Raw genomic sequence first — 230117 nt, 5'->3', positions numbered from 1 at the left:
GCGGCCACCAGCGGCGTTTGTTCGGCGGGCTTTGCCAGCACGCTGTTGCCTGCGGCCAGCGCCGCCGCCACCTGGCCGGTAAAGATGGCCAAGGGGAAGTTCCAGGGGCTGATACAGGCCACCGGCCCCAGCGGACGGCAGCCGTCGCGATCGAATTCCCGGATCTGGCCGGCATAGTAGCGCAGGAAATCGACGGCCTCGCGCACTTCGGCGATGGCGTTGGCAAAGCTTTTACCGGCCTCGCGTATCAGCAGGCCGATAAGGGTGGGCATACGCTGTTCCAACAGATCCGCGGCATGGTTTAAAACCGCGGTTCGTTCGGCGCAGGGCGTGGCCGACCATATCGCGCCGTGGTGATCCGCGCAGGCAATGGCCCGCTCGACGTCGTCCTCGGTGGCGTCGCGGCATTCCCCGACATTATCGCGCGCGTCGGCCGGGTTAAGCACGGCATGCCATATCTCGCCGTCGCGTGACGTGCTATCGCCGGCGTGGGCGCGCCAGCGCTGGTTGGCGCCGTTGAGCAAGGCGCTGGAGAGCGAGGCGAGACGATGTTCATTGGCCAGATCGATCCCGGCCGAATTAAGCCGTAACGGACCGTACAGCCGACGGGGCAGGGGAATCAGCGGGTGCGGCAGGCCAACGCCGCCTTCCCGTTCGCCGATGGCCAGCGCCTCGTCCACCGGATCGGCAATCAGGTGATCCAGGGATAGGGCGCTGTCGGCAATACGGTTAACAAATGAGGTATTGGCGCCGTTTTCCAGCAACCGGCGCACCAGATAAGCCAGCAGGGTTTCATGGGTACCCACCGGGGCATAGATGCGGCAAGGGCGGTTCAGCCTGCCGTCGGCCACCGGTCCCACCACCTGGTCATACAGCGGCTCGCCCATACCGTGCAGACATTGAAATTCGTATTGGCCAGGATAATAGTTCTGCCCGGCGAAATGATAGATGGCCGCCAGCGTCTGGGCGTTATGGGTGGCGAACTGCGGGTAAATATGATGCGGCACCGCCAGCAGCTTGCGCGCGCAGGCAAGGTAGGCGACGTCGGTATATACCTTACGGGTATAGACCGGATACCCTTCCAGTCCCTCCACCTGGGCGCGTTTGATTTCGCTGTCCCAATACGCCCCTTTCACCAAACGGATCATCAGGCGCCGTTGGCTGCGCTGCGCCAGGTCTATCAGCTCGTCGATAACAAACGGGCAGCGTTTTTGGTAAGCCTGGATGACAAAACCAATGCCGTTCCAGCCGGCGAGCACCGGTTCAAAACACAGTCGGGTCAATAAATCCAGGGATAGCTCCAGGCGGTCCGACTCCTCGGCGTCGATATTAATGCCGATATCATATTGGCGCGCCAGCAGGGTTAGCGCCAGCAGCCGGGGATAGAGTTCGTCCATCACCCGCGCGTATTGAGAACGGGCATAGCGCGGATGCAGGGCGGAAAGCTTGATGGAAATGCCCGGTCCTTCATAGATGCCACGGCCGTTGGAGGCCTTGCCAATGGCATGGATGGCCTGCTGATAAGAGAGCAGGTAGGCCTGGGCATCATCCTCGGTCAGGGCGGCTTCGCCCAGCATATCATAGGAATAACGGAAGCCGCGCTGTTCCAACCGGCGGGCATTGGCCAGCGCCTGGCCGATATTCTCGCCGGTGACGAATTGTTCGCCCATCAGGCGCATGGCCATATCCACGCCTTTGCGGATCAACGGCTCGCCGCTTTTACCGATAATACGGTTCAGGGAGCGCGACAGGCTGCCCTCGTTATGGGTGGCCACCAGACGGCCGGTAAACAGCAGTCCCCAGGTGGCGGCATTGACAAATACCGACCGGCTGCGGCCAATATGGGGCTGCCAATTGCCGCGGCTGATTTTATCGCGGATCAGCGCATCGCGGGTGGCCTTATCCGGCACGCGCAGCAGCGCCTCCGCCAGGCACATTAACGCCACCCCTTCTTGCGACGACAGGGAAAATTCCTGCAGAAATCCTTGCACCATGCCGGCGCGGCCGCCGGCGCTGTGCTGCTGGCGCAGCGTTTCGGTCAGGCGGCGGGCTAATTGGCTTATCTGCGCCGCGGCGGCGGGATGGCGCGCCTGTTCAATCAGCAACGGCACGGCTTCGGTTTCCGGACGTCGCCCTGCGGCGGTGACGGCGGCGCGCAATACCGATTGCGGCAATACCTGTTCGGCGAACTCCAGAAATGGCTGGCGCGTTTCTATTGCCGGCGGCTCCGCCGGGTCGTTGTCCCCGGGCATGGACGCGGCGTCTTGCCCAGGGGCATGACCCTTATCCAGCTCATCCAGGTAATGGAAGATAGCTTGCTTAATCAACCAATGCGGAGTGCGATCAATCAGCCGCGCCGCGTTTTTAATCCTTTCCCTGGCGGCATCGTCAAGCTTTACCCCCATCGTAGTGGTTACCATCGCTGTATCCCCGGCGAGCATGTGAGATATCACTATCGCCAATGTTGCAACTAAGTGCAACCGGGTTAATAAACAATTAACTTATAGTTAATAAGGTTGCAATCCTGGCGCGGGCGACGCCTGGACGCCGTAAACCGCAACGGCGTGATGGCGCAAGAACGGCGTGACGGGGATTATTTGATTAAATTTGTAATAATTGATGTTTTACGTAAGCCGCGGGTTATTTACCAGCGCAGCGGGAAAAAGCGTTCTGTGGGGCGATATATCAGCAGGCGATAAAGTCGGGGGGCGCTATTGGGTTAAGGTCATCCAGTTCAAGCGTAACGGCTATTGCTTATTATTTGTTCGAATGCTAAAAAAAATATTGCAATCCCAGCGCAAAGTGATGCAATGTCATTATACTCAAGACATCAAGCTAGTTCAGAAAGTTGTTCAGATGCGAAATTCATAACCTCACTGCGGGGATCGCTAATGACAGTGTCCTTTTATGGGCTGATGGCAATACCAGGTTCTGCACCAATCGCCTCCGGAACAGTCGGCGGTTGTAATTTCAACGCTTCGTTTCCAACTTCGTTTTTGCCGACCGGCAATGTAATTGTTCCCTTGTGTTCTCAACTCCGTTGCTTTTTTCCAACTGATGCGCACTCCGGTACGTCCGTATTGTCCATGCGGATGCAACGGGCCGTGTCATCTTATCTCATGGCTATTATTGGCTTTAAAGGAAGCCACAACCTCATCTGAATGTGAAGCGTAATCACCAGGCCTATGCCTGTGTGAATGGTGAAACAAACTGTAAGGTGCCACTTATGGGAAGACAAAAAGTAGTGATCAAAGCTCGTCGCGAAGCTAAACGCGTTATCCGGCGTGAATCACGCAATCACAAAATGCGTGAAGAGGACTCGGTCACTTCTCTTGTTCATATGAGCGGGATTGAATCGATAGGCATGGCGCGCGACAGTCGCGACACCAGGTTAATAGAGGCACGTAATGAAGTCCAGGAAGCTTATTTAACAGCCATTGAGACCAAACAGTTAATTTTCGCAACCGGCGAGGCAGGGTGTGGTAAAACCTTCCTTAGCGCCGCTAAGGCTGCCGATGCGTTAATCCACAAAGAGGTTGACCGTATTATCGTTACCAGGCCGGTATTACAGGCCGACGAAGACCTGGGTTTTCTGCCGGGGGATATTGCTGAAAAATTCGCCCCTTATTTCCGACCGGTTTATGATATTTTGCTGCGCCGGCTGGGGTCGTCCTTTATGCAATATTGCCTGCGCCCTGAAATTGGCAAGGTGGAAATCGCTCCTTTTGCGTATATGCGCGGACGTACCTTTGAAAATGCGGTGGTTATTCTGGATGAAGCGCAGAATGTTACCGTCAACCAAATGAAGATGTTTTTGACCCGTCTGGGAGAAAATGTCACGGTTATTGTCAACGGCGATATTACGCAATGTGATTTGCCCAGAGGGGTAAAATCCGGACTGGCGGATGCTCTGGAGCGGTTTAACGAGGAGGATGAAATGATCGGTGTGGTGCGTTTCGGCAAACAGGATTGCGTTCGCTCCGCGCTGTGCCAGCGTACGCTGAATGCCTATCGCTGACGGTCGCTACGCACGCGGCGTCAGTATGGCTCCTTATCATTGAGTTAAAAAAAGCCCGGATAATCATCCGGGCTTTTTATTACCGCCAGGCCAGGCTGTTAACAACAGCTTGACCCTAATAATTTTGGCGGTGAGGGAGGGGTTCGAACCCTCGATACGATTTCTCGTATACACACTTTCCAGGCGTGCTCCTTCAGCCACTCGGACACCTCACCACGCTGTTAACCAAGGGTCAACGGGGCGGTACTATAGGGATTCGTCCCATTCCGGTCAAGTATAATTTATCAGGGATGCGTTGTTTGCTCAGGGTTTGAGCGCATCGCTTGTCTGGCGGCGGTGGCGATGCCATCGGGCCTGCCGTCAGGGGTGAATAATGTGCGGCGCGGGGGAGGGCAGGGGGTATTTCGCGCGGCAAGCCTCAGTATTATGCTGCCGGCAACGCCCAGCCGAAAAAGCTGGGAATAGCCCGCCCGTTCATGTGTGCAGACAATGCTATTCCCGGTTCGCCTCTCAGCGATATCGGTGCAGTAAAATACCATTTAATGACATCTTATATTTATTATCATTTCTACCACAGGCCCCGGCGTTACTCGGTAAAAAAACTGCCCCATTGGTGCTGCACCCCTTCCGGATACATTTTGCACAGGCCACCGCCCGGCGTAAAGGTCAGCTCACCAAAATAGACATTGCCTTCGGCTTCATAAAAATCCACCCTGACATAATTAAAATCCGCCGCCAGACGTTTTGCCAGCGTCACCATTTCCGGTAAATTCTTAGGCGCGGGCATAGGGATAGGGTTGTTCGGCAAGCCCATCCTGATATCGGTCTTGTGCCATTCAGTATCAAATACGTCGCGGCGATGCAGACCATAACGGTCGTAGTCAACCTGGATAAAAATATGCATCTCACCCTGCTGGTTAAAGCAGTGGAACTTGATATCGTTGGGTATATGGCCCTCGTCCTGCAGCAGGTGCTCCACCAGGATGCGGGGCTGGATTTTTTTATAATGTTTTTCTCGATTGGTTTTGTAATAATTGGTTTTAGTCCAATAACGGGTTAACGCACTGAGTTGGGCGAAGGTGGTATCCGCTTTATCGTGCACGACTAAGTTAAAACCACATCCATGGTTGGCCTTGATAACGAAGGTTTGCGGAAGAGCCGCATAAATTTCTTCCGTGAGTACGTCGAACACTGCGTGCAGCGGGATGAGATATTTTTCGCCTATGGTGTTAGCAATATAATCTCGAACTTTGTATTTATCCGCTAAGTTTGTGTAAATCTGCTTAGGCCGAAAATTACGTATAGTGATTTTCTCGCTAAAGGTCGTTGGCTGGGTCATGTTCGGCCATTTTTTGAATACACGCGCATATTTTAATTGATGATACAAGAAATCTGGCAACATTTTAAACGCTTGCCTGACGAGTGGATTTAACATAGTTTTGCACCTCAATTATAAAATTTGGAATACTTTTATAGGCACTGAGCAACTGATAAGTGACTAACCCTTTTTTGAACAACGCATTGAGCACGAACAGAGATAGGACCTCGGATAATAAGGTTGATAGCGCCGCGCCCTTTATGCCGAATAGCGGAATAAAGTGATAATTGAGGGCTATGTTCAGTAAGGCGATAACCGGCATCTTTAATGCGACAAAATGATAGCCGGAATGCATCAATATTATCCGGTACGAAATGGTGCCCAATACGCTGCAAAGGGATGTCAATGCACATATCAACAGGATGGACGCCGAGTCTTTATAGGCGGCACCATAAATTAACTGTATGATATCGTGACTAAAAAAACCTATAATGATTATCACCGGCGCGCACAGTACCAGGGTGACCATATACAGCATGCGCACACGGTCCGCGGCCCTTTTGGCATCGCGCTCGCTGGCGATGGTGCTCATAAACGAGGTAATCAGCGCCATGGGAACCAGCACCCAGCCACCGCTTATCGCCAGTGCCGCGCTATAAATACCCACCGCATGATAACCAATGAATTTCGCCAGCATTATCTGATCGATACGGGTATAGATCACTATCGCCAGGCTGGATATAGCCAGTGGCAAACCCACCTTCAGCAAATAGATATTATAAAAGCGGCTGTATTTGGCCTTCAGCTTTCTTTTATAATGAATCCCTTTAGCCTGTTGATGGCGATAAAATAGAACCCTGCGCACAATATAAGGTACAAAGCTTCTGCCCGCCAAGGAAACCGCAAACCATATCAAGCTTAGCTGCAACCAGGCAAACAGCAGGTTGGCTAGCACAAATATAACCAATACCGTGTTGTTGATAATCAGGTTAACCTTGGACGCCAGAGTCGCGTCGTAATACAGTTTGTAAATATCCCTTAAGGTAAAAAACGTTCCCAGTAATAAAATCAATAAAATATAAAAGTGTTGCCGTGGGACAGAGTAATATGCCCAGAAGAGCAGTCCCGCGCTGAAAATGATAAACAGCAGAAACTTTATACGCAACGAGGCTGCCATCAGGTTCATGCCACTGTGCGGTTTTTTTGCTATGCGATTGAATAAGACATTGTCACTGCCCAATTGTATAAAAGGCAATATCAATGCGATAATCGAAACTAAATAACTCAGCGTACCGAAATTTTCAGGTCCAAGATAACGGGCTATATACATTGCTGAAATGATGCCTGCGCCTGCAAAGCATAACTTCTCAAGTATGATCCACAATGAATTATAAATGATAGCTCTCATGTTCCTCTTCGGGTAAAAATGGCTAAAATTCCGATGTCAATAGAGCTGTTAAAAGTTGCTTAACAAGGTAGCTACAGGCACGTATCCGAAATATAACTTTCTCGAGTAATTGAAAAATATAGCTTTATGCTTACTTAGGCAAATAAAAAAAAGTAAAATAATTTTTAGAAAAATAATTTTAGTTTCATGGAATATAAGAATTGACTGAAAAAAGGATAATTTCACCTGAATTTCATTTCACTTAACGGCAGGAGAAATTTCATTAGCGGATAAAAAAGCCCGAATATCTATTCGGGCTTTTTTTATGAAAATAACGAGGGCGTCAGGGAGTGAAACGCTACTTTTCACCTAACGCCTGGCAATCGAAAGCAACGCCGTCGAATTTGACCGTCAGGCTTTTGCAGGAAAATGCGTCACTGGAAGAACTATTATAACCTAACGGGCACGTCAGGGTCACCGCGTTGACTTTATTGAACCGCGCCAGTTCCAGTGCATAAGACGCGAAAGGGATTTTAATTGTTGAAAAGAAATACATTATCAAAGGAGATAAAATAAAAAAAGCCATTAATCCCAATATGATTTTACTTTTGGTTTGCTGAATCCTGGCCGCAAAAGCGGAAGAAACATCTTTTAACGGATTCGATCTATTTACTGTCGGTCTGGTAATGGTTTTTGTAATTCTCGAAGGCGGCGGCAATGCCCAGGTGGGCTGGTCAAAAAACGCGTCTTCCATGGTGGCCGCTTCCTGGATATTGGGCTCGCAAGCCACGCGGGCCGCCGTAGCCGCTGTGGCCTGCGCGGGTTCCGGTCTTAAGGGCTCAGGTACGTATTCATCGACGGATTGAGGGTTAAAGAAAATATTAACCATTTGTTTTTCTTCAATGATATAGCCTATGCGCGGTATGGTTTTAATTATGTCGTGGTTCTCATCCCCCAGCTTCTGGCGAATGGATTTTATCGTTTGGTTGATGGTCGAATCCGAACAATAGGTTCCTTTCCAAATCTGATTAACCAGCTCGGCACGCGTCACCGCCGCTGGTGAATTCTGGATTAATAAATTGAGTATCTGGTACTCTTTCCAGCGCAGACGACTATGGATATTGGGCGCAATTGTCACATCAAGATGATTGATCGTGATGGGTTGTGTAAGTTTCATCTCAAAATACCTCAATAGTATTTTTTTTCTTATCATATCGCTGATCCGCAAGCTACACGCGATCATAAAATTTTCAAGAGTTATAAAGGGTAACTGTCTGATATTTTATTTTTTTCATCACTCATTTACCTGCTCATAGATTTCTCCAATACCTGGTAGTTAGGTTGTACGTTTTGAGTCCTTTTAAACAATAGTCGAGACCGGGGAAGTCGCGACGGTAATAAATCTGAATTTAAAAACATCAAATCGTACCTTTTTGCGCAAGTGAAATTACAAAACCTAATAGTTTATGGGGTTAATCATGCTTTTTTATAAAATTTCATTGTTTTATTTACTTTTTCCGAGGAATAGATAAACGTTAATTTTAAACTTTTAGTTGTAAATGTCCGACTGGATAAGGGAGCCTACATTCAGGGCATGCAGGCCCTGATATCAGATTTTTGCGGTGACGGGCTAAACACGCGTGCAACCGCCAGCCGTCCTACTATTGTCGTAAGATCATAAAGTTGATTCGTATCATGACGCTATACCCTAAGCGGTTCGGAATAATTATTCATGTCCAAGCGCATACAAAAAATGCGAAAAATAATATCGGCCAGTGAGTAAATTTTTTTTCGCTTATTCTTTTCCACAAGCAAATACCGCCCGATGTTTATTCCGCAATCAACCCAGCGCATGCATAAGATAATTCTTAATGATTTCACTTTTTGTCACTTAAATTTAGCTTTTTTATGTTATGACGCCTGCATCAGCCGTCACAGGGCCAGGCAATAAGGCACAAAATGTTAACTGCTAGTAAAAAATGACTATATGCGCCAGCCTGCGTATTAGCGATTGCGATTTTTAGCATGGGCAACCGCTGTGGTTACCTGTCATACCGTTTGGCAAGATTGTGCTTTACCCAGGCTAACGGTATGTTAAATGGTGAAAAAAAGCTGGGATGGAAAGGCGTTTTATTATGAGGATCATTTTTTATCACCCGACGGACAACGCGGCGGTGTGGATCGACGGCTTGCGGCAACGATTTCCTGACGCTGATATCAGATTGTGGCGAGAGGGCGTAGACCTGCCGGCCGATTATGCCGTGGTCTGGCATCCTCCCCGTGCGATGCTGGCCGGCCGGCCCGGCCTTAAAGGCGTGTTTGCCCTCGGCGCGGGAGTGGACGCCTTAATGGATCAGGTGCGCCTGCACCCGGATATGCTGCCGGCGAATGTACCGCTGATGCGGCTTGAAGATACCGGCATGGCGCAGCAGATGATTGAGTATACTGTCGCCGCGGTGCTGCGCTATTACCGGCGCCTGGATGAATATGCCCTGCAGCAAAACCTGGGAGAATGGCGCGAGCTGGCGCTGCCCGCCAGGGAAACCTTTCTTGTCGGCATCGCCGGCGCGGGGGTGCTGGGCGGTAAAACGGCAATGGCGGTGCGCGCCATGGGTTTTCCGGTGCGCTGCTGGAGCCGCCGCGCGAAGGTCATCCCGGGAGTGGCCAGCTTTGCCGGCCGGGAAGGCCTGGACGCGTTTCTCAGCGGCGTACAGGTACTCGTGAATCTGCTGCCGAACACGCCGCAGACGACAGGCATCCTGAACGCCGCGCTGTTTGCGCGCCTCAATCGCGGCGCGTATATCATCAATATTGCCCGTGGTGCGCATATGGTGGAAGACGACCTGCTTGCCGCTCTGGCGCAGGGGCAGATTGCCGCGGCAACGCTGGATGTCTGCCGGCAGGAGCCGCCGCCGCGCGATCATCCTTTCTGGGCGGCGCCGCGCATTACGCTTACCCCTCATATTGCCGCCACGACACTGCCGTCGCAGGCCATGGACAGCATTGCCGATAACATACGTCGTATCGAGACCGGACAGACGCCGCTTGGCCTGGTTGATCGCCTGCATGGGTATTAACACCATTGCGTCAGGGGACGTTTTATGACAAGGTCGGCGCCGGTTTTACTTTGCTTACTAAAACGGATAACACGATGAATGATTTTTCCATGGTCTGCCGGGTGCTGGGAACGTTATTTTACCGCCAGCCGCAGGATGCCATGCTGGCGCCGCTGATGACGCTTATCAGCGAGGGCAAGCTGACGGCCCATTGGCCCCTGGAGCAAGACGCTCTGCTGGCCCGCCTGCAGCAAAGCTGCGAACCGCAGGCCCTGGCCGCGCAATACGCTTTGCTATTTACCGGCGACGAAGCAAAAGTCCCGCCACTGCGCTCGGCGTGGCTGGCGGCGGATGAGGGCGAGGTCGTGGCCTTCCTGCAACAGCTCGGCATGCCGGCCGGAGACGGCCCGGCAGATCATTTCGGCGCGCTGCTTCTTGCCGGCTCGTGGCTGGAAGATCATGCGCGATTGGATGAAACCCAGGCCCAGAGCCAGCTGTTCGATCTGTATTTGCTGCCCTGGAGCGATCGGTTTTTGGGTAAAGTGGAGGCCTGCGCCACCGGGGACTTTTATCGGGTACTGGCGATAATCTGCCGCGAAGCCCTTGAGGCGCTGCGCGAAGAACTGGACGAAACCCCGGCTGAATAGTAGGGCGATCACCCATGCCGCATAAAACCTGTTAAAGGGAGAGCCTGCCGATGGGGTTGAATCGGGCGTGGTTTTCCCGCCCGACCGAGGCCCCATGGCAGGGTATGCCCGCCATCACCCATGCCGCATAAAGCCTGTTAAAGGGAGAGCCTGCCGATGGGGTCGAATCGGGCGTGGTTTTCCCGCCCGACCGAGGCCCCATGGCATGCTAGGCCCGCCAACGCCGGACTCAAGGCAGCCGTGTTCAAGGGAGAGCGTGCCGATGGGGTTGAATCGGGCGTGGTTTTTCCGCCCGACCGAGGCCCCATGGCATGCTAGGCCCGCCAACGTCGGACTTAAGGCAGACGTGTTCAAGGGAGAGCATGCCGATGGGGTTGAATCGGGCGTGGTTTTCCCGCCCGACCGAGCCCCATGGCATGCCAGGCCCGCCAACGCCGGACTCAAGGCAGACGTGTTCAAGGAAGAGCATGCCGATGGGACTCACCCAAACGGGATAACCAGTTTGCCCGGTTTAACCTCCAATCCCTGCGCCAGCTTTTTCACCAACGCCTCATCTTTATTGCGATTGGCGTCCAGCACATACGCCGGCGTATTATCAAAATAGGATTTCAGCGCATGGTCGAGATAAGGCGACAAAGCGCGAAAGGTGGTGTCGACATCAGCCGGCTGAACCTGATAATCCACCAGACGCATATCTTTCAGAAACACCGCGCCCTGCGACTTATCATAATACGGCTGCGCCTGCAGGGTCAGCGTCGCCTCGGCCTGCTGCGACCCGAACAGGGTATCGACATTGACCGTGGCGTTACCGGATAACCGCACCTTATCGGGCTCGGCGCGGCCGATCTCGCTGGCCAGATGGGTGACGACGATATGGGCGTTGGCCAGTCCGGGAACGCCGATATTTTTACTGAAATCGTTATGCTTTTGCAGATAAGCGTTTATTTCCTGCTCACTGATGCTGTACTGCGTCAAATTATTGCAGCCGCTTAATAAACTGCCGGCCAGCACGCAGCTGAAAAGCAGCTTAATCCATGCAACGAAACGATTTTTCATGCTGTCCTCTACCCTCAATACCGTGGCGTCTGCTCATTACAGGATAACCGTCTCGCCCCGGCGGATGGCGCGCCGGATCATGCCGCACGCACCGGAAAAAACTCACTATGCCTCAGGAACGCCCCGCGCCCGGCGTACCGCGGCCAGGCGCGGGCAAGCAGGTTATTGCGCTACGCTGGTAAGCAGATTAACCTGAGTCTGCTTGGCCATATTATCGCGATATTCAGCCACCCGCGTCGGCCATTCCAGCCCCGCAACGATGGTCAGGGAACGCAGACGGGCAAACAAATGGAAATCATCGTCGGACAGCTCGCCGTTACAGGCGTTGGACTGCTGGATCAACGGTTCAAGCTCGCGCAGTTGCTGGCTGACTTTTTTTACCAGCCCCGGGGTATGGGCCAGAAGCTCCTCAAAGCTGCCGCTGGCCGCTTCTTTTTTCCTGATAAAGTATTGGCGCGCCTCAGGAGTGGCAAACTCTGCAAACTTGCCGTTAACGTTACGCGGCAACACCAGCGGATAGGCGGCCGGATGGTTTGCTTCCAGCCATTTGCCGATAGCGGGATTGACGGGCCCCGTCACCAAAGGGCTACCATAATGGGTGTCGATATAATGGACGATATCCATGCTCTCCGGCATATAGCCACCGTCCTCCTTCTGCAGGATCGGCGCCACTTTTTTCCCCACCATGCCGATAGGTGTCGCCTCGTCGTCGTTCATCAATACCTGGAGACTGATAGGAATATTTTTCAGGCCGAATATCATCCGCGCTTTGACGCAAAACGGGCAGTGCTCATAAATGTAGAGTTTCATAATGAAGCATGTTCTCCTGGTTAAATGCGTGCGGCGCGCCATACCGCCGCGCGCCGGACAGGGTAATAAACATTATGGGACAACATGGGCCGGGCCACCAATCCTCAGCGACCGCTCAGCATGGCCGGTTCAATCCGGCGCTGATGGAATTGACGGTACAGCCCGAACAGGGTTGCGCACCCGATAAGGCCCAGCATTATCCAGGGCAGATCGGGAACGTCCAGCCGGTGCCCGACGTCATATAACCAACCGCCGCCGCTATAACCGATGGCGCCGCCCAGGGCCAGGCCAAGCCGGCTGAAACCCAGGTAGCTGCCCCTGGCCCGGCTGTCCGCCAGCGACGCGCTCAGGGTTTCCCTGGCCGGTTCGGCAATAATGGAACCCAGGTAAAACAGGCCGATCAGGCAGAACAACGTCTGCAGGCTGTCGGTCATGCCGATGGGGAACAGGCTCAGCGTCATGATCATCAAACCCGCCATCAGCCGCAATTCGAGGCTAAAGCGCTTTTCGCTCCAGCGGGCGATGGGGTAAAGCAGCGTCAGCGATAATACCGCCTCGATGGCGTACATCCATTTTACCGCGGCGGGCTGGCCGGCCACTTCGTTAACGCGGATCGGCAGCATCAGCATGACCTGCACCGCCAGCATATAATAACCGGTCAGCGTCAGCACGTAGGTGACGAAACGCCGATCCCTGAATACCCGCCGCATGCCGTCGCGCATGGGCGCGCGCACCGATGAGATGCGGTATGCCGGCAGCCACCAGGCGTTGAACATCGCCGCCAGGATAAACATCAGCGCTCCCGCCCAGCACACCAGATGGAAATCGTACTTTAATAACCAACTGCCGATCAGCGCCCCGACCACCGAACAGGCGCTGTCCTGCATCATCAACAGCGAAAAGAAGCGGCCGCGCTCGTGGGGCCGGGTCAGCTTGACCACCAGCGCGGTGCGCGGCGGATCAAACAGCGTACCGCCAAGGCCCGACAGCAGGCAGGAAAGCCAAAGTATCCAGGGTTGATCGGCGACCGCCATCAGCGCAAAGCCCAATGCGCGCAGCAGCATGCCGGTAATAATCATCGGCTTGGCGCCCAGGCGATCGGCGATGGCGCCGCCAAAAATACCCAGGCCCTGCTGGATGAGCTGACGCAGCCCAAGCGCAATACCGACCAGAAGCGCCGCCCAGCCCAACTGATCGACAAACCTGATGGAAATCAGCGGAAACACGACAAAAAAGCCCAGGACCACCAACATATTATCCATAAGCAGAAAATATTTACCCAAGCTCCGAGCTTGCGACACCGAGGACATGCTTCACCACAAACCAAAAAGAAATTTTACGAGAACACTTATTCTGAACGTAATGCGTCCATAACGATAGCCCGGCAAAGAGGATAATTTTTTATCGAAAATTATTAATAGAAACGCTAATTTATGAGAGGGATCATCTTCTCGCGCGTTAACAGGATAACATCGGCGCCGGGAGATTGTATGATGGTGACATACGCCGGGTTGTATCATCGCCGCGCATCACGCCGGTACCCAGACCCTACGGTAAACATGATTCAATAATCGCCCGGACAGCGGAGGGAAGATGTTTGGCTATCGACAGGCGTCGCCAAAAGTGCGACTGGTTACCGCCAGACTGGTGGTGCGTTTGGTCCACGAACGCGATGCTTACCGCCTGGCGGAGTATTATGCCGGCAACCAGGCGTACCTGAAACCCTGGGAACCGGTGCGCGATGAAAGCCACTGTTTTCCGTCGGGCTGGCAGGCCCGGCTGGGGATGATCACCGAAATGCACCGGCAGGGCACCGCCTACTATTTTATCCTGCTCGATCCCGGGGAAAACGAAGTCTACGGCGTGGCCAATTTCAGCAATGTGCTGCGCGGCTCCTTCCATGCCTGTTTTCTCGGGTACTCGCTGGGCGAAAAATGGCAAGGGCAGGGGCTTATGTTCGAAGCGCTGCAGGCCGCCATCCGCTATATGCAGCGCCATCAGCAAATGCACCGTATCATGGCTAACTATATGCCGCACAACCAGCGCAGCGGTAATCTACTGGCCCGCCTGGGATTCGAGCGGGAAGGATATGCCAAGGATTACCTGCTGATCGACGGGCAATGGCGCGACCATATATTGACGGCACTGACCTATGCCGCCTGGAAGCCCGGGCGGTAAGCGTTTTTTAGGGGCATTGACATTATGACATTACGTATCGGGATTGTCGGACTCGGCGGCATCGCGCAAAAGGTCTACCTGCCGCTGTTGTGCCAGGCGGGGGACTGGGAGGTGGCCGGGGCGTTTTCCCCCAACCAGGCCAAGGCGCGCACGCTGTGCGCGGCTTACCGCATCGAAAGCTTTCCCAGCCTGGACGCCCTGGCGCAGCGCTGCGACGCGGCGTTCGTGCATACCAGCACCGCCAGCCATTTTGCCGTGGTTAGCCATTTACTGGAGCGGGGCCTGCACGTCTATGTGGATAAGCCGCTGGCCGCGACGCTTGAGCAGGCGGAACGGCTGGTCGCCCTGGCGGCCAGGAAACAACGGGCGCTAATGGTAGGATTTAACCGCCGTTTCGCGCCGCTCTACCTCAGGCTGAAACAACAGATGCGGCAGCCCGCCTCCCTCCGCATGGATAAACACCGTCTGGACAACGTCGGTCCCGAAGCGATGGGCTTCACGCTGCTGGACGATTATCTGCACGTGGTGGATACCGCGCTCTGGCTTGCCGACGGCGCGCGGGATCATGCCGCTGCGGCCAATGACGCCGCCGGCGGGCCCCGACTGACCGGCGGCATTCTGCGGGATAACGCCGCCGGACAGATGTTGTACGCCGAGCATCATTTTATGCACCGGGGCTGCGCCGTCACCACCAGTATGCATCGCCAGGCCGGCAGCCAGAGCGAAACGGTGATCGCGGTGACCGCCGGCGCGGTGTACCGCGTCGAGGAGATGCGCGTGTGGCGCAGCGAAAGCCAGGGCGTCATCAGCGAACTGCCGGTGCCCGCCTGGCAATCGATCCTGACCCAGCGTGGTTTTACCGGGGCGGTGGCGCATTTTATCGCGGCGGTCTCCCATCAAACCCAGCCTGAAACCAGCGGCGAGCAGGCGCTGATGGCGCAGGCCTGGATAGAGCGCCTGCCGGCCGGTTAAACCCTCGTTCCCGCCGGTCCGTCCGAACCCCTTCCGGGGCGGGACATGGCGTCATAGCCTGTTTGCAACGATTGTCATGACGGCCCAGGCATAATTGCATCAGGCTATTGGCGCAAATGACTTTTATGGTCCATAGTCAGAGAACCCGATGTCGGCGCGCTGCAATGCGGCGGGCCGGGGGGCGTTTACGCGCCTCCCAATAAGTTCCTACATACCTATTTAGCCTTAAGGGCGTCTCATTCCAGGCGCGACGCATAGCGCCTCTTTCCAGGGTTTGTATCGCCGCCATGGCAAGGTGGATTTCGCCGTGTCATGGATAACGGCAACGAGTTGGCGCGCTGGCGATATAACGCCGTATTTGGCACCGATAACATTTTCGTAATGCCTGTGGCATGAAGCCGCAGGTTAAGGCTGCTATGAAAAAATTGCTTGCTGGGATCTACCGTTTTCGTGAAGCCTCGTCACCGTGGAACGATCCTGCCCCGGTCAGGAAAGAATTATTTGGTGTTGAACGCCTTGAGCAGCACGCGGAAAGCCTGGCGGCCGCCCAGGCGATCGCCGACCGCCCGCCGACCGTCTCGCCGCTGCGCCAGCGCCTTAATGATAATGCCGCGGTGTTGCTGGCGGCCTACCGCGCCAGCGCGCTGGAACTGGAAAAAGGCCGTACCGTGGTGCCGGCCGCCGAGTGGCTGCTGGATAACTATCATCTGGTCGAGGCGCAAATCCGTGAAATCCGCGAAGATCTGCCGCCGAGTTTCTACCGGCTGCTGCCTAAACTGGCGCAGGGGCCGTTTGCCGGTTACCCGCGGGTCTTCGGCGTGGCCTGGGCGTTTATCGCCCATACCGACAGTCATTTCGATCCGGAAAACCTCAAGCGTTTTATCGCCGCCTACCAGCGGGTACAGCCGCTCACCATCGGTGAACTCTGGGCGGTGGCCATCACCCTGCGCATCGTGCTTATCGAGAACCTGCGCCGGCTGGCGGATCAGATGAGCGAGGGGCGCCAGGCCAGGCAGGAGGCCGAGGACCTGGCCAATAAGCTGTTGGCCAAAGGCAATGCCCAGGCGGCGATGGAGGCGGCGCATTTATCCGCCTATACCTTGCCGCTTAATGAGCATTTTGCCGCGCAGCTGGCGAAACGCCTGCGCAACCAGGATCCCCGCACCACCCCGTCCCTGGCCTGGCTGGAAGAAAAGCTTCACCAGCAGGACAGCTCCATCGAATTGATTGTGCAAAACGCCCAGCAGCGCCTGGGCGCCTCCAACGTCACGGTGCGCAATATCATCACCAGCATGCGCCTGATCTCGGATATCGACTGGGCGACGCTGTTTGAAAGCATCAGCCTGGTGGATGAACGTTTACGCCGGCACAGCGCCTTTGACGAGATGAATTTTACCACCCGCAATCTTTACCGCAGCGCCATCGAGCAGCTGTCGCGCGGATCGTCCTTCAGTGAGCTGGATATCGCGGATAAGGTCCTGGCGGCCGCTCATGAAGCCGCGGCCAGCCAGAACGATCCTCTCGAGGCCGCCCGCGTAGGCGATCCCGGTTATCACCTGATTGCCGGCGGACGCAGGCGCTTTGAGCAGTCCATCGATTTTAAACCGCCCTGGCGCTTACGCATCAGCCGAATGGCCATTGAACCTGGCATCGCCGGCTACGGCGGGGCGATTATCCTGTTAAGCCTGCTGCTGGCCGCATGGGCGGGGAGCAAGCTCTTGGCTGCGGGCCTCGGCGCCGGCGCCCTGGCGGTCTTTATTATCCTGGCGCTGCCGGCCCTGAGCGATGCCGCCAGCGCGCTGGTCAACCGGCTGGTCAACTGGCGCCTCGGCGCGTCGCCCCTGGCCGGCCTGGCGTTAACCGACGGGGTGCCGACGGCGTTGCGCACCATGATCGTCGTGCCGGTGCTGCTGACCGACCAGGAGGACATCACCGAGCAAATCGAGCGGCTGGAAGTCCACTACCTGGCCAGCGGCGAAGGCGATCTCACTTTTGCGCTGCTCTCCGATAGCCTGGATGCCCCGCTGGAAACGCTGCCCGGGGACGCGGAGCTTATCGCCTGCGCCCGGGAAGGCATCGAGCGGCTGAACCAGCGTCATGGCCCTGGTCCCGCCGGCGCGCGTTTCTTGCTGTTGCACCGTCGCCGCCTGTATAACGAACGCGAATCCTGCTGGATGGGATGGGAACGTAAACGCGGCAAACTGCACGAACTGAACCGTCTGCTGCGCGGCGCGCGTGATACCAGCTTCCTGCCGGGCAGCCAGGTGCCGGAAGGGGTGCGCTATGTGATCACCCTGGACGCCGATACCCGGCTGCCGCGTGAAACCGCGCTGCTGCTGGTGGGGAAAATGGCTCACCCGCTGAACCGACCGAAATTCGATGCCGGCAAAAAGCGCATCGTCAGCGGCTATGGCATCCTGCAGCCGCGCATTACGCCGTCCTTGCCGCTAGGCAACGACGGCTCTATCTACCAGCGCGTCTTCTCGGGGCCGGGCGGCATGGATCCCTATGCCTCGGCGGTCTCGGATGTCTATCAGGATTTGTTCGGCGAGGGATCTTATACCGGCAAGGGCATTTACGACGTCGATGCGTTCGACGCCGCGCTTGACGCGCGCATTCCGGAAAATACCCTGCTTAGCCACGATCTGTTTGAGGGTATCTATGCCCGCGCCGGCCTGGCCTCGGATGTGGAACTGGTGGAAGACTCGCCGGCGCGCTACGACGTGGTGGCGAAAAGACAGCACCGCTGGACGCGTGGCGACTGGCAGTTATTGCCCTGGATCATGAACGGGCGCAACGGCATCAGCCCGGTGCCCGCCGTCGGCCGCTGGAAGATGATCGACAACCTGCGCCGTTCGCTGCTGGCGCCGTTCAGCCTGCTGGCCCTGGGTTGGTGCTGGCTGCTGCCGCCGGCCGCGGCCGCGCTGGGCGTACTGACGCTGATTGCTGCCTTCGCCGTGCCATCGCTATTGCCGATTTTCTGCGATCTGCTGCCGCGCCGGCGGCGTATCCCGCTGCACAAGCATTTACATAACGTCGCCATCGATTTGCGCTATGCGCTGCTGCGCATCCTGATGCAGATCGTGTTTTTAGCCGACAACGCCTGGCATATGCTGGACGCCATTGTGCGTTCATTATCACGGGTATTTTTCAGCCATCGCAAGCTGCTGGAATGGACCACGTCGGCCCAGACCGGCGGCAGCCCGCGCCTGGGGTTGGGCGGGTTTTGCCGGCAAATGTCCGCCGGCATCCTGCTGGGACTGCTGATGGCGGCCCTGGCGCTGGCGCTGGCGCCGTGGAACTGGCCGCTTGTCGCCGTGTTCGCCCTTTTATGGCTGTTGTCGCCCGTCATGGCGTTATGGGCCAGCCGGGAGCCGGTGATTGCGCCGCAAGTGGCGTTGAACGATAAGGAAATTCAGACGCTGCGCCTGATTGGCCGCCGGACCTGGCGCTTTTTTGAAACCTTCGTTACCCCGGTGGATAATATGCTGCCGCCGGATAATTTCCAGGAAGAACCCAGGCCGGTGGTGGCCCATCGTACCTCGCCCACCAATATCGGGCTGTATTTGCTGTCCACGGTGGCGGCCCGCGATTTCGGCTGGGCGTCCACCGGGGCGACGCTTGACCGGCTGGAAGAAACCTTCGCGTCGCTGGATAAGCTGCAGCGTTATCGCGGCCACTTTTTCAACTGGTATGAGACCCGCAATCTCGAGGCGCTGGCCCCGGCCTACGTATCGTCGGTGGATAGCGGCAACCTGGCCGGTCACCTGATCGCCCTGGCCAATGCCTGCGAAGAATGGCGCTGCGCGCCGGTGGCGCCGGGCTGGCGCGCCGGCGCCATGGATCATCTGTTGTTAATCCGCAGGGCGTTAAAAAAGGCGCCTGAAATCGACGGCTTGCCGCTCGACGCCCTGCTGGATGAAATCGCCGCCCAGCTGGCGCGGCAGCAGCCCGATAATACCTTGCTGCCCACGCTCGCCACGCTTAGCGAGGAGGCCTGCGGTTTAATGAACGATCTGGCCGTATCCCCCGAGGCGGAACCGACTGATGACGCCTCGCACGACGACGCGCCGGAACCGGGGCTGATGTTCTGGCTGGAGGCGATGAGAACCAGCATCGCCGGACTTAACGCCGATCGCCTGTTGGCGGCGGACAGCTATAACGAACGCCTGCAGCAACTGGCGGATCGCGCCAGGGCGCTGGCGCTGGGCATGGATTTCCGCTTTTTGGTGGATGACGAGCGCAAACTGCTCTCCATCGGTTACTCCTTCACCGATAACCAGCTCGACAGCAGCTGTTATGATTTACTGGCGTCCGAAGCCCGCCTGGCCAGCCTGTTCGCCATCGCCAAGGGCGACATTCCCACGCGCCACTGGTTCCGCCTCAGCCGCGCCGCCATTCAGTCCGGTAAAGGCGCGGCGCTGATCTCCTGGTCCGGGTCGATGTTTGAATATTTGATGCCGTCCCTGGTGATGCGCGCCGCCGCCGGCACGTTGCTGGAGCAGACCAACCGGGTGGTGGTGGCCCATCAGCAGGCCTATGGCCGCATGCTGAAAATTCCCTGGGGCGTCTCGGAATCCGCCTACAACGCGCGCGATTTGGATTTAACCTATCAATATTCCAACTTTGGCGTGCCGGGGCTGGGGCTGCAGCGCGGCCTGGCGCAAAACCAGGTTATTGCCCCCTATGCCACCGGCCTGGCGTCGATGGTGGATGCGCGCGGCGCACTGCTTAATTACCGGCGGCTGGCGAAGATCGGGGCGCGCGGCGATTATGGCTTTTACGAAGCGCTGGACTTTACCGCCGCCAGGCTGCCTGATAACCAGAAAGTGGCTATCGTGCGCAGCTATATGGCCCATCATCAGGGCATGACTATCGTGGCGCTGGATAACGCCCTGCTTGACGGCGCCATGCGCGCGCGTTTCCATCGCGAGCCGATGATCCAGGCCAGCGAGCTGCTGTTGCAAGAACGCATGCCAAGGGAAGTGGCCCTGACCAAACCGCATGCCGAAGAGGTGAAAAAAGCGGTGGTCAAATCCGGCCACGAGTATCTTACGCAGCGCCGGTATTCCGCGTTGCCCGCCGGCGCGCCGGTGACCCATCTGGTCTCCAACGGTCATTACGCCGTTATGCTGACCGTCTCCGGCGGCGGCTACAGCCGCTGGGGCAATATCGCCATTACCCGCTGGCGCGAGGATGTCACCCGCGACGACAGCCGTTCATTTATTCGTTTCCGCGATCTGCGCAGCGGCAAGATCTGGTCGGCCGGTCTGCAAATCCAGGGAACGGATTCGCTGAGCGAACGCCGCGTGCGGGCGTTGAAAGGGAAGTCTTTCAACCAGGTGATCTTCAGCGAGGACGACGCCACCTTTATCCACCATGACCGCACGTTGACCACCACGCTTAACGTGCTGGTGTCCGGCGAGGATGACGGCGAGGTGCGTCGTGTCATGCTGACCAACAGCGGCCGCCGCACCCGCGAAGTTGAATTGACCTCGTATGCGGAGATTGTGCTGGCGCCGGCGAATGTCGATACCGCCCATCCGGCGTTTGCCAAAATGTTTGTGCAGACCCGCTATCTGCCGGAATTTACCGCCCTGGTCGCCACGCGCAGGACCCGAACCCCGCAGGAACCCCACGTCTGGGCGGCGCATCTGGCTATCGTGGAGGGCGAAAGCCTGTCCGACGCACAATATGAAACCGACCGGGCGCGGTTTATCGGCAAGGGTTCGTCGCCCACCTATGCCGACGCGGTGCTGGGACGGCAGCCGTTGTCCAATACGGTCGGCACGGTGCTGGACCCGATTTTCTCCCTGCGGCGACAGGTCCGTATTCCGGCGGGCACCTCGGTCAGGGTAACCTACTGGACGCTGGTGGCCTCTTCTGAAGAAGAGCTGATGAAGCTCATCGATAAGCACCACGACCGCAGCGCCTACAAACGGGCGAAAACGCTGGCCTGGACCCAGGCGCAGGTACAGCTGCGCCATCTGGATATCAACGCCGAGGAAGCGGCCGACTTCCAGCGCCTGGCCGCGCCGTTGCTGTATGCCGATTCGCGTTTCCGCGCGCCTTCCGCCTCGATTATCCGCGGTTCCGGCGTCCAGTCGGGCCTGTGGCCCTTGTCCATTTCCGGCGATCTCCCCATCGTCTTGCTACGCATCGACGATATCCAGGATATCGCCCAGGTGAAGCAACTGCTGCGCGCCCATGAATATTGGCATATGAAGTTGCTCAGCGTCGACGTGGTGATTATTAATGAACACGCCTCGTCCTATTTGCAGGATCTGCAAATCGCCATTGAGACGGCGGTGCGCAGCAGCCAGTCCCACCCGCGTTATACCGGCGATGCCTCGCGCGGCGGCGTCTATACCCTGCGCGCGGATCTGATAAGCCAGGAAGCGCGTATGCTGCTGCAGTCCGTCGCCCGGGTGGCGCTGCTGGCGCGGCGCGGCAGCATCGGCTCGCAGCTGGCTTCGCTGGAGCTGCCGCAGGTCTCCCTGCTGCCGCAGCGCAAGATGCGCCTGCCGACGCCCGGCGCGTTGCCCGTGCCCGCGGACCTGGCGTTCTTCAACGGCACCGGCGGGTTCGCCAGGCAGGGGCGTGAATATGTCACTGTGATTGACGCGCAAACCTGCCCGCCGGCGCCCTGGATCAATGTGATTGCCAATCCGGACTTCGGATTCCAGGTGTCGGCCCGGGGCAGCGGTTATACCTGGGCGCAAAACAGCCGCGAAAACCAGCTTACGCCCTGGCTGAACGATGCGGTGGCGGACAGCGGCGGCGAGGCCATCTATATACGCAACGAGGTCACCGGCGCCTTATGGAGTCCCACGGCGCATCCCATCAATGATGGCGGTCGCTATCTCGCCCACCACGGTTTCGGCTACTCCCGCTTCGAACACAATACCCTCGAGGCGGCGGTAACGCTGCTTCAGTATGTGCCGCTGGAGGATTCCATCAAGATCTCCCGGCTGACCATTCGCAACCTGAGCGATCAAACGCTGCACCTGTCTGTCTCCGCCTATGTGGAATGGGTACTGGGCACGTCGCGCAGCGCGTCCGGGCCGTTTATCATCAGCGAGCATGATGAAAGCACCGGCGCGGTGTTGGTGCGTAATTCATGGAGCACCGCCTTCCAGAACCGGGTGGCGTTTGCCGACCTCGACGGCCGTCAGGACGCGTTCAGCGCGGACCGTACCGAGTTTCTCGGCCGCAACGGCGCCATGGCGGCGCCCGCCGCGCTGGTCAACGGTGGTCGCCTGAGCGGCGCCTGCGGCGCGGGCTTTGATCCCTGCACGGTATTGCAAACCCATATCGAGGTTGGGGTAGATCAAAGCATAGAGGTGGTCTGGTTTATCGGCCAGAGCGACTCGGCCGAAAGCGCCCGCCGCTTAATCGAACGCTATCGCGCCGCCGATCTGGACGCGGTGCTGGCGGAAGTGACCGGCCACTGGCAACAGCGGCTGGGATCGATACAGGTGACCACGCCCGATCCGGCTATGGATATCATGCTTAACGGCTGGCTGCTGTACCAAACCCAGGCCTGCCGTATCCAGGCCCGCTCCGGCTTTTATCAGGCCAGCGGGGCCTATGGTTTCCGCGATCAGCTGCAGGACGGCATGGCGCTGACCTTCGCGCAGCCGCAGCAAACGCGCGGACATTTACTGCGCGCCGCCGGCCGGCAATTCATGGAAGGCGATGTACAGCACTGGTGGCTGCCTCACTCCGGCCAGGGAGTGCGTACCCGCATTTCCGATGACCGGGTATGGCTGTCGTTCGCCGTCGCCACTTATATCAACTGCAGCCGCGATGAGGCGGTGCTGGACGAAGTGCTGCCCTATCTTGAGGGGCCACTCCTGGCGGAGGGCGAACACGACGCCTTCTTCCAGCCGATGGTGGCCGCCGAGAGCGCGACGCTCTACCGGCATTGCGTACAGGCCATGGAGCAGTGCCTGGAACTTACCGGCGCGCACGGTCTGCCCCTGATGGGCACCGGCGACTGGAACGACGGCATGAACCGGGTCGGCGAAGGGGGCAAAGGGGAAAGCGTCTGGCTGGGTTGGCTGCTGATCCGCACCCTGACTTTGTTCATGCCATGGGTTGCGGCCCGCGAGCCTGAACGCGCGGCGCGCTGGCAGGCGCACAAGGAATCCGTGCGCCAGTCGATCGAGCGCGACGCCTGGGACGGCGAGTGGTATCGGCGGGCAACCTTTGACGACGGCACCTGGCTCGGCAGCAAGGATAACGATGAATGCCGCATTGACTCCATCGCCCAGACCTGGTCCGTGCTTTCAGGGGAAGCGGACCCCACGCGCGCGGCGACGGCCATGGCCGCGCTGGATCGTTTGTTGATCCGTCGCGAGGATAAGTTGGCGCTGCTGTTTACGCCGCCGTTCGATAAGACCACCCACGACCCGGGTTATATCAAGGGCTATCCGCCGGGATTGCGTGAAAATGGCGGCCAATATACCCATGCCGCCATGTGGGCCATCCTGGCGTTCGCCGGGTTGGAGCAGGGCGATAAGGCGCATGAGCTGTTTGCCTTGCTCAATCCCATCAATCATGCCCGCACGCCGCAACAGGTGGCGCGTTACAAAGTCGAGCCTTATGTTATCGCCGCCGATGTCTACTCCGTGGCGCCCCATGTCGGCCGCGGCGGCTGGACCTGGTATACCGGCTCGGCCGGCTGGATGTACCGCGCCGGCGTGGAAGGCATTCTCGGTATTCGCCGGGAAGGCGACGTATTGATTATCAATCCGTGCCTGCCTTCCGGCTGGCCGGGCTTCGACGCCGAGGTGCTGGTGCTGGACACCCGTTTCACCATCGAAGTCACCAATAGCGGCCTGCATCCGCGCGGGGTGAGCGAGGCGATACTTAACGACGCGCCTCTGGCGCTTAGCGATCGTCAGGCGCGTGCGCCGCTCGATGGGGGCGTCCATCACCTGTTGCTGAAGTTATAACGCGGTCTTGCCCCGGGAACGGGGAATATCTGCCGTCCGCGCCGGCCCGGGGTTCCGGGTTGTCGCGGGCGGACTTACGCCGCGTAACAACTCGCAGTAGCGATTTCCTGAAGTCAGGGTAGACTAGGCGCACTTATAAAAGGATCAGGGTGCCGGCGGGAGCGACGTTGTTCCCTTCACCCCGGCATCCGGGCGCTGTAGAAAAATAACTCCATGAATTTATTGAAATCACTGGCTGCTGTCAGTTCCATGACCATGTTCTCGCGGGTGCTGGGTTTTGCCCGCGATGCGATTGTCGCCCGCATTTTCGGCGCCGGTATGGCGACGGATGCGTTTTTTGTCGCCTTTAAGCTACCCAACCTGCTGCGGCGTATTTTCGCCGAGGGGGCCTTTTCCCAGGCGTTCGTGCCGATACTGGCGGAATATAAAACTCAGCAGGGCGAGGAAGCCACCCGTACCTTTATTGCTTATATCGCCGGCCTGCTGACCCTGGCGCTGGCCGTGGTGACGCTGGCCGGCATGCTGGCCGCGCCCTGGGTTATCATGGTCACCGCGCCGGGATTCACCGATTCGCCGGATAAATTTATCCTGACCTCGTCCCTGCTGCGCATTACCTTCCCTTATATCCTGCTGATTTCACTGGCGTCGCTGGTGGGCGCCATCCTCAATACCTGGAACCGTTTCTCGGTGCCGGCGTTTGCCCCGACGCTGCTTAACGTCAGCATGATCGGTTTTGCGCTGTTCGCCGCTCCGCACTTCCATCCGCCGGTACTGGCCCTGGCCTGGGCGGTGGTGGTGGGCGGTGTGCTGCAGCTCGGCTATCAGTTGCCGCACCTGAAAAAAATCGGCATGCTGGTGATGCCGCGCATCCAGTTTAAGGATGCGGGGGTCTGGCGGGTGCTGCGCCTGATGGGGCCGGCGATCCTCGGGGTATCCGTTAGCCAGATTTCATTGATTATCAATACTATTTTCGCTTCCTTCCTGGTCTCCGGCTCGGTCTCCTGGATGTATTACGCCGATCGGCTGATGGAATTCCCATCCGGCGTGCTGGGCGTGGCGCTGGGAACCATTTTGCTGCCTTCGCTGGCGCGCAGTTTTTCCAGCGGCAACCATGACGAATATTCCCGCCTGATGGACTGGGGGCTGCGGCTGTGTTTTGTGCTGGCGCTGCCCAGCGCCGTGGCGCTCGGGATCCTGGCGAAAGCGCTTACCGTATCGTTGTTCCAGTACGGACGCTTCTCGGCTTTCGACGCCGCCATGACGCAACGGGCGCTGATGGCGTACGCGGTGGGGCTTATCGGCCTTATCATGGTGAAGGTACTGGCGCCGGGGTTTTATTCGCGCCAGGATATCAAGACGCCGGTCAAGGTGGCGATCGTGACGTTAATCATGACGCAACTGATGAACCTGGTGTTTATCGGCCCGCTCAAGCATGCCGGGCTGTCGCTGTCCATCGGCCTGGCCGCCTGCCTGAACGCCGGTTTGCTGTACTGGCAATTGCGCAAGAAAGACATGTTCCAGCCCCAGCCGGGCTGGTTGCCGTTTCTGGTGCGCCTGATCATCGCGGTGGTGGTGATGGCGGCAGCGCTGCTGGGCATGCTGTGGGTGATGCCCGACTGGGCGCAGGGTACGATGCTGGCCAGGCTGCTGCGTCTGGCGCTGGTGGTGGCGGTGGGCGTGGTGGCGTATTTCGCCACCCTGGCGGCGCTGGGGTTTCGTATCAGGGACTTTGCCCGCTCGGTCAGCTAACTCCAGCTTGCGCTGAGATCCTGGGTGTTTAACGCTGTTCACAGGGGCGTGGCTCACATCCCTGTGAGCCACGCCAAGCACGTCGGCGGCGGCGTCGCGATTGCCGATGATGCCCGCCGCGCGGCGTGGGTTCGCCCGCGGCTACATCCGCTCGACGGTCTGGATGCCCAGCATCTCCAAGCCCTGCTTCAGGGTGCGTGACGTCAGCAGCGCCAGCTTCAGGCGGCTTTGCATAACGCCGCCATTATCGGCGTTCAGGATTGGGCAATGCTCGTAGAAACTGGAGAACAATCCGGCCAGATCGTAAAGATAGGTGCACATGACATGAGGCGTGCCGTCGCGGGCCAAGACGGTGATGGCTTCCTCGAACTGCAACAGGCGCGCCGCCAGCAGCGTTTCCTCTTCTTGCTCCAGCCTGACCGGCGACGTCAACTGGCTTTCATCCAGTCCGCTGCGTTTGAATACCGACGCCACCCGCGTATAGGCATATTGCATATAGGGCGCGGTGTTGCCCTCGAAGGCCAGCATATTGTCCCAGTCGAAGATATAGTCGGTCGTGCGGCTCTTGGACAAATCGGCGTATTTTACCGCGCCAATGCCCACCACCCGCGCCAGGGTTTCCAGCTCGTCCGGCGACATGGCCGGATTTTTCTCGGCAATCAGCCGGCGGGCGCGTTCCAGCGCTTCATCCAGTAAATCGGCAAGCTTAATGGTGCCGCCGGCGCGGGTCTTAAACGGTTTGCCGTCCTTGCCGAGCATCATGCCGAACATATGGTGTTCCAACGGAACCGACGGGGGCACATAACCGGCTTTGCGCACGATGGCCCAGGCCTGCATCAAATGCTGGTGCTGGCGGGAATCGATATAATACAGCACCCGATCGGCCTTCAGCGTTTCGTAACGGTATTTGGCGCAGGCGATATCGGTGGTGGTATAGAGGTAGGCGCCGTCCTTCTTCTGGATGATGACCCCCATCGGCTCGCCTTCCTTGGTCCTGAACTCTTCCAGATAGACCACGGTGGCGCCGTCGCTTTCCACCGCCAACCCCTTGGCTTTCAGGTCGGCGACAATGCCCGGCAGCATGTCGTTATACAGGCTCTCGCCCATGACGTCCTTGCGGGTAAGGGTCACGTTCAGGCGATCGTAGACCTGCTGGTTTTGCGCCATGGTGATATCCACCAGCTTGCGCCACATTTGCCGGCAGTATTCATCGCCGCCCTGCAGTTTGACCACGTAACCGCGGGCGCGCTCGGCGAAATCGGCGTCTTCGTCATAGGTTTTTTTCGCCGCGCGGTAAAATTCTTCCAGGCTGGATAACTGCATCTCCGGCTCGCCGCGCGACTGTATTCTTTCCAGATAGGCTATCAACATGCCGAACTGAGTACCCCAGTCGCCCACGTGATTGGCGCGGATCACCCTATGGCCGAGAAACTCCAGCGTGCGCACCGCCGCATCGCCGATAATGGTGGAACGCAGATGGCCGACATGCATTTCCTTGGCCACGTTCGGCGCGGAGTAATCCACCACGATGGTTTGGGGTTGCACGGGGGTAATATTAAGCCGCGGGGAATCCAGCGCGGCCTCGACCTGGCGCGCGAGCCATTCCCGGTCCAGGAAAATATTGATAAAGCCGGGGCCCGCGATGTCGATTTTCGCCGCAATGCCGCCAAGATCCAGCAGCGAAACCACCTTTTCCGCCAGCTGGCGCGGCGGCATGCCGAGGGCTTTGGCGACCGACATCACGCCGTTGGCCTGATAATCGCCGAACTGCGCCTTGGCGGACTGGCGCACCTGCGCTTCGCTTGCCGCGGGCGCGCCGGCCGCCGTCAACGCCTGACTGACTTTGTCTGAAAGAAGAGCCTGAATATTCACCGTATTACCTTTCTTACTAACGCTGGACGCGGGGGGAACGCCTCCCCGTGTTTCCGGCTACCTGATAAGCCGACCGCGCGCCGCGGCGGGGGGCTAACCGCCGGGCGCGTGTCGAAAAGTAAAAGAAACACCGCTTATACCATAAACGGCGCGTCGCGTCAGTATGACCGGCCTGGTCAGTGTCAAGTTAACGTGGGGCGGGGGCTGGATAGAAGGTCAGCAACAAGGCGATTCACCCCGCGGTGGGGCAAGCGGGGGCTAACGATTGCGTGATTTTCTGGATGCGCCTAACTGATTGCGATTCCGGGTGCGTAAATGTTGAAGTATTGAAAATACCGCAATAACAACAAGTATTATGCACAATGTTAATAACATCATAATTATATACTCAGAATAATACCGATCTCGAAAATAACGTAATTACCTGGCGTATACAATCCATCGAAAGCGCTTTAAGATAATACTGAGCATTTAAAGTTCATTGCTAATAAATGACATCAGCGGCGCTTACGCATGCCGTCAAGCGGGTAAGTTAATATAAAAAGTGTTTTTGGTAAACATCATTAAAGAAACATTAAGTTATGTATCAAAATAAGATATTTCTTAGCTCGCGTTATTTTGGTGCGTTAATTTTAAACCTACTTTAATTAAGGGAATGAGGATGCATTGGACCGCCGTGCCGCAATTAGCGGATCTCGTCACTGATTTGGCCTATTTTGAACAGCGGCTGTCGGCGCTGGCCGCGCGCCTTCATCTGGAATTGGCCGATCATCATGTCGATCATATCGCGCTGCGCTGCCATGAGGACGCCACGGCGCAGCGCTGGTTCGACGGCTGGCGGCAGTGCGGCCAGTGCCTGAAAAAAAACGACGTCAATGGTCGCGCCATCGCGCTGCTGGCGCTGCCGTCGCCCCTCGCCGTCGGGACGCTGCGCATCGGCTGCGTGGAACTGCCCTGGCCGGGGCCGCGCCGTTATCCCCATGAAGGCTGGGAGCATATCGAAATTGTCCTGCCCGGACCGCCGGAAACGCTGGCGCGGCGGGCGCTGGCGCTGCTGGCCGATTCCGCCCTGGGGGCGCCCGACATCAGCCTGAAACACAGCGCGCCGGCGGGGGCGGGAGAACGGTTGCCCAATCCCACGCTGGCGGTCACCGATGGGCAGGTCACGATTAAGTTCCACCCCTACAGCCTGCGCGCCATCGTGAGCGATAAGGCGGACGGGCGCCGTTAGCCAAGCGTCTGCACCGCCCGTGCCATGCGTTCCACGGCCTGCACCAGCAGAGCGCGGGGGCAGCCGAAATTCAGCCGGACAAACCGGGGATCGCCAAAATCCGCGCCGGGGGAAAGACCGACGCCCGCCTGCTCGAAAAACCGCTGGGGATTGTCTACCCCAAGCCGGCCGGCATCGATCCAGGCCAGATAGGTGGCTTCCGGCGCCGCCATGCTTAACCCCGGCAGGGTTTTGATGCGCGCGGCCAGCCAATCGCGGTTACCGCGCAGGTAGTCGAGCTGTTCCTCCAGCCAGGGTTGGCCGTCGCGCCAGGCGGCGGTGGCGGCGACATATGCCAGCACATCCACATTCGGCACAATGCCGCTGCGCTGGGCGATAAATTTCATACGCAGCCGCGCATTGGGGATAATGGCCAGCGAGGCGCCGAGGCCGGCGATATTAAACGACTTGGATGGCGACATCAGGGTGATGGAGCGCTGTTCGGCATCCTCGCCGAGCGATCCGAACGGGATATGCGCCACGCCCGGTTCCAACAGCAGATCGCAGTGAATCTCGTCGGAACACACCAGGAGATCGTGGCGCTGCGCAAACGCCAGGTGCTGCGCCAGCTCCTCGCGCCGGTAGACGGTGCCGCCCGGATTATGCGGATTGCATAACATCAGCAATTGCTCCGATCCATCTATCTCCGGTTCGATCGCCGCCAGATCCACCCGCCAGCGTTCCTCCGCCAGGACCATCGGCGCCAGGCGCTGTCCCCGTTCCGCGCCGCGCGCCGCCGCGCGGAACGGCGGATATATCGGCGCGGGAATCACCACGCTGCTATCCGCCTGCGTCAGCGCGCGTACCGCCAGGTTAAGGCCGCTTACCAATCCCGGCAAAAAAACCAACCATTCGGGTTTGACGCGCCATTGATAACGCGTGAGCATGCGCTCGACAAACAGCGCGGCAAGCTCCGCGGGAGGTGCGCCGTAACCAAATACGCCGTGCTCGACGCGCGCGTGCAATGCTTCGATAATACAAGGTGGCGAACGAAAGTCGGTGTCCGCTACCCACAGGGGGATCACGTCCCGATCGCGATACTTTTGCCATTTATAACTGTCGCTGTGACGTCGGTCGATACTTTCGTCAAAGTTGAATGCCATAGTTATTTCCTTGGGTGATAAATAAGAAATTATCGCGACTGCCATAGGCCCGTGTTTTAAATGCCTGTTATCCTGGGGCGTCTATAAGGAGTATACAATGCCTAAACTGGAAGTCTGCTGCTATAGCCTTGAGTGCGCAATAACGGCGGAGCAAGCGGGAGCGGACAGAATCGAGCTGTGCTCGGCCCCGAAAGAAGGGGGGCTGACGCCGTCGCACGGCACGCTCCGGCTGGCGAGGGAGCGGCTGGCGCTGCCCGTTCATCCCATGGTGAGACCGCGGGGCGGGGATTTTTGCTACAGCGAAATTGAGTTTGACAGCATGCTTAACGATTTAGCGTCCATACGCGCCATGGGGTTTCCCGGCGTGGTGGTCGGCGTGCTGGACGAGGAGGGGCATATCGATTTGCCGCGCATGCGGCGCATCATGGCGCAATGTACCGGCGTGGCGGTGACCTTTCACCGCGCTTTCGATATGTGTATCAACCCCTACCAGGCCCTGCAGCAGTTAACCGATCTCGGGGTGACGCGCATCCTGACCTCCGGCCAGCAGCAGAGCGCCGAAACAGGTTTAGCATTATTAAGGGAACTGAACGCCCAAAGCCGTGGTCCAATCATTATGGCAGGCGCTGGCGTGCGATTGACCAATTTGCATAAGTTCCAGCAAATCGGCATCCGTGAACTGCACAGTTCCGCAAGACAGGTGGTTGCTTCCGGGATGCGTTACCGCAAAGCGGGTGTAAGCATGAGCGTCGACAATGAAACGGATGAATTTACCCGCTATTGCGTCGACGGCGATATGGTGGCGGCGATGAAGCATGCGCTGTCAACACCTTCATCCGCGCACCGGCCGGCCTGACCGCTGATTTTGCCGCGCACACGAACTAACCCACGTGATGCTTGCAAGTACCAAGCCCCGGACTCTTTCTTGGGGCTTTTTTTTATCCGCGGCGCGGCAACGTCAGGGCTTGCGGGCAATCACCACGGCGCGCAGCGGGGCGGGGTAGCCTTCGACCGTCAGCCTGGGGTCGTCGGGATGCAGGAAATCGGCCAGCGATTCGCTGGTCATCCAGGCGGTGCGCCGCTGTTCGTTGGTGGTGGTCAGCGACATATCCGCCAGCCGTACCTGTTCAAAGCCGCATTTTTCCAGCCATAACATCAGCGCGCCGGGGGAAGGAATAAAAAAGACGTTGCGCATCTGGGCGTAACGTTCCCCCGGCACCAGCACCTGCCTGTCGTCGCCTTCGACCACCAGGGTTTCCAATACCAGCTCGCCGCCGCTGACCAATTGGTTCTTAAGCTGCAGCAGATGATCCAGCGGCGAGCGCCGGTGGTACAGCACCCCCATGGAAAATACCGTGTCGAAGGCCGCCAGATCGGGTAATTGCTCGATCCCCAGCGGCAGCAGATGGGCGCGCTGATCCCCGCCCAGCAGTTTACGCACCGCCTCGAACTGGCAGAGGAACAGCTGCATCGGGTCAATGCCCACCGCCAGCTGCGCCCCCGCGCCGACCGCGCGCCACAGGTGATAACCGCTGCCGCAGCCCACATCCAGGATAACGCGTCCGGCCAGCGGGCTGATATGCGGCGCGACCCGTTCCCATTTCCAGTCCGAACGCCATTCGGTATCGATCTCGATATCGTAAAGGGAAAAGGGACCTTTACGCCAGGGCATCAACTGGCGCAATAAGGACTCGACGCCTTTTTTTTGCCCCGGGGGCAGCGGCGTTTCGCCCTGCGCCGTCACGCCGCGCAGCAGGTCCAGGCGCCGGGGCGTCAGCAGGGGCAGACGCTCGACGGCGTTGAACCACTGGCGGAACTTGCCGTGCAGCGCGTCATGCTGCCAGGCGCTCAGCTGCGCGGGCAGGGTATTCAGCCAATGGCTCAGCGGGCCTTTGGCAATCAGCTGATAAAAATCACCAAAATCCGTCACGCCGCGTTCTCCGGTTTCACGGCGATCAAAGAACCGAAATTAAAGCACTGGAACCAGACCTCGGCATGGCCGAAACCGGCCTGGCGCAGCCTTTCCTTATGGGTTTCCACCGTGTCGGTGAGCATGACGTTTTCCAGCATGCTGCGCTTTTGACTGATTTCCAGTTCGCTGTAGCCGTTGGCCCGCTTAAAGTCATGATGCATGTTGAACAGCAGTTCGCCGATGCCCGCGTCGGTAAAACTTAACTTTTCGGACAGCACCACGGCGCCGCCGGGGTTAAGCCCGGCAAACACGTGGTCGAGCACCCGTTGGCGATCCGCCGGCTCAAGGAATTGCAGCGTGAAGTTCAGCACCACCAGCGAGGCGTTGGTAATCGGCACGTCGCGGATATCGGCTTCGATAACCGTGACCGCCGTCGCGGCGCGAAACGACTCGATATGCCGGCGGCAGCGCTCCACCATGGCGGCGGAATTATCCACGGCGATAATACGGCAATCGTCGGCGGTGATATTGCGGCGCATGGACAGGGTGGCGGCGCCCAGCGCGCAGCCGAGGTCATACACCTGCGACCCGGGGGTGGCGAATCGTCCGGCCAGCATGCCGATCATGGCAATAATGTTGGAGTAGCCGGGGACCGAGCGCTGGATCATATCCGGGAAAACCTCGGCTACCCGCTCGTCAAAGGTCCAGTCGCCCAATTTGGCAATGGGCGCGCAGAAAAGATTATCGTGGTTTGTCATCGGAATATCGGGGTTGTTCAGGGTAAGCCGTTATTCTAACAGATTAGCGGCACAAAGCATGCGTCTGCGCGCCCTATGCCGCCGGCGGTTTAACGCCAACTGAAAACCAGCTCCCAGGGCAGATACCAGAGGTTGAGCAACACCATCATGATAAGCGACGCATAAGTGGCGCTCATACCGGTGCGGCGCCAGCTGAATTCCCGCTGGCGCAGGCCCAGAGAGTGCATGATTCTGCCTGCCATCAGCATCAGCCCGCACAGATGCAGGGTCCAGTTCGGCGTACCGTTCATTTCCATGATCACCAGCAGCACCAGACCGATGGGGATATATTCCACCGCATTGCCGTGCACGCGGATCGCCGTCTGCAGTTCATAAAATCCACCGTCGCCGTAGGCCACGCGATATAACGTTCGCAGTTTAACGACATCCAATGATAATTTAATCAATAACATGGCGCCGAAAACCACGTAAAGCGCACTCACCATCTCTAACTCCATTTCCCAGAAAACGAGCAGCGGGCAAATAATATCCCGCCCGTGCAGCGCTGTCGTTAAAATCCTGCTTAAAATAACGGTTTTGCCAAGGTTAAAACAACGCGTCCTGCTGCGGCCAGGGAGGGATCGGCCCGAGTCCGCCGATCCTGGCCGCCAGGGACGGCCACACTTGTTGGGCCAGGCGCGGCGCGTGGCCGATGTCCGGCGTATGGATAAACAGAAAAGGGATGCGGCTTTGCGACCATAACGCCAGTTTATCCAGCCAGGGTTGAAACAGCCGCGCGCTGTCGTCGATATCGTCGTTGCCGATAAACCGCACCAGCGGCCGATCGCCGGTCAGCACGGCATGTACCGGCACCTTGGGCTTTTGCCGCCGCGCCGCCAGCATTGCGGGCGAGGTGCCGGCGCCCTGATGCACCGGGCGGCTGTCGAGGATCACCCGGCTGACGCCGCGCTGTTGCAATCCCCGGTTAAGGCGCCGCTCGTCGTCGCCCTTGGCGAAAAACAGCGGGTGGCGCACTTCCACGCCATAGCTGAACGCGTCGGACAAGGCATCGAGAAATGCCCACAGGTCGCCGAGTTGCGCCGGGCCGAAGGCGGCAGGCAACTGCAGCCAATACTGGCCGATGCGTCCGGCCAAGGGATCCAGTACCTGGTAAAATTGCGCCAGCGGCGCGCGGAAATCGCGCAAGCCGCCCTGGTGGCTGATAGCCGCGGGAAACTTGAAGCAAAAGCGAAAACCGTCGGTGGTCATGGCATGCCAGTCATAAACCCGCGCCGGATCGGGCAGGGCATACAGCGTGGTATTACCCTCGACGCAGTTAAAATAACGGGCATACTCCGCCAGGCCGGTAATGCCGATGGCGTTCCACGCGCTATGTTGCCATTGCGGCAAGCCGATAAACATGAGAGTTAATCATCCTTAGCGTAAGCGGTTGATAAAATATCTTAGCATATTAATAATAACAGATGAATGCTATAGCTGCACGGTGCCCCGTATTTATGCTGCCCGCGCGCCGGGGACGGGCTAATACCGCGCGCAGCGAGGCTGCTATTTTTACCATGGCCGTTAATACAACACTACTGCATAATAAAAATAAACACGACATAATGGATTATCCGATGAAAATTAAATCTCTTTTTCAAGAAATTTTAAATGCTTTGAATTATTGGAATTGCAACTTGAGGAGCGCCTCAATGTTATTATTGGCGATAACGCCACGGGTAAAACCCGTATTCCCTTCGCCATCGCGTTTGCCATGGGCACTTTTTTATCGGCATCAGAAAAGTCACCGGCGCCCTGGCAATACGTACGCTGCGACAGCAGGAAAACAGGAACGTCCGGACGGGGAACCCGTTGCATGACCCACTGCCGTTTAACGTGGCGCCCAGCCATACCCCGCAAGAACATGTTGTCGCTGGGTTTACGGATTATAGAGAAAAATCGAATTTATGGATAATCCTGTCCCGGCCTATTTATTAACCACGGAGAGAAAAAAAGATGATAATGCGACCGCGTAATACCGCGTGTTCACCGCAGGGAAAAGGGAATATATCCCCTATGGCCAAGCCATCGGCAATTACTGTAGCTATTGCGAGCACCGCAGCTACGCCTGCGGTATTGATGTGCCACATCTCCGGCACAAAAAAAGCCAATATATAAAAAGGCTACCTTTAGAGTCCATTTTTTTCTGGCCTGTAAAAATCGCAACGCGGTAACAGGCGTCAATGTCGTAAGCGGCCAGTTTTCCCCACCGTCAGCAATACGTTCCCTATTTTCGCCTATCAGGGGGATGGCCCGGCCATCCCCCTGATAGCCTGAAAGATAAACGCTGGAGCGGGCACCGGGCCGTCCGGGCGCCAGCCTGCGCCGGTGTACCGGCGCGGTATCCCCGCACAGGCTAGAAGGCGGCCAGAACGTCGTCGGTGGAGCGCACCCGGCTAATGCGCGGGAAAATGTTTTGCATGCTGCCGTCGTGCTGTTCCTGGTTATGGGCGCTGCAGGCATCCTCCACCAGCACCAGCTCGTAGCCCATTTCCCAGGCATTGCGCGCGGTGGATTCCACGCCGATATTAGTGGCGATGCCCCCCAGCACCACGGTGTCGATGCCGCGCCGGCGCAGCTGCAAATCCAAATCCGTGCCGTAGAAAGCGCCCCACTGGCGTTTTTGGATGCGGATATCGCTGTCCTGCACGCCCAACTGTTCGGGGAATTCCCACCAGTCTTCCGGCAGGCTTCTTGCCCCCGTGGGCGCATCCACCGTTTGTTTCGGCGCATCGCCAAAATCCGGCGACCAGCCGACACGCACCAGGAACACCGGCGCGCCGGCGGCGCGAAAGCGCGCGGCCAGGGAGGCGGCTTTCGCCACCACCTGTTCACCGCTGTATGGACCGCCGGCAAACGGCAGGATCCCTTGCTGCAGATCAATCAGTACCAGCGCGGTGCGCGCGGGGTCGAGTTTAAGCATAAAATATCTCCGGTTGATAACAATACCCTCGATCCAGGCCGCAGCCTGTTCATATCGCCACCGCAAGAGGGTATGTTATCCGGGTGGGGGGATGACAGCGCCCAAAGGTGAATTTTTGTTAATAAATATGTTAATGAATAATTATTTAGCCAGCCGGGGCGCGCAGGGTGCTGACGGGCTTATCCTGCGGGTGAATTTCCTTTATAATGGCCGCCTTTCGAACGCCGGCAAAATACCGATGCATCGCCGCCACTTTCGTCATTAATGAATAACAGCCCTGGCCCGCTTTACCGAGCGGGACGGCATGGGCTGAAAATCAAGGATATCGTTATGCGTACTGTATATTGCGGACAGATCACTTTGTCCCATGTAGGCCAGGAAGTGACATTGTGCGGCTGGGTTAACCGCCGCCGGGACCTCGGCGGTCTGATTTTTATCGACATGCGGGATCGCGAGGGGCTGGCGCAGGTTTTTTTCGACCCCGATCGCCAGGAGGCGTTCAGCCGCGCGGCCGAATTGCGCAACGAATTTTGCATCCAGCTGACCGGCATCGTACGGGCGCGTCCCGACAGCCAGATCAATAAAGAGATGGCCACCGGCGCGGTGGAAGTGCTGGCGACGCAGCTTACCATCATCAACCGCTCCGAACCCCTGCCTCTCGATTCAAATCAAACCAATACCGAAGAGCAGCGGCTGAAATATCGCTACCTGGACCTGCGCCGTCCGGAAATGGCGCAGCGCCTGAAGGCGCGCGCGCGTATCACCAGCGTCGTGCGGCGTTTTATGGACGGCGAGGGCTTCCTGGATATCGAAACCCCGATGCTGACCAAGGCCACGCCGGAAGGCGCGCGCGACTACCTGGTGCCCAGCCGGGTACACAAAGGCAAGTTTTATGCGCTGCCGCAGTCGCCGCAGCTGTTCAAGCAGTTATTGATGATGTCCGGTTTTGATCGCTATTACCAAATCGTGAAATGCTTTCGCGATGAAGATTTGCGCGCCGACCGCCAGCCCGAATTTACCCAGATCGATGTGGAAACCTCCTTCATGAGCGCCGGACAGGTGCGCGAGGTCATGGAGCGTCTGGTGTGCACCCTGTGGCAGGAAATCAAAGGCGTCGATCTGGGCGCGTTCCCGGTGATGACCTATGCCGAGGCGATGCGCCGCTTTGGGTCCGATAAACCCGATCTGCGCAACCCCATGGAAATCGTCGACGTCGCCGACCTGGTGAAAGACCTTGAGTTCAAGGTATTCTCCGGCCCCGCCAACGACAGCAAAGGCCGGGTGGCGGCGCTGCGCGTTCCCGGCGGCGGCCAGCTGAGCCGCAAGCAGATCGACGAATACGGCAAGTTTATTGAAATCTACGGCGCCCGCGGCCTGGCCTACATCAAGGTCAATAAGCGCGACCAGGGTCTCGACGGAATACAGAGCCCGGTGGCCAAATTCCTCGACGCCGCCGTGCTTGAATCCCTCCTCGCCCGCACCGGCGCGCAGGACGGCGATATCCTGTTCTTCGGCGCGGATCGTTATAAAGTCACCACCGACGCGCTGGGCGCGCTGCGCCTGAAGCTGGGCCGCGACCTGCAACTGACCGACGAGACGCGCTGGGCGCCGCTGTGGGTGATCGATTTCCCAATGTTTGAAGAAGACGACGAGGGCGGCCTGGCGGCCATGCACCATCCCTTTACCGCGCCGCTGGCCATGGATCCCGACGCGCTTGCGGCCGCGCCGCTGGACGCCGTCGCCAACGCCTACGACATGGTGTTGAACGGCTATGAGGTCGGCGGCGGCTCGGTGCGTATCCATCGCAGCGAAATGCAGCAGACGGTGTTCGGCATTCTCGGCATCACCGAGCATGAACAGCGGGAAAAATTCGGTTTCCTGCTCGATGCGCTGAAATACGGCACGCCGCCCCATGCCGGCCTGGCCTTCGGCCTTGATCGCCTGGTGATGCTGCTGACCGGCACCGACAATATCCGTGACGTTATCGCTTTTCCCAAGACCACCGCGGCCGCCGATCCGATGACCGACGCGCCGAGCTTCGGCAACCCCGCCGCCCTGGCGGAATTGTCTATTGCCGTCATTGGCAAGGGCAAGGAAGCGGCGGAACGCGGGCAGCAATAATGGTCTGGAAACGCCCGGTATCGGTGCTGATCGTTATTTACGCCGGCGACAGCGGCCGGGTATTGATGTTGCAGCGGCGGGATGACCCGCAGTTCTGGCAGTCGGTGACCGGCAGCCTTGAGGACGGTGAATCGCCGAGCGCCGCCGCCAGGCGCGAGGTCAGGGAAGAGACCGGCATCGATATCGACGCCGAGCATCTTGAACTGCGGGACTGCGAGCGTTGTATCGAATTTGAAATTTTCAGTCATTTGCGCCACCGATATGCGCCGGGAGTGACGCGCAATACAGAATATTGGTTCAGTTTAACGTTACCCTCTGAACGGGTACCCGCAATCAGCGAACATCTGGCTTACCGCTGGCTGCCGGCCGCCGAGGCGGCCTTACTGACCAAATCCTGGAGCAATCGGCAGGCGATTGAAGAATTTGTTATTTATCCGGCCTGAGAAGGCTTATTTCGGAGAGAGTTATGGCAGGTCATAGTAAGTGGGCCAACACCAAGCATCGTAAAGCGGCTCAGGACAGTAAACGAGGCAAGATTTTTACCAAAATCATTCGCGAGCTGGTGACCGCCGCGCGCCTGGGCGGCGGCGACGTGGGATCCAACCCGCGCCTGCGCGCCGCGGTGGACAAGGCGCTGGCGAATAATATGACGCGCGACACGCTTAACCGCGCCATCGCGCGCGGCGTCGGCGGCGACGACGATACGCAAATGGAAACCATTGTGTACGAAGGTTACGGCCCCGGCGGTACGGCGGTCATGGTGGAGTGCCTGAGCGACAACCGTAATCGCACCGTGGCCGAGGTCCGCCACGCGTTTACCAAGACCGGCGGCAACCTGGGCACCGACGGGTCGGTCTCCTACCTGTTCACCAAAAAAGGCGTGATTTCCTATGCCCCGGGCCTGACGGAAGATCAGGTGATGGACGCGGCGCTGGAAGCCGGCGCGGAAGATGTGGTGACCTATGACGACGGCGCTATCGATGTCTACACCACGCCGGAAGATTTCGGCCGGGTCAAGGACGCCCTGGAGGCCGCCGGATTACACGCCGATTCTTCCGAGGTGGGGTTAATTCCTTCCACCAAGGCCGATTTGGACGAGGAAACCGCGCCCAAGCTGCTCAGGCTGATTGACCTGCTGGAAGACTCCGACGACGTCCAGGAAGTCTACCATAACGGCGAAATCTCCGACGAGGTGGCGGCGACGCTGTGACGGACTTCCGGTGTGACGGCAGCCTGGGCGGTGCCCGGATATGACGATTATCCTCGGTATCGACCCGGGTTCCCGCATCACCGGTTACGGCATTTTACGCCAGCAGGGACGGGTGCTCACCTATCTTGGCAGCGGGTGTATCCGCACCAAGGTGGATGACCTGCCCACCCGGCTAAAGCTCATTTATGCCGGCGTCAGCGAAATCATCACCCAGTTCCAGCCGGATTTTTTCGCCATCGAGCAGGTGTTTATGGCGAAAAACGCCGACTCGGCGCTTAAGCTCGGCCAGGCGCGCGGCGTCGCCATCGTGGCGGCGATGAACCATGAGCTGCCGGTGTTTGAATACGCCGCGCGCCAGGTGAAACAAACGGTGGTCGGCACCGGCTCGGCGGACAAAAGCCAGGTACAGCATATGGTGCGCGTACTGCTCAAACTATCCGCCAGCCCCCAGGCGGATGCCGCCGACGCCCTGGCGATTGCCATTACTCACTGCCATGTCAACCAGAACGCGCTGCGCCTAGGCAACAGCCGCCTTAATCTTTCCCGGGGCCGCCTGGGGTAAAGACGCCCCCGGCCCGAACCGGCTGGATATTCATCCAGCCTTTATTATGTTATAAACATGCCATCGCCATATGACAAATAAGCCCTGAAAGGAAGGTTACTGTGATCGGACGTCTTAGAGGCATCATTCTGGAAAAACAACCACCGCTGGTGCTGCTTGAGATCCACGGCGTGGGTTATGAAATCCATATGCCCATGACCTGTTTTTATGCGCTGCCCGAAACCGGCGTGGAAGCGATCATTTATACGCATTTTATCGTGCGGGAAGATGCCCAACTGCTGTTTGGCTTCACCAACAAACAGGAACGCGCGTTGTTTCGCGAACTGATCAAAGTGAACGGCGTCGGCCCCAAGCTGGCGCTGGCCATCCTTTCCGGCATGTCGGCCCAGCAGTTCGTCAACACCGTTGAACGGCAGGAAATCAACGCGCTGGTCAAATTACCCGGCGTCGGCACCAAAACCGCCGAACGGCTGGTGGTGGAAATGAAAGATCGCTTCAAGGGCATGAACGGCGAACTGTTTGCCCTGGGCGGCGGCAGCGATATGCCGCTTACCGCGCCGGCCAGCGGCAAGCCGGATACCGATCCGGAAGCGGAAGCGGTTGCAGCATTGGTATCCCTGGGTTATAAGCCTCAGGAGGCCAGCCGCATGGTCAGTAAAGTGGCCCGGCCGGATGCCGATTGCGAATCGATGATCCGCGACGCCCTGCGCGCCGCGCTGTGAGGTAGAGGATGATTGAAGCAGACCGTTTGATTTCCGCCGGCGTGGTGATAGAAGAAGAGATTATCGACCGGGCCATCCGGCCGAAAACCCTGGAAGATTATATCGGGCAGCCCCACGTGCGCGAGCAGATGGAAATCTTTATCCAGGCGGCCAAAATGCGCGGCGACGCGCTCGATCATCTGCTGATTTTCGGTCCGCCGGGATTGGGGAAGACCACCCTGGCGCATATCGTTGCCAATGAGATGGGCGTTAACCTGCGCACTACCTCCGGCCCGGTACTGGAAAAACCGGGCGACCTGGCGGCCATGCTCACCAATCTTGAGCCGCACGATGTCCTGTTTATCGATGAGATTCATCGCCTGTCGCCGGTGGTGGAAGAGGTACTCTACCCGGCGATGGAAGATTACCAGCTGGATATCATGATAGGCGACGGGCCTGCCGCCCGATCGATTAAAATCGAGCTGCCGCCCTTTACCCTGGTGGGCGCCACCACCCGCGCCGGTTCCCTCACATCCCCGCTGCGCGATCGTTTCGGCATTGTCCAGCGTCTGGAATTTTACCAGGTGGCGGATTTGCAGCATATCGTCAAACGCAGCGCCCAATGCCTGGAGCTTAGCATCACGGAGGCCGGGTCCCATGAAATTGCCAAACGCGCCCGCGGCACGCCCCGTATCGCCAATCGCCTGCTGCGCCGGGTAAGGGATTTTGCCGAGGTTCGCGCCGAGGGCAATATTACCGATGATGTGGCGGTCAACGCCCTGAATTTGCTCAATGTCGATACCGAAGGTTTCGATTTTATGGACCGTAAGCTGCTGCTGGCGATTATTGATAAGTTTATCGGCGGCCCGGTGGGGCTGGATAACCTGGCGGCGGCTATCGGCGAGGAGCGGGAAACCATCGAGGATGTGATCGAGCCGTTTTTGATCCAGCAGGGGTTTATCCAGCGCACGCCGCGGGGGAGAATTGCGACGGCGTTTGCGTATAAGCATTTTGGCATAGTGCGCGGGGAGCTTTAGAGAGGCATTAATCGCCGACGGTACAGGCGGCGTTGCTTTGCTTGTTGTGTGGGTCGGCGCCTTTTGAACGCTGAGTAAGTTTCGCTTCCGGTGTGGGGCACATGTTTTTAATGACGGCTGGGTGAGTTTCTCTTGCCGTGTGGGGCACATGCTTTTTCGACAGTGAGGAAAGTTTCGCTTGCCACACGTCGCGGTGTTATATATTGCCCCGTGCGGGCAATCGACGATGGGCCGGCAGTCGCCCCGGCCCCCTCGACCCCCGGGCTTCCGGCAGGTCGCGCGCCGTTGCGCGGTGCCTTCCGTCCCGGTTCACGCCCTTTGGACCACAAGGCACGCGCTCCCGGCGCGGGCCTTAGCTCTCGCCGCATCCCTGCGGCTCGTCCGGTCGTGCACCGTGCCGTCAGCGCGCTTGATGCCGGTCTAAGGTCAAAAGCACGTTCAAGGTCAGAAGCAAAATCAATATCAACGACTAAGCAACGGCTTAATAAGCAATTTTATGCTGCGTGCTGACTTCTGCTCTCAGTCCTATAACCGGCTGCTTTATAAGGAGAATGACGCATATCGCATGGAATCGGCTATGGGCGTGAGCACGCAAAATGAAAGCAGACGCACCCAATTCACGGACTCAAACGGAAATATGATGGCTAACCAGGGTACCGTTTACCCAGCGATGGATCATGAGCGCGGGCGGGTCGTTAGCCGGTGGGACGGTTTTCGCGCCAAACCACATAGGATTTGCGGGACAAATGGATCCGCAGATATAGGCGGGTATTCCCGCCAGTGTACCCGCGACAGGTCGATGAACATGACCTGTCGCTATCGCGACGGGGCGTCGCGGTTGTCTTCGCAAAAACTCACCCAATGCCACCGACCCGTGGCACATGATTTGATCCATAGGCGGGATGCCGCTCGCAAATACATGATGGTGCAAAAACAACATTGACGTTGCCGGCCCCTCAGATAATAGCGTTTTTTCCAACCAGGGAAGATGTTCATCCACGCTTCCCGCTGACGTTCCCTTAGCCGTTGAGTCAAGGCCGATAAGGCGAACACCCTCGATATCCGCCACAAAATGCAGTGCGCCAACAGCATCGTCGGCCCAGTAAGCACAGCCGAAAATGGCCCGCATCGAGGTGCGGTTATCGGAATTACCCGGCAGGATAAATGCAGGATAGGCCCGATTACCCAGACGGGCGGCAATCGCGGTGTAGCCGTCGATCCAGTCATCATCAACCAGGTCGCCAGTGAGGACCAAACCGTCGGGTTTGATCAAGTCCAGCCATGCAAGGGCGCGGTCAAGCCGGGACAGGTTATCATTGTCCTGGGCCGCATGAATGTCTGTTACCTGGGCGATAATCACGCGTATCTCCTATCGTTAAGCAACATCCATGGACAACGCTCAGTTTACCGTATGGGTTGTTTGATTGCCGCCGCCGCTGGCACCTATTTGCTATTAATCAGCCGTTGGTTGGCGCTACACCCTCTGCCGACTCAACAAGCTCAACCCGAACAATACCGACGCGCACAACACCACCGATGGCCCCGCCGGCGTGTCATACCACGCCGATAGCGTCAATCCGCCGGTCACCGCAATCATGCCGGCCACTACCGCCAGTAACGCCATCTGTTCCGGCGTGCGGGAAAAACGGCGCGCGGCGGCGGCCGGGATAATCAACAGCGAGGTGATGATCAGCGCGCCGACAAACTTCATCGCCAGGCCGATAGTCAGGGCGGTGACCAGCATCAGTAAGAGTTTTACCCGCGGCAGGGAAATCCCATCCACATGAGCCAGTTCCGGACTGATGGTCACCGACAGCAGCGCCCGCCACTGCCAGGCCAGGAGTATCAGCACCACCGCCACGCCGGCGGCAATCAGTAAAATATCCGATAGGGTCACCGACAGCAGATCGCCGAACAGATAGGCCATCAGGTCCACTCGTACATTCGACATCAGGCTTACCACCACCAGCCCCAGTGACAGGGCGCTGTGGGCCATGATGCCCAGCACAGTGTCGATGGCCAGCTGAGGATAACGCTCAAGCCATACCAGTATCAGCGCCAGCACCAGCGTCACGGCGATGACGGCGTAGAAAGGATTGATATTCAGCAGCAGGCCGAAGGCGACGCCAAGCAGCGACGCATGGGCCAGCGTGTCGCCAAAATAGGACATCTTGCGCCAGACGACAAACGACCCCAGGGGACCGGCCGCCATGGCCAGCAATACGCCGGCCAGCCAGCCGGGCAGCAGCAGTTCAATCATAACGGGCCGTCCTCACGCCGGCGCACCACCTGGCCCTGCAGATCGTGGGCATGATTATGGTGATGCCGGTAAACGGCCAGCTGTTCGACGCCGTGATAACCGAACATGGCGATAAATTCCGGATGGGCGGAGACCGTTTCCGGCGAGCCGGAGCAGCAAATATGCTGGTTCAGGCACAAGACCTCGTCGGTCTTCGCCATGACCAGATGCAAATCATGGGAGACCATCAGCACTCCGCAGCCAAACCTGTGGCGAATTTGGTCGATCAAATCGTATAACGCCACCTGGCCGCTCACGTCCACGCCCTGGGTCGGTTCATCCAACACCAGCAACTGCGGTTTATTGAGCAGCGCGCGCGCCAGCAGCACCCGCTGCATTTCCCCGCCGGATAATTTCTGCATCGGCTGTTCCAGCAAATGAGCGGCCTGGACCTGCGCCAGCGCGGGTAGCACATCGTCTTTGCCGACCCCGGGCCGCAGGCGCATAAAGCGGCCGACCGTCAGCGGCAGCGTGACGTCAAGATGGATTTTTTGCGGCACATAGCCGATGCGCAGCCGGGCCGTACGCGACAAGGCGCCCGCCGTGGGCGCGATCAGGCCGAGCACTACCCGCACCAGCGTGGATTTCCCGGCGCCGTTCGGACCCATTAAGGTCAGGATACGGCCGGCGCGCAGCGTTAAAGAGATGTGACTCAAGACGTGTTTTTGCCCGAAGGAGACGGAAATACCGTCAAGCGTTACCAGATTGGTCATGTGAATTACAGTTGCGAAACAGCCAAAATGTTATAATATCACACCCCCAACCGTTGCCGAAGAGAATTATCGCTATGAATTCCCGCAGTAAAAAATTCCCACGCCTGCTGCTGGCCGGCGTATTGACGCTTGCCGCGACCAGTGCCCCGGCCTGGGCTAATATCGTCGCCTCCATCAGGCCGCTGGGATTTATAGCCTCCGCCATCGGCGACGGCGTGATGCCGACCGATGTCCTGTTGCCCGATGGCGCGTCGCCTCATGACTATGCGCTGCGGCCCTCCGACATCAAACGTATCCAGAACGCCTCCCTGCTGGTCTGGGTCGGTCCGGAACTGGAAGCCTTTATGAGTAAGCCGGCGGCGGCCTTGCCGGCGGACAAAAACCTGTTGCTGTCCACGCTGCCGTCTGTCCGCCCGCTGCTGATAAAAGGTGCGGAGCACGACGACCCGGCGGATTCGGCCCACGCGGACGACCACCATCACGGCGAATATAATATGCATCTGTGGATGTCGCCGGAGATTGCCAAACAGGCCGCTTTCGCCATCCACGACCAATTATTGCGGCTGATGCCCGAAAAAAAATCACAATTGGACGCGAATCTGCTGTTTTTCACCGCGGCATTGACAAAAAATGACAAAAATATCGCTACAATGCTAGCGCCGGTAAGCGGAGAAGGGTATTTCGTGTTTCACGATGCCTATGGCTATTTCGAACAACACTATGGCCTGACCCCTTTGGGGTATTTCACCGTTAATCCCGAAATCCAACCGGGCGCCCAGGCATTACACCATATTCGAACACAGTTGGTTGAGCAAAAGGCCGTGTGCATATTTGCTGAGCCACAATTCAGGCCAGCCGTTATCAACGCTGTGGCCCAGGGAACGAGCGTGCGTATCGGCACCCTCGACCCGCTGGGGACTGGTATCGCATTGGGCAAGGCAAGCTACATTGACTTCCTGCTGCAATTGACGAACCAGTACGTGAGCTGCCTGGAGAAGAACTCATGAGGATAGTAATAAGTGCAGCAGATACTTCGCTCTATCACGCTGGCGTATAATAATCTGCCCCGACCCCACCGCGTCATGCTGGGGTCGCTCACCGTGGTTACCCTGGCCGTGGCGGTATGGCGGCCATACGTCTATTCCCCTGTTATGGAACCCACCGTCAGCCGGCCCGCGCCGGTGGTCGACGCGCCAGCCCGCACTCTGGCCCCCGAGGCCAGCGAGCCTATCGATCAATCCGCCGCCGATAACGACGACGACGTGCCGCCGGAAGATGAACTGGACGAGAAGGTGACGGATGAAACGGGCGTCCATGAATATGTGGTGTCCACCGGCGATACCCTGGGCAGTATTTTGACGCAGTATGGCATCGATATGTCCGATATCGGCCAACTGGCCCAGCAGTTTCCCGATCTGCGTAATCTGAAGATCGGCCAGCAAATTTCCTGGACCCTGAACGACGCCGGCGAACTGCAGCGCCTGACCTGGGAAATGTCGCGCCGGGAAACCCGCACCTATGACCGTATTGACGGCGGTTTTAAACAAAGCGTGGCCAATCTGGCCGGCGAGTGGAAAAATATAGCGCTGACAGGCCAGCTCAACGGCAGCTTTGTCAACAGCGCCCGCGCCTCTGGATTGTCAAACGCCGAAGTCAGCGCGGTCATTAAGGCTATGCAGTGGCAGCTCGATTTTCGCAAGCTGCAAAAAGGCGATAAGTTCGCCGTGCTGACCTCCCGGGAAATGCTCGACGGGCGCAGCGAGCAAAGCGAACTGGTGGCCGTGCGCATCAACACCGGCGGCAAGGATTATTATTCCTTCCGCGCCGAGGACGGTAAATTTTACAACAACGACGGCGCCGGCCTGGCGCGCGGTTTTATGCGTTTTCCCACCATGAAGCAGTTCCGCGTATCCTCTAACTTCAATCCCCGGCGCCTGAATCCCGTCACCGGGCATATCGCTCCGCACCGCGGCGTGGATTTCGCCATGCCGGTGGGCACACCGGTGCTGGCGGTGGGCGACGGCGAGGTGGTGGTCAGCAAAAACGGCGACGGCGCCGGCAATTACGTGGCCATACGGCACGGGCGCCAATATACCACCCGCTATATGCATTTAAAGAAATTGCTGGTGAAGCCGGGCCAGAAGGTGAAACGTGGCGATCGCATTGCGCTCTCCGGCAATACCGGGCGTTCCACCGGGCCGCATCTGCATTATGAAATCTGGGTCAACCAGCAGGCGGTCAATCCGCTGACCGCCAAGCTGCCGGTTACCGAAGGCCTGAGCGGCAAAGAGCGCCTGGACTATCTGGCGCAGGTCAGGCAAGCCATGCCGCAGCTTCAATTCGACTGATATGTTATCTTAACGGCAGCCGATAGATGATCGGCTGCCGTTTTATGTTTATGATTACCGCTACATTATGCCAAGAAGGGACATAGAGCCCGCCTCATCAATCGACAGCACGGGTTTTCGACCGTCAGGGCGATTGAAAGCAAAGAGAGTTGCATGGAAAACGATAACAAGATCACCGCCGTTGAATTCATTCCGCAATTTAAAACCGAGTTCTATCACCCGCGCTACTGGGGCGTCTGGTGCGGTATCGGCTTAATCGCCGGCGCGACCTTTATCCCGCCGCGTTTACGCGATCCGGTATTGGGCGGCATCGGCCGGATGGTGGGTAAACTCGCCAAAGGCGCGCGCCATCGCGCCCGGGCCAATTTACTGTACTGCCTGCCTGAGCTGAGCGAACCGGCGCGGGAAAAAATCATTGACGATATGTTCGCCACGGTACCGCAATCCACGGTGCTGATGGCCGAGCTGGCTTGCCGGAATCCCGACAGGTTGTCAAGCCGGGTTCATTGGCACCACGAGGAGATTATTGCGCAGGCTACGGCGCAGCAGCGCAATATTATTTTCCTGGTGCCGCACGGCTGGGCGGTGGATGTGCCGGCCATGCTGATGTCGGCGCGCGGGCAGAAGGTCGCCGGTATGTTCCATAACCAGCGCAACGAACTGGTGGACTATATGTGGAATCGGGTGCGGCGCCGTTTCGGCGGGCGGCTGCATGCGCGCAACGACGGGGTTAAGCCTTTTGTCAGCTCGGTGCGGCAGGGGTGGTGGGGGTATTACCTGCCGGACCAGGATCATGGGCCTGAGCATAGCGAGTTCGTGGATTTTTTCGCCACTTATAAAGCGACGCTGCCGGCAATCGGCCGTTTGATGAAAATCTGTCGGGCGGCGGTAATCCCGCTATTTCCGGTGTACAACAGTAAGACCAGCCAGCTGGATATTTATGTTCGTCCGCCAATGGACGATATTGCCGGCCAGGACGATCGCTATATTGCCCGGCGGATGAACGAGGAAGTGGAAAACCTGGTGGGGCCGAATCCGGAGCAATATACCTGGATCCTGAAACTGCTGAAAACGCGCAAGCCCGGCGATAAAGATCCCTATAAGCGTTAATTGCCCAGAACAGGCAAGAAAAAAGACCCCATAGGTACGTTCTCCCTTAAACACGACTGCTGTAAGCGCGGTGTTGACGGGCCTACCGCACCATGGGGCGCTCGGTCGGGCGGGAATACCACGCCCGATTCGACCCCATCGGCACGCTCTCCCTTAACCCGTCCGCGTTGAGTTCGGGGTTGGCGGGCCTACCGCACCATGGGGCGCTCGGTCGGGCGGGAATACCACGCCCGATTCGACCCCATCGGCACGCTCTCCCTTAACCCGTCCGCGTTGAGTTCGGGGTTGGCGGGCCTACCGCACCATGGGGCGCTCGGTCGGGCGGAAATACCACGCCCGATTCGACCCCATTGGCACGCTCTCCCTTAACCCGTCTGCGTCGAGCTCGGGGTTGGCGGGCACAGCATGCCATGGGCGGCTGGTATTACTCCACCAGCAGGATGCGGCTGGTATTGGTGGTGCCCACCATGCTCATCACATCACCCTGGGTGATGATGACCAGATCGCCCGACATCAGGAAGCCTTTATCCCGCAGCAGGTTGGCGGCATGGGTGGCCGCGGCCACGCCGTCGCCGTCGCTGTCAAAATATACCGGCGTGACGCCGCGATAGAGCGCGGTAAGATTGAGCGTATGCTCGTGCCGGGACAGGGCAAAAATAGGCAGGCCTGAGCTGATGCGCGACATCATCAGGGGCGTGCGGCCGGATTCGGTCATGGTGATAATGGCGCTGACCCCCTTGAGATGATTGGCCGCGTACATGCTGGACATGGCAATCGCTTCTTCAATATTATCAAACTGCACGTCCAGGCGATGTTTGGACACATTGATACTGGGGATTTTTTCGGCGCCCAGGCACACCCGCGCCATGGCCGCCACCGTTTCCGCCGGATACTGCCCGGCCGCGGTTTCGGCGGAGAGCATTACCGCATCGGTGCCGTCCAGCACCGCGTTGGCCACGTCCATCACTTCGGCGCGGGTCGGCATCGGGTTGGTGATCATCGATTCCATCATCTGGGTGGCGGTAATCACCGCGCGATTGAGCTTGCGGGCGCGCCGGATCAATTTTTTCTGGATGCCGACCAGTTCCGGATCGCCGATTTCCACCCCCAGATCGCCGCGTGCCACCATCACCACGTCGGAGGCGAGGATAATATCATCCATGGCCTCGTCGCTTGCCACCGCCTCGGCGCGCTCTACCTTGGAGACGATCTTGGCATTGCAGCCGGCGTCGCGGGCCAGGCGGCGCGCATAGTTCAAATCCTCGCCGGTGCGCGGGAAGGAGACCGCCAGGTAATCCACGCCGATTTTAGCGGCGGTGATGATGTCGGCCTTGTCTTTTTCGGTCAGCGCCGGCGCCGAGAGGCCGCCGCCCATTTTATTGATGCCCTTGTTATTGGACAACGGACCGCCGACGGTCACCTCGGTAAAGACCTTCATGCCCTGGACTTCACGCACCTTTAGCTGTACGCGGCCATCGTCGAGCAGCAGGACATCGCCGGGCACCACGTCACCGGGCAGGCCTTTATAATCGATGCCTACGCTTTCCCGGTCGCCTTCGCCGATGCCCAAGTTGGCATCAAGGAGAAACTTATCGCCCACGCTCAGGAACACCTTGCCTTCCCTGAACGTCGATACGCGAATCTTAGGCCCCTGCAAATCGCCGAGTATGGCCACGTGTCGTCCCAGCTTGGCGGCGATTTCACGTACTTTGTTGGCCCGATTGAAATGATCTTCCGCCGTACCGTGGGAAAAATTAAGGCGAACCACATTGGCGCCGGCGGCAATAATTTTTTCCAGATTATTGTCGCGGTCAGTGGCTGGCCCCAGGGTGGTTACAATCTTGGTTCTTCTGAGCCGTCTGGACATGGATAACTCCGTTGACTTGGGCATTATTGGTGTAGCGAAAACATCGAAACCGGCGGTACTATCAGGCAGCGGTTGGATATCGCCGCCCGTTGCCGCCAGTCCGGCTGTGTTGAGACGTTCCCCATCTTTGAACCGGCCCGGTGTAGCCTGGGCTGCCATGAGGGGTTATTGTTCATATCTTACGATATTAATCAAATTTATACGCTGCTGAATCGGCTTTATCAAAGCGCGATTCCCGTAAAGCTTCCTTGACCCGCTTCAAGTTATCCCTGAATTTCGCACCCCGGCGCAAGGTAAACCCGGTGGCCAGGACATCTATCAGGGTTAATTGGGCAATACGCGATATCATGGGCATAAAGACATCGGTATCCTCCGGCACATCAAGGGCCAGGGTTAGCGTGGCTTCATGGGCCAGGGGCGAGTATTCGGAGGTGATGGCGATAACGGTAGCGTCATTCTCCCGCGCCAGCCGCGCCAGGTCCACCAGCATTTTTGTCCGGCCGGTATGGGATATCAGCACCACGACATCGCCTTCGCTGGAATTCATGCAGCTCATGCGCTGCATGACGATATCCTCGGAATACACGATGGGAATATTAAAGCGGAAAAATTTATTCATGGCGTCATGGGCGACCGCCGCGGACGCGCCCAGGCCGAAGAAGGAAATCTTTTTCGCCTGGGTCAGCAAATCCACCGCCCGGTTGACGGCGCTGATGTCCAGACGGGTTTTAACCTGTTCCAGGCTGGCCATGGTGGATTCAAAAATTTTTACAGTATAGGAATCGACCCCGTCGTTCTCATCGACATTACGGTTTACATAAGGTGTACCATTAGCCAGACTCTGGGCGAGATGTAATTTAAAATCAGGATAGCCTTTGGTATCCAGGCGGCGGCAAAAACGATTGACGGTAGGCTCGCTGACGTCGGCCATCCTGGCCAGTATGGCAATGCTGGAATGGATGGCGGTCTGGGGCGAGGCCAGGATCACGTCCGCCACTTTACGCTCGGATTTACTCAGCAATTCCATATGGCTGTTAATTTTTTCCAGCATGTTCATAAGTTAATAGCTCATGGGTTTAACCGATTTCACACAAAGGAGAAATCATTACCGATTTGATGAAATATACTACGACGCGCGGTGCAAAGGCAGTTAATCTGACCGGCACGGCAGGTTTTTTGCCAGACTATGAGCTGTGTCTAACTTTCAGAAGTGTAATGTATTGACAAAACTGTTAATAAATTACATTTTCATGGCGGACATGGTGTGATTAATGGTGAAAAAAAGCGTTTACACGCGGTTTTTTTGGCATTCTTTTGGCCGGCATCAAAATAAAACCATTTAAAATGTAATAAAATTACAAACATCCTGTACGAGGAGAGGAACATGGCGGTAACATCCATAGCCCAGGCATGCGATCTGGTGATTTTCGGCACCAAAGGCGATCTGGCACGGCGCAAACTGCTGCCCTCGCTATATCAGCTGGAGAAAGCCGGTTCCATTCATCCGGAGACGCGCATTATCGGCGTTGGCCGTGCTGACTGGGACGTGAAAGCCTATACCAAGGTGGTGCGCGAAGCGTTGGAAACCTTCATGAAGGAAACCATCGACGAGAAGCTCTGGAAAACGCTCAGCGGCCGCCTGGATTTCTGTAACCTTGACGTTAACGAGACCAAGCACTTCAACCGGCTGGGTGAAAAACTCGACCAGCAGGCCCGGGTGACCATTAACTATTTTGCCATGCCGCCCAATACCTTTGGCGCCATCTGCCAGGGCCTGGGCCAGGCCGGCCTGAATAAAGAGCCGAGCCGGGTAGTGATGGAAAAACCGCTGGGTACCGATCTGGCCTCTTCGCGCGTGATTAACGATCAGGTGGCGGAATATTTCAAAGAGTGCCAGGTTTACCGCATCGACCATTATCTCGGTAAAGAAACGGTGCTCAACCTGCTGGCGCTGCGGTTTGCCAATTCCCTGTTCGCCAGCAATTGGGACAACCGGACTATCGACCATGTCCAGATCACCGTGGCGGAAGAAGTGGGCATCGAGGGTCGCTGGGGCTATTTCGATAAAGCCGGCCAGATGCGCGACATGATCCAAAGCCATCTGCTGCAGATCCTGACCATGATCGCCATGTCGCCGCCATCCGATCTGACCACCGATCGCATCCGCGACGAAAAAGTGAAGGTATTGCGTTCCCTGCGGCCTATCGATCACACCAATGTGCGCGATACCACGGTGCGCGGCCAGTATACCGCGGGGTTTGTACAGGGCAAGAAAGTGCCGGGCTACCTGGAGGAGGAGGGCGCCAACAAGGCCAGCCATACCGAGACCTTTGTGTCTATCCGGGTGGATATCGACAACTGGCGCTGGGCGGGCGTGCCGTTCTATTTGCGCACCGGCAAGCGTTTGCCGACCAAATGTTCCGAAGTGGTGGTGTATTTCAAGAACCCGGCGCTGAATCTGTTCCGCGACTCCTACCAGGAATTGCCGCAGAACAAGCTGACCATCCGCCTGCAACCGGACGAGGGCATGGATATCCAAATCCTCAATAAGGTGCCGGGGCTGGATCATAAGCATCGCCTGCAAACCACCAAGCTGGATTTGAGTTTCAGTGAAACCTTTAACCAGGAACATCTGGCGGATGCCTACGAACGGCTGCTGCTGGAAACCATGCGCGGCATCCAGGCGCTGTTTGTGCGCCGCGACGAAGTGGAAGAGGCCTGGACCTGGGTGGATTCCATTATGGAAGCCTGGGCGTCCGACAATGACGCGCCCAAGCCTTACCAGGCGGGCACCTGGGGGCCGGTGGCCTCGGTGGCCATGATTACCCGGGACGGCCGTTCCTGGAACGAGTTTGAATAACACCGCATTCCCCACCGGTGCCGGGTTGATCCCGCGCCGGTAATTTTTAGCCCGGTGTTTTGGCGTGCCACGCCTTAAACACGCGGTGATGATGTTCATACGGAGACAGCAAGTCATGAAGCATTGGAAAACAAGCGCGGAAACTATCCTGACCTCAGGCCCGGTAGTACCCGTTATCGTTATCAATAAGCTGGAACACGCGGTTCCTTTAGCCAAAGCGCTGGTCGCCGGCGGTGTGCGCGTACTGGAAGTCACGTTGCGCACCCCCTGCGCGATGGACGCCATCCGCGCCATCGCCAAAGAAGTGCCCGAGGCCATCGTCGGCGCGGGCACCGTGACCAATGTCGAGCAGTTGGCGGAAGTGACCGCTGCCGGCGCGCAGTTCGCCATCAGCCCTGGCCTGACCGAACCCTTGCTGAAAGCGGCCGTCGCGGGTACCATTCCGCTGATCCCGGGTATCGCCACTGTTTCCGAACTGATGCTCGGTATGGATTACGGCCTGCGCGAGTTCAAATTTTTCCCGGCCGAGGCCAACGGCGGCGTCAAGGCGCTGCAAGCGATTGCCGGTCCGTTCTCGCAGGTGCGTTTCTGCCCCACCGGCGGCATTTCACCGAAGAACTACCGTGATTACCTGGCGCTGAAAAGCGTGCTGTGTATCGGCGGTTCCTGGCTGGTGCCTAACGATGCGCTGGAAGCGGGCGATTATGCGCGCATCACCGAACTGGCTAAAGAAGCGGTGGCCGGCGCCAAGCTTTAAGCCGGCGCGCATCCGCTCCCGCCATTCAGGCAGGTAATAAGGGCTCCTTCGCAAGAGGAGCTTTTTTTTTGGTTCAGGCCTGGCGCATCAGCCGCTGACCTTGACCGCCGCGGCACAGGCTTTGGCATCCTTTACCGCCTCTTCCACCGTCTGCGCCATGGCCAGGGCCACGCCAAGGCGGCGCTTGCCGCCGATTTCCGGCTTGCCGAACAGCCTGATCTGCGTTTGCGCTTTCAGCGCCTGCTCCAGGCCGCTGAAACGCACGTCGCTGCTGGTCAGCTCCGGCAGGATAACCGCCGACGCCGCCGGGCCGTACTGGCGGATCGCGCCGACGGGCAGGCCGAGGAAGGCGCGCACATGCAGGGCGAATTCGGACAGATCCTGGGAGATAAGGGTCACCATGCCGGTATCATGCGGACGCGGCGACACTTCGCTGAATATCACCTCGTCGCCGCGCACAAACAGCTCAACGCCGAACAATCCGCGGCCGCCCAGGGCGGTCACGACCTGTTGTGCGATATCCCGCGCCCGTTGCAACGCCACCGCGCTCATGTGCTGCGGCTGCCAGGATTCCCGGTAATCGCCGTCCTCCTGGCGATGACCGATGGGATCGCAGAAATGGATACCATCGACGGCGCTGACGGTAAGCAGGGTAATTTCAAAATCAAAGGGGACCAGGCCCTCGACAATCACCTTGCCGCCGCCGGCGCGGCCGCCTTGCTGCGCATAGTCCCAGGCCGCGTCCAGGCCGGCGGCGTCGCGCACCAGGCTCTGGCCTTTACCCGACGAACTCATCACCGGTTTGATAATCAAAGGATAGCCGATGGCCGATACCGCCTGGTCCAGCCCGGCGCGGTCGGCGGCAAAACGGTAGGCGGAAGTGGGCAGGCCCAGCGTTTCCGCCGCCAGGCGGCGGATGCCCTCGCGGTTCATGGTCAGGCGCGTGGCCTGCGCGCAGGGCACCACATGATGGCCCTCATGTTCAAGGGCTACCAGCATGTCGGTGGCGATGGCTTCGATTTCCGGCACGATAAAATCGGGCCGTTCCAGTTCAATCACCGCCCTGAGCGCATCGCCGTCCAGCATATTGATGACGTGCGCGCGATGGGCGACATGCATCGCCGGGGCGTTCGCATAACGATCGACGGCAATCACCTCGACGCCAAGCCGTTGACACTCAATCGCCACCTCTTTGCCCAGTTCACCGCTGCCCAGCAGCATGACCCGCGTGGCGCCGGGACGTAACGCCGTGCCTATGATTAACATCCGCTTTCCCCTGACCTGATAAAAATTGCGCGCAGTATAAACGAAAACGATTGCGCGTGCAGCAGCGCCGGTACGATGAGGGGAGAGCAGGACGTGGGAATCGGCCTGGACGCCGCCAAAAACGCCCGGCTTTTGTTATAGTTCGTATAATTCCCGTTCTCAACGTAATTTTAACCGGCTATTATCATTCAATACCTTGAGAACGGATAATCAGAACAAGTGGAGGTTTTATGCATAAAACGGGAATCGGCCTGTTAGGCGTCATCGTCATCGGCATGTTGCTGCCGTCACTCGCGGCCGCGGAAGATCAAACACCGCAGGCGGCTGGGCAGGCCGCCGCCTCGCAAACGTCCACGGAAGGCGCGTCCACCACTCAGCAGCCCGCCGGACAAACGCAGAATACGCAACCGGGCACCGCCGCCCCGGCGCCGGCGAATAACGCCGCTCCGGCACAGACACCGCCGGCTAATGACGCCGCGCCGGCCCCGGCAACGCCGCCGGCCGCCGCCCCGGTTAAAAAACAGGCAGAGGAGCCCCCGGCCGCCGATAAACCGGCGCCGGCTAAAAAGGCCCCGGCGGAGAAGGCCAAGGCGGAAGCCGCGCCGGCCACCGCCGATAATAAAACGCCGGCGGCGAAGGAACCGGCCAAAAAAAGCCAGCCCGGGAAGACGTATAAGGTTGCGGCCTGTCCCGATCTCAACGCCCCCCAGGTGGCGGAGCTGATTAAACAGGACTACACCCAGAATCGCTTTCCCCACACCGACGACGATAAAAAGGCCCTGGGCGGCGATACCATTGTCGCCCAGGTCAACCCCGAGGATATCACCGGCAACGGCGACAACTGGCAGGCGCCGCTGAAAATTCGCGGGCAAACCGCCGATCGCGCCTATGCTGTGAACCTTGATTGTGAAAAAGGCGAAATAAGTTATTCCCTCCAGCAATAACACTCCCTGCCGGACGCGCGGCGTGAAATGCGCGTCCGGACATCGGCGGCCACGCTATCTTTGCAAACCCTTTTAACAACTTGACACAAAATCCGCTAGGTTAGGACATGTGGCGCCGGGCACCGTCCGGCATACACCACCTAAAGGGGAACGGCAATGAATCAGTGGCTGCAGAAAATCCAGACCCTGGTCCAGCAAAAGAGCGGGCCGGGGGATCAGGGCGGCAACCTGGCGGGCCTGCTGGCGCCCGGCGCGCTTGGCGGGCTGGCCGGCCTGCTGGTGGCCAATAAATCGTCACGCAAGATGATGGGCGCGGTGGGCAAGAACGCCCTGTTTATCGGCGGCGGCGCCGCGATAGGCGCGGTGCTTTGGGACCAATATAAAAAACGCGTGCGCGAAACCCATCAGCACGATGCGCAGTTTACCCAGCCTCCTACTCCCATCGACCGTCGCACGCAGCGGCTGGTGACGGCCCTGGTCTTTGCCGCCAAGGCCGACGGCCACATCGACGACCATGAGCAACGGGCCATTCGGGACAACCTGCAGCAGTTGGGACTGGGCGAGGATGTGGAGCATCTGGTCCAGGACGCCATCGCCCAGCCGCTGGACCCGGCGCGCCTGGCGCAGGATATTCACGGCGAGGACGAGGCCCTGGAGATCTATTACCTCAGCTGCGCGGTGGTCGACGTCGATCATTTTATGGAAAGAAGCTATATGGATGCGCTGGCGCTGGCGCTGAAAATTCCTGATGACGTAAAAACCGGCCTCGAACAACAGCTTAAAGCCCAGATAACCGCCGTCCCGCCACGCTGACCCCCCGTTGCCGGCGCAGGCGATAAAATCGGCCGCGCTTGGCAACCCGGCATATTCGTGCCACTCTGTTTCTTATGAGAAATAAGGAAGGGTGCGTATGAGATTTCCCCCAATAGCTGAAAAAAGACCGCATAACCTGACCGTGCATGGTGAGACACGCGTCGATGATTATTACTGGCTGCGCGACGACAAACGTGAAGACCCGGCCGTGCTGGACTACCTGGCCCAAGAGAATACCTATGGCCAAGCCATGATGGAGGGCCATGAGGAGTTGCGCCACCGCTTATTTACCGAAATGGTGGAGCGCATACCGCCGCAGGATCGCTCGGTACCCTACGTCCGGCGCGGTTATCGTTACCAGAGCCGCTATGAGCAAGGCAATGAGTACGCCATCTATACCCGCCAGCGCGCCGATCTGCCCGAAACGGCCGAATGGGAGATCCTGCTTGACGGCAACAAGCGCGCGGCGCAAAGCGAGTTCTATACCATGGGGTCGCTTGAGATCAGTCCGGATAACGCCATCATGGCGGCGGCGGAGGATTTTCTGTCACGGCGCCTGTACGGCATTCGTTTCAAGAACCTGGCCCGCGATTCGTGGTATCCGGAAGTGCTCGAGGATGCCTCGTCGGGTTTTGAATGGACCAGCGATTCACAAATCCTCTACTACGTGCGCAAGCATAAAAAAACGCTGCTGCCCTACCAGGTCTACCGTCACCGGGTCGGCACCTCGCCAGCCCAGGATGAGCTGGTGTATGAGGAAAAAGACGACACATTTTATGTCAGCGTGCATAAAACCACGTCGGAACGTTATATCATTATTGCGCTGGGCAGCACCACGTCGGGCGAGATCCTGCTGCTGGACGCCGACGATCCCCAGGCCAGCCCGCAGGTATTCCTGACCCGCCGCCATGACCATGAGTATTCGCTGGATCACTTCCAGGGCCATTTTTACGTCCGCTCCAACCGCGAAGGCAAGAATTTCGCCCTCTACCGCTGCGAAACGGGCGATGAGAAATTGTGGCAAACGGTGATCCCGGCCAGGGACGATGTGGTATTGGAAAACTTTACCTTATTCAGCGATTGGCTGGTGGTGGAGGAACGTCACCAGGGCCTGACCAGCCTGCGGCAGATGCATTGGCAGACCGGGGAGGAGAAGGGCATCGCCTTTGACGACCCCACCTATGTTACCTGGCTGGCCTACAATCCCGATCCGCACAGCGCGTGGCTGCGCTATGGTTATTCCTCCATGACCACGCCGACCACGCTGTTTGAGCTGAATATGGATACCGGGGAGCGCCGGCTGCTGAAACAGTCGCAGGTGAAAAATTTCGACGCCGAGCACTACCGCAGCGAGCGGCTATGGGTTCCCGCCCGCGACGGCGTCGAGGTGCCGGTGTCGCTGGTCTATCGCAAGGATCTGTTCCAGCGCGGGCAAAATCCGCTGCTGGTCTACGGTTATGGTTCCTACGGCAGCAGCATGGATCCCGATTTCAGCGCCAGCCGGCTGAGCCTGCTTGACCGCGGATTCGTCTTCGCCCTGGCGCATATCCGCGGCGGCGGTGAATTAGGCCAGCAGTGGTATGAAGACGGCAAGCTCTTCAACAAGCTCAACACCTTTAACGACTTTATCGACGTCAGCCGGCATCTGCTGGCTAACGGCTATGGGGACGAAAAACAAGCCTTTGCCATGGGCGGCAGCGCCGGTGGCCTGCTGATGGGCGCGGTGATCAATATGGCGCCGGATCTGTTTAAAGGCGTGGTGGCCCAGGTGCCCTTCGTGGATGTCGTGACCACCATGCTTGATGACAGCATACCGCTGACCACCGGAGAATATGACGAGTGGGGCAATCCGCAGGAAAAAGACTACTACGACTATATCAAGCGCTACAGTCCCTATGATCGGGTCAGCGCCCAGCCTTACCCGCATCTGCTGGTCACCACCGGTTTACATGACTCCCAGGTGCAGTATTGGGAGCCGGCCAAATGGGTGGCGAAACTCCGGGCGGTGAAGACCAACGACAATCTGCTGCTGCTGTGTACCGACATGGACTCCGGCCACGGCGGCAAATCCGGGCGTTTCAAAGGCTACGAAGGTATTGCCATGGAGTATACCTTTATCCTGTCCCTGACGGACAAGGCGCCGCCGGCGGCATAAAACGGCGGCGAAAGCCTCTCAGGCGGCGCATTTCATTTATTGATGCGCTGCGTCTGAGGACTGCTTCAGGTAATGGTTAATGCTGTAACGCATATCCGCCGACAGGTCCTTGAGGTTGTTGAGCATCCATTTCAAATAGCCGGGGTCCTCGCGCGCGATCCGTTCCATCGGCTGGCCCCGGTATTTGCCGAACTTTAACGTCGTAAGCAGGGTGGTTTCATTGCTTAAGGCCGCCATTTGCTCGGCGCTCCAGCCGGAATCCCCGATGATTTTCACCAGCAGGGCCGCGGTGACGTAACAATCATACAGGGCGCGATGGGGATAGAGACCCTCCGGCACGGCGACCTCGAGACCCAGCGCATAGCGCAGGTACTGGTTGCTGTATTTCAAACCAGGGTAGAGCTTGCGCGCAAGCTTGACCGTGCAGATCCATTGACCATGCATTTCCGGCAACATGCGCCGGTCGAATGCGGCGTTATGCGCCACGTAATACGGGCTGCCGTGATAGCGGCCAATCACCTTGGCGATACGCGGCTTATCCTCGACCATGGCTTCGGTGATATGGTGGATGGCCATGGCCTCGTAGCCGATGGGCCGGTCGGGGTTGATCAGATCGCTCATGGCATTGCATAACCGGCCGTCAACGACGTCCACCGAGGCGACTTCCACGACGCCGCCGTCCAGTCCGCAGGTTTCGGTATCGATAACACGAAAAGACATGACGTTACCTGTCCAAGGCTAAATAAAAAAGCCATTATGCCCTGAATAGCGCCGACAAAAAACCCGCATCAGATGCGGGTTTAATATGGGTTAGCCTTACACGATATCAGGCTGGGTCTTTCTGTTACGCTTGTCGGCGCGTTTTTCTTCCGGCGATTTCAGCGGTTTCTTTTTGGTGTCTTTCTTACGATCCATTCCCTTACTCATATTTACCTCTCTGTAAAAGAACCGGAAATGTAGAAATGATTAACTGCCTGTTGGCACTGATAATCAAGTCATTTTGTGCTATTTTGCCGCACGGCGGACAGCGCCGCGCGGGCCGGCAAGCCATGCACCGCGGGCGTGGCGCGCGGCGCCTGCTTGCCTTCCGGCCGTTGGTTCAGGTACGTGCCGGGGCATTGCCAGTCCAGTATAGGCCATTGGCGAATTATTTTCGTGGCTCATATGGCAAACGGGAAAAATTCAGCGACGCCTGGCGATAAAAGGCCACCCGTTCGCGAAAATAAGCGCGCAAAGGCTCCGGCTGTTCCCGTTCCACATGCTCGGCGACCACCGGCATATTGTACCGCTCCTTGAACGCCACGCCGGACGCGGCCAGATCGACATTGATCTTGTCCATCGCCTCGCTGCCCAGTGTGGCCAGATTATATTGCATACCGCCTCCTGCCGCTTGTAAGGTCAATGCTGCTAAAAATAAGGTACTGCGCGGCAAAACGCAAGGGTCGGCGGGACAGCGATACAAATAATAATCGTTTGTATTAACAGCCGACGCAATAATATGGCTATCATTGTCCGAAATAATGGCCTGGCGTATTCATAATACAAATAAGAATACCTATCACTACCATTAATAAATAATGATTTTATAGAAAAAATCTCATTATAAAAATATATAAACTTATGAATTTAATACATAAAAAATATTAAATTACTCATTGGTTAAATTATAGTGTAATTTTTGTTAGCATTTGGGCATAATGTTTATATTCGTATTGGCGTAATCATCATAAGGAAGCCTGCCCATGCTAAAACAAGAAATGGCAATAAAGCTTAACGAGCAACTCAATCTGGAATTTTTTTCCGCCAATCTTTATCTGCAAATGAGCGCCTGGTGCAGTGATAAGGGCTACGAAGGCGCATCGGCCTTTCTCAAGACCCAATCTCTGGAAGAGATGGACCATATGCGCCGCCTGTTCGACTATCTCAACGATACCGGCACCATGCCGGTGCTGGGCGCAATCGAGGCGCCGCCAACCGGTTTTACCTCATTGGCCGAGCTGTTTAAGCGCACCTATGAACATGAGCAGATGATCACGGTGAAAATCAACGAACTGGTCCATGCGGCGATGATCTCCCAGGACTATTCGACGTTTAACTTCCTGCAGTGGTACGTCTCCGAACAGCACGAAGAAGAAAAATTGTTTAAATCCATCCTCGACAAGCTGGCGCTGGTGGATACCAATAACAGCGGACTGTTCTTTATCGATCAGGATTTGAAAAAAATGAACGGTGGCGACAATACGGCCGCGCCGATGTAAATCCCCGCGCGGACAGTGGTTTGCTCGACTTCAGCCCCGGCTGCCGTTATCATCAGTTTGCGTCCAGGCAAACCGGTAGCAGCGCCGGGTTTTTTGTTTCCCAAGAATAAACGAATAACCGGCAATGCTCCCGCGGTGGACCGCCAAGCGTCGGTTTAACCGACAGGATACCCGTTCAGTCTTAGGAAACGACATCGATGTCAAGCCAACCTTTTACCGCGCCCCTGTTGACGCTGTTAGTCACTGCCCTGACTTTGTTGGGATCGCAACAGGCCCAGGCGCATGCGCACCTGAAAACGCAATATCCGGCGGCCAACGCCACCATGACCGCCGCGCCGCAGGCGTTAACGCTCACCTTCAGCGAGGGCATCGAGCCTGGCTTCAGCGGCCTGACGCTAACCGGCCCCGGCAACACCGTCATCCCCACCGGCGCCATCAAGGTCGACCCCGCCAACCCTAAGCAGGTCATCGTGCCCATTGAAAAGCCCCTGGCCGCCGGCGAGTATCAAGTGCAATGGCATGTGGTATCGGTGGACAGTCATAAAACCCAAGGCAATTATCAATTCAGCGTTAAATAGATGCTAAGCCTGGCGGAGTGCTATTCCGCCTGCCGCTATCTCCATATCGCGGCGGTGATGCAGGCGTTCGGTACCGCCCTGTTTTGCGAGTACCTGGCGCCGCCCGCACTGCGCGCCGGCCTGCGCGCATCCCTGGGCGCGCCCTTGCGCGTTCTGGCCTGGGTCGCCCTGGCGTCGGCGGTTGTCCTGCTGGGGTTGCAAGCCGGGCAAATGGGGGACGGCTGGACGCAAACCCTTTCCCCCGCCATCTGGGCGGCGGTGCTCGGCACTGCCTTCGGCACTGTCTGGCTGTGGCATATGGCTATCGCGCTGGCGGCGGTGTTGGCCGCGGGCCATGGGCCGATGACCGCCATCAGGCAGCGGGCATTGCTCGCCGCCATGGCCGGCCTGCTGGCAAGCCTGGCGCTGGTGGGCCACACGGCGATGAGCGAGGGACTGCGCGGCGTCATGCAGCGGCTCAATCAAATGGCGCATCTGTTTTCCGCCGCCTGGTGGCTGGGCGGGCTGCTGCCGCTGCTGTTTTGTCTGCCGCTGCTACGCGAGACGGCGCGTCCGGACGCGCTGCGCGCGCTGATTCGTTTTTCGCGCAGCGGACATGCTGCGGTGGCGCTGGTCATTTTCACCGGTATCGTCAATACCGCGCTGGTTCTGGGCCATTGGCCGCTCGATGGGTCGGCGCCGTACCAGCGGCTGCTGCTGATAAAAATAGCCGTGGTGGCGGTGATGGTGATCCTGGCGGTAACCAATCGTTATGCCGTGGTTCCCGCCATGGCGCGCCACCATCCCGCGGCTATTCGTATCTTGACCTTGCTGACGCTTGCGGAGATGATTCTTGGTAATCTGGTACTGATTTTGGTGAGTATTTTCGCCACGCTTGAACCCTGATCACATCCTGGCGCCGCCCAGGCGTCAGGTCCAATAGTAGGATAAAACATGAAAACCCGGAGTATCGCGTTATTGCTGTTAGCCTTTACCGCCCAGGCGGTCAGCGCGGCGCAAATTATCACCGTCAGCAAGTTTCAGTTCGGCAAGCAATGGGCCTTTACCAAAGAAGAGGTGCAATTGCTCTGCCGCCCGGACGGCTCGCTGTTTGCGCTGAATATGAGCACCCTGATGCAGTATCCCCTCAATGAACCGGCCACCCGTGCCATGTCCAGCGGCCAGGTCAACGCGACGCCCATTGACGCCATCCTGCTGGACGACCCTGCTAATCCGGGGCACAAGATGAGCATCGCGCCGTTTGTCGAGCGCGCCGGCCAATTGTGCAACGCACCGGGCTGAGATGCCGGGATAGGACCCACTTGCCGGCTGCGGGGCAGGGATATGTATAGTGAGCTTATAGTTTAATATGTTAATAATCATAAGTGTGCTTGATATCACAAAGTTATCATTTGGTGAAACAATAGCGCCGGTAATGCGAGGCCGGCGATGGAAAAATCCCTGTGCGTCTCTATACTCATCAAGTGTAAGGCTAAACAGCTTACATTAATGCCAACTTTTAGCGCACGGCTCTCTCCCAAGAGCCATTTCCCTAGACCGAATATAGGAATCGTATTCGGTCTTTTTTTATGTCATTGATATATATAGATAAATTACCGCATCCCCCGATAAATCCCGAAATATTCCCGAAAGTAATATCCGGTTTAAATCATTACGTATTCAGAACCGCGGGCATCCAAATATTTTTTTGTCATGGACAGGTTCTTGTGGCCGAGTAGTTTTTGAGCGAATTCCTCGCCGTATTCAGCTTCATATAACCGGCCTGCCAGGCTCCTCATTTCATGAAAGGAAGGCGGGTTGGCGCTGAATTGAACCCCGCTTGCATCCCTGACACCTGAAAAAGCCTGTGTAAGACCATCAGCTGTCAGTGGCCCGGGGCGACGGCCGCCTCGGCGTACATTGGAAAAAACGAGATAGTCAGACAGATTGTTAATCCTGCACTGATCAATGACGTCCCCAAGTACCATGCCGACCGCTTTCAGTTTTAGATCAAGGGGGATGGCCAACTTCGCGCCAGTTTTCTCTTGATCTACGAACAGCCGATTTTCCCTTATATCTGAGAATTTGAACTTAGCGATATCTTCGCGGCGCTGTCCCGTTGACAGTGCAAGATCCATGGCATTCTTAATCCAAGGGCTCGATAGTTCAGCTGTAATACGCATTGCCTGGAAATTATCTAAGCTAAGTCGTTCCCGCTTTACATCCGGTGTCGGCGCTCTGGTGGGATCAACCGGATTTTTTTCAAGATAGCCTGCTACGATAGCCTCCCTGAATATATCCGAAAGCACGCTCCGAAGGCTAACTGCCATACTTTTCTTTCCGCTTTCAATATACCCTTCAAGAAAATTTGCAATATGACGTGTGGTAATAGAATCCAGCGGCATAGAACCAAACTCCTCTTTTATAGTGGCAATTTGATTTCTACGCACCTTCATGGTATTTGGCTTTAACTCACGCCGATCCATGATAATAAAATACCGATCAAGCCAACGTGATAAATTAAAGTCAGGTATTTCTTTTATGCGATCAAGCAAACTTGAAGGCAGATAATTCTGCTCAAGATAGTTGTTAGCTTCTATCGCTTGTGCAACCGCCTCCCTGCGGGAAATCCGGCCAAGAGAGAACTCCTGGCCGGTAATAGGATTGCGCCAGGCGTAGTTGTGATCTCTTTTGCGAAAGGTCAAATTCCGTGGCAAATTAGCGTCGTAACGTTCCGGCCTTTTCGCCATTCTCTATTTTCTCCAACAAAGTTCCAGTTGAGCTAGTCCGTTTCTGGCGGGGTGCAATGCGCTTCAGCGCTTTTTTCTTCGGGTCCACGTAGATGGCCCCAGGAATGATTCTGTATTCCTTGCCATGTAATTCAGGCGCTGGATAGATCCGTCCTTCTCTAACCCAACGACGAAGCGTTGATAGCGAGGGAGGGGTTGAATAAACCTCATTTGCCCATTCCTGCAGGTTCAGTAATTTTGCCATCTCAAATTCCCCTTCCGATTCGATTAGGGTTTCCCAAGACAAAAACCGGCCGGGTAAACCCCTCGTGATCTGTCCTGCTCGACCGATCGCGCAGATGGCGCCGCGCGCATTTCTCGCGCGTACATTCCCGGCATGACCGGCCACTGACATAACGCACGCGGCCATGGCCAGGCTTGGCACATTCTGTACCAAGATACAGCTTATCGCCGGCGGCAAGCGCCGCGGCGTAGTCTGCTTTCAGGTTGGCGTAATCAATTTCCACGTTATTCCTCCACCTCGATACCGGCGGCGAGCAAAACCTTTATGCAGTCCTCACGCATCATATTCATGCCCTGGAACATTGCCCGGGTAGCTTTATCACCGCCCATCTTGACGTTGAATGCCGCTGGCAACTTGATCCTTGCAGGTATCAGCTGCGAGGAGGCACGGCAGGTTGCGATAGCTGCTTTAGCGCGGTCCCATGCGTCGTGCTTGCGATCTGATATGGATAAAACTTCCTCCATGACAGTTAGAAAATAATCAGGCACGTTGCCGACTGTGGGCGGGGTGTTATGGATAATGACGACATCTTGCGGGTTAACTCTTTCTCCCTTTACTATAAAACCGACGCCATATAATTTGGCGTCACGTTCAGCCGTCAGCGCCGTCAGGGCGAACTGTGCGAGTATTCCGGCTATGCCGCTGCCAGCCATTCTATTTAGTTCTCCGCTTTCCTTCATCGCCAGCACCTGGGCCAAAATTTCTGCGTTAAACATTGGCCACCGCCTGGCTGTTGAGTTGATAAGCAATAGCCATCTGTTCAGCGTCGTTCATGGCATCATGAAGGGCGTTATGTTTGATCATTGAAAAACAAGGCTGGTGGTCTTTCAGGTAACCCCGCATTCCGCGGGTCATCGCATCGATATAAGTCCGAACGTCACGCTTACCGTTGTAACGCCACGGGCATTCCATCCCGCACATCCGGTAAGCGTGCTCAAGAATCGATCCATCAAAGTCGGTACCACGAAAAAAGATGCGTGCCTCTCGGTGTTGTGCAATCCAGCTACTGAGGTTCAGCAGTTGTGAGCCCAGGCTATGGCGTTCGCCGAGCAACGCCTCGTGGGCATCCTCCCCTTGTTTTCTCCACCATTCCTGCGTCCCCAGGCTAACGGTCCGGCACATCATCAGTTGATCAAACACGTCAACTAAACCGTAGAACGCCCGGGCGGAATATTCCGCCAGTTCAGGATCCTGGACAATCTGAAAAATAGCAGATTGTGTATCGCGAATGTCGGTAACATCAAAGGCAAAACCGCCGATCGACAAAATTACCGCTGAGGGTGTTAGATCCAAATCCTCGGTATCAATGACAATGGTATTAATCATGTTATTACTCCACATTATCCGCCTGCACGCGGTCGGGCTTCGGATGAGCGAAGCCCTTGCCAGGAGGCAACAATTAAGATTGTTTTTATTAAATGCCCCGGATGGGGCATCACTACATTAAGCGGAAAATTCACCGATAAAGGTTTCGACGCTGGTGCCGTCAAACTGAGCCACAAGCAGATCGCGGAACTCGCTGGCGATTTGCTCCATTACGGCTTCCAGCTGGACAATCCGCAAGACCAGCACCGGCGCATCGCCGCCGGTCAAGACGCTGTAGCGCAGACGGATTCGGCGCTCGGCCAGGCCCTCGAAAGGGATGCACTTAAATTCAAATGCCGCCGGCATGGTGACTTTGCTCTTTGCCTCAACGCTCTGCATCAGAGAACGGTGACCGCTAAAATCATTTTCCTCATGATCCTGGCTGATCATGGATTCGATCGTAATCTGGCGCACGCCGGCGACCGCTTTTTTAATGTCCAGCACTTCGCCATCAGCGGTGAAAGCCAGTAGATATTCGTTCCAGTCTTCCAGCCATTCGGCCAGCTCTTTCTGGCCTTTCTTCCGGCCGTCGATTTCCAGTAGTGAGGAAAAAGGCGCGGTCTTTTCCAGTTTCAGGCGCGCGGAATTATCTGCATGGCCCGGTTCCGTCAGGGTGCCAAGATTGAAAATAGTGACAGCGGCCATAGCGTCGGCATTTATGAAGCAACGCACGCCAGCGCCTTCATACCCTTTGCAATAACGCACGAAGTCAGGAACGCTGGCGGTAGCCATTTTCCCACGAAAGCGGAAGCGGCCATTTCGGAGATATTCGAGACTTTGAAGCTGCACTCCATCCGGTACAGCGACAACCGGGCAATCTGCTTTGGTCAAATCCCCTATCAGTTCGCCGGTCAGGGACATATCCCGGATCTGGATGATGGCGCTTGCATCTATAGATTGCGACATGTGTTGAGTCCTTCGATAAATGAATTTATGAATTATTGGTTATTGAGCTTGCCGTCAGGCTGGCCGGTGATAGTGAAAAGCTGTCCCTGGTCTTCCTGCAGGATGGTGAGCTTCCCTCGCTTGCCGACATACATCGGAGTTTCCGTGGTGTCTTCCTCGGACGTTTTGCCGCGCGGGGTGGGGGTGGTAAAGCTGAGACGGTGTTTGATCCGGACCCGCTTTTCTTCGATGGAATTATTCAGGCGTTCAATATCAAACGTCAGAACTACCTTGGCCTTGCCGCCATTATTGAGCGCCCCGAGCGCGGCGTCATTCAGTGCTGCAGCAAATTTGTTTTCAAAGATGCCGGCGTCTAATTCAGAAAAAAAGTCTGGAACATTGGTGATATTATTTGGTTCAGACATGGCCTAACCCCTCGTTGATAGCGGCGCTGCACACGCCGCGGTGATACTCCACATACATAGGGCAGGGCAGATTCCCTTGCCTATGCAGGCGAGAAAAAAGGGCGGAAATGCCAGCCAGAACATTACCTTCACCCCTTTTGAGTTGAAGAGCTGACACCACCGCCAAAGGACAACACACAGCAATACAACATCACCTCCAACAGTGATCGATTTGTGGTGGCCGGAGCTGATCCCGGCCAGCAGGCTTCCATGGGCTCAAGCCCGCACATTCACCACAATCAAAAAGAGCGAACTTCCCACTTTATGGCGCCATCATTGGGATTGATGTATCTAGGCCGGAAGTTTAGCCTTGCGCCAGTCGGATACGGTTTTGCACGCCCGCGCTCTTTGATTGTGGTGGTCCGTTAACGGGGACCGGTCGGGCCTGTATACATTCCGCGGGTATCCAGGCCATCCGCCGCGGTACAACGTGCCCCGAAGGGCGTTCTCTCTCGGTGGATAAGTGGGCGGCCGGAGTCGAACCGGCTACCGGGAGGGATATCCCGATAATCCCCTGATCACCACAACGGTAAGAGCACTGCAGGTTAATCATGAACGCCCCCGAACATGCCAACCTGCGTTAATGCTCTTGCCTGTTATGGGATCTGGTCAGCTACATCAATTCCCAAGGCACATTGCAGACAACAGCAAAGGTCAGTATCCCGATCAAGGTTGCCCACCACTTCCATCCGAGCTTTGCGAGGGTTCTCAAATTTTTCTACCTTTCGCGTTCAAATAGTTTCCTTTGGATACATTATGTATCTGTTGGGTACATTGTCAAGTAAAAAAATACCCGCTTTACGCGGGCATGGTATGGTTAAAAAGATTTTAATCGTGGCCTTCGTGGTTTACCTGAAAAAATAACCGTTCCGATTATCGAGCAGTTGCCATTGATTTTAAGATATTGCTCAGGCCAGTTGGGATTAAGGGCCTTCAAGTATTTTTGTCCGCCATCCTCGACCAGCCGCTTGAAAGTTGTTTCGCCTGTTTCAAGCAGTAATGCTACGACATCATCCCCATGGGTCGGGGGAACCTCAGGGTCAACGAAAATCATATCACCAGGGTTGTACTCGGTAATCATTGACTCGCCGATTACTCTGAGGATATACGTTAACGGCCCGCATGGAACGGGACAGGGGTAACTCTCTGACAAACTCACATCCCCTTCAGAATAGCCAATTTCAGTCCATTCCCCTGCTTGAACCCATGAAATTACAGGGACCATTCTTATGGTTGCTTCAGTACCGACAACGTCAATTTTATTTGTGATATTAGTATTTTGATGTTCTTGATCAAGCCAACCAGTTGGAAGGTTAAAACAATCTTCCACGTGCCGAGCGAGATCATCACCGATTTTTTTTGTCGGATTTTTTCCGATAATTCGGCTTATCTGGGTAGGTTCACGATCAATCATTGAGGAAAAAGAAGTATTTCCCCCCGAGCTGTCGCGAAGTTTTCTGACGTTTTCACGCCTAATTTCATCAATTGTTTTCATGTCCATATTAGAAAATTTGTACCACAAAGGTACAAGTGTCTTGCAGGTTCATTTTTATCGTGCATAATGTATCTCGGAGGTACATATATGAATGAGTTTTGGGATGCTTTATCCAAAAGCGAAAGGGCGATCCTCGCCGAACAAGTAAAAACTTCCCCTGGTTACCTGCGTCTGGTGTTCAAGGGGTACAAAAAAGCAGGTTTTGAGTTAGCCCAGAAACTAGAAGAAGTCACCGGCGGGACAGTAACTAAGGCTGATCTTCGTCCCGATATTTATGGCAATGCTAAATCCAAAACCATCTGAGCATAACTACCAAAGGAAAATCAACATGGTAGACATCAAAGAAACCGTCAAAGCAATGTGTAAAGCCTACCCCGGCGGTCGGTCTGCTATGGCTGGTGCCCTGGGCATGACCATCACCCAATTCAACAACAATTTTTACGAGAAAAACGGTTGCCGCTTCTTCGAGCACCACGAATTGGAGGCCATGGAAGATATTTCCGGCACTTCACTCCTGGCGGAGTATTTCTCCCGGCGCCGCGGCGGCATGCATGTAGACGTTCCCAAATTTGAAGAGCTGGACCAGGTGGAGCTTTTCCAGAAAAGCATCAGGACGGCCGCAGAACGTGGGCAGGTCGATTTAATTATCCAAAAGGCATTGGCGGACGGGGTAATCGATGAAGGGGAAGCGGCGGATATTGAAATACACCATGCCAAACATCTGGCAGCGCGCGAGGAGGAAATCAGGGCAATCCTGGCGCTGTTTGGCCGCAAGAAAGGATCGCGCAAATGACCAGGTCAGAAAAGTTGACGCCCCGAGTGTGCAGCCCAGGGCGTCGGCGCGGAGAAAACATATTGTGGAGTAATCAACGCATGAACAGTGTACCGGTAAACGCTGGTGGCAGGCAATTCCGCTGCCGACCTTTCGTTAATTCCGACCGGAGTCAGCCCTTTGCGTATGACTTCATCTTAAATCAGCCGGGCCAGCCCGCCAACTACCAGCCGGTGACGGAACGGGTAGATCTGGAAACCGCCTGGCGCGCATTCAACGAGCAGGGGGAGGTCGTGTTATGGCTGACCATCGCGTCAATGTGGATCGCGTTTACAGGGATAGGTATGGGATTCGGGTGCACGTCGTTGGATGGGACCCCGACAAAAACCGCGTCATCTTCATGCGAGATGGATATGCCCATGAATGCGCGCTGCCGGTTAAAGAATTCAAGAATAAATTCACGAGGTTGGTATGAGCGTTAAGTTATCCAGCTGGGTCTGGGATGGCTGCGCGAATGCCGGTATCCGGGGCGCCAAACTGATGATCATGGCGCGCCTGGCGGATTTCTCCAGCGATGAGGGCATTTGCTGGCCCGGTGTTGAGACTATTGCCCGTCAGATTGGGGCAGGGCGAAGCACCGTTATCACCGCCATAGGAGAACTCGAAAAAGCCGGCTGGCTGAGCAAACAGGAACGCCGCCGCAAAGGCAATCGCAACGAGACAAACGTTTATCGGTTGAACGTTGCAAAGCTACGCAGTGCTGCCGCCGCGGCTGATTCTCACCGTCCAGATTCTGAACATTCAGATTCTGAACGTTCAAAATCTGAAGGTTCAAATCCTGAACGTTCAGATTTAGGCGAAAAGCCGGGTTTTGACGGTCCAGAATCTGGACCCGATCCGTCATTAAGATCAACACCTGATCCATCAGATATAAAACCTCCTTGTCAGCCGCCGGTGGCGCCCGACCCTGAAATCGAAATAACCGATCATGCTAAACAAGTTCTGGCCCACTTGAACCGAACAACCGGCTCGAAGTACCAGACCAGCAAATCATCCCTGGACAACATCCGCGCCCGGCTGCGGGAAGATTTCACCATGGCCGACTTGATGCTGGTGGTTGACTACAGCGTCGAGAAGTGGGGTGAAGATCTGAAAATGACGGATTATCTGCGCCCGTCCACACTATTCCAGCCGACCAAGTTTCCCGGTTATCTCCAGTCGGCGACCAAATGGGAAACCGCCGGCCGGCCGCCGCGCGCCGAGTGGGGCAAAAAAGCATCTGCAGGCGATAACGCTGAGCGGGAAGCCGCCTACAAGCGGTATTTCAGACTCACCCTGGACAATAAATCCAAAAGCGACATAGAAACTGCCGCCCGAAAAGAGGCCGACGGCGCCAGCGTTAAAGCCATGCGTGCCGATTTCGCAAAGATCACCTGGAACAAAATCTGGGCAGAGTGCAGCCAGCGCCTGAATGGGGGTAAAGCAGCATGAAACTGAGTATTCCTGTCGATATCTTCGAACAATCCGACATTAACGCCGGTATCCGTGACCTGATCCGCGCTGGGCGCATGAAAGAAAAAGCCGAATCACAATTCCACCGGGTCCTGCATGCTGCTGCCGGCCCAAAATGGCGCACCCTGCGCGATCTGGAACTGCTGGTGCTGCAGATGTACGGCGTGGCCGACACTCAGGCGGCTATCAGCGCGCGGCTGCGCGAGGTTAAACCAGAAATTCATGGCCTCAAGAAAGAACGCTTGGCTATCAAAGATCCACAGTCTGGCAAAGCGGTCCACTTCTACCGGCTGGTGGCCGCAACTCTGGGGGCAGCATCATGACAACACGTCTGGAAAAGGAAATCGCCCTGGCCAAGCAGCTCGAAGCGTCTCGTATGTGGCGACGCGCTGCCCGTCAATGGTTAGCGGTCCTTGATATAACACCTCATACACAAGAGAAACTACGTGATGCATTGGCCGCGCGCCGGGCGCATTGCATCACCTACGGCAATCTGTTTTGCGGTGATTATTCAGGAATTCAAGAAGCAAAGCTAATCGATATGGTGGAAGGAACTGTGGTATGACGAATATCACCAGGGCCGTCTACGCCCAAGCACTAGACGCCATAAAGTCTGCGCCCGTCCATAAGCTCAAGGAAATAGGTGACCAGTGGCGCACGCCGGATGCTTTGTTTTGGGGTATTAACGCCATGTTCGGCCCACTCGTGCTTGACCTGTTCGCTGATGAGAGCAACGCAAAATGCGAGGCTTATTACACTGCCGAGGATAATGCGCTGGAACAGGACTGGTCGGCACGCCTGGCGGAACTCAATGGGGCTGCGTTTGGAAACCCGCCGTATTCCCGTGCCAGCAAGCACGAGGGCAAGTACATCACCGGCATGCGACACATCATGAAACACACCGCTGAAATGCGTAAGCGCGGCGGGCGGTATGTTTTTTTGGTGAAAGCCGCAACCGGCGAAATCTGGTGGCCGGAGCAGGCGGATCACGTCTCATTTATTCGTGGTCGCGTTGGCTTTGCCCTCCCATCTTGGTATCGGCCTGCCCCCGGTGAACCACTGGCGACTACTGCCGGTTTTGCTGCAGCAATCGTTGTTTTCGATAAAACTTGGCGCGGCCCGGCTATGGGTTATGTCAGCCGTGATCAACTGGAGGCGCAGGGAGAAGCATTCCTGGCGCAGATCCGGCGCGAGGCGGCACGCATAAGCCGACCACAAAATATTCCTGAAATTATTCCGGTACCGGAAACCGATAATCGTGTCTGGCCAGCGGAAGTCCTTTTTATTTTCGACCAGGTGCCGGCCGCGATGAGTCTACCCGATGATCTGCAGAACAAAATCCGCAGCCATATAAACCGCATGAAATTAGATGGCCTACCAACGGCCGCCATTATCAACCAGGCCAGCACACTGACCAAACTGATGGGAATAACCGCATGAAGGAAATAATCGTAGATAATTTTGCCGGTGGCGGCGGCGCGTCAACGGGTATTGAAATGGCGATCGGCCGGAGCGTCGATATTGCCATTAATCACGACCAGAACGCGATCGACATGCACAGCACGAACCATCCGGACACGCTGCATTATTGCGAATCAGTTTTTGATGTCGATCCGGTTGTGGCCTGTAGCGGCAGGCCGGTAGCGCTGGCTTGGTTTTCTCCTGATTGCCGTCATTTCAGTAAGGCCAAAGGTAGTACTCCCGTAAAAAAAGAAATTAGGGGCCTTGCCTGGGTTGCTCTGCGATGGGGGCTCAAATCACGTCCCCGGGTAATGATACTGGAAAACGTCAAAGAGTTTAAAACCTGGGGGCCGCTGCTGACCGCTGATGACGGTACACAGCACCCGGACCCGGCTCGGGCGGGAGAAACATTCGCGGCGTTCGTAGCGATGCTGACGACCGGCGTAGCCGCCAATCATCCGGCATTGGACGAATGTTGCGAAATTCTCGGCATTGCTGCTGACAGTGACGACCGCCGTCGGCTGGTGGCCGGGCTGGGCTATACCGTTGAGTTCCGTGAGCTCCGCGCCAGCGATCTTGGTACTCCAACGATCAGGGAGCGATTTTTCATGGTAATGCGGTGCGATGACGCGGCTATAGCCTGGCCGGTACCGACTCATGGCAATCCAAAATCACTGGAGGTCCAGAGCGGGAAACTCAAACCATGGCGCACCGCGGCGGAAATCATAGACTGGTCCCTACCATGCCCGAGCATATTCGAGCGCAAGCGGCCGCTGGCAGAGAACACGCTTAAACGGATCGCGCGCGGCATCCAGCGCTTCGTTATTGATAACCCGACGCCGTTTATCGTTAAGTGCAACCACTCCACCAAAGACGGTTCTTATGATTGTTTCCGGGGCCAGTCCATTGATGAGCCGCTGAAGACCATAACAAAAACCCATGGCTATGCGCTGGTCAGCCCGGTAATAGCAGGCGCTGGTGGGCCTAAATATCAGGCTAAACCGCGTTCGGTAGAACAGCCGCTGCATACGCTATGCAACACCAACCACTCCTGCGTAGTGGCGCCGGTTATCGCTCGTATAGGGCAAACAGGCTTCGGAGGGGACCGCATGGCTTACAGCCCGGAAGGCCCGCTCACCACGGTGACCAGTAAAGCCGAACATCTGCTGGTTTCCGCGTTCTTGGCTAAACACTTCGGCGGCAATTATACCGGCCCAGGGGCCAGCCTGGACGAACCCGCACACACAGTGACAACGGTAGACCATCATGCACTGGTCTCCGCGCAGCTGGTGGGGTGTGGCGGCCGGGCCGGACAAAGCCGCCCGCGCGACATCAGCGAACCAGTGCAAACCGTAACAGCAAAAGCCGATTCTGCCCTGGTCACGTCCCATCTGATTAAATTGCGCGGAACCTGCAAAGACGGCCAGCCTGTCACCGAGCCTTTGCCGACCATCACCGCCGGCGGACTGCACATAGGCGAGGTTCGCGCCTTTCTGCTGAAGTATTACGGCACAGATAAAGACGGCTGCGCCATGACCGATCCTCTGCATACCGTGACGTCTAATGATCGATTTGGCTTGGTGACGGTCGCCGGCGTTGATTATCAGATCGTGGATATCGGCATGCGCATGCTGCAACCCCACGAGCTATACGCCGCCCAGGGCTTCCCGTCCTGGTACATCATCGATCAGGACTACAAGGGAAACAAATACGCCAAAGATAAGCAGGTCGCGCGCTGCGGCAACGCGGTACCGCCGCCATTCGCTGAAGCGCTGGTGCGCGCTAACCTGCCGGAGTTGTGCCGGGCCAAAGCCGAGGAGGCTGCATGAGGGCATTGTTAACCCCATGCCTGCAGCGAGAACTGGGGCTGGTATTGTTCCGGCCCGGTAGTGAACTGTTACCGATGTTCACTGCCGGCCGGGTGTTAATTAGCAATGAGCCGGAGTTTATGAAAAGCCTGCCAGCTGGTGGGATGGACGATGCCAGCCAGGCACTTGCCGATGATCCGGCGCTGGCGGAGTTTTTCACCGATCCTCGGGTTATTTCCGCAGCTGGCGGCGTGGACTCGCTGGAATCATGGCTCGCTATGCGCGAAGAAACATGCCAGTGGCCAGCTGCTGATTACCACATGCAGAATGTGACATTTCAGCGTTATAGCGCTGGCTCAGTCCGATTGTGTTGGCACCATGACGCTATTTTGAGGCAGATGACTTCCCCGCGGCTTGAGGAGATAGCCACCCGCAACCTGGCGGAGTGGATTCTGGATAAGGCCCGTATTGCGTTTCTGTTTCCGGAGCATCATCAAATCACTTTGCCTGAGCTTTGCTGGTGGGCGGCCCTGCATGATGTCATTCTCGCAATGCCCGAGGGGCCGGCGCGCCGGGTGCTGAAATGGCCTGAGCCAGAATCCCATAAATCCGTTATGAGGGAGTCCGATATCGAGCCGTTACGGCGGGCCACAGGCGTTCTGGAGGAAACCGCAAAGCAGGTGCTGGCCTTGAAAATAGATCCGGAAACGCCGGAGTCTTTCATGCTACGGCCAAAGCGCCGGCGCTGGGTGAATGAGCAATACACCCGGTGGGTGAAGTCCCAGCCGTGCGAGGGATGCGGCAATCAGGCAGACGATCCCCATCACATCATCGGTTACGGCCAGGGTGGGATGGGAACGAAAGCGCATGATCTCTTCGTGATACCGCTGTGCAGGCGCTGCCACGATGAGTTGCATAGGGATATGCATACGTTTGAACGAGAGCACGACACCCAACCAGCAATGCTGCTGCGTGTTTTGGACAGAGCCCTGGCGATAGGCGTGATTGCCACCGGCAAAAAATAAGAAAGTGGAGAAAACGATGCGTGATATTCAATTGGTGCTGGAACGGTGGGGCGTATGGTCGCGGTATCGCTTGGAAGTGGACTACTCGCCTATTGCCGCGGGGTTTAAAGGGCTGCTCAAGGAAGGGGCCATACAGGACAGCTGTTGTGACGACGACGCCATGATCATTGATGCCTGTGTAGCACGCCTTAAATTGAAGCGGCCGGAAGAACATGAGCTGATCGAGAAGCATTACATCCATGGTATGTCAAAACGCCGGCTAGCGCGCTATATGAGGTGTGATGAAAAGCTGGTACGCATATATTTTCAATTGGCAGAAGGGTTTATTGAGGGTTGCCTCGCCATGCTGGACGTGCAGCTAGAAATGGACCCGCTGGTGGTTAGAAAAAACATCTATGAAGTTAAAAATAATATTTGTGCGGTCCGCATTTATTAGATTATTGTGGTAAGAGTGGTTACTTAGTCACGTAGCTTACTTAAATTTGAAACTCGGCCAATAGCCGGGTTTTTTATTGAAATGTATCAATGTAGTTTGGGTTACACATGTTTGAATGAGCGATGAAACTATAAATATTATCTGACTCGCGTTTTTGATGGCGATTTGTCGGTGGAATGTTCTTTGGTAAGCCTTGCATAAAATACCAACTTTGGTTGCCTGGACAGTAGAAACAAATCATTCTCCCGTCAAGGGTGAGTAAAGTTTTAAGCCCCGTTGTAGTAATTTGATAATGAAGTCCTGAATATCCATTCTGTTGTAGAAACATCAGGATATGATAGGGTGATTTGATATACATAGGTTTCCTCTCTTAAGCTAATAAGCCGTGATGAATTAGCTATCTAAATTTGTGAAATGGGCGGCGGTAATGATGCGCTAACATCAAAACCGCCATTCGCCTGTATCGGGGATCACAAGCGAACCAAGGCCCACTGCTGATGTGCACACAGCAAAGTGAGCCTATCAAAAAGGACGCTTCTGGTCTATGAAAAATACTGTTAATTTAAACAGTGCTACGCTCGTTCACGCCGATTCCCTCAGCTACATCAAAACGCTTCCTGATAACTCCATCGATCTGATTGCAAGCGATCCACCTTACTACCGTGTTAAGGCGCTCGCATGGGATCGGCAGTGGGATAGCGTTGAAGATTATCTGGCCTGGCTGGACGACATGCTGGTGGAGTTTTGGCGAGTACTGAAACCGGCCGGCAGCATGTATCTATTCTGTGGCTCTCGCCTGGCGTCAGATACTGAATTGCTGGTGCGCCAACGCTTCGACGTGTTCAACCACATCATATGGGCGAAACCATCAGGGCAGTGGAAAGGTTGCCGCAAAGAGGATCTGCGATGTTTTTTCCCGGCAACGGAGCGGATCATATTTGCTGGTCATTATGGCGCGGAGGGTTACGCGAAAGGCCAGGTGGGTTATGCGAACAAATGCCAAGAGCTAAAAGCTCAGGTGTTTAAGCCCTTGATTGATTACTTTCGCAATGCCCGCGCCGCCCTGAATATTTCAGCAGCAGAAATCAACGCGGCAACCGGCACGCAGATGTGTTCTCACTGGTTTTCCGAAAGCCAGTGGCAACTACCGAAACCTGAGCAATACGCAGCGTTGCAAAAGCTGTTCGCTAAAAAAGCGCACGCCGCCGGTTTAGCTTGCCCGCTGGCGGGGCTTCACTCTTCTTTGCGTGAACGTTATGACGTGCTGAGCGAGAACTATGCCGTACTGGTAGAGGAATACGACGAATTGCGCCAGCAATACCTGAATCTGCGCCGACCGTTCGCAGTAACGAAAGAAGTCCCTTATACCGATGTCTGGACGTTCCCGCCGGTTCAATCGTACTCGGGCAAGCATCCCTGCGAAAAGCCGGCCGACATGATGCGACATATCATCCTGGCTAGCAGCCGCCCGGGCGATGTGGTTGCAGACTTTTTTATGGGTTCAGGTACAACGATCAAAGCCGCTATGGCGCTAGGACGAAAATCAATAGGGGTGGAGCTGGAGGAAGAACGTTTCCTACAGACCCAAAAAGAGATTGAAAAAGCGCCAGTTAAATAAACCTACCGATGTTTTACCGCACTGAGGCTGCCTAAACGGGCGGCCTTTTTATTACCGCGTCACGCTCGGCGCATTTCAACCACAGAGCCTTTCAGAGGTGAGCCATAGGGATGGTCAGTGTGACTACTCTGTGGGCTGGTCACTCCTGAGCGCTGGCTCACCCCTCGAAGGAAAGTCACTATGTTCAAAAAATTCTTTGTCCTGATTCTGGTTTCGATGTCGATCAGCGCCAGCGTGGCGGCTGCGGATGTGGTTATAACTACCGGACAGCAGGGGCTGACTTATAACGCCGTTTATGGTGTCAACCTGGCTGGTGCCATCGCTGAATATGGTAATCACGTCACGGTCGTTCCCAGCAAGGGTTCGATCGACAATCTTGATAAGGTTGCCGCCGGTAGCGCGCAGATCGGTTTTACCCAGGCGGATGCATTCCAATACTGGCGCCAGCGCCACGGTAACGAAGCGCAAAAGGTGGACATCATCGGGGAGCTTTCCGACGAATGCGTTTTTGTGGCGGTTAAGACTGGTGGCAAGGTCAGCGATGAAGGCGATTTAAAAGAGGGCGTAAAAATCGCTGTAGGAGAACCAGCCTCTGGATCGTTTGCGTCCTGGCAATACCTTCAGTCTCTGGAAAAGGATTATGCCAAGACAGAAACGTACGCTAAAGGCGGTTTGCGCTCCCTGGCAAAGGTCACCACCGGCGAATATGACGCTTTCTTGTGGGTATCCGCCATGGATAAGTCAAACAAGTTTCTGGAAGCGGTCAACCAAAAAGACAGCGGCCTGACGGTGATTGATATGAACGGCTGGCACGTCGATGACAAGTTGCCGAACGGCAAGCCGGTCTATGAGCTGAAAAAGGCCGTTATCCAGGAAGGCACCTTCAGCGATTCGAAGGTCAAAGTGCCTTGCACCAAAACGCTGGTGGTTGCCAATACCGATGCCGGTGATGATTTGCTCGAAACCGCGTCCAGCATCCTGTTGAAAAACGTAAGCCGCATCACCGGCGCGAAGTAGCCAACATGAAATGGAGGATATTTCTCTTTCTGCTGATGGTGTGCCTGGCCGGTGTTATTGCCAGGCTGGCCGGCGCGGCCATTGATGCGCTGCTGGTGGTGTCAGTTTGCACATGGCTCACCTGGTTTCATATCAAATCCAAAAAATAGTTCTCTGCAAAAGGCATGCTGCTGGGTGCCTTTGACAAAGAGCTTTTCATTTTCGGTCCGCCCAGTATTTTCCTTGCCATTGTGGCTGGTGGGCTGCTTCTACACACATGCACCGGGTGACCGGGTAAATAACGAGCCTGCTATGGATTGGAATGCCTTGGTGTCTTCAGTTTTTTCCAAAGAAACAGCGATAGGCGGATTCATTTCGATCATATTCGGTGCTGGCGGTTACGCAGCTTTTGGCCGCAGATTCCTATCAAGCAGCAAGGCTCTCATCACGAACGATAAACAGTGGTCGGACACTCTGGAAAAACAGGGTAAATACATCGACCGACTGGAGATAGCATTGGAAGCACGCAATGCCGACCTCAAGGCTCGTGATGTCGAGATTGAAAAGAAAGACGAACTGATCCGGCAATATTATCAGGACCTCGCCGCGACGAAAGCTGAACTGCAGATTATTCAAAGTTCGCAGATCTATTTAACCCGCAAAGTTGACGAGCTGACCGCCGTTAATAAAACGATGTCAGAAGAGCTTTCACGCCTACGTTCTGAACTGGGAGCCGCCCGATGATTCACCTCGAATTCAAAAACAGCGAACTGACCATCACCTGGCGAATGCTGGTTTTGTTGTTCTGCGTAGCGCTGGGCATACACCTCGGCGGGGTAGTGAGTGGCTATTGCATTGCCCAAGCGCAGTTCGCCCAGCGCGCAGAGGCCCGCGATAAAGCGATCGCTCAGTTGCCTGACAAGACGGCTGATAAGGTCAAGCAGGCCGTAGAGGACAATGACAAATGACCAAAGACGATATTTTCAACGAGATTATCGGCAGGGAAGGCGGCTACGTTGATAACCCTGACGATGCTGGTGGCCCGACAAATTGGGGCATCACGCAAACAACTGCTCGCGCACATGGCTACACCGGCGATATGAAGAATCTGACCCGGCTGCAGGCCATCGCCATCTTGGACGCCGACTACTGGACTGGCCCTCGCTTCGACCAGGTAGCGCAGGTATCCATGCCGATCGCTGTTGAGCTGACCGACACCGGTGTGAATATGGGCCCATCGGTTGCTGCTAAGTTTCTCCAGCGCAGCCTTAACGCGATGAACAACCAGGGCAAGCTTTATCCGGATCTGATTGCTGATGGACAGGTAGGTCCGCGCACCATTACCGCGCTGAAAACTTACCTTTCGTCCCGCGGAGCAAATAGCCTCGTTATCATGCTTCGCTCGCTTAATTGCCTGCAGGGTGCGAAATACATCGAACTGGCTGAAAGCCGGGTTGCCAACGAGACATTTGTATATGGCTGGCTTGCCAATAGGGTGGCGTAATGTCAATTCTCGATATCCTGCGCAGTTCAGGCGATGGGTCAATCTCCATGAGCAAGACTCATGCAACGCTGGGTTTCCTGGTGGCTACCGGCATTGTCGCCTGGTATGCCTATAACCTCCAGCTTTCCGAATGGATGTTCGTTGCTTATATGGGCATCGCCCTGGGCGCGAACTCTATAAACAAAAAGATCGCCACCGACGCGCCACCGCCGCCAACATCACAAGAAGGGCCACGACCATGACAGTTATCATCGCCTGGATTTTCTCCCATTTGTCCGTAATCGGCGCTGCGCTTGTAGGTCTGGTGGGTATTATCGGAACTGCCTTCGGCCTGGGCCATTCAAAAGGTAAGACTACGGCTGAGACCGCGGCGAAAGTCGATAAGGTCGAGACAGAAAAGCAGGCCATTCAAACCATTGCAACTAAACAGGCTGAAGTGTCAGAGGTAGCGAAGAATGTGCAGAACGAAAATAGCAATATTACTGATGATGCTGCTCGCGAGCGGATGCGCCAGTCAAAGTACAACTCCCCAGACTGAGCTGGCACCAGTGATCATCACTGGCTGTGCCGCTTTCGATCCAATCATCACCCATGGTAACGACTACAAGCTAATGGATCCACGAACGGTTAAGGCCATCAATGTGCACAACGACACCTATGACAAGGTGTGTGGCACTAATCCCCAGTAACGAGGTACCAATGGATAATCAACATAAGAAGATCACCGGCTATCGCGAACTCAACCAGGCAGAAATCGACTTAATGAACCGCATCAAGGCTAAGGGCGCTGAGTTGCTGGCTCTACAGGCCGAGTTGGCTGGCCGGCTGGATACCGATTATGAAGTAAAACTGGCGAACGCTTGTGACGCACAGCATGGAACTGGCTTCAACGTAAATCAGGGCGCATCGGACGAAGCGCAAGAATTCCGGCGTTTCACCGCGGCTGAGCCAAAGCGCTGGGCTGCTATCGGTAAGACCGATATTCAAACCGGCATCATGGCACTTGTACGTGCCGTAGCACAACCTTCTACATAACAGAATCCAAATTTTTACTATTAGTCAGTGTTAAAGCTCATAATATTGTTTATGATGTGTTGTTAGCTATCATCTTAAGTGATTATTATTATGAGCTTGAGCGATTATGTTGCGGTAATTGGAGTTATAATTTCAATGGTGGGAACTTTTTATGCTTGGCAAGCATATAGGGTTTCAAGAGAAAATTCTTTCCCTAAAAGGAATGCCCATCTTCAAACATTAGTATTAAAACCATTCAGTGACGATCTAAAAAAATTAAATATTTTTTTATCAAAAAGGATAGATTCAAAAATTTACTTGAATCTTAGGTTTGAATCAGAGGAAATAGAATTTTATTCTGGAATTAATCCTGATACCAATGTGAAAGTGTCAAGTATTTCTATTTGGCTGGAAGAGCTTGAACCTTTAGATGCAGGCGAAAAACCAACAATATGGAAATGCATAGCCCTTTCAATTAATATTGAAGGGACTGTCGATAATCATTTATATTGGAATGTAGGAGGGTATGAGCTTAGAGGCTATTTTGCTGTGAGCGGCCACGGGTCAAAACAAGGTCATTATGGGGTCACGCTTAAACCACTCAAAGTAAGTTGATATTTAAACAAGAGAGTATTTAAAAAAATTAGTCTAATAGTAACGTATTAACATTGGTTTTCAATGAGAACCAAAGTTAATGCGCAAGCAAAGTCATTATCAACTCCTTTCAGCCCACCCTGGGCATGGTTGCTGATGGCTTTTTATATTCAGGAGCACCAATGCCAGCCCGTATACCTCGCGCCTGCCGCAAGAAAGGTTGCTCAAGCACCACCATCGACCCATCCGGTTATTGTGAATCGCATCGCGGAGAAGGCTGGAGCAATTACAAGCCAGGCATGACCAGGCAGCAGCGCGGCTATGGGCGGACATGGGACATAATTCGTCCGCAGATACTCAAGCGCGATAGTTATCTCTGTCAGGAGTGCCTAAGGCAGGGAAGGGCGACCGAAGCCAAATGCGTTGACCACATCAAACCAAAGGCACATGGCGGCACTGATGAGGATAGCAATCTCGAAAGCCTATGCTGGCCTTGCCACAAAGCGAAGACGGCGAGAGAACGACTCAAAAGAGAATGAATATCAATTATGGAAAGATTGAGAGAAAACCGCTTTCAGATGAGAATTGATATCATCAATCAAGGGGAGGGCGGGGAAAAAGTTCAGGGGCTACTGCTTTCCGTACTGCCCGCCCCCTTTGATTTTTATACCCGCGAAAAATGAAATTAAAACTGGAGCGATTATGGCTGGAGCGACAGGCCGTTCCGGGCGTCGCGCCAAGCCTACCGCCCGCAAAGAACTGGCTGGTAATCCCGGCAAGAGGAGCCTGAACAAGGATGAGCCGGCATTTACCCAGATCAAGAGTGTAGAACCGCCGGAATGGTTAATCGAAGACAAACTGCCATTGGCTGTAGTGATGTGGCAAATGACCACAACAGAGTTATGCGGCCAGGGGATCCTTTGCGTCACTGATTTATCCGTGCTGGAACGCTGGTGCGTGGCTTATGAGTTTTGGCGCCGGGCTGTTAAGAATATTGCGACGCAAGGTAATACCGTCACCGGCGCAACCGGTGGCCCGATAAAAAATCCTGAGCTTACCGCTAAAAAAGAGCAGGAATCAGAAATGAACGCCACCGGCTCAATGCTTGGGTTGGACCCCAGCAGCCGCCAGCGACTAATCGGCCTGGCCGGAAAAGCCAAAACTTCGAACCCATTCATCAGGATGATCACACCGTGAGCCGAAAATCTTACCCAAACGTCAATGCGGCTAATCAATATGCCCGCGAGGTCGTGCGCGGCAAGATTGTTGCCTGCCGGTATGTTATAGACGCCTGCCAGCGCCATATTGACGATCTGGCCGCTGAGAAGAGCAAAAAATTCCGCTTTCGGTTTGATAAAGATCTGGCCGAAAGGGCAGCAAGATTCATCCAGCTATTGCCCCACACCAAGGGGGAGTGGGCCTACAAGCGCATGCCTATTACGCTGGAGCCATGGCAGCTTTTTATTGTTTGTTCAGTCTTTGGTTGGGCGCAAAAGGGGACCAAGCTCCGGCGATTCCGCGAGGTGTACACCGAGATCCCAAGGAAAAATGGTAAATCGGTGATCTCTTCTGGCGTCGGCCTATTTTGCTTCACCTGTGATAACGAATTTGGCGCGGAGGTCTATTCCGGGGCTACCACCGAGAAACAAGCTTGGGAAGTATTCCGGCCGGCACGGTTGATGTGCGTACGTACGCCTATGCTGGTGGAGGCGTTCGGTATCGAGGTCAACGCATCGAATCTTAGCCGGCATGAGGATGGCGCAAGGTTCGAACCGGTTATCGGTAAACCGGGGGATGGCGCCTCTCCGCATTGCGCGATTGTCGATGAGTATCACGAACATGAAAGCGACGCGCTTTATTCCACCATGTTGACTGGCATGGGTTCACGGAGGCAGCCGTTAATGTGGGCAATCACTACGGCTGGCTATAACATCGAAGGGCCTTGTTACGACAAACGCCGCGAAGTCATTGAGATGCTTAATGCCACAGTGCCCAACGATGAACTGTTTGGTCTGATTTATACGGTGGATGACGGAGACGACTGGACATCTCCTGACGTGCTGCGGAAGGCAAATCCCAATATGGGGGTCTCGGTCTACAGCGAGTTTTTGCTCAGTCAGCAGCAGCGCGCCATGAACAACGCCCGCCAGGCCAATATTTTCAAAACCAAACATCTGAATATCTGGGTCTCGGCAAAGGCTACATTTTATAACATGGTTAGTTGGCGTGAATGCGAGGACAGCACACTGACGTTGGAGCAGTTTGAAGGGCAACCCTGCGTACTCGCTCTTGACCTGGCGCGAAAGCTGGACATGAATAGCATGGCGCGCCTATTCACGCGAGATATCGACGGGAAACGACATTATTACTGTATTGCGCCAAGGTTCTGGGTTCCATACGACACTGTTTACAGCGCAGACATTGACGATCAGCGTAGTGCTGAGCGTTTCCAAAAATGGGTAAACATGAAACTGCTGACCGCGACTGACGGTGCGGAGGTGGATTACCGCTACATACTGGAAGAAACAAAGGCGGCAAATTTGCTTAATCCTGTTGAGGAAACGGCAATCGACCCATTCGGCGCCACCGGGCTATCCCACATGCTGGCCGATGAAGCGCTGAACCCGATAATCATCGTGCAGAACTACACCAACATGAGCGACCCAATGAAGGAGTTGGAGGCGGCGATCGAGTCTGGCCGCTTCCACCACGATGGCAACCCAATAATGACCTGGTGTATCAGTAACGTTATTGGCAAAAACATTCCCGGTAATGACGATGTCGTCAAACCTATCAAGCAGGCGGCCGAAAATAAAATTGATGGTGCGGTTGCGCTGATGATGGCGATTGGCCGGGCCATGCTGCCTGACACCAAAGGCGATATGGACGGCTACCTGAGCAACCCGATAATAGTAGGCTTCTGATGGAACAAAAACGAAAGTTGGGGAAGTTCAGAACCGCCCTGGTTAACTGGTTTGGGCTGCCGATTGGACTTACCACGGGGGAATTTTGGCAGGAGTGGAATGGAACGAGCAGCAGCGGACAGACGGTCACTGCCCAAAGAGCCATGCAATTATCAGCCGTGTGGGCATGCGTCAAGTTGTTGAGCGACACCATATCAACACTTCCTCTCAAGGTTTACAGCCGGCAGGCTGACGGGTCCAGGAAATTGGCGCAGGATCATCCGGCTTACAAAGTATTATGCAGACAACCCAACACAGAAATGACGCCCCACCGTTTTATGCTAATGGTGGTGGCCAGCATCTGTCTGCGCGGTAACGCATATGTCGAAAAATTGATGATCGGCAGCAAAGTGGTCTCACTGGTCCCTTTACTGCCGCAAGGCATGGATGTAAAGCGGTTGGATAACGGCCAACTGCAGTACACCTATACCGATATTATCAACGGTAAGCGCGTGATACCCGTCGATCGCATGATGCACATCCGAGGCTTTGGGCTCGATGGGGTGTGTGGAATGATCCCGACGCATACGGGACGGGATGTCATTGGTTCAGCCCTGGCTGTAGAAGAATCGGCTGGAAAGTTTTTTAAAAATGGCCTTCAGACATCTGGATTCATAACCTCAAAAGATTTGTTAAAACCGGAACAACGGAAGCAAATACGCGATAGCCTCCAAAATTTCAGGGGGTCCGATAATTCATGGAAAACAATGGTCCTTGAAGCCGATATGGGCTATCAAAGTATCACCATGAACCCAGAAGCCGCGCAAATGTTGCAAACTCGCGCGTATAGCATTGAGGAAATATGCCGCTGGTTCCGGGTTCCTCCCTTTATGGTGGGGCACGCGGATAAGCAAAGCAGTTGGGCGTCAAGCGTTGATGGTATGAATATGCAGTTTCTGACCCATACGCTTACGCCGCTGCTGGTAAACATTGAGCAAGAAATCTCCCGTTGCATGTTAAACCACGATGAGGACTATTATGCCGAATTCTCCGTGGAGGGGCTTTTGCGTGCGGACAGTGCTGGGCGGGCCGCTTATTACACTAGTGCATTGCAAAATGGCTGGATGAGCCGTAACGACGTCAGGCGTCTGGAAAATATGCCGCCCATCGATGGTGGCGATATCTACACTGTTCAGCTCAACCTGACACCACTTGATCAACTGGGTAAAGAGCCCACCACAAACGGAGAACAGGCCCGCGCAGCCATGGAGTCATGGCTATTCCCGGAACGCCATTCGTCCCCACAGAATCAAGGCAGCAACATCGCATAATCTGGAGTAAATCTCATGACAATTAAAAGCCTTCCGGCGGCGCCGGCGGGGCGCCCCTGCGCGCGGGTATCCTGTGAGCTGGTACCTGGCGCGATGGACCGCTGGAACGGCGGAGTGAAGGCGGCCAGCACTTCCGATAACACTATTTCTATTTTTGACATCATCGGCCAGGACTTCTGGGGCGACGGCGTGACCGCTAACCGTATAGCTGGTGCGCTACGGTCCATGGATGGCAAAGACGTAACCGTTAACATCAATTCCCCCGGTGGCGATATGTTCGAGGGTCTGGCCATTTACAACCTGCTGCGCGAGCACAGCGGGAAAGTTACAGTCAAAGTGATGGGTATCGCCGCCTCCGCCGCATCAGTTATTGCCATGGCCGGCGACGAGGTGCAAATCGGGCGTGGCGCCTTCCTGATGATCCATAATTGTTGGGTCGCGGTGATGGGGAATCGCAACGACCTGATCCGCGCCGCGGCGGATATGGAGCCGTTTGATAAAGCCATGGCAGATATCTATACCGCCCGTAGCGGCCTTGCCGCTGATGACGTGGCCACCATGATGGATAACGAAACCTATATTTCTGGTAGCGACGCGGTTGAGAAAGGCTTTGCCGATCACTTGCTACCAGCTGATGAAATTGAGAACGGCGACAACAGCCCCGCCGCCGCGCTGCGCAAACTGGATGCGTTGCTGGCAAAGACCAACACCCCGCGCGCCGAGCGCCGCAAATTACTTAAAGCTTTAACGGGGCTCACGCCAGGCGCTGAGCCCGATACCTCCGGTACGCCGAGCGCTACCAATATCGAAAATGAAACCTTAGCCAGTCTGAAAGCTGCTTTAAGCGGCCTGACGGCGGCGTGCCAATAATTCTGGAGAAACTATGTCTGAAGTAAATGATGTCCTAAAGCAAGTCACCGCGAGCATCAATGATGCCACCGGCAAATTCAACGCAAAGGCGGAGGAGGCGCTCTCAGAGGCTCGTAATTCTGGGAAATTGTCCGCCCAGACGAAAGAATCCGTTGATAAAATGGCGGCGGAACTTAACGCGCTGCGTGAAGCGGAAAAAACTCTTAAAGCGGCACTGGGTGATCTGGAGCAGCATGTGGCGCAAATGCCGCTGGCGAACGCCAAAACGGTTATCGAAACCATCGGTTCGACCGTGGTCAGCTCCGAAGCGCTGAAGGCATTTGCCGCCAGCATCGAAGGGGGTAAGCGCGTCAATATCCCGGTGAATGCCGCGCTATTGTCGGTAAACATCCCTGGGCAGATTGTTCCGGTGGATCGTCAACCCGGTATTCTGGAACGGCTGAAACAGCGCCTGTTTATCCGGGATCTGATTGCGCCGGGCCGCACGATCTCCAATACCATTTACTGGGTACAACAAACCGGATTTACCAATAACGCTCGGGTGGTCGCTGAAAACACCGCTAAGCCGTACAGTGATATTCAGTATGCTGAAAAAATCACGCCGGTGCGCACTATTGCTCATATGTTCAAGGCCGCAAAGCAGATTTTGGACGATATGCCGCAATTGCAATCCAACGTGGATGTTGAACTGCGTTACGGCCTGAAATACGTCGAAGAGCAGGAAATCCTGTTCGGCGACGGTACCGGCGTGCATCTGGATGGCATTGTGCCGCAGGCAACCGCATATGCCCCTGCATTCGAGGTTGCCCAGCAAAACGGGATCGATGATTTGCGCCTGGCGATGCTGCAGGTTCAACTGGCACGTGTGCCCTGTGACGGCCATGTTCTGCACTTTATCGACTGGGCCAAGATCGAACTGACCAAGGACACTCTGGGCCGCTATATCCTTTCCAATCCAGCATCACTTACTGGTCCGACTTTGTGGGGTATGCCGGTGGTGGCCACTGAGGCAGCCGCGTTCCAGGGTAAATTCCTGTGCGGGGCATTCAGCAGCGCGGCGCAAATCTTCGATCGAGAAGATGCCAACGTGGTGATTAGTACTGAAAACGCCGACGACTTCGAGAAGAACATGATCTCAATTCGTTGTGAGGAACGTCTAGCGCTGGCAGTGAAACGCCCGGAAGCCTTTATTTATGGCACCTTTACCCCGCCAGTCTCCGGCCAGTAATTACATCTATAGCAGCCTTCGGGCTGCTTTTTTCTGGATTGAATCATGAAAATGACAGCGATAAAGCCCATTTATTTAAACCGTGATGTTGTGCTGGCGGGCCAGGAGTTTGAAACGCTCGAACAGCACGGTCGGGAGTTGATCAAAAAGGGTTATGCCGAGGTGGTCACTGAGGTGGCGGCTGATGTAGCGGCAGAAAAACCGGTTGAAACTGGAACTGCTGAGGAAAATGCCCCGGCCGAGGCTGATGCTAAGGCTAAGGCGAAAACCAAATAAGGTGACGCCATGTTGCTGACGCTTGCCCAAATAAAAGCACAATGCCGAATCGACAGTGACATTACTGACGAGGATGAGCTTTTGATGCTCTTAGCCGGCGCCGCCGAGGCGCGGGCAATGGCTTTTATGAACCGCACTATTTATGCCGACGTCGTGCCAGATCTCGATCTGGAGGGTATTTTACTTAATGATGCTATGCGGCTGGCCATGCTCCAAATCATTGGGCACTGGTACGAACATCGCAGCTCCGTCACCGATTTCGAGCAATCAGAAGTCCCTATGGCCTTTAAATATCTCCTTCAACCTTACCGGATCCTTGGAACATGACGCAGCGACGCCAGGTTGAAATCGCCGGGGTATTCCGTAACCCGACTATTGGCGAACTTGATAAGCGGGCGTTGTTTCGTACGAGGGAAGATGTGCCGACGGACGACGGCACGGTGGGAGTTCAGGCAGTTTATACCGAAATGTTTCGCACCTGGTGCCGCCTGGCGCCGGTGGGTGAATCGGTGCGCATCGGTAGTGAGCAGATTGATAACGCCGTTACGCACAAAATCATTATCCGCTACCGAGAAGGCATCACCACTGATTATGAAATAGTGATCGATGGCTTGGCTTATAGGGTTAAGGGCACGGTGGGGCTCAACGGGAAAAAGCAATTCCTTGTTGTCAGCGCCGAAGAGTTGGGGGTAGACGATGGCATTATTTGATTCTACGTCCGGCATGTACCTGCACGTAGATTTCCCCAATGCCGAAACCGTGACATTTAACAAAGCACGGGTGCGGCGGGCGTTTGTCTCCATAGGGCAAAAGCTATTGGCAGAGTCCCGGCGGATTGTGGCCCGCCGCGCTATCTCCAAGGCTGGCGAAATGCCCGGCTTTCAGTCTGGCGCGCTGGCTAAATCGGTAGGGTTTTATGTGCCTCGTCCATCCGGTAGCAGGCCGGGGTTCATGGTCCGGATCGCACCAAACCAGAAGCGCGGTAAAGGTTCAAAACCCATCGACGGGGAATTTTATCCTGCCTATCTCTTTTATGGGGTTCGCGCCGGCGCCAGGCGAAACAAAAAACACAAGAAAGGTTCGAGTGGCGGTGATGGCTGGCGCATGGCGCCACGTGGAAACTTCATGACCCAGGCGCTACTGAATAAGCGCGAATGGTCCGAAACGGTGCTATTCAATGCTCTGCGCGACTCGGTAAAACCTGGTAAGGATACTGGCATATGAAATTATCTCTGATAATCGCCGCCCTGAGGCTGCGGTGCCGGACTTTTGAAGGCCGGGTGGCCGGTGCGGCAGAATTTAAGCCTATTCCTGAAGCGGCAAAAATGAAGCTGCCGGCCGCCTACGTGATACCCCTGGATGATAACGTCGGAGAAAACAAATCCCAGACGGATTACTGGCAGGATGTGACAGACGGATTTGCCGTAATCATTGTCGCAAATAATGTCGATGAGAAGGGCCAGGCCGCAACCTATGACGCCGTGCATACGCTGCGCGCCGAAATTATCCGTGCCCTCGTAGGTTGGCAGCCTGAGCCAGATTACAACCCTATCCAGTACGAGGGGGGTAATCTGCTGGATATAGATCGTGCCCGCCTATATTACCAGTTCGAGTTTTCCGCCAGGTTTGAATTGGGCGAAGAGGACACCCGGCAGTGGGACGACCTTCAGGCGCTCTCTGAGTTAAATAACATCGACATAAAAGTAGATTTTATCGAGCCAGGCGACGGCCCTGATGGTCGCATCGAGCATCATCTCAACATTCAAACCAGCGAGTAAATCTCATGTTTGTGAAACCCGTAAGGGGCCGGACAGTTCCCGATCCGGCTCGAGGTGACCTATTGCCCAAAGAGGGCCGGAATGTCACCGAAAGCACCTACTGGCACCGCCGGCTAACTGCAGGTGATGTGACTTTACCCAATCCGACGATTGTAGAATCTGAGGCTGACACTGACCAAACCACAGCAACCAAAAAAGACAGCAAAGCGGTTGTCGATCCAGAAATTCCGACTGAAGAGGCGGCAAAATGACAAGCAGCGTAAGTTTTAACGCAATCCCGGACTCTATACGGGTCCCGCTTTTTTATGCGGAGATGGACAACAGCGCGGCCAACACGGCGCAAACTGAAGGACCAGCGCTGATCATCGCGCATCCGCTGTCCAACGCCACTATGGCGCTCAATACGCTAACGCTCATGCCTGGGGAAACCAAGGCTAAGACCATGGCGGGCCGTGGCAGCCAGTTGGCGCGCATGGTTTCCGCCTACCGCGCTGTAGATCCGTTCGGTGAGCTCTGGGTGATTGCAACGCCTGAACCCACTGCGGGAGTCGCCGCTAACGGTAAACTGACGATTACCAGCGCTGCCACGGAGTCAGGAACGCTGTCGGTCTACATCGGCTCTACGCGGGTGCAGGTTGTCGTTGTTGCCCTGGATGCAGCCGCTACGGTAGCAACGGCTTTGGCTGCCGCAATCAACGCGGTGAGCGATTTACCCGTTACCGCTGCCGCTGCGGCTGGCGTGGTTACCGTCACGGCAAAAAATAAAGGGCTGACTGGAAATCAAATTCCCATCACTCTTAATTATTATGGCGCCGAGGGTGGCGAGGTTACCCCCGCCGGGCTGAATGTGACCATCACAGCAATGGCGAGCGGAACGGGTGCGCCTGATTTGTCTGCTGCGATTTCTGGCCTCGGTGATGAGATGGCTGATTACATCGCGTTCCCATTCAGCGATAGCGCCTCTCTGGCGACCATTGGCGCGGAAATGAACGACGACACGGGCCGGTGGAGTTATGCCCGCCAGATTTACGGCCACGTATATACGGCCAAAATCGGCGATCTATCCACGCTGGTGGCGTTCGGCTCCACGCTCAACGATCAGCATCTGACAGTCGCCGGCTATGAGCCGGGTATCCTGACCGCTGCCGACGAGCTCGCGGCGGCTCGCACGGCCCGCGCAGCGGTATTCCTGCGTAATGACCCGGCCCGGCCGACGCAGACCGGTAAAATCAACGGTACATTGCCTGCGCCGGCTGGTAAACGTTTTATCCTGCCCGAAAAACAATCCCTGCTGACCCATGGCATTGCCACGGCGTATGCGGAGAGCGGATCACTGTTCATTGAGCGCGACATCACGACGTATCAGAAGAACAGCCTGGGCGATGCGGACAACAGCTACCTGGACAGCGAAACGTTGCATACCAGCGCCTACGTGCTGCGCCAACTGAGATCGGTAATCACCAGTAAGTATGCCCGTCACAAATTGGCAAACGACGGTACGCGGTTCGGTGACGGCCAGGCCATTGTTACACCGGCCGTTATTAAGGGGGAATTGTGCGCCACTTACCGCCAGATGGAGCGGGACGGTATTGTCGAGAATTTCGACCTGTTTAAGCAATATCTCATCGTGGAACGCAACACTGCTAATCCTAACCGCGTTGACGTGCTGTTCCCGCCTGATTACATCAACCAATTGCGTGTGCTGGCAGTAAAAAACCAGTTCCGTCTGCAATATAACGAAGAGGACGCATAAATGAGCGGACGTATCGCGGGGACGTGTTATTTCAAAATCGACGGACAGCAATTATCCCTGACGGGTGGTATTGAGGTGCCGATGAATACCAAAATTAATGACGACGTGATCGGCTTGGACGGGTCTGTGGACCGGAAAGAGACCTGGCGTGCACCCTATGTCAAAGGCACATTCAAGGTTCCTGCAAAGTTTCCCGTTAGCAAAATCACCGACTCTTCAGCAATGACAATTACAGCAGAGTTGGCAAACGGCATGGTGTATGTCCTCTCCAACGCCTGGTTACATAACGAGGCAAACCATAACGCGGAAGAGGGTACGGCGGATCTCGAATTCCACGGTGAAGAAGGATTTTATCAATGATTTTAGAACTGACAACGCCAATTAGCGCCCATGGCGAGGAAATCTCCCAGATTGATTTGCGCGACCCTACCGGTAAGGATGTGCGCGAGATCGGTTATCCCTACCAGATGAACCCGGATGAATCGGTAAAATTGCTGGCCGGCGTGGTGGCAAAATATATCGCCCGCCTGGGTAATGTCCCGCCGAGTTCGGTAGACACGATGTCGCCATCCGACCTCAACACTGCAGGATGGATGGTCGCGGGTTTTTTCCTCCAGGCCTGACGGCTGAAGGGATTGTAGAGCGGTATTTTAATTGCGCCAAATACTGGCGAATCAATCCCCTCGATATGTTAAACGAGCAATTTCAGGTTCTGGAGTTGCTCGAATCACAGGCCAATCGAATAGAAAGAGAGATAGAAAATGGCGGATAGCTTTCAGTTAAAGGCGCTGATCACTGGCGTTGACCGGTTGTCGCCGGCGTTAACCCGGATGCAAAAAAATATCCGCTCGTTTCGCAAAAATCTCAGTAAAGGCGCTGAGGGGGCCATCCCTATGGCGGCTGGCCTGGCTGCTGGGCTTACTGGCGCGATGGTAGCCTATGCCAAGACGGAAAATGCGGCCACTGGGCTTAAGGTCGCGATGATGGATGCGTCCGGGGCTACCGGAGATTCGTTTGAAAAAATCAATAAATTGGCTGTAGGTCTTGGCAATAAATTACCAGGCACGACGGCTGATTTTCAGAACATGATGCAAATGCTAGTGCGTCAGGGCATACCGGCTGAGAATATTCTCAACGGGGTTGGCGAGGCGTCGGCTTACCTTGCTGTTCAGTTGAAGAAAACGCCAGAAGACGCCGCAGAATTTGCTGCAAAGATGCAGGATGCCACCGGCACCGCCTCTAAAGATATGATGGGGCTTTTTGACACCATCCAGCGCGCATTTTATATGGGTGTCGATGACACGAATATGTTGGCATTTTTCACCAAGACCAGTTCTGTTATGAAAATGGTTAGCAAAGATGGACTTACTGCCGCGAAGGCACTGGCTCCAATCTCTGTAATGATGGACCAAATGGGGATGCAAGGAGAGGCGGCTGGGAATGCGCTCCGCAAAATATTCCAGGGAGGTTTTGACAGTAAAAAAATGAATGCAGCCAATAAATTATTGAGCCGGAAAGGGATTAAGCTCGATTTTACCAACGGAAAGGGCGAATTTGGCGGCCTGGACAATATGTTCGTGCAACTGCAGAAGCTGCAGTCTCTGACGACGAAGCAAAAAACAACCATCATAAAGCAGATTTTTGGCGATGACGCGGAAACGCTGCAGGTGCTTGGCGCCCTGATTGATAAGGGCAAGGCTGGCTATGATGATATCGCCAAGAGAATGATAAAGCAGGCCAGCCTGCAAAAACGTGTTGATGAGCAGCTAGGCACACTGACTAACCTCTGGGATGCCATGACGGGCACAGCAGTGAATGGACTGGCAGCAATTGGCGGTGCATTCGCTGGGAATACCAAAGACACAGTTAAATGGATGGGCGACATGGCCGCCCGGTTCAGTGATTTCGCCGCAGCTAATCCGGCAGTAATCCGAGGTGTGGTCGGGCTTGCTGCCGGTTTTGTGGCTTTTAAGCTGGCTTTGTTCGGAGCCAATATAGCGATGGGCTTGCTGAGCAAAACAATGGGCATGAGTCCACTTGGTGTGATGATCCGCGTAATTGCTATGGGCGCTGGGCTTATCATGGCTAACTGGGGCGTCATCGGTCCATGGTTTGAAAACATGTGGCCTAAAGTAGTTATCGCCACAACCAATGCATGGAACGGTATTAAGGCGTTTTTCTCAGAATTTTGGGAAGGAACCAAGGCTGTATTTGAGGCCGGATTTGGCGTGATCAAACAACTCTTTCTCGACTATACGCCGCTTGGACAGATCATCAAAAACTGGGAGCCCATCGTTGATTGGTTTAAAAATATGTGGGAGAGGATACGCCCGTACATTGAGCCTGTGATGAACGGAATGGACAAGATAAAGGGCGTGGCTGGGAAAAGCTGGAATTATTTCTTTGGCGATGATGAAGACGCTGCAGCAGAAGGCCAGGGAAAATCCGCCCCTAACATATCCACAAATACCACTAACCAATACCTCAAACCTGGGCAAAACAACATCAACGGAGAGATGACGGTACGGTTTGAGAATGCACCGCCAGGAATGAAGGTGCAGGACAGCAAAACCAACCAATCAGGATTTGGTTTAGGGTATGACGTTGGGTATAATCGGTTTTCATTTAAGTAACTATTACTGGAAACCTGATGAGACATGTCATTTTTTTTATTGTTTCTTTTTGGATCATGGGAGCGCAGGCGGAGGAATGCTACCCTGCGTTTAATGAAGCGGGTTTGATTTCCTCAACCGGTGCCATCCCCGTAAAGAAAGAAATAAAAAAAGAGAATGGACAGGTGAAACATCAGTACTTTTTTAGAAAAGAGGGACAAATTGAAGAGGCCTTCGACAATAACAACAAAAAAAAGGGTGAGCCTCAGTTTTATATAACAGTTTATGATCCCCCTTGCGCTGAAAAAATAATAATTTGGTTTTATCTCAATGATGACGGGACGCCTAATAAAAATAATGTGGCGCTAGCTGGCAAGGCTTATGAATATCTAACCGGTACTAATGCCGCAATATTCGAAAATAAACTAAACAAATTCAACGATGTGCAACACTTTGAATCATTTAATGATAAGGCAAATGCTATTTTTGCTAAATCCACCGGCTTTTACGCTATAACCATTCATTCGAAGTAAAATGAAGCTCAAAGAATAACTTTTCGTTCCGCTTTTAGCGCATAACTAACCCACTTCACTGTGGGTTTTTTCATTTCTGGAGCCCGCATGAGCTGGATTGATAATTTAATGCCGGCCTCGTTCCGCAACGTGCCATTTAAAGTTACTGATGACGATGGCACGTTCGGCCGCCGGGTGCAGACCCATGAGTATCCCAACCGAGATAAGCCGTATACAGAGGATTTAGGCCGATCCACTCGCAGGTTTACGGTAGCAGCCTATCTGATAGGTGATGATTACATGGCCCAGCGGGATAAGCTGCTGGAGGCAATAGAGCAGGCCGGGCCTGGCACCCTGGTACATCCGTTCTACGGGGAAATGTCGGTCTGCATTGATGGCGATATCCGGGTCAGCCACAGCGGGCAGGATGGGCGCATGTGCCGCGTAGCCCTCCAGTTTGTTGAAGCGGGTGAGTTATCTTTCCCTACCTCTGGCGCGGCCACTGCGTCAAAACTGATATCGTCATGTTCGGTTCTGGACGATTGCATCAGTTCAGCATTCGGCAAGTCGTTTGGGATGGACGGTATGCCGGATTTTATGCAAAACGGCATGCTGACCAATGCGACAGCAATGTTAAAAAGCGTCAACAGTGCATTCAAATATGTAGATTCCGGCGTTGAGGCAGCGAGTCGATTACTGCAGGGTGATTTATCGGTTTTACTGTCGCCGCCCAGTAGCGGCATGGACTTTGTGAACAGCCTGCAAACGATGTGGCGGAGCGCGCGCCGACTTACTGGCGATACCTCTGATCTTACAGGCTCCATCAAAAGCCTAAGCGGAGTTTCTACTGGCCATGACCTTGCCCCACGTGGTGTTTGGAAAACGGACAGCAAATCTACCCAGACCACCACGCAGCAAAGCAATGCTGTGGCTCAGGCTATCCGCACCACAGCGCTGAGCGAGGCGGCCTATACCGTCACCCAGTTACCACAGCCGCGCAGCAGCAGCGCGAACAGTAATACTACAGCCAGCCAAAATAATGCACCGGTGATAAACCTCACACATCCTTCAGTGCTGGCGGCCAATGATGACACGCCAACTCAGGCGCAACCGGTGAGCTATGACGAACTGACGGATATCAGGGATAACTTGAATTACGCTATCGACCAGGAACAGGCCCGAACCACAGACGATCAGCTTTTTGTGGCACTTACGCGGATCAGAGCTGACGTGAATGCAGATATTTCCGCGCGCCTGGCGCAGACCGACAAAACAACGCAGCGAACACCTAACGAGGTATTGCCGGCGGTAGTTCTGGCCGCCGACTGGTACGATTCCGCCGCGCGGGAAACGGATATCACGCTGCGCAATAACATTCATCACCCCGGATTTGTGCCGGTGGCCGCGTTGAGGGTGCCCGTCCGATGAACATGGATAACAACGTTACTTTGCGCGTTAACGGGCGTGAGTGGGCTGGCTGGACCTCTGTATCCATATCTGCTGGCGTGGAGCGCATTGCGCGCGATTTCAATGTGGAGATCACGCGGAAATGGCCCGGTGATGCTGATGACGCGGCCCAAATGCAGCCACGCATTAAATATGGCGATAAAGTCGAAGTGTTGATAGGCACTGACCAGGTGATAACCGGTTATGTCGATGCTACCCCTGTCCGCTATGACGCCCACAGCCTGTCGGTGGGCATCGTTGGCCGCAGCAAAACGGAGGATTTAATCGACTGCTCCGCCAGCCTGACGCAATTTGCCAGCCGCGACCTGGTGCAAATTGCGTCGCAACTGGCGGCCCCGTTCGGCATCACTGTCGTGAATGAAGGTTATGACGGCGGCCCCATCAGTGATTTCCAGGTGGATTATGGCGAAACCGTCATGGAGGTATTGGATAAGCTGATCGGCATGCAGCAAGTGCTGATTTATGACAACGCCAATGGCGAACTAGTAATTGGCGGTGTCGGCACCAAAAGAACCGTAACCGCTCTTGTGCTGGGCGAAAACATCCTTTCCTGCGATACGGAAAAAAGTATCAAGGAGCGGTTTTCCCAGTACATCGTTTCCGGACAGCGCGCCGGTACAGACGATGATTACGGCGAGGCCACAATCAGCGCTATACGGGCGCAAACCGTCGATGGCGGCATCACTCGCTACCGCCCGATGATCATCAAGCAAACAGGAAATGCCACTGGCGAAACAGCCAATGAACGGGCGGAATTCGAGATGCAACGCCGGGCAGCGCGTACTGATGAGGTGACATATACCGTTCAGGGCTGGAGGCAAGGGAATGGCGCACTATGGGAGCCGAACATGCTGGTTCCCGTTTATGACCCGGTGCTGGGGTTTAACAACCTGGACATGCTCATAGCAGAGGTTACCTACCGAAAAGACGGACAGGGGACAGTTACGGAATTGCGAGTGGGCCCGCCGGATGCATACCTTCCGACGCCGAAAAAACTAAAAAAACGTAAAACTAAAAAAGCGGAGGTAGATTTCTAATGAGTGGACCAATTACCGCTATTAGCCGATCGCTATCCAATATGCTGGCGCGAGTGGTGGTCACCGGGCTGAATGCGGCCGCAAAATGCCAGATGCTGCAGGTCGGGCTGATGGCCGGCGAAACCAAAGAAAATATTGAGCATCTCGAACCCTACGGTTTCACCGCGGCGCCGCATTTAGGCGCAGAGGGCATCGCGGTATTCCCAGACGGTGACCGCTCCCATGGCGTGATCATCGTGGTGGCCGACAGGCGCTACCGCATAAAGGGGTTGGCTGCCGGAGAGGTGGCCGTTTATACCGACGAAGGTGACAGCATCATTTTGAAGCGCGGGCGCATCATCGAGGCCACTACCGAGCAATTCATTATCCACGCCAGCACAAAAATTACCCTGGACACCCCACTGGTGGAGGGAACCGGCGAGGTCCGCGATTCAATCAGCACTATGTCGGCCATGCGCGGCACGTTCAATGGCCACACTCATTCAGAAAACGGCGACAGCGGCGGCACCACTGACGCCCCCACGCAAAAAATGGGGTCCACATCGTGATACTAACCGTCAATGGTGTGCAACAGGCGGTAACAGCCCCGCTGGATCAGTTAACGCGCGCTGTCGTTATATCCCTATTCACCTGGCGCCGCGCTTTACCTGATGATGTGGTTGAGGAGCCGGTAGGGTGGTGGGGAGATAGTTATCCGACGGTACAAAACGACCGTATCGGTTCCAGGCTGTATTTATTGCGTCGGGCCAAATTGACCAATCAGACCGCCATCCTGGCAAAAGGATACGTCATCGAAGCGCTGCAATGGATGACCGATGATGGCGCAGCTGCGCGGGTTGACGTTGTTACCGAGCGCCAAGGGCTGGACCGACTTGCCGTCGGCATTGCGATATTTAAGAGCGACGGCACCCGCCATAACCTTAATTTCGACGACATCTGGAGCGCGCTAAATGGCTGACAGCAATTTTGACCGGCCGACCTTGCCACAGTTAATTGCCACGATCCGCAGCGATTTGCTATCCCGTTTTCAGGATGACGTAGTTTTACGCCGCCTCGATGCAGAAGTATATGGACGCGTGCAGGCGGCAGCGGTGCATACGCTGTACGGGTATCTGGATTATCTAGCGCGAAATATTCTACCGGATCTGGCTGACGAAGACTGGCTTGCCCGCCATGGGAACATGAAGCGCTGCCCGCGAAAGGACGCTACCGCCGCTTCCGGGTTCGTCCGTTGGGAGGGGGTCACCAGTAGCATAACCGTCTCCTCCGGCACGGTAATACAAACGGATGACCTGATCGAATACACCTCTACGGCAGCTGCGTCAGTTTCCTCTGGAGTGCTTCGGATTCCGGTAGTGGCTACTGACGCGGGGGTCACCGGCAATCTGGATGATGGTGTTACGGTTCGCCTGGTGAGCCCTATCACCGGTCTGCCGTCTGCTGGCCAGGCTGACACAATAGAGGGTGGAGCGGATATAGAGTCGGTGGATGATTGGCGGGCCAGAATTATTGAACGGTGGTATTACACGCCACAGGGTGGCGCAGATGCTGATTATATTATTTGGGCTAAAGAGGTTTCTGGAGTTACCCGCGCATGGACGTATCGGCATTGGTCGGGCGCGGGAACGGTTGGCGTGATGGTGGCCAATAGCGACTTGGACAACCCCATCCCCGATGAGGCGGTGGTTGCTGCGGTGAGGGAGCACATTCTACCATTGGCGCCAGTTGCTGGATCTAGTCTGACTGTGTTTGCACCACTACCTAAAACTGTGAATTTTAACATCAGCCTAAACCCAGACACGGAGGCAGTCCGTTATGCTGTTTTGGCTGAACTGAAGGCTATGTTTCTTCGAGACGCGGTGCCAGGCGGGAAACTCTACCTCTCGCGCATTAGCGAGGCTATCAGCGTAGCTACTGGGGAATACAAGCACATCCTGGTCAGCCCATCTGCGGATATCGATATAGGGGCCGCTGAATTGCCAGTAGTGGGAGATGTCGCATGGAGCTAATCGACCAATACAGCGCGCTCCTTTCCAGCCTGCTGCCACGGGGCCCTGCATGGGATCCAGATGACCCGCTTCTAAAGGGCCTGGCTCCATCCCTGGCCGCCGTGCATACGCGGTCACAAGATTTAATGCGAGAAATCGACCCGCGAACCACGACAGAGTTGATTGACCGTTACGAAACTATTACCGGGTTGCCGGATTCCTGCGCGCCGGCAGGCATACAAACCCTGGCGCAACGCCGGCAACGACTTGACGCCAAGATCAACGTGACTGGAGGTATCAATAAAGATTTTTACCTGGCCCAATTAGCTGCGCTGGGTTATCGAGATGCGACTATTACGACATTTGACCAGGATGGGTTTAACTGCACGTCACCCTGCACTAATTCTCTTTATGGTGCGGAATGGCGATATTATTGGCGAGTAAATATTCCCACTGAAACTAATATAAATATAATGACCTGTGTCAGCGATTGCACGGCCAGCCTTAGAACGTGGGGCGATACCGTCATGGAATGCGTAATGGATAAACTCACGCCATCGCATACCTACCTTATATTCCTATATCCCAGCCCAATAGGATTCCCCTTGAATGGCAACTATTCCTATGATGGTGAAGCCTCTTATGGGCAGACTGGCTTAATTATCTAATCTACCGATTCTTATCTTATTATTAAACTCTTTTACTGGAGCGAGCCCCCATGCATCGCATTGATACGAGTACCGCGCAGGTCGATAAATTTGGCTTGGGTAAAAATGGCTTCACATCAGGAAATCCGCAAACTGGCGAGCAGGCAACAGCTCTTAATAGTGATTTCTTCGATTCTATCCAGGAAGAATTAGCAGGGGTGGTCGAGGCTGCTGGCCTTACTCTAAATTCTAGCAATAATGCGCAGCTGCTTGCGGCCATCAACCTTATTGCCACTGGACAATTTACAGCACAAAAATCCAGCGCAGGATACGTAAAGTTGCCGAACGGGATTGTATTTCAATGGGGAGGGGCATCCACAAATAGCTCAGGGAATGTGGCTGTCGTATTTCCTATAGCATTCCCAACCGCGTGCAGTCGCGTTTTGGCAACTAATGGCGCCGGGTCAACTCCAGCAGGGTTTCCGGGTGTGGGTGGGTTAACGACAACGGGATTTAATCTTTATAGCGCCGCATCGAGTGGCAGCGCAAGTGGCGCTGGCGTTGCGTACAATTATTTTGCGGTGGGGTATTAATAATGACAAATAAATACGGCGTTTTTGATGCCAATGGTGTGCCTACAGCATTTTATAGTGATGATGTGAATATCATTCCATCTGGTGCGATAGCGTTAACCGATGAGCAATGGAAAGACTTATGCGAAAATCAGGGGTCTCGGGTCTGGGATAGCGAGACCTCAGTCGTAACTGATTCTGTTATTTCTATTTCAGAGTCACAAGCCAACCAAATAGCGATGCTTACTACTGCATGCGCCACTGCAATCATTAGCGGATATTTGTCATCCGCGATGGGAAAAGAATATGTCTACGGTAGCCAATTAACAGATCAGGCCAATCTGGTACAGACCGCTTACTCTGCTTCTGGTGGCGACCTATGGTGCAAGAATGGGGACGATGCCTGGGAGTTTATAACGCACACGCAGGAACAGGCGCAGGCAGTCTTGGCTGGTTTTGTGACGTTCCGAAATAAACAGCAGCAGCAATTAGTAACGCTGACGGCTCTGGTTAAATCAGCCAATAGTCCGGATGATGTAAAAAATATTGTTTGGGTAGATGCCCCATAACCGATAGTGAAATAACTGAATGAATGGTGATCTTAGATGGCTAATTTAGAAGAGCAAGACAACTGGGAATCTGGGATAAGACAGTTGGAACAAACAGATCGGGCATTAGGCGGGGCCGGTGGTCTTGCTAATCTTCAAGCAAATCTACTTGCCAATAGAACTCTGTATTTAAAAAATCGTCTTGAGCTAGCATTGGAACAAATAAATACGGGTGATTTTACATACACATCTTTTATCTCTGCCGAAGACCCGTCCGGAACGATAAAGGGGCTGGCTAATACCAATTACGACCAGATTTTCCGCGTTCCGCAAGGCACTGGCGCATTAGCGAGTTTTAAATATTACCTGAACAATGCAGGCGCTGCGGTAGAGGTAGCCGAGGCTGTGGGCAAGGCTGCGGTGGACGCTGTGGCGGAGAATGTGGATGTAGTCAGGACTCAGATTAAAAATTTCGAATATGGGGATTTGCCGAACGGACGAAAACCGCTAGCCGGTGTGGGTGATAAAAATGGCAGTACCCCTTTATATATTGATACTAAGGGTGGGGTTAGAACAGGCGGTTCTGTTCACGATACAATTGAGGTGATCTCTGATAGATATCTGGCTGATGCTCATACTGATATAAATTCCCGGCCATGGTTTAAGTATTTCAGAACAGGCCATGTTGGTGTCGGGCTTGAAAATTCACTTGAAATCCCAGAGCCAGTTTTTTATTTGAATCTGCCAAATTTATATTTAGCCGATAATCAGACTGTTGATCCAAGTCATACCGCTATCCGTGCATTCTTACGCAAGGATCTCGATAACTTTAATATTGGCCTTTATACTTTCGCCATGGATTATGCAATTCGTGGTGATAACGCATCCGGGCGTATGGCTGGCCGATGGCTGTATGACTGGGCTATGCGGCGATCAATGACAAACAGAAACGGTAGCCAGGTGGGAACATCCCAGGACCGGCATTGGCGCGTGCCTAATTTTGGCATGTCGTATTTGATTGCAAAAAAAGAAATTGATTTTCAGTATAGAACTGAAATCGTAGATTGGTTTACAGACTTGGGCGCCGTTATGATTGCCGATTTTGCAAATTACGTCCCCAGCAGCAATAACCATTCATATTGGTGCGCAGCATCTGTTTATATGTGTTACGTGATTACGGGGAATACCACGTACAGGGATTTCGCCTTGGGCATATATGACCAGGCGATGAACCGCATACAGGATAATGGGACGCTGACCACAGAACTTGATCGAGGTGTAAAATGCCTTTCATATCATTCATTCGCAAGTGAACCTCTTGTCATGATTTGTGAATTCGCACTACAAATAGGTGAGGATGTTTATAATAGAAACGCAAAACTATTTAATTTATTAGAAACTACATTTCATGGAATGGTGGATCCGGGTTGGTGGAGAACAAATGCGGCAGTTTCTGCAATCCAAGAGCCGGTGGAATCCGCCGGTTGGCCTCCTTTCATCCTTTTGCGATATCCGGATTTGAATAACTACGGATTAACCCTGGATGTTCCACAATGGGGTGACCAGTTTTTTATGGGCCAAAATGGCGGATCTACTCAACTAGCAAAATTATGGGTGAAATAATATGACTACTATGACAATCAGTGATGGTGTAATTGCCAATCCAAATGTTAGGCGGATATTAGCTGTTGAAGCCGATTTGCCCGCGTGGCTTGGGCGGTGCAATCCAAAAAATAACATCAACAGCTTAATTGATATTTCTGGAGCTGGCGCTACGTTTTCACTATCCCCTAATAGTGGGACAATATCTTATTTTACGCCTGACGGTATTTTCACAAGTAAAAATCGTGGGTTTACATCAGATATATTGGCAACGGACAATGTTAGTATTTATTCTGTGCATAAACAGCAGGATTTAACATATTCTAAAATGAATGCCATTCCTTTTAATGATGGATCCCAAGCGACGACAGGAACAGGGTTCGGAACCTGTCTAACTGAAATTTCGCCAAGGAATTCAGATATAGTGATGTATGCGAATGGGTTTGTTTATTATGACGCCGCTGACGGTACTAAGCGTGCCACATTAAACAATACGGAAGAGGCGGCTAACGTAACGCCAGGTGATTGGGTTTTTAGGTTAGAGTCTCTCGATGCTCTTAATTATCAGATGATAATTTATACGGGGTATAAGGGTATTTTATATAAAACATTAACACAGTCAGCGTGGGATTTGTCGTTACGAAATAAAACACAACCTATTCGATTCGGTTATGCCCCGAATTCTCCAGCTGTTCCTGATGCTACATCCTCTCTGATTACCGCTGAAGTGGGTGTGCTTGCTGGAGCCGTTACAGATGCGATGGCGGCAAAACTCTATACAGAAGCGCGAGCACTACAAGCACTCAGTGGAATATCGGTATAAGTGGTCGGGCCATCCCTGGCCCTTTGGAAGTACCCGCGCACTGTATCGAATTGAATGCCCCCCATCAACACGGTGCGATATTCTTGCGAAACCCGCCGCAAAACTAAATTCCCCTGTCGCTCAATCACCTATCTTTTTCCGCACCCGCTTCGCTTCACAATATCTGCATGGCGTGCATATACTGTACAAAACAACAGTATTTGAGGCGCGCACTATGGGATTCCCTTCTCCTGCCCAGGACTACATCGAGGCTTCGCTCAGCCTGGACGAACTGTGCATATCGCATAAGTCGGCCACATTCTTCATGCGCGCCGGCGAGAGCAGCGTTAGACATGGGATTTATAAGGGCGCGGTACTCGTCGTTGACCGGTCCATTACGCCGGTTGACGGCACTATAATCGTCGTTGAAATGGACGGTGGGTTTAGGTTGCGGCGCTATAAAACATACCCGGCGCGGGGGTTAGAGCAACTTGACTATCCAGGGAGGTTAGAACGATTTGACGAGGAGGAGGGGATCGTGTGTTTTGGAGTTGTCACATATGTGCTGAACGACATGCGGACAGGGGAGTTTGATGATAATCCGGTGATATAAATTTACCGCAGGTGGCCCGAAATTTTCCCGTCGCCAACCCGAAAAGAATGATAAGTATCTGATAAGTAATAAATGTATGGGTAACCATTGGTAAGTAAAATACAACGATAAAATGATTATAATTTATTGATTAAATTGACATTTATATGGATGTAGCGGAAACAGGAATCGTATTCGGTCTTTTTTTATAAGGGTAGAGTAATCAATCAATTACCTAATAAATCAGTCACTTAAGCCCATCCTGTTCTACCGTATTCTACCCACTATGACGCCCTGTAGACACTTTGTAGTCATTCAAACCAGCTAATGGGTTGAGATGGATCGCGTCTTCCAGATGGTCGGGGGCGAAGTGCGCATAGCGCATGGTGATGCGGATATCGGAATGGCCAAGAATACGCTGCAGCACGATGATGTTACCGCCGCGCATCATAAAGTGGCTGGCAAAGGTATGGCGTAATACGTGCGTCATTTGCCCCTCGGGTAATTCAATCTCCGCCAGCCTTATTACCCGGTAAAATTGTTTATAGCAGGGGGAGAATAATTTGCCCTCGCGTTTAATAAGCTGGTCATACAGCTCCTGGGCCAGCGGCACGGTGCGGTTTTTTTTGCCCTTGGTATTAATAAAGGTAATTTTGCAGGGAGACAATTGGGACGCCTTGAGGCTGGCCGCTTCGCTCCAGCGCGCGCCGGTGGAAAGGCATAAGCGCACTATCAAGGTCAGCTCGGGATTACCGTGGGTAGCGCAGGCCGCTAATAAGCGCCTAATTTGTTCAGGCGTAAGCCAGGCCATTTCCCGTTCCGACTGATCGAATTCGCGGATATTCTCCAGCGGGTTGGGTTGGTGCCATTCGCCCAGCCGTTTCAGCTCGTTAAATACCGCTCTTAAAAAAGCATGTTCGCAGTTCACCGTGCCGGTGGATACCTTGCGGGTGGCGAGACTGGTGCTATAGCCGTTATCGATATGACCTTCCAGGCGCTGATCGCGATAGTGCGCCCAATCCTTGGCGGTCAGCGCCGAGGCCACCGGGTCGCCCAGGCCATTACAGATAATATTGAGTTTGCCGAGGCGGCCCTTTTTATCGTTCAACGAGCAGCCGTGGAGTTTATACCAGAGATCAATCAGCTCGCTCAGCTTGCGCCGGTCTTCTTTCTGCCCGAGCCACGGCTTATCCTTGGCCTCTTCAACCAGGTAATGCTCGTAGGCCGTGGCCTCGCCCTTGGTGGTGAAGGTCTTCCTTACCCGCTTGCCGCTCCGGCCGTTCGGGTAGTAGTCACAAATCCATTTCCCGGTAGGTAATTTTTTTATTGTCATCGTAAACACAGCTAAAACAAAAGCGTGAATGTACTGTATATAAAAACAGTTATCAATGTTTATTGCATTGCTTCTTAAACATGAACATAATTGTTACTTAGGTGTTTTTTTAATCAAAGAATCTCAATAGACGAGAAAAGGACTAGTCGATCTACAGATCATTAATAATTCGCGTGCAAATAATCACAACGATAAATTACTTTTAATGAGAGATTGCCATGACCAAGCCAAGAATTTTCGTTGCATCTTCCAAAGAAAACCTTGATGTTGCAAATGCTGTTATTTTCAATTTGGATCATCATTTTCAAGTTACAAGTTGGAGCACCTCGACTTTTAACCTGTCTTCAAATGCCCTGGATGATTTGATCATAAAAGCATCAAATGTTGATTTTGCTGTCTTTATTTTTTCTCCAGAAGATATTTCTATGATGCGAGAACATGAAAAAAGAGTTGTGCGAGATAATGTGCTCTTTGAGTTTGGATTGTTTATTGGTAAATTAGGTAAAGAAAGATGCTATATCCTTAAGCCTCGTAATAAAGAACTGCATTTACCGACAGACCTAATTGGCTTAAATACAGAAGATTATGACGAAGAACGCACAGATAATGATATTAGATCTGCTACTATAAAAGCTTGTTCTTCTTTTCAAGAAGCCGCTTCACGGTTAGGTGCTTATATTAATACTGCACAAGATAATCAAATATTAACGAGTGCGGGTGTTAGGAAATACAATATATTACAGGAGGATATCAAAGTGCTTCTTGGGTGTCTTCAAAGTGTTACTAGCAAGCCAGAAGGCCTGACAGTTCATGAGATAAAAGATTATGTGAAAATGAAAGATGATACTCAATTACATGTGCCATTAATAAAATTAGAACGCATGAGGCTTTTAGAAAAATCTATTCAAATTTCAAATTACAATGGGGAAGAATATTATTCTTATGCAATAACTGAAGAGGGAATAGAGTATATTTTGAATAACTATAAAGGTAATAAGCAATCGGATATTAACTTACAAAATAACCCACCTGATAATTTTGATGAAGACATACCATTTTAGAAATTTTTCGGCTGAGGCTAATTGCCCCAGCCGAGATTATTATATCCATAGAGGTACTTGGCAACTTTTTTCTTGATGGGGTGGGGCGGGGTTAACGTTACCGGGTATCATAATGGATCGTGTCACAGTCTCCATGGTGACAAAAGTATGGCCGCAATTGATGTTCTGGCACTGATGATAACGCTCTTTGGTTTCCTCGCTCAGGTAGCGGCTTGAGCGGGCATGTGCGGCGTGGCGGCAGCGGGGGCAATGCATCATCTGGGGTGGCCTTATCTATCCAGTGGGTACAAAACGAATTTTGACCAAATAAACTCGATTAAGCAAGTTAAGTTTGATTTTCCGAGTTAACTTTCTTCATCGGCCTCATAATCGACATCGCTTAGCAATACCTCCAGCTCCAGGGCAGTGGTGTAACCGCTATTGCTCAGGCTATGCGTCACCTTGCTGATTATCCATTCCTGCTCGTCTATCACCGATTTAAAGCCCTTCACCGCCACCGGTGTTTCCGGGTAGAGATCGGCCCGGCCCATGGCAAGCGTCAGCGAGAACTCGGCGACACCGCGCTGTAGCTTGTTCCATTTTGCGGTGGCGGCGCGCATGGCGGCGGCCTTAGTGGCGTAGACGGTGGTCAGCGCAAACACGTTATCCTCGCTTCCCGCCAGGTATTCCCCTTGCTTGTCCTCGGGTGTTTTAGGCGTTTTTATCGCTTGAGCCTTGGTGGTTTTGGCCTGGGGATGTTGCAAGGCGCGCAGGTGCTGGACTTTCTTTTTGCGCTGCACTTTGGTTTTTGCCTTGGCCTGTTTCTGCTGCGGGTCTTTGGTATGCAGCCAACTGGCGCTCACGCCGGTATAAGCGCCCCGGTCGGCGATGCTAAAGTTATGCCGGTCGCCGTCGCGGCGCTCGATGCTGATCTGCGGGATGGCTTTGCCGGATACTGTCTTGCCGCCGCCGGGCTTAAACAGCATCAACCGGCCCGCCTTGATGGCCGCCACCACGCCGTTCAGCTCCGCCAGGCGGGTTAAAAACGCCGCGTCGGTTTCCTGGGTCTGGTCGATATGGGGGATAGCGATGGATTTCAGCGTGTCCGCCACCACCGGCGACAGGCTATTGCGCGCCGCAATCTGCTCAACCACCGCCCCCAGGGTGGTATCGTGATAGGACACCTCGCGCCGCGAATTCAGCGTGCCGCGAAAATCCGCGCTGCGGGCGCGAATGGTCAGCGTATCGGGCGCGCCGTGATGCTCCACCTCATCGACGGTAAAATCCCCTTTGCCGGTCAGCGCCTCGCCCTGCCAGCCCAAATATACGCTTACCACCGCGCCGCGTCCCGGCATGCGCAGCTGGCCGTCGGCGTCGTCCAGCTCGATATCCAACTGGTCGGCCTCAAAGCCGCGATTATCGGTAAGGGTCATCGATAGCAGGCGTGGCCGCAGGTTGGCGGTGATGTCCTTATCGTTCATCCGCACCCGGAAATCCGGCGCGATAGTGGCCCCGGCGGACGGCATCAGGGTAGCGATCATGACCAGAGTTCCCCCACTTTGGATTTGGCGTTATCGGCCAGCGTTTGCGCCTTGCCCAGCAGGCCGTCGGCCTGCGCTTTCATATCGCCGAACATCGAGGTCAGGCTTTCATCCACCCGCATCAGGTTAAGGGTGAACTCGATACGCCGGGCCGCGCCGTCGGCAAAAAACTCCGTGCGCGTTTCGCTAAAACCAGTCACCACAAACATGCCGTAGATGCGCCCGCTGCCCTCAATCAGCGGCCAGGCTTTACCCTGGGCGGCCATAGTCTCCAGGGCCAGCAGCGACAGCCGCCCGCCGGTCACCTCCGGCAACAGCGTGCCACTTAGTGTAATGGTGTCGTTATCCTGGCCGAGAAATTGCGCCGCCGGGATCAGCCCCACCCGGCTGTTGGTCGGCCAGCGGTATTCCAGCGCGCGGTTAAGGTTTTGGTACGGGACCGTGCTCAGGGTGAACACAAACAGCCCCAGGATCATCATCATGGTTGGGCCTCATAGGTCATGCTGCTACGGCTACGGGCGCGCTGCTGGCGCTGGCGTTTATCCAACTCATCGGCGGCGGCATTGGCGGCGATGCGCCCCACTTCCTGCGGGGTCATGCCCTCGCCGCTGGTCGGTGAATACGGCACCGTGACATGCACAACGGTGGCCGGGGAGGCCTGCGGCGCCTGGATCGGTTTATCCGCCTGCCGAATGGTATTCATCAGCGGCGGCGCATCGGCGCGCGACGGGTCGGACGGGTTTTGAGTCGCGCCAGGCGTGACGGTATCGCCGACCGGTTTCGCCTCCTTAGACGGTCGTTTTAATATCGGGTGGGGGTTGGTGGTGACTAAACCCGGCTGTTTGTCCCGGACGCCGGTCTGCGCGGCGGGGATACTGACCACGCCAAGCGGCGAATTGACCTGATTGACCTGATCAAGTATCGGGTTGGTATTGTAAATCATCGCCCCCGGTTTATAACCGTAGGCGGTGGCCGGTGCGGCCGGGGGCTGGTCGGCGGCCTTCGCCTTATCCGCCAGGCCGGTGGACTTCTTGTCGATAAGCCCGAGTTTTTCCAGCACCCAATCAATGCCCTCGCGCAGCATATTGAGCGCGGTCAGGGGAAAGGTCAGGGCCATGGCGACGCCTTCGCCAAAAATCTTACCGGCGTTGGTGGCGCTGGACAGGGTTTCTTCGGTGGCTTTCACCGGCTCGATCAGCGTTTTGAATCCGGCCCATAAGCCCTTTAGACTATCGCCTAGCCAGGTAAGGAGCGGCTTTAGCGGGCCAAAAATCTCTATCAGGGGGCCGACAACGGCATAAAAGCCTTCAGCTACGCCCATGATAAATGCCTTTATCGGTTCCCAATATTTGCGCACGATTAACGCCCCGGCAATCAGCGCCGCCACCACCGCGACCACCGGCCAGCTTAACGCGGCCAGGGTGGCGGCGATGCCTTCCCCCACGGCCGCCAGGCCGGTTCCCAATAATTGACCACCGGCCAGCAGCATATTAAACCCGGTGATCACCGGCCAGGCGGCCAGCCCCAGAATAGCCAGCCCGCCGACCAGCGCGGTCAGCACGCCTGCCATGGCGGTAAGCATATTGGTGAGCTGCGGATTTCGTTTCATCCAGTCGTCCACGGTCGTGAGCCAGGCGTTGGCGGATTGGGTCAGCTTGCGCAGGCTGGCGTTATGGCCGTCAAAGATCTGGATGCGGATATCTTCCCAGGCCGACGACAGGTTTTGTAAATCCCCGTCCAGGTTGTCGGTTTGTACCTTGGCGACTTCCTCCGTTTTGCCCTTGGAGTGCAACAGGTCGTTTTTTCGCTGCCCGAGATTACCGCTTTCCGCCGCCTCGACCAGGTTCTGCGCCGACTTCATGGCCTCTTCGCCAAAAATCACCTTGAAGTATTCCGCCCGCTGCGCCGTGCCGAGATTATTCTTTTTCATCGACGCGGCGATGTTTTTTAATACGCCTTCAATGGGCAGAAAATTGCCCTGCTTATCACGGGTTTTTACCTTCAGCTCATCCAGCGCGGTGGCCGATTCACCGGTGGGCGCTTGCAGGCGGGTGAGCACCGCGCTGACGCCGGTCCCGGCCATACTGCCTTTGATGCCGTTGGACGCCAGCACGCCGAGCATGGCGGTGGTGTCCTCAATACTGGAGCCAGCGGCGCGGGCGATGGGCGCGACATATTTCATCGCCTCGCCCAGGTCAATCAGCGAGGTGTTGGAGCTGGTAAACCCTTTGGTCATCACATCCGCCACCCGGCCGATTTCATTAAACGGGATATGAAACGCGGACTGCATACTGGTGACAATATCCGCCGCCTCGGCGATATCCACTTTGCCCGCCAGCGACAGGTTAACCGTGGTGCCGGTGGACGTCAGGATGCCGTCGGCGTCAAGGCCTGAGCGGGCCAGCGTGGTTTGCGTGCGCGCCACGTCGGTGGGGGAAAACGCGGTGGTCGCGCCGATATCCCGCGCCTGCTGGCGCATAGCCAGCAGCTTAGGATCTTTATTCGCTAATCCGAGGGTTGCCTGCGCGCCGGACATCTCCTTGTCAAATTCCACCCCGGGCGCCAGGAATCGGCCTTCGGCATACATCGCCCCGGTGGCTATGCCGAGTGCGGCGGTGCTTTTGCCCGCAATATTACCGGCGATCTCTTTACCCGCCTGGTAGCGCTCCTTGATATGGGTCAGGCGTTTTTGCTGGCTGCTCAGGCGGGTCAGCGCATCGCGCTGCCGGTTCAGCGTGCGGGTGACCGCCTCGGCGTCCGCGCCCAGGCGCTTTTGCTCGGCGGTCAGTTTATTGGTGGCGATGCCCGCGCCGCTCAGCTCGGTGCGTTGTGATTTCACCGACTGGCGCAGGCTGCGGTATTTCTCTTCCAGGGCCGCGACGTTGCGCCGGGCCTTGTCCATTTCGCGTACTTGTTTAGCGGTGGGGTTATCCAGGTCGTTAAAGGCTTTTTCCAGCAACGCCGTTTCCTGCCGGGCCTGGCGCAGGCCCGCACCGGTGGCGGTGAGCTGCGCTTTGACCTTGCGAAATTTGTCGATTTTCCCGGCCTGCTGGTCGAGGTCGCGCAAGGTTTTTTCGGTGGCGCGTATATCGCCGGCCAGCTCCCGGCTGGCGGTCTGCACCGCCCGAAACGGCCGGGTCGCCTTATCCACCGCTTTTAACAGCACCTGGAGCTGGAGCGCGTTACTCATGGGTTTGTCCGCTACGGTTAAGGGCGCTGGTCCGCCAGTGGATCAGCTCAGTCAGGGTCATCGGGAACAGCTCCGACGGCGGCCAGTGAAAAATCACCGCGATATCCGCCATCAGGTCGTCCACCGTCAAGCCTGCGGGGATGCCGTCTCGTCCGATTTCGGCGACAAAAAACCGATCACCTGACCGGCCAGGGCCACCATATCCGGCAGGTCGAGTAGCATGCATTCGTGCTGGGTGAGCTGCGGGGAGGTGATGCGCGGCAGCACAATTAACAGCGCGTCCACATCGGCATTGGCCACGTCCGCCAGCCTAACGCCGCGCAGCGCGCCCGCGTTGGGTTTCAGCACTTCCACCTCGGTGATAAGCGTCTCGCCGCGTTTGATGGGCGTATCCAGTTTGACCAGGTTATTCATTATGTTTATTTCTCAGTTAGCAGTGAAAAGAGTAGGCCAGTAAGGGTTGATTACAGGCCGATGGCCTGGCGGTGCTCGGCCATGCGATCGACGCCGTTGACGATTTCCACCAGGTTAACGGTGTCGATTTCTATCAGCACCTTGCCGCCGATGGTCAGCTTGTAATAGGTGCATTGGGTGGAGACTTTGGTTTCGGTGTCCTCGCCCTGTTTGTAGTCGCCGGAATCAATCTCCTTATGGCGACCGCGCAGCACCACCTCGACGGCGGTGACCTCGCCGGTGTCGTCGCGCTGGAACGAGCCGACAAAACGCAGCGGCACGGCGTTAACCCCGGCCGCGCCCCATTGGGTCAGCACCAAGTCATCGATGCCGCCCATGGCCCATTCCAGCGATAGCGCGTCGTCATCCAGGCCCAAATCCACCGGCGCGACGCCGTTCATACCGCCGCCGCGATAGTTCTCCAGCTTGCGGGTGAGCTTAGGCAGGGTCATGGACGACACCACGCCCATATAGCTGATACCGTCGTTAAACAGGTTCAGTAATTTCAGTTTGCGGGGCAAAGCCATAAAGGTTCCTTAACTGTTGATGGCGGAGGCAAAGCTCACCAGGTACTGGTCGGTGATGCGTTGGCGGAAGGTCAAATCCTCCAGCGGCGGGACCGGGGTATAGTCGTAATCGATAAACAGCTTCCCGGCTTTCAGGGTGTCTTTGTCGTTGGCGGCGGCGTCATACCAGCATGAGCCGTCAATAATATATCCGGCGGATTTTAGCTCGCGGAACTTGGCGTTCACCCCTTCAATCATGTCGCGTATCAGCGTCGGCGTCATGGGCCGGTCCATCGCCCACAGGTGCGCCTCGGCCAGGGTGTCCGCCAAAATCTGCGCGGTGCGGGTGTAGTTCTCAAAAGCAAACAGCGGGTCGTCGCTACAGGTACGTGAACCCCAGAATTTAAAGCCGTCTTTGCGAATCAGTGTGGTGACGCATGCCTGGTTTAGCAGGTCGGCGTCGGTGCCGGTGGTCTGCAAATCCCAATACACGTGGGCGGAAATCCCGGTCACGCCGTTAACGCCGACGTTGGACAGGGTTTTATGCCAGCCGGTGTCGTTGTCAATCTTGGCGCGCAGCCCCAGGGCGTAGGCGGTGGCATAGGCGGTATCGCTGGCCGAGGTCACCGTATTCCAGGCCAGAAAATCCGGCCAAATCAGCATCAGCTCACGCTGGCTAAAATTCTCCCGGTACTTGATGGCCTCGGACACGGTTTTGCAGCCCCAGGCGCTGATATAGCCCACCGCCCGCAGCTGCTGGCAGACGGACGCGAGCGCGGTCGCCACCTCCAGGTTATCCAGGCCCGGCACGCCGGCTTCACGCCGGTCTCGCTTTGCGCGGCCAGCAGCGCGTTAAGGCCGGTATAGCGCCCGTCGGCACCGACGCCGCCGATAATATTGGAGGTGCTTTCCGCTTCGGTCTCGCCTTCGGCCACGCGCACCACCACGGTGACCGGTTTAGCCTGGCTGGCGATCGCCATCAGGGTGGCATACAGCGTGCCTTTTTTACCGGCTTTACCGGCGGCGGTCAGCACATCGGTAATCAATACCGGCGTATTCAGGGGAAAGGTAGCGGCGTCGGCATCGGCGGCGGTACAGACGATGCCGACAACGGCCGTGGAAACGGTGGAAATGGTGCGCGTGCCGTCGTTGATTTCAAGGACGCGCACGCCGTGATGATAATCAGCCATCCGGTTGACTCTCCGTAGTAAGTTGAGGTCTTTATGGTGGCGGGATGGCGGATAAATTTCATGCCATAACGGACGTATCGCCAATGACACAACCGGGAAGTTGATATTGATTATGTTTGTCTGGAATAAACAGGAAACGCCATGGCGTTTAGGCGCAGATAGTCCTATAGCTAAAAGGCACCCATTCGATGCGCACTGAAAGGATAATATTATGCCGCCAAAAGATGGTGATTTTATTAACTTCAGCCAGGACCATGAGTTGGACTATGTTCTCGGTCATCACCTGGCTCGCGATGAAAGCAAGGATAATAGGGCGTTACTGGTTCAAATCGGCAACGACTACAAAAAGGATAAAAAAACAGACCGTGCGAAACACGAAAAGCCGTTTTATGACTATGTGAGAAAACACGCTCTATTTTCTAAAATGTCCTGATTGGCATAATAAATAACGCCAATTTAAAGCCCGCCTACATTTGGCGGGCTTTGCCATTATAGGGGCGCGTCCGGCCAGTTAATATCCGGGGCAATGGCAGTATCAACCGTTTGTAATTCCTGAATATAACGCATCCATTCTGTCAGCAATGTCTTGTCAGTATCACTGATAATATTCAGCAACAGCTGCGTTTGCCAAAGCTGCGTCCTGGCGCTGGCCTCGGTGATAAGCGTTGCCCGCTGCGCATTCGCCTGCGTGACGGCGGCGGCGTGTTCCGCCGTCTCATCTGTTACCCATGCGGTGCCGTTCCACTTATCATAGCCGGTCGCGGGAGCCAGCAAGGTCAGCATATTATCCAGTTCACCCAGGGCGGTTACGACAATCGGGGCGCCGGTCTCAATGCTGTAGGCCGTGTTACCGCGATAATCCGGCAGGAGGTCCCAGGCGTCTCCCTCGGCATTACGCACTATCGCCTGACTATCCGCAACGACAGCGGGCTTATCCATAAAACTGAACGCGGGCAGTCCTACGCCGACCGGTAAATACTCTTCACTGGTGCCGGTATATTCCCGCGTCGTGGGGTTGATGGCATATACGGTGAGCCACCCGGCGACAGTGGCCAGGCCGGTAGCATCGATTTCGGCCTGATCCCTGGTATCAATATTATGTTCTGACATTACGCCACCCTCACAATGTAATTAAAGGCGATATTACGCGGCCTATTTTCAGCGGCGGTCGGGACTACGCGCGAAGCGTCAAAATAAATTTTCTCCCCTTGCGAAGATCCAACGGTCGTATTGCCGAGCGGGGGCCCGTCAGTGATCACCGTGCCATCGGGGTATAAGCCCTCATTGGCGTTTTTCCCGTTATTATAAAATGCACCGGCAGACGCGCCGTTATAAGCGACGACAAAGGATTGCGCACCGGTGATATTACGGATGGCATCGCCCTGGGCAGAGAGCAACGCCCGGTTGCTGTCCACGCTGCGTCCATCATCAAAGCCCCGGATAAACTCGCCGCGCAAATCAGGCAGTTGTCCGGCCGGATAGACCTGCGCCAGCAGCGGATACAGCGTTTTATCAAATGTCGCCCCGTTACACTTAAGCCAGCCGGTGGGCGCGGTAGCGGTCGGCCAGGGCATGGGTACACCGACCGGCACCACCATATTGCTTAAGCCCAGGTTAGCCAATACGGCGGCAACCGTCGCGGCCCCGGCGGTTTTAAACTCCGCCAGGTTATTGGCCGTGCGCAAATACTGGCTATGGGGATGGGCGGCTTTCAGATGGTTGGCGAGTAACGTGTCGGCGTAAAGCTTGACCTCGATAACCGCGTTATCAACATACTGGCGCGTTGCCAGCACCACCGACGGGTCAATCTTTAGCGTCACCGCCTCGGTGTTGCTGATAATCAAAATCATGCGCACGGTCTGGGTGCGCCCGCTGCCTTCCTGCAACAGCGGCTTATAGGTTTCCGGGCAGTTGGCGATGGCAATCAGGGTGCCGTCGCTGTCAAACAGGCCGATTTCCCGTATCCAGAAACCGCCCTCATTTTCCGGGATAATTTGCTCGGCGATAATCTGGTTGGTATTGGCCGCGTCCACCGACAAGGAATTTAAGGCGGCGCGGCGCTGTTCGCCTATCAGTTTGCTTTGTGCCGGGTCGGGCGTAGGCAGCGTGCCACCGCCGTCACCGACCGCCAGGTGGGTGAGTTTTAATTGGGTGCCCAGCGCGGTGGCGTTTGCCAGTTTGGCCGCGCCCAGGTTGGTCAGCAGGGCATAATATTTTGTCGTCATGAGCTTACTCGCAGTGTGTCGATAAGATGCACCGCGCCGCCGGTAAAGTGCTGGCCGGCCACGGTAAGGATTTCAGGGAAATAGGGGTACACGGTCAGTTCGTCGCCGTCGTAGATGGCCGCGCGGGCATAAGCGGTGCCGGTCACATCCAGGTTGATGGACAGGCCGACCAGGTGGCGGCTCAGCGGCTTGGCGTCGTCTATCAGGCGCTCCAGCTCGTTATACATCTCGTCGGTAATGCCGGTCTCCAGCACGCCGACATCCAGGCGAAAGGTGCCGGGCGTTTCGTTATGCGTCCACCACTCGACGATTTTAATCAGGTAACCGAGCGGCTCCACCACGCGCCGCAGCGCGCCGATAGTGCCCTTATGCTTATGGACATAAAACGAGGCGCGCACCACGGCGCGTTTGGCTTCCTCGCTCCAGCCTTCGTCCCAGCGGTCAACCGAATAAGCCCAGGCCAGATACGGCAATAGCGGTAGCGGGCAGGTGTCCGGGTTCCATAGCTCGCGAACCGGCACGGCCAGCTCGCCCAGCTTGGCGCAGGCCTCGGCGGCGGCCACTTCAAGCGCGCTGGAGCCGACCGGCAACAGGCGGCTACTCATCGGAGCCGCCGACCGTGAGCCGGTAGCCGGTGCAAAACGCGGCCTGGGTTTTATCCAGCACCACATCCAGGGCCGGGGCGGCCAGTTCAACGCGCTGCACGCCTTCCACATGCAGCGCGGCATATAGCGCCGACAGGCGGATATCCCGACCTAACCGACGCTGCTCGGTGATAAACGCGGTTAACCTGGCCTCGGCCGCCGCGCGCACCGGCTCCGCCTCCGGACCGGGGTACAGGTATAGCGTGGCGTTAATGCTATACGGCACGATGACGGCGGACTGCACCGTCACCCGGTCGGCCACCGGGCGCACGTTCTCATCGTTGAGCGCCGCCTCAACTACCGCCAGCAGGTCGGCCGGTGCCGCGCCGTTGCCCTCGCGTGACAATACGGTGATGGTCACGCACGCCGGTGACGGACTGAGCGCCGACGCATCCGCCACCCGGCCGTCGGCGCTCAAAGCGTGATATTCATAAGCCCCGGTCGGCCCGGCCACGCTTAACCCCTCAAAAGCCTGCGGCGTGCGCAGGCGTAAATCGATATCTGCCTCATACACGGCGGCCAGGGGCGGCACCACGGCATCGTCGGCGACCTGCACCGTCAGGCGCGAGACATTAAAATTAGCCGCGATTTGGTCGAGGTCCGCCCCGTTGGCATAAGCTAGCATCACCGCCTGCGCCGCCTCGTTAATGCGCTGGCGCAAAATCAGCTCGCGATAGGCGTTCTCTTCCAGCAGCTTCACGATGGGTTCGGACTCCAGGGTCAGGGTGCGGGCCACCGCCGCTTGCTCCTCTTCCGGGTAGAGCGAAACCAGCGTGGCTTTGCGCTCGGTCAGCAGGCTTTCATAATCCAGCGCCTCGACCACCAGGGGCGCGGGTAACTGGCTCAAATCAATAGTCGCCATCGGTTAGCTCACAGGAATGGACAGGGAAATATCGGCGGCCTGGCTGACCGTTTTACCGGTCAGCTCGACCACCATTTTGCCGTCGTAGGTGGATTGAAACGTGATGCCGGACAGGCTGATACGCGGCTCCCATTGCAGGATGGCGCTATAGCACACCGCCATAATCTGCAAGCGCAGCGCGGCATTCTGCGGCTGGTCTATCAGCTCGGACAGCAGCGAACCATAGGCCCGGCGCATCGGCCGGGAGCCAATCGGCGTTATCAGGATATCGGCCACGCTTTGTTGGATATGCGCCAGGTCGGCCAGGGCGCTCCCGTTGTCGCGGTTCATGCCGAGATAGGATGCATTGGTCATGCCGGGCCATCCGTCAGGCTGCCGCCAGTCTGCACGCCCTTATGTTTATGGGTATGCACCACCACGCCGTTGGAGGAGAGATTGCCGCCGCTGTGCGTCAGGTTGCCGGTCATCGCGCCGCCTTGCTGAATGTCGATAGTCTGAGTGGTCAGCTTGTGGGTACAGACCACCTCCGGCGTATCCAAGGTGATGCGCGTCGAGGCGGTGCAGGTGATCAGGGGAGAGGTCACCACCACGCTGTCGGCGGCGTTGACCGTGGCGGTTTTGATGCCGGTAGTCAACAGCGCGCCGGTCAATGGTTCGTACTCGATCACCGCGCCATCGGGGAACGCGATATGCACCGCATCGGCGGAGGCCGACGGCGCGGGAAAATCATCGGAAAACACGCCGGGGAGGACAAAGGCCGTATCCAGCTCACCGCCGAGCGCCAGCAGGATCACCTGCTCGCCAACGGACGGCGCCCACCAGGTGCGGGTGCGTCCGGCGCGGGCGGTCAGCCAGTGCAGCCAGTTAGTGGTATTGTCGCCGGTGTCCACGCGGCACAGGCCGTTGTCCAGATCGACAAAGGCGACGGTGCCGATGCGGATGAGGTTGCGGAGGAGGCGCAAAGTTTCAGATGATTGAGCTATCGTTTTCATAAAAAAAGGATGTACTAAGCGATAATTTGGAACAACTAATGACGGATGTCTGAATCACGGCACAACACTACCGCGTTAATACGAAGAAATGATAGCATTCAAAAAGTACAAAAAATTGAACAAGTTATCATTGTGTTAATACAGTTATTCATGAGGGAAATTTCCGTGATTGAAATATTTTCGTTTAATATCGATCTTTATAAAAATATACTTATATTGTTATTTGCATTAACTATTTTCATTAAGGCTGGAGGGGTATCTTTTTTTATTAGAATATTACTTAAGCTGTTAAAATATGAGTACAACAATCCACAACTAAAAGATCTTGATAAAGATGACAATGATTTACAAAGATTTAGAATTTTGGATGGAGTGAATGTAAACAACGTTACCGATGCGATTATAATACATACAGAGATAAAAAAAGGCACGATTAAAAAATCGCAGTGTTTCCTTTCTGGATTAATCGGCCCTGTGGGATTAAAAAAAAGTGATTCTACCCATTCAATACTTGCCTTCATTATTGTATCGACTCTTTTTGTATTTGCCCTTACAATTGGAATAATTTCAGAAAATTATAAAATGGGTTATACAACCTTTTACTCAGATGATGAGCAAGCATTTATGTCTGAACATAAAATAATTAATAAAAAAACCGGAGAAAAAATAACTCTTTATCAATGTGGCAATCTTGATGAACAGAAGAATGCCTCAAGAATGAATGTTTCGGCTTGTGCTTTTTTAAAAAACATACTTATCAATGACAAGGAGGAACTAATTGAGTCAATACAACAGTCCCGTACCGCGCAAATAACTCGTATTATCTTTTGTTTGATTGCTACCATATCAGGTTTTATTATTTGGATAAGCTACTTTAATTATCGTTCATTGAATACTAAAATTTTTGCTTTGAAAGATAATCTGAAAAAAGCTAAAGATGAGTCATTGAATGACTCTGTTACTCAATAAGTGTGCTAAGCAGCATATCTTCAATAACAACAAATTCGTTTTTGTTCATACCCAGCAGTGGCCGTTCCTCATACTGAATTTTTTCCCTATGCGGTAACGGCTTATCCCTCAACCCAAAATGATGCACCCGCGCCATCCTTTGCACCCTGCCGGTAAACTCCACTACCGCGCTGTTGCTATCGCCTTTGGCTTTCATATAACGATTAGTCCGCAGCTTGCTAAACATCTCCCGTCTTACCCGGCCTTGTTTTTTGCGCAGCGGTTGCACCTTGCGCGGCACATAGGGCGTACCGTCCGGTGCCTGTTGGCGTTTGATGCGCTGTTGCTGGCTGGTCCGCAGCTTTTTAGCAATGGTCACTGCCATGGCCTTGCGGGCCTGCGGGCTAAGTGCGGCGATCAGTCCTTCCAGGCGTTGGTCAAACTGCTCTAATTCATTCATGCCAGCGGCTTACCAGTTCGTTATGAAAATACAGCGCCATCGGCCGGGTAATGTCTTCCGGCAGCGGCGGCTCCGGCACATGGTCAACGTGCAGCGCGCCGTTAATCTCTTTGACGATCACCCGCTCGGTAAGCTGCAAATCAATACTGATATCGCTTAACGTGTCGCTGAGTACGTCCACCTTAAAAGTAAAGCCGGTTTGGCGCTTATGCTCGGTGGCCATAATGTCCGGCTGGTTTTCCCGCAGCCAGGCCAGCACCGGCACCATTATCAGGTCCGCGTCCCCGGCGTAGTCGGTGATCACCAGGTTGAGCTGATATTGGTATTCAAACGACAGCGACGCGGCCAGGGTCGAGACCACACGGCCGTTATCGATAAACAGGTGCAGGTTATCAGGGTTGTTTTGCAGTAGCGGCACGCTGGCCGTTAATGCCTGGCGCAGCTGCGCGGGTTTGAGCATCATGTTGTTCCTGGCACTGTTTGACGGCCTCCACCTGAAGGCCGCAGGCGGCCAGGGCGGATTCCAGTTGGCGGATATCGGCGCTTAAGTCGCCGTTACTTTTGGGTTGGCTCCCCGGCATCGGACAGCTGTTCACTCTCGGACAGCCAACGTAAATAATCTGCGGCGCTGGCAAAGGCGGGGCGTTGGTGCAGCCGCACAGCAGCGTCAGGCAAAGCAGTGCCGTACCAATCGCGCAGGGTTTGGTTTTCATTAAGCAGTCCTTGAATGCGTTGTTCGCGGGTTAACGCCAGGCGTCCGGCGGCGGTCAGGGATTGGCGCAGGGCCAGCTCGGCCCGGGCCTGGTCTAAAGCTTCTTTTTGCAGTCGGGCGATCGCCGTATCGCGGCTTTCAATTCCGGCCGACAGGGTGCCGTTGATGCGGGTCTGTTGTTCCAGGTCATCATTAAGCGCGTCGGCGGACCACCACAACCCGGCGATGGCGACGGCCGCCGCCAGGAGTAAACCAATCATCAGGCGCATATCAGGCCCCGCTCAAGCATAAGGTCATTTCGGCTTTGCGCCTGCGCTCGATGCCCGCCGAGCGCACACCGTTGACAAATACCCAGCGGCTTAGCTGGCTGCAGGCGCTGCGCCATTGGGTTTTATTGATAAAAAATGCCAGCGTGGAGCCACAGGCGGCACGCACGCCGACGTTAAAGGCAAAGGCCACCACCGCGTCATACACCGCCTGCGGCATCAGGCTGACCGGCATACAGCGCGCTATGCCGGTTTCGACGCGCTGCACATCGGCCACCAGATTCACCGCCGCCTGGCGCTCGGTGATGGGGCGGCTGGCGCTTACCCCTTCGGTATGGCCGATACCGTTAGTCCAGACTCCGGCGCTGCACTGGTAGGGCGACAGCTGACAGCCTTCAAAATCGGCGATGAGGCGCAGCCCGGCCTGGGAAGTGTGCAGGGTTTTCGACTGCGGCAACAGTGCGGCCAGCGCCAGGACGGCGGCGACCGCGCAGCGCTTAACGGTTGAGTTCGTCATACACCTCCCGGCGCAGCCCGTTGCGGGCCAATAGCTGATAACTTTTGCGTCGGTAATACCAGTTCACTAAGAAGGTGCCGACGCCCACCGCCGCGCCGACCATAAACGCCACGTCCTGCGGTGACATACGCCCCAGCCAGGCCAGGAACACGGCAACACAATAGGCAAACGCCGAGGTAATTCGCTCCATGGTTCAGTCCCATAATTGAAGGCTTTCTTTAACCGCCGCGTCGGGGATGTCGGGCAACTCCAGCGCGGTGCCGTGGGGCAGGATGGCCCCCAGGTCGGCCAGCCGCGCATTGGCGGCCAATACCTGCTCGACCACCGCCTGGGTGCGTCCGTAGTAGTGCCAGCAAATGGCGTCCACCGTATCCCCTTGCAGCGCGTGGATTTTCATTACAGCAGCCCGATAATGCAGTGCCGCTTTCCGGCCACGTTGCTGATACTAAACCGCGCATCGCGCCACAGCTCATCAATGCGGCTTTCCACCTCGTCGGCCTTTTTGCCGCCGTTGGCGCTGGCGTCATAACCGCGATAACGTTCAGCCAGACTGGCGGCGGTAATAGAGCTGACCGCCCGCCGGTACTCGGACAGCTTGATGCTTTCCCCATCTATTTGGTCTGCCGGCACCTCGGCCAGCAGGGTAAAACCGAGGGCCATTTGTTCCTTGCGGTACTCCCACAGTTCGGTGTTGACCTCGGCGATAGCGCTTTTCACCGCGTGACGCAGGCGCAGCGGGGTAATAGTGCCCTCATAACGCAGAATGTCGCGCATCACCGCCGGGTCAACGGCGGGCCAGAAAAAGGTGTTTTGGATTATCGGCTCGGCCTCGACTTCCGGGCGCGGCGCGGGTATCACCAGTGACGACATAAATCCCTCTAAATAGGTGGGCGGTGGACGACGGGCTTTGTACAGTCCCAAAGGGCAAGTGATTGCCCCTTTGGGCGAGTTGTTCGCCGCCTGTCGTGCCGCCCGGCGCGGGGCGCGTTCGTTAAGCCGACCGGGCGGCGGCGTTGCGCAGTTGCCGGTCCAGTCGCTCGATGTCCTTGATAACGCCGCAGCGGCTATGCAGCTGAAACGCCCGTTTTAAATGGTCTAACGCCCGTTCGTCCTTGCCCGCGTCGCGCAGCACATAGCCGATGATTTTGTGCAGCTTGGCGCGCACCTGGTCGGGCATATCCTCGCTGTCGGTTAACTCCAGCGTCGCCAGCAGGGGGTCCACATTCACCGGCTCGCCCGCCGTGTGGGCGCGGATAGCCGCCTCGGCGACGTCCTCGGCCAGCAGGTAGGGCGTGGGCCGGGTGAAGGTATCCGGCGTGACCAGCTTGTAATGCAGGGCATAACGCGCAATCTCCAGCGCGCCGGGGATATCCCCCGCATCCAGCCGCCAAATCATCACCGTCATCAGGATGGCGTCCTGGGCGCCGCGTCCCTCATCCAGCACCCCGGATACCCAGGGCACATAGTCGGGCAGCAGTTGGCGTTTTAGCTCGGCCTTGCGCTCCTGGGAGCGCACCTGTTTAAGCTTGCGTTTGTCCTCGTTAAGCTTGAGCAACATCAGCTCGTAGCCGGTGGCGTGGCGCAGCGGGTTATCCCCCCGCTGCGCGGCCTCGATGGCATGCTGGCGCAGTACATGACGGCGGGCGGGGCTTAGCATGGCTTAGGCTCCGGTGCCGGTGGTGGGCGCTGCCAATTCCGCCGCTTTCACCGCCGCAACGGTCGCGGTAGCCAGTGCGGCGTAGTCAATGACCGTGGCGACCTTTTCGGTTTCCGGCTCTTTTTCTTTTTCCTTCGGGTCGAGCATCTCGATATTTTCAATCAGCCCGCCGCAGGCGTAGTCCTCGATAACAAAGTCCTCATTAATGGACTCGTAGTTCTCGATGCGGTCACGCTTTGCCACTTCATCAATCAGGCGGCGATGGGTGTCTTCCTGCCAGTAGATGGACAGGTTATCCAGGCGGGTGATCATCAGGGCGTTGGGCGGGAAATACGGCACGCGCACCGCAGGCAGGTTACCGATGCGTTTCTGGCTGACAATCAGGTCGGCGGCCAGGGTTTCGGTATTGGGCTGCGTTTGGTTAACCAGGGGGAAATACTTATCGGCCAGCAGCTGGCGGCCGCAAATTACCACCAGTTCCGGGTCTTCCTGATACCACGGCGCAATCAGCTGCGTGGTGGCGTCCATCACCAGGGCGTCGAGGTTGGCGTAATCCCAGCCGTCGCCGACGCGGATAGTCGGGGAAACCGTGCCATCCTCGGCGGTGGCGGTACTCATCACCCGGGCCGGGGCGTTGTCGCGGTACTTTTGCAGCCAGCCGACCGCCACATCCTGCAGCAGCGGATTCGCCAGGCGGTTGGAGGTCTTGGCGCGGCTCACACCGTTAAAGCCGACCATAATGCGGTCCAGCGCCTGGCGTTTAATGATGGCGTCGCGCAGCCGGGTCTGAAAGTCCTGGTAACGCGCCCACAGGTCCAGCGTGTTATAGCGAATATGGAAATCGTAATTGACCTGCTGGCAGAAATAGCCCTCCGAATCCAGCGTGGCAAAATCCGCCGTCTCGCGTTCGTCACCGCCTGCGGTGTCGGTAGTACTGGCAATGGAGCCGGACACGCCGATACCGATTTTTTCGCCCTTCATTTCCGCCACCGGCACGATATTGATGCGGGTGAGGAATTCCGATGATTCCTGGGTGCGGGTCATCAGTGTTTGCGTCACGGTCGGTTCGACGCTGAATTTTTTATTCAGGTCGCTGGCCCCGACGCCGTTCAGCTCGGCGACGCGGGTCAAAAACACATTAAATTTAAAACGGGTATTGGTTTTCATCGGGTTTCCTAAACAGGGAAGTCGGGTTAACGCGCTTTGTTACCGGCCGGGTTTAACAGTCGGTTAATACCTCGTCGGGCGCTTCGCGGCCGCCGGTCGCCAGCGGGCGGCGGGTCTGATACTGGCTGTCGGCTTGGGTCAGTTTGGTGGTCAGGGCGGCGACCTGGTTATGGTCGGTAACCACCGCTTGTTCCAGCACGGCCAGGCGTTCGGTCAGGGTGGTTTCGAGGGTGGATAGCTTGCCGTCCTGCTCGGCGGAAGTGGCTTGCACATGCTCGGCCACCGCTTCAACCGCCTTAAACACATCGGCCAGGCGGGCGTCGTCGGTGGTCTGTTTGCCGGTCAGCAGGGTTTTGACGCGGGTAAACAGCGACAGGCCCGGCTCGGTCACCTCTTCAAATTCGAGCGCCACCTCAACCGCCGCGGTGAACAGGTTTTCCGGCGCGGTTTTGCGCGCCGCCAGCGGGTTGCGTTGGGCGCTGGCGCTAAAGGCCAGCATTTCAGTGCCGAGGCTGGCCGGGTCATCGGTCACCGCCAGACCGACCAGGTAGGCTTTGCCGCTGTTGGCAAAGTTCGGCTGCACTTCCATCGAGGTATAGATTTTTTGACGCGACTGGTTAAGCAATACCAGGTCGTCGGTGGGGGAGATTTTGGCAAACAGCGCCCATTTGCCGTTAAGCACCGAATCATCGGTGATCTGCTCGGCCTTCAGTTCCAGCACGTCGCCGTAGCGGCGAAACGCGCCGTCGGGCAACACGCCTTTCAGGTGCTCCAGGTTGATGCGGCAACCGTAGACGCGGGTATCAAAGGTCTCGGCCATTTGCTGGATATCGTCGGCGTTAATCGTGCGCCCGTCGCAGGTGTCGCCCTCGACGCCGATACGGAAAAATTTCGATACTTTCTTTGCCATCGGAAACGGCTTCCTTGGTGGGTTAATCAGGTCAGGGCTAGTTTCCGGGGATAGGCGGGGCGCCACAACGCATCAGGGTTGTGGTCTGGCTGGCACAACAGGCGGCGCGGGCGCGGGGGCGGGTGAGTCGCGTAGCCTAAGCGCCATGATAACGACACCGACTACCATCATCAGCGATCCGAGGCGCCAGGCGGCACTGCTTTACTGGCAGGGCTTTTCCGTGCGTCAGATTGCCGAGACGCTCGCACTTAAAGCGCCGACCGTGCAGAGCTGGAAACAGCGCGACCAGTGGGAGGCGGTCGCGCCCATTTCACGCATCGAGACCAGCCTGGAAGCGCGGTTAATCCAGCTGATTATGAAAACCAAAAAGGAGGGCGGCGACTATAAAGAAATCGACCTGTTGGGTCGCCAGATTGAACGCCTGGCGCGGGTGAATCGCTATAGCCAGACCGGCAACGAGGCGGACCTTAACCCCAACGTGCGCAACCGCAATAAGGGCGAGCGTAAGCCGCCAGAAAAAAATGTGTTTAGCGACGAGGCGGTGGAGCAGCTCGAATCCATCTTTCACGAAACGTCGTTCGGGTATCAAAAAGGCTGGTATCAGGCCGGGCTGCAACACCGCATCCGCAATATCCTCAAATCTCGGCAGATTGGCGCCACCTATTATTTTGCCCGCGAGGCGTTGCTCGATGCGCTGACCACCGGGCGCAATCAGATATTCCTGTCGGCCAGCAAGGCCCAGGCCCATGTGTTTAAAAACTACATCATCGACTTTGCCCGCCTGGTAGAAGTGGACCTGAAAGGCGATCCGATGGTGCTCGGCAACGGGGCGCGGCTGTTTTTCCTCGGCACCAACGTGCGCACCGCGCAGAGCTACACCGGCAACCTGTACCTGGATGAATATTTCTGGATACCGAAGTTTCAAGAGCTGCGCAAGGTGGCGTCGGGCATGTCGCTGCATAAAAAATGGCGCACCACCTATTTTTCCACCCCGTCGAGCCTGGCGCACAGCGCCTACCCGTTCTGGTCGGGCGAGCTGTTTAACAAAGGGCGCGGCAATAAGGCCGATCACGTCCAGCTTGATTTAAGCCACAGCAATTTGTCCCAGGGCGCGCTGTGCGGTGACGGCCAGTGGCGGCAGATTGTCACGGTGGAGGACGCGCTCACCGGCGGTTGTAACCTCTTCGACCTGGATCAGCTCGCACTCGAATACAGCCCGGCGGAATATCAAAACCTGCTGATGTGCGAGTTTGTCGATGATAAAGCGTCGGTGTTCCCGTTCGCCGAGTTGCAGCGCTGCATGGTGGACAGCCTGGAAGAGTGGGAGGACTACAACCCGTATGCCGTGCGGCCATTTGCCTATCGCCCGGTGTGGATTGGTTATGACCCGTCGCACACCGGCGACAGCGCGGGCTGTGCGGTGCTCGCGCCGCCGATGGTGCCGGGCGGCCAGTTCCGGGTGCTGGAGCGCCACCAATGGAAAGGCATGGACTTTGCCGCCCAGGCCCAATCCATCAAAGAGCTGACCGAACGCTATGTGGTGGAATATATCGGCATCGATGCCACCTCTATCGGCCAGGGGGTATTCCAACTGGTGCAGCAGTTCTTTCCGGCGGCCCGTGAAATCCGCTACACGCCGGAAATCAAAACCGCCATGGTGCTAAAAGCCAAAGACACCATTACCAGCGGCCGCCTGGAGTACGACGCCGGGCATACCGATATCACCCAATCCTTTATGGCGATCCGCAAAACTATGACCGCCAGCGGCAACCGCTCGACCTTTGAGGCCAGCCGCAGTGAAGAGGCCAGCCACGCCGACGTGGCCTGGGCCATTATGCACGCGCTGTTAAATGAACCGCTCACCGCCGCCAACGGCGGCCACAGCCCTAATATTCTGGAGTTTTATTAATGAGCCAACGCAAAGGCCGCCGGGCCATCAAGCCATCCACCGCGCAGACCACCACGGCCCCGGCTGAGGAACAGCAGGCGCAGGCGTTTAGCTTCGGCGAGCCGATCCCGGTGCTCGACCGGCGGGAAATCCTCGATTACATCGAATGCACCGGCAACGGCCAATGGTACGAGCCGCCGATAAGCTTTGACGGCCTGGCCCGCAGCCTGCGCGCTGCCGTACACCACAGCTCACCCATCTACGTTAAGCGCAATATCCTGGCCTCGACCTATATTCCACACCCGCTGTTAAGCCAGCAGGAGTTCAGCCGTTTTGTGCTGGATTACCTGGTATTTGGCAATGCGTTTCTGGAGCTACGCAAAAACCAGCTGGGCGAACCGCTACGCCTGGAATGCATCCCGGCCAAATACACCCGCCGGGGCGTGGAGCCGGAGACCTACTGGTTTGTGCAATACTGGAAAGAGCCGCATCGGTTCGAGACCGGCAGCGTATTTCACCTGATAGAGCCGGATATTAACCAGGAGCTATACGGCCTGCCGGAGTACCTTAGCGCATTAAATTCCGCCTGGCTTAACGAGGCGGCCACGCTATTTCGGCGCAAGTATTACCAGAATGGGGCCCATGCCGGATATATCCTCTATATGACCGACGCGGCGCAAAGCAGCAGCGATATCGACCAGATGCGCAAGGCGATGCGTGACACCAAAGGGTTGGGAAATTTTCGTAATCTGTTTATGTATGCGCCGAACGGCAAAAAGGACGGCATACAGATTTTGCCGCTCAGTGAAGTGGCGACCAAGGATGATTTTTTTAATATCAAGAAATCGAGTAGGGACGATTTGCTCAGCGCGCATCGGGTGCCGCCGCAGATGATGGGGATCATACCTGATAATGCGGGAGGGTTTGGGGATGTAGAAAAAGCTAGCCAGGTATTTGTTCGAAATGAATTAATTTCACTCCAACAAAGATTGAAAGAGATAAATGAATTTTTGAAAAAAGAAGTAGTCTGTTTTTTAGACTACTCCTTGACTTGAAATAATAATAAATGATTCAATTGCTACTAAAGCGTTTAGTAATCATAGCGATCTCTTTACCGATCGCTTCTTTTGTATTATCTGCATCCCTCCAGTAGAATTTGTCGTTTAAATCAGACACGTCATTTTGTTCAGGCACCGTTATAATAAGTAAACCTTTTCCATAAAAATCAATATAATCAATGTTAGATAACACTTGGCTTTTTAATGGTTCTGATAATGTTGATTGCCTAATGGCTTCAGCCCATTTTCTTACATAGCCTTCAGGATTTGTATCTAGAATTGGAAATTCTCGAGAGATGCCCACCACATGGCGATTGCCTATTTTATGGGCTTTAATTCCATCCAGAGTATTGATTCTTTTTGCATCAGAAAGTTTATCAGCAACACCTATAATTATTTTTCCTGCAATTCCACCACATTTTCCATTATTTGCCATTCCGCAAATTGTCTGAGTTATTTTAGTGAACAGGTTTGTATCAACTATTCTATTATCACTAAGGTCAAGTAGACCTTGTTTTAGTTCGTAAAATGACAGTTCGGCTTCAGATCTACGTATTAATGCTTCGACATCTAGCGTTGAATGAGAGTTGTAAATAGGTTGAGGTTGTTTATTATTAATAAAACCATCTCCTATAGCACCTTTAACCAAGTTAACAAATCTTCTTCTTGCGTCGTGTAAAACTGAACCTCGGTCGGTACTGATATTATCAGCAATATGGTAAAGTCCATTTCTGACCAAATCATAATTGCTAATAATTTTATTTTCCTTGAAAATTAATTCATGAAGAGCGATCATAATCAATGAAAAAATTGACTGAAATGGATTTGTATTTTTTTTGCTAAAAACTAATGTTCTTAATTTAATAAAATCAGGTTGATTGCATGTTTTTAGTATTTCATCGATACAATGCTTAAATTCTCCTTTAAATCTTACTTCACCATAGGCATTAAGAGCAGCATTAATTCTTGTACATTCTGAATGATCTTCATTATAGACATCATCCAATGCTTCTTTTGATCTATCGACCAATGTTCCTCCAACAATGCAAGCGGCTATATCTGCAACACATTGTTCGTCCATACTATCACGTAAATCAGTCGACCTTAATATTCCATGCATCACCCAAAAAACTTCGTCAGCTTGAATATCATAACCATGCTTCATTGATGGAAGATCAATACTTATTGATGGCATATCTTCAAGAGGTAAAATTTCACTGGAAATGTCTCCTCTTAATGCACAACTTACGTCACGAACCATATTGGAAAATTTATTTTGAACGCCAGCCTGCCTACGTTCTTGGTCACTTAATCTATGCCCATACGTATTAATTCTATCGAATACATCATTTACTTCTTTCTCAGATGCATTTCGCATTATTGATAGCGCGAGCGCGTAATCAAGTAAGGTAGAGACTTCTTTTGGAGAGATGATGCTTTCCGACTTAGTCGGGTTAAATTTACCATCCTCAGCTTTTGTTTTTGCGGTCGGGAAATTATTTAAGTCAAAGTAACGACCATCATATGTTGAATATTGTCTTTCTATGAAAGACATAATCGCATGCAAGCGCTGTAATCCATCAATTATTTCATAAGTACCAGGATTACCCTCTTTTTCAGCTAACAAAATGGCTGGGATTGGATATTTGTTTAGCAATGAATCAATTAATTTTCTTTTTTCGTCTAACGTCCAAACTAACTTTCGTTGGTACCTACGGTTTACTAATAATTTTCCATCATTGAACCATGTGTAAATAGATTGCACACTGCTTGGTTGTGATCCTAATTCGGCCATGATAGTTCTCGTGCAAGACGTTGATGCTAGATATCATATGCTTAAACTATCTTCATGCGCAAGGCTAAACAAGGCCGCTTTAGATTATATTATTATGTTTTTTATGACTAAGTCGCTTGGTGTAATAATTTAGATTAAATAACCATTTCAATTGACAAAAATATTACAAACCGATCGAGAGAAAAGGTTGAGAAATCTCATAACTCAATGAATATTAACTATATTTCTGAGTAACTAAATCCGCCCCCTCATTTAACAAATCATTGATTGAATGCCCCGTGGCTTGTGCCGTCATAGTCAGCGCCTCATGGCGTTCTGGCGTTAGCCTCGTCGTGACTTTTCCACTATAAGATTTATATGGTTCAATGCCGTCTTTTTTGCATTCATCCAAGAATATAGCCAGAGAGATCGCCCCCTCTTTTTTCAGTTCTTCAACGCTGTAGGCGTAAAAGTCTGCGCCGCCATTCAGCCCGATAAACTCACCGCGAAACATTTCGATGTCAGGGTCGAAGACGATAACAGCCGTGTGGCCATCGATTTTAAGTACATTATTCATGGTTTAATTCCTAAGCTATCCAACCATATCCTGATGGAGTTAACCGCCCCCTTGTCAGTGGTGGGTCTCGGATGTGGTCGATGAAAGATTTTCTTTTCCCCCTTCAACAACACCGCAATCCTTGAGCCTTCCCGTTCGTGAACTTCCGCGCCGAGGCCGATAAAAAGTGATTCAATATCAGCCCATTTTATCGAGCCGTTAACCGGCCGGGCGAACACATCTGACAGCGTTTTCTGGTGTCGTTTGTTCATGAAATGATAGTATCACAAATTGACACCATGACAAGTGGTTTTCATGGGACAAGCGCAGGGCTACTGATAGGCATATTGATTTTATGCGGATGAAAAGTAGGGCATTAAATCGGGCCTCAGTGAGGCGCCATTGCCAGCATGTCAACGGGTCGGGGGAAGGGGAGATAAGGCCATGGTGTGGCGGACGTTTTGCGCAATGGATGCTTCCAGATACGTTAGCGCGCAAACTTTCCCCCTCCTCGCCTGCCCGCTTTGCAGGTCGCATTTCATGCGCTTGCCCGATCCAAATGGATTCAAGCAAGGGCAGGGTTAAAGCACTATCACCTTACCTGCGATCAACATGCAAAATCATGCGCGCTATGCATGCAATGGCGTATGTCTAGGATAATGTTGGATATTCGCATCCATTTGACTCCTGTTCGCATTAAAGAAGCCCCAAGCGGGGCTTTTCTTAACCAAGATTGTTTTTCTTAAATTTCATCACTGTCTTATTATATCTAACTTGACAGTTATCGAATTTTTCTTTGGTTATTCTCTCAATATCTTCGCATTTAGATCTTACTAATTGTTCTGAGGGATTGGGGCTATTGAGGGTTAAAATTGTTTTGATCGTAGCTAATTTGTCCTTACTGTTAGCGCAGGAATAATACAAATTGCACAAGGTATGATCTTGAGTAAATTCTTCTACATCTTTATAAAATTTTTTATAAATATTTTCTAACTCAGAAAATTCAGAAAGGCTTCTTACATAACCTTTTAACTTTGGTGTTGATAGATCTTCTATATTGGAAGAGCAAGCTTCGCTATAAATAGCCTTTAGATTTTCTACCCTACTTAACAAACTTTTGATTTCATGTGCAGATGGTAAAGGTGGTAATGTACAAAGTTTCTCAATATACCAGTTGCTTGTCATCCCTTTTTCACCTCGGGAATGGCGTAGGACATCAACATTCAAATCCCAATTTTTTGTTTTTTGGGCTTGGTATAAATATGTCAAAATAATGTCTGGGAAACCATTGTAAAGGTGGTCGGTTTTCTTTTTTATTGCTTGAATATTTTTGGTAAGCGCACCATAAGTATCGGACAAGGAAAGAAAATTTTCTTTATAAACATTCAGTTTCTCAATATATTCTCTTCTATCAATCTCAGCATCTATACGATTTTTTTCCTGAACAAATAGTGTATGCCCTTTAAAATATTTATCGCTACAAAATCCACCAATTAGACCTTCCTTACCCTGTTTTGTAACACCTACATATCCGCGTTGATGCTTTGTTCCACAGCGGCCGTGTTCGGTTTTAACTTGACATTGAACGCTTTCACTAAGGTGATAACGACCGATAAGCGAGCTAAAGTTATCTACGGTAATCTCTAAGCTTGCTGAAAAATTTGGGCGGGACGTAATCTGATCTACGCTTGCAAAAGACTCTGAACTATTAGCCATCTCATATCCTTATTGGTGCGTGCTGTTTAGTTGATCAGCCTGATAAATATACACCTCTAACTTTTACTGGGCAACGCCGCTTTGTTTAAAATGTCAGCGGATTGTGGTGACTAACTAAACTGACCACGATTAAGAGCTTTCTTGAATCATTTTAAGTCCGCTTCTGGCTCAGGCTGTGTGAAAACGTTTTTGGTTGCTTAGACTGCCAAAAAACAGCGCTCATAGGTTAAATTCGGCTCAAGCTAACCGATCGATTAATTTCAGATTTTGAATAGACGCGCGCATTTCAGTTTTTGGCCAGTTTTTTCACACAGCCTGGTACATTGTTGACAGTCAAACCCAGTATCGTAAGGAACAGTAAAGACTTTAGGATATGGAAATTTTTTTATAGGAGATGATCAAATAAGTTAAGAACGCTGATCAACTAAAATGCGTAAGGGACGTCAGTTAATATGCGCTTACGCAAATGCTAAGGGAATATATGCCGTGAGATATCGAAAGCGGTCAGCGGGCGATTTAGGCGGTAAAATAGGGGCCGCCTGAGGCGGTCCCTGGGAAGCATGAAAATCAGTGTAGTTTTTGCCTGGCCTCCCATTGGTTCCTTTCGATTTGCCGCTGCGCCAACTCGGCTATCAATCCTATCGCTATCTGCATTTCGTCTGGGTCGCAACGCATAAGCAGGATAGCCTCCGCCAGAAACTGGATTTGTGAAAGCGCTATGTGTGTACCCGGTATTGAAGTCAAATTATCCCTCTTTTATGTGACACTGTTTATATATACAGTAAATGAAAATATGACTTCGAGTCAACTACTTAGCTTGCTAATTGAATCAATCGCTTACTTCTCGTTCGTCAAATTCCCATTCGTTAGTTTTTGGTAAAACATGGGTTACCCCATTGAGTCGCAATGTTGCTCCCCGGGCGAGAGCTTCAAGCTCCCAGGGTGGGATGGCGATCCCCCGGCGAGAGAAATCCGCTTTAATCAGTGGCAACCGTTGCCGTTCGTCTTTGGTCATGCGCGCCGATGGGGCGTTTTCCCTTATGCGTCGCGGGTCATAGTTTTGTTGCGAGCGACGGATTGGCGGGCGGTCTTGTTTGAGGAAGCGCGCCAGCGATCTGACGACCTCGTCATCTTGCCAGTCGATTACGCCCAGGCTTGGTTTCTCGGGCACCGCCACGGCCTGTTTGGGTGGGTTCGCGGGCCTATTAACGCCCTCGTTTCGAACACCCCACCCACAGTTATTGACAGGACTCCGAGGCGCGGCAGAGCCGCTTTTTAAGGTCAACAAATTTACGTCAACGGCCCGGGCGACAATGCGCCATTCTGTCAACCGGGTTTCATGGATATGCGTTTCGCCCAGGTGCGGGGCAAAAATGCCGACCACCTTCTGCACCTCTTCGTCGTACTCGTTGAGATCGTCGCTGGTCTTGCGCGCCACGCGCACGGTCTGGGAATCCCGCGCCACATTGGCGCCGCCTTGCGCCTCCATATAGGCGGCAAAGTCTCCGGCGTCGGCTGCGGCTCGTACCGCTTCCACTTGTTCATCAAAACTATCGGCGAGGCTGATATGCCGAATCAGGCGGCACTCGCGGTAAGCGCCCATGGTGGGTATGCCGATGGGGTGAAACTGCGGGATACGCCAGGTTGACGCCCAGGCGGTAACGGCGGCGGCAATGCCCTGGAGCGGCTTGCCGGACTCATGATCGATATCGCCCTCCAGGGCGTAGCCGTCGATATTCTTTGCGATGTATTTGGCGATGTATCCTGCGGCCCCGCCTTTGTTAAGGTGCTTGCAGTCAAAACGATTTTTAGCGGCGCCACGCTCCTGGCCGTCTTCCTTCAAGGCATAGCGGCGCATAATATTAATCACCGCCTGGCGGTGCGGCCGTTGGGTAAACAGCATCATATGCCAGTGCGGCGTGCCGTCGTGATGCGGCTCAACCACGCGCATGCCGTAGACCTTGATATCGTTGTCTTTAAACGCGGTGCGGATCTTGCTCCAAAGCCCCACCAGGTAGCGCTGGCCGTCCTTGGGGGTAAAGGCTTCTTTATCCCATGAGCGGTTAAACTGCGCGGTCTTCTGGTCGTCTTTGCCCTTGGTGCGGGTGGGATGGTATTTCGACGGAGTGGTGATGGTCAGGAACATGCCGACGTCGCCCTGGGCGGCGGCGTAGCGCTCGATACCGGCGATGGTGCTCATCAGCTCCATGCGGCGTATTTCCGGGTTGGAAATGCTCGCCATCACCTTATCGATCAGGTCAAAGCGCTCGCCGGTCTGAACGTTCTCAATCTCGCGGCTTTTCAGGTATTCCAGATTCGCCAGGCGGCGGGAATGCACCTCGCGCACCGCCTGTTTGCTGGCATAGGGCGCGATATTGAGGTTCACCTGGCCGATGGCAATCAACAGCGCCTCGCGCCAGCGGGTGCGCTGCGCTTTAAGCTGGCGCTCCCACCATTCATCGTTTACCAGCCGGCCGATGCTGGAGTACACCTTGCGCATCGTCAGTTTGCCCTTGCGGTAGGCTTGCCAATGCATTGGCGTGACGTTAAGGGCATGGGCCATCCCGGCCACCTGGCCAAAAATCTGCGTCTGCACCTGGTCATCAAATAGCGCGGCGTTATCGCCATCATGCTCGGCCACGATGGCATCGCTTAACAGCTCGTAGGTTTCCCGCAATTGGGCGGCAATGCGCCCGGCAAATCTGCGCAGCGATTTATCCGCCATATCCGGCAGGTGGCGATAGCTATCCGCCTCGCTGATAAAATGGGTGGAATAGTCCTCGCTCATGCCGTTGCGGCTCATCACCGCCTCGATACGCGGCAATAGCCGTTGGTGCACCGTCAGCATCAGGAATTTATTGGCGGCGATCAGCCCCTGGGCTTTTAACAGGTACTGGTAACGGCCTTCGAGGAACGGCTGCAAAAAACGTGGTGTCCTGCGGATGCGAAATAAAACCGCTTGCCCCTGGAGGTGTTGCTCACGGGTAAGCGTTCTTTTATCGACGGCGATAGCCGGGCGCGGAGCGTTCCAGGGATAGGGGCCGACCGTTGGCTTATGGTCGGCTCCGGGAACAGGTGAAGGGGCGGCGCGGCCCCGGCTGGCAGGCGTCATAACGTGGGGAGAGCAAAAGCGCGCTGGCAGAGTTCTGCCAGGCGCTGCGTTTCAGCGATTAACGCCGGGATATCCGCCAGCCCGGCGCGCCGGGTGGCGTGATTGAGCAGGTCGCTGACCAGCTCGACGCGGGTCTGGTAGATAGCAAGCACCGCCAGGCGAGGCTCCCCGTGCTCGCCCGAGGTTATCGCGTTCAGCACATAATCATCTTTATAGCGCGTAATGGCGTAACGGTCGTCAATATCCAGCCTCATGCGCTTACCGCCCCGGCCGGTAATGGCGGTTATGGGCCTCGCGGATTTGCTGGCAGCCGACGCAGCACTGCACGCCCGGCAGCGCGATGCGACGCGGTTCCGGGATCGGGGCGTTGCAGTCTTCGCACACAAAGGCGGAATGGGCGACGACCTGGTAACGCGCCCCGGCAATCTGGCGGGCCAAGGTCGCGAGCTGTTGTTCTTGTACGTGATCAAGCATATCCGGCATGGTTAAACGTCCTTAAGCAAGGTGGGCCTGGGCATCGAACCCGGCGTGGTTGAATTTTTCTGATTCCTGGCGCAGCAGGTCGATAATTTCCAGGCCCGACAGTTGCGCCATATCCGCGTGGGCGGCCAGGCGGTCAAGGTGGCTGGAAAACAGCACGGCGGCATCGGCCAATGCCTGGCGGCGGGCCTGCTCAAACGCAGATTGCAGGCTGGCAAGGTCGGGCTTGGGTTGCATCATTTGCGGCGAAAAACGGTTCATATTTTTCTGATTCCTTGAATTCAGGCAAAAGCATGCCCGGCGCGATAAGGCGTCTTGTTTGAAAAGGGGTTAATTAGTTGCTGATATAGGCTTCGGGTTTGATGGCGGTCAGGATGGTCGGCGCGTCGTCAAAAATGGTTATCAACTCCCGGATCGCGGTAAGTAACGTACCGCGCCACTGGCACCCGGCATCATCGATGCGCCATAAAGGCTGATTAAATTCCGCCGCGGTTAAACCGGCATGCATAAATAGGGTTTTGCGCTCGCTGATGGTCAGGCGTTGCAGATAGGCGATATTGCCGACTTCATGCCTGCGGTGTTTGGCAAACGCTTTGCGCAGCTCGTCCAGGGCATTGACCAGGCATTCCCGATCCGCGTCGTTCAGTTCATGCAAAAAAATAACGGTATGGCGTTTTTTCAGGCCCGCGTGAAAGCAGACGGTTGCCCGGTAGCGTTCCGGCAAGGCGTTATAAAAATCACAGGTTTCCTGCCAGCGGGAACCGGCAAAGTATTTGCCAATCAGGGCGCGCAGGTTAACCGGCAAAGCCTGCATATGCGACGCGGTAAAAGCATAGTGATTCATAGATTGCCCTCTCTTTTGTTCATCCATTTATTGAAAACGCTATGCGCACGCGGCTTAACGGTTAGCGTGCGGCCCGGGTTCCAGCGCTGGCCGCCGGGTAATTCAATCCAGCCATGGCCGAAATGGCGCGAGGGGCTTTGTTGCTTCAGCAGTGCGGCAATGGATATAGTCATCAGCTCAACCCCAATGAAGCGCCGATGCCGCTAAGTGCATCAACGGTTTGTGCCAGCGCCGGGTTGGATTGCACCCGCGCATGCATCGTCAGGCCGACCAGGGACAGATAGCGGATGCCGGAATTAACGCTTTCAAGCAAAGCGGTTTTGCGCGATTGGGTCATGCGGTCGGTGGAAACGGTCTCCGCCGCTACCGAGCCAATCGCCGCCGTCGCCCGCATCACATAAGCCGGGATATTCTCGGCGGCGGCTTCGTTAACCGGCACGGCGGGCATGCAATTCAACTGCGCCAGCAGGCCGTCGATCAGCGTGGCGTCTTCCGTGGCGTCGGTGATTTCCAGCAGTTCCCGACAGGTAAGCTGATGTGGCTGGTCTGGATTGAGCTTATTGCGCAGCACCTGGGGGTTCATACCGATACGCTCGGCGATATGCGTCAGTTCGCCTTTGTGTGCATTTGCAAACAATCGGCATGCATTTTCGAGATTTTGATGTTTGGATACTTGATAATCAAACATGGTTGCCATCCTTAGAAACTTGAATAATCAAGTTAGGCTTTGATGTAGCGGCATTTGATAGCCTGTTGGCGGTTCTTCTCGCGCCAGGCTTCCAGGTTGATAAGGGCGTTGCCGTGTTTTTCCATCACGACAATGCTTTTTTCGCCAGTTATCTCGCATTTGCGAATTCTTCGAACGGTAGCTGTAGGAGTAGGGGCCAGTAGCACGACGCCATTAGCGATCCATTTTTCAAGCACTGAATGGCTAATGCCATTGATGGCAGCAAAATCCTTTTTAGAAATGGTGGGAGACGCCATTTTTAAGGACATATGGTCATCGACAGCCAGGTCCACTGCTTCGGCAACGAATTTGCCCAGTATCGGAGTTAACGAATCAACCAAGGAAGAGATGATCTCGCTCTTAAAGACTTGCCTTGAACTTTGTTTTGGCATTGCATTCTCTGAATCCATAAAGCAATATCTCCCGTATGTGGTTTGTGTTCTATGGTGTTACATGTGGTGTGTAGTCACTATAGATCACGCTGTGTGTGTTTGTAAATACTCATGGAGTGTATTTATTGGATATTAATAATTTTGACGGGAATGCTTCGTTGGTATTGGAACGGATCATGTCAAGCTACGGCGTCGCCACTCAAAAGGCGCTTAGTGAGGCCACCGATATTCCGACAAACACTGTCAGCAATTGGGTCCAGCGTAATAGCGTACCAAGCAATGTCATTCTGAAATGCTCTGTTGATACTGGTGCGGACGCAAGGTGGTTGGTTACGGGTGAGCTTGCAAAAGCAAACTCCAGTCAGCCGAGTAGGGCGCTGAAAGGTAAACCGCTCTACGACAAGATCCTGGCATCTGGCGGCAAAGCCGTGCTGCGCCGTATTCTCGATGCCTACGGATTCGATACTCAAAAAGAGCTTGGCGATTTATTAAACATTTCTTCCGGTACAATCAGTACCTGGGTAAGGCGCAATTTTTTCCCCGGTGATGTGGTTATCGCTTGCGCTCTTGATACCGGTGTATCCCTGGAATGGCTCTCGACTGGTTCAGGCGCCATGCAAGATCTGCCAGCAGGTGTAAAGAATTCAGTCCCAGGGGCGATAACGTTGGAGTGTTTGCAATTGGTCGCTGGCAAACTTGAACCGCAAGGACAGTGCATTGTCGATAATCGGTTTTTACCCAAGGACATAAGCGCCGATTCGTTACGCTATATCTATTCTGGGAATAGGGCGTGGTTGATCAGTTTTGATAGTATTGAACTATCAAACGGGACATGGCTGCTAGATATCGATGGCACACTAGACGTTTACAGTGTATCGAGGCGGCCAGGAAACCGTTTACGTGTTACGGGTAAAGATGGTGAGTTCGAATGTTCGGTTGATGAGGTTAAAGCAAGGGGGGTAGTGGCCGGTTGCATAAAGCAACTTTTATAAGGATATTTATGGCCAGTAGAAATTTTATTTATATTAATGCTAAGCGTATTGTGAGGGTTTTTTCTTTATTGCAGGTTAGTGATTCAGAACTACACATTCAGGGAATATGCAGCCAGTCAAATACGCTAAAAACGTTTCGGAAAGACCGCATTATCGAGGAGTTTTATACCCTTGATGATGCGTTATCACGTTACGAGACACTCGATAAATCGCAGTATGATCATTATGTTACCTCCCCAAAAAAGAAGCCATCCTTGCTTGAAGTTTGTTTCACCGGCTTCAAGAAAAACGATAAAGACCGCCTTATAACTCTTGCGGAAGAAAATAAGCTATTGGTGAGAAGCTCGGTAACGCAGAATCTGCAATTTTTATGTTGTGGGTATAATGCTGGGCCGACCAAAGTCACAGCAGCCCGAATGAAGGGTGTTATCATCCTAAATGAAGATGAGTTCGGCCTAATGCTTGAGACCGGAGAAATTCCAGAAAGTTGATTTTTTATTAAATCCATATGGCATCGCAATATGGATTTAATTCTTTTAGTTCGACTAATCAAGCATAATAGTTTAGCAATACATCCATTTCTACTAATATCTCTCTATTTTTTAGGCCTTCCTTTTTTTCTTCTAAGAGTTTAGATATTACATGACGTTTATCCAAAAAACTTGCATGATGAAGTAGACGATGACAATTCGGGCATAATGTGACAATGTTTTCAACTACATCCAAAGAAAATAGGAATTCATTTTGCTGTTTCATAGGTATTAAATGATGAGCTTCAACGAAATTTTTCTGAGTAACTTTTGATATAAATGTAAGATGATTTTTGTTAGCTTCACAAGAAAAATTGGATTTGAAAAATGCTTCTGAGGAAACTAAAGGATCACGGACAAAAATCATTCTACCATTCACTTTTTTCTTGTCGGGAATCATCACGCCATTGATATCCGAGGCAATGTCAATGATAACGGAGTCTTTCATCTTTTTTTGCTGCCGTTTGTTTACTATGTCCAAAACCTCAGTTTGAAAACGAGATTCTGATGATACTAAGATGCTATCTAACGAACTACCAAACTTATCAAAAAGTAAATCATAGCAGTTTAATAAATATAATAAATCATCGGAAAAAACTTCCAATGAAACATCCATAGTTGATGTATATTGAAAACTTGCTATAGATCCAAGTTCATAACCTTTGCCTAAATGTTTTTTTGCAGACAGGTCAATCTCACCAATTATAAGATTAGATTTTGACGGTATATAATTTTGAGCAAATCTTGATACTTCTTGAATTTTTGAATATGCATCTTTATTCGCGTATAAATTGGTGAATGCAGTAATAGCCTGATTAAGAGATAAAAAACATTTATTCATATCTGCGGAAAATAATAACACTATATAATAGCCATACTGAGCAGAGGATGTAATGTTTTTGTTGAATATACTTATCCAAGGGATCTCTGCCATATTTCCTTGCCCGATGGAACCGTGGACTAGTAGGTCTTTTCTTTTCAGTGAGTTGATTATATTATTGAATAAATCTGGAATTTCTCGTATGATTGAATTTACGCTTTTTATATTCTCACTAGCTTTAGACTTAGCTTTATTTTTGAGAGCTATTTTGTCGTTGAAGTAATTTTCAAAAACCTTATTAAGCAACTCCATATTATTTATACCAGTGAATTCAAAAAATAATCACAATAATATAATCAATATGCTAATAATAATCTAGTGATATAATCATTTTATGTTAACACATTGATTAATATTAGTTTTATCTTAAAATACTACTTTGGCACGGGAATTTACAGCCGATAGCCGATAGCCGATAGCCGATAGCCGATAGCCTACCTCCATGGATTTTTTTGATGTAGCCATTTTGTAGTCAATCACAAATATTATTTTTATAAGTAGTTGTTTAATATGTTTTTTTTAAGATATGAATAGTATTCGGTCTTTTTTATGTCATTGATTTATATGAATAAGATTTGAACATCCGAAGTTGCCCGACATTTGTCCGAAAACTGATATCCGGTCTAAACTGATCCTACCCAGATTTGACGGACACGCTGTTAAGTGGGGTAAACTCATTGACGGAGGTGATCCATGACGAAATCGACAGCTGTTAAAAATAAGCCACATAATTAATACACGCCCGAATTTCGCAAGCAAGCGTTGCCACTGGCCGATACCGTCGGCACAGTGCCAATGGTTGGCTAAGCCCGGAACAATAGGAACGAAAGAATCTCGCTTAGGGCTGTGTCCGTTATTGCTGGGTAGGATCACTGTTGCCCTACGCTGAAAACAGCTTCACGTAATCCGGGTGGGTAACCTGCGGCATTCTGCCGGCCCGTCACTCGCTGATGGAAGAACACCGCAAACGGAACCTGCCTGGGTGTCAAAAAATAGCCGGACCCGACGGCCCGGCCGACAAGATTAGCCTGCAAAAACAACCCGCTAATAATGCAAAAAGAGAAACATGTGTGAGGCTGTATAATGACAGAGCGTGCCTCAATAGTTCCATAACGGTTCCCTATATTGCCAAATCAGTATGATGGGCACGGCAGTCAGCATCGTCAGGTCAATGTCGAACGGCAAGGCGAGTTCGTCATCCGCTTACCTATGAATCATCACGTAAAGAGCATGTTACGGGAGGGGATTTACTAGGTTCGGCAAGTTAGTTTGGGAGAAGGGTGTCATAGATAATAATTCGTACCGTCCGCTTGAACAACCTTGGCATCCTCAATAATGTTGAGTATAGGCAAGGCGGCCATCGTCATGATTTACGGTAGCCATTTTGTAGACACCTTTTCAAATGATCTATTTAACTTATTGTATTTATGGTTTTTTTAACAGCGTGAAGAGTGTTCGATCTTTTTTTATAGAAAGAAGCGACGTGGTTTATCAGTTTCAGTCGTCTTCAGCAATCAAACGGAACCTGAGGCTGGATATTGATGACAAACTGGGATCGGTAAAGGGGGGCGAGACGGCTTGGCAAACGGGTATGGATTGCTGTAAACGGCAGTGAATGAAAGGGTGCATGAGGCCGATGCAGGAGATATGCACTCATAATGTAAATAGCCTGGTGTTTTAAGCCTGCTCGACGCGGAATCTTCTGCAACCAATCCTGAAAATTCACATGGCGTCAATATCAACGGCATTTGATAGCTTAACATGTATAACAATGGCCGGGAGCGTAATGACCGGCCTGTTTGATTTTATGAAGAGAAGGAAAAGGCCATTTAAAATAGCCTTTATGCTTCTCATTAAGAATGATTGAATGTGACGATTTGGCACGCATTTAGTACTGTACCATCGGCAAGGCCGAAATGCTTTGCCGTTTTCTTACCGCACGCGACGGTGGTTGACAAAAGCTGCAGACAAATCCATGAATTGGATGATGGGCATAGGTAATAAATTTGCCATGGCAATGATTGCACGACGTTAATTGCAGCATGCCGCTATTCATAAATCGCACCAAAATCCAGGCTCGGGTTATGCTCAGAAGCGGTGGTTCATTATCCAACAGCGGGCATTGTTCAAGATATAAACCGTAAGCCTGGATAATTGTCACGAGATCGCCGGCGTCACCGTTTTTCTTTAATACCTGAAATATATTATAAAATGTGGATGAGTGCATATTCTGCTCCCATGTCATATACCAGTCGGTAGAAAATGGCAGCATCCCTTTGGGCGGCGAGTTACCGCGCAACTCTTTATATAAGTTGACTAATCTTGCGCGGCTTATCTGCGTTTCACATTCGAGCATTTGTAGCCTGGCGCCCAGGGTAATAAGTGCTATGGCTATCTGGATATCTTTTGCTTCCTGGACAATGCTTTTGCTCATTATGGATGTACTTTTTTATGGGGCAACGGTATTATTTTTGCGCTTGTATGTTTTATTAACGACCCAGACAGTAAAATACCTGTATGAAGTTGTTGCAGGTCGTCCACCCGAGAATCCCATGTTAACAATCTGATGGTTTGAGGCTCATCGAAACGAAACAAGCATAACAGCTGGCTGGCTTCCGATAATTTGGTCATCTGGGAGGGCAGCAAATTTTTCAGCGTATCAGCCATGGCGTCATCAATACCCAGGCGGAACATTGCCAGGGCCTTGTCCTGATTTATCAGGAGTTGCGCCAAGTATAAATAAGAGAAGTTAAAATCATGAATATGTTTACAAATTTCTTTGCTATCCATTCTGTTGTCTCCTTAAAATCACAATGATCCTATTTATCAGCAACAACTGTTTGTATAATACACGCCAGCGCTTGGCGTAGCACAGGGCCATGGCGTTATTGAGGGTTGTTTCATTCTTCGTAAAACAACGCTTACCGCATAACTCAGCTCTCACGCAGGTGTCCGTGGCGCGAGCTGACAGGTGACCGTTTTAGTAGTATGACGATTTAGCGCAATGATGGTGTTTTAGCGTTCAAGATTCCTTTTCGTCATCCCATATGAAGTTCATATGTAAAGTGAGTAATGATTATGTTTCTTAATGTTTTAAGTATAGCCCTATTGCGAGGGGAAATTTGCATTAAAATTAATTTCCCCTATAAAATCGTGTAATTATAATTTTTTTTTCGTATAATTATCATACAAATCAGATGCTAACCCTTCCGATTTATATTTCTATTTTTTATTAAAAATTAAAGTCACACATAGCCCTTGTAAATTAAAATTTTTTGTCGGATTTTTATTTTGAGTGCATAGTAATTCATTAAATAATTTTATTAGTGGCAAATATGCGACTTAAGGGAAATATTTATACTTTATGTATAAAAAATAGTCAGGTCTTACGGGATGTTGTCTTGCGGCAGGCAGCCTGCGACCAAAATATTAATACACCGAATCAACCCGCGGCATAGTAAAACAGTGTTGCCCATGTTGGCATAGTGGGGCCGCTCGAATTTATTTTGTTTGCGGGATAAACCGTGCGGCTCGCCAAACTGCCTTGAGGGTTCTGGCATTCAACCCTCTCTAGGCAGCGACGGCGTTGACTTTTTTCCACCACAGCCGCGCTTGATCATGGGCAGCGCAGGGATTCAGGCACGGTTGGGTCAAAGGACCTGGCGCTGCCAGTATTGCTCGTAGCCCCGTTGTCTTCTTCCGCGCGATGATAGTGAATAAGACGCAATAAACAACGTCGCCATGAAATCTGTAACCATGTTTTTAAATGATCTGTAAATCATGTGAATATTAACGGAATTATTGATGATGGACATTAACCGGGGAAATATAAAAATTCGGTTTATTCATCAATGCTTCTGAAACGGGTTTGTAGAAAAATACATTTAGGGATGTATCTGCCACGGCCATTAAGTACATTGGAACTAAATCCGATAATTGCAGCAGTCAAATGGAGGTGATGATGCGTATATCAGGGTCCGTTGGTCATGGGGGCGTAAATAATCCGGCAGAGGTGGCGGCAGTGCAAACGCTGCTGCAAGCCAACGGGTTTTCAATCAGGAATGATGGCGCTTGCAATCATGAAACCATCCGGGCGATGAAGCGTTTTCAGACCACGTCTCCCCCTCATCCTGACGGGATGATCACTTCAACCGGCAAAACGCTAAAAGAATTATCCGCCGGTCGTTCACCTGACTCGCCAACAGCGACAGGCCAGGAAAGCGGACATGCTGATTCTGGGCGCCTGACGGTCAGCGCCGGGCAGGTGACATTTGACGCCGAAGGCAATGATGATCCCTCCAGTCTCTATTTTAGCCGGCAGCTGCATTGGCCCCAGGGTGTTTCCGGTGTGACCCTGGGCCGCGGCTACGATATGGGCGGCCGCAACAAGAAAACGATTTTTGCAGAGTTAACCCGTGCGGGCATTCCCGCCGACCGGGCAGAAATAATCTCGCGTGCTAACTTGCTTCAGGGGGTGTCCGCGCAGCAATTTGTACTTAAACATAAAAAAGAATGCGGCGTTATTAGCCGCGAGGCACAGGCTCGCTTGTTCGAGATGGTCTACCCGGCATATATTTTGCGGGCCAAAGCGATTTATGAATATAAAACGGCGCGCTTCCCCGCAAGAACCGCCTGGGAGGCGCTGAAACCGGCTATCAGAGACATCGCCGTCGATTTTGTCTATCAGGGCCTGGGCTTCGAAAGAACAATGAAAGCCTGTATGGGTAATGATATTAAAGCTTTAATTCATTTCATTGAAACTAACGATCAGCTAAAGGTTTATGAAAAGGGTCGCCAGCGCGCGAATTACCTCAGGAAATATCAGTAATATCGAGGTTGAAATGGAACGGAAATGTGTAATGGGAACGATCGTTTGTTTCACATGCTTAAGCGGGGCAGCGCATGCGGCGGCTGATTGTTCGAAGAAAAACAGCGATTCTGAGGTATATATCTGTGCGTTGGATAATCGTGTGGCCGCCGAGAAAGCGCTTAACCAAGAATATGCCGCAGCGAAAAAACGCATCCGAGGCGTTTTCGCCAACGAAGCGCAGGTAAAAAAAGAATACCAGGCCGTATTTTTAGCGGCGCAGCGGAATTGGCTAAATTACCGGGAGAATCACTGCAAGCTGGTGGCCCATGTTGCCGAGAAAAATAGTAATCCGTATAAGGTTTTTACTAATGAATGCGTCACTAAACTTAACGAGGAGAGAGTGAAGGAATTAAAGCAAATCCCCTATGATTGAACCAGAGGGAATGGCGCTGGCCGATGTTTGCGGCCAGTCTGCATAAGTAGGCCCCTTTTTGATGCGCATTTCCGCCTGGCATGATCCGCATCATCTGTCAGCCTGGGGGGCGGCGGTTACATTCCCTGCGGCTGTATCGGCCCCAATTGGCTGAGCTGCTGATAAGCATAATCCCAAAACGCACGGACTTTTGGCGGCATGCGCTGCACATTATTCGCCACCAGCTGGACCGGAAGCGGCAAAGGTTCATATCCAGCCAGCAACCGGACCAGGGTACCGGCAGCCAGGTCGTCCGCCACCTGGTAAGACAGCAACCGCGTAATGCCTTTACCGGCGCGCGCCGCCAGCAGCTGTGTTTCTATATCATTGAGCAGCAGGCGCGGCGCTAACCGTACCCGGTCGCTATTTTCATGCGGGCCGAAGCGCCATTCACGCAAAACGGGGCGTAGGGTGCCGACGATAGTGTCGTGATCGGCCAACTGCCCAGGCTCCCGTGGCTCCCCGCACCGGGCCAGATACGCCGGGCTGGCTACAATCACCCGTGTGACTTCGCCCAGCCTGCGCGCGACTTTGGATGAATCCTGCAAATGGCCGATGCGTATCGCCACATCAAGCCCTTCATCGATCATATCGAGATTACGGTCGTTCAGCAGCATCTCAATCTGGATATGCGGATAACGTTCAAGAAAGGACAGTACCACCGGCGCCACATGCCGGCGGCCGAACTGTACCGGAGAGGTGATGCGCAGCAAACCGGTGAGCTGAATTTCCGCGGTATCCATTACCGCGTCCTGGTAATCGTTCAACAGCGCGCGGGCGCGCTCCGCCAGCCGCAGGCCGGCCTCGGTCGGCGCCAGCCGCCGCGTGGTGCGCTCCACCAATCTGGCGCCGAACCGTTGCTCCAGCGCGGCAATGGCACGGGTTATCGCCGGTGCGGAGCGGTGCAGCTTACGGGCCGCGCCGGCCAGACTGCCGTGCTGGATTACCGCCACAAAAATAGTCAGTTCATCTAACCGGTCCATAAATTATTCCGATAAATGAAATTATCAATTGCCATATTCCCGCATTCTTTCCACATAACGCAAGAGTATTCTGGAGAGACCACATCAGGAGGTATTTATGCCAACGTTGCAACTTTACGCTACCCCGCATTCCGGGCACTGCCATCGCGTGGCCTTGCTGCTAGGTATGCTTAAGCTTTCTTATGATGTTATCGACGCCCCGGCCGCCCTACGGCGCACCGCCGATTTCCAGCGCCTGAATCCGGTTGGCCAGATTCCGGTATTGATTGATGGGGATAAGATCCTGACAGACAGCAATGCCATTATGGTGTACCTGGTAAAACGCTACGCGCCGGGCAGCCACTGGTTGCCCGAGGAGGCCCTGGCGGCGGCGCAGGTACAGGTATGGTTGTCCAGGGCCGCCGGGGAAGTACGATATGGTCCCGGCTCCAGCCGGATGGTGGTGCAATTTGCCGCGCCTGAGGATTATCCGGCGGCGCTGGCCATCAGCGGGCGTTTTCTGCCGCAGATGGAACGACATCTGGCTAAACGGGCGTTTTTGGCCACCGACCAGCCCACCATCGGCGATTTGGCCTGCTATAGCTACGTGGCCGCGGCGCCGGAAGGCGGCATTTCGCTGGCGCCCTATCCGGCAATCCGACGTTGGATCACCCGCATCGCCGCGCTGCCAGGTTTCTTCGCCATGCCGTCGCTGCCGCTGCCGCAAACCGCCCAGGAGGAGTGAGCATGTTTCATCCCGACGAATTGCGCGCCCAGGCGCTGGCCGGCTTTGCCGCCATCAGCGGCGGCATTTATTCCACCATGCCCGAGCAGCACCGCGAATTTTTTGCCGCGCTGCCATACCTGTTTGTCGCGACGCTTGATGATCATGACTGGCCGGTTGCCACGGTATTTAGCGGTCCGAAAGGGTTCGTGCGCGCGCCGGACGCTACGCATTTGCGTATCAGTTCACAGCGCCGATTGGACGATCCCGCCCAGGCCGCGCTGCAAACCGGCCGCCCAGTCGGCGCGCTTGGGCTGGATTTCAGCAATCGCCGCCGCAATCGTGTTAACGGTTTCGTCGGGCGCACGGATAAAAACCGCATTGAGATTATTGCGCGCCAGAGCTTCGGCAATTGCCCGCAATATATCCAGCGACGCGAGCTGTACCCCGCGCCCGCGCGCCTTTTCCCCATCGAGCGCCTCGGCGCTCTGGACCAGGATGCCAGAACCCTTATCGCGCAGGCCGATACCTGCTTTGTCGCCAGCGCCGCACACGTTGAGCTGGCGGAGGGCGGGGTGGACATCTCACATCGCGGCGGCAAGCCGGGATTTATTTATCTGGACGACGAAACGCTGTGGATCCCGGATTTTCGCGGCAACCGTTATATGAACACGCTGGGTAATTTACTGGCGCAACCGCGCGCGGCGCTGGTATTTATCGATTTTGCCCAGGGGGATATTTTGCATCTGCAGGGAGAAACCCGGATCGTCTGGCAGTTGGCAAGCGGCGAGAATGTACAGGGCGCGGAGCGCTACTGGTGTTTTAAGCTGGTCAGCGCCTGGCGTATGCGACAGGCATTGCCCTGGCGCGGGCGCAATGTGGAGTTTTCTGCGGCGACATTACGCACCGGCATATGGCATGATGATGACCGTCCGTAAGGATTGACCCGCTTCATTACCCGGTTTTAAACGGGCGCGCCGCATCCCTTAACGACCGTCCCCGGCGCTGCCGTTGAGCCGTTGGGTGAATGTAAGACGGGAACCTGTGCGGTATTACCAAACAGCGGTGCTATAATGGGCAAGACAAAATAACGCGACTTAGGATAAAACAGTGGAATTTACCACCGAGAAAACCAGTAACGGTGAGTTATTAACCATAACTCTGATAAGCAAAATCGGCGCCGAAAATTACCGCGCACAGGAGAGCATACCGGTCATGTATGCCGACGCCGATGAAATCCGGCGTGCCAAAACGCGATTGCTCTCGCACTTTAACCAGCGTAACGAAGCTGCTGACTAAAACACCGCGCTATGCCAGGCGAAACACCTCCTGCGCGGACTTAAGCGGCCTGCCACAATCTACCGCTAGCCGCCCGCGATCGGTACTTAATTCCTATTGCGCCGTGATGCCCGGCGCGCGGTTAATTTGCCACGTCATCCCTATTAAGCCTGCTAAGGCGGACAGGCGGCGTGCTTGTGGTTGATCGCAATTTCCCCGGCTCAGGCACGCCTGGACAACGGAATAAAGTGAAGGGTTAATTCCCAGGGTGCTGATGCAATTTGTTTGATGAATATATAATTATTAAAATAAACTGAGTGATTATAAAAATAGACAAAATGGCTTTATGTCTCGGTGAATAACTATTGTAATACTGGCTTGTGTGATATTTCTAATGAGCGCCAATAGTTATGTGATAATGGCCATTCTTCTATTTTTCCTCATTATTCAGGATTAATATGTATATATCTAATAACGCCGAAACAATTACATCGTTAAATGAATTGCTAAAAAATGAAACCACCAATGAAGGTATTGTAGAAACCAAGAAATTATTCAGCGCCATCAAATCTTTGAATAATACCGACCCAGTACCGGCCCACCAGTTCATCCGACCCAGCAAATCCAAATCCACGCTGGGGCATAACCTGCTGCGTTATTTGTACTTGTCTCACTCTATGCTGCCTGATACCCCTAGGGTTGATGGTAACGCCTCTAGCGCATCTCGGTTTATCGCCGTGCCGGGAGCCTATCATGACGCCTTATCGCGTCCGGACAGGATGAACAGCACTGCTCATTATCCTGCGGATGCCAATGCAATGTCTGTTACAACCTTAGCCGTCCCCGCCCGCACAGACACCGGCGCGGTATCTTTTCCTGGCGGCAAATGCCAGCCGGCGGGCCGTAAAGCCGCACACAGGCCGTCGCTGGCGAAACAAAATGAAAATGTCGCCAATTATTTGCAGGTCGTCTCCCGGCAGGGAAAGGACGATGGCGCGCAAATAGAATCACTGATAAACCGGGTGATCGATTGCCTGCCACTGCCCGGAGAATGCTTAGCGGGATTAACCCGGGTATTATTGCGTAATACCGGTGAGTTTGGCGCCCAACCGGGGGAAAATCTCAGCGTTAACTATCAATTGAAGCAGGTAAAAAGCTGGGTTGCCGGCAATGTGCTCAACGGTACGGTGGATAATTTTATCGCGCAGATTATTCTTAATGCCGGGGCGGGGAAATATGGCGAAAAACCCCGTCTTGCGATTGATATTGCTGGATTAAACCGTAAGATTGATCAGCATTTTGCGATGTTTAAAACCCTGACGGTGGCCTCGGTCAAGTATATTTTCAGCCACATCATCGTGCCTGTTATGCCCACGCTTGACTTGCCGGCGGATAATGCCGCCGGAAAGATGAATGATATCGGGGATATTGATTGGGTCTACCTGCACGCAGGCACGCAATTTGCTCAGGAAATGCATCTTGACGTGGGGCAATGGTCTAGACAGGCGCTTTCATCCTTAGGCTTAGCCCTGGAGGCCATGCTGCTTTCCGATACGGTTTCGCCCGGCCTGATCCGCTTTTTCATCCGTCCCGCCTGCATTTATTTCCTGGTAAATAAAACTGGTGACGGCAAACCGGTAAACGATAGGTATGTTATGGACGACCCCGCCGTCAGGCGGCTGGCGGTGGAGCAGTTCTTCAACGATAGCCGGTTGCTAAAGGAACGTAATAATCCATTCAACCAATTCAGCGAGGCCATGCGGGGTTATCGCACCCGTACCCAATTAGCCGAAGATATTTTACATCAGCGCTGCGCGCCTGAGGCTACCGGTCATTACGCCGTTGATGTGGAGAGCTATAAAAATAATCACGATGAGTATAGCTGTTTAAAAAATAGCGCGGGTGCTAATCCTCTCATTGAGTTATTGCCTGATATTAATGAGCTGTTTCGTAAACAAAATCAACATATCGTCGACTGTTTCCGCGCGGTGGACGTGCTGACGCTGGCGGAAGCCTTTGCCACGCTGTCCCCAACGGATTTGCAACTGCTTAAAAATAACACCGTTAAGGTGGCTAGCGCGCATTTTTCCGCTTATGACCAATATCGAGGCGTGTTGGGAGCGCATACCATTCCACGTAGTACTTATATCATTCCATTATCGGCAAGCGCGGTATTGTTCTCCACTACTGGCGCTGATGAACACATTTTTGCGCTTGACCGACGCGATACTTCCTACGGCTTAAAACGCATCGACCGCGACCCGCGTCATTATTATGCGTTACTGGATGACATCACGCCGCGTAAAGACCAGGATTATGTCCTGAAAATCATCGCGGGCGCCAGCGAGGCCGCGACATTAAAAAAAACAGGGCAACAACTGGATGATTTAATTCTGAGTTTGTCCAGGCTGGCGCAGGATGATCTGCGACTGCAACTGGATAAAGGCGGTTACGACGCCACCACTCAGGAAAAGGTGCTGCAGGGGATAACGTCTTTAGTACCGTTGCATGATTGTATTTCCGGAATTATCGCCCAGTCGAGGGAAGCGGTAGTTCCCTGCCTGTTTGATGTTTTCAGCCTGATGCCATTACTGGGTAAGGCGGGATCGTTGGTTTCCCGTATGGCCCTGAAGGGCGGCATAGGGACCGCCGGAGCGGTGCGTATCAGCCTGGCCAGTTATGCGGCCAGGATGTCCCTGACCGAAGCGTTAACCGCCGGTGCCCGGCATTTTGTCCGCCACGCCATGGTGCCCGCCGCCGGCGAACTGAGCCAAAAGGCGCTTATCAGCCTGGCGGTGGACTTAGCCCGCTTTGCCGATCCCGCCATGGTGGAGGTCATGTTCCATGCCGGGGCGGCAGTGAACCGGCGGCTTGTTGCCGCGTTAAAAACCGTCGCCGGGTTTATGCCAGACATTGCGCCCATCCTGCCAAAACTAGACGTGCTCGCACATGCCGGCGGTAACGCGGTAAAGCCCGTTGTTTATAAAACCGCACGGTTGAAAGGAACCCAGCGCTATTTCCCCATCATCCCGTTAAACGGCGATACTTACCGGCGCAAAACCATTTATCTCCTGGTTGATTCCCGGTCGGGGGAGGCGAGCGGCATAAAATATACGCTGACGCGCAAGAATGAACTGGTTAGGGTACCGAAAAAAGCGGCGGTGAACCTTAAAAATATATTGCAGGAAGGGCTAGGCGGTAAAGGGAGCGGCAGGGCGGCAAGAGTGTGGAATACGCAGCTCAGCTATGATGATTTAATCGTGATGCCATTGCCGCAGTATCCTAATCCGCAATATCTTCAAATTGAAAGCTATGGCTCCCGCGAGGCTGAGACCATCCTGTTTCCCGAGCATGGCATCCCATTGCAGCAAACGCCGTTGGAACGCAAGGCCTATATCGAGATGTTTAACGCCCTGCCTAACAACCAAAAACTGGCCATGCGGGTATGGAGCATGATAGAAGGCGATAAAACCCGTTATCACGATGGACAAAAAAATCTGGCGCAAATAGGGCTGTCCCCGATCAACGCCGAAATCAATGTTCATCTGCATCAAAACCATCCGGTATCACGCTGGGATCATGCGGAGAAAATGGTATTTATGGGCTTGCTGGACGCGATTGCCAGCCCGCTGCCTCGCCAGGCCGGTGAATATTTGCGCGTGGCTGAGTACCAAGCCAATCAGGTTAATCCCTGGGGCGACAGTCTGGGGCCGGGCGAAATTGTGACTAATTTTCCGGCATTGATGAGCGTCTCCTCGCAGGATACCTATGCACGCTTGTTTACCGAACAGACCGCCGAAGAAGCGGCGGAAAATCAGGTACAGACATTGATTTATTATAAAATCAAAGACGGTGCCACGTGCCTTCCGCTGCCTTATCCCATAGCCAGTACCGTCGTCACCGAGCAGGAATATCTCTATGCGCCGCGGTCGTTTTTCCGCGTAGAAAGTGTTAGCAGCGTAACATTGGTCGGTGGTGAGATGTATCCGGCCAAACGTGTGGCGGTAGTGTTGCGAGAAATTAGCCAGCCAGTGGCCGCCGCCAAAAATCTTTTTACCGGCAAAACCATTCATTTTGACCTGCCTGGCGCGCCTTAACCCCGAGCCGAACAGGCTTAACGCTATTTTACGTTTATTGTAACCAATGTTTAAAGGGGTCGGCTTAATGTCAGGTATTTCCCATAACCCAGCGCTAGCGATACGGCGACTTATCGCACCGGCGAGCACGTAATGCACAATATTACATTCTAGATAAATCACTTGTTAATAACTTCATAAGGCATGCTGTTTATTTAATAAGGAAATCGAATGGGATTATTCACAGTTCATCGACAAGCAAATCAGCCGGCTATTAATCAATTATTATTGTCCAATGACATCACCTCCCGCCAGCGGCAAGGTGCCGAAATGCTTTTCGGCGTATTAGATTTCGCGCGTAATGATTCCAGCTTATGGGTCGCGCCGCCCGCAGCGTACGCAAATAACTCTGTGAAAAACATCGGCGCGAGACTGCTTTATGCCTATGGTTTGCTGGCGCGCCCGCATCAATCATCCGGCGCGCCGCCGGGGGATGCCGCGGGGAAAAACGCGCTGGCGGGGTATAAAATGCCCCAGGCAACCGATGTGTCGCCGGAATATACCGAAACCAGGGTGCGGCGTGATTTACCTCTGACCGGAGAAGGGCCGGATCCTCATACTGCGGAGGATATCCGTGCGGCACGGTATATTGAACAGCGTAATAAGGGCTGGTCGAATAATAAACCTATCATCGACTTGAGGCGGCAAAATGAAAATATAGCCAGGTTACTGGATAAGCTTTCAGGGCATGCCATGGCTACCGGCAACCCTCAACTCCCTCCGGCAATGAATCTCGTGGCCCAAACGGCGCGTTTTCTTATCGCCACACCCGATGGAAGGGCCAGGATCGCCTATGTTTTGTTGCTGGATTCCGGTCTCTACGGCGCTTCTCCGGGTGAAAGGCTGACCAGAAACGCCATGAGCAAGGTGGTGAGTGACTGGATGGCGGAAAATATATTCGGGGCGGATATCGAAAGCTTCATGGCCCGGAAGATGCTGGGTCTCCTGGCGTCCGGGGCACGGGATCCGGCCTTTGGTTCAGCAGGTTTAAATATGGAGGCCGGTCGCGGCGTCATTAACAGCATGCTTGCCTTATTCAATGGCGACGGGGCGGCTTCGGCCGGTTCGGCGGCAACCGGTGAATCACCCTGTTATCGTTACCTTATCGATCATATTGTCGCGCCGGTCCTGCCGACATTATTTTTTTTCCGGGAGGATATCCCCCCGCATGCGCTTGTATTCGGCACGCTGGACTGGTGTTATCTGCATATCGGACTTACTTTTGCCGCTAAAAGCACGGTGGACATCGGCGATATGGCGGCGGCCGAAGTCATCGAAATCGGCTGCACATTATCGGCGCTGATGATGATGGGATCGCTGTCCGCCGGTCTGATTGATCTTTTTACGTTCCCCGCGCTGATGCACTATCTGAGCGCCAGGCTGGATGAAGACAGGGATGCCGCCCGTAGGATTGATGTGCGCGCGGCTGCTACCCAACAAGATGCGCTGATGCTTTTTTTTTCATCCGGCAAAGCCAGGGAAAAAGCGGTTAATCCGTTTAAACAGTTCGGCGACGCTATAAGTGGATATAAGTCGCGCACGGAGCTGGCCGGGGACCTCTTAACAAAACATTGTGGCGGCCTGACGAAGGATGAATCTGCGCGCAGGGTGGCCGTTTACAAAAGCTATCCCGGCGGCTACGCCTGTCCGCCCGGGGCCGCCAGCCGCCAGAGCGCTAAGTCTTTGGAGAATCTTCCTGACCTTAATAAGATTTTCGCGGCGCAAAACCAGGATATTGCCGATAAATTCGCCATTATCGACCGTTTGCTGATCCTGGATGCCGTCACGTCGCTGCCGGCGCCGGAGCTGCAATTTTTCACCATGTCGACAATCCGCCGGGCGGGAGCGGATTTTTCCGAGCTTAATCCCCAGACCGGCCTGCCGGTAGAATATTTTATCGTCGGGGCGAAACCTGCTGTGCCGCTTTTGCCGGGCATCGAACTTTTGCTGGCCGCCAGCAACGGCGAGGAACGGATTTTTGCGTTGGGGCGCGATGAATCGGGCTATTGGATCAGACGCATCGATCGTGATAAGCAAAATTATTATTCTTTGATGAAAAAAAATCTGGCCGGGGCGGATAAAAATTATCGGCTTAATATCTACGCCGGTGAAAATGCGCAAGGCCTCTATAAAACCCCTGAAGAAACGTTGGCCGCGGTTAGCGAAAGACTGGTGAAGCAGCATAGAAAAAAACTGGCCGCACAGCTCTATACCCGGGGATATGAGGAAACCACGCATGAAGCATTCAGACGTTTCCTGCTGTCGTTTATTCCATTTTATCATTGTGTCGAATGGAACCCGCACCGGCAGGAGGAGGCCCTAATCTCCTGCGTTGTGGACGGCCTGAATTTCATCCCACTGGCGGGGCAATCCGCAGCGTTGTCATCACGGATACTGACAAAAGCGGGGATGGGCGGCCTGGCCTCAATGCGTGTGGGGATGGCCGGCTTCGCAGGTGGAAATAGCCTGAAAATCGCCATGGGCGCGGGGTTGCGATCCTTTGCCAACGTGGCCATGGCCACCTTGGCCGAAGAGCTTGACCGCAAGGCATTGACCAGCATGCTGCTGGCTTTGGCCCGGTCTTTAGACCCCGGTATTGAAATGGCGGGCATGCTGGGTAAAGCGTCAGTGCTGCAGGTACGTCTTGCCGCCAAATTACTGCGCGGCCATAGCCCGACCATGGAAAAGCTGATGCTGAAATTGGACGGCAGCGCGCTGAGCGACGCGCTGCCCGCCGGTATCGAACATTTTGAAACCGGGCGCCTGGCGGGATTCGAGCGTGATATCCCGATCGTCAGACTGGGTGGTGATCGTTATCTTGGCCAGCCGGTCTATGTCAGGATCAATCCGCAAACCGGCGACCGCTTCGGGATAAAATATATTCTGGCGCAAGGTAACAGGTTGGAGGCTGTGCCCGTAGCGGCGGCGACGCGCTTAAAAAATATTCTGCATACCGGTCTGAGCGGCCGTGGCGCGGGCCGGGCGGCAAGACTCTGGAACCAACAGGCCAGCGTCGATACCCTGGTGACTCATTCTCTTTATGGCGTGGAGTGTACGGCGCATATCTCGCGTTATGGCGATCCGGGAAGCGAAGCGCTATTGTTCCCTGAAATGGGTATTCCCCTTACCCAGGCTCCCCTGGATTACGCGCAATATCAGGCTGTCTATCAAACCCTGTCGGTAAGCCAGACCATCGCATTGCATTTGTGGTCGTTGGAGGCCAATGGCATAAAAATATATAAATACAATAACCTGCTGTTGGATCTGACGGGTTTTTCGCGCGCCAAAAGCAGCATCAATGAAAATCTGTGGCATCAGGTACCGCTGGAGAGGTGGGCGCAGACGGACCGGTTACTTTACGAGGATTTAACCGGTGCCCTGCAACACCCTTTTCCCAGGCAAGAGGGAAGCTATCTGGCGGTGGGACAGTATCCGGCAACCGAGAGCATTCCCTGGGCGGATATCATCGCCCCAGGGGATATAGTCACCAATTATCCTACCTTTCTGACCGTCGCGCCCGGGGATAATTTTGCCAAGTTATTAACCGCCAGCGCCGATCGGCAAGGATTGGCGGGCGACCAACGCAGGCAGGCCATTGTGTATTATAAAATTGAAAACGCCCGGCAGGCGATACCCTTGGTAATCAGAGGCGATAATAATCAGATGGTGGGTCTCGAGCATATCTACCAGCCCGATCGTTTTTTCCGGGTTAAAAGTATCTCAACCGCCTATTTGATAGAGGGACAAATCCACCCTTCGCGTCGCATAGGTGTGGTTCTCGATGAATTGATTGGACCGGTAAACGAGGCGAAGAGCATGTTTACCGGTGAAAATGTGCCCGTCGCCAGCATGGAGTGGGCAAATATCGTAAAACGTTACCATAAGCCATTACTGTCTATCTGAGCCCGGTCCGGCGACACGGGTATTGACCCGCGTGATAAAATCCGCCTTTTCCACGGGCTGCGTCTCCAGCACCTGTTTCAATACCTCATAGCAATCCTCAATATGGGCGTTGCCGAGGACTTTCATGGCGCTGAAACTCAATCCCGCGGCGGCGGCCTGGCCGATAATCGGCACATAACGGGCCACCGACTTGGTGGCCACCCGCACACCCACTCGTTTAAGCACCATTTTTACCAGCTCACGGGTGACGGTGCTGCCGATAAGCCGGCTGCCAATACCGGTGATCGCCACCAGGGTGTATTTTTTGCGGTTGGGATGCAATTGCTCAATCTGGGTGGGCGACAGGCCGAATTTCTCGTTAATGGCCGGCAGCAGCGCCATCAGCAGCGACACATCGGTGCCGATATCGAAACCTGGGATGGGGATAACCGCGGCTCCGGCGGATAAACCGGCGCGGCGGGTGACCATTTTTTTACATTCCCTGCGCACCTGTTCCAATTCAGCCAAACTGTTGATCATAACGTATTCCTGTAGCGCTGATAAAACATACCCATAGGCGGCCGTTCGTGGCGCCCGCGGCTATCGTAGCGATAGGTTGCCGCGTTGGCCGGGATCGGTAGAATAGCACTCAACCCTCAGTAACATATTCCCTGACTGTCTTTAGTCGTCAGCCTTCGGGCTGACTTTTTTTTTGCCGCTTAAAAATCGGCATATTCACTGGCCGGCAGCCAGATGCCGTCAATAAACCGTTCGATGGGATAACACCCGCCGTAACGCAACCGCTGTTCCCGCATGATCGACAAACATTGCGTCTCGCTGCGATAGGCGCCAATGAAGACTTCCTCACAATCCTGTCCCAGGTAACAGATAAAAATCATTAATGCATACATGACGGGTAGCCCTTTACACAATGCCATCCGGCCTGTTGCCGGTTTATCTCTGGTAAGCGTGAAGTATAGCCCAGCTGCGGCAGACAATGGGGCGCGCATCTACGCCCTGGGTCTGCAGCGGGGGCACAACAATAGCGAAGGAGGGATAGTGGTCGGCAAAGGGGTATAACCCTGGCGACGGTGTATCCCGGCGGGAATAGCCCGCCCGTGCAGCGGGGTTGAATCTATTATTCCAGGCGCATAATCCAGGCATCATTATCATGATCGTAATGTTGCCGGAACAGCACCTGTTCTTTTCCGTCGAGGATCGCGGGGATGCTGGTATGTTCATCCCAACCGTCAAGCTGTTTGCAGAGATCGGGGTCGGATTTACAGGGAATACGCAGGAGATTTTGGACATTGCGATCCGCTCCGGCGGAGAGTTCGGCGTCGTCGACTTCGAAACTTCCTATTTTGACAGTAGTCTTGGTCATATTTTTAGCCCTTCTACGCTGTCTCGCCAGGGTCATTCCTGAGGCAAGCTACGTATTAAGCATAGCCAAGATCGCACAAAACGCTAAAAGCGCGCGCCCGATGGGAAGAGGGCAAACCAGCAAGCGCGGGTATGACGGGATAATCGTAAAGGCGCCTTTAGCCTTATTACCCATCACACCCGTTCCGGTCTCTTGCGCACTCTGACCTTATTCCAAGCGCAACCGGCGCTGTTTAACCCTGCGGAGGAATGGCGGTGCCCCATTCATGCCATTCTTTAGGCTCTTCCTCGCTGAGGACGAAATGCTTACCGGTGGCGGCTTTTGGCGCCAGCGGCGTCGTCGGCGGGGTGGCGAAGGCAATGCCGCCGCGAATAAACTGCTGGAAGGTGCCGCTTTTTACCGAGCCGCCGGTGAGACCGAATTTAAGATCATATCCGGATGCCAGCCAAAATACCGAATTATTGCGCACCAGATGCTGGTATTGCTTACTGATCCGCAGGGCGACATAAACCCGATCCGCCAGCGAACCCAGCGACAGATTGGTTACGGTGCCCACCTCGATGCCGCGGTATAATACCGGGGTGCCGATTTGCAATGAGCCGGCCTCGGGGGTGTCGACCACGACATTTAAGCCGTCCAGGTAACGTGAGTCGGTAATCGTGGCCTGCTGCAGCTCGAAATTACGCGTCGCCTGGCCGCGGCCGGGCTCGACGTTGATATAGGGCTGCAGCAGCGTTTCCAGATGATTGACGCCGGCGGCGGAAATCTCCGGGGTGACCACGGAAAAATGCGTTCCCACCCGGGCGAAGGTTTGCACATATTCCGGATAAAGCACGGCCTGGGCCATAACCTCGCTGTTTTCGGTGGACAGTTTTAACGTTTCCAACTGGCCGATATCGATCCCCAGATAACGGATGGGCATGCCCGGGGACAGCTTACTGGCATCATAGGTGCGCAGGACGATCTGGCTGCCTACCGCGCGGGCGGCGTTCTCCGAACCATACAGTTTACGCGGCGCGCCTTTCGCCAGCACCGCTCCGTCCAGGTTATCGAAGCTGATGGCGCCTTTCAGCGCACGGTCGAGCGGCGAAGCCTGCACGGTAATGCCGCTGCCGTTAATCTGCATGCGCGCGCCGCCCTCGGCCCAAAAAATACTATTGGGCGTCAGTAATTTGCGATACTGGGGATGGATATAGACATCGACATCGAAGCTTTTCGCCGTCGGGCGTACGTCGATGATTTCACCCACCTGGAACTTGCGGTACATCACAATGGAGCCGGTCTGGATATCGGGCAGGCTATCGGCGGTGAGTGTCAGCGTCGGGGCGGGCTTGTCGCCCTGAATACCCTGTTCCGCCATTTCCCGGTTGCCATAAAGGGGATACTGGTCCAGCGGCGCCCCCTGGTTGCCCGGAATAACCACGATGCCGCCGTCCAGCCATTCCTGGGCGCTGGTGCCAAGCACCCGCACGCCGTCCAGTCCGAACTTCACATCGACCCGGCTGTTAACGATAAATTTGGTGTTTTTATGCAATAGATCCGCATAGTCGGGTTTGATCGCCGCCTCGAACACGACCTGATTGTCGACCAGCTTGCGGCTCACCACTTTACCGACCGGGATGCCGTGCAGTGTCAGCGGCTGGCCGCTGTCGATGCCGTAACTTTGCGGCGCGGTCAGGCTAAAGGTGCGCACGCCGGGTTCCTGCAATAGCATATGATTGCTGTCGAGCAGGGTAAAATGCTGCTGCGGCTCGCCGCCGCCCGGCACCAGTTCCAGCGTTACGCCGCTAAGCAGGCTGCTGAGATTGGTGTTGTTCAACGACAGCTGCGGCGTATGCATTTCGATACGAGTGCCGCTGCGCATTAAATCGACAATGGACGGATTGATGGTCAGTTCGCCGGTGACTTTTTTATCTTTCCCCAGCGTCAGTTTGGTCAGGGTCCCCACCTCCAGCCCTTGGTATAGCAGCGGGGTATGGCCCTCGCTGAGATTCTGTCCATCAGGCAGGTCGAGGGTGATTATCACGCCGCGCTGGCTGTGGGACAGGTCGGGATAGAGGATATAATTGTCGTCGGACCGGGCCTGTTCGCCCTGGGCGGGGGAGTCAAAGGCGATGGCGCCGTTCACCAGCGCCGCCACGCTTTCCATCTCCAGTTTGGCGCCATGGAAATCCACATCGGCCTTCAGGCCGGAAACGTTCCAGAAGCGGCTCTCCTTTTTCACCAGATCGGTAAAGCGCCTGTCAATCAATACATCGATATTGACGCCGCCTTGGTCGCGGGAAACATCGTAGTCATAGACTTTTCCCACCGGCAGCTTGCGGTAATACACCAGCGAGCCGGTATTAAGCGAACCCAGGTTATCCGCATGCAGATGCACCAGCAGTTCCCCGGTATTCACCCGGTACTTGGGCTGGGTATCGAGGGCGATAAAATGATTTTCCTCTTCGCCTTTGCCCGGCATCATGCCGATATAATTACCGCCGACCAGCGCATCCAGTCCCGAAATCCCTGCCAGCGACGCCTTTGGGGTCACCAGCCAAAACTGGGTGCCTTTGCGCAACGCGTCGCGCATATCGCGCTTGATGCTGACCTCGACCCGGATGCTTTTCAAATCGTCGCTCAGCTTGATATTTTGCACGGTGCCGACTTCCACGCCCTGATAGCGTACCGGGGTGCGGCCGGCGACAATACCGTCGGCGGACACAAAATCAATGGTCACGGTGGAGCCGCGTTCCTGGATGGTGCTGTAGACCAGCCAGCCGGCAATCAGCAGGGCGATGAAAGGCAGCAGCCAGAACGGCGATATGCGGCGTTTATTCCTGACGGCCGCGCTAGTCGGTGTAGTCGGCGTTTGTTGCATGTGCATCCCATATCAAACGGCTGTCTAACCACTCGACAGCAAGAATTGTCAAAATAACGGCGGCGCCAAAATAAAACGCCGCCGGTCCCATGGTAAAGGCCAATAACTGATCGCGATCCACCAGCGACATGGTGATGGAGATAACGAATAAATCCAGCATTGACCAGCGCCCGATCCAGGTCACGAAACGTAATAACCGAATACGTGTTTTCAAGCCGTGCCGGACATTGAAATGAATCGTGATTAATAAGGTCAGCAGCACCACGACTTTAATGAACGGCACCAGGATACTGGCGATAAACACCACGGCCGCCACCGGGATATTGTCCGCCGCCAGCGAAATGATGCCGGCCATGATGGTGCTTTCGTTGCGGCTGCCGTTGATATAGATAATCGAAATCGGCAGCAGGTTGGCGGGTATAAGCAGCACCATCGCCGCAATCAGCGCCGACCAGGATTTTTGCAGGCTGTGGCGGCGCCGCGCGCGCAAGGGCACGTGACAGCGCGGACAGCGCCCGCGCACATCGGCTAAGCCGGTAAAATTACAGGCCAGGCAAACCCTGAGGGCCGCGGTATTGGTACGAAATGCCAGCCGCGCCGGCTGCGGATAAAACCGTTCCCATAACTGGCCGATATTCAAATGCGTCAGCGTCATGATACTTAACAGCGTCAGCGCGATAAACGCCGGCAGCGCCAGGCCGGTGGTCACGGCGGCATAATCCTTGACCTTAATGGCCGCCACCCCCATGCCTATCAGGTAAATATCCAGCATCACCCATTCTTTAAGCCGGTTGAGCATCAGCAGCACCGGGCGCAGGTTCATGCCCAGCCGTTGGCCGAAATACAGGTACAGCAGGGAAAACACCAGCGTGCAAGGCGCGCCGATGGTGCAGAAGGCCACCATGCTGGCGGTGATGGGATCCCCCTGCATCGCCATCTGCCAGATGCCGTGCAGCAGGTTGGCGCTGATGGCGGTTCCCAGCAGGCGCACACGAATCAGTGCATCGGCGTAGGCAAACGGCATCAGCAGCAGCATGGTCGCCGCCATGGCCGCCAGCCGGTTAATGGCCCACTCGTTGCCCACCGCCACCTTTGCCCGGCAGCGCGGGCAGAACGCATCCTGATATTGGCTTAATTCCGGCAGGATGAATAACGCGTCGCATTGGGCGCAGCGCTGATCGCGGCCCTGGGGGAGAGCGCAATGGATGTGCTGTATTTTCATATTCCGGGACGCTTCGCGGGGTTACGCGCCATCATGCCTGCCTTTCTTATTCCATCAAACGGCAATCGCCACCGGCATGATAGTGCCGGATAGGTTTGCGCAAACATACCTGCGGATACTGGCTTTGTGAAGTCATAACGGGTTAATCTTGTGGCCGTGGGCATTTATTGCTTAAGGTATTGCGACCGGTCCTGACGGCCGGCATTTGAAAGATTAGCTCATTTATTGGTTTTAATATGAAAAAACAACAATGCTATGCTGAATTACTACAAAATATGTCGTCGCTGATCGAGGGCGAGACGCATTTTATCGCGGCGATGGCCAACTGCAGCGCATTGCTCTTCGAACATCTTGATGGCGTTAATTGGGCGGGTTTTTATCTGCTTGACGGTGATACACTGGTGCTGGGCCCTTTTCAGGGTAAAGTGGCCTGTGTGCGCATACCGGTGGGCAAGGGCGTCTGCGGCACCGCGGTGGCGCAAAACAGGATCCAGCGGGTAGATGACGTACACGCCTTCCCCGGACATATCGCCTGCGACGCCGCCAGTAATGCCGAAATCGTGTTGCCGATTACCCTCGACGGCCGCGTGGTTGGGGTACTGGACATCGATAGCACGATTTACCATCGCTTCGACCAGGACGACGAGGATGGGCTGAAAGCCTTGGTGGAACGGCTTTGTCAGCAGTTGGAGCACACCGATCTGCGACGTTTTATCAATAATACTTTATATTGATAGACAGATAACGTGGCATTTGCCGATGGCGTCATTATAATGACGCCTGTTCATGCCTGCGCTGGTTGGCAAACCCGTTGTAATCAGGAAAATTCATGGAAAATCAACCCAAGTTGAACAGTAATAAAGAAGTCATCGCCTTTCTGGCCGAGCGGTTTCCGCTTTGTTTCACCGCCGAGGGCGAGGCACGGCCATTGAAGATTGGTATTTTTGCCGATCTGGTCGCGCGCATCCAGGGGGAGGACAGCCTGAGCAAGACGCAGTTGCGTTCCGCTTTACGGCTTTATACATCAAGCTGGCGTTACCTGTACGGCATCAAACTCGGTGCCCAGCGTGTCGATCTTGACGGTAATCCCTGTGGCGAATTGGAAGCGCAGCATGTAGAACATGCCCGCAAACAGCTTGAGGAAGCCAAGGCACGGGTCCAGCAGCAACGTGCCGCCCAGCAGGCGAAAAAACGCGAAAATGGCGAAGCGCCGGCACCGCGCCGCGCCGCGCCGGCCAACGAGGCCGCCGCAGCCAAAAAAGGCCAGGACGCCGCCGCGCCGCGCAGGCCGCGCCCAGCCAATCGTCCCAAGAGCGATGCCAAGACCGACGCTAAGAACGTCCGGGCATCACAACCGGTTAAACAGGCCGCTCCGGCGCGCCAGGTACCGGTTACCGATATATCAAAATTGCATATCGGCCAGGCAATCAAAGTCAAGGTGGGCAAAGATCCCATGGAAGCAACGGTTATGGAAATTGCCAAAGAAGGGGTACGTGTGCAGCTTTCTTCCGGGATGGCTTTGATTGTGCGCGCAGAACACCTGCAGTTCTGATACGGAGGCCGACCAGGGCATGAACAAATTTGTCAGAGTAACTGCAATTGCAGGGTTGTTACTGGCGGGATCGGCATCGGCGAATGATAATAAAATCACCCGCGCCGACCAGATTCCCCAGCTTCACGAAGAAGCGCAACAAGAGACCGTCAGCGAACGCGTCACCGCACGTTTCACCCGATCCCATTATCGCCAGTTTGATCTGGATGATGCGTTTTCGGCCAAGATTTTCGACCGCTACCTCAACATGCTGGATTACAGCCATAATGTCTTGCTGGCCTCCGACATCGCGCAGTTCGCGGATAAGAAAAACCAGCTGGATGATGAACTGAAAAGCGGTAAGCTGGACGTGCCGTACGCACTCTACAACCTGGCGCAGAAGCGGCGTTTTGAACGCTATGAATATGCCCTGGCCCAGTTGGCCAAACCGATGGATTTCACCGGCAACGATACCATAGAGCTCGATCGCAGCAAGGCGCCCTGGCCGCAAAACGAAGCGGAGCTAAATAAGCTCTGGGACGCCAAGGTTAAATACGATCAGCTGAGCCTTAAGCTCACCGGCAAGGATGATAACGAAATCCGCGATGTGCTGACCAAACGTTATCAATTCGCCATCCGCCGCCTGGCGCAGAGCAACAGTGAAGATGTGTTCCAGCTGGTCATGAACGCCTTCGCCCATGAAATCGATCCTCATACCAATTATCTTTCGCCGCGCAATACCGAACAGTTCAACACCGAGATGAGCCTGTCCCTGGAGGGCATTGGCGCGGTGCTGCAAATGGACGACGATTACACGGTGATTAATTCGCTGGTGCCGGGCGGGCCGGCGGCGAAGAGTAAAACCATCACCGTCGGCGATCGCGTGGTGGGCGTCGGCCAGACCGGCAAGCCGATGGTGGATGTCATAGGCTGGCGGCTCGACGACGTGGTGTCCCTGATCAAAGGTCCGAAGGGCAGCAAGGTCCGTCTGGAAATACTGCCGGCGGGCAAGGGCACCAAGACCCGCATCGTCACCGTCACCCGCGAGCGTATCCGTCTTGAGGATCGCGCGGTGAAACTCACCGTCAAAGAGGTGGGCGGCCAGAAAGTCGGCGTACTGGATATACCCGGTTTTTATGTCGGCCTGACCGACGACGTCAAGGTACAGCTGCAGAAACTGCAAAAACAGAACGTCAGCAGCGTCATCATCGATTTGCGTACCAACGGCGGCGGCGCCCTGACCGAGGCCGTCTCCCTGTCCGGGCTGTTTATTCCCAGCGGCCCGGTGGTGCAGGTGCGCGACAATAACGGCAAAATCCGCGAGGACAGCGACAACGACGGCATTGTTTATTACAAAGGCCCCCTGGTGGTGCTGGTCGATCGTTTCAGCGCGTCGGCATCGGAAATCTTTGCCGCCGCCATGCAGGATTACGGCCGGGCGCTGATCGTCGGCGAGCCGACGTTCGGCAAGGGCACGGTACAGCAATACCGCTCCCTGAACCGGATCTACGATCAGATGCTGCGCCCGGACTGGCCGGCGCTGGGCTCCATCCAGTACACCATCCAGAAGTTCTACCGGGTTAACGGCGGTAGCACCCAGCGTAAAGGGGTGGTGCCGGACATCATCATGCCCACCGGCGACGAGACCATTGAAACCGGTGAAAAATTTGAAGATAACGCGTTGCCCTGGGACAGCATCAAGGCGGCCACGTTCACCAAGACCGGTGACCTGAAACCTTTCTCCTCCGAGCTGTTGAAAGCGCATCAGGAAAGGATTGCCGCCGATCCTGAATTCCAGTATATCGCTCAGGACATCGCCCGTTTCCACGCCTTGAAGGATAAGCGCAATATCGTCTCCCTTAATCTGGTACAGCGTGAGAAAGAAAATCACGAGGACGATGCCATACGGTTGCAGCGCACCAACGAACGCCTGGTGCGGCAGGGTAAAAAACCGGTGAAGACGCTGGACGCTATCCCTAAGGATTACCACGAACCCGATCCCTACCTGGACGAGTCCGTGCATATCGCATTGGATCTGGCTAAGGCCGAAAGCGCACAACCGGCAACGCAGCCGGCTGCCGTCAAGTAACGTAACATAGAGTCGATTATCAAGGCGCCTTAACGGCGCCTTTTTTATGACCGGCATACGGGCGGGAAAAAGCTTAACAAAATGTAAAGTTATGTCTTTTTAGGCACTTAATGCCACGCAATGCTTGAAAACGCCAGGGAAGCCCATACCATCAAGGCTAACGCAATGGGCGTTATTTTCAAGGAATCACCTTCTTATGATGCGTATCGCTCTCTTTCTACTCACCAACCTGGCTGTGATGCTGGTATTCGGTCTGGTACTGAGCCTGACGGGGATACAATCTTCCAGCGTGACCGGGTTAATGATCATGGCGGGTTTATTCGGTTTTGGCGGCGCGCTGGTTTCGCTGCTGATGTCGAAATGGATGGCGCTGCGGTCAGTCGGCGGGGAGGTTATTGAACAGCCCCGCAACGAGACCGAACGCTGGCTGCTGGAGATGGTCCGGCGGCAGTCGCAACAGGCCGGCATCGCCATGCCGCAGGTGGCTATCTACCCGGCGCCGGACATCAACGCCTTTGCTACCGGCGCCCGGCGTGATGCCTCGCTGGTGGCGGTCAGTACCGGCCTGCTGCAAAATATGAGCCGCGACGAGGCAGAGGCGGTCATCGCCCATGAAATCAGCCACGTGGCCAACGGCGACATGGTGACCATGACGCTTATCCAGGGCGTGGTGAATACCTTCGTGATCTTTGTCTCGCGCATCCTGGCCCAATTGGCGGCGGGCTTCCTGTCGTCCAATCGTGATGAAGGAGAAAGCAGCAACGGCAACCCGATGATTTATTTTGCCGTGTCCATGGTGCTGGAACTGGTGTTCGGCGTACTGGCGAGCATTATCACCCTGTGGTTCTCCCGCCATCGCGAGTTCCATGCCGACGCCGGTTCGGCGAGACTGGTCGGGCGCGAGAAAATGATTGCCGCGCTGCAGCGCTTAAAAACCAGCTATGAGCCCCAGGAGGAAAGCAGCATGCTGGCGTTTTGCATCAATGGCAAAACCAAATCGTTCAGCGAGCTGTTTATGTCCCACCCGCCGCTGGATAAGCGTATCGAGGCGCTGCGGGCCGGTACCTATCTCAAATAACGGCGGGGCGGACTAATCGGCGCCGGAGAAGCTGTCGTCTTCCTGGCGCTGAGGGTTGCCCTGCTTAATGCGCAGCGCGCTCACCAGCGCCGCCGCCGTCGCAAAGCACCCGGCCAGCACCAGCGCCGCGTGAGTGCCGGTGGCGCCGAACAGATTAAACATCAGCGCCACCAGCGCCGCGCCGGAGGTTTGGCCGAACAGCCGGGCGGTGCCGAGCATGCCGCTGGCCCCGCCGCTGCGATTGCGCGGCGCCGAGGTGATGATGGTATGGTTATTGGGCGACTGGAATAAACCAAAACCGGCGCCGCACAGCATCATCCGCCAGATGATTTCCCCATCCCCGGGCATGGCGGGCAACCAGGCCAGCGAAAACAGGCCCAGGGCAAAGGCGCCCAGGCCGATGGCCCCCAGCAGACCCGAATGTACGCGGCCTATCAGCCTTCCGGCCACCAGGGCCAGCAGCATGGTGGCCAGCGGCCAGGGCGTCAGCAGCAGCCCGGTCGCCACTTCGCTGCGGTTCAACACGCTTTGCAGATAAAAGGGCAGGGACACCATAGCCAGCATTTGGGCGCAAAAAGAACAAATAGAGGTTCCCATCGACAGCGCGAACAACGGGATGCGAAACAGGTCCACCGGCAGCAGCGGCCAAGGCTGCCGCAGCTGGTGCCGGACAAAAAACACGCCGATGACGGCCGCCAGGGCCAGCTCGAGCAGTATCCATTGGCCGCCGACGCGTTGTGAAAATCCCCCGAGCGCCGAGAGCAGCAGTCCGAAAGTCAGGGCGTTCAACAGGGCGCTGAACCAGTTAAACCGCTGTCCGCGGTTTTTCAGCGCATTGACCGGCAGGAACCGCCGGCCCAGGTAAAACGCCAGCAGGCCGATAGGCACGTTAATGGCGAACAGCCATTGCCAGGAGGCGATGGATAACACCCCGGCGGCCACGGTCGGACCGGCGGCGGTGGATACCGCCACCACCAGCGTATTAATGGCCATGCCGCGCCCCAACAGGCGCGAGGGATAAATTATGCGTATCAAGGCGGTATTGATGCTCATCAGCGCCGCGGCGCCCAGTCCTTGCAGCACGCGGGCGCCAATCAGCATCCAGAGATTGTCCGACAGGGCGCAGACCATCGACATCAGGGTAAATACCGCCAGCCCGCATTGATAGACCCGCCGGTAGCCGTAAATATCCCCCAGGGTAGCGAAGGACAGCAGCGTCATGATGATGGACAACTGGTAGGCGTTAATCACCCAAATCGACGCGGCGGGGCTGGCGTGCAGTTCACGGGCAATGGTCGGCAGGGCCACGTTGGCGATGGCGCCGTCCAGAACGGCAAGGCTGATGCTGATGATGATGGTTAATATTGCGCCGTAACGTTGTGGGACAGGCAGGCCGTCGGCAGAGTTCTGGGTCATGAAGGATTAACATCCCGTTAAAAGCATTATCCTAGCATTAAACAGGGGATCGGCGACCGTCGCGCACTCGGATAAATGTAATAAAACGTTCATGCCTGGTTAAAAACATCCTGCAAAGACAATGGTGATTGCGTTAATTGCAGCCTTGCCTTTATAATAAAAATCATGTTCTATTTTTTTTAAAACAAAACAATTATCAGGACTTTTATCACCATGGCGATAGCAGATTTAGACAGACAGCCCGACTCCGTATCGTCTGTATTAAAGGTATTTGGCATTTTACAAGCCTTGGGCGAGGAACGGGAAATCGGTATTACCGAGCTTTCACAGCGCGTCATGATGTCCAAAAGCACGGTCTATCGTTTTTTGCAGACGATGAAGTCCCTCGGCTACGTGTCGCAGGAAGGCGAGTCGGAAAAATATTCTCTGACCCTCAAGCTGTTTGAGCTGGGCGCCAAGGCCTTGCAGAATGTGGATTTGATTCGCATTGCCGATATCCAGATGCGCGTGCTGTCCAACTTAACCCGCGAAACCATTCACCTGGGTTCGCTGGATGAGGACAGCATTGTCTATATCCACAAAATCGACTCCATGTATAACCTGCGCATGTACTCCCGGGTCGGTCGCCGCAATCCGCTTTACAGTACCGCTATCGGCAAAGTGCTGCTGGCCTGGCGCGACCGGGACGAGGCGCGGGAAATTCTTTCCGGCGTGGTGTTTAATCGCAGCACCCAGCGTACCGCCGCCAATGCCGCGGCTTTGCTGCCGGAATTGGATCTGGTGCGTGAACAGGGCTTCGGCGAGGATAATGAAGAGCAGGAAGAGGGGCTGCGCTGTATTGCGGTGCCTATCTTTGATCGCTTCGGCGTGGTGATTGCCGGCTTGAGTATATCCTTCCCGACCATCCGCTTCTCGGAAGAGAGTAAAAGCGATTATGTGAAGATGCTGCACGATGCGGCGCGGAATATCTCCCAGCAAATCGGCTATCAACACTATCCGTTTTAACCGGCGGTCCAGCGCAGAGAGGCGTAATCATGTCCCAACCCTTTTCGGAAAACCAGGAACTGGTCTCCGATTTAGTTGCCTGCCAGTTGGTTATCAAGCAGATACTGGATGTTATCGATGTCATCGCACCCGTTGAGATCCGGGAAAAGATGTCGGGCCAATTGAAAAATATTGATTTTGCCACCCACCCGGGCGCGCAGGATCCGGTGACCCGCCGGGCTATCGAAAAGGCGATCGCGCTTATCGATCTGAAGTTTGACCGGACGGCGCGTCCGTAATCTGATGCGGGTCTGCCGGGGTACATCCTTGGCACCCTATTTTCTTCCACCCATATCATCCGCTTTATAAATCATTATTCTGATAATGAAATCCCTGTGGTTATCATTCGTTTAAGTTTTGCTGGCTAGAATATTTGTATTGCGACGGTACAGGACGTGGGTTTTGAAAAAAAACACTTCAATATCAATACTGGTCATTTTACTGCTTTGCCTGCTGCTGTGGTTATCGGCCCTCAACAGTTTTTGCGATCAGGGCGGTGATTTTTTCAGCGGCATATGCCTGGTGACCAAGTGGATGCCCTGGTAAGCGGGGCGAAGAGGGCGGCAATTTTGACTTGCGGGGTACAATGAAGGCCGCGGAGTGATAAGATAGCTTCTGGTTTTTTCAGTGGCAAGGTCACTTTATGAACGTATTTGGATTTGATAGCATTAATATCGCCTCGATGGCGATTGCATTGGTTTTTTTTATTATTTGCCTAGTGGTCTGGTTTTACCTTAATCGCGCAAGCGTCAGGGCCAACGAACAGATCGCGCTGCTCAATGAATTGCTTGAACAGCAGAAAAAACAGACCGAACTGCTGCTGCGCCTGGGTCAGGCGGGTAATTCCGACAACGGCGCCAAGGCGCTGCCGGCAGGCGAACCCATTCTATTTAAAGATTTTATCGCCGAACGCTAATTTTTGCCTATTCTATGCCATCCTGCCCGGCGCAGCGGTGGCGGCCATCACATAATCCGGTAATCTGCGCATTTTTGCCGTTGGCTTGCATCCAATGGGAGAATCGAGAACACGATGACGAAGAAAAATCCCTGGTATGACGCCGCAAAACCCCACCACACCCCGGAAGGTTTCCGTAATATCGAACCGGGGACCAGAACCCCCGGCGCCTACAGGAAGTGGCAGGACGAGAGAAAAAAACAAGGCCTGCCCAAACCCCCCAGGGACGGCTATCCGGGGTTTATCGCGCGCTGGTGGCAACCTGCCGATTTCAGCGGCAAAGAGGACGCCGTATGGTGGCTGGGACATGCCTGCCTGATGGTGCGCGCGGCGGGCCGCTATTTGCTTATCGATCCGGCCCTGGGCAATCGCGCCTCGCCGCTGCCCTTTATCGGACCCCGCCGGAGAACACCGGCGCCGGTGGACATTGCCGGCTTACCGCCCATTGAGATGATCCTCTATTCTCATAACCATTATGATCATCTCGATAAAGGCACCCTAAAAAAGCTGCTCAAGCGTTTTCCGGCGATACAGGTCATGGCGCCGCTGGGCATGGGCGACTGGTTGCGTAAATGCGGCGTGCGCACGGTGAAACAGTGCGACTGGTGGGACAGCGTCGATAGCCATGGCATCCGCTTGCACAGCGTTCCCGCGCGGCACTGGAGCCAGCGTACCCTGAAAGATCACAATCGCAGCCTGTGGTGCGGCTGGGTAGTGGAAACCAAAGACTGGCGTTTTTATTTTTCCGGCGACAGCGGCTACAGTCCGGGCCTGGCTGAAATCGGCGCGCGGCTCGGACCCTTTAGCGTCGCCGCCTTGCCGATCGGCGCCTATGCACCAGAATGGTTCATGGGCGAGAGCCATATGAGTCCCGCCGGCGCGGTAGACGTCTATCAGCAATTGCACTGTCCGCGGGTGATCCCCATCCACTGGGGAGTATTTGAACTGGCGGACGAAGCGCTGGATGAACCGCCGCTGGAGCTGGAGCAGGCTTTATTAAACGCGGGCATTAAAGACCCGCATTTCCGTGCGCTGAAAATCGGTGGGAAAATAGCGCTGTAACAATGCCCTAGCCGCCGGGATATAATCCCGGCGCTAAACGCCCGGGGAAAATAGCCGCGACCGCCGGGCGGCGGTGGATATCACCGGACGTCCGCGCCCGGGTTAACACCCGTCCCGGATCCACATTATCCTGTTATTTATTTCATTATAATGACGCTAGTCATATAAAATATATTAAAAAAAATCTGGTTAAACCCTTTTCCTATATTAATAAGTTTCTATTAGCGGCCGAGTTAACCGATTTACCTGTTTGCCGTCATGGCGATAAATTAACCCTGGCGCGCTCGCGGCAATGGCGGGTTAAACGCCGGCGTGATTGCGCGCCGGCGGCGCTGCACAATATTGGGGATCACTGATGGCGCATCGTTTCCGCCATGGTCGCCGCGCCGCAGCCCGGCGGGCATGTTGCGGATCCCGTTTCGGTAAAACCCGCAGTGTAAATTTTATTCCATGGATAGCAGATTAGGGTATAAGCAAATCTGAAAAAATGTGAGCCATGCCTCTTGTTTTCTTTTCTAAGTAAATGAATAGTTATTCTTGAATATTGCATTGGACGTTGACAAGTGTTTGCGCTAAGGTTATCGATAAATGGTACAGAAATCATCGCGGTGGTTAACCTCGTAATCGAATGGGCGAAATTTTCAACTATTGGATGCGCTGATAACCTTCCCAATGCTACTGAACGATTTAATTATGTGCGACATATCCGGCCCTGCTCAAAAATGGCTTGCCATTGATAACAGAGTATGTGATAACGCATTTGGGTAAAACGAGGTACAGTTCTGTATATGAATGGCATTTTCAGTAAAGAAGTTTTGCGTAAAGACGATATCGTTGCATACCGCTTCTCTGCCGATCCTAATCTTAGTGCCTCAAGCAGTAACGACTCCAGTTTGTCTCTGTCTCGCCTCAGGGCGATTTAAACACTCCAAAGGAAATATGCAAGATGGCAAAGATCAAAGGTCAAGTGAAGTGGTTCAACGAGTCTAAAGGTTTTGGTTTTATCACTCCGGCCGATGGTAGCAAAGATGTGTTTGTTCACTTCTCCGCTATTCAGGGTAACGGCTTCAAAACTCTGGCCGAAGGCCAGAACGTAGAATTCGAAATCCAGGATGGTCAGAAAGGCCCTTCAGCAGTTAATGTAACTGCTCTGTAATCCACGCCGCTTCGGCAGCAATTGGCCATTTGGCCGATGGATAACATGTAATTCCCCCTGCCAGTGCCCCACTGGCAGGGTGTTTCATTCTTGCCCGACATCTTCCCCGCACTTCCCTCTGTTCCTGTTTTCCGTACCTGTGCCGCCCCGCGACGCTGGCTGTCGGGTGACTAAGAATGAATCACGTCCTCAACCGGGCAAAATCACCAATCCCGAATGCTGATTGCGGCCGCTGATGGTCGGATAGGCGGGGTCGATGGCGCGCTTTACGCTGTTGCGACGAAAACTGGTATACGCGAAGCGCGTGCCTGCCTGCGTCATTCCGTCCCCGTTCGCGCACGTGGCGCAAATCGTGCAATGCCCGATATCGTCCACCGCCTGGAATCCCGCCGCCATAAGCTTATACCGGGCGATAGCGGCCAAATCCAGACGCCGGTACGCCGGCGTCACGATAGCGCCGGGTATCGGCAGGCGCGCTAAAAAATCCGCCACCAGGCTCTCGCCGACCTCGTAGCAGCACGGGCGGGCCGACGGACCGATGGCCGCCACCCACTCCGCCGGATTATCGTCCCTGGCCAGCAGCATGGCGGCGAATTGTTCAATGATGCCCGCCACCAGCCCGCGCCAGCCGGCGTGCAGCGCGCCGATCTTTTTGCCGTCGCGGCGGGCGAACAGCAGCGGCAGGCAATCGGCGGTCAGTACACTCAGCAGTACGCCGGGAGTGGAAGTCACCACGCCGTCCGCCTCGCCGCACTGCTCGCCCGGTCCCGTAACCTCGCGGATTTGAATACCATGCACCTGTTTTTTTACCGCCAGGGTATCCTGCCAGGGCAGCAACCTTTCCGGCATCAGATGGGCTTTATCGCCAAAACCATGTTTTACGCCGGCGATGCCGTCAATGAGGGGAGAATAAGCTGTCATAATGTCCTGCGATAATGTCCCGCGCTGAAAACATAGAGTAGCGTAATTTTATCCGTTCCTGGCGCCGGTGTTTGTAACAAAGCAACAATCGGTGGCTGGCGAGAGGGAAATTTGCGCTTTGTTGCAAATTAGCAAGCCTTGTAGCATTGTTTTTGCGCGCATGCTCCGGCGAATAGGTTTTAATGCGTCTGATAATAAAAATAGCCGTATAAGAGAGCAGTGTGAAAACGAAGCCGGGTCAGGGTAAGCAGAATTTTATTCAATGGCGGTTTGGTCTGATGTGTATCGGTATTTCGGCCATACTGGCCGTGTTGCTGATGCGCATCGGCTGGCTGCAGGTGATCAAACCGGACAATCTGGTGGCGCAGCAGAACATGCGCTCGCTGCGCGTGGAGCAGACGCCGATACCCAGGGGGATGATAACCGATCGCAACGGCCAGCCGCTGGCGGTCAGCGTACCCGTTGACGCCATCTGGGCCGACCCGAACGAAGTGGCGCAAAAGGGCGGGGTGACGGCGTCCTCCCGCTGGCAGGCGCTGGCGCAGACGGTTAACCTGCCTTTCAACGAGATGTCCGCCCGGATCAATCACGATCCCCATATGCGCTTTATCTACCTGGCGCGTCAGATCGAACCCAACGTCGCCGATTATATCAAGCAACTAAAGCTGCCCGGCATCTATTGCAAAGAAGAGTCCAGACGCTTTTATCCGGCGGGGGAGACGGCGGCCAATCTGGTGGGTTTTACCAATATCGACGATCAGGGGATCGAGGGTATCGAAAAAAGTTTCAACCGCCTGCTGACCGGCGTGGCCGGACAGCGGGTGGTGCGCAAGGACCGGTTTGGCCGCGTGGTGGAAACCCTTTCCTCCACCGACAGCTCGCCCGCGCATAACGTGGCGCTGAGCATCGACCTGCGGCTGCAGCGTGAAACCGAGGAGGCGTTAAGCAACGCGGTGGCTTTCAATAAGGCGGATTCCGGCGCCTCGGTGCTGGTGGATGTCAATACCGGCGAAATCCTGGCCATGGCCAGCTATCCCACCTTTAATCCCAATAACCGCGCCGGGGCCGGCGAAGACGATTTTCGCAATCGCGCCATCAGCGATATTTTCGAACCGGGATCGACGGTAAAGCCGATGGTGGTGATGACGGCGCTCAAGCAGGGCATCGTCAAGCCAGACACGCTGCTCGATACCCATCCCTATACGCTTGACGGCCATCTGATCCGGGATGTAGCGTTTTATCCGCAGTTAACCCTGACCGGCATCCTGCAAAAATCCAGCGATGTCGGCGTCTCGCGCATGGCGCTGGCAATGCCGGTTACCGCCTTGCTCAATACCTATCGCGCTTTCGGCCTGGGCCAGCCCACCGACCTCGGCCTGACCGGTGAAAGCGCCGGCCTGATGCCGCATCGTATGCGTTGGGGCGAACTGGATCGGGCGACGTTCTCGTTTGGCTATGGCCTGATGGTCACCCCGGTGCAGCTGGCGCGGGTCTACGCCACCATCGCCAGCGACGGCGTTTACCGGCCCTTGTCCATTACCCGTATCGACCCGCCGGTGGTCGGCCAGCGCGTCATGGACCCGGCGTTGGTGCATGAGGTGAAACATATGATGGAAAGCGTTGCCCTGCCGGGCGGCGGCGGCGTTAAAGCCGCCGTCAGGGGATACCGGGTGGCGGTGAAGACCGGCACCGCTAAAAAAATCGGCCCCGACGGCCGTTATATTGATAAGTATATCGCCTATACCGCCGGGATCGCGCCGGCCAGCCGCCCGCGTTTCGCGCTGGTGGTGGTGATCAATAATCCCCAGGCGGGTAAGTATTATGGCGGCGCGGTGTCGGCGCCCGTCTTCAGCACCATTATGGCTGAGGTGCTGCGCATCATGAATGTGGAGCCCGACGCCTTGCCGGAAGACAACAATCGCCTGGTGACCGCATCGAGGCCGGGCTCCGGCGCCTCCTGAGGCGCCGGCATGACATTCCCGCTGCCGGCGCGCCGGATTTACGGTAAGATGCGCACCTGATTGCGTTTACGTCCGGAACCGGTTATGCCCTGCTATCAATGCCCCCTTTGCCACCTGCCGCTCACGCGCGCCGATAATTACTGGTCCTGCGCGCAGCGGCACCGCTATGACTGCGCCCGCGAAGGCTATGTCAATCTGCTGCCGGTGCAGTTCAAGCGCAGCAAGGCGCCGGGTGATAACCAGGAGATGATGCAGTCGCGCCGCGCGTTTCTTGATGCCGGTTATTACCAGCCGATGCGCGATCGGGTTATGGCGCTGGTCGACGAACTGCCGTGGGCGCCGGGCGGCGACTGGCTGGATATCGGCTGTGGCGAAGGCTATTATACGCAGGCGCTTGCGGCGACGCTGGCGCAACGTCCGGGAGGCGGGCGGGTGTATGGGCTGGATATCGCTAAAACGGCGGTGCGCCTGGCGGCGAAGCGTTACCCGCAGGCGCGGTTTTGCGTTGCGTCCACCCAGCGCCTGCCGTTTATCGACGGTTCGCTCGGCGGCATATTGCGTATTTACGCGCCCTGCAATCCCGCTGAAATGTATCGCGTCATAAAGCCCGGCGGGCTGGTGGTCACCGTCGCGCCCGGACCCCGGCATCTTTATCAGCTTAAAGCCTGCATCTATCCCCAGGTCATGCTGCATCCGTTAAAGGATGAGCATTTCGCCGGCTTCACCGCGCTTGCCACGCACCGCCTGAGCTATGATATGGAGATGACCGGCGAGGCCGCAGCCAGTTTGCTGCAAATGACCCCGTTTGCCTGGCGCGCCACGCCCGAGGTCATGACGCGCTTAGCCGGACTGGGGCGGTTTGCCTGCGAAACCGATTTTATCATCCGCGCCTGGCGGCGGGAGGATTGAGACCTGCCCCTACAGGCCGGGCAGGGCGGCCTGGGCGTAATGGGCATACAGGATATTGCAGCCAATGCCGATCAGGATAGCGCCGCCGATAATTTCCGCTTTTTTGCCGAGCCATGGGCCGATAAAGCGGCCAAGCAGCATGCCCAGGGTGGCCATGATCATGGTGGCCAGGCCGATAATCATCGCGGTATGCAGGATATTGACTTCCAGGAAGGCCAGCCCCACGCCCACCGCCATGGCGTCCAGGCTGGTGGCGAAAGCGGTGGTCGCCAGCACCCTCAGGCTATGCTGGCCCAGGCGCGGCGCGGTCTCTGTTTGACGGCGCCAACCGCCGGCCACCATGCGCATGCCCAGGCAGCCCAGCAGGATAAACGCCACCCAATGATCCCACGCCAGTATATAGCGGCTGGCCATCAGCCCCAGCGACCAGCCGATCAGCGGCGTAACGGTTTCGATAGCGCCGAAAACCAGTCCGGTACGCAACGCTTCGCGCAGGGGGGGATTATGCAGGGCGGCCCCTTTGCCGATGGAGGCGGCAAAGGCATCCATGGACATGCCGAATGCAAGGATCAGGGTCGCGGACAGGTTCATCATAATCAGGCCTCGGCTGGGAGCCAATATACACGCTTCACCATCATCCCAACCCCACGATGGTTCGTCGTGTCTATAGTCTCGCCGACCGTCATGGTCGCCCGCACCACGTTTACGCCGGATGAGCGGCGTATAACGAGTATGTTGATACGGGCATTTCCGCCTGCTATGGTGGAAACCGGCTACTCCCTAATGACCGCAAAACCATAACATCGTATTTACCGTATAACAACCACAAAAATAAAATAGCATTTTTGCATACGCTTATTTATCGCATACCTATAAAAACATCAACCTTGGGGTTATTTAATAGCATACATTGTAAGGTTAAAAATTTCGCCATGGCCCATCGCAGTAAGGCCATCGGCGGTGATAACCTTATATTATAGGTTGTTATTACGTTAATTATTTTCCATGAATTGATTATAAATCCTTTCAAGATCATCAAGATGCTGAACCTGGATCAATAACCTTCTTTTCTCCAAATCTATAGCCAGAAAACCATCTTCGGATAAGTTCATATTTTTAATCCGGTCATAGCGGATAAAAACATTGGCATAATAAAAACCCGCGGTTTTGAAAATGAGTTTTGGCCGGCGGATATAGGCAAGATAGGTCGCCATAAATGCCAGGATTAATAATAAAGTGGTGGTAAAAACCGTACCTTTATTAGTGATGTTCTGGTACACCAGAATCAGCACCAGGCCGATAAATATCAGTCCATCGATACGGCTTTGGCGCTTAAGCCCGATTTTCAGCCGGGTTTTGCCCTTAAGCATGCCGGCTACGACAAACTCGTCGTAAAGGGCGAACGCCAATGCCAGCGTGATGATAACCAGCAGGACAATATCGGTAACAGACATCCTGACTCCTTGCGAAAAATAAAAAAACCGGGGGATGGCCCCCGGTTGCGCATTACCACGTGTGCATCACTGCCATTACAGTCCCAGCAGGCCTATCCAGTAGCCGAAGATACCGATGGCGAAGAAGCCGACGATAATCCACAGCGCATTGACCTTGCGGCGCAGCAGCCACATGCACCCGAAGGTCAGCAGCAGCGGCACCAGGCCCGGCATCAGCTGATTGAGGATGCTTTGCACGGTGGTCACCGTGGTCTGGCCGTCCGGACCGGTGATACGCGACACCACCATGGGAATATTCACATGGGTCCACTTATTCACCAGCGCCCCCATGACAAACAGCCCCAGTATCGAGGCGCCCTCCGTCAGCTTCTGCAGGAAACCGCCGCCCATATCGTTAACGATATCCACGCCTTTTTTATAGCCGTAGGCCACGCCGTAATAACGGGTTGCCAGACGCACGGCGTTAAACAGGATAAAGAACAGGAGGGGGCCAAGCAGACTGCCGCTCATGGCGATGCCGGCACCCAGCGCGGCGAACACCGGACGTACGGTACCCCAGAAGATGGGGTCGCCCACGCCCGCCAGCGGTCCCATCAGGCCCACTTTCAGGCCGTTGATGGCCGCATCGTCGATGGGAGCGCCGTTGGCGCGCTGTTCTTCCATTGCCATGGTTACGCCTAATACCGGCGCCGCCACGTACGGATGGGTATTAAAGAATTCCAGGTGACGTTTAATCGCCTGTTTGCGATCGTCATTGTTCTCGGGATACAGGCGACGGATTACCGGCACCATCGAGAAGCAAAAACCCAGCGCCTGCATACGTTCAAAGTTCCATGATCCCTGGAAAAGGTTCGAGCGAATAAAGACAGCACGCACATCGCCGGGAGTCAGTTTCTTTGGAGCAGTTGTTATATCGACCATTTCGCTCACCTATTAATCAAGTTCATTATCAAGATCGTTAACGCCCCTGGCGCCGCCGCCGTTTCCGCCGTTGGTCTGGTTATATTTCGGACTCAACTGGATATACAGGACAGCCATGACCACGCCAATCACACCCAGGGAAACCAGGTTGAAGTTGGTGAAAGCCGCGGTGACGAAACCAAGATAGAAGAAAGGCATCAGGTAGCCGGCACGCATCATGTTGATGACCATCGCGTAACCTACTACCACGATCATGCCGCCGGCGATGTTCAGGCCGTTGGTCACGACTTCCGGGATGGAACTGAGCATGGCGTGGACGGCGTCGGTACCGACGGAAACACCGACGATCACGGCCGGAATGGCGATACGCATGGCCTGCAACAGCAACGCGCCGACGTGGATCCAGCTCAGGGCGCTGAGGTTGCCGTTTTCCGCGGCTTTGTCAGCGGCATGCTGGAAGGCCACGGTAATGGTACGTACGATAATGGTCAGTACCTGGCCGGCGGCAGCCAGCGGGATAGCCAGCGCGATGCCGGCACCCACGCTTTGATTGCCGGCAATGACCAGGATGGTGGAAATAATGGAGGCCAGCGCGGCATCGGGCGCCACGGCGGCACCGATGTTCATCCAACCCAGGGCAATCATCTCCAGCGTACCGCCGATGATGATACCGGTCTTCATATCACCCAGCACGAGGCCGATTAACGTACATGCCACCAGCGGACGGTGGAACTGAAACTCATCGAGTATTGAACCCATGCCTGCGATACAGGCCACTATAAAAATCAGCACAATCTGAAGCGTGGTGATCTCCATTGTACTTCTCCTCTGACAAACGTAAGAGAGCGGTAAATCTTTTTTTCAGGAAAGTGATACGCTCGTAGGTGTTAGTTTTTCCGGCGAATTTATTTACCGAGTTTATTTATCAAATCCATCATCTTCAGCGGCGAATCCGATGAGACCTTACGCACTTCAAGCTCAATTCCCCGATCGTTTAACTTACGAAACGCGGCGATATCTTTCTCATCAACCGATACGGCATTGTTAACCTGGGTTTTACCCTGGCGAAACGCCATGCCGCCGATATTTACCGTGGTGATTTTGACGCCGCCTTCCACGACGCGCTCAACGTCGGTGGGGTTGGTAAACAACAACATCACGCGATCCTTGGCATAAGCCGGGTTGTTGTAAACGCGGATGGCCTTGTCCACGTCCACCACATGCGCGGTGACGCCTGGAGGAGCGACCTGGGTCAATAACGTTTTGCGCACGGTATCGGCGGCAACTTCATCGCTGACCACGATAATGCGTTTAACGTTGGTTTCCTTGGTCCAGCGGGTGGCGACCTGGCCATGGATCAGACGATCATCGATGCGCGCCAGACCGATGGTCATATGACCGCCGGCATTGGGATGCGGTTTGGCGGCAGGGGTTGGCGCGGCAACCGGCGCGGGGGTGGCCGCCGTCTGCGGTTCGGGCGCTTTGAGGGCCTTGACGCCGGCGCGTCCGGTTTCGACGGCGATGTTCACCAGCGCGGCAAAACCCGGCTTGTCATCACGCGCCATAAAGGTTTCCGCCAACATGGGAATATTAACGCCGGTGACGACTTCGTAATTCTCCTTATCGACCACAATGCGGCTGGCGGCGTTGAACGGGCTGCCACCCCAGGTATCAACCAGAAATAACACACCTTCCTGGGTATCAAGTTGCGCAAGGCGCGCGGTATATTTTTCAATCAGTGTTTCAGCATTCTCCCCGGGAACAAAATCTATCCAGGCGACGTTTTCTTGCGCGCCCAATATCATTTCAGCCGTTTTAAGCAACTGCTCGGCTGCTGACCCGTGAGTGCCAATTATGATAGCAATACTCACTGATACCTCCTCTGTTAACTAATTGGGTTAAGCAGTCAGACCGCCTGGCGTGTTTGCTACCAGTGAGCACGGGCGGTTTTAACTTCTTAGCCAGGGTATTTTTATTCGCCACCCTGTTTGATGTCCGCTGTGTGTGTTGAAACGATTCATGTGAAGATGTGAATCAATAGCGGTTAAACGCGATTTATTTTAGTGTGTAAAAAAATAAAAATTGTGACGGCGCTCAGTTATTTGTGCATGAGGAAAACAATGAGCTCACAAATCAGTGTAGAAGACATGCATGACAACTTGCAGACAAAAATAGTTTTATGCGTCCGCAAAGTTACCTGATAGAGTTGAATGTCTTACTTATCGATAAGGAGCGATGGGCCACAGCCCCCCCTATGGACTGTCACCGAAAAAACGTCACCCCTGATGTATGGTTTTCTCCTTTACCCGTCCAGGCTCCGCCGGCATGTTGCGCCAGCCGCGGGTCGCACCTTCCCGCACCGCCGGGAATCCAACCCGTCATCCCTGTGTCCTCTCTGTGGGAAAACGCCGCGCGTTCTACGGTCTTTGCGGACATGACGCCGCTTGCCCACGCGTGCTGCCGCGGTGTTTTATTGCGCCGTTTTAATGGACTGTCGATCTGGAGCGCCCAATGGAATTCTTAATGGACCCGACGCTGTGGGTGGGTCTGCTGACGTTGATACTGCTGGAAATTGTGCTGGGTATCGATAACCTGGTATTTATCGCTATCCTGGCCGAGAAGGTCGCGCCGAAAAAGCGGGACAAAGCCCGGGTTATCGGCCTGGCGCTGGCGTTGCTGATGCGTTTGGGGCTGCTGTCGTTGATCTCGTGGATGGTTACGCTGACCAGACCGTTGCTGAGCGTGGGCATGTTCAGCTTTTCAGGCCGGGATCTGATTTTGCTGCTGGGCGGATTGTTTTTACTGTTCAAAGCCACCACTGAGCTGCATGAACGGCTGGAGAACCAGGATGTGCAGCATGACGCCAACCGCGGTTACGCCAGTTTCTGGGCGGTGGTGGTGCAAATTGTTATCCTGGACGCGGTATTTTCCCTGGATGCGGTGATCACCGCGGTCGGTATGGTCAACAACCTGCCGGTGATGATGACCGCCGTGGTTATCGCCATGGGCATTATGCTGCTGGCGTCCAAGGCCTTGACCCGTTTTGTAAATGCCCATCCCACCGTCGTGGTGCTGTGCCTGAGTTTTTTGCTGATGATAGGCCTGAGCCTGATAGCCGAGGGCTTTGGCTTCCACATCCCCAAAGGTTATTTGTACGCGGCCATCGGTTTCTCGGTGCTTATTGAGCTGTTTAATCAGATAGCCCGGCGCAATTTTGTTAAAAACCAGGCACGCGGGCCGATTCGCCAGCGCACCGCCGAAGCCATTTTACGTTTGATGGGCGGGCCCAGGCTGCGCGAGGAGGGGGCGCAGGAGATGCCAAACGAACCTAAGGCGGAGTTTGCCGACGAGGAGCGTTATATGATTACCGGCGTGCTGTCCCTGGCGTCGCGTTCGTTGCGCAGCGTGATGACGCCGCGCAACGAAATCTCCTGGGTGGATTGCCGGCGTCCGGTGGAGGAGCTGCGCGCTACGCTTTTGGCCACGCCGCACAGTATGTTTCCCGTGTGCGACGGCGAGCTGGACCAGTTGATCGGCGTGGTCCGCGCCAAGGACCTGATGGTGGCGTTGGATAAAGGCGAAGATGTGCAGGAGTATGCCGCGCAGAATCCGGCCATCGTGGTGCCGGAAACCCTGGATGTGCTGAACCTGCTGGGGGTATTGCGCCGGGCGCGGGGTAGCCTGGTGGTGGTGTCGAATGAATTTGGCGTGATCCAGGGGCTGGTAACGCCGCTGGATGTGCTGGAAGCCATTGCCGGCGAGTTTCCGGATGAGGACGAAACGCCGGATATTGTGGCGCAGGAGGACGCCTGGCTGGTAAAGGGTGGTACTGATTTGCACGCTTTGGGTCAGGCGTTGGACGATAATGAACTCACCCGCGGTCACGAGAATGTCGCTTCACTGGCGGGATTGCTGCTGGCCGAGCGGGATCAACTGCCGGTGGTGGGTGAGGTTATCGAGCTGGGCCAGTGGCGGTTTACGATTTTGCAGATGCTGGAATACCGTATCGAGCTGGTGCGTATCGAACGGATAGCGCCGCCGGTGGAGGAAGAGGAACAGTAAACACGTGACCCGCTCTCCCTTGAACACGTCTGCCTTGAATCCGGTGTTGGCGGGCCTAGCATGCCATGGGGCCTCGGTCGGGCGGGAAAACCACGCCCGATTCAACCCCATTGGCACGCTCTCCCTTTAACACGTCTGCCTTGAGTCCGGCGTTGGCGGGCCTGGCATGCCATGGGGCCTCGGTCGGGCGGGAAAACCACGCCCGATTCGACCCCATTGGCACGCTCTCCCTTGAACACGTCTGCCTTGAGTCCGGCGTTGGCGGGCCTGGCATGCCATGGGGCCTCGGTCGGGCGGGAAAACCACGCCCGATTCGACCCCATTGGCACGCTCTCCCTTGAACACGTCTGCCTTGAGTCCGGCGTTGGCGGGCCTAGCATGCCATGGGGCCTCGGTCGGGCGGGAAAACCACGCCCGATTCGACCCCATCGGCACGCTCTCCCTTGAACACGTCTGCCTTGAGTCCGGCGTTGGCGGGCCTACATGCTATGGGGTGCTCGGTCGGGCGAAAAGACCATGCCCGATTCGACCTCATTGGCACGTTTTTCCTTGAACACGTCTGCTTTACGTTCCGCGTTAGCGGGCCAGCAGGGTGTGGGTGATGCGATCAATCGCACTGGACCTTGATGGCCAGGCCGCCGCGCGAGGTTTCGCGGTATTTGGCGTTCATGTCCTTGCCGGTTTCGTACATGGTTTCAATCACCTTATCCAGCGACACCCGCGGCGCGCTGGTGCGCCGCAGCGCCATGCGCGAGGCGTTGATGGCCTTGACCGAAGCGATGGCGTTGCGTTCGATGCAGGGGACCTGTACCTGGCCGGCCACCGGATCGCAGGTCAGCCCCAGATTATGTTCCATGCCGATTTCCGCCGCCACGCAGACCTGCTCGGGACTGCCGCCCATCAATTCCGTCAGTCCCGCCGCCGCCATGGAGCAGGCGACGCCCACTTCACCCTGGCAGCCGACCTCGGCGCCGGAAATGGAGGCGTTCAGCTTATAAAGAATGCCGATGGCGCCGCAGGCCAGGAAATAACGCAGGTAGACCTCGGGCGTGACCGGATCGATAAAATGATCGTAATAAGCCAGCACCGCCGGCACGATGCCGCAGGCGCCGTTGGTCGGCGCGGTGACCACCCTTCCGCCGGCGGCGTTTTCTTCATTGACCGCCAGCGCGAACATATTCACCCAGTCAATCGCCACCATCGGATCGCTGGAGAGCTTATCCGTGGAGACCAGCATGCGCCTGAGCGCCGATGCGCGCCTGGGCACCCGCAGCGGGCCGGGCAATACGCCTTCGGTATTCAGCCCGCGATCGATGCAGGCGCGCATGGTCTGCCAAATATCGGCGAAGTAATTGCCGATATCGGCGCGGCTATGCAGCGCCAGTTCATTAAGCATCACCAGCCCCGACAGCGACAGACCGGTCTGTTTGCACTGGTCGAGCAGCTGCTGGGCGCTGGCGAAAGGGTGGGGCACGGCGATCTGGTCGATAACCGGCTGGCCGAAATGGGCCTCATCAACGATAAAACCGCCGCCGACGGAATAATACGTCTGGCTGTAGATGACCTGTTCGCCGGCGAAGGCGTGAATGCGCATGGCGTTTTCATGCAATGACAGGTAGGAACCGTGGAATACCATGCCGCCTTCGCGGGGAAAATCCACTTCGTGCGGCCCGCCGGCCAGCATCAGGCGCTGGCGTTGCTCAACGTCGCGGATAAAGGCCGGCGCGGCGTCGATATCCACCGTATCGGGACGGTTGCCCGCCAAGCCCAGGATAATGGCGATGTCGGTATGGTGTCCCTTGCCCGTCAGCGATAACGAGCCGTAAACATCCACGGCGATGCGCGTGACATCATTGAGCAGCCGTTTATCGACGAGATCGTCCACGAACTGTTTACCGGCTTTCATTGGACCCACGGTATGGGAACTGGACGGGCCGATGCCGATTTTAAACATATCGAAAACGCTTATCACGTTGACTCTCCTCAGAACTGATAAAATACGCATACCCGTGGGTAATGCAGTTAATTGTAATGACTCATGCCGGGTTAGGCTTGCGCTTTCGCATGATAAAAACTAATCCAAAAAAGCGCTTCCTTTGCGTTTGACGACCGATACGAAGCGGTCCTCTACCCCGGGGCGGCCTGGCGTCATGCTGGTTATGGCTAATCTGAAAGCAAGCCGTTGCCCGTGGATCATCTCCTTTCACGTGCGTGCCGGAGACGGTTTTTTGTCGTCAGAAATAATGAGATATACAACCTATATAAATGACTATGTTTAATTATTAATATGGAGTTATATTTCGCAAATATGGCAAAGATAGGAGATTGTAACGGTTTTCATCGCGTTGGGAAGTCTTTTATTGCCGGGACGCGATGACCATCATGGCGCGGGTTGGTAGGGATAGCGGCGGCCCAACCGGCGGCCGGGAACGAAGGGACGTGCGTTAAAGATGGATGTGTTGGCCCAGCCGATACAAAATCTGCGCGGTCATGCCCCAGACCATATGGCTTTGATACCAGGAAAAATAAACCTGCAGGTTTTTGGCGCGGCGCTGTATTTGCAGGGGAGTATAGCTGGCCAGGGATAACGCCTGGTGCAGGGGCATTTCAAACATGTCCGCCACCTCGTCGCGGCTGGCCCGGAAACGGGTGCCGGCCGCCAGCAGGCCGACGATGGGCGTGACCTGGAAACCGCTGCTGCTGTCCACCGGGGGCAGTTGCCCCAGGACCCTGACCGACGAGGCCGGGATGGCCACTTCTTCATGGGCCTCGCGCAGCGCGGTGGCGATTAAGGACGCGTCTTCCTTATCCGCCGCCCCGCCGGGGAAGGCTACCTGGCCGGCATGCTTGCGCAGTGTCGCCGATCGGCGCGTCAACAGCACCGTCGGCTGGTGATGGCAGATGATGGGTATCAATACCGCCGCCCGGCGCTGGTTGCGCGCCGGCTCGCTGGGCTGCGGCAACTGCAGTTGGAAACGGGTGATGAAATCCGTAAGCGTCAGGGTGTGGTCAGTGCTGTTCATGGGCGATTAAGCTCCAGCAGCAGCGGCAGTATCTTGGCGACCTTGTCCAGGGTTTCCTGGTATTCCGCTTCCTCGCAACTGTCGGCGACGATGCCGCCGCCCGCCCAGCAATAGATGCGCCCTTGTTCCGTGAGCAGCGTGCGGATGGCGATATTGGTGTCCAGGGTGGCGCAGCGGCTCAGGTAGCCGATGCTGCCGCACCAGGCATTACGGCGCTGCGGTTCGAGCTGGTCGATTAACGTCATGGCCTTGATTTTGGGGGCGCCGGTGATGGACCCGCCGGGAAAACAGGCGCGCACCAGATCGCACGGCGTGCGATGGGGGGGCAGCCGCGCGGTAATGGTGCTGACCATATGATGGACTGCCGGAAAGGCCTCGATTTTAAACAGCTCCGGCACCCGGACGCTGCCGGGGACGGCGACCCGTCCGATATCGTTGCGCAGCAAATCCACGATCATCAGGTTTTCCGCCCGGTCTTTTGGCGATGCCGCCAGTTTTTGCCCTTGCAGCCGATCTTGCTCCGCATCCGCCAGGCGCGGCAGCGTGCCCTTGATGGGCCGCGTTTGGATCTGTCCCGCGTTTACCCGCAGGAACCGCTCCGGCGACAGGCTCAGCACCGCCTGGCCGGGCAGGCGCAAAAAAGCGGAAAACGGCGCGGCGTTATGCTCCAGCAGATGACGGAACGCCTGCCATTCATCGCCCGCGAACGCCGCGCTGAAGCGTTGTGCCAGACAGACCTGGTAACAATCACCCGCCAAAAGATGTTCCTGGATGCGGCGGAATTTTTCGCCATACTCGCCCCGGGTCATATTGGCCTGCCAGCCGCTGTTTAAACGAAAGGGCCGGTCGGGTTCGGGTGCCGGCGGCGCCAGCAAATCCCGCTTCAGCGCCTCCGGATCGCGGTAGCTCACCAGGGTCAGGCGGCCAAGGCGATGGTCGGCAATCACCGCCCAGTCATACAGGCCGACGGCCATATCCGGCAGCGTTAAATCCTGTTGGGCATGGGCAGGCAGAGTTTCAATGCGCCGGCCGAGATCGTAGCCGAACAGGCCCAGCGCGCCGCCCAGGAAAGGGAGATCGTCCCGGGCTTCCGGACGCATCCCCATACTGTCCACCTGTTGTTGCACCAGCATAAACGGGTCGCCGCCGCTCATATGCGATTGACCGTCGCGGGAAATCACCGTAACGGCGCCGCGGGTGGTCAGCGTCGCCACCGGGTCGGCGACCATGATATCGAAGCGGCTGTCCGGATGGTCGGCATGGCCCGAGTGCAGCAGCATCGACCAGGGCCGGGCGGCGCGGGGGGCGAACAGGGCGGTAATGGCGTCGCGGTGATAGGGTAAGGCAGTCAGCTGTGGCAACATATCGACACTATGATCCAGGTAATCCAGTCCAGTCTGCCGGCAATAAGCGCCTGGCAGGTGCGAACAGCATGATATCGGCTTCATGGCTGAACATAAAGCGCATTGATTGGCATCGCGGGCGGCGGCGTGAGATAATAACGCATCGACCCGCCCTCTGGAGAACACGCATGCTGACCGATATGCCAGCGTTAAATCACGAACAGCAGCAGCAGGCCGTTGAGCGCATCCAGGCCCTGATGGCCGACGGCATGAGCAGCGGCGAGGCCATCCGGCTGGTATCCAATGAAATCCGCGCCACCCATACAGGTGAACGGGTATCAATTCGCTGGGATGACGACGAAGACGACGATCGTTCCTATGCCGAGCGCAACGCCGATGAACGCGACGCCCGCAACGCCGCCCTGGAACAGGACGACGACGACGAGGACGGGGCGCTGTAAACGTCCCCGCCGGCCGCACGGGTACCGGCGCGCCGGTCAGATCGCCGCGATGACCTTGATTTCCACTTTGTAGCGCGGGTTCATCAGCCGCGCCTCGACGGTACAGCGCACCGGCGCGCTCCCCGGCACCACCCAGGCGTTCCAGGCGGCGTTCATGGCGGCGAAATCATCGCCGTCGGCCAGGAACACGGTCACATCCAGCAGCCGCGTTTTATTGGAACCCACCCGCTTTAGCAGCCGGTCGATAATCGCCAGCGCCTCGGCGGTTTGCGCGGTGGCGTCGCCATCCAGGTTTTCCGGCACGCTGGTGTAATATACCGTCTGGTTGTGGACAACCGCTTCGGACATGCGCGCGCCGGGATCGATTCGTTCAATGGTCATACTGTTCGCCTTAAAGCCATCATGTAAACCGCCAGCATAACATAGTGTCGTTTTAAGCAAAGAAGGTGGTGGACAACCGCCGGCCTTGGCATAATCCGACAGCAACCGAATGACAGAGAGACAGCGTGACAGATGATTTTGCGCCCCAGGGCGCGTTGGCCAAGGCCATCACCGGATTTAAACCGCGCGAGTCGCAACGCCTGATGGCCGAGGCGATAGCGCAGGCCATCGACACAAAACAGCCGCTGGTGGTGGAGGCCGGCACCGGGACCGGCAAGACGTATGCGTATTTGGTGCCGGCGCTGCGTTCAAAACGCAAGGTTATCATCTCCACCGGCTCCAAGGCGCTGCAGGATCAGCTGTATGCCCGCGACCTGCCCAAAGTGGCGGCGGCGCTGGCGTACCAGGGTCAGGTCGCCCTGCTGAAGGGACGCTCCAACTATTTGTGCCTTGAGCGCATGGAGCAGCAGCTCGCCGGCGGGGTCGGCATGGCGCCGGAAACCCTGGCGGAGCTGGCGGGCGTACGCAACTGGTCGTCGCAGACGGTGGATGGCGACGTGGCCAACTGCGGCGGCATCGCCGAAGACAGCCCGGTATGGCCGCTGGTCACCAGCACCAACGACAACTGCCTGGGCGGCGATTGCCCGCTCTACAAAGAGTGTTTTGTGGTCAAGGCGCGCCGTAAAGCCATGGAGGCCGACGTGATCGTTGTAAACCATCACCTGTTCCTGGCGGATATGGTGGTTAAGGAAGGCGGTTTCGGCGAGCTTATCCCCACCGGCGAGGTGATGATTTTCGACGAAGCGCACCAGATGCCGGATATCGCCAGCCAGTATTTCGGCCAGCAGCTCACCAGCCGTCAACTCATGGATCTGGCGCGCGACATGACGCTTGCCTACCGCACCGACGTGCGCGATATGGCCCAATTGCAAAAGAGCGCCGATCAGCTTACCTTCCGCACCCAGGATTTCCGGCTGGCGCTGGGCGAACCGGGTTTTCGCGGCAACCTGCGCGACGTGCTGACCCAGCCTTCGCTGCAGCGCGCGCTGCTGTTGCTTGATGACGCACTGGAATTATGCCACGACGTGGCGAAGCTGGCGCTGGGACGGTCGGCGCTGCTTGATGCCGCTTTTGAACGCGCCAGCCTGTACCGCGCGCGGCTCAAGCGTCTGAAGAATACCCAGGAACCGGGTTTCAGCTATTGGTATGAATGCAATGCCCGGCACTTTGTGTTGGCGTTGACGCCGTTATCGGTTTCGACCCGCTTTCGTGAGGTGATGAGCGAAAAAGAGGGCACCTGGATCTTTACCTCCGCCACCCTGTCGGTCAACGATCGCCTGGAGCATTTTACCCGGCGGATCGGCCTGGAAGACGCAAAAACCTTGCTGCTGCCCAGCCCGTTTGATTACGCGACCCAGGCGCTGCTGTGCGTGCCGCGCTTCCTGCCGGAGCCGAACCAGCGCGGGGCGGCGGTGCAGCTGGCGCGGATGCTGGCGCCGGTGATTATCGCCAATCGGGGGCGTTGCTTTTTCCTGTGCACCTCTCACCAGATGATGCGGGATCTGGCGGCGGAGTTTCGCGCCACGCTGACCCTGCCGGTGCTATTGCAGGGCGAGACCGGCAAACGCCAGCTGCTGCAGCAGTTTGTTACCGCCGGCAACGCGCTGCTGGTGGCGACCAACAGTTTTTGGGAAGGGGTGGACGTGCGCGGCGATACGCTGTCTTGCGTGATTATCGACAAGTTGCCCTTTACCGCCCCGGATGACCCGTTGCTTAAGGCGCGCACCGAGGATTGCCAGCTGCGCGGCGGCGATCCCTTTGCCGAGGTGCAGATCCCCGAGGCGGTCATCGCCCTAAAGCAGGGGGTGGGCAGGCTTATCCGCGACAGCGACGACCGGGGCGTGCTGATCATCTGCGATCAGCGGCTGGTGACCCGGCCCTATGGCCAGATTTTCCTCAACAGCCTGCCGCCGGCGCCGCGCACCCGCTCGCTGCAGCGCGCCATCGACTTTTTGCAACACCGCTGACCGGTGGCGTATATTGCCCCTCGCCCCCGCAGGCATCCCGTATCCCTTTGCCCCAGCGGGTATGCTACAATACCCGCCCGGTCCGGCACCACTCTTTTACACCCGCCTGAGGTTTGGCATGTCTACGCGAATTTTAGCTCTCGATACCGCAACTGAAGCCTGTTCCGCGGCGCTTTGGATCAACGGTGAAATCAGCGAACGTTTTGAAATTTCCCCCCGCGAGCACACCCGGCGCATTCTGCCGATGGTCGACAGCCTGCTGGCCGAGGCCGGCATCGAGCTGGCGCAGCTTGATGCCCTGGCTTATGGGCGCGGCCCCGGCAGCTTTACCGGCGTGCGCATCGGCATCGGCATCGCCCAGGGCCTGGCGCTTGGCGCCGGGCTGCCGATGATCGGCGTGTCGACCCTGGCGGCGCTGGCGCAGGGCGCCTGGCGCCGGTGCGGCATCAGCCGCGTGCTGTGCGCCATCGATGCCCGCATGGGCGAGGTCTACTGGGCGCAGTACCAGCGCGGCGACAGCGGCGCATGGTTGGGCGAAGCGGGCGAAAAAGTGGTTAAACCCGATCAGCTGGCGCCGCAAGCCGCCGAACTGGCCGGCCAGTGGGCAACGGCCGGCACCGGCTGGCAAACCTATCCCGGACTTATCGCTCCGCCGGCCGTGCAGCTCGTGGACGGCCAGACCCTGCTGCCGTCGGCCGTGGATATGTTGCCGCTGGCGGTGCTACGCTTAAGCCAGGGCGAGGCCTTGGCGGTGGAATTGCAGGCGCCGACCTATCTGCGCAATGAAGTGACGTGGAAAAAGCTGCCGGGACGCGAATAAAGAGCAACTTATGCCGCCGCCACGGGTCAAAGTAATAACCCATGTATACCGTTAAAGGTATGAGGAATCTAGCGCAAGATGTTTAAGCAAACTACTGTCCGCAGCGCGCAGCGCCGTCGTTTTACCTGGCCGGCCCTGGCCGTGGTCATGATGCTGTCCGGCTGCGCCACGGTGCCGGACGCCGTGCGCGGCACCTCGCCCACCCCCCAGCAGGATCTGGTGCGCGTGCTTAACGCGCCGTCCCTGTATGTCGGTCAGGAAGCCCGTTTCGGCGGCAAAGTGGTTAAAGTCACCAATCTCAACGGACGCACCCGGCTGGAAATAGCCTCTGTGCCGCTGGATGATTCGGCGCGGCCCAGGCTGCACCAAGTCTCTACCGGCAGGGTGGTGGCCTATATCAACGGCTTCCTGGAACCGATGGACTTTAATCACCAGTGGGTCACCGTGGTCGGCCCAATCACCGGCACGGAAAAGGGCGCCGTCGACAAGGCGGAGTATACCTTTGTAGTGGTGCGCGCGGACGGATATAAACGCTGGCAGCTGACGCAACAGGTGGTGGCGCCGATGGGGCCGCCGATGTCCCCATGGGGCTGGGGCGGCCGCTACGGCCGCGGCTGGGGGCCGGAGTGGGGCGTCGGCTACGGCTACGGTTACGGCAATGCCCAGGTTGAAACCGTACTGACCGAATAGTGACGAAACGCTCAATCCTGATATCGATTTCCACCCGATTGCCCAGTTCCATTACCATTACAGATAAGAATCCAGGCAATATGGGGCGGCGATGAGCACATCGGCTATTGATAATACAGGGCAGGGCATGGCGCGGATATGGACCGGGCGTTACCCTGCCGATGTCCCGACGGATATCGATCCCGATCATTACCGATCTATCGCCGTTCTGTTCGCCAACGCGGCGCGCCGTTTTGCCGATTTGCCGGCATTTATCAACCTGGGGGAGACCCTGACATTTCGCCAGCTCGACGCGCTCAGCCTGGCGTTTGCCGCTTACCTGCAGCGGGTCATTGGCCTGCAGCCAGGGGATCGCGTAGCCCTGATGATGCCCAACCTCCTGCAATACCCGGTGGCGCTGTTCGGCGTCCTGCGCGCCGGCATGGTGGTGGTGAACGTCAATCCGCTTTACACCCCGGACGAACTGCGTCACCAGCTTAACGATAGCGGCGCGGCGGCCATCGTTATCGTGGACAATTTCGCCCATACCCTGGAGAAGGTGCTGGCGGAGGTTGCCATTCGCCATGTGATACTCACGCGCCTGGGCGATCATTTCCCGCTGTTGAAGCGCACGCTGGTCAACGCGGCGGTAAAACACCTTAAGCGCAAAGTGCCGCCATACCGCCTGCCGCAGGCGGTTTCCTATCGCCGCGCCCTGGCGCAGGGGCATCGGCTGGAGTTCAGCCCGCCCATTATCAACGGCGACTCGCTGGCCTTCCTGCAATACACCGGCGGCACCACCGGCGCGTCGAAAGGCGCCATGCTCACCCACCGCAATATACTCGCCAACCTCGAGCAGGCGAAAGCCGCCTACGGGCCTATTTTGACCCTGGGGCGCGAAATGATGGTCACCGCCCTGCCGCTGTACCATATCTTCGCCCTGATGATAAATTGCCTGCTGTTTGTGGAAATGGGCGGCTGTAACCTGCTGATTACCGACCCGCGCGATATCGCCTCCCTGGTCGACGCCATGCGGCGTCACCATTTTACGGCGATTTCCGGGGTGAATACGTTGTTCAACGCCCTGTTGCATAACGCGGCGTTCCGTCGCCTGGATTTTGCCTCGCTGCATTTGTCGGTGGGCGGGGGGATGGCGCTGCAGCAACCGGTGGCGGATGACTGGCATGCGCTGACCGGTAAGCACCTGCTGGAGGGGTATGGCTTGACCGAATGCTCGCCGCTGGTGACCGGCAATCCCTATGATTTGAACCGTTTCAGCGGCAGCATCGGCCTGCCGGTGCCCTCCACCGATATCCGCCTGGTGGATGGGGCCGGCAATAACGTGCCGCCCGGCGCGCCCGGGGAGCTGCTGATCAAGGGACCGCAGGTCATGGCGGGCTATTGGCGCCAGCCGCAAGCCACCGCCGAGACGCTGAAAGACGGCTGGCTTTCTACCGGCGATATCGTTACAGTGGATCAACAAGGCTTCGTGCGCATCGTGGATCGCAAGAAGGATATGATCCTGGTGTCCGGCTTCAATGTCTACCCCAATGAAATAGAGGATGCGGTGGTCCGGCATCCGAAAGTGCTTGAGGCGGCGGCGATAGGCGTGCCCAGCGATGACACCGGCGAAGCGGTAAAAATTTTCGTGGTGAAAAAAGAGCCTTCCCTGACCCGCGAGGAACTCATTGCCCACTGCCGTTTGTACCTGACCGGCTATAAGGTGCCAAAACTGGTGGAATTCCGCGCTGAGTTACCCAAATCCAATGTAGGCAAAATTCTGCGCAAGCAATTACGCGTCGAGCACGGATAAACGCTTTTTGCCGCCATGACTGACAGTAAGAGAACTCTGTGTCCAATTACCAATTAATTACCCGCGATGAAGATTTACAAAGGATATGCGCGCTTGCCCGCCAGCACGATCGGGTGGCGCTGGATACCGAATTTGTCCGCACCCGCACCTACTATCCGCAGTTGGGTTTAATCCAGCTATTTGATGGTGACACGTTATCGCTCATCGACCCCCTGGCTATTTCGCAATGGCAACCGTTCCGGGAACTATTGGCCGACCGGGGGGTGGTGAAAATTCTGCATGCCTGCAGCGAGGACCTGGAAGTTTTCCTGCATTCCTTTGATCAGATGCCGGTGCCCATGCTTGATACCCAGGTGCTGGCCGCGTTCAATGGCCGCCCGCTGTCCTGCGGCTTTGCCGCGCTGGTGGCGGATTACCAGCAGGTGGTGCTGGATAAAAGCGAATCCCGCACCGACTGGCTGGCGCGGCCGCTAAGCGCCAGGCAATGCGATTACGCCGCGGCCGACGTGTTCTGGCTATTGCCGATGGCCGATCAGCTGATCCGGGAAACCGAAGCGGCGGGCTGGACCGACGCGGCCAGGCAGGAGTGCGACGCCTTATGCCAGCGGCGCCAGGAAATCGTCGATCCGGAACTGGCTTATCGCGATATCGGCAATGCCTGGCAGTTGCGCACCCGGCAACTGGCGTGCCTGCAAAAATTGGCCTCCTGGCGCCTGCGCAAAGCGCGCGAGCGGGATATGGCGGTGAACTTCGTCGTACGGGAAGAAAATTTATGGCAGGTGGCGCGTTATATGCCGGGATCGCTGGGCGAACTGGACAAACTGGGGTTAAGCGGGCCGGAAATCCGTTATCACGGCAAAATGCTCCTCGCCCTGGTGGAGGAGGCGGCGGCCATGACGGAAGATCAGCTGCCGGAGCCGGTGGTTAATCTCATCGATAAACCCGGCTATCGCGCGCTGTTTAAAACCATTAAGGAACATATCGCCATTGCCAGCGCGGAATCCGGATTAAGCGTGGAACTGCTGGCGTCGCGCAGGCAAATCAATCAATTACTCACCTGGCATTGGCGGCTGACCCCGGGGCAGCGCACGCCGGAATTGCTCAGCGGCTGGCGGGAAGCGCTGTTTGGCGCGCGGTTACGCGCAATACTCGACGGCGAGGCGGCAACCACCGACCTGCCCGCGGCATTATAAATCCCCAGGCGCTCTTTTCCCCCTGTATCGGCAGGGGGATTATTGGCTGGTGATCATTTCGGCGTTTCTTCCGCTTCCGGCAGCGTTACGTTCAGCTCGAGGATGGAAATATCGCCTTCCCGCTGCTCTAGCTGCACGGAGACCATTTCCGGATCGATCTGCACATATCGGCAAATAACCTCGAGAATATCGCGTTTCAACTGCGGCAAATAATGAGGCTCGCTATCGCCCCGCCGGCGTTCCGCAACGATAATCTGCAGCCGTTCCTTGGCTATATTGGCTGTCGTTTTTTTACGGGAGAGAAAAAAATCGAGTAATGCCATGGTTTATCCCCCAAACAGGCGTTTTAAGAAACCCTTCTTCTCTTCTTCAATGAAGCGGAAGGGACGTTCTTCTCCTAACAGGCGGTCAACCGTGTCTGAATAGGCTTGGCCGGCATCAGATTCAGCATCGAGTATTACCGGCTCACCCTGATTGGAGGCCCGTAATACGGACTGATCCTCGGGGATGACGCCCAGCAGGGGAATGCGCAGTATTTCAATCACATCTTCCATGCTCAGCATATCGCCACGGTTTACGCGACCGGGGTTATAGCGGGTCAGCAGCAGATGTTCCTTAATCGGGTCCTGGCCATTCTCAGCGCGCCGGGACTTTGACGACAGTATCCCCAGGATACGGTCCGAGTCGCGCACCGACGACACTTCCGGGTTGGTGGTGATAATGGCCTCATCGGCGAAATACAGCGCCATTAACGCGCCGGTTTCGATGCCGGCCGGCGAATCGCAGACCACAAAATCAAAATTCATTTCGCCGAGGTCGTTGAGGATCTTTTCCACGCCCTCGCGCGTCAGCGCATCTTTATCCCGGGTTTGCGACGCCGGCAGGATATACAGGTTATCGGTGCGCTTATCTTTGATCAGCGCCTGGTTCAGCGTGGCGTCGCCCTGGATGACATTAACAAAATCATACACCACGCGCCGCTCGCAGCCCATGATAAGGTCCAGGTTGCGTAAACCGATATCAAAATCGATCACCACGGTTTTTTTACCTTTCCGGGCCAATCCGGTAGCAATGGCCGCGCTTGATGTGGTTTTGCCAACGCCCCCTTTGCCCGAAGTAACAACTATAATGCGTGCCATAATGGATTCCTTGTCAAGGGCTTAATTTAAAGGTTGAATGGTAAGCGTATTATCTTGCAGGCTGAGACGGGCGGCTTTACCCGCGTATTCAGCCGGGATCTGATCGCTTAACCAATACTGACCGGCAATGGAAACAAGTTCCGGGGAGAGGTGGGTGCAGAAAATCTGGCACTGCGCATCTCCCGACGCACCCGCTAACGCCCTGCCTCGCATCATGCCATAAATATGGATATTGCCGTCGGCAATAAGTTCGGCGCCGGCGCTGACGCTGCTGGTGACGATCAAATCGCAATCGCGCGCATAAATCTGTTGACCGGAACGCACCGGGCTATCGATGCGCCGGGTCTTCAAGGCCGTCGCCGGTAGGGCAGGCGCCGCCTTTTCGGCGCGTTTGGGCGCCTTGCCCTCGTTCAACAGCGGCAAGCCGCTACGCACAATGGCTTTTTTCAGCCGGTCATCCTTGCATCCGCTGACGCCGACCACATGCAGGCCGGTGGACAGGATGGTCTGGCGCAACGCTTCCCAGTCGGTGTCCCGCGTCAGGGTGGAAACATTGATTACCACCGGCGCATCCTTCAAAAAAGCAGGTGCCTGTTCGATTTTTTCCTGTAATGCCTGACGAATATCCTCAGGTTGGGCGTCATGAACATGAATTACCGATAAGGTAAAACTACTGCCTTTTAACTCAATGGGCGTCTGTGACATCTATCCTGACTCAGTCTTGACTCATGTATTTTCCCGGTAAGCTACCGGTAAGCGATATTCCGAAGCACTGCATGCATGTTATAGTTACTGCTATATACAGGCAAGACACTAAACCATGTTAACCAGGTAAAAAATATGTTTTGTGTGATCTACAGAAGTACCAAACAAGATCAAACTTATCTTTATATCGAAAAAAAAGATGACTTTTCCCGGGTGCCGCCCGACCTCATGGCCCGATTCGGTAAACCGGTGCTATCAATGTTATTCCCGCTAAATGGTAGCAAAAAACTGGTCGCGGCGGATATAAATAAAGTCAAACAAAGCCTGGTCGATCAGGGTTTTTATCTGCAATTACCCCCGCCTGTTGAAAATTTACTGGCGCAGCATCATAACGCCCGCGCAAAATAACTGTTCATTGATCCACTATTTAATGGCGAATGCGCCATGATGGCATTATAACGTTCCTGTAATATCTCGGCTGCGCGGGTGGCCCCGCGTAAAAATATCGCGCTAAGGAAATAGCCTTATGAAATTATCCGCCATCCCTCTCCTGGTTAGCAGCCTTATGCTGGCCGGTTGCAGTCATCATCCCCAGGCCGCCAACGCCGGGCAGGCGGCCGTGGCGCCGCAGCCGGCGGCAAAGCCCGCGGCCGACGCCCAGGACGGCAAAACCCTGCTCTCGCAACAGAGCCGTGATCCGGCCGAGTTTCCCGCCTATCTGGAGCAGTTAAAAACCGAGGCGCTGGCCCAGGGCATTAATGCCGGCGTCGTGAACCAGGCTTTTGCGCAAACGCACTTTGTCGATCGGGTCATCAGCTCCGATCGGAACCAGCTGGAAAATAAAGTCACCCTGGATGAGTACCTGCAGCGCGTGCTGCCGGCCTGGAAGATAGAACAGGCGCGGACCCAATACCGGGACTACCAGCCGCAGCTGGCGACCATCAGCGCCCGTTACGGCGTGCCGGCGCGCTTTATCGTGGCGTTGTGGGGCATGGAAAGCGGCTTCGGCAAGATTCAGGGACGTGAGGATGTCGTCTCCGCCCTGTCTACCCTGGCGTTTGAGGGCCGGCGTGAAAAGTTCTTTAAAAGTGAATTGTTCGCCGCACTGCGTATCCTGGAGCAAAACGACATCGGCGTCGGTGAGCTGAAAGGCTCGTGGGCCGGCGCCATGGGGCAGAGCCAGTTTATGCCCAGTTCCTACCTGCGCTATGGTGCCGACGGCGACGGCGACGGCAAAATAGATATCTGGAATAATGTGATGGACGTGTTCGCCTCCACCGCCAATTATCTGGCCACGGAAGGATGGAAGCCGGGGCAGGGATGGGGGCAAGAGGTCCGCCTGCCGGCGGGGTTCCCGGCGCAGGCTGCCGGACTGAAGGACACGCAGGCGCAAACGGTGGACGCCTGGAGCGGGCAGGGCATACGCCTGGCCGACGGCAGTTCCCTGCCGGCTTCGGCGCAGCGCGCCTGGGTGGTTATCCCGGACGACAATCAAAGCCGGGCGTTCCTGGTCTATGATAATTTCCGCACCCTGATGCGCTGGAACCGCTCTTATTATTTTGCCCTCAGTATCGGCACGCTGGCGGATGCCCTGGGTCAATAACGACCGCCGTGAAGGTTTGCGGCGACTGGGGTATGATAATAGCGGAAACTACTATGTAATCGACTCATCATTTACCGGCAGGAGACTGTGGACATGTATCAACATCGCGATTGGCAAGGCGCGTTACTGGATTTTCCGGTGAGTAAGGTGGTCTGCGTCGGCAGCAACTATTCCGACCATATCAAGGAGATGGGCAGCGCCACGCCCACCGAGCCGGTGCTGTTTATCAAACCCGAGACCGCCTTGTGCGATATCCACCAACCCATCGCCATTCCCGCCGATTGGGGGGAAGTGCACCATGAGGTGGAACTCGCGGTCCTGATCGGCATGCCGCTCAAGCACGCCGATGAGGCCCATGTGGCCCGCGCCATCGCCGGCTATGGTGTGGCGCTCGACCTGACGCTCAGGGAGCTGCAGGCCAAATTCAAGAAAGCCGGACAACCCTGGGAAAAAGCCAAAGGCTTTGACGGTTCCTGCCCGATTTCCGGCTTTATCCCGGTGGCGGAGTTTGGCGATGCGCAGCAGGCTACGCTGACGCTTAAGGTGAATGACGACGTGCGCCAGCAGGGCAACACGCGGGATATGATCACGCCCATACTGCCGCTTATCGCCTATATGAGCCGTTTTTTTACCCTGCGCCCCGGCGATATTATCCTGACCGGCACGCCGCAGGGCGTGGCAAAGCTGCAGTCCGGCGACCGGCTTACCGTGACGCTTAACGAGCTGGCCCTGGAAACCCGGGTTATCTGAATCTGATTTCATCGCCGCCTTGCGTCACGGCAAGCCGGCATCTAAAATAGCTGCCCGTCGTTTAACCGGATACCATTATGACAAGCCGCCCCTTTTGGCAAGAAAAAACCCTGGCCGAGATGACCGACGATGAATGGGAATCGTTATGCGACGGTTGCGGCCGGTGCTGCCTGCATAAGCTGATTGACGATGACACCGAGGAAGTCTATTTCACCAACGTGGCCTGCAACCAGCTGAATATCAAGACCTGCCAGTGCCGTCATTACGACACGCGCTTTGAATATGAACCGGATTGCATCAAGCTGACGCGCGAAAATCTCCTCACCTTTGACTGGCTGCCGCCCACCTGCGCCTATCGGCTGCAGGAGGAAGGCAAGCCCCTGCCGCAGTGGCATCCGCTGATCACCGGCTCCAAGGCCGCCATGCACGGCGAACGCATTTCGGTGCGTTATATCGCGGTGCGGGAAAGCGAGGTTACCGACTGGCAGGACCATATCCTGAACAAACCGGCCTGGGCGCGTTAAGCTGCCGCCCGGCGCGGGCTTAGCCCAGGGCCTTTTCCGCGCGCATCAGCGACGGATATTGGAACAGTACGCGTCCGACGCCGCGGTTAAGCGCCCACCAGATGCCGATCGCGCCCGCGGTGCATAACGCGGTTGCCGCCAGCGGATACGCCGCCAGCCAAAACAGCGAGAACAGGCGATGGTCAAACGCGTGGTAACGCGCCAGCGCGCCCAGCATGGGTACGGCCAGCAGCTCGGTCAGCAGTTTATGCAGCACATAGATCTGCAGCGTATTTTTGCCTATCCAGTTAAGCATCCGCAACGCTTCGTTATGCCATGACCAGTTACGGTTCACCCACTGGCAGCACAGTATGGCGATACACACCGCCAGCGCGCTGGTAAACAGGCTCTTATCCATGGCAAGCACCGCGTGAATCAGCGCCAAGACGGCAAGGGATGCCAACAGTATCCGCCGCGAGCGGCTCTCGGCCAGCAGGGCGACGATGCGTGCGCCCAGGAAACAGCCGGTAAAAAAGAAAATCCCGTTTTGCGCCACGCTTGCCGGCCCCCACCACGGCACCATCCCCAGGACGCAGGCGTAATTCAGCAGCGCGCCCAGGATAAGCAGCGCCAGCCAGTGACGTCGCCACAGTTTGCAGACGACAAAATACATGGCCAGGGCGTACAGATACCAGGGGCTGGACATCGCGGTCGCCACATACAGCAGAAATTGGCCGGTGGAGGCCGCGTAGGCGGCGTTATGCGCCATCAGCCGCCAGTCGTCAAACGCCAGCTCGCGGTTGATGAAACTCACGCATAACCACTGTACGGCGCACCATAGCAGGTAAAGATAAAAGAGATTGACCGCTTTCTTGGTCGCCACCTCATGCCAGGAGCGGTTGATCACGCTGTCAGCGGCCAGCAGGCCGGAAATAAAGAAAAACGCCGGCATGCGCAGCGGCACCAGATAATGGTTAACCGCCACCCAGGCGCGGGTGAGAAATAGGTGCGCGTCAATCAGCGCGAGCGAGGGAATATAGCTGGTGGTAATGACATGATTTAATACCACCAGCAGAATGCAGATCCCCTTAAGGGAATTAATCCACTGAATTTTTTTGGCTGTATCGGGCATGAGCGACTCCCCGCGGGGCGATGTGGGCGAACCTGGAGGGAGAGTAGCGGGCGAGGGGGTCGGACACGAGTGAAATCGCTGTGTTTTTGTACGATTTCACTTTTGCTTATTTCGTTCCCCCTCTCAGGTTTACGTAACAACAGCCATCGCCGGCATGGCGCAGCTCATAAAACGCCGCCGCACGTCCCTGCGGCCATCGGGCGATGCTCAGGGCGTCTTTGTCATGGCGCCCTCTACGTGATTATTGAGGCCTCTTCACCGTTTTGCCTGAAGAGCTGAAGGCGCGGCGGTCGATTTCCGGTTAACGGTTAAACAGGTCGCGTTTTTTGGGGCGAAACGGCTGGGCGATCAGGACCAGCACGCCGACCAGGAGATAAGCGCCAAAAATCACGATCATCCACTGCGGCATCTCCAGGGACATAAAATGCCATTGTCTGACCGCGCAATCACCGGTGGCGCTGAATACGGACGGCAGCCATTTATCCAAGGGCAGCCAGGAGGGGAAGCTGACAAAAAAATCACAGGTGACAAACGGCGAGGGATTAAGCTGGATATCCGTATGCTTCATCGCCAGCATCAGGCCTTCCCAGGCGCTGTAGAGCCAAATAATTAGCGCACCGTAGCGCAGGGGCGTCGACGGCGCGACGGCGCCGACGATGCCGGCACCCATAATGCCGAACAGCGCGCAGCGCTGGTAAATGCACAGTACACAGGGTTTTAATAACATGACATGCTGAAAATAAAGCGCCACCAGCTCCAGGGCGAAGGCGGTAAGCGCCAGCAATACCCAGGCACCACGCCCTCTTGAGCAGCGGTTAAAGAATTGCAACATACATTATTATCCAGGCCGGTTGGTTGCTTTTAAACAGGCAGTTTAAATCAATTAAAGCCAGAAGCCAGCCTCTTTTTTAGGAATATGCCACTTGATATCATACTTGTTTCCCTTTTATTCAATCTGATGGTGTTCTGCTTTTTCCGCTGCTATTTTGTCGTGCCGCCTGCGCGGGAATCGCCGCAGCGGAATCATGCCGAATAAGGCCGTTATGCGCAGTGGGAGGAAAACCCCGCCGGTAATGCGGCGGACATGACATTTTATTGCCGGATATGGCAGGGTTTTGCTGTTACTATCCCTTAACGCTGTATATCGGGTTCACGCGTTCTGATATCATTAGGCCGTTTTTAGCTCACATACGCATGCTGCTACGGAACATAACATTATGGTCATTAAGGCGCAGAGTCCTGCCGGTTTTGCGGAGGAGTATCTGATTGAGAGTATTTGGAACAATCATTTCCCGCCAGGTTCAATCCTGCCCGCGGAGCGCGAACTGTCCGATGTGATAGGCGTTACGCGCACCACCCTGCGGGAAGTGCTGCAGCGGCTGGCGCGTGACGGCTGGCTGACAATCCAGCACGGCAAGCCCACCCGGGTGAATAATGTCTGGGAAACCTCCGGGTTGAATATCCTGGAAACCCTGGCCCGCCTGGACCATGACAGCGTGCCGCAGCTGATTGATAATTTATTGTCGGTGCGCACCAATATCGCCTCGATCTTTATCCGCATGGCGATACGCTTTTATCCGGATAAGGCGCAGAACGTGCTGGCCCAGGCGAAAGACCTGGAGGATCAGGCGGATGCCTTCACCGAAATGGATTACCGTATTTTCCACGAGCTGGCCTATGCGTCGGGCAATCCTATATATGGCCTGATCCTGAACGGCCTGAAAGGCATGTACCTGCGGGTGGGACGTTATTATTTCTCCAATCCCCAGGCCCGCGAGCTGGCGCGTAACTTTTACACGCATCTGGCGGCGCTGTGCCGCGACGGCCTGTACGATCAGGTTATCGATCTGGTCCGCCATTACGGTAATGAAAGCGGCGTCATCTGGAGCAGCATGCAGTCCGCCATTCCGCGCGATATCGCCGAATTCAGGCGTTAACCTCAACGCCTGACAGGCCCGCAGAACCGTTTCCGGCCGGCGCGCACGCGTCGGTATGCGTTTGGAATGTTATGGGAAAAGAATACAGACGATAAAGCGTAGCCGCGCTATTGGAAACGCGGCGCCTCTACAAGACGGCGCCCATGCCATCACAGCGGTATAGACCGCGGCGGACAGCGTTCAATCAACTCAATATTGCCATCGTCATTGACCTGTTCCATATAGACATCAAAACTCCACAGCCGATGAATATGCTTCATCACTTCGCGCCGGCTTTTAGCCAGCGGCGCGCGGTTTTGCGGCGTATAGCGCAGTGTCAACGAGCGGTCGCCGCGCAGATCGACATTCCAAATCTGGATATCCGGCTCCAGGTTGCTCAGGTTATATTGCGATGAAAGCTCCTGGCGTATGGCCCGGTAGCCCTCCTCGTTATGAATGGCGGCAATTTCCAGATAATTATTGTGGTCGTCATCCAATACCGTAAACAAACGGAAATCGCGCATGATTTTCGGCGACAGGAACTGGCTGATAAAACTCTCATCCTTGAAATTATGCATGGCGAAATGCAAGGTCTCCAGCCAGTCGCTGCCGGCGATATCCGGGAACCAGTGCTTATCTTCGTCCGTCGGCGACTGGCAGATGCGTTTGATATCCTGGAACATGGCGAACCCTAACGCATAAGGGTTGATGCCGCTGTAATACGGACTGTTATAGGGCGGCTGGTAGACGACGTTGGTGTGGCTGTGCAGAAACTCCAGCATAAAACGATCGGTGACTTTTTTCTCATCATAGAGATGGTTAAGAATGGTGTAGTGCCAGAAGGTGGCCCAGCCTTCGTTCATTACCTGGGTTTGTTTCTGCGGATAAAAATATTGGCTGACCTTGCGCACGATGCGCAGGATCTCACGCTGCCAGGGCTCGAGCAGCGGGGCGTTTTTCTCCATAAAGTACAGCAGGTTTTCCTGCGGCTCATGGGGATAGCGGCTGGCCTGGGCCGGCAACTCTTCTTTTTCGCGCCGGGGCAGGGTGCGCCACAGTTCGTTAACCTGGCTTTGCAAATATTCCTCGCGGCTCTTTTGCCGCGATTTTTCTTCCTGCAGCGAGATTTTCTGCGGACGTTTATAACGATCGACGCCGTGGTTCATCAGCGCATGGCAGGAATCGAGCAGTTGCTCCACCTGCTCGACGCCGTAGCGTTCCTCGCATTTGGTAATATAGCCGCGGGCGAAGATGAGATAATCGACGATGGAGCTGGCATCGGTCCAACTGCGGAATAAATAGTTATTTTTGAAAAAAGAATTATGGCCGTAACACGCATGCGCCATGACCAGCGCCTGCATGGTCATGGTGTTTTCTTCCATCAAATAGGCAATACAAGGGTTGGAGTTAATGACAATTTCATACGCCAACCCTTGCTGGCCCTGCTTGTAACGTTGTTCAGTCTCGATAAATTTTTTGCCGAACGACCAATGGGTATAATTAATCGGCATGCCGACGCTGGAATAGGCGTCCATCATTTGCTCGGAAGTGATCACTTCTATCTGGTGGGGGTAGGTGTCCAGCCGATAAAGCTTCGCCACCCGGTCGATCTCGTCCAGATAATCCTGCAGCAGCTCAAATGTCCAGTCGGGTCCATCGCTAAGACAAGTGGTATCCTTAAAACTTTCGTCAAGAGAAATCGTCATCAGCGCACCTCATCGTTACAGACAGCACTTCATCATGCTGGCTTATAATTAATCCTAGTGCAAGATGAAAATGACGCAGGCGCCGCGCCAAATTTAATCCCGGCGCGATTATCCCCGGTTAATGGCGTATTGCCCTTGAAATAACCCCACGGCTGAGTATTTTAGGATGGGCTAACAGCAATGTCGCGGCTTGCGCCGGCCAAGGAAACGCTGGCCGGTTAACCGTTTTTTCTCCCCTACTACATTATTATTGTGCTGCGCAATGGGCGCCATAGGATTGGATAATCATGCGGGTCATCATTCTGGGTAGTGGCGTTATCGGCGTGGCAAGCGCGTGGTATCTTGCCCGGGCGGGGCATGAAGTGCGGGTGCTTGACCGGCAGCCCGGACCGGCGCAGGAAACCAGCGCCGGCAACGCCGGACAGATTTCCCCCGGTTATGCCGCGCCATGGGCCGCGCCGGGCGTACCGTTAAAGGCTATAAAATGGATGTTTCAGCGCCATGCGCCGCTGGCTATCCGGCTGAAAGCCAGCGATCACCAGTTGCGCTGGATGTGGCAAATGCTGCGTAACTGCGACAGCCACCATTATTATATTAATAAAAGCCGCATGGTGCGCCTGGCGGAATACAGCCGTGATTGCCTCAAGGCGCTGCGCGACGAAACCGGTATCGCCTATGAAGGCCGCCAGGGCGGCACGCTGCAGCTGTTTCGCACCGACCAGCAGTATGCCGCCGCCGCCAGGGATATCGCCGTGCTGCGCGATGAAGGCGTCCCTTTCGCCCTGCTGGAAGCCCATCAGTTGGCCGACGTCGAACCGGCGCTGGCGGGCGTGGCCCATAAGCTTAGCGGCGGGCTGCGGTTGCCTAACGATGAAACCGGCGATTGCCAGCTGTTTACCCAGCGTCTGGCCGCCATGGCCGCCGCGCAGGGCGTTGAATTTCAGTATAATTGCACTATTACCGGCCTGATGCGCACCGGCAACCTGGTGGCCGGGGTCGTCTGCGACGGCGAGCTGCTGCAGGCCGATGCGTATGTGATGGCGCTGGGTTCGTATTCCACCGCCATGCTGCGCGATCTGATCGACATACCCGTCTATCCGCTGAAGGGCTATTCGCTGACCATCCCCCTGGCCGATGAACAGGGCGCGCCGGTATCCACGGTCCTGGATGAAACCTATAAAATAGCCGTCACCCGCTTTGATCGGCGTATCCGGGTGGGCGGCATGGCGGAAATCGTCGGTTTCAACACCGGCCTGGAAAAAGCCCGGCGCGATACGCTGGAAATGGTGGTGCGCGATCTTTTTCCGTTCGGCGGCCATATCGAGCAGGCCACATTCTGGACCGGACTACGCCCGATGACGCCGGACGGCACGCCCATCGTCGGGGCCACGCCGGTGAAAAACCTGTATCTCAACACCGGACACGGCACGCTCGGCTGGACCATGGCCTGCGGGTCGGGGCGGCTGCTGGCGGATATCATCAGCGGCGCGCGGCCGGAGATTCCCTATGACGATTTATCGGTCGCCCGCTATGACGGCAATTTCAGGGCGGGCGTGGAGCCGAAAATGGCCTGACGAGCGCGCGGCGGGGCCGCCGCCGCCGGTGCTATTGCTGCAATGACGTCAGCCTCCCCGACAAGCGCCGGGTATGCAGGCGGGCGAGGCCGGCAAATACCGCGCCCAATAACATCACCAACGACAGCGACAGGCGCGGCGGCAGCGGCAGGGCGATAAACGCCAGGCTGATGGCGGCCGCGCCCGCCATCTGGACAAAGCCGTTCAGCGCGGCCGCCACGCCCGCCTGGTCGGGATACGGCTCCAGCGCGTAGCTGGCGGCGGGGCCCAACAGAAAGGCCAGTCCGGAACAGGCTATCGCCACCGGCAGCATATAGCTCAGCCAGTGGGTTTGCCATATCAGCGGCGTCCAGGCGACGCTGGTCAGTAACGTCAGGCTGCCCAGACCCATCAGCAGGGTACCGATGGTCAGGCAGGCGGGGCGGCCCGCTTTGCGGATCACCCGGTTGGCGATGACGCTGACCAGCATAATCCAGCCCCCATTGGCGCCGAAGGCCAGCGAAAACTGCAGCGGCGTCAAGTGGGCCACCCCCATCAGCACCTGGGATGAAAGCGACACATAGGTCAGCGCCATCGCCATGGCGCCGGTATTGACCAGGGAAAACACCCGAAACCGCCGCTGACCGAGGATCGCCAGATAGGCGTTCACCGGCAGGCCCAGGCGGCGCAGGGTATTGCCCGGGCGCGTTTCCGGCAATCCCCGGGCAATCAACGCCAGCACCACCAGGGCATAAGCAGTCAGCGCCCAGAAGGGCGCGCGCCAGCCGAACCACTCGGCCAGCAGCCCGCCGGCCAGCGGGGCCAGCGCCGGCACGATATTCAGCGTGCCGTTCAGGAAGCTGAAGGCGCGGGCCGCGTCGTCGCCGTTGAGCCGGTCGCGCACGCAGCTGAACAAGGCGACGGTGGTACAGCATACCGCCAGGCCCTGCAACACCCGCGAGCACAGGAACACCGCGGGCAGTTGGGCCAGGGCCGCCATGGCGGCCCCCAGGCCGTACAGCGCCACGCCCGCCAGCGCCATGGGCCGGCGGCCGAAATAATCCACCAGGGGGCCGGTAAGCAGCTGACCGACGCCCATGACCAGGATAAACAGCGGGATAGTGGACTGGATCAGGGACTCCGGAGTACCCAGTCCTTTGGCGATGCCCGGGATCACGGGCAAATAGAGATCGATACCCAGCGGACCCAGCAATACTAATGACAGCAACAGCAGCAGAAATTTTCGCATCTATAACCACATATTAAGAACGAGCTTAAGAATAGGGGCAGCCGGCGGGCAAGGAAAGAGGAAAAATGGTCATCCAGGCTAATATATGATAATTTTTGTCACATTGTTTCTGATGTTGTTACCCGCCTTTATGAAAACGGAATATAAAAGTTTTTCCAAATTGTTGCATTTGACTTCCAGGGCATTGCGCATGGCGATTGACCGGCGTTTGAAATATCTCGGGCTCAGCCAGGCCAGCTGGGTGGCGGTGGCGGCGATAGCCGGCGCGCAGTCGCCGCTGTCGCAAAGCGAACTGGCGCTGATCCTCGGCGTCGAAGGCGCCACTATCGTCTCCATGATAGACCGCCTGGTGAAGCTGGATTTGGTTCAGCGCATTCCCACCGCCCAGGACCGGCGCAAGAAATTGCTGGTGGTCACCGCCGAAGGCAAGGCATTGTACGAAAAAGTGCGCATGGAAGCCGATGCCATCGGTAAGGAGATCCTGGAAAACGTGACCGAACAGGATATCCAGGTTGCCATGCAGGTGCTGACCAAAATCTACGCCGCCACCGAATCCCTGGATTGACGCCCCCCGTCCGCCGTGCCGACGGCGCTGGCACCGGCCCATCCGGGCAGATGGCGACGTTTTTGCGTTGCCGCGGCGCCGTTAAACCTGCTCTTCGGCGATTTTAATACCGATTTTACTCACTTTCTGATCGTCTTTTTCGGCGATGGTCCACACCAATCCTTCCGAGACGACGTTATCGCCCACCACCGGTTCGCCGCCGCCCAATAATTGCATCACAAAGGCGCCCAGCGTCAGCTCATGTTCCACTTTCTCATGCAGATCGAGGCCATAGATGGCCGCCACGTCTTCCAGCCTGGCATTGGCCTCGAGAATAAAATCGCCGAAAAAACGCTGATCCAACGCCACCGGCGGCGACTGGCTGAACAGCCTGCCCAGCGCCGGCAAATCCCGTTCCCGGCCGATAACGCACAGTACATCGCCCTCTTTCAACCGGGTGTTGCCGGTGGGGTGCAACATCACGTTATCGCGAAACAACGCGGCGATACGGGTGTGCTTGGGCATTTTCATATCGCGCAGCGCGGCGCCGACACACCAGTTATCCTCATTAAGCTGGTAAATAAACTGTTCCCAGGGATTTTCGGGATGGATATCCATGCCCACCCGGTTGATAGGCTTGGCGGTGGGCGGCACCACCACCTTAGCCAGCCTGGCGGCAAAACCCAGCGACGTTCCCTGCAGCAAAAGTGAAATCAATACGATAAAAAACGCGACGTTAAAATACAGGCGCGCGTGGTCCAGGCCGGCCATCATCGGGAATACCGCCAGGATGATCGGTACGGCGCCGCGCAGGCCCACCCAGGAGAGAAATACCCGCTCCCGGGCGGTAAAGTTGCGAAAGGGCAGCAACCCGACCCAAATGGATAACGGACGGGCGACCAGCATCAGCCAGAGCGACAAGATCAGCGCCGGCACCGCAATCATCCACAAATCGCTGGGCGTCACCAACAACCCCAGCACCAAAAACATGCCGATCTGGCTTAACCAGGCCATGCCGTCGAAGGTTTGCAAAATACCGTGTCGGTTGCGGATCGGCCGGTTGCCTAATAAAAAGCCGCAGAGATAGACCGCCAGGATGCCGCTGCCTTCCAGCGCCGTGGTCAGGGAGAAAATCATGATGCCGCCGCTTACCGCCAGCAGCGGATACAGTCCCGGGGCCAGGGAAATTCGGTTAATGGTTTGCAGCAGCAGCCAGCCGCCGCCCAGGCCGAACAACATCCCCAGGCCGAACTGCTGGATCAAATGCACCAGGAACATCCAGCTTAAATGGGATTCATGTCCCTGGATCATCGAGATAAGCGTAATGGTCAAAAACACCGCCATGGGATCATTGCTGCCGGACTCAATTTCAAGCGTGGCGTTGACGCGCTCGTTCAGGCCTTTGTCGCCCAGCAGCGAGAATACCGCGGCGGCGTCGGTGGAACCGACGATGGCGCCGAGCAACAACCCTTCTATCAGGTTGAGGTGAAATAGCCAGGCCGCCACCATGCCGGTCAGTCCGGCGGTAATCAGTACGCCCACAGTCGCCAGCGACAGCGCGGGCCACAGCGCCACGCGAAACGAGGTGGCGCGGGTGCGCATGCCGCCGTCGAGTAATATCACCGCCAGCGCCAGGTTGCTGATGAGGTAGGCGACCGGATAATTATCGAAACCGATGCCGCCGATACCGTCCACCCCGGCCAACATGCCGATGGCCAGGAAAATAACCAGGATTGGAATACCCAAACGGGAAGAGAGGGAACTCAGCAGGATGCTGCCGCCCACTAAAATAGAGCCAATAATAAATAAACTGATGATGGTGCTGCTGTCCAACCTAACTCTCCTTTATTGTTTTCGCCGGCTCCCGCTCATCCTGAACGGAAATAAGAGGCTACTGTTCCAGACAATATTGCCGGGCGGTGATGGGTGCCGCTGTTTATGCATGGAGGGGGCTTTCAAACTACCTCCTTTCACGCCAACCACAAAGCCGTTTTTTGCCAAAAGGCTATTTTTAGGCATTTCACGTCCAATACGCGGGATAATGGCTAAAAATCGACGCAAAGGGTTTTATGCCATGGCCGTGCCGGGATAATCATCGACATCGGCCGGCGGCTGGACAATGGGGTCTGAATGGAGCGCCCATGCTATGGCGCATGCCTGGGTTTTTCATTCATGTTACTATAAATTACCGCTGATAATGAATTACTGAATAAAAATTCCGATGAAATTTGACGGGCAATATTACGACATGCTGATCGTGAAGGAATGGCAGGATTTGATTGCCATCACCAGCGAGGCCGCACATAAGCTATTAATTTCATTTAAAAATGAAGATATTGATTTATTGGTGGACGATTTTTACGATTATATGCTGGGGGATGATAGCGCCCGGCTATTTCTTTCCAGCCAGCAGGTCAAGGATCGTCTGCATGCCACGCTGGTTCAATGGCTAAAGGCGGTATTGAGCAGTTCCGCCGCCGATCTGCCGGCATTGATCAGCGTCCAGCGTAAGGTCGGCGACGTGCATGCCCGCATCGGCATCCCCATTGATCTGGTGGCGCGCGGCGCCCGCCGTGCCAAAAGATCCCTTTATATCCTTCTGCGGCGCGATATTACCGATTTGGCCTTATGTTACGACGCCATGCGCTTTTCATCCCTGGCTATGGATATGGCTATCGAAGTCATGACCACGGCGTATTCCCGGTCCCATGAAAATACCACCAAGGACAAGGAGAATTTCCGCTTATTCTCCATTCTCGACAACGTCCATGTCGAACGGGAGCGCCAGCTTGCGGCGTTGCTGAACTGGGAAAACCAGTTTATCTACAACATCGCCACCGGTCTTCCCCTGGCGGAGATCGTGCCGCTGGCAGACGCGGAATTCGGGCTGTGGTTTCAGCACAAAGGACGGCACGTGTTTGAATCCGTTGACGAAGTCGCCGCCATCGAGGGATTGTTGGCCGGCGCCGACGCGTTTATTGCCTCCTACAGCGCCGATCGGGTGGCGGTAGCGGAACTGCGCCACCAACTGCTGCGCACCGTGCGTAACCAGGTAAAGCAGATCAGCACGCTGCTGGCGACGCTGTTCGACGAGCTGGCGAAATTTGAAAATGGCAAAGATCCCCTGACCAATCTGCTGAACCGGCGCTTTATTCCCACCATACTGCGCCGGGAAATCGCCCTGGCGATGCGCTCCGGCACGCCGTTTGTCATCGCCATACTGGATGTCGACTATTTCAAAAGCATTAACGACAGCTTTGGTCATGATGCCGGGGATGCGGCGCTGAAAAAAATTGCCGTGACCCTCTATGAGAGCGTACGCAGCAGCGATTATGTTTTTCGTTACGGCGGGGAGGAATTTATGCTGCTGTTTGTGGAAACGTCCGAAAGCCAGGCGGTTTCCATACTGAACACCATTCGCAACCGCATCGCGGAGCGGCCGGTCCAGCCGGCGGACGGTGGCAATATCACCCTGACGGTGAGCGTCGGCCTGTGCATATTCGACGGCCATCCCGATTATGAGCGCTTAATTAAAAAAGCCGACAACGCGTTATATCTGGCGAAACAAAACGGCCGGGATCGCATCGAAATCTACCGCGAAGGGCATCACTGAGGCGGGAGCTACGCCTGGCAACGGGCGTTGTGGCAACGGGGCGGGGCAAAACCTAAATCAGCCAGAATAAAACCGCAGTCTGGCTGATTTACCTACAGTTGCGTTTATCTTTCGTTAACCTGTTTATGGAACAATTCCCTGAATACCGGATAGATATCTTCCTGATCGCGGATATGCTGCATGGCAAAATTGTCATATTTGGCCTGCAGATCTTCATATTCCCGCCACAGGGTTTGATGCGCCCGGCGGGTGATCTCGATATAGCTATAATACCGCACCATCGGCAATAGCTTGCCGGCCAGCAGTTCGTGGCACAGCGGCGAATCGTCCGCCCAGTTATCGCCGTCGGAGGCCTGCGCGGCGTAGATATTCCACTGCGCGGGGTCATAACGTTCCTTCACCACCTCTTCCATCAGCTTCAGCGCGCTGGAGACAATGGTGCCGCCGGTTTCCTGGGAGTAGAAAAACTCATGCTCATCCACTTCCTTGGCCTGGGTGTGATGACGGATGTAGACCACGTCGACGTTTTTATAGGTCCGGCTGAGAAACAGATACAGCAGGATATAAAACCGCTTCGCCATATCCTTGGTGGCCTGATCCATCGAACCCGACACATCCATCAGACAGAACATGACCGCCTGGCTTGACGGTTCGGCGCGCCTTTCGAAATTTTTATAACGCAAATCAAAAGTATCGATAAACGGTACCCGGGCGATTTTCTGCCGCAGCTCCGCTATCTCCTTATGGATCCGCTCCTCCTCCAGCAATTGGGCCGGCTCGCTGTTGGCGAGCATGGCCAGCTCCTCCTCGAGCTCCCGGATGCTGCGGCGTTTGCCGGCGGTCATGGCGGTGCGCCGCACTAAGGAGTTTTGCAGCGAACGCACCACGCTGATATTGGCCGGCACGCCGGTGGACGTATAGCCGGAACGGTGCGTCTTGTACTCATTCAACTGCTTATGCTGGTTTTTTTGCAGATTGGGCAGCGCCAGGTCCTCAAACAGCAGGTCGAGGTATTCGTCTTTCGAGATTTGAAAGACGAATTCATCCTCGCCTTCGCCGTCCTGGCTGGCATTGCCCTGGCCGCTGCCGCCGCCCCCGCCCGCGGGCGGACGCTCAATGCGGTCGTTCTGGATAAAGTGATCGTTGCCGGGATGCACCCGATGGCGCATGCCCCCACGTCCCTGATGGAAAATAGGCTCATTGATATCAGTATTGGGAATCGACACCGATTCCCCGCTTTCTATATCGGTAACCGAACGCTTGTTGATGGCCCCGGCAATCGACTGTTTGATTTGCGACTTATAGCGGCGTAAAAAGCGCTGGCGGTTCACCATGCTTTTGTTCTTGCCGTTAAGTCGTCGGTCAATAAAGTAGGCCATATATTTCCTCCGGGCGACATTGTCCACCAGCTTTACTTATGCCGAAATCCTCGACAATAAGCCACTACGGCCAGCCACGCCGCAGCACAAATGCGGCGGCGTGACGACAATGTCGGCTACTGCGATCAAGACGATTTCCTCACCCGCAGATACCATTCACATAACAGGCGCACCTGTTTGCGGGTATAACCCTTTTCCATCATGCGATCCACAAAGTCGTCATGTTTTTTCTGCTCATCGGTAGATGTTTTCGCATTAAATGAAATAACAGGCAACAACTCTTCGGTGTTGGAGAACATTTTTTTCTCAATAACGGTGCGCAATTTTTCATAACTGGTCCAGTTAGGATTACGTCCGTTATTGTTGGCGCGGGCCCGCAGCACGAAGTTGACGATTTCGTTACGGAAATCTTTCGGGTTGCTGATGCCCGCCGGTTTTTCAATTTTTTCCAATTCCGCATTCAGTGCTTCCCGATCGAATAACTGGCCGGTATCTGGATCGCGGTATTCCTGGTCCTGGATCCAGAAATCGGCATAGGACACGTACCGGTCAAATATATTTTGACCATATTCGGAATAGGATTCGAGATAAGCGGTTTGAATCTCCTTACCGATAAACTCGGCATATTTAGGAATCAAATAACCCTTGAGATGTTCGAGATATTTTTCGGCAATATCCTGCGGAAACTGCTCGCGTTCAATTTGCTGTTCCAGGATATAAAATAAGTGTACCGGGTTAGCCGCTACCTCGCCGTGATCAAAGTTGAATACCCGCGACAAGATTTTAAAGGCGAAGCGGGTGGATAAGCCGTTCATGCCTTCGTCGACCCCCGCGTAATCACGGTATTCCTGATAGGATTTTGCCTTCGGGTCGGTATCTTTCAGGCTCTCGCCGTCATAGATGCGCATTTTGGAGTAGATACTGGAGTTTTCCGGTTCTTTCAGCCGTGAAAGGATGGAGAAACGGGCCAGCGTTTCCAGCGTGCCCGGCGCGCAGGGCGACTCCGACAGCTCACTATTGACCAACAGTTTTTCGTAGATCTTGATTTCCTGCGAAACCCGCAGGCAATAAGGCACTTTGACGATGTAGACACGGTCAAGGAACGCCTCGTTGTTTTTATTGTTGCGGAACTGCACCCATTCCGATTCGTTGGAGTGGGCGAGAATGATGCCGTTGAACGGCAGCGCGGCGATACCTTCGGTACCGTTATAGTTCCCTTCCTGGGTGGCGGTCAGCAGGGGATGCAGCACCTTGATCGGCGCCTTGAACATTTCGACGAATTCCATGATGCCCTGGTTGGAGCGGCAAAGGGCGCCGGAATAGCCATAGGCGTCGGGATCGTTCTGGGCGTGGTCCTCCAGTTTGCGGATATCGACTTTACCGACCAGGGCGGAGATGTCCTGGTTGTTCTCATCGCCCGGCTCGGTCTTGGCGATGGCTATCTGCTCTAGAATGGACGGCCAGACCTTGACCACTTTAAAACGGGTGATATCACCGCCGAACTCGTGCAGGCGTTTGGCCGCCCACGGCGACATGATGGTGCCGAGATAGCGGCGCGGCACGCTATACTCTTTTTCGAGGATGTTGGCGTCTTCCTGCGGGTTGAACAGGCATAACGGATGATCGTTGACCGGGCTGCGCTCGCCGTTGGCGCTCAGGATGTAGATGGGCACCCGCTGCATCAGCGCCTTGAGACGCTCGGCCAGGGAAGATTTACCGCCGCCAACCGGTCCGAGCAGGTACAGGATTTGTTTCTTTTCTTCCAGTCCCTGGGCCGCGTGCCTGAGATATGACACGATTTGCTCAATAGCCTCTTCCATGCCGTAAAATTCTTCAAAGGCGGGGTAGCGTGCTATAACGCGGTTGGAAAACAGTCGGGAAAGCGGTGGCTCCTGGGCGGTGTCGACCATGACCGGCTCACCGATGGCCATTAACAGTCTTTCCGCCGCGTTGGCGAATGCGCTGCGATCCTGGCGGCAGATGGTAAGGAATTCCTGCAGTGTGAACTCTTCGTCCTTGGCAGCTTCGTAGCGCTGACGATACTGGTCAAATATGTTCATAGCGATGCCCGTCCTTCGTTATTAGCACAGGTTAAAAAGGAGCTAGGATAAGTATTTAGTGCTCCTGAAAAAATCGATCTCTCCTAAGTACAGCAACCACTATGCCAACTTTGTTTGCACTTTATTGTTACCGCTCTCAGGAAAAACCTTTCTCTATAATAAAGTTTAGTTGGCATCTGGCAAATGTCATTTATGTGTTACCGCTTTTTTTAAGATATATCAATGACTCAGTTAACGTTTTTTTACCAAAGCCCTGTGTGGCGCGGCCTGTAGGGCTGTGGACCGATTTTGGCATAGTGTATATAAAATTAGGATATAATTTAGACGTTAATTGTTCTTTTCTGTAAATAATCGGCAAACGGCGTTGGTTTACTTTACACTTCACGTTTATATTGCGGTTTGTTCGTTTTTTTAACACTACGGGAAGCATCCATTGTGAAAACTCACCCATTATCCTTACTGAGTCTCGCGGTAGCCCTGGGCCTGTGCGCCCCGGTGGCAATGGCCGGCACCTGGTCCGTGGGCGCATCCGCGCTGCACGCCACCAGCCCTTATAAAGGCGCCGACGACAGAACAATCCCGTTTCCCATCATTAACTATGACGGGGACAGCGTCTACCTGCAAGGCCTGAGCGCCGGCTATTATCTGTGGAAGGATGCGCAGAACCAACTGTCGCTGACGGCCGAATATTCGCCGTTCGGCTTCAAGCCCAGCGACAATGATTACGGCTATATGAAGCAGTTGGATAAGCGGCGCGGAACCGCCATGGCGGGGCTGCGCTATAAGTATACGGCGCAATGGGGCATAGTTCGCGCATCCTATCTGGGCGATATCCTGGATAACAGCGATGGATTTACCGCCGATCTCGCTTATCTTTATCCTTTTACATTCGACCGGTTGACCCTGTTGCCCGGCATCGGCGCCAACTGGGCCAGCGATAACCAGAACGATTACTATTATGGCGTCAGCCGGCATGAATCCAGGCGCAGCGGCTTGGCGGAATACCAGGCCGACGACGGATGGTCGCCGTACCTAGAGCTGACGGCGGTTTACGCGTTGAACGAAAACTGGAATGCCTCGCTGATGGCGCGCTATACCCGGTTGAGCGATGAAGTGAAAGATAGTCCGATGGTGAATGCCAGCGCGACGACGCTTATCGGGGTAGGGATGACCTACCGCTTTTAAATGGTGCGCACCATGCTTCATTGGGGTGCATTTATGCGCGGGCGCACCAATCAGGTGCGCCCGCGGTGTTTTATACAACAGGAGGAACTATGGCCAGTAAACAGGTGATTTTTCCCGATGGGCATACCCTGCCCGCGATAGGTCAGGGCACCTGGTATATGGGCGAACGGTCCAGCGATATCCAGGCTGAGGCGCGCGCGTTGCAGTATGGACTCGACCTGGGGCTGAGCCTGATTGATACCGCCGAAATGTACGCCGACGGCGGCGCGGAGCGCGTGGTGGGCCGGGCGATACAGGGCCGGCGCGAAGAGGTGTTCCTGGTGTCGAAGGTCTATCCGCAGAATGCCGGTGGCGCCAAGGCGCAGGCGGCATGCGAAAACAGCCTGCGCCGTCTGCAAACCGATTATCTTGATCTGTATTTATTGCACTGGCGCGGCGGCATTCCGTTGTCCGATACCATCGCCGCCATGGAGACGCTGCGCCAGGCGGGAAAGATCAAACGTTGGGGCGTGTCGAACCTGGACGTGGCGGATATGGAGGAACTGTGGTCGCTGCCGGGCGGCGATGCCTGTATGACGGATCAGGTGTTGTACCATCTGGCCTCGCGCGGTATTGAGTACGATCTGCTGCCGTGGTGCCAGGAACGGGGAATGCCGGTGATGGCATACTGTCCGCTGGCGCAGGCCGGCAAGCTGCGTAACGGGTTGATGGACAATCAGGCGGTACAGCGTATCGCCGGCGAACTGGCGCTTACGCCGGCCCAGGTGTTACTGGCATGGGTGATACGGCGTCCGGGGGTGATTGCTATTCCCAAGGCGGGAAGCCGGGCGCATGTGAAGGAGAATGCCAGGGCGCTGGAGGTGGTATTGAGCGCGGCGCACCTTGATGAATTGGATCGCGCGTTTCCCGCGCCCCAGCGCAAAACCCATCTGGATATCGTCTGATCTTAGCGACGACCCGAGAGGACCGGCCCGGCCCCACCGGCACGCTTTCCCGGTAACAGGTTTGCTGCAGTTTAGCGTGGGCGGCCCTGGCCGCCATGGGGCCGTAAGCCGCGGTCAGGCTTTACGTAGGCTGATAACCGTCGCCAGGCGCGCGGGGGCGGCCGGCGTGGCTACCAGCGGTTTATTGACGCGTGCGGTTTCCACGCAAACATAGGTTTTATAGCCCTCGTCCGTGATATCGCTGATTTTTTTCGCCAATTCCGCGCCGGGATTCCAGGCTACCACGTCGCTGTAGTGGTGATGATGGATTTCGATGACGCGTTTATTGCCCCGGTCGTTAATCAGGCTGATGTCCTGCGGGTGGGTATATACCCGATCCACTTCGCCGCTGAACGTGACGTCGCCCTGCTGTTGCGCGGTAACGCCGCCGTTCACCTTGTCGATATAGCTGTTGCCCAGTCCGCTTACGCTGACGTCGTTAATATCCTTGATATTAAAATAGCTGTGCAGGGCGGCGGTGTTCTGGAAATCGCCTTTGGCTTCCAGTTCGATGCTGCAGGTGCGGCCCAGGACAAATGTCGCGGTCAGGGTAAAGGGTTTCGGCCAGTATTGCTCGGTAACGGCGCTGTCGTGCAGGCTGAGGGACAGGGTGACCTGCTGATCGTTTTCCTGATGGACGTCGAGATGCCAGGGCAGGATACGCGCAAAACCATGGTTGGGACTGGCTACCTTGCCGAACCAGGGCCAGCAGACGGGCACGCCGCCGCGAATGGCCACGCCATCCTTGAATTCGCTGCTGTCGCTTAACCACAGCACCGGTTCTTCGCCTGCGGGCTGCCAGGCCACCAGATGGGCGCCCTGCAGGGTAACCGCCGCCTTGACGCGCGGATGATCGATGACGATAACCGGCAGTTCATCCATCTGACGCAAGCTGATGGAGGATGAGAGCTGCTCTTTGACGGGTAACGCAAAAACAGAGTTATGCATACATGAGCCTTGTGAAGTTAAGCATTGGAATCAAATAAAAAGGGCGACATTGCTGTCGCCCCATAAGCCGTTCTTTATCGACAATGATTACTTGGCGATATGGGAAATCAGATCCAGTACTTTATTGGAATAACCCGTTTCGTTATCGTACCAGGCTACCAATTTTACAAAATTCTTGTTCAGCGCGATGCCGGCTTTGGCGTCAAATACCGACGTCAGTTTTTCGCCGTTGAAATCGGTGGAAACCACGTCTTCATCGGTGTAGCCCATTACGCCTTTCAGTTCGCCTTCGGACGCTGCTTTCATCGCTGCGCAGATTTCTTCATACGTTGCGCTTTTTTCAATGCGCGCGGTTAAATCGACAACGGAAACGTTCGGGGTCGGAACACGGAAGGACATGCCGGTCAGTTTACCGTTCAGCTCGGGGATAACTTTACCCACGGCCTTGGCGGCGCCGGTTGAGGACGGAATGATGTTCTGGGACGCGCCGCGGCCGCCGCGCCAGTCTTTATGGGACGGGCCGTCGACGGTTTTCTGCGTTGCGGTGGTGGCGTGTACGGTGGTCATCAGCGCTTCAACGATACCGAATTTATCGTTAAGGACTTTGGCCAGCGGCGCCAGGCAGTTGGTGGTACAGGAAGCGTTGGACACGATATCCTGGCCATCATAGGATTTATGGTTCACGCCCATGACGAACATCGGGGTATTGTCCTTGGAAGGGCCCGTCAGGACCACTTTCTTGGCGCCGGCGGTGATGTGCTTGCGGGCGGTTTCGTCGGTCAGGAAGATGCCGGTGGCTTCTGCAACCACGTCAACGCCAACGTCACCCCATTTCAGGTTAGCCGGATCTCTCTCAGCGGTAACACGGATGGTTTTGCCGTTTACAACCAGATGGCCGTCTTTCACTTCCACGGTACCGTCGAAACGACCGTGAGTTGAATCATACTTCAGCATGTAAGCCATATAGTCGGCGTCTAACAGGTCATTGATGGCGACGATTTCGACATCGTCACGTTCCTGCGCAGCACGGAAAACAATACGGCCGATACGGCCAAAACCGTTGATACCTACTTTGATAGTCATATATTCCACCAGCTAATTATTAGTGAATAAAAGGTTACTTGTAAACTTACAAAAACCTCGCGCAGCGTCAAGCGGAATCGTGTCAATTATTGCTGCAAATCAAACGTAATCACACCATTTGAACGTAAATTGTCCGTTCCGCCGCCCGCACAGCTACGAATAAGATGGGGGCCGTAGCCCGCCATTTAAACTGCACCTGGCAGCTAAATGTGACATGCATCACACTTACCGCTCACGTCGTTTCTCGCCCTCTAGTTTAAGCTAAAAATCATCCCGGTGTTGTTAATTATTTGTTATAATAAGCCGGTTCAAAACCCTTATCATTCATTCACCGCCTGAGAATCGCACGTATGGCTAAAAATGATCCCGATCGCATCGTCCCCGACCACCTGACCGATATGCAGCGCCATGTCACGCAGGAGCGGGGCACCGAGCCGCCTTATAGCGGTAAGTTGCTGGAAAATAAGCGCACCGGCCAGTACCACTGCCTGTGCTGCAACGCGCCGCTGTTTTTTTCTGCAACCAAATATGACTCCGGCTGCGGCTGGCCGAGTTTTTACGAGCCGGTTAACGAGTCCGCCATCCGTTATCTGGACGACAACTCCCATGGTATGCATCGCGTGGAGATCCGCTGCGGCAATTGCGATGCCCATCTTGGGCACGTATTCCCGGACGGGCCGCAGCCCGGCGGCGCCCGTTTTTGCGTTAACTCCGCTTCGCTGCGTTTTAAGGACCAGGAAAATGGCGAAGAAATCGACGGCTGATTCGCACGTAACACACCCGCGCGTATCGCTGCCGGCGGAGGCAAGCTTTATCGATTCAGCTAATTATTCTTATGATAAGGAATAAATCGTGGACGTTGATGCGCTACTGGCTAACCTGACGCCTGACATCTACCAGCGCCTGAAAACGGCGGTGGAACTGGGCAAATGGCCCGACGGCGTTCCCCTGACCGCCGAACAAAAGGATAACTGCCTGCAAATGGTGATGCTGTGGCAGGCCCGTCATAATCATCAGCCGGAGCATATGAGCATCGGCACCGACGGGCAAATCGTGATGAAAAGCAAGCGCGAGCTGCTTGAGGAACTGACCGGGCGACCGGTGGCGCGTATCAAGCCCGAATAGCGCGGCCACCCCGGCAGGCGCGGCCGCGTCACCATGCCGGGAAACGCCTATCCTTCGCCGGCGCCGCTTCGCGCTCAGACGCCGCGCATCATCTCATCCAGGGTCACCAGCCTGGCGCCGTGGCGGCGCATTTCCTCCAGCGCCCTTTGGCTGTCGCCGGCGTCCAGGTTGACGCCGCGGCATCCTTCGGTGAGCACGTCGGTGCGATAGCCCAGCGACAGCGCGTCAAGCACGGTGAACTTTACGCAATAGTCGGTCGCCAGCCCCATCACCGTCAGATGGGTGATATCCAGCGCGCGCAGCCAGTCATCCAGCTCGGTCTGCTGGCGATGGCCGTTATCAAAAAACGCGCTGTAGCTGTCTATCTCGGGCTGGCGGCCCTTGAGGATCTTCTTGTCAATCCATTGCTGATGCAACTGCGGGTGCAACTGCGCCCCGGGGGTATCCTGTACGCAGTGCACCGGCCACCATACCTGGCTGAGACCGTCCAGCATGCCGGTATCGCCCACCCGGGCGCCGGCGTTGACCGCAAAACTGCCGTGCTGGCGTGGATGCCAGTCCAGCGAGGCCGCCACCGGGAAACCCGACCGGCGGCAAAAGGCCATCGCCTGGTTGGCGACGCTTATCACCGCGTCTCCCTCGGCGACCGCCAGCGCGCCGCCCGGGCAAAAATCATTTTGTAAATCGATCAACAGTAAGGCGCTGTTCATAGATCTCTCCCGTTCACTCTTTAACGGTTAACTCCCCGCGCAGGTTTTGCTGCATCAGACGGCAAATATCGGCGGCCGGCAGCGACTGGCTCAATAAAAAGTGCAGTTTGGTCAGGGTGGCCTCGACGGTCATATCAAATCCGCTGATAACGCCGGCCCGCGCCAGGGCGTTGCCGGTAGCGTAGCCGCCCATATCGACCCGGCCGGAAAAACATTGGGTCAGGTTGACCACGATGCTTCCGCGCGCCACCGCCTGGCGCAATTCATCCAGCAGCGCCGGGTGCTGCGGGGCGTTGCCCACGCCGTAGGAGCGCAGGATCAGCGCTTTCACCGGCTGGCGTAAAAAATTGCCCACCACATCGGCGGAAATGCCGGGATAAAGCGTGACCACCCCGACCGGCTGCGGCGTGATCGGATGACTGATAAGCACGCCGTCGCCCCCGGGCGGCAGCGGGGAGGCCATGCGGCGTATATGGATGCCCGCTTCCAGCAGCGGCGGCAAATTGGGTGAGGCAAACGCGTCGAAACCGTCGGCGTGGGCTTTGGTGGCGCGGTTGCCGCGAAACATCTTATTGTTAAAAAACAGGCTGACTTCATTCACGGGATAGTTGGCCGCCAGGTACAGCGCGTTGAGCAGATTGGTCTGGCCGTCGGATCGCAGTTCCTCCAGCGGGATCTGCGATCCGGTGACGATCACCGGCTTATTCAGGTTTTCCAGCATAAACGACAGCGCGGAGGCGGTGAACGCCATGGTGTCCGTGCCGTGTAAAATAACAAACCCATCATAGCGATGATAATTTTCCGCGACATCCTGGGCGATATGTTGCCAATCGTCGGGCGTCATATCGGAGGAGTCGATCAGCGGCGTGTATTCATGCACGGTGAAATCGGGCATTTCCGGGCGATAGAATTCCGGCATCAGGGCCAGCTGACGCTGCAGATGCCCCGAGACCGGGATATAACCGTTTTCGGAACGTTGCATACCAATGGTGCCGCCGGTATACGCAACATAAATGGATTTTTTTGACATGAAGGGACAGGCGTTGACGGGATAATACGCTAATTATACGTCCTGCAGGCAATAACACCAGCCCCGGACGGGGCTGGTATCGGTTGGGGCGGCCAGGTTATTGGACGTCACCGCAGGTAAGGCAATAGGCGTAACGGTTCTGGGGGTCGTTCAATTTCGGAAACGCGTTGGCCTGGGTGGAAAACAGGGCGGAAACCTGCGCGGCCGGCGCCGGCAGGAACGCCTGGATCATGACGGGCAGATGCGCATAAACCGCGGCGCTGGTTTGCGACATGACCATATCAAGCAGGCTCGGCTCATCCAGATACCAGTTCAGGTAGTATTGCTGTAATTTCGCCAGTTCGGCCGCTTTCGCCACCGCGTCGTCAAAATCCCCCAACTGATCGACCAGGCCGTTGGTCTTGGCATCGCTGCCGACCCAGACATGACCCTGGGCAATCTTATCGACCTCCTCGGGAGATTTGTTCCGCGCCTTGCCCACAAGCGTAATAAAGTTCTTGTAGCCGTTCTCGATGTTGAGCTGCATCATCTGCGAAAATTCCGGCGGCAGCGCCTTGGTCATCGACAGATCGGCCAATGGCGAGGTGGCGACGCCATCGGTATGGACGCCTATGCTGCCCAGGGAATCCTCGAAGGTGTTGATAACGCCGAAAATACCGATCGAGCCGGTGAGGGTGCTGGGACTGGCGATGATGTAGTTGGCCGGGGTGGAAATCCAGTAACCGCCGGATGCGGCCATGCCGCCCATGGAAACCACCACCGGTTTACCCGCGCCGCGCGCCGCCTCGAGCTCGGAACGGATCATCTCGGAGGCGCTGACGCTGCCGCCGGGACTGTTAACCCGCAAGACGATGGCCTTGACATCGGGATCCAGCCTGGCGTCGCGGATCTGGCCGGCGGTCGTGTCGCCGCCGACCGACCCCGGGGTTTCCGGGCCGTCGATAATGGCGCCGTTGGCGAAAATCACCGCAATCTGGCCGCCTTTTTGCGGTTGCCGCGGCGTCTGGTAATCATAAATACTGACGGCGTTAAACGCGTTTTTTTGCTTGTTCCAGCCAAAGGCCTTGGTCATTTCCGCTTCGATGGCCACACGGGAGGCCACGGTATCGACCCACTTATTCGCCAGCGCGAACTGCGCCGTATCGCCGTCGACGGACCGCAGGCCGGCCACCATCGCCTGGGCGCCGGGGAACAGCTGATCAGACGTGATCTGGCGGTTTGCGGCCACGGTATCTACATAGTGCTGCCATAACTGGCCGAGCCAGCGGCTGTCGGCGTCACGGGCGGCGGGGGACATATCATCGCGCAGGAACGGCTCCACGGCGGATTTATAGGTGCCGACCCGGAAAATATGGGTATTGACCTTCAATTTATCCAGCAGTGATTTGTAATACAGATTATTGGTGGCCAGGCCATGAAGATCCACAGCGCCCTGGGGCGTAAGGTAGATTTTATTGGCGAAGCTGGCCAGGTAGTACTGCGCCTGGTTGTAGCTGTCGCCGGCGGCATAGATCGGCTTGCCGGAGTCGCGGAATTCGCGCAGCGCCTTACCGATATACTGCAGCGAGGCCTGGTCCGCGCCGGCGAAATCCTTCAGCGAAAGCACCAGGCCGGTAATGTTGCCATCGGATTTTGCCTGGCGCAGCATATCCACCACGTCAAACAATGAGTTTTCCTGCAAACGGTTACTGGATGCGCCCAGTAATTCACGGCCGATTTGCCGTAATTTATTATTGACCGACGGCTTTTCGACCACCACCCCGGTAAGATCCACCAGTAGGGCGCCTTTGCCCGGCTCCGGCGCCGACCGGTGCAATTGCAGGTAAATACCTACGCAGACGACAATAATGAAAATAAGAAACAGGTTCAGGATAAATTCGCGGATGAAATTTAACAAACGCCAGCACCATCTGAAGGGGCCGGATATTATTCGCCACAATGTGCGCATGTGTGCTCCATAAAAACTACGTGTGCAGGAATCATAATCTAAAATCAACTCAGCAACGTTTAACCATCAACGTTACGATGGCTGAATAGTCGTCACAATGCCGATGAGAGTGTGTTGTCAGGTATCCTAAAGATCCCCCCGCTAAAAGTCAGCATTAAAGATAAGAAAAAATCCGCTTAAAAAGCGTCATACTGTTTCCAACCAAGGGCATATGTTACCGTAGCGGTCGTGCCCACCATCAGGAGTAAGGTAATGGATGCATTAGAACTTTTGTTAAACCGGCGTTCGGCGTCACGACTTGCCGAGCCGGCGCCCGCCGGCGACGTCCTGGATAATATTATCCGCGCCGGCATGCGCGCCCCGGATCATGGCGCGCTGCAGCCGTGGCGCTTTGTCATCATCGACGGGGAAGGGCGTACGCGTTTTAGCGAACTGCTGCACCAGTCGGCACTTGAGGCCGGGCTGGACGAAAAGGGCGTGGAAAAAGCCCGGCAGGCGCCGTTCAGGGCGCCGATGATTATCGCCGTACTGGCCTGGTGCGATACCCAGACCAAAGTTCCACGATGGGAGCAGGTCATTTCGGCGGGATGCGCAGTGCAGGCGATGCAGATGGCCGCCCTGGCGCAAGGCTTCAACGGCATCTGGCGCACCGGCCTGTGGGCGACGGCGCCGGCTGTGAAACAGGCGTTCGGCTGCCGTGAACAGGATGAGATCGTCGGCTTTTTGTATTTGGGTACCCCGCAGTTGAAAGCCTCCACCACTATCCTGGCGCCGGATACGGAGCCGTTCGTGCGTCACTTCTAGCCGTTCCCGGCGGGCCGGCGTTGCGCGATGTGCCCGCGCCGCGCGCCGGCGGCGCGTGGCGCAGCCTGGCCAACAGTGGTATCCTGATGCCCGTAGATCCGGCCCTGGCGGCCTGTGTAAGAGTAAAATAGAGGGTGCGCGATGCAGCTTTTTATTGCTGAAAAACCCAGCCTGGCCCGGGCGATTGCCGATGTCCTGCCGCAGCCCCACCGCCGGGGAGACGGCTATATAGCCTGCGGACCGGACCATGTGGTGACCTGGTGTATCGGTCATCTGCTTGAGCAGGCGCAGCCCGACGCGTATGACAGCCGCTATGCCCGCTGGTCGCTGGCCGATTTACCTATCGTGCCGCAAAAATGGCGGCTGCAGCCGCGGCCATCGGTGCAAAAACAGTTAAATGTGGTGAAAAAGCTGCTGGCCGACGCCGCGGAAGTGATCCACGCCGGCGATCCGGACCGCGAGGGCCAACTGCTGGTGGATGAGGTGCTGGATTACCTGGCGCTGAGCGGGGATAAACGTCGCAATGCCAAACGCTGTCTGGTCAACGATCTCAATCCGCAGGCGGTCAGCAAGGCTATTTCCCGTCTGCGCGAGAACCGCGAATTTATTCCGCTGTGCGTTTCCGCGCTGGCGCGTGCGCGCGCCGATTGGCTTTACGGCATCAATATGACCCGCGCTTATACCCTCCTGGGCCGCAACGCCGGCTATCAAGGCGTATTATCCGTGGGTCGCGTGCAGACGCCGGTGCTGGGGCTGGTGGTCAAGCGCGATGAGGAAATCGAGAACTTTGTGCCGAAAACCTATTTTGAGGTTAAGGCGCATATTGTGACACCGTCACAAGAACGCTTTGTCGCCCTGTGGGTGCCCAGCGAGGCCTGCGAATCCTATCAGGACGAGGAAGGACGCCTGCTGCATCGCGCCCTGGCCGATCATGTGGTTACCCGTATCGCCGGCCAGCCGGCGCGCGTAACCCTGTATCAGGATAAGCGGGAAGCCGAGGCGCCGCCGCTGCCGTTCTCTTTGTCAACCCTGCAAATCGAGGCGGCCAGGCGCTATGGACTTAGCGCCCAGCAGGTCTTGGATGTCTGCCAGCGCCTGTACGAGACCCATAAGCTGATTACCTATCCCCGTTCGGACTGCCGTTACCTGCCGGAAGAACATTTTGCCGGGCGCCAGGCGGTGCTTAACGCCATCCAGGCCCACCAGCCGGACCTCATGACGCAGGCAACACTGGATAAAGACCAGAAAAACCGCGCCTGGGATGATAAAAAGGTGGACGCGCATCATGCCATCATTCCTACCGCCCGCGGTGGCAAAACGACGCTCACCGAAAACGAGCATAAGGTGTATGCGCTGGTGGCCCGGCAATATTTGATGCAGTTTTGCGCCGATGCGATGTTTCGCCGCTGCGTGATCAATCTGGATATTGCCGGCGGCAAGTTTGTCGCCAAAGCGCGCTTTCTGGCGGAAGCTGGATGGCGCACGCTGCTGGGCGGCAAGGAGCGCGACGAGGAAAATGACGGCACGCCGCTGCCGGTGGTGGCGAAAGGGGATGAACTGCTGTGCGAGTCGGGGGAAGTGGTGTCCCGCGAGACCCAGCCGCCGAGGCCGTTCAACGATGCGACGCTGTTGTCCGCCATGACCGGTATCGCGCGGTTTGTGCAGGATAAGGAATTGAAAAAAATCCTGCGGGCCACCGACGGGCTGGGCACCGAGGCCACCCGCGCCGGCATTATCGAGCTGCTGTTTACCCGCGGGTTTTTAGTGAAAAAAGGGCGAAATATCCTCTCGACCCCCACGGGACGCGGCCTGATCCATGCCCTGCCGCCCAGCGCCGCCAGCCCGGATATGACCGCGCATTGGGAGGCGACCCTGACCAAAATCAGCGAAAAACAGTGCCGCTATGAGGATTTTATGCAGCCCCTGACCGCTACCCTGCAAAGTCTTATCCAGCAGGCGCGACAGCAGCCGGCGCCGCCGTCATTGCGCGGCCTGCCGCCTGCCGCTGCTAAGGGAAATACCGGCGCGACAGGCAAAAAAACCTTCCGGCGCGCGCCCCGCGGTACGCCAAAACCCCAGGCGGGCGCCGCCTGAGGTATTTTGTGACGCCGTCACATTTTTTCTGCCGGCTTGGCCATAAAAAATACCTGTGCCCGGCGTTGGCCGCGCGCCTTATTGCCTGCGTATACGTATAAAAGCCTGTAACAGCGGCCCATCCGCAGGCGCCAGCGCATAGGTGGCGGCAACCGCCGGTGGAAGCCAGGCAATTTCACTGTGACAGTGTAACGATATCCTGCCGCTAAAAGCCGTCACGTGCCAGGCGTGCAGCTGGATATGGCGGTCGGGCAGCGTAAGGCGTTCGCTGCCGATATACGCGCCGATTTGGGCGTCGATAGACAACTCCTCTTGTAACTCGCGCCGCAGCGCCTGCTGCTGGCTTTCCCCCGCCTCCTGTTTGCCGCCGGGAAATTCCCACAGGCCCGGCTGATCGCGTCGGGCATCCCGCCGCGCCACCAAAATGCGGCCGTCGCGCTCGATAATGGCCGCCACCACCTCAATGGCCGGGGACGGCGCAATCACAGCGTGAAATCCGCCCAGACCGGCGCATGATCGGATGGTTTTTCCATGGCACGGATAGCATAGTCGATGCCGGTGGCCGTGCAGGCCTGCGCCAGCAGCGGCGACGCCAGCAGCAGGTCAATGCGCAGCCCGCGATTTTCATCAAAGCCGCGCGAGCGGTAATCGAACCAGGAGAACCGGTCGGCGCTGTCGGGAAATTGCTGGCGGAAGGTATCAACCATGCCCCAGGTCTGCAGACGTCCCAGCCATTCCCGCTCTTCAGGCAAAAATGAGCATTTGCCGGTGCGCAGCCAGCGTTTACGGCTTTCCTCGCCGATGCCGATATCCAGGTCGGTGGGACTGATATTCAGATCGCCCATGATCAGCAACAGGGATTGCGCATTGTGGTGTTGTTCAACGTAGTGTTGCAGATCCTGGTAGAAACGCTGCTTGGCGGGAAACTTAACCGGATGATCGCGGCTTTCCCCTTGGGGGAAGTAGCCGTTGACCAGCGTCAGGATGCCTTTCGGGGTAGCGAAATCGGCCATGATAATGCGGCGCTGGGCGTCGGCCTCGTCCGTCGCGAACCCGCGGCGCAGCGCCAGCGGCTGTTCGCGGCACAGCAGCGCCACGCCGTAGTGGCCTTTTTGGCCATGGTAATAGACGTGGTAGCCGTGGCGGGAGACCTCTTCCAGCGGGAACATATCGTCATGCACTTTGGTTTCCTGCAAGCCGATAACGTCGGGCTGATGCTGCTCGATAATGGCCTCGAGCTGATGGGGCCTGGCCCGTAGCCCGTTGATGTTAAAGGAGACAAACTTCATTTTGTGCGCCATCAGGGAAGTGATACGTGATGGTAGCAGAAAAAAAAACGGTTATAAACGATGGCGAACCTGGCGAAGGTTTCATCCTCCCCCCAACGGGAAGTCGGTAATCCTGGGTGCTGTGGGAATGTATGCGGCGTATGCAGATGGTGGTGGGGGAAGGAATATTCGTCGCTGCGCTCCTCACCCTGCGGGCCGATGCTGGCACATCGTTGTCTCGCTGCGCTCGGCTCGAACCTTGGTCGAAGGTTCTCATCCTTCCCCAACGGGAAGTCTGTAATCCTGGGTGCTTTGGGAAATAATGAGGCGTATACAGATGGTGGTGGGGGAAGGATGATTCGTCGCTGCGCTCCTCACCCTGCGGGCCGATGCTGGCGCATCGTTGTCTCGCTGCGCTCGGCTCGAACCTTGGTCGAAGGTTCTCATCCTCCCCCCAACGGGAAGTCTGTAATCCTGGGTGCTGTGGGAATGTATGCGGCGTATGCAGATGGTGGTGGGGGAAGGAATATTCGTCGCTGCGCTCCTCACCCTGCGGGCCGATGCTGGCGCATCGTTGTCTCGCTGCGCTCGGCTCGAACCTTGGCCGAAGGTTCTCATCCTTCCCCAACGGGAAGTCGGTAATCCTGGGTGCTGTGGGAATGTATGCGGCGTATGCAGATGGTGGTGGGGGAAGGATTCGAACCTTCGAAGTCAGTGACGGCAGATTTACAGTCTGCTCCCTTTGGCCGCTCGGGAACCCCACCTGGCTCAGAAATGAATATCTGGTCAAGCGGGGCGCATCATATCAAATAAGACGGCACTGTAAAGAACAAACTTGCGTTAAATGATTCACTTGCCGTTTTTTTCGGCACAAGGCGGCAAAACCGCCCTGGAACCCCTCACAAGATAATGGTGCGGTTACCGTAAACAAAGACCCGCTGCGCCAACACCCGGTACAATGCCCGGCTCAGGACGTTTTTCTCGACGTCGCGGCCGGCGCGCATCATATCCTCCGCGGTATAGGTATGATCGACGTTAATCACGTCCTGGCTGATAATAGGCCCCTCGTCCAGATTATCGTTCACGTAATGGGCGGTGGCGCCAATGATCTTTACGCCGCGCTCGTAAGCCTGGTGATAGGGCCGCGCGCCGATAAAGGCGGGCAGGAACGAATGGTGAATATTGATAAGCTGGTTGGGATAGCGGCGCACAAACGTAGGCGTCAGCACGCGCATATACTTGGCCAGGACCACATAATCAGGGTGGTAGCCATCGATCTGCTCCGCCATGCGCGCATCGTGCTCTTCGCGGGTAAACCCTTCGTGGCTGACCAGATGAAAGGGAATTTCAAACCGCTCCACCAGCGTGCGCAGCGTCTCGTGATTACCGATCACCGCGGCGATGTCCACATCCAGCCCGCCGTAGGTGCTTTTCATCAGCAAATCGCCCAGGCAGTGCGCCTCCTTGGTCACCAGGACCACGATGCGGCGCCGCCCGGCCTGGTTCAGCTCGCGCACCGTGCCGGCCGGTAAAACCCGATCTAGGTCGGCCAGCAGCCGCGCGTCGTCAAATACGCCTTCCAGCTCGGTGCGCATAAAAAAACGCCCGCTGCGATGATCAACGTATTCGTTATTTTGCACGATGTTTAAATGATGGCTGAAACAAATACTGGTGATTTGCGCGATCAGGCCTTTTTCATCCGGGCAAATGGTGCGTAAAATTTTTCTTTGTATAGTTTGCGACTGCATTAACTTGCTGATCCTGTCGAAGCCGATGATATGTCATGAAAAGCATACCGGAACGAACCGGCCGGGTCAGCGTCCACAACACTTCTTGTATTTGTTACCCGAGCCGCAGGGGCAGGGCTCGTTTCTGGCGGGCTGCTTATGCAGGCCGTCGACATAATACCAGCGATCGTCCATGCGGACAAAGCGTGAACGTTCATGGATAAAGCCCGGCCGCTGCCGCTGCTCATCAAAAAAGCGGGCGATGAATTCAACATAGCCCTCCTGCGCGTCCCGGCCGGCGGATTCCGCCTTGACCACAAGCCCGCGCCATTGCGTTACCGCGCATTGGGCGGTTAATTCAGCGCGCCAGCGCGCCGCTTCGCAGTCCGGATGCCAGGTGGCAATCAGGTAATCGACGTTACGTTGCGTGAACGCGGTATAACGCGATCGCATTAACTGGCCCGGCGTCCGGGGCGGGCGGGCGCCGCTGATAAACGCAGCGCAACACTGGTCCGGAGGCAGGCCGCTATCGCATGGGCAAAGAATATCCACAACACCTCTTGTCACGACGGCAAAGCCGCCTTGTATTACCATTGCTACCGGTCAGATCCGGCGCCGGGTACGGCGCGCGGACTGTAAAGACGCTATTTTATGCCATACCTCAAGCCAAGGCAAAAAATCAATGATTTTGAACAAAAAAGCATATGGTTTTACAACGAAAAGGCTATTTATCCTTGTCAAAATATGCCGAAACCGCCATCATTTTGCCCGGAAAGGGTGCATTTTTACCTAATGACTACTACGCTCCTTACTTAAGCAACATCATTTTAACGCCGTCGAGAAGGTTATCCGGCTTGTTGAATGGGGTATCAGGGGATAGGTCGGTAACCAATGTAGCCGATTGCTGTTCAAACGCAGGAACGCATAAATTATAAGCAACACACTAATCAGCCCCTGAGATTTCTTAAAAGTAAAAGTGGTCTGCTTGAGCCGCTGTTAAGCTGATTGGAAAAAGAGGTTTTTGATGGCGAAGCCGTTAGTAAACAAACAAATTTTAGTTGTTGAGGACGAGGCTGTTTTTCGCTCCGTACTGACGCAATTTCTTCAGTCGCTGGGGGCCGTTGTTCATGAAGCATCCCATGGCGGCGAAGCGCTGAGCATGCTGCCTATCACTAAACCGGACCTGGTAATCTGCGATCTTGAAATGGCCGAAATGAACGGCCTGACGTTTGTGGAGCGTTTCCGCTCGGTGGATGCCGCCACGCCGGTATTGGTGGTTTCCGGTACCGATCAGATGACCGATATCGCCAAGGTCCTGCGGCTTGGGGTGCAGGATGTGCTGCTCAAGCCCCTTGATGATTTTGTCCGTCTGCGGGAAACCGTGCTTGGCTGCCTTTACCCCGATATGTTTACCTCGCAGGTGGACGAAGAAGAGCAACTGTTCCAGGATTGGGACGCCTTAAGCCAGCACCCCGGCGCCGCCGCTAAGCTGCTCAAGCAATTGCAGCCGCCGGTGCAGCAGAATATTGCCCGCTGCCGGGTGACCTACCGGCAACTTACCATGGCCGAGCAGCCTGGACTGGTGCTGGATATCGCCGCTTTATCCGAGCACGATCTGGCCTTCTATTGTCTGGATGTGACCCGGGCGGAAGAAAAAGGCGTTTTGGCCG

General features: G+C 55.4%; 227 protein-coding genes, 2 tRNA genes, 3 other RNA genes and 4 pseudogenes (2 of these 236 running past the window's edge). 125 read left to right on the top strand and 111 right to left on the bottom strand.

The window, feature by feature from the left end; all coding sequences use genetic code 11:
• On the bottom strand, positions 1–2420 hold the 5' portion of the coding sequence (gene putA, locus ACL2XG_RS05775) for a trifunctional transcriptional regulator/proline dehydrogenase/L-glutamate gamma-semialdehyde dehydrogenase (RefSeq protein WP_413722624.1). 1519 nt of this gene lie to the left of the window's left edge; only the first 2420 of its 3939 coding nucleotides appear in the window; its start codon is at positions 2418–2420; the stop codon falls past the left edge of the window.
• An 806-nt stretch (positions 2421–3226) separates the two neighbouring features.
• Between putA and phoH the strand changes: the two genes are divergently transcribed.
• Positions 3227–4018 carry a phosphate starvation-inducible protein PhoH gene (phoH, locus tag ACL2XG_RS05770; protein ID WP_410015371.1) on the top strand — a complete coding sequence of 264 codons (792 nt, stop codon included), beginning with the start codon at positions 3227–3229 and terminating at the stop codon, positions 4016–4018.
• 125 nt (positions 4019–4143) lie between these two features.
• Here phoH and ACL2XG_RS05765 read toward each other — a convergent pair.
• The 4 genes from ACL2XG_RS05765 to ACL2XG_RS05750 form a co-directional block, all read right to left on the bottom strand.
• Positions 4144–4233: transfer RNA gene (locus ACL2XG_RS05765), tRNA-Ser, on the bottom strand.
• 371 nt (positions 4234–4604) lie between these two features.
• A complete protein-coding gene (locus ACL2XG_RS05760) occupies positions 4605–5453 on the bottom strand; it encodes an ATP-grasp fold amidoligase family protein (RefSeq protein WP_413722625.1) in 849 nt (282 codons plus the stop codon).
• Positions 5422–6744: a flippase gene (locus ACL2XG_RS05755; protein ID WP_413722626.1), complete on the bottom strand. Its 1323-nt coding sequence runs from the start codon at positions 6742–6744 to the stop codon at positions 5422–5424. Before ACL2XG_RS05755 ends, ACL2XG_RS05760 begins: the two co-directional genes overlap by 32 nt.
• A 337-nt stretch (positions 6745–7081) precedes the next feature.
• Entirely contained in the window at positions 7082–7900 is an 819-nt protein-coding gene (locus ACL2XG_RS05750; protein ID WP_413722627.1) for a winged helix-turn-helix domain-containing protein, read from the bottom strand.
• A 958-nt stretch (positions 7901–8858) separates the two neighbouring features.
• Between ACL2XG_RS05750 and ghrA the strand changes: the two genes are divergently transcribed.
• Positions 8859–9800 carry a glyoxylate/hydroxypyruvate reductase GhrA gene (gene ghrA, locus ACL2XG_RS05745; RefSeq protein ID WP_413722628.1) on the top strand — a complete coding sequence of 314 codons (942 nt, stop codon included), beginning with the start codon at positions 8859–8861 and terminating at the stop codon, positions 9798–9800.
• A 74-nt stretch (positions 9801–9874) separates the two neighbouring features.
• Entirely contained in the window at positions 9875–10426 is a 552-nt protein-coding gene (locus ACL2XG_RS05740) for a molecular chaperone (protein ID WP_413722629.1), read from the top strand.
• Positions 10427–10906: 480 nt separating this feature from the next.
• Here ACL2XG_RS05740 and ACL2XG_RS05735 read toward each other — a convergent pair whose 3' ends face one another.
• The 3 genes from ACL2XG_RS05735 to mdtH form a co-directional block, all read right to left on the bottom strand.
• Complete coding sequence (locus ACL2XG_RS05735; RefSeq protein WP_410015365.1) at positions 10907–11482, bottom strand: lipoprotein; 576 nt, start codon at positions 11480–11482, stop codon at positions 10907–10909.
• A gap of 162 nt (positions 11483–11644) precedes the next feature.
• On the bottom strand, positions 11645–12292 hold the full coding sequence (gene grxB / locus ACL2XG_RS05730; protein ID WP_413722630.1) for a glutaredoxin 2: 648 nt from the start codon (positions 12290–12292) through the stop codon (positions 11645–11647).
• A gap of 104 nt (positions 12293–12396) precedes the next feature.
• A complete protein-coding gene (gene mdtH / locus ACL2XG_RS05725) occupies positions 12397–13602 on the bottom strand; it encodes a multidrug efflux MFS transporter MdtH (protein WP_413722631.1) in 1206 nt (401 codons plus the stop codon).
• A 283-nt stretch (positions 13603–13885) separates the two neighbouring features.
• Here mdtH and rimJ point away from each other — a divergent pair, with 283 nt between their 5' ends.
• From rimJ to murJ, 4 genes are all read left to right on the top strand, one after another.
• Positions 13886–14470 carry a ribosomal protein S5-alanine N-acetyltransferase gene (gene rimJ / locus ACL2XG_RS05720; protein ID WP_410015362.1) on the top strand — a complete coding sequence of 195 codons (585 nt, stop codon included), beginning with the start codon at positions 13886–13888 and terminating at the stop codon, positions 14468–14470.
• A 21-nt stretch (positions 14471–14491) separates the two neighbouring features.
• Positions 14492–15442 (top strand): Gfo/Idh/MocA family protein, encoded by a 951-nt coding sequence (locus ACL2XG_RS05715; protein WP_413723431.1) that lies wholly within the window; start codon positions 14492–14494, stop codon positions 15440–15442.
• A 416-nt stretch (positions 15443–15858) separates the two neighbouring features.
• Positions 15859–24402, top strand: a complete 8544-nt coding sequence (locus ACL2XG_RS05710) for a GH36-type glycosyl hydrolase domain-containing protein (protein WP_413722632.1) — start codon at positions 15859–15861, stop codon at positions 24400–24402.
• A gap of 213 nt (positions 24403–24615) precedes the next feature.
• Positions 24616–26151, top strand: coding sequence for a murein biosynthesis integral membrane protein MurJ (gene murJ / locus ACL2XG_RS05705; protein WP_413722633.1), 1536 nt, complete (start codon positions 24616–24618; stop codon positions 26149–26151).
• 141 nt (positions 26152–26292) lie between these two features.
• On the opposite strand, the gene argS is transcribed toward murJ, so the two are convergent.
• Entirely contained in the window at positions 26293–28023 is a 1731-nt protein-coding gene (argS, locus tag ACL2XG_RS05700; protein WP_413722634.1) for an arginine--tRNA ligase, read from the bottom strand.
• A gap of 661 nt (positions 28024–28684) precedes the next feature.
• Here argS and ACL2XG_RS05695 point away from each other — a divergent pair.
• A complete protein-coding gene (locus tag ACL2XG_RS05695) occupies positions 28685–29254 on the top strand; it encodes a VOC family protein (RefSeq protein ID WP_413722635.1) in 570 nt (189 codons plus the stop codon).
• On the opposite strand, the gene ACL2XG_RS05690 is transcribed toward ACL2XG_RS05695, so the two are convergent.
• Positions 29251–30396: a MalY/PatB family protein gene (locus ACL2XG_RS05690; protein WP_413722636.1), complete on the bottom strand. Its 1146-nt coding sequence runs from the start codon at positions 30394–30396 to the stop codon at positions 29251–29253. The two genes, ACL2XG_RS05695 and ACL2XG_RS05690, sit on opposite strands and share 4 nt — an antisense overlap.
• Positions 30397–30493: 97 nt before the next feature.
• Here ACL2XG_RS05690 and cutC point away from each other — a divergent pair, with 97 nt between their 5' ends.
• Positions 30494–31252 carry a copper homeostasis protein CutC gene (cutC, locus tag ACL2XG_RS05685; RefSeq protein ID WP_413722637.1) on the top strand — a complete coding sequence of 253 codons (759 nt, stop codon included), beginning with the start codon at positions 30494–30496 and terminating at the stop codon, positions 31250–31252.
• 102 nt (positions 31253–31354) lie between these two features.
• Here the strand turns inward: cutC and cmoB are convergent, their stop codons facing one another.
• The 4 genes from cmoB to ACL2XG_RS05665 form a co-directional block, all read right to left on the bottom strand.
• A complete protein-coding gene (gene cmoB, locus ACL2XG_RS05680) occupies positions 31355–32326 on the bottom strand; it encodes a tRNA 5-methoxyuridine(34)/uridine 5-oxyacetic acid(34) synthase CmoB (RefSeq protein ID WP_413722638.1) in 972 nt (323 codons plus the stop codon).
• Positions 32323–33066 (bottom strand): carboxy-S-adenosyl-L-methionine synthase CmoA, encoded by a 744-nt coding sequence (cmoA, locus tag ACL2XG_RS05675; protein ID WP_410015354.1) that lies wholly within the window; start codon positions 33064–33066, stop codon positions 32323–32325. Before cmoA ends, cmoB begins: the two co-directional genes overlap by 4 nt.
• Positions 33067–33155: 89 nt before the next feature.
• Entirely contained in the window at positions 33156–33551 is a 396-nt protein-coding gene (locus ACL2XG_RS05670; protein ID WP_410015353.1) for an MAPEG family protein, read from the bottom strand.
• Positions 33552–33651: 100 nt separating this feature from the next.
• Positions 33652–34467: a DUF72 domain-containing protein gene (locus tag ACL2XG_RS05665; protein ID WP_413722639.1), complete on the bottom strand. Its 816-nt coding sequence runs from the start codon at positions 34465–34467 to the stop codon at positions 33652–33654.
• A gap of 226 nt (positions 34468–34693) precedes the next feature.
• On the opposite strand from ACL2XG_RS05665, the gene ACL2XG_RS05660 reads away from it, so the two are divergent.
• Positions 34694–35020 (top strand): AAA family ATPase, encoded by a 327-nt coding sequence (locus tag ACL2XG_RS05660; RefSeq protein ID WP_413723432.1) that lies wholly within the window; start codon positions 34694–34696, stop codon positions 35018–35020.
• Positions 35021–35461: 441 nt separating this feature from the next.
• On the opposite strand, the gene ACL2XG_RS05655 is transcribed toward ACL2XG_RS05660, so the two are convergent.
• On the bottom strand, positions 35462–36028 hold the full coding sequence (locus ACL2XG_RS05655; RefSeq protein WP_413722640.1) for a hydrolase: 567 nt from the start codon (positions 36026–36028) through the stop codon (positions 35462–35464).
• Positions 36029–36358: 330 nt separating this feature from the next.
• Here ACL2XG_RS05655 and aspS point away from each other — a divergent pair, with 330 nt between their 5' ends.
• From aspS to ruvB, 6 genes are all read left to right on the top strand, one after another.
• Positions 36359–38149: an aspartate--tRNA ligase gene (aspS, locus tag ACL2XG_RS05650; RefSeq protein WP_413722641.1), complete on the top strand. Its 1791-nt coding sequence runs from the start codon at positions 36359–36361 to the stop codon at positions 38147–38149.
• A complete protein-coding gene (gene nudB, locus ACL2XG_RS05645) occupies positions 38149–38592 on the top strand; it encodes a dihydroneopterin triphosphate diphosphatase (RefSeq protein ID WP_413722642.1) in 444 nt (147 codons plus the stop codon). The genes aspS and nudB overlap by 1 nt, the downstream gene beginning before the upstream one ends.
• A 23-nt stretch (positions 38593–38615) precedes the next feature.
• A complete protein-coding gene (locus ACL2XG_RS05640; protein ID WP_410015348.1) occupies positions 38616–39359 on the top strand; it encodes a YebC/PmpR family DNA-binding transcriptional regulator in 744 nt (247 codons plus the stop codon).
• A gap of 40 nt (positions 39360–39399) precedes the next feature.
• Positions 39400–39921, top strand: a complete 522-nt coding sequence (gene ruvC, locus ACL2XG_RS05635) for a crossover junction endodeoxyribonuclease RuvC (RefSeq protein ID WP_410015347.1) — start codon at positions 39400–39402, stop codon at positions 39919–39921.
• Between the two features lie 101 nt (positions 39922–40022).
• Positions 40023–40643 carry a Holliday junction branch migration protein RuvA gene (gene ruvA / locus ACL2XG_RS05630; RefSeq protein ID WP_410015346.1) on the top strand — a complete coding sequence of 207 codons (621 nt, stop codon included), beginning with the start codon at positions 40023–40025 and terminating at the stop codon, positions 40641–40643.
• Between the two features lie 8 nt (positions 40644–40651).
• The gene (ruvB, locus tag ACL2XG_RS05625; RefSeq protein WP_410015345.1) at positions 40652–41659 is read left to right on the top strand and encodes a Holliday junction branch migration DNA helicase RuvB; all 1008 of its coding nucleotides are present in this window, start codon (positions 40652–40654) and stop codon (positions 41657–41659) included.
• 625 nt (positions 41660–42284) lie between these two features.
• Here ruvB and ACL2XG_RS05620 read toward each other — a convergent pair.
• The 3 genes from ACL2XG_RS05620 to znuC form a co-directional block, all read right to left on the bottom strand.
• Positions 42285–43019, bottom strand: a complete 735-nt coding sequence (locus ACL2XG_RS05620) for a metallophosphoesterase (protein ID WP_413722643.1) — start codon at positions 43017–43019, stop codon at positions 42285–42287.
• 114 nt (positions 43020–43133) lie between these two features.
• Entirely contained in the window at positions 43134–43919 is a 786-nt protein-coding gene (gene znuB / locus ACL2XG_RS05615; protein WP_413722644.1) for a zinc ABC transporter permease subunit ZnuB, read from the bottom strand.
• Entirely contained in the window at positions 43916–44671 is a 756-nt protein-coding gene (gene znuC, locus ACL2XG_RS05610) for a zinc ABC transporter ATP-binding protein ZnuC (RefSeq protein ID WP_413722645.1), read from the bottom strand. Before znuC ends, znuB begins: the two co-directional genes overlap by 4 nt.
• A gap of 74 nt (positions 44672–44745) precedes the next feature.
• Between znuC and znuA the strand changes: the two genes are divergently transcribed.
• The 3 genes from znuA (at position 44746) to lpxM (ending at position 48129) form a co-directional block, all read left to right on the top strand.
• The gene (znuA, locus tag ACL2XG_RS05605; RefSeq protein WP_413722646.1) at positions 44746–45678 is read left to right on the top strand and encodes a zinc ABC transporter substrate-binding protein ZnuA; all 933 of its coding nucleotides are present in this window, start codon (positions 44746–44748) and stop codon (positions 45676–45678) included.
• Between the two features lie 12 nt (positions 45679–45690).
• On the top strand, positions 45691–47019 hold the full coding sequence (mepM, locus tag ACL2XG_RS05600; protein ID WP_413722647.1) for a murein DD-endopeptidase MepM: 1329 nt from the start codon (positions 45691–45693) through the stop codon (positions 47017–47019).
• A 153-nt stretch (positions 47020–47172) separates the two neighbouring features.
• Positions 47173–48129: a lauroyl-Kdo(2)-lipid IV(A) myristoyltransferase gene (gene lpxM, locus ACL2XG_RS05595; RefSeq protein WP_410015339.1), complete on the top strand. Its 957-nt coding sequence runs from the start codon at positions 47173–47175 to the stop codon at positions 48127–48129.
• 424 nt (positions 48130–48553) lie between these two features.
• Here the strand turns inward: lpxM and pyk are convergent, their stop codons facing one another.
• Together pyk and ACL2XG_RS05585 are read right to left on the bottom strand one after the other, a co-directional pair.
• Positions 48554–49996 carry a pyruvate kinase gene (gene pyk / locus ACL2XG_RS05590; RefSeq protein WP_410015338.1) on the bottom strand — a complete coding sequence of 481 codons (1443 nt, stop codon included), beginning with the start codon at positions 49994–49996 and terminating at the stop codon, positions 48554–48556.
• A gap of 187 nt (positions 49997–50183) precedes the next feature.
• The gene (locus ACL2XG_RS05585) at positions 50184–51053 is read right to left on the bottom strand and encodes a MurR/RpiR family transcriptional regulator (protein WP_410015337.1); all 870 of its coding nucleotides are present in this window, start codon (positions 51051–51053) and stop codon (positions 50184–50186) included.
• Positions 51054–51380: 327 nt separating this feature from the next.
• On the opposite strand from ACL2XG_RS05585, the gene zwf reads away from it, so the two are divergent.
• Together zwf and ACL2XG_RS05575 are read left to right on the top strand one after the other, a co-directional pair.
• A complete protein-coding gene (gene zwf / locus ACL2XG_RS05580; protein ID WP_410015336.1) occupies positions 51381–52856 on the top strand; it encodes a glucose-6-phosphate dehydrogenase in 1476 nt (491 codons plus the stop codon).
• A gap of 115 nt (positions 52857–52971) precedes the next feature.
• Positions 52972–53613 (top strand): bifunctional 4-hydroxy-2-oxoglutarate aldolase/2-dehydro-3-deoxy-phosphogluconate aldolase, encoded by a 642-nt coding sequence (locus tag ACL2XG_RS05575; RefSeq protein ID WP_410015335.1) that lies wholly within the window; start codon positions 52972–52974, stop codon positions 53611–53613.
• A gap of 87 nt (positions 53614–53700) precedes the next feature.
• Here the strand turns inward: ACL2XG_RS05575 and purT are convergent, their stop codons facing one another.
• Positions 53701–54879: a formate-dependent phosphoribosylglycinamide formyltransferase gene (purT, locus tag ACL2XG_RS05570; RefSeq protein ID WP_413722648.1), complete on the bottom strand. Its 1179-nt coding sequence runs from the start codon at positions 54877–54879 to the stop codon at positions 53701–53703.
• A 230-nt stretch (positions 54880–55109) separates the two neighbouring features.
• On the opposite strand from purT, the gene ACL2XG_RS05565 reads away from it, so the two are divergent.
• The 3 genes from ACL2XG_RS05565 (at position 55110) to ACL2XG_RS05555 (ending at position 58791) form a co-directional block, all read left to right on the top strand.
• The gene (locus ACL2XG_RS05565) at positions 55110–55823 is read left to right on the top strand and encodes a YebF family protein (protein WP_413722649.1); all 714 of its coding nucleotides are present in this window, start codon (positions 55110–55112) and stop codon (positions 55821–55823) included.
• 156 nt (positions 55824–55979) lie between these two features.
• Positions 55980–56636, top strand: coding sequence for a tellurite resistance TerB family protein (locus tag ACL2XG_RS05560; RefSeq protein ID WP_413722650.1), 657 nt, complete (start codon positions 55980–55982; stop codon positions 56634–56636).
• A gap of 97 nt (positions 56637–56733) precedes the next feature.
• Positions 56734–58791 (top strand): S9 family peptidase, encoded by a 2058-nt coding sequence (locus tag ACL2XG_RS05555; RefSeq protein WP_413722651.1) that lies wholly within the window; start codon positions 56734–56736, stop codon positions 58789–58791.
• Positions 58792–58827: 36 nt separating this feature from the next.
• On the opposite strand, the gene exoX is transcribed toward ACL2XG_RS05555, so the two are convergent.
• Both exoX and ACL2XG_RS05545 read right to left on the bottom strand, forming a co-directional pair.
• Complete coding sequence (gene exoX, locus ACL2XG_RS05550; protein ID WP_413722652.1) at positions 58828–59511, bottom strand: exodeoxyribonuclease X; 684 nt, start codon at positions 59509–59511, stop codon at positions 58828–58830.
• 427 nt (positions 59512–59938) lie between these two features.
• On the bottom strand, positions 59939–60166 hold the full coding sequence (locus tag ACL2XG_RS05545; protein ID WP_410015329.1) for a DNA polymerase III subunit theta: 228 nt from the start codon (positions 60164–60166) through the stop codon (positions 59939–59941).
• 367 nt (positions 60167–60533) lie between these two features.
• On the opposite strand from ACL2XG_RS05545, the gene ftnA reads away from it, so the two are divergent.
• From ftnA to ACL2XG_RS05525, 4 genes are all read left to right on the top strand, one after another.
• A complete protein-coding gene (gene ftnA / locus ACL2XG_RS05540) occupies positions 60534–61049 on the top strand; it encodes a non-heme ferritin (RefSeq protein ID WP_410015328.1) in 516 nt (171 codons plus the stop codon).
• A gap of 197 nt (positions 61050–61246) precedes the next feature.
• Positions 61247–61627, top strand: a complete 381-nt coding sequence (gene yobA / locus ACL2XG_RS05535) for a CopC domain-containing protein YobA (protein WP_413722653.1) — start codon at positions 61247–61249, stop codon at positions 61625–61627.
• Positions 61628–62512 (top strand): copper homeostasis membrane protein CopD, encoded by an 885-nt coding sequence (gene copD / locus ACL2XG_RS05530; RefSeq protein WP_413722654.1) that lies wholly within the window; start codon positions 61628–61630, stop codon positions 62510–62512.
• A 48-nt stretch (positions 62513–62560) separates the two neighbouring features.
• Positions 62561–62908 carry a YebY family protein gene (locus ACL2XG_RS05525; RefSeq protein ID WP_413722655.1) on the top strand — a complete coding sequence of 116 codons (348 nt, stop codon included), beginning with the start codon at positions 62561–62563 and terminating at the stop codon, positions 62906–62908.
• A 362-nt stretch (positions 62909–63270) separates the two neighbouring features.
• Here the strand turns inward: ACL2XG_RS05525 and ACL2XG_RS05520 are convergent, their stop codons facing one another.
• The 7 genes from ACL2XG_RS05520 to ACL2XG_RS05490 form a co-directional block, all read right to left on the bottom strand.
• The gene (locus ACL2XG_RS05520; RefSeq protein ID WP_413722656.1) at positions 63271–64356 is read right to left on the bottom strand and encodes a tyrosine-type recombinase/integrase; all 1086 of its coding nucleotides are present in this window, start codon (positions 64354–64356) and stop codon (positions 63271–63273) included.
• Positions 64325–64600 (bottom strand): excisionase, encoded by a 276-nt coding sequence (locus tag ACL2XG_RS05515; protein WP_413722657.1) that lies wholly within the window; start codon positions 64598–64600, stop codon positions 64325–64327. Before ACL2XG_RS05515 ends, ACL2XG_RS05520 begins: the two co-directional genes overlap by 32 nt.
• A gap of 263 nt (positions 64601–64863) precedes the next feature.
• A complete protein-coding gene (locus ACL2XG_RS05510) occupies positions 64864–65355 on the bottom strand; it encodes a hypothetical protein (RefSeq protein WP_413722658.1) in 492 nt (163 codons plus the stop codon).
• A complete protein-coding gene (locus ACL2XG_RS05505; protein WP_413722659.1) occupies positions 65348–65965 on the bottom strand; it encodes a 3'-5' exonuclease in 618 nt (205 codons plus the stop codon). The genes ACL2XG_RS05510 and ACL2XG_RS05505 overlap by 8 nt, the downstream gene beginning before the upstream one ends.
• Before the next feature lie 117 nt (positions 65966–66082).
• Positions 66083–66910 (bottom strand): YfdQ family protein, encoded by an 828-nt coding sequence (locus tag ACL2XG_RS05500; RefSeq protein WP_413722660.1) that lies wholly within the window; start codon positions 66908–66910, stop codon positions 66083–66085.
• Between the two features lie 32 nt (positions 66911–66942).
• A complete protein-coding gene (locus ACL2XG_RS05495; protein ID WP_413722661.1) occupies positions 66943–67314 on the bottom strand; it encodes a hypothetical protein in 372 nt (123 codons plus the stop codon).
• 856 nt (positions 67315–68170) lie between these two features.
• A complete protein-coding gene (locus ACL2XG_RS05490; RefSeq protein ID WP_413722662.1) occupies positions 68171–68848 on the bottom strand; it encodes a LexA family protein in 678 nt (225 codons plus the stop codon).
• Positions 68849–68935: 87 nt separating this feature from the next.
• On the opposite strand from ACL2XG_RS05490, the gene ACL2XG_RS05485 reads away from it, so the two are divergent.
• The 48 genes and pseudogenes from ACL2XG_RS05485 (at position 68936) to ACL2XG_RS05250 (ending at position 104127) form a co-directional block, all read left to right on the top strand.
• Positions 68936–69151 (top strand): transcriptional regulator, encoded by a 216-nt coding sequence (locus ACL2XG_RS05485; RefSeq protein WP_413722663.1) that lies wholly within the window; start codon positions 68936–68938, stop codon positions 69149–69151.
• Positions 69152–69176: 25 nt separating this feature from the next.
• Complete coding sequence (locus ACL2XG_RS05480; RefSeq protein ID WP_413722664.1) at positions 69177–69641, top strand: YmfL family putative regulatory protein; 465 nt, start codon at positions 69177–69179, stop codon at positions 69639–69641.
• A gap of 277 nt (positions 69642–69918) precedes the next feature.
• A complete protein-coding gene (locus ACL2XG_RS05475) occupies positions 69919–70095 on the top strand; it encodes a DUF4222 domain-containing protein (protein WP_413722665.1) in 177 nt (58 codons plus the stop codon).
• The gene (locus ACL2XG_RS05470) at positions 70092–71111 is read left to right on the top strand and encodes a conserved phage C-terminal domain-containing protein (protein ID WP_413722666.1); all 1020 of its coding nucleotides are present in this window, start codon (positions 70092–70094) and stop codon (positions 71109–71111) included. The genes ACL2XG_RS05475 and ACL2XG_RS05470 overlap by 4 nt, the downstream gene beginning before the upstream one ends.
• The gene (locus ACL2XG_RS05465; RefSeq protein ID WP_413722667.1) at positions 71108–71455 is read left to right on the top strand and encodes a hypothetical protein; all 348 of its coding nucleotides are present in this window, start codon (positions 71108–71110) and stop codon (positions 71453–71455) included. Before ACL2XG_RS05470 ends, ACL2XG_RS05465 begins: the two co-directional genes overlap by 4 nt.
• Positions 71452–71697 (top strand): PerC family transcriptional regulator, encoded by a 246-nt coding sequence (locus ACL2XG_RS05460; RefSeq protein WP_413722668.1) that lies wholly within the window; start codon positions 71452–71454, stop codon positions 71695–71697. Before ACL2XG_RS05465 ends, ACL2XG_RS05460 begins: the two co-directional genes overlap by 4 nt.
• The gene (locus ACL2XG_RS05455; RefSeq protein ID WP_413722669.1) at positions 71694–72572 is read left to right on the top strand and encodes a phage N-6-adenine-methyltransferase; all 879 of its coding nucleotides are present in this window, start codon (positions 71694–71696) and stop codon (positions 72570–72572) included. The genes ACL2XG_RS05460 and ACL2XG_RS05455 overlap by 4 nt, the downstream gene beginning before the upstream one ends.
• Entirely contained in the window at positions 72569–74422 is a 1854-nt protein-coding gene (locus tag ACL2XG_RS05450) for a DNA cytosine methyltransferase (RefSeq protein ID WP_413722670.1), read from the top strand. Before ACL2XG_RS05455 ends, ACL2XG_RS05450 begins: the two co-directional genes overlap by 4 nt.
• On the top strand, positions 74419–75426 hold the full coding sequence (locus tag ACL2XG_RS05445; protein ID WP_413722671.1) for a DUF968 domain-containing protein: 1008 nt from the start codon (positions 74419–74421) through the stop codon (positions 75424–75426). The genes ACL2XG_RS05450 and ACL2XG_RS05445 overlap by 4 nt, the downstream gene beginning before the upstream one ends.
• Positions 75427–75442: 16 nt before the next feature.
• Positions 75443–75862: an antiterminator Q family protein gene (locus tag ACL2XG_RS05440; protein ID WP_413722672.1), complete on the top strand. Its 420-nt coding sequence runs from the start codon at positions 75443–75445 to the stop codon at positions 75860–75862.
• 544 nt (positions 75863–76406) lie between these two features.
• Positions 76407–77480 carry a DNA-methyltransferase gene (locus ACL2XG_RS05435; RefSeq protein WP_413722673.1) on the top strand — a complete coding sequence of 358 codons (1074 nt, stop codon included), beginning with the start codon at positions 76407–76409 and terminating at the stop codon, positions 77478–77480.
• Between the two features lie 180 nt (positions 77481–77660).
• Positions 77661–78497 carry a TAXI family TRAP transporter solute-binding subunit gene (locus ACL2XG_RS05430; protein ID WP_413722674.1) on the top strand — a complete coding sequence of 279 codons (837 nt, stop codon included), beginning with the start codon at positions 77661–77663 and terminating at the stop codon, positions 78495–78497.
• A gap of 5 nt (positions 78498–78502) precedes the next feature.
• Complete coding sequence (locus ACL2XG_RS05425) at positions 78503–78646, top strand: hypothetical protein (RefSeq protein ID WP_413722675.1); 144 nt, start codon at positions 78503–78505, stop codon at positions 78644–78646.
• Positions 78647–78788: 142 nt separating this feature from the next.
• Positions 78789–79220 (top strand): hypothetical protein, encoded by a 432-nt coding sequence (locus tag ACL2XG_RS05420; RefSeq protein ID WP_413722676.1) that lies wholly within the window; start codon positions 78789–78791, stop codon positions 79218–79220.
• Positions 79217–79444, top strand: a complete 228-nt coding sequence (locus ACL2XG_RS05415; protein WP_413722677.1) for a hypothetical protein — start codon at positions 79217–79219, stop codon at positions 79442–79444. The genes ACL2XG_RS05420 and ACL2XG_RS05415 overlap by 4 nt, the downstream gene beginning before the upstream one ends.
• A complete protein-coding gene (locus ACL2XG_RS05410; protein WP_413722678.1) occupies positions 79441–79980 on the top strand; it encodes a glycoside hydrolase family 108 protein in 540 nt (179 codons plus the stop codon). The genes ACL2XG_RS05415 and ACL2XG_RS05410 overlap by 4 nt, the downstream gene beginning before the upstream one ends.
• On the top strand, positions 79980–80222 hold the full coding sequence (locus ACL2XG_RS05405) for a hypothetical protein (RefSeq protein ID WP_413722679.1): 243 nt from the start codon (positions 79980–79982) through the stop codon (positions 80220–80222). Before ACL2XG_RS05410 ends, ACL2XG_RS05405 begins: the two co-directional genes overlap by 1 nt.
• On the top strand, positions 80219–80518 hold the full coding sequence (locus ACL2XG_RS05400) for a hypothetical protein (protein WP_413722680.1): 300 nt from the start codon (positions 80219–80221) through the stop codon (positions 80516–80518). The genes ACL2XG_RS05405 and ACL2XG_RS05400 overlap by 4 nt, the downstream gene beginning before the upstream one ends.
• Before the next feature lie 161 nt (positions 80519–80679).
• The gene (locus ACL2XG_RS05395) at positions 80680–81015 is read left to right on the top strand and encodes a hypothetical protein (RefSeq protein WP_413722681.1); all 336 of its coding nucleotides are present in this window, start codon (positions 80680–80682) and stop codon (positions 81013–81015) included.
• Between the two features lie 90 nt (positions 81016–81105).
• The gene (locus tag ACL2XG_RS05390) at positions 81106–81609 is read left to right on the top strand and encodes a hypothetical protein (RefSeq protein WP_413722682.1); all 504 of its coding nucleotides are present in this window, start codon (positions 81106–81108) and stop codon (positions 81607–81609) included.
• A gap of 161 nt (positions 81610–81770) precedes the next feature.
• On the top strand, positions 81771–82127 hold the full coding sequence (locus ACL2XG_RS05385) for an HNH endonuclease (protein WP_413722683.1): 357 nt from the start codon (positions 81771–81773) through the stop codon (positions 82125–82127).
• A 163-nt stretch (positions 82128–82290) separates the two neighbouring features.
• Positions 82291–82785, top strand: coding sequence for a phage terminase small subunit P27 family (locus tag ACL2XG_RS05380; RefSeq protein ID WP_413722684.1), 495 nt, complete (start codon positions 82291–82293; stop codon positions 82783–82785).
• Positions 82782–84512, top strand: coding sequence for a terminase large subunit (locus ACL2XG_RS05375; RefSeq protein WP_413722685.1), 1731 nt, complete (start codon positions 82782–82784; stop codon positions 84510–84512). The genes ACL2XG_RS05380 and ACL2XG_RS05375 overlap by 4 nt, the downstream gene beginning before the upstream one ends.
• On the top strand, positions 84512–85822 hold the full coding sequence (locus tag ACL2XG_RS05370) for a phage portal protein (RefSeq protein WP_413722686.1): 1311 nt from the start codon (positions 84512–84514) through the stop codon (positions 85820–85822). Before ACL2XG_RS05375 ends, ACL2XG_RS05370 begins: the two co-directional genes overlap by 1 nt.
• Positions 85823–85837: 15 nt before the next feature.
• Entirely contained in the window at positions 85838–86692 is an 855-nt protein-coding gene (locus tag ACL2XG_RS05365; RefSeq protein ID WP_413722687.1) for a head maturation protease, ClpP-related, read from the top strand.
• Positions 86693–86705: 13 nt separating this feature from the next.
• On the top strand, positions 86706–87920 hold the full coding sequence (locus tag ACL2XG_RS05360) for a phage major capsid protein (protein ID WP_413722688.1): 1215 nt from the start codon (positions 86706–86708) through the stop codon (positions 87918–87920).
• 45 nt (positions 87921–87965) lie between these two features.
• Entirely contained in the window at positions 87966–88196 is a 231-nt protein-coding gene (locus tag ACL2XG_RS05355) for a hypothetical protein (RefSeq protein ID WP_413722689.1), read from the top strand.
• A gap of 9 nt (positions 88197–88205) precedes the next feature.
• Complete coding sequence (locus tag ACL2XG_RS05350) at positions 88206–88523, top strand: head-tail connector protein (protein WP_413722690.1); 318 nt, start codon at positions 88206–88208, stop codon at positions 88521–88523.
• The gene (locus ACL2XG_RS05345; RefSeq protein ID WP_413722691.1) at positions 88520–88906 is read left to right on the top strand and encodes a phage head closure protein; all 387 of its coding nucleotides are present in this window, start codon (positions 88520–88522) and stop codon (positions 88904–88906) included. The genes ACL2XG_RS05350 and ACL2XG_RS05345 overlap by 4 nt, the downstream gene beginning before the upstream one ends.
• Entirely contained in the window at positions 88893–89420 is a 528-nt protein-coding gene (locus ACL2XG_RS05340; protein WP_413722692.1) for a hypothetical protein, read from the top strand. The genes ACL2XG_RS05345 and ACL2XG_RS05340 overlap by 14 nt, the downstream gene beginning before the upstream one ends.
• Positions 89417–89974 (top strand): hypothetical protein, encoded by a 558-nt coding sequence (locus tag ACL2XG_RS05335; protein ID WP_413722693.1) that lies wholly within the window; start codon positions 89417–89419, stop codon positions 89972–89974. The genes ACL2XG_RS05340 and ACL2XG_RS05335 overlap by 4 nt, the downstream gene beginning before the upstream one ends.
• 5 nt (positions 89975–89979) lie before the next feature.
• Positions 89980–90126, top strand: a pseudogene (locus ACL2XG_RS05330) (DUF2635 domain-containing protein); the annotation flags it as partial.
• A 95-nt stretch (positions 90127–90221) separates the two neighbouring features.
• Positions 90222–91727 (top strand): phage tail sheath subtilisin-like domain-containing protein, encoded by a 1506-nt coding sequence (locus ACL2XG_RS05325; protein ID WP_413722694.1) that lies wholly within the window; start codon positions 90222–90224, stop codon positions 91725–91727.
• Entirely contained in the window at positions 91728–92087 is a 360-nt protein-coding gene (locus ACL2XG_RS05320) for a phage tail tube protein (protein WP_413722695.1), read from the top strand.
• On the top strand, positions 92084–92350 hold the full coding sequence (locus ACL2XG_RS05315) for a phage tail assembly protein (protein ID WP_413722696.1): 267 nt from the start codon (positions 92084–92086) through the stop codon (positions 92348–92350). Before ACL2XG_RS05320 ends, ACL2XG_RS05315 begins: the two co-directional genes overlap by 4 nt.
• A gap of 138 nt (positions 92351–92488) precedes the next feature.
• A complete protein-coding gene (locus tag ACL2XG_RS05310; protein ID WP_413722697.1) occupies positions 92489–94360 on the top strand; it encodes a phage tail tape measure protein in 1872 nt (623 codons plus the stop codon).
• 17 nt (positions 94361–94377) lie between these two features.
• A complete protein-coding gene (locus ACL2XG_RS05305; RefSeq protein ID WP_413722698.1) occupies positions 94378–94872 on the top strand; it encodes a hypothetical protein in 495 nt (164 codons plus the stop codon).
• An 87-nt stretch (positions 94873–94959) separates the two neighbouring features.
• The gene (locus tag ACL2XG_RS05300; RefSeq protein ID WP_413722699.1) at positions 94960–96279 is read left to right on the top strand and encodes a DNA circularization protein; all 1320 of its coding nucleotides are present in this window, start codon (positions 94960–94962) and stop codon (positions 96277–96279) included.
• A gap of 2 nt (positions 96280–96281) precedes the next feature.
• Positions 96282–97355: a phage baseplate assembly protein gene (locus ACL2XG_RS05295; protein ID WP_413723433.1), complete on the top strand. Its 1074-nt coding sequence runs from the start codon at positions 96282–96284 to the stop codon at positions 97353–97355.
• Positions 97355–97903: a phage baseplate assembly protein V gene (locus ACL2XG_RS05290; protein ID WP_413722700.1), complete on the top strand. Its 549-nt coding sequence runs from the start codon at positions 97355–97357 to the stop codon at positions 97901–97903. Before ACL2XG_RS05295 ends, ACL2XG_RS05290 begins: the two co-directional genes overlap by 1 nt.
• The gene (locus ACL2XG_RS05285; protein WP_413722701.1) at positions 97900–98313 is read left to right on the top strand and encodes a phage GP46 family protein; all 414 of its coding nucleotides are present in this window, start codon (positions 97900–97902) and stop codon (positions 98311–98313) included. Before ACL2XG_RS05290 ends, ACL2XG_RS05285 begins: the two co-directional genes overlap by 4 nt.
• On the top strand, positions 98306–99364 hold the full coding sequence (locus tag ACL2XG_RS05280; RefSeq protein WP_413722702.1) for a baseplate J/gp47 family protein: 1059 nt from the start codon (positions 98306–98308) through the stop codon (positions 99362–99364). The genes ACL2XG_RS05285 and ACL2XG_RS05280 overlap by 8 nt, the downstream gene beginning before the upstream one ends.
• Positions 99355–99930 (top strand): annotated as a pseudogene (locus tag ACL2XG_RS05275) (YmfQ family protein); the annotation flags it as partial. The gene ACL2XG_RS05280 and the pseudogene ACL2XG_RS05275, both read left to right, overlap by 10 nt.
• Positions 99931–100061: 131 nt before the next feature.
• Positions 100062–100583: a gp53-like domain-containing protein gene (locus ACL2XG_RS05270; protein WP_413722703.1), complete on the top strand. Its 522-nt coding sequence runs from the start codon at positions 100062–100064 to the stop codon at positions 100581–100583.
• 2 nt (positions 100584–100585) lie between these two features.
• Positions 100586–101131, top strand: coding sequence for a hypothetical protein (locus tag ACL2XG_RS05265; RefSeq protein ID WP_413722704.1), 546 nt, complete (start codon positions 100586–100588; stop codon positions 101129–101131).
• Positions 101132–101167: 36 nt separating this feature from the next.
• Positions 101168–102733: an alginate lyase family protein gene (locus ACL2XG_RS05260; RefSeq protein ID WP_413722705.1), complete on the top strand. Its 1566-nt coding sequence runs from the start codon at positions 101168–101170 to the stop codon at positions 102731–102733.
• 10 nt (positions 102734–102743) lie between these two features.
• Positions 102744–103535, top strand: a complete 792-nt coding sequence (locus ACL2XG_RS05255; RefSeq protein WP_413722706.1) for a hypothetical protein — start codon at positions 102744–102746, stop codon at positions 103533–103535.
• A 214-nt stretch (positions 103536–103749) separates the two neighbouring features.
• On the top strand, positions 103750–104127 hold the full coding sequence (locus tag ACL2XG_RS05250) for a S24 family peptidase (RefSeq protein ID WP_413722707.1): 378 nt from the start codon (positions 103750–103752) through the stop codon (positions 104125–104127).
• Positions 104128–104383: 256 nt separating this feature from the next.
• On the opposite strand, the gene ACL2XG_RS05245 is transcribed toward ACL2XG_RS05250, so the two are convergent.
• A complete protein-coding gene (locus ACL2XG_RS05245; protein WP_413722708.1) occupies positions 104384–105439 on the bottom strand; it encodes a tyrosine-type recombinase/integrase in 1056 nt (351 codons plus the stop codon).
• Positions 105440–105657: 218 nt separating this feature from the next.
• Between ACL2XG_RS05245 and ACL2XG_RS05240 the strand changes: the two genes are divergently transcribed.
• Positions 105658–106500, top strand: coding sequence for a TIR domain-containing protein (locus tag ACL2XG_RS05240; RefSeq protein ID WP_413722709.1), 843 nt, complete (start codon positions 105658–105660; stop codon positions 106498–106500).
• A gap of 39 nt (positions 106501–106539) precedes the next feature.
• On the opposite strand, the gene ACL2XG_RS05235 is transcribed toward ACL2XG_RS05240, so the two are convergent.
• The 8 genes and pseudogenes from ACL2XG_RS05235 to ACL2XG_RS05200 all read right to left on the bottom strand — a co-directional run bounded on the left by ACL2XG_RS05235 (position 106540) and on the right by ACL2XG_RS05200 (position 113359).
• Entirely contained in the window at positions 106540–106758 is a 219-nt protein-coding gene (locus tag ACL2XG_RS05235; RefSeq protein WP_413722710.1) for a DNA-binding transcriptional regulator, read from the bottom strand.
• A gap of 86 nt (positions 106759–106844) precedes the next feature.
• Positions 106845–108020, bottom strand: a complete 1176-nt coding sequence (locus ACL2XG_RS05230; protein ID WP_413722711.1) for a phage late control D family protein — start codon at positions 108018–108020, stop codon at positions 106845–106847.
• Entirely contained in the window at positions 108017–108502 is a 486-nt protein-coding gene (locus ACL2XG_RS05225; RefSeq protein ID WP_413722712.1) for a phage tail protein, read from the bottom strand. Before ACL2XG_RS05225 ends, ACL2XG_RS05230 begins: the two co-directional genes overlap by 4 nt.
• The gene (locus tag ACL2XG_RS05220) at positions 108499–111210 is read right to left on the bottom strand and encodes a phage tail tape measure protein (RefSeq protein WP_413722713.1); all 2712 of its coding nucleotides are present in this window, start codon (positions 111208–111210) and stop codon (positions 108499–108501) included. Before ACL2XG_RS05220 ends, ACL2XG_RS05225 begins: the two co-directional genes overlap by 4 nt.
• A complete protein-coding gene (locus ACL2XG_RS05215) occupies positions 111203–111322 on the bottom strand; it encodes a GpE family phage tail protein (RefSeq protein ID WP_413723434.1) in 120 nt (39 codons plus the stop codon). The genes ACL2XG_RS05220 and ACL2XG_RS05215 overlap by 8 nt, the downstream gene beginning before the upstream one ends.
• Positions 111323–111336: 14 nt before the next feature.
• Positions 111337–111624 (bottom strand): phage tail assembly protein, encoded by a 288-nt coding sequence (locus tag ACL2XG_RS05210; protein WP_413722714.1) that lies wholly within the window; start codon positions 111622–111624, stop codon positions 111337–111339.
• 50 nt (positions 111625–111674) lie between these two features.
• Entirely contained in the window at positions 111675–112190 is a 516-nt protein-coding gene (locus tag ACL2XG_RS05205; RefSeq protein WP_413722715.1) for a phage major tail tube protein, read from the bottom strand.
• A 9-nt stretch (positions 112191–112199) separates the two neighbouring features.
• Positions 112200–113359 (bottom strand): annotated as a pseudogene (locus ACL2XG_RS05200) (phage tail sheath protein).
• A gap of 211 nt (positions 113360–113570) precedes the next feature.
• Between ACL2XG_RS05200 and ACL2XG_RS05195 the strand changes: the two are divergent.
• Complete coding sequence (locus tag ACL2XG_RS05195; RefSeq protein WP_413722716.1) at positions 113571–113792, top strand: hypothetical protein; 222 nt, start codon at positions 113571–113573, stop codon at positions 113790–113792.
• Between the two features lie 56 nt (positions 113793–113848).
• On the opposite strand, the gene ACL2XG_RS05190 is transcribed toward ACL2XG_RS05195, so the two are convergent.
• From ACL2XG_RS05190 to ACL2XG_RS05165, 6 genes are read right to left on the bottom strand one after another with little or no spacing between them, the layout of a single operon-like run.
• Positions 113849–114469: a tail fiber assembly protein gene (locus ACL2XG_RS05190; protein WP_413722717.1), complete on the bottom strand. Its 621-nt coding sequence runs from the start codon at positions 114467–114469 to the stop codon at positions 113849–113851.
• On the bottom strand, positions 114469–115584 hold the full coding sequence (locus ACL2XG_RS05185) for a phage tail protein (RefSeq protein WP_413722718.1): 1116 nt from the start codon (positions 115582–115584) through the stop codon (positions 114469–114471). Before ACL2XG_RS05185 ends, ACL2XG_RS05190 begins: the two co-directional genes overlap by 1 nt.
• Positions 115581–116189 carry a phage tail protein I gene (locus ACL2XG_RS05180; RefSeq protein WP_413722719.1) on the bottom strand — a complete coding sequence of 203 codons (609 nt, stop codon included), beginning with the start codon at positions 116187–116189 and terminating at the stop codon, positions 115581–115583. Before ACL2XG_RS05180 ends, ACL2XG_RS05185 begins: the two co-directional genes overlap by 4 nt.
• Complete coding sequence (locus tag ACL2XG_RS05175) at positions 116182–117090, bottom strand: baseplate assembly protein (protein WP_413722720.1); 909 nt, start codon at positions 117088–117090, stop codon at positions 116182–116184. The genes ACL2XG_RS05180 and ACL2XG_RS05175 overlap by 8 nt, the downstream gene beginning before the upstream one ends.
• A 3-nt stretch (positions 117091–117093) precedes the next feature.
• On the bottom strand, positions 117094–117444 hold the full coding sequence (locus tag ACL2XG_RS05170) for a GPW/gp25 family protein (RefSeq protein ID WP_413722721.1): 351 nt from the start codon (positions 117442–117444) through the stop codon (positions 117094–117096).
• A complete protein-coding gene (locus ACL2XG_RS05165) occupies positions 117441–118082 on the bottom strand; it encodes a phage baseplate assembly protein V (protein WP_413722722.1) in 642 nt (213 codons plus the stop codon). The genes ACL2XG_RS05170 and ACL2XG_RS05165 overlap by 4 nt, the downstream gene beginning before the upstream one ends.
• Positions 118083–118247: 165 nt before the next feature.
• Between ACL2XG_RS05165 and ACL2XG_RS05160 the strand changes: the two genes are divergently transcribed.
• Positions 118248–119051: a hypothetical protein gene (locus ACL2XG_RS05160; RefSeq protein WP_413722723.1), complete on the top strand. Its 804-nt coding sequence runs from the start codon at positions 118248–118250 to the stop codon at positions 119049–119051.
• Here ACL2XG_RS05160 and ACL2XG_RS05155 read toward each other — a convergent pair.
• From ACL2XG_RS05155 to ACL2XG_RS05105, 11 genes are all read right to left on the bottom strand, one after another.
• The gene (locus ACL2XG_RS05155; protein WP_413722724.1) at positions 119041–119490 is read right to left on the bottom strand and encodes a phage virion morphogenesis protein; all 450 of its coding nucleotides are present in this window, start codon (positions 119488–119490) and stop codon (positions 119041–119043) included. The two genes, ACL2XG_RS05160 and ACL2XG_RS05155, sit on opposite strands and share 11 nt — an antisense overlap.
• Complete coding sequence (locus tag ACL2XG_RS05150) at positions 119483–119950, bottom strand: phage tail protein (protein WP_413723435.1); 468 nt, start codon at positions 119948–119950, stop codon at positions 119483–119485. Before ACL2XG_RS05150 ends, ACL2XG_RS05155 begins: the two co-directional genes overlap by 8 nt.
• Complete coding sequence (lysC, locus tag ACL2XG_RS05145; RefSeq protein ID WP_413723593.1) at positions 119883–120152, bottom strand: Rz1-like lysis system protein LysC; 270 nt, start codon at positions 120150–120152, stop codon at positions 119883–119885. The genes ACL2XG_RS05150 and lysC overlap by 68 nt, the downstream gene beginning before the upstream one ends.
• Positions 120046–120471: an Rz-like lysis system protein LysB gene (lysB, locus tag ACL2XG_RS05140; protein ID WP_413722725.1), complete on the bottom strand. Its 426-nt coding sequence runs from the start codon at positions 120469–120471 to the stop codon at positions 120046–120048. Before lysB ends, lysC begins: the two co-directional genes overlap by 107 nt.
• A 1-nt stretch (position 120472) precedes the next feature.
• On the bottom strand, positions 120473–120985 hold the full coding sequence (locus ACL2XG_RS05135) for a lysozyme (protein ID WP_413722726.1): 513 nt from the start codon (positions 120983–120985) through the stop codon (positions 120473–120475).
• Positions 120966–121175 (bottom strand): HP1 family phage holin, encoded by a 210-nt coding sequence (locus tag ACL2XG_RS05130; RefSeq protein WP_323476804.1) that lies wholly within the window; start codon positions 121173–121175, stop codon positions 120966–120968. The genes ACL2XG_RS05135 and ACL2XG_RS05130 overlap by 20 nt, the downstream gene beginning before the upstream one ends.
• 3 nt (positions 121176–121178) lie before the next feature.
• Positions 121179–121382 carry a tail protein X gene (locus ACL2XG_RS05125; RefSeq protein ID WP_413722727.1) on the bottom strand — a complete coding sequence of 68 codons (204 nt, stop codon included), beginning with the start codon at positions 121380–121382 and terminating at the stop codon, positions 121179–121181.
• Entirely contained in the window at positions 121382–121855 is a 474-nt protein-coding gene (locus ACL2XG_RS05120; protein ID WP_413722728.1) for a head completion/stabilization protein, read from the bottom strand. Before ACL2XG_RS05120 ends, ACL2XG_RS05125 begins: the two co-directional genes overlap by 1 nt.
• Before the next feature lie 121 nt (positions 121856–121976).
• Positions 121977–122642, bottom strand: coding sequence for a terminase endonuclease subunit (locus tag ACL2XG_RS05115; protein ID WP_413722729.1), 666 nt, complete (start codon positions 122640–122642; stop codon positions 121977–121979).
• A gap of 3 nt (positions 122643–122645) precedes the next feature.
• The gene (locus tag ACL2XG_RS05110; RefSeq protein ID WP_413722730.1) at positions 122646–123809 is read right to left on the bottom strand and encodes a phage major capsid protein, P2 family; all 1164 of its coding nucleotides are present in this window, start codon (positions 123807–123809) and stop codon (positions 122646–122648) included.
• A gap of 52 nt (positions 123810–123861) precedes the next feature.
• Positions 123862–124719, bottom strand: coding sequence for a GPO family capsid scaffolding protein (locus ACL2XG_RS05105; protein ID WP_413722731.1), 858 nt, complete (start codon positions 124717–124719; stop codon positions 123862–123864).
• A gap of 145 nt (positions 124720–124864) precedes the next feature.
• Here ACL2XG_RS05105 and ACL2XG_RS05100 point away from each other — a divergent pair, with 145 nt between their 5' ends.
• Both ACL2XG_RS05100 and ACL2XG_RS05095 read left to right on the top strand, forming a co-directional pair.
• Positions 124865–126628, top strand: a complete 1764-nt coding sequence (locus ACL2XG_RS05100) for a terminase ATPase subunit family protein (RefSeq protein WP_413722732.1) — start codon at positions 124865–124867, stop codon at positions 126626–126628.
• A complete protein-coding gene (locus tag ACL2XG_RS05095) occupies positions 126628–127662 on the top strand; it encodes a phage portal protein (protein WP_413722733.1) in 1035 nt (344 codons plus the stop codon). Before ACL2XG_RS05100 ends, ACL2XG_RS05095 begins: the two co-directional genes overlap by 1 nt.
• A gap of 16 nt (positions 127663–127678) precedes the next feature.
• On the opposite strand, the gene ACL2XG_RS05090 is transcribed toward ACL2XG_RS05095, so the two are convergent.
• The 12 genes from ACL2XG_RS05090 to ACL2XG_RS05035 form a co-directional block, all read right to left on the bottom strand.
• Positions 127679–129460 carry a DUF262 domain-containing protein gene (locus ACL2XG_RS05090; RefSeq protein ID WP_413722734.1) on the bottom strand — a complete coding sequence of 594 codons (1782 nt, stop codon included), beginning with the start codon at positions 129458–129460 and terminating at the stop codon, positions 127679–127681.
• Positions 129461–129674: 214 nt separating this feature from the next.
• The gene (locus ACL2XG_RS05085; protein WP_413722735.1) at positions 129675–130016 is read right to left on the bottom strand and encodes a type II toxin-antitoxin system HicB family antitoxin; all 342 of its coding nucleotides are present in this window, start codon (positions 130014–130016) and stop codon (positions 129675–129677) included.
• Positions 130013–130267 (bottom strand): type II toxin-antitoxin system HicA family toxin, encoded by a 255-nt coding sequence (locus ACL2XG_RS05080; RefSeq protein WP_323476794.1) that lies wholly within the window; start codon positions 130265–130267, stop codon positions 130013–130015. Before ACL2XG_RS05080 ends, ACL2XG_RS05085 begins: the two co-directional genes overlap by 4 nt.
• 451 nt (positions 130268–130718) lie before the next feature.
• A complete protein-coding gene (locus tag ACL2XG_RS05075; RefSeq protein ID WP_413722736.1) occupies positions 130719–131711 on the bottom strand; it encodes a hypothetical protein in 993 nt (330 codons plus the stop codon).
• An 829-nt stretch (positions 131712–132540) separates the two neighbouring features.
• Complete coding sequence (locus ACL2XG_RS05070) at positions 132541–134823, bottom strand: replication endonuclease (RefSeq protein ID WP_413722737.1); 2283 nt, start codon at positions 134821–134823, stop codon at positions 132541–132543.
• A complete protein-coding gene (locus ACL2XG_RS05065; protein ID WP_413722738.1) occupies positions 134820–135077 on the bottom strand; it encodes a DUF5405 family protein in 258 nt (85 codons plus the stop codon). The genes ACL2XG_RS05070 and ACL2XG_RS05065 overlap by 4 nt, the downstream gene beginning before the upstream one ends.
• Positions 135078–135081: 4 nt before the next feature.
• Entirely contained in the window at positions 135082–135306 is a 225-nt protein-coding gene (locus tag ACL2XG_RS05060) for a TraR/DksA C4-type zinc finger protein (RefSeq protein WP_413722739.1), read from the bottom strand.
• 12 nt (positions 135307–135318) lie between these two features.
• Positions 135319–135564, bottom strand: coding sequence for a DUF2732 family protein (locus tag ACL2XG_RS05055; protein ID WP_413722740.1), 246 nt, complete (start codon positions 135562–135564; stop codon positions 135319–135321).
• A gap of 73 nt (positions 135565–135637) precedes the next feature.
• Positions 135638–136147, bottom strand: coding sequence for a replication protein B (locus ACL2XG_RS05050; protein WP_413722741.1), 510 nt, complete (start codon positions 136145–136147; stop codon positions 135638–135640).
• Entirely contained in the window at positions 136144–136320 is a 177-nt protein-coding gene (locus ACL2XG_RS05045; protein WP_413722742.1) for a phage filamentation protein Fil family protein, read from the bottom strand. The genes ACL2XG_RS05050 and ACL2XG_RS05045 overlap by 4 nt, the downstream gene beginning before the upstream one ends.
• Positions 136320–136835, bottom strand: coding sequence for a phage regulatory CII family protein (locus ACL2XG_RS05040; protein ID WP_413722743.1), 516 nt, complete (start codon positions 136833–136835; stop codon positions 136320–136322). Before ACL2XG_RS05040 ends, ACL2XG_RS05045 begins: the two co-directional genes overlap by 1 nt.
• A 32-nt stretch (positions 136836–136867) precedes the next feature.
• Positions 136868–137284 (bottom strand): hypothetical protein, encoded by a 417-nt coding sequence (locus tag ACL2XG_RS05035; protein WP_413722744.1) that lies wholly within the window; start codon positions 137282–137284, stop codon positions 136868–136870.
• Between the two features lie 107 nt (positions 137285–137391).
• Here ACL2XG_RS05035 and ACL2XG_RS05030 point away from each other — a divergent pair, with 107 nt between their 5' ends.
• Together ACL2XG_RS05030 and ACL2XG_RS05025 are read left to right on the top strand one after the other, a co-directional pair.
• Positions 137392–138258: a helix-turn-helix domain-containing protein gene (locus ACL2XG_RS05030; RefSeq protein ID WP_413722745.1), complete on the top strand. Its 867-nt coding sequence runs from the start codon at positions 137392–137394 to the stop codon at positions 138256–138258.
• A gap of 8 nt (positions 138259–138266) precedes the next feature.
• Positions 138267–138749, top strand: a complete 483-nt coding sequence (locus ACL2XG_RS05025; protein ID WP_413722746.1) for a BRCT domain-containing protein — start codon at positions 138267–138269, stop codon at positions 138747–138749.
• Between the two features lie 58 nt (positions 138750–138807).
• On the opposite strand, the gene ACL2XG_RS05020 is transcribed toward ACL2XG_RS05025, so the two are convergent.
• From ACL2XG_RS05020 to flhD, 3 genes are all read right to left on the bottom strand, one after another.
• Positions 138808–139920 (bottom strand): MrcB family domain-containing protein, encoded by a 1113-nt coding sequence (locus ACL2XG_RS05020; protein ID WP_413722747.1) that lies wholly within the window; start codon positions 139918–139920, stop codon positions 138808–138810.
• Positions 139921–141556: 1636 nt separating this feature from the next.
• The gene (flhC, locus tag ACL2XG_RS05015) at positions 141557–142105 is read right to left on the bottom strand and encodes a flagellar transcriptional regulator FlhC (protein ID WP_410016560.1); all 549 of its coding nucleotides are present in this window, start codon (positions 142103–142105) and stop codon (positions 141557–141559) included.
• The gene (gene flhD / locus ACL2XG_RS05010) at positions 142102–142458 is read right to left on the bottom strand and encodes a flagellar transcriptional regulator FlhD (protein WP_410015321.1); all 357 of its coding nucleotides are present in this window, start codon (positions 142456–142458) and stop codon (positions 142102–142104) included. The genes flhC and flhD overlap by 4 nt, the downstream gene beginning before the upstream one ends.
• 1231 nt (positions 142459–143689) lie before the next feature.
• Between flhD and ACL2XG_RS05005 the strand changes: the two genes are divergently transcribed.
• Positions 143690–144496 carry a hypothetical protein gene (locus ACL2XG_RS05005; RefSeq protein WP_413722748.1) on the top strand — a complete coding sequence of 269 codons (807 nt, stop codon included), beginning with the start codon at positions 143690–143692 and terminating at the stop codon, positions 144494–144496.
• A gap of 31 nt (positions 144497–144527) precedes the next feature.
• On the top strand, positions 144528–144911 hold the full coding sequence (locus tag ACL2XG_RS05000) for a lysozyme inhibitor LprI family protein (RefSeq protein WP_413722749.1): 384 nt from the start codon (positions 144528–144530) through the stop codon (positions 144909–144911).
• 116 nt (positions 144912–145027) lie between these two features.
• On the opposite strand, the gene ACL2XG_RS04995 is transcribed toward ACL2XG_RS05000, so the two are convergent.
• Positions 145028–145933, bottom strand: coding sequence for a LysR family transcriptional regulator (locus tag ACL2XG_RS04995; protein ID WP_413722750.1), 906 nt, complete (start codon positions 145931–145933; stop codon positions 145028–145030).
• 97 nt (positions 145934–146030) lie between these two features.
• Between ACL2XG_RS04995 and ACL2XG_RS04990 the strand changes: the two genes are divergently transcribed.
• The 5 genes from ACL2XG_RS04990 (at position 146031) to ACL2XG_RS04970 (ending at position 155953) form a co-directional block, all read left to right on the top strand.
• Positions 146031–146657: a glutathione S-transferase gene (locus ACL2XG_RS04990; protein ID WP_413722751.1), complete on the top strand. Its 627-nt coding sequence runs from the start codon at positions 146031–146033 to the stop codon at positions 146655–146657.
• Positions 146658–146659: 2 nt separating this feature from the next.
• The gene (locus ACL2XG_RS04985) at positions 146660–147574 is read left to right on the top strand and encodes a pyridoxamine 5'-phosphate oxidase family protein (RefSeq protein ID WP_413722752.1); all 915 of its coding nucleotides are present in this window, start codon (positions 146660–146662) and stop codon (positions 147572–147574) included.
• Positions 147575–147746: 172 nt separating this feature from the next.
• The gene (locus ACL2XG_RS04980; RefSeq protein ID WP_410015315.1) at positions 147747–147935 is read left to right on the top strand and encodes a hypothetical protein; all 189 of its coding nucleotides are present in this window, start codon (positions 147747–147749) and stop codon (positions 147933–147935) included.
• A gap of 797 nt (positions 147936–148732) precedes the next feature.
• Positions 148733–152011 (top strand): hypothetical protein, encoded by a 3279-nt coding sequence (locus tag ACL2XG_RS04975; protein WP_413722753.1) that lies wholly within the window; start codon positions 148733–148735, stop codon positions 152009–152011.
• Positions 152012–152401: 390 nt separating this feature from the next.
• A complete protein-coding gene (locus ACL2XG_RS04970) occupies positions 152402–155953 on the top strand; it encodes a hypothetical protein (protein ID WP_413722754.1) in 3552 nt (1183 codons plus the stop codon).
• Here ACL2XG_RS04970 and ACL2XG_RS04965 read toward each other — a convergent pair.
• The 5 genes from ACL2XG_RS04965 to yebS all read right to left on the bottom strand — a co-directional run bounded on the left by ACL2XG_RS04965 (position 155939) and on the right by yebS (position 161401).
• Positions 155939–156472, bottom strand: a complete 534-nt coding sequence (locus ACL2XG_RS04965) for a hypothetical protein (RefSeq protein ID WP_413722755.1) — start codon at positions 156470–156472, stop codon at positions 155939–155941. The genes ACL2XG_RS04970 and ACL2XG_RS04965 overlap by 15 nt on opposite strands.
• A gap of 179 nt (positions 156473–156651) precedes the next feature.
• Entirely contained in the window at positions 156652–156843 is a 192-nt protein-coding gene (locus ACL2XG_RS04960) for a YebW family protein (protein ID WP_410015311.1), read from the bottom strand.
• Between the two features lie 227 nt (positions 156844–157070).
• The gene (locus ACL2XG_RS04955) at positions 157071–157316 is read right to left on the bottom strand and encodes a DUF1480 family protein (RefSeq protein ID WP_410015310.1); all 246 of its coding nucleotides are present in this window, start codon (positions 157314–157316) and stop codon (positions 157071–157073) included.
• 232 nt (positions 157317–157548) lie between these two features.
• Positions 157549–160179, bottom strand: coding sequence for an MlaD family protein (locus ACL2XG_RS04950; protein ID WP_410015309.1), 2631 nt, complete (start codon positions 160177–160179; stop codon positions 157549–157551).
• Positions 160151–161401 carry a membrane integrity lipid transport subunit YebS gene (gene yebS, locus ACL2XG_RS04945; RefSeq protein ID WP_410015308.1) on the bottom strand — a complete coding sequence of 417 codons (1251 nt, stop codon included), beginning with the start codon at positions 161399–161401 and terminating at the stop codon, positions 160151–160153. Before yebS ends, ACL2XG_RS04950 begins: the two co-directional genes overlap by 29 nt.
• Before the next feature lie 236 nt (positions 161402–161637).
• On the opposite strand from yebS, the gene ACL2XG_RS04940 reads away from it, so the two are divergent.
• The 4 genes from ACL2XG_RS04940 to htpX all read left to right on the top strand — a co-directional run bounded on the left by ACL2XG_RS04940 (position 161638) and on the right by htpX (position 166099).
• Complete coding sequence (locus tag ACL2XG_RS04940) at positions 161638–162135, top strand: GAF domain-containing protein (protein WP_413722756.1); 498 nt, start codon at positions 161638–161640, stop codon at positions 162133–162135.
• Between the two features lie 95 nt (positions 162136–162230).
• Positions 162231–162953: an RNA chaperone ProQ gene (gene proQ / locus ACL2XG_RS04935; RefSeq protein WP_413722757.1), complete on the top strand. Its 723-nt coding sequence runs from the start codon at positions 162231–162233 to the stop codon at positions 162951–162953.
• Positions 162954–162972: 19 nt separating this feature from the next.
• Positions 162973–165021: a carboxy terminal-processing peptidase gene (gene prc / locus ACL2XG_RS04930; protein WP_413722758.1), complete on the top strand. Its 2049-nt coding sequence runs from the start codon at positions 162973–162975 to the stop codon at positions 165019–165021.
• A gap of 196 nt (positions 165022–165217) precedes the next feature.
• Positions 165218–166099 (top strand): protease HtpX, encoded by an 882-nt coding sequence (htpX, locus tag ACL2XG_RS04925; protein WP_410015304.1) that lies wholly within the window; start codon positions 165218–165220, stop codon positions 166097–166099.
• A gap of 12 nt (positions 166100–166111) precedes the next feature.
• Here htpX and ACL2XG_RS04920 read toward each other — a convergent pair whose 3' ends face one another.
• Positions 166112–167515, bottom strand: coding sequence for an MFS transporter (locus ACL2XG_RS04920; protein WP_410015303.1), 1404 nt, complete (start codon positions 167513–167515; stop codon positions 166112–166114).
• 213 nt (positions 167516–167728) lie between these two features.
• Between ACL2XG_RS04920 and kdgR the strand changes: the two genes are divergently transcribed.
• The 7 genes from kdgR to cspE all read left to right on the top strand — a co-directional run bounded on the left by kdgR (position 167729) and on the right by cspE (position 171732).
• The gene (kdgR, locus tag ACL2XG_RS04915) at positions 167729–168520 is read left to right on the top strand and encodes a DNA-binding transcriptional regulator KdgR (RefSeq protein ID WP_410015302.1); all 792 of its coding nucleotides are present in this window, start codon (positions 167729–167731) and stop codon (positions 168518–168520) included.
• A gap of 29 nt (positions 168521–168549) precedes the next feature.
• The gene (locus tag ACL2XG_RS04910) at positions 168550–168798 is read left to right on the top strand and encodes a DUF2766 family protein (protein WP_410015301.1); all 249 of its coding nucleotides are present in this window, start codon (positions 168550–168552) and stop codon (positions 168796–168798) included.
• Between the two features lie 163 nt (positions 168799–168961).
• Entirely contained in the window at positions 168962–169105 is a 144-nt protein-coding gene (gene mgrB / locus ACL2XG_RS04905; protein ID WP_410015300.1) for a PhoP/PhoQ regulator MgrB, read from the top strand.
• A gap of 97 nt (positions 169106–169202) precedes the next feature.
• Entirely contained in the window at positions 169203–169475 is a 273-nt protein-coding gene (locus ACL2XG_RS04900) for a YebO family protein (RefSeq protein ID WP_410015299.1), read from the top strand.
• A gap of 114 nt (positions 169476–169589) precedes the next feature.
• The gene (locus ACL2XG_RS04895) at positions 169590–170576 is read left to right on the top strand and encodes an MBL fold metallo-hydrolase (protein ID WP_413722759.1); all 987 of its coding nucleotides are present in this window, start codon (positions 169590–169592) and stop codon (positions 170574–170576) included.
• A gap of 788 nt (positions 170577–171364) precedes the next feature.
• The gene (locus ACL2XG_RS04890; RefSeq protein WP_132921323.1) at positions 171365–171499 is read left to right on the top strand and encodes a DUF2627 domain-containing protein; all 135 of its coding nucleotides are present in this window, start codon (positions 171365–171367) and stop codon (positions 171497–171499) included.
• A 23-nt stretch (positions 171500–171522) separates the two neighbouring features.
• Complete coding sequence (gene cspE, locus ACL2XG_RS04885; protein ID WP_005968829.1) at positions 171523–171732, top strand: transcription antiterminator/RNA stability regulator CspE; 210 nt, start codon at positions 171523–171525, stop codon at positions 171730–171732.
• A gap of 189 nt (positions 171733–171921) precedes the next feature.
• Here cspE and pgeF read toward each other — a convergent pair whose 3' ends face one another.
• Positions 171922–172653: a peptidoglycan editing factor PgeF gene (gene pgeF / locus ACL2XG_RS04880; RefSeq protein ID WP_413722760.1), complete on the bottom strand. Its 732-nt coding sequence runs from the start codon at positions 172651–172653 to the stop codon at positions 171922–171924.
• A 221-nt stretch (positions 172654–172874) separates the two neighbouring features.
• Here pgeF and ftsI point away from each other — a divergent pair, with 221 nt between their 5' ends.
• Both ftsI and rlmA read left to right on the top strand, forming a co-directional pair.
• Positions 172875–174614: a peptidoglycan glycosyltransferase FtsI gene (gene ftsI, locus ACL2XG_RS04875; RefSeq protein WP_413722761.1), complete on the top strand. Its 1740-nt coding sequence runs from the start codon at positions 172875–172877 to the stop codon at positions 174612–174614.
• 84 nt (positions 174615–174698) lie between these two features.
• Positions 174699–175523: a 23S rRNA (guanine(745)-N(1))-methyltransferase gene (rlmA, locus tag ACL2XG_RS04870; RefSeq protein WP_410015295.1), complete on the top strand. Its 825-nt coding sequence runs from the start codon at positions 174699–174701 to the stop codon at positions 175521–175523.
• Between the two features lie 9 nt (positions 175524–175532).
• Here the strand turns inward: rlmA and mntP are convergent, their stop codons facing one another.
• The 5 genes from mntP to manX all read right to left on the bottom strand — a co-directional run bounded on the left by mntP (position 175533) and on the right by manX (position 179769).
• Positions 175533–176114 carry a manganese efflux pump MntP gene (mntP, locus tag ACL2XG_RS04865; RefSeq protein WP_413723437.1) on the bottom strand — a complete coding sequence of 194 codons (582 nt, stop codon included), beginning with the start codon at positions 176112–176114 and terminating at the stop codon, positions 175533–175535.
• A gap of 401 nt (positions 176115–176515) precedes the next feature.
• Positions 176516–176977, bottom strand: coding sequence for a DUF986 family protein (locus ACL2XG_RS04860; RefSeq protein ID WP_410015294.1), 462 nt, complete (start codon positions 176975–176977; stop codon positions 176516–176518).
• A 75-nt stretch (positions 176978–177052) separates the two neighbouring features.
• Positions 177053–177898 carry a PTS mannose transporter subunit IID gene (locus tag ACL2XG_RS04855; RefSeq protein ID WP_410015293.1) on the bottom strand — a complete coding sequence of 282 codons (846 nt, stop codon included), beginning with the start codon at positions 177896–177898 and terminating at the stop codon, positions 177053–177055.
• 12 nt (positions 177899–177910) lie between these two features.
• The gene (locus ACL2XG_RS04850) at positions 177911–178714 is read right to left on the bottom strand and encodes a PTS mannose/fructose/sorbose transporter subunit IIC (RefSeq protein WP_410015292.1); all 804 of its coding nucleotides are present in this window, start codon (positions 178712–178714) and stop codon (positions 177911–177913) included.
• Positions 178715–178803: 89 nt separating this feature from the next.
• Positions 178804–179769: a PTS mannose transporter subunit IIAB gene (gene manX / locus ACL2XG_RS04845; protein ID WP_410015291.1), complete on the bottom strand. Its 966-nt coding sequence runs from the start codon at positions 179767–179769 to the stop codon at positions 178804–178806.
• 640 nt (positions 179770–180409) lie between these two features.
• Here manX and ACL2XG_RS04840 point away from each other — a divergent pair.
• Entirely contained in the window at positions 180410–181960 is a 1551-nt protein-coding gene (locus tag ACL2XG_RS04840; RefSeq protein WP_413722762.1) for a TerC family protein, read from the top strand.
• Positions 181961–182567: 607 nt separating this feature from the next.
• Here the strand turns inward: ACL2XG_RS04840 and ACL2XG_RS04835 are convergent.
• The 3 genes from ACL2XG_RS04835 to pabB all read right to left on the bottom strand — a co-directional run bounded on the left by ACL2XG_RS04835 (position 182568) and on the right by pabB (position 186347).
• Positions 182568–183932, bottom strand: coding sequence for an L-serine ammonia-lyase (locus ACL2XG_RS04835; protein ID WP_413722763.1), 1365 nt, complete (start codon positions 183930–183932; stop codon positions 182568–182570).
• A gap of 472 nt (positions 183933–184404) precedes the next feature.
• Positions 184405–184983, bottom strand: coding sequence for a CoA pyrophosphatase (locus ACL2XG_RS04830; RefSeq protein WP_413722764.1), 579 nt, complete (start codon positions 184981–184983; stop codon positions 184405–184407).
• The gene (gene pabB / locus ACL2XG_RS04825; RefSeq protein WP_413722765.1) at positions 184980–186347 is read right to left on the bottom strand and encodes an aminodeoxychorismate synthase component 1; all 1368 of its coding nucleotides are present in this window, start codon (positions 186345–186347) and stop codon (positions 184980–184982) included. Before pabB ends, ACL2XG_RS04830 begins: the two co-directional genes overlap by 4 nt.
• A gap of 167 nt (positions 186348–186514) precedes the next feature.
• Between pabB and ACL2XG_RS04820 the strand changes: the two are divergent.
• A pseudogene (locus tag ACL2XG_RS04820) lies at positions 186515–186697 on the top strand (YoaH family protein); the annotation flags it as partial.
• Between the two features lie 126 nt (positions 186698–186823).
• Here the strand turns inward: ACL2XG_RS04820 and ACL2XG_RS04815 are convergent.
• Complete coding sequence (locus ACL2XG_RS04815; RefSeq protein WP_410015286.1) at positions 186824–187168, bottom strand: RidA family protein; 345 nt, start codon at positions 187166–187168, stop codon at positions 186824–186826.
• A gap of 125 nt (positions 187169–187293) precedes the next feature.
• On the opposite strand from ACL2XG_RS04815, the gene ACL2XG_RS04810 reads away from it, so the two are divergent.
• The 5 genes from ACL2XG_RS04810 (at position 187294) to rnd (ending at position 193690) form a co-directional block, all read left to right on the top strand.
• Positions 187294–189195, top strand: a complete 1902-nt coding sequence (locus ACL2XG_RS04810) for an ATP-dependent DNA helicase (protein ID WP_410015285.1) — start codon at positions 187294–187296, stop codon at positions 189193–189195.
• Between the two features lie 118 nt (positions 189196–189313).
• The gene (gene tsaB / locus ACL2XG_RS04805) at positions 189314–190015 is read left to right on the top strand and encodes a tRNA (adenosine(37)-N6)-threonylcarbamoyltransferase complex dimerization subunit type 1 TsaB (RefSeq protein ID WP_410015284.1); all 702 of its coding nucleotides are present in this window, start codon (positions 189314–189316) and stop codon (positions 190013–190015) included.
• Positions 190016–190093: 78 nt separating this feature from the next.
• A complete protein-coding gene (locus ACL2XG_RS04800; RefSeq protein WP_410015283.1) occupies positions 190094–190705 on the top strand; it encodes a Slp family lipoprotein in 612 nt (203 codons plus the stop codon).
• Between the two features lie 127 nt (positions 190706–190832).
• A complete protein-coding gene (gene fadD, locus ACL2XG_RS04795) occupies positions 190833–192497 on the top strand; it encodes a long-chain-fatty-acid--CoA ligase FadD (RefSeq protein ID WP_413723438.1) in 1665 nt (554 codons plus the stop codon).
• Between the two features lie 38 nt (positions 192498–192535).
• Positions 192536–193690, top strand: a complete 1155-nt coding sequence (rnd, locus tag ACL2XG_RS04790; RefSeq protein ID WP_413722766.1) for a ribonuclease D — start codon at positions 192536–192538, stop codon at positions 193688–193690.
• A gap of 53 nt (positions 193691–193743) precedes the next feature.
• Here rnd and minE read toward each other — a convergent pair whose 3' ends face one another.
• The 3 genes from minE to minC are packed head-to-tail and all read right to left on the bottom strand — an operon-like array spanning position 193744 to position 195534.
• Positions 193744–194013, bottom strand: coding sequence for a cell division topological specificity factor MinE (minE, locus tag ACL2XG_RS04785; RefSeq protein WP_162365215.1), 270 nt, complete (start codon positions 194011–194013; stop codon positions 193744–193746).
• A gap of 3 nt (positions 194014–194016) precedes the next feature.
• Complete coding sequence (minD, locus tag ACL2XG_RS04780) at positions 194017–194829, bottom strand: septum site-determining protein MinD (protein ID WP_331120874.1); 813 nt, start codon at positions 194827–194829, stop codon at positions 194017–194019.
• A 21-nt stretch (positions 194830–194850) separates the two neighbouring features.
• A complete protein-coding gene (gene minC, locus ACL2XG_RS04775) occupies positions 194851–195534 on the bottom strand; it encodes a septum site-determining protein MinC (RefSeq protein WP_410015281.1) in 684 nt (227 codons plus the stop codon).
• A 135-nt stretch (positions 195535–195669) separates the two neighbouring features.
• Here minC and ACL2XG_RS04770 point away from each other — a divergent pair, with 135 nt between their 5' ends.
• The 4 genes from ACL2XG_RS04770 to ACL2XG_RS04755 all read left to right on the top strand — a co-directional run bounded on the left by ACL2XG_RS04770 (position 195670) and on the right by ACL2XG_RS04755 (position 198411).
• Complete coding sequence (locus ACL2XG_RS04770) at positions 195670–195942, top strand: YcgL domain-containing protein (protein WP_410015280.1); 273 nt, start codon at positions 195670–195672, stop codon at positions 195940–195942.
• Positions 195943–196060: 118 nt separating this feature from the next.
• Positions 196061–197137, top strand: a complete 1077-nt coding sequence (locus tag ACL2XG_RS04765; protein WP_413722767.1) for a lytic transglycosylase domain-containing protein — start codon at positions 196061–196063, stop codon at positions 197135–197137.
• Positions 197138–197230: 93 nt separating this feature from the next.
• Positions 197231–197887, top strand: coding sequence for a fumarylacetoacetate hydrolase family protein (locus ACL2XG_RS04760; protein WP_410015279.1), 657 nt, complete (start codon positions 197231–197233; stop codon positions 197885–197887).
• 77 nt (positions 197888–197964) lie between these two features.
• Positions 197965–198411: a YcgN family cysteine cluster protein gene (locus ACL2XG_RS04755; RefSeq protein ID WP_410015278.1), complete on the top strand. Its 447-nt coding sequence runs from the start codon at positions 197965–197967 to the stop codon at positions 198409–198411.
• Between the two features lie 19 nt (positions 198412–198430).
• On the opposite strand, the gene ACL2XG_RS04750 is transcribed toward ACL2XG_RS04755, so the two are convergent.
• Both ACL2XG_RS04750 and dsbB read right to left on the bottom strand, forming a co-directional pair.
• A complete protein-coding gene (locus ACL2XG_RS04750; RefSeq protein WP_410015277.1) occupies positions 198431–199522 on the bottom strand; it encodes an acyltransferase family protein in 1092 nt (363 codons plus the stop codon).
• 301 nt (positions 199523–199823) lie between these two features.
• On the bottom strand, positions 199824–200354 hold the full coding sequence (dsbB, locus tag ACL2XG_RS04745; RefSeq protein WP_410015276.1) for a disulfide bond formation protein DsbB: 531 nt from the start codon (positions 200352–200354) through the stop codon (positions 199824–199826).
• Between the two features lie 385 nt (positions 200355–200739).
• Here dsbB and fadR point away from each other — a divergent pair, with 385 nt between their 5' ends.
• Positions 200740–201459 carry a fatty acid metabolism transcriptional regulator FadR gene (gene fadR, locus ACL2XG_RS04740; RefSeq protein ID WP_413722768.1) on the top strand — a complete coding sequence of 240 codons (720 nt, stop codon included), beginning with the start codon at positions 200740–200742 and terminating at the stop codon, positions 201457–201459.
• A gap of 149 nt (positions 201460–201608) precedes the next feature.
• On the opposite strand, the gene ACL2XG_RS04735 is transcribed toward fadR, so the two are convergent.
• Positions 201609–203144, bottom strand: a complete 1536-nt coding sequence (locus ACL2XG_RS04735) for a SpoVR family protein (RefSeq protein ID WP_410015274.1) — start codon at positions 203142–203144, stop codon at positions 201609–201611.
• 287 nt (positions 203145–203431) lie between these two features.
• On the opposite strand from ACL2XG_RS04735, the gene ACL2XG_RS04730 reads away from it, so the two are divergent.
• Complete coding sequence (locus ACL2XG_RS04730) at positions 203432–204718, top strand: D-amino acid dehydrogenase (protein WP_413722769.1); 1287 nt, start codon at positions 203432–203434, stop codon at positions 204716–204718.
• A 31-nt stretch (positions 204719–204749) separates the two neighbouring features.
• Here the strand turns inward: ACL2XG_RS04730 and ACL2XG_RS04725 are convergent, their stop codons facing one another.
• Complete coding sequence (locus ACL2XG_RS04725; protein WP_413722770.1) at positions 204750–205946, bottom strand: multidrug effflux MFS transporter; 1197 nt, start codon at positions 205944–205946, stop codon at positions 204750–204752.
• Positions 205947–206076: 130 nt separating this feature from the next.
• Here ACL2XG_RS04725 and ACL2XG_RS04720 point away from each other — a divergent pair, with 130 nt between their 5' ends.
• Positions 206077–206511 carry a MarR family winged helix-turn-helix transcriptional regulator gene (locus tag ACL2XG_RS04720; RefSeq protein ID WP_410016557.1) on the top strand — a complete coding sequence of 145 codons (435 nt, stop codon included), beginning with the start codon at positions 206077–206079 and terminating at the stop codon, positions 206509–206511.
• An 81-nt stretch (positions 206512–206592) separates the two neighbouring features.
• Here the strand turns inward: ACL2XG_RS04720 and ACL2XG_RS04715 are convergent, their stop codons facing one another.
• Positions 206593–208323, bottom strand: a complete 1731-nt coding sequence (locus ACL2XG_RS04715; RefSeq protein WP_410015271.1) for a potassium/proton antiporter — start codon at positions 208321–208323, stop codon at positions 206593–206595.
• 388 nt (positions 208324–208711) lie between these two features.
• Here ACL2XG_RS04715 and ACL2XG_RS04710 point away from each other — a divergent pair, with 388 nt between their 5' ends.
• Positions 208712–210103 (top strand): diguanylate cyclase, encoded by a 1392-nt coding sequence (locus ACL2XG_RS04710; protein WP_413722771.1) that lies wholly within the window; start codon positions 208712–208714, stop codon positions 210101–210103.
• Positions 210104–210207: 104 nt separating this feature from the next.
• Here the strand turns inward: ACL2XG_RS04710 and ACL2XG_RS04705 are convergent, their stop codons facing one another.
• Positions 210208–211482 carry a YeaH/YhbH family protein gene (locus ACL2XG_RS04705; RefSeq protein WP_410015269.1) on the bottom strand — a complete coding sequence of 425 codons (1275 nt, stop codon included), beginning with the start codon at positions 211480–211482 and terminating at the stop codon, positions 210208–210210.
• A gap of 125 nt (positions 211483–211607) precedes the next feature.
• The gene (locus ACL2XG_RS04700) at positions 211608–213542 is read right to left on the bottom strand and encodes a PrkA family serine protein kinase (RefSeq protein ID WP_410015268.1); all 1935 of its coding nucleotides are present in this window, start codon (positions 213540–213542) and stop codon (positions 211608–211610) included.
• A 435-nt stretch (positions 213543–213977) separates the two neighbouring features.
• Here ACL2XG_RS04700 and ACL2XG_RS04695 point away from each other — a divergent pair, with 435 nt between their 5' ends.
• Both ACL2XG_RS04695 and ACL2XG_RS04690 read left to right on the top strand, forming a co-directional pair.
• Positions 213978–214727, top strand: coding sequence for a MipA/OmpV family protein (locus tag ACL2XG_RS04695; protein WP_410015267.1), 750 nt, complete (start codon positions 213978–213980; stop codon positions 214725–214727).
• 89 nt (positions 214728–214816) lie between these two features.
• The gene (locus ACL2XG_RS04690) at positions 214817–215671 is read left to right on the top strand and encodes an aldo/keto reductase (RefSeq protein ID WP_413722772.1); all 855 of its coding nucleotides are present in this window, start codon (positions 214817–214819) and stop codon (positions 215669–215671) included.
• Positions 215672–215785: 114 nt separating this feature from the next.
• On the opposite strand, the gene ACL2XG_RS04685 is transcribed toward ACL2XG_RS04690, so the two are convergent.
• Positions 215786–216658 carry a D-hexose-6-phosphate mutarotase gene (locus ACL2XG_RS04685; RefSeq protein ID WP_410015265.1) on the bottom strand — a complete coding sequence of 291 codons (873 nt, stop codon included), beginning with the start codon at positions 216656–216658 and terminating at the stop codon, positions 215786–215788.
• A gap of 87 nt (positions 216659–216745) precedes the next feature.
• On the bottom strand, positions 216746–217741 hold the full coding sequence (gene gapA, locus ACL2XG_RS04680; protein WP_410015264.1) for a glyceraldehyde-3-phosphate dehydrogenase: 996 nt from the start codon (positions 217739–217741) through the stop codon (positions 216746–216748).
• 350 nt (positions 217742–218091) lie between these two features.
• Between gapA and msrB the strand changes: the two genes are divergently transcribed.
• A complete protein-coding gene (msrB, locus tag ACL2XG_RS04675; RefSeq protein WP_410015263.1) occupies positions 218092–218505 on the top strand; it encodes a peptide-methionine (R)-S-oxide reductase MsrB in 414 nt (137 codons plus the stop codon).
• Between the two features lie 88 nt (positions 218506–218593).
• On the top strand, positions 218594–218866 hold the full coding sequence (locus ACL2XG_RS04670) for a YeaC family protein (RefSeq protein ID WP_410015262.1): 273 nt from the start codon (positions 218594–218596) through the stop codon (positions 218864–218866).
• 74 nt (positions 218867–218940) lie between these two features.
• Here ACL2XG_RS04670 and pncA read toward each other — a convergent pair whose 3' ends face one another.
• From pncA to sppA, 3 genes are all read right to left on the bottom strand, one after another.
• Complete coding sequence (pncA, locus tag ACL2XG_RS04665; RefSeq protein ID WP_410015261.1) at positions 218941–219576, bottom strand: bifunctional nicotinamidase/pyrazinamidase; 636 nt, start codon at positions 219574–219576, stop codon at positions 218941–218943.
• Between the two features lie 13 nt (positions 219577–219589).
• Positions 219590–220606 carry an asparaginase gene (ansA, locus tag ACL2XG_RS04660; RefSeq protein WP_410015260.1) on the bottom strand — a complete coding sequence of 339 codons (1017 nt, stop codon included), beginning with the start codon at positions 220604–220606 and terminating at the stop codon, positions 219590–219592.
• Positions 220607–220703: 97 nt separating this feature from the next.
• Positions 220704–222554 carry a signal peptide peptidase SppA gene (gene sppA / locus ACL2XG_RS04655; RefSeq protein ID WP_413722773.1) on the bottom strand — a complete coding sequence of 617 codons (1851 nt, stop codon included), beginning with the start codon at positions 222552–222554 and terminating at the stop codon, positions 220704–220706.
• A gap of 252 nt (positions 222555–222806) precedes the next feature.
• On the opposite strand from sppA, the gene ACL2XG_RS04650 reads away from it, so the two are divergent.
• On the top strand, positions 222807–223358 hold the full coding sequence (locus ACL2XG_RS04650) for an NAD(P)H nitroreductase (protein WP_410015259.1): 552 nt from the start codon (positions 222807–222809) through the stop codon (positions 223356–223358).
• 141 nt (positions 223359–223499) lie between these two features.
• Positions 223500–225452, top strand: a complete 1953-nt coding sequence (locus ACL2XG_RS04645; protein WP_413722774.1) for a DNA topoisomerase III — start codon at positions 223500–223502, stop codon at positions 225450–225452.
• A gap of 78 nt (positions 225453–225530) precedes the next feature.
• On the opposite strand, the gene ACL2XG_RS04640 is transcribed toward ACL2XG_RS04645, so the two are convergent.
• The 8 genes from ACL2XG_RS04640 to ACL2XG_RS04605 form a co-directional block, all read right to left on the bottom strand.
• Positions 225531–225938 carry a pyrimidine (deoxy)nucleoside triphosphate diphosphatase gene (locus ACL2XG_RS04640; RefSeq protein ID WP_413722775.1) on the bottom strand — a complete coding sequence of 136 codons (408 nt, stop codon included), beginning with the start codon at positions 225936–225938 and terminating at the stop codon, positions 225531–225533.
• Positions 225935–226741: an exodeoxyribonuclease III gene (xthA, locus tag ACL2XG_RS04635; protein WP_413722776.1), complete on the bottom strand. Its 807-nt coding sequence runs from the start codon at positions 226739–226741 to the stop codon at positions 225935–225937. Before xthA ends, ACL2XG_RS04640 begins: the two co-directional genes overlap by 4 nt.
• Before the next feature lie 147 nt (positions 226742–226888).
• Positions 226889–227018, bottom strand: a non-coding RNA gene (locus ACL2XG_RS04630) — RtT sRNA.
• Between the two features lie 40 nt (positions 227019–227058).
• Positions 227059–227188: non-coding RNA, RtT sRNA (locus tag ACL2XG_RS04625), on the bottom strand.
• A gap of 41 nt (positions 227189–227229) precedes the next feature.
• A non-coding RNA gene (locus ACL2XG_RS04620) (RtT sRNA) lies at positions 227230–227359 on the bottom strand.
• Positions 227360–227399: 40 nt separating this feature from the next.
• A tRNA-Tyr gene (locus tag ACL2XG_RS04615) sits at positions 227400–227484 on the bottom strand.
• A gap of 135 nt (positions 227485–227619) precedes the next feature.
• On the bottom strand, positions 227620–228468 hold the full coding sequence (gene purU / locus ACL2XG_RS04610) for a formyltetrahydrofolate deformylase (RefSeq protein WP_410015256.1): 849 nt from the start codon (positions 228466–228468) through the stop codon (positions 227620–227622).
• Between the two features lie 66 nt (positions 228469–228534).
• Positions 228535–229041, bottom strand: a complete 507-nt coding sequence (locus ACL2XG_RS04605; RefSeq protein ID WP_413722777.1) for a YchJ family protein — start codon at positions 229039–229041, stop codon at positions 228535–228537.
• A gap of 430 nt (positions 229042–229471) precedes the next feature.
• Between ACL2XG_RS04605 and rssB the strand changes: the two genes are divergently transcribed.
• On the top strand, positions 229472–230117 hold the 5' portion of the coding sequence (gene rssB / locus ACL2XG_RS04600) for a two-component system response regulator RssB (protein WP_410015254.1). 368 nt of this gene lie beyond the right edge of the window; the window shows 646 of its 1014 coding nt (coding positions 1–646); the start codon lies at positions 229472–229474; its stop codon lies off the right edge, out of view.

Source organism: Sodalis sp. RH24 (genome assembly GCF_047324145.1).
In the GTDB taxonomy this organism is placed as follows: domain Bacteria; phylum Pseudomonadota; class Gammaproteobacteria; order Enterobacterales; family Enterobacteriaceae; genus Acerihabitans.
Note: the sequence above shows the minus strand (reverse complement) of the source record. Positions and strands in the feature narration are given on the sequence as shown.

Coding starts and splice junctions, on each gene's coding strand:
- phoH (WP_410015371.1), top strand. CDS start 3,227: ATGGGAAGACAAAAAGTAGTGATCAAAGCTCGTCGCGAAGCTAAACGC.
- ACL2XG_RS05760 (WP_413722625.1), bottom strand. CDS start 5,453: ATGTTAAATCCACTCGTCAGGCAAGCGTTTAAAATGTTGCCAGATTTC.
- ACL2XG_RS05755 (WP_413722626.1), bottom strand. CDS start 6,744: ATGAGAGCTATCATTTATAATTCATTGTGGATCATACTTGAGAAGTTA.
- ACL2XG_RS05750 (WP_413722627.1), bottom strand. CDS start 7,900: ATGAAACTTACACAACCCATCACGATCAATCATCTTGATGTGACAATT.
- ghrA (WP_413722628.1), top strand. CDS start 8,859: ATGAGGATCATTTTTTATCACCCGACGGACAACGCGGCGGTGTGGATC.
- ACL2XG_RS05740 (WP_413722629.1), top strand. CDS start 9,875: ATGAATGATTTTTCCATGGTCTGCCGGGTGCTGGGAACGTTATTTTAC.
- ACL2XG_RS05735 (WP_410015365.1), bottom strand. CDS start 11,482: ATGAAAAATCGTTTCGTTGCATGGATTAAGCTGCTTTTCAGCTGCGTG.
- grxB (WP_413722630.1), bottom strand. CDS start 12,292: ATGAAACTCTACATTTATGAGCACTGCCCGTTTTGCGTCAAAGCGCGG.
- mdtH (WP_413722631.1), bottom strand. CDS start 13,602: ATGTCCTCGGTGTCGCAAGCTCGGAGCTTGGGTAAATATTTTCTGCTT.
- rimJ (WP_410015362.1), top strand. CDS start 13,886: ATGTTTGGCTATCGACAGGCGTCGCCAAAAGTGCGACTGGTTACCGCC.
- ACL2XG_RS05710 (WP_413722632.1), top strand. CDS start 15,859: ATGAAAAAATTGCTTGCTGGGATCTACCGTTTTCGTGAAGCCTCGTCA.
- murJ (WP_413722633.1), top strand. CDS start 24,616: ATGAATTTATTGAAATCACTGGCTGCTGTCAGTTCCATGACCATGTTC.
- ACL2XG_RS05695 (WP_413722635.1), top strand. CDS start 28,685: ATGCATTGGACCGCCGTGCCGCAATTAGCGGATCTCGTCACTGATTTG.
- ACL2XG_RS05690 (WP_413722636.1), bottom strand. CDS start 30,396: ATGGCATTCAACTTTGACGAAAGTATCGACCGACGTCACAGCGACAGT.
- cutC (WP_413722637.1), top strand. CDS start 30,494: ATGCCTAAACTGGAAGTCTGCTGCTATAGCCTTGAGTGCGCAATAACG.
- cmoA (WP_410015354.1), bottom strand. CDS start 33,066: ATGACAAACCACGATAATCTTTTCTGCGCGCCCATTGCCAAATTGGGC.
- ACL2XG_RS05670 (WP_410015353.1), bottom strand. CDS start 33,551: ATGGTGAGTGCGCTTTACGTGGTTTTCGGCGCCATGTTATTGATTAAA.
- ACL2XG_RS05665 (WP_413722639.1), bottom strand. CDS start 34,467: ATGTTTATCGGCTTGCCGCAATGGCAACATAGCGCGTGGAACGCCATC.
- ACL2XG_RS05655 (WP_413722640.1), bottom strand. CDS start 36,028: ATGCTTAAACTCGACCCCGCGCGCACCGCGCTGGTACTGATTGATCTG.
- aspS (WP_413722641.1), top strand. CDS start 36,359: ATGCGTACTGTATATTGCGGACAGATCACTTTGTCCCATGTAGGCCAG.
- nudB (WP_413722642.1), top strand. CDS start 38,149: ATGGTCTGGAAACGCCCGGTATCGGTGCTGATCGTTATTTACGCCGGC.
- ACL2XG_RS05640 (WP_410015348.1), top strand. CDS start 38,616: ATGGCAGGTCATAGTAAGTGGGCCAACACCAAGCATCGTAAAGCGGCT.
- ruvC (WP_410015347.1), top strand. CDS start 39,400: ATGACGATTATCCTCGGTATCGACCCGGGTTCCCGCATCACCGGTTAC.
- ruvB (WP_410015345.1), top strand. CDS start 40,652: ATGATTGAAGCAGACCGTTTGATTTCCGCCGGCGTGGTGATAGAAGAA.
- znuB (WP_413722644.1), bottom strand. CDS start 43,919: ATGATTGAACTGCTGCTGCCCGGCTGGCTGGCCGGCGTATTGCTGGCC.
- znuC (WP_413722645.1), bottom strand. CDS start 44,671: ATGACCAATCTGGTAACGCTTGACGGTATTTCCGTCTCCTTCGGGCAA.
- znuA (WP_413722646.1), top strand. CDS start 44,746: ATGAATTCCCGCAGTAAAAAATTCCCACGCCTGCTGCTGGCCGGCGTA.
- lpxM (WP_410015339.1), top strand. CDS start 47,173: ATGGAAAACGATAACAAGATCACCGCCGTTGAATTCATTCCGCAATTT.
- pyk (WP_410015338.1), bottom strand. CDS start 49,996: ATGTCCAGACGGCTCAGAAGAACCAAGATTGTAACCACCCTGGGGCCA.
- ACL2XG_RS05585 (WP_410015337.1), bottom strand. CDS start 51,053: ATGAACATGCTGGAAAAAATTAACAGCCATATGGAATTGCTGAGTAAA.
- zwf (WP_410015336.1), top strand. CDS start 51,381: ATGGCGGTAACATCCATAGCCCAGGCATGCGATCTGGTGATTTTCGGC.
- ACL2XG_RS05575 (WP_410015335.1), top strand. CDS start 52,972: ATGAAGCATTGGAAAACAAGCGCGGAAACTATCCTGACCTCAGGCCCG.
- purT (WP_413722648.1), bottom strand. CDS start 54,879: ATGTTAATCATAGGCACGGCGTTACGTCCCGGCGCCACGCGGGTCATG.
- ACL2XG_RS05565 (WP_413722649.1), top strand. CDS start 55,110: ATGCATAAAACGGGAATCGGCCTGTTAGGCGTCATCGTCATCGGCATG.
- ACL2XG_RS05560 (WP_413722650.1), top strand. CDS start 55,980: ATGAATCAGTGGCTGCAGAAAATCCAGACCCTGGTCCAGCAAAAGAGC.
- ACL2XG_RS05555 (WP_413722651.1), top strand. CDS start 56,734: ATGAGATTTCCCCCAATAGCTGAAAAAAGACCGCATAACCTGACCGTG.
- exoX (WP_413722652.1), bottom strand. CDS start 59,511: ATGTCTTTTCGTGTTATCGATACCGAAACCTGCGGACTGGACGGCGGC.
- ACL2XG_RS05545 (WP_410015329.1), bottom strand. CDS start 60,166: ATGCAATATAATCTGGCCACACTGGGCAGCGAGGCGATGGACAAGATC.
- ftnA (WP_410015328.1), top strand. CDS start 60,534: ATGCTAAAACAAGAAATGGCAATAAAGCTTAACGAGCAACTCAATCTG.
- yobA (WP_413722653.1), top strand. CDS start 61,247: ATGTCAAGCCAACCTTTTACCGCGCCCCTGTTGACGCTGTTAGTCACT.
- copD (WP_413722654.1), top strand. CDS start 61,628: ATGCTAAGCCTGGCGGAGTGCTATTCCGCCTGCCGCTATCTCCATATC.
- ACL2XG_RS05525 (WP_413722655.1), top strand. CDS start 62,561: ATGAAAACCCGGAGTATCGCGTTATTGCTGTTAGCCTTTACCGCCCAG.
- ACL2XG_RS05520 (WP_413722656.1), bottom strand. CDS start 64,356: ATGGCGAAAAGGCCGGAACGTTACGACGCTAATTTGCCACGGAATTTG.
- ACL2XG_RS05515 (WP_413722657.1), bottom strand. CDS start 64,600: ATGGCAAAATTACTGAACCTGCAGGAATGGGCAAATGAGGTTTATTCA.
- ACL2XG_RS05510 (WP_413722658.1), bottom strand. CDS start 65,355: ATGTTTAACGCAGAAATTTTGGCCCAGGTGCTGGCGATGAAGGAAAGC.
- ACL2XG_RS05505 (WP_413722659.1), bottom strand. CDS start 65,965: ATGATTAATACCATTGTCATTGATACCGAGGATTTGGATCTAACACCC.
- ACL2XG_RS05500 (WP_413722660.1), bottom strand. CDS start 66,910: ATGTCGCAATCTATAGATGCAAGCGCCATCATCCAGATCCGGGATATG.
- ACL2XG_RS05495 (WP_413722661.1), bottom strand. CDS start 67,314: ATGTCTGAACCAAATAATATCACCAATGTTCCAGACTTTTTTTCTGAA.
- ACL2XG_RS05490 (WP_413722662.1), bottom strand. CDS start 68,848: ATGAAAACAATTGATGAAATTAGGCGTGAAAACGTCAGAAAACTTCGC.
- ACL2XG_RS05485 (WP_413722663.1), top strand. CDS start 68,936: ATGAATGAGTTTTGGGATGCTTTATCCAAAAGCGAAAGGGCGATCCTC.
- ACL2XG_RS05480 (WP_413722664.1), top strand. CDS start 69,177: ATGGTAGACATCAAAGAAACCGTCAAAGCAATGTGTAAAGCCTACCCC.
- ACL2XG_RS05475 (WP_413722665.1), top strand. CDS start 69,919: ATGGCTGACCATCGCGTCAATGTGGATCGCGTTTACAGGGATAGGTAT.
- ACL2XG_RS05470 (WP_413722666.1), top strand. CDS start 70,092: ATGAGCGTTAAGTTATCCAGCTGGGTCTGGGATGGCTGCGCGAATGCC.
- ACL2XG_RS05465 (WP_413722667.1), top strand. CDS start 71,108: ATGAAACTGAGTATTCCTGTCGATATCTTCGAACAATCCGACATTAAC.
- ACL2XG_RS05460 (WP_413722668.1), top strand. CDS start 71,452: ATGACAACACGTCTGGAAAAGGAAATCGCCCTGGCCAAGCAGCTCGAA.
- ACL2XG_RS05455 (WP_413722669.1), top strand. CDS start 71,694: ATGACGAATATCACCAGGGCCGTCTACGCCCAAGCACTAGACGCCATA.
- ACL2XG_RS05450 (WP_413722670.1), top strand. CDS start 72,569: ATGAAGGAAATAATCGTAGATAATTTTGCCGGTGGCGGCGGCGCGTCA.
- ACL2XG_RS05445 (WP_413722671.1), top strand. CDS start 74,419: ATGAGGGCATTGTTAACCCCATGCCTGCAGCGAGAACTGGGGCTGGTA.
- ACL2XG_RS05440 (WP_413722672.1), top strand. CDS start 75,443: ATGCGTGATATTCAATTGGTGCTGGAACGGTGGGGCGTATGGTCGCGG.
- ACL2XG_RS05435 (WP_413722673.1), top strand. CDS start 76,407: ATGAAAAATACTGTTAATTTAAACAGTGCTACGCTCGTTCACGCCGAT.
- ACL2XG_RS05430 (WP_413722674.1), top strand. CDS start 77,661: ATGTTCAAAAAATTCTTTGTCCTGATTCTGGTTTCGATGTCGATCAGC.
- ACL2XG_RS05425 (WP_413722675.1), top strand. CDS start 78,503: ATGAAATGGAGGATATTTCTCTTTCTGCTGATGGTGTGCCTGGCCGGT.
- ACL2XG_RS05420 (WP_413722676.1), top strand. CDS start 78,789: ATGGATTGGAATGCCTTGGTGTCTTCAGTTTTTTCCAAAGAAACAGCG.
- ACL2XG_RS05415 (WP_413722677.1), top strand. CDS start 79,217: ATGATTCACCTCGAATTCAAAAACAGCGAACTGACCATCACCTGGCGA.
- ACL2XG_RS05410 (WP_413722678.1), top strand. CDS start 79,441: ATGACCAAAGACGATATTTTCAACGAGATTATCGGCAGGGAAGGCGGC.
- ACL2XG_RS05405 (WP_413722679.1), top strand. CDS start 79,980: ATGTCAATTCTCGATATCCTGCGCAGTTCAGGCGATGGGTCAATCTCC.
- ACL2XG_RS05400 (WP_413722680.1), top strand. CDS start 80,219: ATGACAGTTATCATCGCCTGGATTTTCTCCCATTTGTCCGTAATCGGC.
- ACL2XG_RS05395 (WP_413722681.1), top strand. CDS start 80,680: ATGGATAATCAACATAAGAAGATCACCGGCTATCGCGAACTCAACCAG.
- ACL2XG_RS05390 (WP_413722682.1), top strand. CDS start 81,106: ATGAGCTTGAGCGATTATGTTGCGGTAATTGGAGTTATAATTTCAATG.
- ACL2XG_RS05385 (WP_413722683.1), top strand. CDS start 81,771: ATGCCAGCCCGTATACCTCGCGCCTGCCGCAAGAAAGGTTGCTCAAGC.
- ACL2XG_RS05380 (WP_413722684.1), top strand. CDS start 82,291: ATGGCTGGAGCGACAGGCCGTTCCGGGCGTCGCGCCAAGCCTACCGCC.
- ACL2XG_RS05370 (WP_413722686.1), top strand. CDS start 84,512: ATGGAACAAAAACGAAAGTTGGGGAAGTTCAGAACCGCCCTGGTTAAC.
- ACL2XG_RS05365 (WP_413722687.1), top strand. CDS start 85,838: ATGACAATTAAAAGCCTTCCGGCGGCGCCGGCGGGGCGCCCCTGCGCG.
- ACL2XG_RS05360 (WP_413722688.1), top strand. CDS start 86,706: ATGTCTGAAGTAAATGATGTCCTAAAGCAAGTCACCGCGAGCATCAAT.
- ACL2XG_RS05355 (WP_413722689.1), top strand. CDS start 87,966: ATGAAAATGACAGCGATAAAGCCCATTTATTTAAACCGTGATGTTGTG.
- ACL2XG_RS05350 (WP_413722690.1), top strand. CDS start 88,206: ATGTTGCTGACGCTTGCCCAAATAAAAGCACAATGCCGAATCGACAGT.
- ACL2XG_RS05345 (WP_413722691.1), top strand. CDS start 88,520: ATGACGCAGCGACGCCAGGTTGAAATCGCCGGGGTATTCCGTAACCCG.
- ACL2XG_RS05340 (WP_413722692.1), top strand. CDS start 88,893: ATGGCATTATTTGATTCTACGTCCGGCATGTACCTGCACGTAGATTTC.
- ACL2XG_RS05335 (WP_413722693.1), top strand. CDS start 89,417: ATGAAATTATCTCTGATAATCGCCGCCCTGAGGCTGCGGTGCCGGACT.
- ACL2XG_RS05325 (WP_413722694.1), top strand. CDS start 90,222: ATGACAAGCAGCGTAAGTTTTAACGCAATCCCGGACTCTATACGGGTC.
- ACL2XG_RS05320 (WP_413722695.1), top strand. CDS start 91,728: ATGAGCGGACGTATCGCGGGGACGTGTTATTTCAAAATCGACGGACAG.
- ACL2XG_RS05315 (WP_413722696.1), top strand. CDS start 92,084: ATGATTTTAGAACTGACAACGCCAATTAGCGCCCATGGCGAGGAAATC.
- ACL2XG_RS05310 (WP_413722697.1), top strand. CDS start 92,489: ATGGCGGATAGCTTTCAGTTAAAGGCGCTGATCACTGGCGTTGACCGG.
- ACL2XG_RS05305 (WP_413722698.1), top strand. CDS start 94,378: ATGAGACATGTCATTTTTTTTATTGTTTCTTTTTGGATCATGGGAGCG.
- ACL2XG_RS05300 (WP_413722699.1), top strand. CDS start 94,960: ATGAGCTGGATTGATAATTTAATGCCGGCCTCGTTCCGCAACGTGCCA.
- ACL2XG_RS05295 (WP_413723433.1), top strand. CDS start 96,282: ATGGATAACAACGTTACTTTGCGCGTTAACGGGCGTGAGTGGGCTGGC.
- ACL2XG_RS05290 (WP_413722700.1), top strand. CDS start 97,355: ATGAGTGGACCAATTACCGCTATTAGCCGATCGCTATCCAATATGCTG.
- ACL2XG_RS05280 (WP_413722702.1), top strand. CDS start 98,306: ATGGCTGACAGCAATTTTGACCGGCCGACCTTGCCACAGTTAATTGCC.
- ACL2XG_RS05270 (WP_413722703.1), top strand. CDS start 100,062: ATGCATCGCATTGATACGAGTACCGCGCAGGTCGATAAATTTGGCTTG.
- ACL2XG_RS05265 (WP_413722704.1), top strand. CDS start 100,586: ATGACAAATAAATACGGCGTTTTTGATGCCAATGGTGTGCCTACAGCA.
- ACL2XG_RS05260 (WP_413722705.1), top strand. CDS start 101,168: ATGGCTAATTTAGAAGAGCAAGACAACTGGGAATCTGGGATAAGACAG.
- ACL2XG_RS05255 (WP_413722706.1), top strand. CDS start 102,744: ATGACAATCAGTGATGGTGTAATTGCCAATCCAAATGTTAGGCGGATA.
- ACL2XG_RS05250 (WP_413722707.1), top strand. CDS start 103,750: ATGGGATTCCCTTCTCCTGCCCAGGACTACATCGAGGCTTCGCTCAGC.
- ACL2XG_RS05245 (WP_413722708.1), bottom strand. CDS start 105,439: ATGACAATAAAAAAATTACCTACCGGGAAATGGATTTGTGACTACTAC.
- ACL2XG_RS05240 (WP_413722709.1), top strand. CDS start 105,658: ATGACCAAGCCAAGAATTTTCGTTGCATCTTCCAAAGAAAACCTTGAT.
- ACL2XG_RS05235 (WP_413722710.1), bottom strand. CDS start 106,758: ATGATGCATTGCCCCCGCTGCCGCCACGCCGCACATGCCCGCTCAAGC.
- ACL2XG_RS05230 (WP_413722711.1), bottom strand. CDS start 108,020: ATGATCGCTACCCTGATGCCGTCCGCCGGGGCCACTATCGCGCCGGAT.
- ACL2XG_RS05225 (WP_413722712.1), bottom strand. CDS start 108,502: ATGATGATGATCCTGGGGCTGTTTGTGTTCACCCTGAGCACGGTCCCG.
- ACL2XG_RS05220 (WP_413722713.1), bottom strand. CDS start 111,210: ATGAGTAACGCGCTCCAGCTCCAGGTGCTGTTAAAAGCGGTGGATAAG.
- ACL2XG_RS05215 (WP_413723434.1), bottom strand. CDS start 111,322: ATGGCGGATATCGCGGTGATTTTTCACTGGCCGCCGTCGGAGCTGTTC.
- ACL2XG_RS05210 (WP_413722714.1), bottom strand. CDS start 111,624: ATGAATAACCTGGTCAAACTGGATACGCCCATCAAACGCGGCGAGACG.
- ACL2XG_RS05205 (WP_413722715.1), bottom strand. CDS start 112,190: ATGGCTTTGCCCCGCAAACTGAAATTACTGAACCTGTTTAACGACGGT.
- ACL2XG_RS05195 (WP_413722716.1), top strand. CDS start 113,571: ATGCCGCCAAAAGATGGTGATTTTATTAACTTCAGCCAGGACCATGAG.
- ACL2XG_RS05190 (WP_413722717.1), bottom strand. CDS start 114,469: ATGTCAGAACATAATATTGATACCAGGGATCAGGCCGAAATCGATGCT.
- ACL2XG_RS05185 (WP_413722718.1), bottom strand. CDS start 115,584: ATGACGACAAAATATTATGCCCTGCTGACCAACCTGGGCGCGGCCAAA.
- ACL2XG_RS05180 (WP_413722719.1), bottom strand. CDS start 116,189: ATGAGTAGCCGCCTGTTGCCGGTCGGCTCCAGCGCGCTTGAAGTGGCC.
- ACL2XG_RS05175 (WP_413722720.1), bottom strand. CDS start 117,090: ATGGCGACTATTGATTTGAGCCAGTTACCCGCGCCCCTGGTGGTCGAG.
- ACL2XG_RS05170 (WP_413722721.1), bottom strand. CDS start 117,444: ATGACCAATGCATCCTATCTCGGCATGAACCGCGACAACGGGAGCGCC.
- ACL2XG_RS05165 (WP_413722722.1), bottom strand. CDS start 118,082: ATGAAAACGATAGCTCAATCATCTGAAACTTTGCGCCTCCTCCGCAAC.
- ACL2XG_RS05155 (WP_413722724.1), bottom strand. CDS start 119,490: ATGAATGAATTAGAGCAGTTTGACCAACGCCTGGAAGGACTGATCGCC.
- ACL2XG_RS05150 (WP_413723435.1), bottom strand. CDS start 119,950: ATGCTCAAACCCGCGCAGCTGCGCCAGGCATTAACGGCCAGCGTGCCG.
- lysB (WP_413722725.1), bottom strand. CDS start 120,471: ATGCGCCTGATGATTGGTTTACTCCTGGCGGCGGCCGTCGCCATCGCC.
- ACL2XG_RS05135 (WP_413722726.1), bottom strand. CDS start 120,985: ATGACGAACTCAACCGTTAAGCGCTGCGCGGTCGCCGCCGTCCTGGCG.
- ACL2XG_RS05130 (WP_323476804.1), bottom strand. CDS start 121,175: ATGGAGCGAATTACCTCGGCGTTTGCCTATTGTGTTGCCGTGTTCCTG.
- ACL2XG_RS05125 (WP_413722727.1), bottom strand. CDS start 121,382: ATGAAAATCCACGCGCTGCAAGGGGATACGGTGGACGCCATTTGCTGG.
- ACL2XG_RS05120 (WP_413722728.1), bottom strand. CDS start 121,855: ATGTCGTCACTGGTGATACCCGCGCCGCGCCCGGAAGTCGAGGCCGAG.
- ACL2XG_RS05115 (WP_413722729.1), bottom strand. CDS start 122,642: ATGCTAAGCCCCGCCCGCCGTCATGTACTGCGCCAGCATGCCATCGAG.
- ACL2XG_RS05110 (WP_413722730.1), bottom strand. CDS start 123,809: ATGAAAACCAATACCCGTTTTAAATTTAATGTGTTTTTGACCCGCGTC.
- ACL2XG_RS05105 (WP_413722731.1), bottom strand. CDS start 124,719: ATGGCAAAGAAAGTATCGAAATTTTTCCGTATCGGCGTCGAGGGCGAC.
- ACL2XG_RS05100 (WP_413722732.1), top strand. CDS start 124,865: ATGATAACGACACCGACTACCATCATCAGCGATCCGAGGCGCCAGGCG.
- ACL2XG_RS05095 (WP_413722733.1), top strand. CDS start 126,628: ATGAGCCAACGCAAAGGCCGCCGGGCCATCAAGCCATCCACCGCGCAG.
- ACL2XG_RS05090 (WP_413722734.1), bottom strand. CDS start 129,460: ATGGCCGAATTAGGATCACAACCAAGCAGTGTGCAATCTATTTACACA.
- ACL2XG_RS05085 (WP_413722735.1), bottom strand. CDS start 130,016: ATGAATAATGTACTTAAAATCGATGGCCACACGGCTGTTATCGTCTTC.
- ACL2XG_RS05080 (WP_323476794.1), bottom strand. CDS start 130,267: ATGAACAAACGACACCAGAAAACGCTGTCAGATGTGTTCGCCCGGCCG.
- ACL2XG_RS05075 (WP_413722736.1), bottom strand. CDS start 131,711: ATGGCTAATAGTTCAGAGTCTTTTGCAAGCGTAGATCAGATTACGTCC.
- ACL2XG_RS05070 (WP_413722737.1), bottom strand. CDS start 134,823: ATGACGCCTGCCAGCCGGGGCCGCGCCGCCCCTTCACCTGTTCCCGGA.
- ACL2XG_RS05065 (WP_413722738.1), bottom strand. CDS start 135,077: ATGAGGCTGGATATTGACGACCGTTACGCCATTACGCGCTATAAAGAT.
- ACL2XG_RS05060 (WP_413722739.1), bottom strand. CDS start 135,306: ATGCCGGATATGCTTGATCACGTACAAGAACAACAGCTCGCGACCTTG.
- ACL2XG_RS05055 (WP_413722740.1), bottom strand. CDS start 135,564: ATGAACCGTTTTTCGCCGCAAATGATGCAACCCAAGCCCGACCTTGCC.
- ACL2XG_RS05050 (WP_413722741.1), bottom strand. CDS start 136,147: ATGAATCACTATGCTTTTACCGCGTCGCATATGCAGGCTTTGCCGGTT.
- ACL2XG_RS05045 (WP_413722742.1), bottom strand. CDS start 136,320: ATGACTATATCCATTGCCGCACTGCTGAAGCAACAAAGCCCCTCGCGC.
- ACL2XG_RS05040 (WP_413722743.1), bottom strand. CDS start 136,835: ATGTTTGATTATCAAGTATCCAAACATCAAAATCTCGAAAATGCATGC.
- ACL2XG_RS05035 (WP_413722744.1), bottom strand. CDS start 137,284: ATGGATTCAGAGAATGCAATGCCAAAACAAAGTTCAAGGCAAGTCTTT.
- ACL2XG_RS05025 (WP_413722746.1), top strand. CDS start 138,267: ATGGCCAGTAGAAATTTTATTTATATTAATGCTAAGCGTATTGTGAGG.
- ACL2XG_RS05020 (WP_413722747.1), bottom strand. CDS start 139,920: ATGGAGTTGCTTAATAAGGTTTTTGAAAATTACTTCAACGACAAAATA.
- flhD (WP_410015321.1), bottom strand. CDS start 142,458: ATGGATAGCAAAGAAATTTGTAAACATATTCATGATTTTAACTTCTCT.
- ACL2XG_RS05000 (WP_413722749.1), top strand. CDS start 144,528: ATGGGAACGATCGTTTGTTTCACATGCTTAAGCGGGGCAGCGCATGCG.
- ACL2XG_RS04995 (WP_413722750.1), bottom strand. CDS start 145,933: ATGGACCGGTTAGATGAACTGACTATTTTTGTGGCGGTAATCCAGCAC.
- ACL2XG_RS04990 (WP_413722751.1), top strand. CDS start 146,031: ATGCCAACGTTGCAACTTTACGCTACCCCGCATTCCGGGCACTGCCAT.
- ACL2XG_RS04985 (WP_413722752.1), top strand. CDS start 146,660: ATGTTTCATCCCGACGAATTGCGCGCCCAGGCGCTGGCCGGCTTTGCC.
- ACL2XG_RS04975 (WP_413722753.1), top strand. CDS start 148,733: ATGTCTGTTACAACCTTAGCCGTCCCCGCCCGCACAGACACCGGCGCG.
- ACL2XG_RS04965 (WP_413722755.1), bottom strand. CDS start 156,472: ATGATCAACAGTTTGGCTGAATTGGAACAGGTGCGCAGGGAATGTAAA.
- ACL2XG_RS04960 (WP_410015311.1), bottom strand. CDS start 156,843: ATGTATGCATTAATGATTTTTATCTGTTACCTGGGACAGGATTGTGAG.
- ACL2XG_RS04955 (WP_410015310.1), bottom strand. CDS start 157,316: ATGACCAAGACTACTGTCAAAATAGGAAGTTTCGAAGTCGACGACGCC.
- ACL2XG_RS04950 (WP_410015309.1), bottom strand. CDS start 160,179: ATGCAACAAACGCCGACTACACCGACTAGCGCGGCCGTCAGGAATAAA.
- yebS (WP_410015308.1), bottom strand. CDS start 161,401: ATGAAAATACAGCACATCCATTGCGCTCTCCCCCAGGGCCGCGATCAG.
- ACL2XG_RS04940 (WP_413722756.1), top strand. CDS start 161,638: ATGAAAAAACAACAATGCTATGCTGAATTACTACAAAATATGTCGTCG.
- proQ (WP_413722757.1), top strand. CDS start 162,231: ATGGAAAATCAACCCAAGTTGAACAGTAATAAAGAAGTCATCGCCTTT.
- prc (WP_413722758.1), top strand. CDS start 162,973: ATGAACAAATTTGTCAGAGTAACTGCAATTGCAGGGTTGTTACTGGCG.
- htpX (WP_410015304.1), top strand. CDS start 165,218: ATGATGCGTATCGCTCTCTTTCTACTCACCAACCTGGCTGTGATGCTG.
- ACL2XG_RS04920 (WP_410015303.1), bottom strand. CDS start 167,515: ATGACCCAGAACTCTGCCGACGGCCTGCCTGTCCCACAACGTTACGGC.
- kdgR (WP_410015302.1), top strand. CDS start 167,729: ATGGCGATAGCAGATTTAGACAGACAGCCCGACTCCGTATCGTCTGTA.
- ACL2XG_RS04910 (WP_410015301.1), top strand. CDS start 168,550: ATGTCCCAACCCTTTTCGGAAAACCAGGAACTGGTCTCCGATTTAGTT.
- ACL2XG_RS04900 (WP_410015299.1), top strand. CDS start 169,203: ATGAACGTATTTGGATTTGATAGCATTAATATCGCCTCGATGGCGATT.
- ACL2XG_RS04895 (WP_413722759.1), top strand. CDS start 169,590: ATGACGAAGAAAAATCCCTGGTATGACGCCGCAAAACCCCACCACACC.
- ACL2XG_RS04890 (WP_132921323.1), top strand. CDS start 171,365: ATGAATGGCATTTTCAGTAAAGAAGTTTTGCGTAAAGACGATATCGTT.
- cspE (WP_005968829.1), top strand. CDS start 171,523: ATGGCAAAGATCAAAGGTCAAGTGAAGTGGTTCAACGAGTCTAAAGGT.
- pgeF (WP_413722760.1), bottom strand. CDS start 172,653: ATGACAGCTTATTCTCCCCTCATTGACGGCATCGCCGGCGTAAAACAT.
- rlmA (WP_410015295.1), top strand. CDS start 174,699: ATGCCCTGCTATCAATGCCCCCTTTGCCACCTGCCGCTCACGCGCGCC.
- mntP (WP_413723437.1), bottom strand. CDS start 176,114: ATGAACCTGTCCGCGACCCTGATCCTTGCATTCGGCATGTCCATGGAT.
- ACL2XG_RS04860 (WP_410015294.1), bottom strand. CDS start 176,977: ATGTCTGTTACCGATATTGTCCTGCTGGTTATCATCACGCTGGCATTG.
- ACL2XG_RS04855 (WP_410015293.1), bottom strand. CDS start 177,898: ATGGTCGATATAACAACTGCTCCAAAGAAACTGACTCCCGGCGATGTG.
- ACL2XG_RS04850 (WP_410015292.1), bottom strand. CDS start 178,714: ATGGAGATCACCACGCTTCAGATTGTGCTGATTTTTATAGTGGCCTGT.
- ACL2XG_RS04840 (WP_413722762.1), top strand. CDS start 180,410: ATGGAATTCTTAATGGACCCGACGCTGTGGGTGGGTCTGCTGACGTTG.
- ACL2XG_RS04830 (WP_413722764.1), bottom strand. CDS start 184,983: ATGAACAGCACTGACCACACCCTGACGCTTACGGATTTCATCACCCGT.
- pabB (WP_413722765.1), bottom strand. CDS start 186,347: ATGTTGCCACAGCTGACTGCCTTACCCTATCACCGCGACGCCATTACC.
- ACL2XG_RS04815 (WP_410015286.1), bottom strand. CDS start 187,168: ATGACCATTGAACGAATCGATCCCGGCGCGCGCATGTCCGAAGCGGTT.
- tsaB (WP_410015284.1), top strand. CDS start 189,314: ATGTCTACGCGAATTTTAGCTCTCGATACCGCAACTGAAGCCTGTTCC.
- ACL2XG_RS04800 (WP_410015283.1), top strand. CDS start 190,094: ATGTTTAAGCAAACTACTGTCCGCAGCGCGCAGCGCCGTCGTTTTACC.
- fadD (WP_413723438.1), top strand. CDS start 190,833: ATGGCGCGGATATGGACCGGGCGTTACCCTGCCGATGTCCCGACGGAT.
- minE (WP_162365215.1), bottom strand. CDS start 194,013: ATGGCATTACTCGATTTTTTTCTCTCCCGTAAAAAAACGACAGCCAAT.
- minD (WP_331120874.1), bottom strand. CDS start 194,829: ATGGCACGCATTATAGTTGTTACTTCGGGCAAAGGGGGCGTTGGCAAA.
- minC (WP_410015281.1), bottom strand. CDS start 195,534: ATGTCACAGACGCCCATTGAGTTAAAAGGCAGTAGTTTTACCTTATCG.
- ACL2XG_RS04770 (WP_410015280.1), top strand. CDS start 195,670: ATGTTTTGTGTGATCTACAGAAGTACCAAACAAGATCAAACTTATCTT.
- ACL2XG_RS04765 (WP_413722767.1), top strand. CDS start 196,061: ATGAAATTATCCGCCATCCCTCTCCTGGTTAGCAGCCTTATGCTGGCC.
- ACL2XG_RS04760 (WP_410015279.1), top strand. CDS start 197,231: ATGTATCAACATCGCGATTGGCAAGGCGCGTTACTGGATTTTCCGGTG.
- ACL2XG_RS04755 (WP_410015278.1), top strand. CDS start 197,965: ATGACAAGCCGCCCCTTTTGGCAAGAAAAAACCCTGGCCGAGATGACC.
- ACL2XG_RS04750 (WP_410015277.1), bottom strand. CDS start 199,522: ATGCCCGATACAGCCAAAAAAATTCAGTGGATTAATTCCCTTAAGGGG.
- dsbB (WP_410015276.1), bottom strand. CDS start 200,354: ATGTTGCAATTCTTTAACCGCTGCTCAAGAGGGCGTGGTGCCTGGGTA.
- fadR (WP_413722768.1), top strand. CDS start 200,740: ATGGTCATTAAGGCGCAGAGTCCTGCCGGTTTTGCGGAGGAGTATCTG.
- ACL2XG_RS04735 (WP_410015274.1), bottom strand. CDS start 203,144: ATGACGATTTCTCTTGACGAAAGTTTTAAGGATACCACTTGTCTTAGC.
- ACL2XG_RS04730 (WP_413722769.1), top strand. CDS start 203,432: ATGCGGGTCATCATTCTGGGTAGTGGCGTTATCGGCGTGGCAAGCGCG.
- ACL2XG_RS04725 (WP_413722770.1), bottom strand. CDS start 205,946: ATGCGAAAATTTCTGCTGCTGTTGCTGTCATTAGTATTGCTGGGTCCG.
- ACL2XG_RS04720 (WP_410016557.1), top strand. CDS start 206,077: ATGAAAACGGAATATAAAAGTTTTTCCAAATTGTTGCATTTGACTTCC.
- ACL2XG_RS04710 (WP_413722771.1), top strand. CDS start 208,712: ATGAAATTTGACGGGCAATATTACGACATGCTGATCGTGAAGGAATGG.
- ACL2XG_RS04705 (WP_410015269.1), bottom strand. CDS start 211,482: ATGGCCTACTTTATTGACCGACGACTTAACGGCAAGAACAAAAGCATG.
- ACL2XG_RS04700 (WP_410015268.1), bottom strand. CDS start 213,542: ATGAACATATTTGACCAGTATCGTCAGCGCTACGAAGCTGCCAAGGAC.
- ACL2XG_RS04690 (WP_413722772.1), top strand. CDS start 214,817: ATGGCCAGTAAACAGGTGATTTTTCCCGATGGGCATACCCTGCCCGCG.
- ACL2XG_RS04685 (WP_410015265.1), bottom strand. CDS start 216,658: ATGCATAACTCTGTTTTTGCGTTACCCGTCAAAGAGCAGCTCTCATCC.
- gapA (WP_410015264.1), bottom strand. CDS start 217,741: ATGACTATCAAAGTAGGTATCAACGGTTTTGGCCGTATCGGCCGTATT.
- msrB (WP_410015263.1), top strand. CDS start 218,092: ATGGCTAAAAATGATCCCGATCGCATCGTCCCCGACCACCTGACCGAT.
- pncA (WP_410015261.1), bottom strand. CDS start 219,576: ATGAACAGCGCCTTACTGTTGATCGATTTACAAAATGATTTTTGCCCG.
- ansA (WP_410015260.1), bottom strand. CDS start 220,606: ATGTCAAAAAAATCCATTTATGTTGCGTATACCGGCGGCACCATTGGT.
- sppA (WP_413722773.1), bottom strand. CDS start 222,554: ATGCGCACATTGTGGCGAATAATATCCGGCCCCTTCAGATGGTGCTGG.
- ACL2XG_RS04650 (WP_410015259.1), top strand. CDS start 222,807: ATGGATGCATTAGAACTTTTGTTAAACCGGCGTTCGGCGTCACGACTT.
- ACL2XG_RS04645 (WP_413722774.1), top strand. CDS start 223,500: ATGCAGCTTTTTATTGCTGAAAAACCCAGCCTGGCCCGGGCGATTGCC.
- xthA (WP_413722776.1), bottom strand. CDS start 226,741: ATGAAGTTTGTCTCCTTTAACATCAACGGGCTACGGGCCAGGCCCCAT.
- purU (WP_410015256.1), bottom strand. CDS start 228,468: ATGCAGTCGCAAACTATACAAAGAAAAATTTTACGCACCATTTGCCCG.
- ACL2XG_RS04605 (WP_413722777.1), bottom strand. CDS start 229,041: ATGGTAATACAAGGCGGCTTTGCCGTCGTGACAAGAGGTGTTGTGGAT.